The 227,403-nt window shown below is 72.7% G+C and carries 200 protein-coding genes, 3 tRNA genes and 1 pseudogene (1 of these 204 cut by a window edge); 88 read left to right on the forward strand and 116 right to left on the reverse strand.

What is annotated here, in order from left to right; genetic code table 11:
* The 8 genes from GBN72_RS09265 to GBN72_RS09300 form a co-directional block, all read right to left on the reverse strand.
* Positions 1–512, reverse strand: a 512-nt coding sequence (locus GBN72_RS09265) for an LCP family glycopolymer transferase (protein WP_174887098.1), incomplete at its 3' end; no start/stop codon positions are given.
* Positions 513–834: 322 nt separating this feature from the next.
* The gene (rho, locus tag GBN72_RS09270; protein ID WP_151771231.1) at positions 835–2,913 is read right to left on the reverse strand and encodes a transcription termination factor Rho; all 2,079 of its coding nucleotides are present in this window, start codon (positions 2,911–2,913) and stop codon (positions 835–837) included.
* Between the two features lie 472 nt (positions 2,914–3,385).
* Complete coding sequence (thrB, locus tag GBN72_RS09275; protein WP_151771232.1) at positions 3,386–4,309, reverse strand: homoserine kinase; 924 nt, start codon at positions 4,307–4,309, stop codon at positions 3,386–3,388.
* 389 nt (positions 4,310–4,698) lie between these two features.
* Entirely contained in the window at positions 4,699–5,766 is a 1,068-nt protein-coding gene (gene thrC, locus GBN72_RS09280; RefSeq protein WP_151771233.1) for a threonine synthase, read from the reverse strand.
* A gap of 8 nt (positions 5,767–5,774) precedes the next feature.
* Positions 5,775–7,067, reverse strand: coding sequence for a homoserine dehydrogenase (locus GBN72_RS09285; RefSeq protein WP_151771234.1), 1,293 nt, complete (start codon positions 7,065–7,067; stop codon positions 5,775–5,777).
* Between the two features lie 153 nt (positions 7,068–7,220).
* Positions 7,221–8,612: a diaminopimelate decarboxylase gene (lysA, locus tag GBN72_RS09290; protein WP_151771235.1), complete on the reverse strand. Its 1,392-nt coding sequence runs from the start codon at positions 8,610–8,612 to the stop codon at positions 7,221–7,223.
* Between the two features lie 52 nt (positions 8,613–8,664).
* Positions 8,665–9,852 carry an ArgS-related anticodon-binding protein NrtL gene (gene nrtL, locus GBN72_RS09295; RefSeq protein ID WP_151771236.1) on the reverse strand — a complete coding sequence of 396 codons (1,188 nt, stop codon included), beginning with the start codon at positions 9,850–9,852 and terminating at the stop codon, positions 8,665–8,667.
* 97 nt (positions 9,853–9,949) lie between these two features.
* Positions 9,950–10,402 (reverse strand): response regulator transcription factor, encoded by a 453-nt coding sequence (locus tag GBN72_RS09300; protein WP_151771952.1) that lies wholly within the window; start codon positions 10,400–10,402, stop codon positions 9,950–9,952.
* 135 nt (positions 10,403–10,537) lie between these two features.
* Between GBN72_RS09300 and GBN72_RS09305 the strand changes: the two genes are divergently transcribed.
* Positions 10,538–10,609: transfer RNA gene (locus tag GBN72_RS09305), tRNA-Arg, on the forward strand.
* Between the two features lie 276 nt (positions 10,610–10,885).
* Here the strand turns inward: GBN72_RS09305 and GBN72_RS09310 are convergent.
* The 7 genes from GBN72_RS09310 to GBN72_RS09345 all read right to left on the reverse strand — a co-directional run bounded on the left by GBN72_RS09310 (position 10,886) and on the right by GBN72_RS09345 (position 16,740).
* Entirely contained in the window at positions 10,886–12,262 is a 1,377-nt protein-coding gene (locus GBN72_RS09310; RefSeq protein WP_151771237.1) for a tyrosine-type recombinase/integrase, read from the reverse strand.
* Positions 12,259–12,426 (reverse strand): helix-turn-helix transcriptional regulator, encoded by a 168-nt coding sequence (locus GBN72_RS09315; RefSeq protein ID WP_164540593.1) that lies wholly within the window; start codon positions 12,424–12,426, stop codon positions 12,259–12,261. Before GBN72_RS09315 ends, GBN72_RS09310 begins: the two co-directional genes overlap by 4 nt.
* Positions 12,427–12,443: 17 nt before the next feature.
* A complete protein-coding gene (gene repSA / locus GBN72_RS09320; protein ID WP_151771238.1) occupies positions 12,444–13,814 on the reverse strand; it encodes a replication initiator protein RepSA in 1,371 nt (456 codons plus the stop codon).
* A 271-nt stretch (positions 13,815–14,085) separates the two neighbouring features.
* Positions 14,086–14,289, reverse strand: coding sequence for a hypothetical protein (locus GBN72_RS09330; protein WP_151771240.1), 204 nt, complete (start codon positions 14,287–14,289; stop codon positions 14,086–14,088).
* Positions 14,286–14,936, reverse strand: coding sequence for a DUF2637 domain-containing protein (locus GBN72_RS09335; RefSeq protein WP_151771241.1), 651 nt, complete (start codon positions 14,934–14,936; stop codon positions 14,286–14,288). The genes GBN72_RS09330 and GBN72_RS09335 overlap by 4 nt, the downstream gene beginning before the upstream one ends.
* Positions 14,937–15,023: 87 nt before the next feature.
* A complete protein-coding gene (locus GBN72_RS09340; protein ID WP_151771242.1) occupies positions 15,024–16,379 on the reverse strand; it encodes an FtsK/SpoIIIE domain-containing protein in 1,356 nt (451 codons plus the stop codon).
* Position 16,380: 1 nt separating this feature from the next.
* Positions 16,381–16,740, reverse strand: a complete 360-nt coding sequence (locus GBN72_RS09345) for an SCO3933 family regulatory protein (RefSeq protein ID WP_151771243.1) — start codon at positions 16,738–16,740, stop codon at positions 16,381–16,383.
* A 201-nt stretch (positions 16,741–16,941) separates the two neighbouring features.
* Here GBN72_RS09345 and GBN72_RS09350 point away from each other — a divergent pair, with 201 nt between their 5' ends.
* Positions 16,942–17,700 (forward strand): GntR family transcriptional regulator, encoded by a 759-nt coding sequence (locus GBN72_RS09350; protein ID WP_151771244.1) that lies wholly within the window; start codon positions 16,942–16,944, stop codon positions 17,698–17,700.
* A gap of 36 nt (positions 17,701–17,736) precedes the next feature.
* Here GBN72_RS09350 and GBN72_RS09355 read toward each other — a convergent pair whose 3' ends face one another.
* The 3 genes from GBN72_RS09355 to GBN72_RS09365 form a co-directional block, all read right to left on the reverse strand.
* Entirely contained in the window at positions 17,737–18,189 is a 453-nt protein-coding gene (locus GBN72_RS09355) for a hypothetical protein (RefSeq protein ID WP_151771245.1), read from the reverse strand.
* 206 nt (positions 18,190–18,395) lie between these two features.
* The gene (locus tag GBN72_RS09360) at positions 18,396–21,161 is read right to left on the reverse strand and encodes an HD domain-containing protein (RefSeq protein WP_151771246.1); all 2,766 of its coding nucleotides are present in this window, start codon (positions 21,159–21,161) and stop codon (positions 18,396–18,398) included.
* Between the two features lie 88 nt (positions 21,162–21,249).
* Positions 21,250–21,732: a hypothetical protein gene (locus GBN72_RS09365; RefSeq protein ID WP_151771247.1), complete on the reverse strand. Its 483-nt coding sequence runs from the start codon at positions 21,730–21,732 to the stop codon at positions 21,250–21,252.
* Between the two features lie 1,138 nt (positions 21,733–22,870).
* Here GBN72_RS09365 and GBN72_RS09370 point away from each other — a divergent pair.
* Positions 22,871–23,653 carry a hypothetical protein gene (locus GBN72_RS09370; protein ID WP_151771248.1) on the forward strand — a complete coding sequence of 261 codons (783 nt, stop codon included), beginning with the start codon at positions 22,871–22,873 and terminating at the stop codon, positions 23,651–23,653.
* Positions 23,654–23,791: 138 nt separating this feature from the next.
* On the opposite strand, the gene GBN72_RS09375 is transcribed toward GBN72_RS09370, so the two are convergent.
* From GBN72_RS09375 to GBN72_RS09390, 4 genes are all read right to left on the reverse strand, one after another.
* Positions 23,792–24,667, reverse strand: a complete 876-nt coding sequence (locus GBN72_RS09375) for an IS3 family transposase (RefSeq protein WP_151771249.1) — start codon at positions 24,665–24,667, stop codon at positions 23,792–23,794.
* The gene (locus tag GBN72_RS09380) at positions 24,664–24,972 is read right to left on the reverse strand and encodes a transposase (protein WP_164540521.1); all 309 of its coding nucleotides are present in this window, start codon (positions 24,970–24,972) and stop codon (positions 24,664–24,666) included. The genes GBN72_RS09375 and GBN72_RS09380 overlap by 4 nt, the downstream gene beginning before the upstream one ends.
* A gap of 101 nt (positions 24,973–25,073) precedes the next feature.
* A complete protein-coding gene (locus tag GBN72_RS09385) occupies positions 25,074–27,323 on the reverse strand; it encodes a tetratricopeptide repeat protein (protein ID WP_151771251.1) in 2,250 nt (749 codons plus the stop codon).
* On the reverse strand, positions 27,320–27,733 hold the full coding sequence (locus GBN72_RS09390; protein ID WP_151771252.1) for a hypothetical protein: 414 nt from the start codon (positions 27,731–27,733) through the stop codon (positions 27,320–27,322). Before GBN72_RS09390 ends, GBN72_RS09385 begins: the two co-directional genes overlap by 4 nt.
* 619 nt (positions 27,734–28,352) lie before the next feature.
* Between GBN72_RS09390 and GBN72_RS09395 the strand changes: the two genes are divergently transcribed.
* Complete coding sequence (locus GBN72_RS09395) at positions 28,353–29,009, forward strand: hypothetical protein (protein WP_151771253.1); 657 nt, start codon at positions 28,353–28,355, stop codon at positions 29,007–29,009.
* A 477-nt stretch (positions 29,010–29,486) separates the two neighbouring features.
* Here the strand turns inward: GBN72_RS09395 and GBN72_RS09400 are convergent, their stop codons facing one another.
* Positions 29,487–29,888, reverse strand: coding sequence for a hypothetical protein (locus GBN72_RS09400; RefSeq protein WP_246212386.1), 402 nt, complete (start codon positions 29,886–29,888; stop codon positions 29,487–29,489).
* A 316-nt stretch (positions 29,889–30,204) separates the two neighbouring features.
* Here GBN72_RS09400 and GBN72_RS09405 point away from each other — a divergent pair, with 316 nt between their 5' ends.
* Complete coding sequence (locus GBN72_RS09405) at positions 30,205–30,981, forward strand: SDR family NAD(P)-dependent oxidoreductase (RefSeq protein ID WP_151771254.1); 777 nt, start codon at positions 30,205–30,207, stop codon at positions 30,979–30,981.
* A 62-nt stretch (positions 30,982–31,043) separates the two neighbouring features.
* On the forward strand, positions 31,044–32,450 hold the full coding sequence (locus tag GBN72_RS09410) for an MFS transporter (protein ID WP_151771255.1): 1,407 nt from the start codon (positions 31,044–31,046) through the stop codon (positions 32,448–32,450).
* Positions 32,451–32,583: 133 nt separating this feature from the next.
* Here GBN72_RS09410 and GBN72_RS09415 read toward each other — a convergent pair whose 3' ends face one another.
* The gene (locus GBN72_RS09415) at positions 32,584–33,345 is read right to left on the reverse strand and encodes an IclR family transcriptional regulator (protein WP_151771256.1); all 762 of its coding nucleotides are present in this window, start codon (positions 33,343–33,345) and stop codon (positions 32,584–32,586) included.
* A gap of 138 nt (positions 33,346–33,483) precedes the next feature.
* Here GBN72_RS09415 and GBN72_RS09420 point away from each other — a divergent pair, with 138 nt between their 5' ends.
* The 5 genes from GBN72_RS09420 (at position 33,484) to GBN72_RS09440 (ending at position 40,410) form a co-directional block, all read left to right on the forward strand.
* Positions 33,484–35,022, forward strand: a complete 1,539-nt coding sequence (locus tag GBN72_RS09420) for an MFS transporter (RefSeq protein ID WP_151771257.1) — start codon at positions 33,484–33,486, stop codon at positions 35,020–35,022.
* Between the two features lies 1 nt (position 35,023).
* Entirely contained in the window at positions 35,024–35,860 is an 837-nt protein-coding gene (locus GBN72_RS09425; RefSeq protein WP_151771258.1) for an SDR family NAD(P)-dependent oxidoreductase, read from the forward strand.
* A 143-nt stretch (positions 35,861–36,003) separates the two neighbouring features.
* The gene (locus tag GBN72_RS09430) at positions 36,004–37,419 is read left to right on the forward strand and encodes an FAD-dependent oxidoreductase (RefSeq protein ID WP_151771259.1); all 1,416 of its coding nucleotides are present in this window, start codon (positions 36,004–36,006) and stop codon (positions 37,417–37,419) included.
* Positions 37,416–38,834 (forward strand): FAD-dependent oxidoreductase, encoded by a 1,419-nt coding sequence (locus tag GBN72_RS09435; protein ID WP_151771260.1) that lies wholly within the window; start codon positions 37,416–37,418, stop codon positions 38,832–38,834. Before GBN72_RS09430 ends, GBN72_RS09435 begins: the two co-directional genes overlap by 4 nt.
* Before the next feature lie 28 nt (positions 38,835–38,862).
* Positions 38,863–40,410 (forward strand): FAD-dependent oxidoreductase, encoded by a 1,548-nt coding sequence (locus GBN72_RS09440; protein ID WP_151771261.1) that lies wholly within the window; start codon positions 38,863–38,865, stop codon positions 40,408–40,410.
* Positions 40,411–40,561: 151 nt separating this feature from the next.
* Here GBN72_RS09440 and kilB read toward each other — a convergent pair whose 3' ends face one another.
* The 5 genes and pseudogenes from kilB to GBN72_RS09460 all read right to left on the reverse strand — a co-directional run bounded on the left by kilB (position 40,562) and on the right by GBN72_RS09460 (position 44,424).
* Complete coding sequence (kilB, locus tag GBN72_RS09445) at positions 40,562–41,071, reverse strand: plasmid transfer protein KilB (RefSeq protein ID WP_151771262.1); 510 nt, start codon at positions 41,069–41,071, stop codon at positions 40,562–40,564.
* 173 nt (positions 41,072–41,244) lie between these two features.
* The gene (locus GBN72_RS09450) at positions 41,245–41,637 is read right to left on the reverse strand and encodes a hypothetical protein (protein WP_151771263.1); all 393 of its coding nucleotides are present in this window, start codon (positions 41,635–41,637) and stop codon (positions 41,245–41,247) included.
* Positions 41,637–42,746 (reverse strand): DUF4132 domain-containing protein, encoded by a 1,110-nt coding sequence (locus tag GBN72_RS09455; RefSeq protein ID WP_164540523.1) that lies wholly within the window; start codon positions 42,744–42,746, stop codon positions 41,637–41,639. Before GBN72_RS09455 ends, GBN72_RS09450 begins: the two co-directional genes overlap by 1 nt.
* Positions 42,737–43,966: pseudogene (locus tag GBN72_RS36020) on the reverse strand (hypothetical protein); the annotation flags it as partial. The gene GBN72_RS09455 and the pseudogene GBN72_RS36020, both read right to left, overlap by 10 nt.
* Before the next feature lie 59 nt (positions 43,967–44,025).
* On the reverse strand, positions 44,026–44,424 hold the full coding sequence (locus tag GBN72_RS09460) for an ATP-binding protein (RefSeq protein ID WP_151771265.1): 399 nt from the start codon (positions 44,422–44,424) through the stop codon (positions 44,026–44,028).
* Between the two features lie 205 nt (positions 44,425–44,629).
* Between GBN72_RS09460 and GBN72_RS09465 the strand changes: the two genes are divergently transcribed.
* Both GBN72_RS09465 and GBN72_RS09470 read left to right on the forward strand, forming a co-directional pair.
* Positions 44,630–45,475: a helix-turn-helix domain-containing protein gene (locus tag GBN72_RS09465; protein WP_151771266.1), complete on the forward strand. Its 846-nt coding sequence runs from the start codon at positions 44,630–44,632 to the stop codon at positions 45,473–45,475.
* Positions 45,472–45,672, forward strand: coding sequence for a DUF397 domain-containing protein (locus GBN72_RS09470; RefSeq protein ID WP_151771267.1), 201 nt, complete (start codon positions 45,472–45,474; stop codon positions 45,670–45,672). Before GBN72_RS09465 ends, GBN72_RS09470 begins: the two co-directional genes overlap by 4 nt.
* 109 nt (positions 45,673–45,781) lie before the next feature.
* Here GBN72_RS09470 and GBN72_RS09475 read toward each other — a convergent pair.
* A tRNA-Met gene (locus GBN72_RS09475) sits at positions 45,782–45,858 on the reverse strand.
* Positions 45,859–46,266: 408 nt separating this feature from the next.
* Between GBN72_RS09475 and GBN72_RS34590 the strand changes: the two genes are divergently transcribed.
* Positions 46,267–47,298, forward strand: coding sequence for a helix-turn-helix domain-containing protein (locus tag GBN72_RS34590; RefSeq protein WP_439959760.1), 1,032 nt, complete (start codon positions 46,267–46,269; stop codon positions 47,296–47,298).
* Between the two features lie 94 nt (positions 47,299–47,392).
* On the opposite strand, the gene GBN72_RS09485 is transcribed toward GBN72_RS34590, so the two are convergent.
* Positions 47,393–49,249: a DUF262 domain-containing protein gene (locus GBN72_RS09485; RefSeq protein ID WP_151771268.1), complete on the reverse strand. Its 1,857-nt coding sequence runs from the start codon at positions 49,247–49,249 to the stop codon at positions 47,393–47,395.
* 366 nt (positions 49,250–49,615) lie between these two features.
* Here GBN72_RS09485 and GBN72_RS09490 point away from each other — a divergent pair, with 366 nt between their 5' ends.
* Positions 49,616–51,334: a serine/threonine-protein kinase gene (locus tag GBN72_RS09490; protein ID WP_151771269.1), complete on the forward strand. Its 1,719-nt coding sequence runs from the start codon at positions 49,616–49,618 to the stop codon at positions 51,332–51,334.
* Between the two features lie 31 nt (positions 51,335–51,365).
* Here the strand turns inward: GBN72_RS09490 and GBN72_RS09495 are convergent, their stop codons facing one another.
* The 3 genes from GBN72_RS09495 to GBN72_RS09505 are packed head-to-tail and all read right to left on the reverse strand — an operon-like array spanning position 51,366 to position 54,482.
* Positions 51,366–52,364 carry an HNH endonuclease gene (locus GBN72_RS09495; RefSeq protein ID WP_151771270.1) on the reverse strand — a complete coding sequence of 333 codons (999 nt, stop codon included), beginning with the start codon at positions 52,362–52,364 and terminating at the stop codon, positions 51,366–51,368.
* Positions 52,361–53,014 carry a class I SAM-dependent methyltransferase gene (locus GBN72_RS09500; RefSeq protein WP_246212387.1) on the reverse strand — a complete coding sequence of 218 codons (654 nt, stop codon included), beginning with the start codon at positions 53,012–53,014 and terminating at the stop codon, positions 52,361–52,363. Before GBN72_RS09500 ends, GBN72_RS09495 begins: the two co-directional genes overlap by 4 nt.
* Positions 53,015–53,060: 46 nt before the next feature.
* Complete coding sequence (locus tag GBN72_RS09505) at positions 53,061–54,482, reverse strand: serine/threonine-protein kinase (RefSeq protein ID WP_246212388.1); 1,422 nt, start codon at positions 54,480–54,482, stop codon at positions 53,061–53,063.
* Between the two features lie 203 nt (positions 54,483–54,685).
* Between GBN72_RS09505 and GBN72_RS09510 the strand changes: the two genes are divergently transcribed.
* Positions 54,686–54,910 (forward strand): cold-shock protein, encoded by a 225-nt coding sequence (locus tag GBN72_RS09510; RefSeq protein WP_151771272.1) that lies wholly within the window; start codon positions 54,686–54,688, stop codon positions 54,908–54,910.
* An 80-nt stretch (positions 54,911–54,990) separates the two neighbouring features.
* A complete protein-coding gene (locus GBN72_RS09515) occupies positions 54,991–55,197 on the forward strand; it encodes a dehydrogenase (RefSeq protein ID WP_151771273.1) in 207 nt (68 codons plus the stop codon).
* Between the two features lie 34 nt (positions 55,198–55,231).
* On the opposite strand, the gene GBN72_RS09520 is transcribed toward GBN72_RS09515, so the two are convergent.
* Both GBN72_RS09520 and GBN72_RS09525 read right to left on the reverse strand, forming a co-directional pair.
* Complete coding sequence (locus GBN72_RS09520; protein ID WP_151771274.1) at positions 55,232–55,654, reverse strand: hypothetical protein; 423 nt, start codon at positions 55,652–55,654, stop codon at positions 55,232–55,234.
* Between the two features lie 101 nt (positions 55,655–55,755).
* Positions 55,756–56,595 carry an arylamine N-acetyltransferase family protein gene (locus GBN72_RS09525; protein WP_151771275.1) on the reverse strand — a complete coding sequence of 280 codons (840 nt, stop codon included), beginning with the start codon at positions 56,593–56,595 and terminating at the stop codon, positions 55,756–55,758.
* Between the two features lie 156 nt (positions 56,596–56,751).
* On the opposite strand from GBN72_RS09525, the gene GBN72_RS09530 reads away from it, so the two are divergent.
* Both GBN72_RS09530 and GBN72_RS09535 read left to right on the forward strand, forming a co-directional pair.
* Positions 56,752–57,195 (forward strand): MerR family transcriptional regulator, encoded by a 444-nt coding sequence (locus GBN72_RS09530; protein ID WP_151771276.1) that lies wholly within the window; start codon positions 56,752–56,754, stop codon positions 57,193–57,195.
* Positions 57,192–58,214, forward strand: coding sequence for an aldo/keto reductase (locus GBN72_RS09535; RefSeq protein WP_246212389.1), 1,023 nt, complete (start codon positions 57,192–57,194; stop codon positions 58,212–58,214). The genes GBN72_RS09530 and GBN72_RS09535 overlap by 4 nt, the downstream gene beginning before the upstream one ends.
* Before the next feature lie 205 nt (positions 58,215–58,419).
* Here the strand turns inward: GBN72_RS09535 and GBN72_RS09540 are convergent, their stop codons facing one another.
* Positions 58,420–59,364 (reverse strand): Rieske (2Fe-2S) protein, encoded by a 945-nt coding sequence (locus GBN72_RS09540; protein WP_174887100.1) that lies wholly within the window; start codon positions 59,362–59,364, stop codon positions 58,420–58,422.
* A gap of 90 nt (positions 59,365–59,454) precedes the next feature.
* Complete coding sequence (locus GBN72_RS09545; protein ID WP_151771277.1) at positions 59,455–60,243, reverse strand: TetR/AcrR family transcriptional regulator; 789 nt, start codon at positions 60,241–60,243, stop codon at positions 59,455–59,457.
* 158 nt (positions 60,244–60,401) lie between these two features.
* On the opposite strand from GBN72_RS09545, the gene GBN72_RS09550 reads away from it, so the two are divergent.
* From GBN72_RS09550 to GBN72_RS35860, 4 genes are all read left to right on the forward strand, one after another.
* The gene (locus tag GBN72_RS09550) at positions 60,402–60,791 is read left to right on the forward strand and encodes a VOC family protein (protein ID WP_151771278.1); all 390 of its coding nucleotides are present in this window, start codon (positions 60,402–60,404) and stop codon (positions 60,789–60,791) included.
* 344 nt (positions 60,792–61,135) lie between these two features.
* Entirely contained in the window at positions 61,136–61,732 is a 597-nt protein-coding gene (locus tag GBN72_RS09555; protein ID WP_151771279.1) for a M23 family metallopeptidase, read from the forward strand.
* 151 nt (positions 61,733–61,883) lie between these two features.
* Positions 61,884–62,105: a hypothetical protein gene (locus GBN72_RS09560; protein WP_151771280.1), complete on the forward strand. Its 222-nt coding sequence runs from the start codon at positions 61,884–61,886 to the stop codon at positions 62,103–62,105.
* Between the two features lie 157 nt (positions 62,106–62,262).
* Positions 62,263–62,385, forward strand: coding sequence for a hypothetical protein (locus GBN72_RS35860; protein WP_281371553.1), 123 nt, complete (start codon positions 62,263–62,265; stop codon positions 62,383–62,385).
* Positions 62,386–62,388: 3 nt separating this feature from the next.
* Here GBN72_RS35860 and GBN72_RS09570 read toward each other — a convergent pair whose 3' ends face one another.
* Both GBN72_RS09570 and GBN72_RS09575 read right to left on the reverse strand, forming a co-directional pair.
* Positions 62,389–62,589, reverse strand: coding sequence for a DUF397 domain-containing protein (locus GBN72_RS09570; protein ID WP_151771282.1), 201 nt, complete (start codon positions 62,587–62,589; stop codon positions 62,389–62,391).
* Positions 62,586–63,428, reverse strand: coding sequence for a helix-turn-helix domain-containing protein (locus GBN72_RS09575; protein WP_151771283.1), 843 nt, complete (start codon positions 63,426–63,428; stop codon positions 62,586–62,588). The genes GBN72_RS09570 and GBN72_RS09575 overlap by 4 nt, the downstream gene beginning before the upstream one ends.
* A gap of 117 nt (positions 63,429–63,545) precedes the next feature.
* On the opposite strand from GBN72_RS09575, the gene GBN72_RS09580 reads away from it, so the two are divergent.
* The 4 genes from GBN72_RS09580 (at position 63,546) to GBN72_RS09595 (ending at position 68,408) form a co-directional block, all read left to right on the forward strand.
* The gene (locus tag GBN72_RS09580) at positions 63,546–63,962 is read left to right on the forward strand and encodes an ATP-binding protein (RefSeq protein WP_151771284.1); all 417 of its coding nucleotides are present in this window, start codon (positions 63,546–63,548) and stop codon (positions 63,960–63,962) included.
* A 104-nt stretch (positions 63,963–64,066) separates the two neighbouring features.
* A complete protein-coding gene (locus GBN72_RS09585; protein ID WP_151771285.1) occupies positions 64,067–65,884 on the forward strand; it encodes an HSP90 family protein in 1,818 nt (605 codons plus the stop codon).
* Complete coding sequence (locus GBN72_RS09590) at positions 65,881–67,926, forward strand: hypothetical protein (protein WP_151771286.1); 2,046 nt, start codon at positions 65,881–65,883, stop codon at positions 67,924–67,926. The genes GBN72_RS09585 and GBN72_RS09590 overlap by 4 nt, the downstream gene beginning before the upstream one ends.
* 257 nt (positions 67,927–68,183) lie before the next feature.
* On the forward strand, positions 68,184–68,408 hold the full coding sequence (locus tag GBN72_RS09595) for a tautomerase family protein (RefSeq protein ID WP_151771287.1): 225 nt from the start codon (positions 68,184–68,186) through the stop codon (positions 68,406–68,408).
* A 49-nt stretch (positions 68,409–68,457) separates the two neighbouring features.
* Here the strand turns inward: GBN72_RS09595 and GBN72_RS09600 are convergent, their stop codons facing one another.
* The 4 genes from GBN72_RS09600 to GBN72_RS09610 form a co-directional block, all read right to left on the reverse strand.
* On the reverse strand, positions 68,458–69,261 hold the full coding sequence (locus GBN72_RS09600) for a hypothetical protein (protein WP_151771288.1): 804 nt from the start codon (positions 69,259–69,261) through the stop codon (positions 68,458–68,460).
* A gap of 86 nt (positions 69,262–69,347) precedes the next feature.
* Positions 69,348–69,479 (reverse strand): hypothetical protein, encoded by a 132-nt coding sequence (locus tag GBN72_RS35865; protein WP_257231185.1) that lies wholly within the window; start codon positions 69,477–69,479, stop codon positions 69,348–69,350.
* Positions 69,479–74,554, reverse strand: coding sequence for a DNA repair ATPase (locus GBN72_RS09605; RefSeq protein WP_151771289.1), 5,076 nt, complete (start codon positions 74,552–74,554; stop codon positions 69,479–69,481). Before GBN72_RS09605 ends, GBN72_RS35865 begins: the two co-directional genes overlap by 1 nt.
* Positions 74,555–75,359: 805 nt before the next feature.
* Positions 75,360–77,378, reverse strand: a complete 2,019-nt coding sequence (locus GBN72_RS09610; protein WP_151771290.1) for an SPFH domain-containing protein — start codon at positions 77,376–77,378, stop codon at positions 75,360–75,362.
* A gap of 285 nt (positions 77,379–77,663) precedes the next feature.
* Here GBN72_RS09610 and GBN72_RS09615 point away from each other — a divergent pair, with 285 nt between their 5' ends.
* The gene (locus GBN72_RS09615; protein ID WP_151771291.1) at positions 77,664–78,743 is read left to right on the forward strand and encodes a PucR family transcriptional regulator; all 1,080 of its coding nucleotides are present in this window, start codon (positions 77,664–77,666) and stop codon (positions 78,741–78,743) included.
* 24 nt (positions 78,744–78,767) lie between these two features.
* Here GBN72_RS09615 and ku read toward each other — a convergent pair whose 3' ends face one another.
* The gene (ku, locus tag GBN72_RS09620) at positions 78,768–79,805 is read right to left on the reverse strand and encodes a non-homologous end joining protein Ku (RefSeq protein WP_164540527.1); all 1,038 of its coding nucleotides are present in this window, start codon (positions 79,803–79,805) and stop codon (positions 78,768–78,770) included.
* A gap of 61 nt (positions 79,806–79,866) precedes the next feature.
* Between ku and ligD the strand changes: the two genes are divergently transcribed.
* The 8 genes from ligD (at position 79,867) to GBN72_RS34820 (ending at position 87,594) form a co-directional block, all read left to right on the forward strand.
* A complete protein-coding gene (gene ligD / locus GBN72_RS09625) occupies positions 79,867–80,748 on the forward strand; it encodes a non-homologous end-joining DNA ligase (protein WP_151771293.1) in 882 nt (293 codons plus the stop codon).
* A gap of 725 nt (positions 80,749–81,473) precedes the next feature.
* On the forward strand, positions 81,474–81,824 hold the full coding sequence (locus tag GBN72_RS09630; RefSeq protein ID WP_151771294.1) for an SH3 domain-containing protein: 351 nt from the start codon (positions 81,474–81,476) through the stop codon (positions 81,822–81,824).
* A 42-nt stretch (positions 81,825–81,866) separates the two neighbouring features.
* On the forward strand, positions 81,867–83,378 hold the full coding sequence (locus tag GBN72_RS09635; RefSeq protein ID WP_151771295.1) for an FtsW/RodA/SpoVE family cell cycle protein: 1,512 nt from the start codon (positions 81,867–81,869) through the stop codon (positions 83,376–83,378).
* The gene (locus GBN72_RS09640; RefSeq protein ID WP_151771296.1) at positions 83,375–84,823 is read left to right on the forward strand and encodes a penicillin-binding transpeptidase domain-containing protein; all 1,449 of its coding nucleotides are present in this window, start codon (positions 83,375–83,377) and stop codon (positions 84,821–84,823) included. Before GBN72_RS09635 ends, GBN72_RS09640 begins: the two co-directional genes overlap by 4 nt.
* A gap of 229 nt (positions 84,824–85,052) precedes the next feature.
* Positions 85,053–85,991, forward strand: a complete 939-nt coding sequence (locus GBN72_RS09645) for an AurF N-oxygenase family protein (RefSeq protein ID WP_151771297.1) — start codon at positions 85,053–85,055, stop codon at positions 85,989–85,991.
* Positions 85,992–86,075: 84 nt separating this feature from the next.
* Positions 86,076–86,369, forward strand: coding sequence for a DUF8847 domain-containing protein (locus GBN72_RS09650; RefSeq protein ID WP_151771298.1), 294 nt, complete (start codon positions 86,076–86,078; stop codon positions 86,367–86,369).
* Between the two features lie 102 nt (positions 86,370–86,471).
* Positions 86,472–87,143, forward strand: a complete 672-nt coding sequence (locus tag GBN72_RS09655) for a hypothetical protein (protein WP_151771299.1) — start codon at positions 86,472–86,474, stop codon at positions 87,141–87,143.
* On the forward strand, positions 87,124–87,594 hold the full coding sequence (locus GBN72_RS34820) for a hypothetical protein (protein ID WP_174887101.1): 471 nt from the start codon (positions 87,124–87,126) through the stop codon (positions 87,592–87,594). Before GBN72_RS09655 ends, GBN72_RS34820 begins: the two co-directional genes overlap by 20 nt.
* Positions 87,595–87,722: 128 nt before the next feature.
* On the opposite strand, the gene GBN72_RS09665 is transcribed toward GBN72_RS34820, so the two are convergent.
* From GBN72_RS09665 to GBN72_RS09685, 5 genes are all read right to left on the reverse strand, one after another.
* On the reverse strand, positions 87,723–88,955 hold the full coding sequence (locus GBN72_RS09665) for a styrene monooxygenase/indole monooxygenase family protein (RefSeq protein WP_151771300.1): 1,233 nt from the start codon (positions 88,953–88,955) through the stop codon (positions 87,723–87,725).
* A 63-nt stretch (positions 88,956–89,018) separates the two neighbouring features.
* Entirely contained in the window at positions 89,019–89,666 is a 648-nt protein-coding gene (locus GBN72_RS09670) for a GTP-binding protein (protein ID WP_151771301.1), read from the reverse strand.
* Positions 89,647–90,048, reverse strand: a complete 402-nt coding sequence (locus GBN72_RS09675) for a DUF742 domain-containing protein (RefSeq protein ID WP_151771302.1) — start codon at positions 90,046–90,048, stop codon at positions 89,647–89,649. The genes GBN72_RS09670 and GBN72_RS09675 overlap by 20 nt, the downstream gene beginning before the upstream one ends.
* Positions 90,045–90,554: a roadblock/LC7 domain-containing protein gene (locus GBN72_RS09680; protein WP_151771303.1), complete on the reverse strand. Its 510-nt coding sequence runs from the start codon at positions 90,552–90,554 to the stop codon at positions 90,045–90,047. The genes GBN72_RS09675 and GBN72_RS09680 overlap by 4 nt, the downstream gene beginning before the upstream one ends.
* Positions 90,551–93,784 carry a sensor histidine kinase gene (locus tag GBN72_RS09685; protein WP_246212390.1) on the reverse strand — a complete coding sequence of 1,078 codons (3,234 nt, stop codon included), beginning with the start codon at positions 93,782–93,784 and terminating at the stop codon, positions 90,551–90,553. The genes GBN72_RS09680 and GBN72_RS09685 overlap by 4 nt, the downstream gene beginning before the upstream one ends.
* A 396-nt stretch (positions 93,785–94,180) precedes the next feature.
* On the opposite strand from GBN72_RS09685, the gene GBN72_RS09690 reads away from it, so the two are divergent.
* Together GBN72_RS09690 and GBN72_RS09695 are read left to right on the forward strand one after the other, a co-directional pair.
* Positions 94,181–94,969, forward strand: a complete 789-nt coding sequence (locus tag GBN72_RS09690) for a protein phosphatase 2C domain-containing protein (protein WP_151771305.1) — start codon at positions 94,181–94,183, stop codon at positions 94,967–94,969.
* A gap of 828 nt (positions 94,970–95,797) precedes the next feature.
* Complete coding sequence (locus GBN72_RS09695) at positions 95,798–97,489, forward strand: M28 family metallopeptidase (protein WP_246212391.1); 1,692 nt, start codon at positions 95,798–95,800, stop codon at positions 97,487–97,489.
* A gap of 123 nt (positions 97,490–97,612) precedes the next feature.
* Here the strand turns inward: GBN72_RS09695 and GBN72_RS09700 are convergent, their stop codons facing one another.
* Entirely contained in the window at positions 97,613–98,461 is an 849-nt protein-coding gene (locus GBN72_RS09700; RefSeq protein WP_151771306.1) for a lysozyme, read from the reverse strand.
* Between the two features lie 175 nt (positions 98,462–98,636).
* Between GBN72_RS09700 and GBN72_RS09705 the strand changes: the two genes are divergently transcribed.
* The 6 genes from GBN72_RS09705 to GBN72_RS09735 all read left to right on the forward strand — a co-directional run bounded on the left by GBN72_RS09705 (position 98,637) and on the right by GBN72_RS09735 (position 106,764).
* Complete coding sequence (locus tag GBN72_RS09705) at positions 98,637–99,362, forward strand: spermidine synthase family protein (RefSeq protein ID WP_151771307.1); 726 nt, start codon at positions 98,637–98,639, stop codon at positions 99,360–99,362.
* Positions 99,363–99,459: 97 nt separating this feature from the next.
* Positions 99,460–100,197: a response regulator transcription factor gene (locus GBN72_RS09710; protein ID WP_151771308.1), complete on the forward strand. Its 738-nt coding sequence runs from the start codon at positions 99,460–99,462 to the stop codon at positions 100,195–100,197.
* Positions 100,194–101,324 carry a sensor histidine kinase gene (locus GBN72_RS09715; RefSeq protein WP_174887102.1) on the forward strand — a complete coding sequence of 377 codons (1,131 nt, stop codon included), beginning with the start codon at positions 100,194–100,196 and terminating at the stop codon, positions 101,322–101,324. The genes GBN72_RS09710 and GBN72_RS09715 overlap by 4 nt, the downstream gene beginning before the upstream one ends.
* Positions 101,325–101,630: 306 nt before the next feature.
* Complete coding sequence (locus GBN72_RS09725) at positions 101,631–105,410, forward strand: multifunctional oxoglutarate decarboxylase/oxoglutarate dehydrogenase thiamine pyrophosphate-binding subunit/dihydrolipoyllysine-residue succinyltransferase subunit (protein WP_151771309.1); 3,780 nt, start codon at positions 101,631–101,633, stop codon at positions 105,408–105,410.
* 292 nt (positions 105,411–105,702) lie between these two features.
* Positions 105,703–105,882 carry a DUF6104 family protein gene (locus GBN72_RS09730; protein ID WP_003992906.1) on the forward strand — a complete coding sequence of 60 codons (180 nt, stop codon included), beginning with the start codon at positions 105,703–105,705 and terminating at the stop codon, positions 105,880–105,882.
* A gap of 99 nt (positions 105,883–105,981) precedes the next feature.
* Positions 105,982–106,764, forward strand: a complete 783-nt coding sequence (locus GBN72_RS09735) for a TSUP family transporter (RefSeq protein ID WP_151771310.1) — start codon at positions 105,982–105,984, stop codon at positions 106,762–106,764.
* 1,323 nt (positions 106,765–108,087) lie between these two features.
* Here the strand turns inward: GBN72_RS09735 and GBN72_RS34595 are convergent.
* Positions 108,088–108,972, reverse strand: a complete 885-nt coding sequence (locus GBN72_RS34595) for a hypothetical protein (protein ID WP_174887103.1) — start codon at positions 108,970–108,972, stop codon at positions 108,088–108,090.
* 327 nt (positions 108,973–109,299) lie between these two features.
* Here GBN72_RS34595 and GBN72_RS09745 point away from each other — a divergent pair, with 327 nt between their 5' ends.
* Together GBN72_RS09745 and GBN72_RS09750 are read left to right on the forward strand one after the other, a co-directional pair.
* A complete protein-coding gene (locus GBN72_RS09745; protein ID WP_151771311.1) occupies positions 109,300–110,148 on the forward strand; it encodes a DUF4097 family beta strand repeat-containing protein in 849 nt (282 codons plus the stop codon).
* A 1-nt stretch (position 110,149) separates the two neighbouring features.
* Positions 110,150–111,277: a PadR family transcriptional regulator gene (locus GBN72_RS09750; protein ID WP_151771312.1), complete on the forward strand. Its 1,128-nt coding sequence runs from the start codon at positions 110,150–110,152 to the stop codon at positions 111,275–111,277.
* Between the two features lie 717 nt (positions 111,278–111,994).
* Here the strand turns inward: GBN72_RS09750 and GBN72_RS09755 are convergent.
* The 4 genes from GBN72_RS09755 to GBN72_RS09770 all read right to left on the reverse strand — a co-directional run bounded on the left by GBN72_RS09755 (position 111,995) and on the right by GBN72_RS09770 (position 115,364).
* Positions 111,995–112,558: a Clp protease N-terminal domain-containing protein gene (locus GBN72_RS09755; protein ID WP_151771313.1), complete on the reverse strand. Its 564-nt coding sequence runs from the start codon at positions 112,556–112,558 to the stop codon at positions 111,995–111,997.
* Positions 112,558–112,767: an HTH domain-containing protein gene (locus GBN72_RS09760; protein WP_108954990.1), complete on the reverse strand. Its 210-nt coding sequence runs from the start codon at positions 112,765–112,767 to the stop codon at positions 112,558–112,560. The genes GBN72_RS09755 and GBN72_RS09760 overlap by 1 nt, the downstream gene beginning before the upstream one ends.
* Before the next feature lie 203 nt (positions 112,768–112,970).
* Complete coding sequence (locus GBN72_RS09765; protein WP_151771314.1) at positions 112,971–113,936, reverse strand: zinc-binding dehydrogenase; 966 nt, start codon at positions 113,934–113,936, stop codon at positions 112,971–112,973.
* A 213-nt stretch (positions 113,937–114,149) separates the two neighbouring features.
* On the reverse strand, positions 114,150–115,364 hold the full coding sequence (locus tag GBN72_RS09770; protein WP_151771315.1) for an NAD(P)-dependent malic enzyme: 1,215 nt from the start codon (positions 115,362–115,364) through the stop codon (positions 114,150–114,152).
* Between the two features lie 528 nt (positions 115,365–115,892).
* Here GBN72_RS09770 and GBN72_RS09775 point away from each other — a divergent pair.
* The 3 genes from GBN72_RS09775 to GBN72_RS09785 are packed head-to-tail and all read left to right on the forward strand — an operon-like array spanning position 115,893 to position 118,602.
* Positions 115,893–116,852: an ABC transporter substrate-binding protein gene (locus tag GBN72_RS09775; protein WP_151771316.1), complete on the forward strand. Its 960-nt coding sequence runs from the start codon at positions 115,893–115,895 to the stop codon at positions 116,850–116,852.
* A 50-nt stretch (positions 116,853–116,902) separates the two neighbouring features.
* Entirely contained in the window at positions 116,903–117,844 is a 942-nt protein-coding gene (locus tag GBN72_RS09780) for an amino acid ABC transporter permease (protein WP_151771317.1), read from the forward strand.
* Positions 117,841–118,602: an amino acid ABC transporter ATP-binding protein gene (locus tag GBN72_RS09785; protein ID WP_151771318.1), complete on the forward strand. Its 762-nt coding sequence runs from the start codon at positions 117,841–117,843 to the stop codon at positions 118,600–118,602. Before GBN72_RS09780 ends, GBN72_RS09785 begins: the two co-directional genes overlap by 4 nt.
* An 80-nt stretch (positions 118,603–118,682) precedes the next feature.
* Here GBN72_RS09785 and GBN72_RS09790 read toward each other — a convergent pair whose 3' ends face one another.
* Positions 118,683–119,441 (reverse strand): class I SAM-dependent methyltransferase, encoded by a 759-nt coding sequence (locus GBN72_RS09790; protein ID WP_151771319.1) that lies wholly within the window; start codon positions 119,439–119,441, stop codon positions 118,683–118,685.
* A gap of 150 nt (positions 119,442–119,591) precedes the next feature.
* On the opposite strand from GBN72_RS09790, the gene GBN72_RS09795 reads away from it, so the two are divergent.
* Entirely contained in the window at positions 119,592–120,221 is a 630-nt protein-coding gene (locus GBN72_RS09795; protein ID WP_151771320.1) for a CGNR zinc finger domain-containing protein, read from the forward strand.
* On the opposite strand, the gene sodX is transcribed toward GBN72_RS09795, so the two are convergent.
* Positions 120,125–120,562 carry a nickel-type superoxide dismutase maturation protease gene (sodX, locus tag GBN72_RS09800; protein ID WP_151771960.1) on the reverse strand — a complete coding sequence of 146 codons (438 nt, stop codon included), beginning with the start codon at positions 120,560–120,562 and terminating at the stop codon, positions 120,125–120,127. The genes GBN72_RS09795 and sodX overlap by 97 nt on opposite strands.
* A 145-nt stretch (positions 120,563–120,707) precedes the next feature.
* On the opposite strand from sodX, the gene sodN reads away from it, so the two are divergent.
* Positions 120,708–121,103, forward strand: coding sequence for a superoxide dismutase, Ni (gene sodN, locus GBN72_RS09805; protein WP_151771321.1), 396 nt, complete (start codon positions 120,708–120,710; stop codon positions 121,101–121,103).
* Positions 121,104–121,224: 121 nt separating this feature from the next.
* Here sodN and nagB read toward each other — a convergent pair whose 3' ends face one another.
* Positions 121,225–122,010 carry a glucosamine-6-phosphate deaminase gene (gene nagB, locus GBN72_RS09810; RefSeq protein ID WP_151771322.1) on the reverse strand — a complete coding sequence of 262 codons (786 nt, stop codon included), beginning with the start codon at positions 122,008–122,010 and terminating at the stop codon, positions 121,225–121,227.
* A 447-nt stretch (positions 122,011–122,457) separates the two neighbouring features.
* Here nagB and GBN72_RS09815 point away from each other — a divergent pair, with 447 nt between their 5' ends.
* On the forward strand, positions 122,458–123,936 hold the full coding sequence (locus GBN72_RS09815) for a sensor histidine kinase (RefSeq protein WP_151771323.1): 1,479 nt from the start codon (positions 122,458–122,460) through the stop codon (positions 123,934–123,936).
* 171 nt (positions 123,937–124,107) lie between these two features.
* Here the strand turns inward: GBN72_RS09815 and GBN72_RS09820 are convergent, their stop codons facing one another.
* Positions 124,108–124,365 carry a WhiB family transcriptional regulator gene (locus GBN72_RS09820; RefSeq protein ID WP_108954435.1) on the reverse strand — a complete coding sequence of 86 codons (258 nt, stop codon included), beginning with the start codon at positions 124,363–124,365 and terminating at the stop codon, positions 124,108–124,110.
* A 317-nt stretch (positions 124,366–124,682) separates the two neighbouring features.
* Complete coding sequence (locus GBN72_RS09825) at positions 124,683–125,651, reverse strand: diacylglycerol/lipid kinase family protein (RefSeq protein WP_151771324.1); 969 nt, start codon at positions 125,649–125,651, stop codon at positions 124,683–124,685.
* Positions 125,652–125,742: 91 nt separating this feature from the next.
* Here GBN72_RS09825 and GBN72_RS09830 point away from each other — a divergent pair, with 91 nt between their 5' ends.
* On the forward strand, positions 125,743–126,192 hold the full coding sequence (locus GBN72_RS09830; protein WP_174887104.1) for a hypothetical protein: 450 nt from the start codon (positions 125,743–125,745) through the stop codon (positions 126,190–126,192).
* A gap of 7 nt (positions 126,193–126,199) precedes the next feature.
* On the opposite strand, the gene GBN72_RS09835 is transcribed toward GBN72_RS09830, so the two are convergent.
* From GBN72_RS09835 to GBN72_RS09855, 5 genes are all read right to left on the reverse strand, one after another.
* Positions 126,200–127,390 (reverse strand): RNA polymerase sigma factor SigF, encoded by a 1,191-nt coding sequence (locus GBN72_RS09835; RefSeq protein ID WP_151771325.1) that lies wholly within the window; start codon positions 127,388–127,390, stop codon positions 126,200–126,202.
* Positions 127,387–127,800 (reverse strand): ATP-binding protein, encoded by a 414-nt coding sequence (locus GBN72_RS09840; RefSeq protein ID WP_151771326.1) that lies wholly within the window; start codon positions 127,798–127,800, stop codon positions 127,387–127,389. Before GBN72_RS09840 ends, GBN72_RS09835 begins: the two co-directional genes overlap by 4 nt.
* Positions 127,801–128,162: 362 nt before the next feature.
* The gene (locus tag GBN72_RS09845; protein WP_151771327.1) at positions 128,163–128,390 is read right to left on the reverse strand and encodes a hypothetical protein; all 228 of its coding nucleotides are present in this window, start codon (positions 128,388–128,390) and stop codon (positions 128,163–128,165) included.
* An 86-nt stretch (positions 128,391–128,476) separates the two neighbouring features.
* Positions 128,477–129,703, reverse strand: coding sequence for a family 2 encapsulin nanocompartment cargo protein polyprenyl transferase (locus GBN72_RS09850; protein ID WP_151771328.1), 1,227 nt, complete (start codon positions 129,701–129,703; stop codon positions 128,477–128,479).
* A 97-nt stretch (positions 129,704–129,800) separates the two neighbouring features.
* Positions 129,801–131,207: a family 2B encapsulin nanocompartment shell protein gene (locus GBN72_RS09855; protein WP_151771329.1), complete on the reverse strand. Its 1,407-nt coding sequence runs from the start codon at positions 131,205–131,207 to the stop codon at positions 129,801–129,803.
* Positions 131,208–131,482: 275 nt separating this feature from the next.
* On the opposite strand from GBN72_RS09855, the gene GBN72_RS09860 reads away from it, so the two are divergent.
* Positions 131,483–132,073 carry an N-acetylmuramoyl-L-alanine amidase gene (locus tag GBN72_RS09860; protein WP_151771330.1) on the forward strand — a complete coding sequence of 197 codons (591 nt, stop codon included), beginning with the start codon at positions 131,483–131,485 and terminating at the stop codon, positions 132,071–132,073.
* Between the two features lie 144 nt (positions 132,074–132,217).
* Positions 132,218–133,117 (forward strand): 1-aminocyclopropane-1-carboxylate deaminase/D-cysteine desulfhydrase, encoded by a 900-nt coding sequence (locus GBN72_RS09865; RefSeq protein ID WP_246212393.1) that lies wholly within the window; start codon positions 132,218–132,220, stop codon positions 133,115–133,117.
* 42 nt (positions 133,118–133,159) lie between these two features.
* Here the strand turns inward: GBN72_RS09865 and GBN72_RS09870 are convergent, their stop codons facing one another.
* A complete protein-coding gene (locus tag GBN72_RS09870) occupies positions 133,160–134,764 on the reverse strand; it encodes a Na+/H+ antiporter (RefSeq protein WP_151771331.1) in 1,605 nt (534 codons plus the stop codon).
* A gap of 56 nt (positions 134,765–134,820) precedes the next feature.
* Here GBN72_RS09870 and GBN72_RS09875 point away from each other — a divergent pair, with 56 nt between their 5' ends.
* Positions 134,821–135,081, forward strand: coding sequence for a UBP-type zinc finger domain-containing protein (locus GBN72_RS09875; protein WP_151771332.1), 261 nt, complete (start codon positions 134,821–134,823; stop codon positions 135,079–135,081).
* Positions 135,082–136,128: 1,047 nt separating this feature from the next.
* On the opposite strand, the gene GBN72_RS09885 is transcribed toward GBN72_RS09875, so the two are convergent.
* The 4 genes from GBN72_RS09885 to GBN72_RS09900 all read right to left on the reverse strand — a co-directional run bounded on the left by GBN72_RS09885 (position 136,129) and on the right by GBN72_RS09900 (position 140,949).
* Positions 136,129–137,778: a glycoside hydrolase family 3 protein gene (locus tag GBN72_RS09885; RefSeq protein WP_151771333.1), complete on the reverse strand. Its 1,650-nt coding sequence runs from the start codon at positions 137,776–137,778 to the stop codon at positions 136,129–136,131.
* Between the two features lie 7 nt (positions 137,779–137,785).
* A complete protein-coding gene (locus GBN72_RS09890; protein WP_151771334.1) occupies positions 137,786–138,616 on the reverse strand; it encodes a carbohydrate ABC transporter permease in 831 nt (276 codons plus the stop codon).
* Entirely contained in the window at positions 138,613–139,551 is a 939-nt protein-coding gene (locus tag GBN72_RS09895) for a carbohydrate ABC transporter permease (protein WP_439959761.1), read from the reverse strand. Before GBN72_RS09895 ends, GBN72_RS09890 begins: the two co-directional genes overlap by 4 nt.
* A gap of 120 nt (positions 139,552–139,671) precedes the next feature.
* Entirely contained in the window at positions 139,672–140,949 is a 1,278-nt protein-coding gene (locus GBN72_RS09900; protein ID WP_151771336.1) for an extracellular solute-binding protein, read from the reverse strand.
* 395 nt (positions 140,950–141,344) lie between these two features.
* Here GBN72_RS09900 and GBN72_RS09905 point away from each other — a divergent pair, with 395 nt between their 5' ends.
* The 5 genes from GBN72_RS09905 (at position 141,345) to GBN72_RS09925 (ending at position 146,431) form a co-directional block, all read left to right on the forward strand.
* Complete coding sequence (locus tag GBN72_RS09905) at positions 141,345–142,109, forward strand: GntR family transcriptional regulator (protein ID WP_151771337.1); 765 nt, start codon at positions 141,345–141,347, stop codon at positions 142,107–142,109.
* A 113-nt stretch (positions 142,110–142,222) separates the two neighbouring features.
* A complete protein-coding gene (locus tag GBN72_RS09910) occupies positions 142,223–142,504 on the forward strand; it encodes a DUF3311 domain-containing protein (RefSeq protein ID WP_151771338.1) in 282 nt (93 codons plus the stop codon).
* On the forward strand, positions 142,501–144,126 hold the full coding sequence (gene mctP / locus GBN72_RS09915) for a monocarboxylate uptake permease MctP (protein WP_151771339.1): 1,626 nt from the start codon (positions 142,501–142,503) through the stop codon (positions 144,124–144,126). The genes GBN72_RS09910 and mctP overlap by 4 nt, the downstream gene beginning before the upstream one ends.
* 882 nt (positions 144,127–145,008) lie before the next feature.
* Positions 145,009–145,518: a GNAT family N-acetyltransferase gene (locus tag GBN72_RS09920; RefSeq protein ID WP_151771340.1), complete on the forward strand. Its 510-nt coding sequence runs from the start codon at positions 145,009–145,011 to the stop codon at positions 145,516–145,518.
* 178 nt (positions 145,519–145,696) lie between these two features.
* A complete protein-coding gene (locus tag GBN72_RS09925; protein WP_151771341.1) occupies positions 145,697–146,431 on the forward strand; it encodes a D-Ala-D-Ala carboxypeptidase family metallohydrolase in 735 nt (244 codons plus the stop codon).
* Between the two features lie 129 nt (positions 146,432–146,560).
* On the opposite strand, the gene def is transcribed toward GBN72_RS09925, so the two are convergent.
* The 10 genes from def to GBN72_RS09975 form a co-directional block, all read right to left on the reverse strand.
* Positions 146,561–147,211: a peptide deformylase gene (gene def / locus GBN72_RS09930; protein ID WP_151771342.1), complete on the reverse strand. Its 651-nt coding sequence runs from the start codon at positions 147,209–147,211 to the stop codon at positions 146,561–146,563.
* An 85-nt stretch (positions 147,212–147,296) separates the two neighbouring features.
* A complete protein-coding gene (locus GBN72_RS09935; protein WP_151771343.1) occupies positions 147,297–148,277 on the reverse strand; it encodes a tetratricopeptide repeat protein in 981 nt (326 codons plus the stop codon).
* 94 nt (positions 148,278–148,371) lie between these two features.
* The gene (locus GBN72_RS34825) at positions 148,372–149,700 is read right to left on the reverse strand and encodes an HD-GYP domain-containing protein (protein WP_246212394.1); all 1,329 of its coding nucleotides are present in this window, start codon (positions 149,698–149,700) and stop codon (positions 148,372–148,374) included.
* The gene (locus GBN72_RS09945; protein ID WP_151771344.1) at positions 149,697–151,217 is read right to left on the reverse strand and encodes an HD-GYP domain-containing protein; all 1,521 of its coding nucleotides are present in this window, start codon (positions 151,215–151,217) and stop codon (positions 149,697–149,699) included. Before GBN72_RS09945 ends, GBN72_RS34825 begins: the two co-directional genes overlap by 4 nt.
* A 146-nt stretch (positions 151,218–151,363) precedes the next feature.
* On the reverse strand, positions 151,364–151,699 hold the full coding sequence (rsrA, locus tag GBN72_RS09950; RefSeq protein WP_151771345.1) for a mycothiol system anti-sigma-R factor: 336 nt from the start codon (positions 151,697–151,699) through the stop codon (positions 151,364–151,366).
* The gene (locus tag GBN72_RS09955; RefSeq protein WP_170315355.1) at positions 151,696–152,373 is read right to left on the reverse strand and encodes a sigma-70 family RNA polymerase sigma factor; all 678 of its coding nucleotides are present in this window, start codon (positions 152,371–152,373) and stop codon (positions 151,696–151,698) included. The genes rsrA and GBN72_RS09955 overlap by 4 nt, the downstream gene beginning before the upstream one ends.
* 248 nt (positions 152,374–152,621) lie before the next feature.
* On the reverse strand, positions 152,622–152,945 hold the full coding sequence (locus GBN72_RS09960; protein ID WP_151771347.1) for a DMT family transporter: 324 nt from the start codon (positions 152,943–152,945) through the stop codon (positions 152,622–152,624).
* Positions 152,946–153,037: 92 nt separating this feature from the next.
* Entirely contained in the window at positions 153,038–154,048 is a 1,011-nt protein-coding gene (rsgA, locus tag GBN72_RS09965; RefSeq protein ID WP_151771348.1) for a ribosome small subunit-dependent GTPase A, read from the reverse strand.
* Between the two features lie 7 nt (positions 154,049–154,055).
* Positions 154,056–155,405: a 3-phosphoshikimate 1-carboxyvinyltransferase gene (gene aroA / locus GBN72_RS09970; RefSeq protein WP_151771349.1), complete on the reverse strand. Its 1,350-nt coding sequence runs from the start codon at positions 155,403–155,405 to the stop codon at positions 154,056–154,058.
* A 146-nt stretch (positions 155,406–155,551) separates the two neighbouring features.
* A complete protein-coding gene (locus GBN72_RS09975) occupies positions 155,552–156,238 on the reverse strand; it encodes a M50 family metallopeptidase (RefSeq protein WP_151771350.1) in 687 nt (228 codons plus the stop codon).
* A 173-nt stretch (positions 156,239–156,411) separates the two neighbouring features.
* Between GBN72_RS09975 and GBN72_RS09980 the strand changes: the two genes are divergently transcribed.
* Positions 156,412–157,266 carry an SOS response-associated peptidase gene (locus GBN72_RS09980; protein ID WP_151771351.1) on the forward strand — a complete coding sequence of 285 codons (855 nt, stop codon included), beginning with the start codon at positions 156,412–156,414 and terminating at the stop codon, positions 157,264–157,266.
* A gap of 1 nt (position 157,267) precedes the next feature.
* Entirely contained in the window at positions 157,268–158,014 is a 747-nt protein-coding gene (locus GBN72_RS09985) for an alpha/beta hydrolase family protein (RefSeq protein WP_246212395.1), read from the forward strand.
* Between the two features lie 52 nt (positions 158,015–158,066).
* On the opposite strand, the gene GBN72_RS09990 is transcribed toward GBN72_RS09985, so the two are convergent.
* Positions 158,067–158,705 (reverse strand): TetR/AcrR family transcriptional regulator, encoded by a 639-nt coding sequence (locus GBN72_RS09990; RefSeq protein WP_151771352.1) that lies wholly within the window; start codon positions 158,703–158,705, stop codon positions 158,067–158,069.
* A gap of 178 nt (positions 158,706–158,883) precedes the next feature.
* On the opposite strand from GBN72_RS09990, the gene hisN reads away from it, so the two are divergent.
* The 3 genes from hisN (at position 158,884) to GBN72_RS10005 (ending at position 160,747) form a co-directional block, all read left to right on the forward strand.
* A complete protein-coding gene (hisN, locus tag GBN72_RS09995; RefSeq protein WP_151771353.1) occupies positions 158,884–159,684 on the forward strand; it encodes a histidinol-phosphatase in 801 nt (266 codons plus the stop codon).
* A 214-nt stretch (positions 159,685–159,898) separates the two neighbouring features.
* Entirely contained in the window at positions 159,899–160,282 is a 384-nt protein-coding gene (locus tag GBN72_RS10000; RefSeq protein WP_151771354.1) for a CBS domain-containing protein, read from the forward strand.
* 51 nt (positions 160,283–160,333) lie between these two features.
* Positions 160,334–160,747 (forward strand): Fur family transcriptional regulator, encoded by a 414-nt coding sequence (locus tag GBN72_RS10005; RefSeq protein ID WP_151771355.1) that lies wholly within the window; start codon positions 160,334–160,336, stop codon positions 160,745–160,747.
* 198 nt (positions 160,748–160,945) lie between these two features.
* Here the strand turns inward: GBN72_RS10005 and GBN72_RS10010 are convergent.
* From GBN72_RS10010 to GBN72_RS10020, 3 genes are all read right to left on the reverse strand, one after another.
* A tRNA-Met gene (locus GBN72_RS10010) sits at positions 160,946–161,019 on the reverse strand.
* A 232-nt stretch (positions 161,020–161,251) separates the two neighbouring features.
* Complete coding sequence (locus GBN72_RS10015; protein ID WP_174887105.1) at positions 161,252–163,147, reverse strand: tetratricopeptide repeat protein; 1,896 nt, start codon at positions 163,145–163,147, stop codon at positions 161,252–161,254.
* 264 nt (positions 163,148–163,411) lie between these two features.
* Entirely contained in the window at positions 163,412–166,303 is a 2,892-nt protein-coding gene (locus tag GBN72_RS10020) for a UPF0182 family membrane protein (protein ID WP_151771357.1), read from the reverse strand.
* 137 nt (positions 166,304–166,440) lie between these two features.
* Here GBN72_RS10020 and GBN72_RS10025 point away from each other — a divergent pair, with 137 nt between their 5' ends.
* Positions 166,441–166,983, forward strand: coding sequence for a PPA1309 family protein (locus GBN72_RS10025; protein WP_151771358.1), 543 nt, complete (start codon positions 166,441–166,443; stop codon positions 166,981–166,983).
* Between the two features lie 130 nt (positions 166,984–167,113).
* Here the strand turns inward: GBN72_RS10025 and GBN72_RS10030 are convergent, their stop codons facing one another.
* The 4 genes from GBN72_RS10030 to GBN72_RS10045 form a co-directional block, all read right to left on the reverse strand.
* Positions 167,114–168,208, reverse strand: a complete 1,095-nt coding sequence (locus GBN72_RS10030) for a YlbL family protein (protein WP_151771359.1) — start codon at positions 168,206–168,208, stop codon at positions 167,114–167,116.
* A 109-nt stretch (positions 168,209–168,317) separates the two neighbouring features.
* Entirely contained in the window at positions 168,318–168,497 is a 180-nt protein-coding gene (locus GBN72_RS10035) for a hypothetical protein (RefSeq protein WP_151771360.1), read from the reverse strand.
* A 143-nt stretch (positions 168,498–168,640) separates the two neighbouring features.
* Positions 168,641–169,198, reverse strand: coding sequence for a molybdenum cofactor biosynthesis protein MoaE (locus GBN72_RS10040; RefSeq protein WP_246212396.1), 558 nt, complete (start codon positions 169,196–169,198; stop codon positions 168,641–168,643).
* A gap of 110 nt (positions 169,199–169,308) precedes the next feature.
* Positions 169,309–170,439, reverse strand: a complete 1,131-nt coding sequence (locus tag GBN72_RS10045; protein WP_151771361.1) for an SDR family oxidoreductase — start codon at positions 170,437–170,439, stop codon at positions 169,309–169,311.
* A gap of 195 nt (positions 170,440–170,634) precedes the next feature.
* On the opposite strand from GBN72_RS10045, the gene GBN72_RS10050 reads away from it, so the two are divergent.
* A complete protein-coding gene (locus tag GBN72_RS10050; RefSeq protein ID WP_151771362.1) occupies positions 170,635–172,161 on the forward strand; it encodes a zinc-dependent metalloprotease in 1,527 nt (508 codons plus the stop codon).
* The gene (locus GBN72_RS10055; protein ID WP_151771363.1) at positions 172,158–172,685 is read left to right on the forward strand and encodes an NUDIX hydrolase; all 528 of its coding nucleotides are present in this window, start codon (positions 172,158–172,160) and stop codon (positions 172,683–172,685) included. The genes GBN72_RS10050 and GBN72_RS10055 overlap by 4 nt, the downstream gene beginning before the upstream one ends.
* Before the next feature lie 55 nt (positions 172,686–172,740).
* Here the strand turns inward: GBN72_RS10055 and GBN72_RS10060 are convergent, their stop codons facing one another.
* The 4 genes from GBN72_RS10060 to GBN72_RS10075 all read right to left on the reverse strand — a co-directional run bounded on the left by GBN72_RS10060 (position 172,741) and on the right by GBN72_RS10075 (position 176,673).
* Positions 172,741–173,496 carry an AIM24 family protein gene (locus GBN72_RS10060; protein WP_151771364.1) on the reverse strand — a complete coding sequence of 252 codons (756 nt, stop codon included), beginning with the start codon at positions 173,494–173,496 and terminating at the stop codon, positions 172,741–172,743.
* Between the two features lie 18 nt (positions 173,497–173,514).
* Entirely contained in the window at positions 173,515–174,195 is a 681-nt protein-coding gene (locus tag GBN72_RS10065) for an AIM24 family protein (RefSeq protein ID WP_151771365.1), read from the reverse strand.
* A gap of 11 nt (positions 174,196–174,206) precedes the next feature.
* The gene (locus tag GBN72_RS10070; RefSeq protein WP_151771366.1) at positions 174,207–175,985 is read right to left on the reverse strand and encodes a TerD family protein; all 1,779 of its coding nucleotides are present in this window, start codon (positions 175,983–175,985) and stop codon (positions 174,207–174,209) included.
* A gap of 109 nt (positions 175,986–176,094) precedes the next feature.
* Positions 176,095–176,673, reverse strand: coding sequence for a M48 metallopeptidase family protein (locus GBN72_RS10075; RefSeq protein WP_246212453.1), 579 nt, complete (start codon positions 176,671–176,673; stop codon positions 176,095–176,097).
* A 275-nt stretch (positions 176,674–176,948) separates the two neighbouring features.
* On the opposite strand from GBN72_RS10075, the gene GBN72_RS10080 reads away from it, so the two are divergent.
* Together GBN72_RS10080 and GBN72_RS10085 are read left to right on the forward strand one after the other, a co-directional pair.
* Positions 176,949–178,172 (forward strand): TOMM precursor leader peptide-binding protein, encoded by a 1,224-nt coding sequence (locus GBN72_RS10080; protein WP_151771368.1) that lies wholly within the window; start codon positions 176,949–176,951, stop codon positions 178,170–178,172.
* A complete protein-coding gene (locus tag GBN72_RS10085; protein ID WP_151771369.1) occupies positions 178,165–179,502 on the forward strand; it encodes an ABC1 kinase family protein in 1,338 nt (445 codons plus the stop codon). The genes GBN72_RS10080 and GBN72_RS10085 overlap by 8 nt, the downstream gene beginning before the upstream one ends.
* Before the next feature lie 406 nt (positions 179,503–179,908).
* Here GBN72_RS10085 and GBN72_RS10090 read toward each other — a convergent pair whose 3' ends face one another.
* The 4 genes from GBN72_RS10090 to GBN72_RS10105 all read right to left on the reverse strand — a co-directional run bounded on the left by GBN72_RS10090 (position 179,909) and on the right by GBN72_RS10105 (position 183,648).
* Positions 179,909–180,238: a putative WhiB-interacting protein gene (locus tag GBN72_RS10090; RefSeq protein ID WP_151771370.1), complete on the reverse strand. Its 330-nt coding sequence runs from the start codon at positions 180,236–180,238 to the stop codon at positions 179,909–179,911.
* Complete coding sequence (locus tag GBN72_RS10095; RefSeq protein ID WP_151771371.1) at positions 180,235–180,603, reverse strand: WhiB family transcriptional regulator; 369 nt, start codon at positions 180,601–180,603, stop codon at positions 180,235–180,237. Before GBN72_RS10095 ends, GBN72_RS10090 begins: the two co-directional genes overlap by 4 nt.
* 167 nt (positions 180,604–180,770) lie before the next feature.
* Positions 180,771–181,175, reverse strand: coding sequence for a hypothetical protein (locus tag GBN72_RS10100; protein WP_246212397.1), 405 nt, complete (start codon positions 181,173–181,175; stop codon positions 180,771–180,773).
* 184 nt (positions 181,176–181,359) lie between these two features.
* A complete protein-coding gene (locus GBN72_RS10105; protein WP_151771373.1) occupies positions 181,360–183,648 on the reverse strand; it encodes an ATP-dependent DNA helicase UvrD2 in 2,289 nt (762 codons plus the stop codon).
* 133 nt (positions 183,649–183,781) lie between these two features.
* Here GBN72_RS10105 and GBN72_RS10110 point away from each other — a divergent pair, with 133 nt between their 5' ends.
* The 3 genes from GBN72_RS10110 (at position 183,782) to GBN72_RS10120 (ending at position 185,649) form a co-directional block, all read left to right on the forward strand.
* Positions 183,782–184,039 carry a mycoredoxin gene (locus tag GBN72_RS10110; RefSeq protein ID WP_151771374.1) on the forward strand — a complete coding sequence of 86 codons (258 nt, stop codon included), beginning with the start codon at positions 183,782–183,784 and terminating at the stop codon, positions 184,037–184,039.
* A 147-nt stretch (positions 184,040–184,186) separates the two neighbouring features.
* On the forward strand, positions 184,187–185,041 hold the full coding sequence (locus GBN72_RS10115; RefSeq protein WP_151771375.1) for a MerR family transcriptional regulator: 855 nt from the start codon (positions 184,187–184,189) through the stop codon (positions 185,039–185,041).
* Positions 185,038–185,649: a hypothetical protein gene (locus GBN72_RS10120; RefSeq protein WP_151771376.1), complete on the forward strand. Its 612-nt coding sequence runs from the start codon at positions 185,038–185,040 to the stop codon at positions 185,647–185,649. Before GBN72_RS10115 ends, GBN72_RS10120 begins: the two co-directional genes overlap by 4 nt.
* 223 nt (positions 185,650–185,872) lie before the next feature.
* Here GBN72_RS10120 and nudC read toward each other — a convergent pair whose 3' ends face one another.
* From nudC to GBN72_RS10145, 5 genes are all read right to left on the reverse strand, one after another.
* On the reverse strand, positions 185,873–186,952 hold the full coding sequence (gene nudC, locus GBN72_RS10125) for an NAD(+) diphosphatase (protein WP_151771377.1): 1,080 nt from the start codon (positions 186,950–186,952) through the stop codon (positions 185,873–185,875).
* Positions 186,942–188,345: a dipeptidase gene (locus GBN72_RS10130; RefSeq protein ID WP_151771378.1), complete on the reverse strand. Its 1,404-nt coding sequence runs from the start codon at positions 188,343–188,345 to the stop codon at positions 186,942–186,944. Before GBN72_RS10130 ends, nudC begins: the two co-directional genes overlap by 11 nt.
* A gap of 9 nt (positions 188,346–188,354) precedes the next feature.
* Positions 188,355–192,089 (reverse strand): ATP-dependent helicase, encoded by a 3,735-nt coding sequence (locus tag GBN72_RS10135; RefSeq protein WP_151771379.1) that lies wholly within the window; start codon positions 192,087–192,089, stop codon positions 188,355–188,357.
* Between the two features lie 331 nt (positions 192,090–192,420).
* A complete protein-coding gene (locus tag GBN72_RS10140) occupies positions 192,421–196,068 on the reverse strand; it encodes an ATP-dependent helicase (RefSeq protein ID WP_151771380.1) in 3,648 nt (1,215 codons plus the stop codon).
* Between the two features lie 269 nt (positions 196,069–196,337).
* Positions 196,338–196,820 (reverse strand): MGMT family protein, encoded by a 483-nt coding sequence (locus GBN72_RS10145; RefSeq protein ID WP_246212398.1) that lies wholly within the window; start codon positions 196,818–196,820, stop codon positions 196,338–196,340.
* Positions 196,821–197,090: 270 nt separating this feature from the next.
* Between GBN72_RS10145 and GBN72_RS10150 the strand changes: the two genes are divergently transcribed.
* Positions 197,091–199,904 carry a lysylphosphatidylglycerol synthase transmembrane domain-containing protein gene (locus tag GBN72_RS10150; RefSeq protein WP_246212399.1) on the forward strand — a complete coding sequence of 938 codons (2,814 nt, stop codon included), beginning with the start codon at positions 197,091–197,093 and terminating at the stop codon, positions 199,902–199,904.
* 153 nt (positions 199,905–200,057) lie between these two features.
* Positions 200,058–201,602 (forward strand): alpha/beta hydrolase, encoded by a 1,545-nt coding sequence (locus GBN72_RS10155; protein ID WP_151771382.1) that lies wholly within the window; start codon positions 200,058–200,060, stop codon positions 201,600–201,602.
* Between the two features lie 62 nt (positions 201,603–201,664).
* Here the strand turns inward: GBN72_RS10155 and GBN72_RS10160 are convergent, their stop codons facing one another.
* From GBN72_RS10160 to GBN72_RS10190, 7 genes are all read right to left on the reverse strand, one after another.
* Positions 201,665–202,108, reverse strand: coding sequence for a hypothetical protein (locus GBN72_RS10160; protein WP_151771383.1), 444 nt, complete (start codon positions 202,106–202,108; stop codon positions 201,665–201,667).
* Between the two features lie 193 nt (positions 202,109–202,301).
* Positions 202,302–203,480 carry an adenylyltransferase/sulfurtransferase MoeZ gene (gene moeZ / locus GBN72_RS10165; RefSeq protein ID WP_151771384.1) on the reverse strand — a complete coding sequence of 393 codons (1,179 nt, stop codon included), beginning with the start codon at positions 203,478–203,480 and terminating at the stop codon, positions 202,302–202,304.
* Between the two features lie 167 nt (positions 203,481–203,647).
* Positions 203,648–204,616, reverse strand: a complete 969-nt coding sequence (locus GBN72_RS10170; protein WP_108954496.1) for an NAD-dependent epimerase/dehydratase family protein — start codon at positions 204,614–204,616, stop codon at positions 203,648–203,650.
* Between the two features lie 110 nt (positions 204,617–204,726).
* Positions 204,727–205,854 carry a hypothetical protein gene (locus tag GBN72_RS10175; protein ID WP_369695880.1) on the reverse strand — a complete coding sequence of 376 codons (1,128 nt, stop codon included), beginning with the start codon at positions 205,852–205,854 and terminating at the stop codon, positions 204,727–204,729.
* Positions 205,855–206,042: 188 nt separating this feature from the next.
* Complete coding sequence (locus GBN72_RS10180; RefSeq protein WP_246212401.1) at positions 206,043–207,734, reverse strand: DUF3492 domain-containing protein; 1,692 nt, start codon at positions 207,732–207,734, stop codon at positions 206,043–206,045.
* Positions 207,735–207,926: 192 nt separating this feature from the next.
* Positions 207,927–209,333: a DUF3152 domain-containing protein gene (locus GBN72_RS35160; protein ID WP_246212402.1), complete on the reverse strand. Its 1,407-nt coding sequence runs from the start codon at positions 209,331–209,333 to the stop codon at positions 207,927–207,929.
* A gap of 8 nt (positions 209,334–209,341) precedes the next feature.
* Positions 209,342–210,385: an alpha/beta fold hydrolase gene (locus GBN72_RS10190; RefSeq protein WP_151771386.1), complete on the reverse strand. Its 1,044-nt coding sequence runs from the start codon at positions 210,383–210,385 to the stop codon at positions 209,342–209,344.
* 263 nt (positions 210,386–210,648) lie between these two features.
* Between GBN72_RS10190 and GBN72_RS10195 the strand changes: the two genes are divergently transcribed.
* From GBN72_RS10195 to GBN72_RS10210, 4 genes are all read left to right on the forward strand, one after another.
* Positions 210,649–210,879 carry a hypothetical protein gene (locus tag GBN72_RS10195; protein ID WP_151771387.1) on the forward strand — a complete coding sequence of 77 codons (231 nt, stop codon included), beginning with the start codon at positions 210,649–210,651 and terminating at the stop codon, positions 210,877–210,879.
* A 270-nt stretch (positions 210,880–211,149) separates the two neighbouring features.
* Positions 211,150–211,791 (forward strand): TetR/AcrR family transcriptional regulator, encoded by a 642-nt coding sequence (locus GBN72_RS10200; protein WP_151771388.1) that lies wholly within the window; start codon positions 211,150–211,152, stop codon positions 211,789–211,791.
* A gap of 90 nt (positions 211,792–211,881) precedes the next feature.
* The gene (locus GBN72_RS10205) at positions 211,882–212,109 is read left to right on the forward strand and encodes a DUF3107 domain-containing protein (RefSeq protein WP_151771968.1); all 228 of its coding nucleotides are present in this window, start codon (positions 211,882–211,884) and stop codon (positions 212,107–212,109) included.
* 140 nt (positions 212,110–212,249) lie between these two features.
* Positions 212,250–212,510, forward strand: a complete 261-nt coding sequence (locus GBN72_RS10210) for a hypothetical protein (protein WP_151771389.1) — start codon at positions 212,250–212,252, stop codon at positions 212,508–212,510.
* Positions 212,511–212,648: 138 nt separating this feature from the next.
* Here the strand turns inward: GBN72_RS10210 and GBN72_RS10215 are convergent, their stop codons facing one another.
* Complete coding sequence (locus GBN72_RS10215; protein WP_151771390.1) at positions 212,649–213,401, reverse strand: ferritin-like fold-containing protein; 753 nt, start codon at positions 213,399–213,401, stop codon at positions 212,649–212,651.
* 568 nt (positions 213,402–213,969) lie between these two features.
* On the opposite strand from GBN72_RS10215, the gene GBN72_RS10220 reads away from it, so the two are divergent.
* Together GBN72_RS10220 and GBN72_RS10225 are read left to right on the forward strand one after the other, a co-directional pair.
* Positions 213,970–215,997 (forward strand): DEAD/DEAH box helicase, encoded by a 2,028-nt coding sequence (locus tag GBN72_RS10220; protein ID WP_246212403.1) that lies wholly within the window; start codon positions 213,970–213,972, stop codon positions 215,995–215,997.
* Between the two features lie 105 nt (positions 215,998–216,102).
* Complete coding sequence (locus tag GBN72_RS10225; protein ID WP_151771391.1) at positions 216,103–216,987, forward strand: alpha/beta fold hydrolase; 885 nt, start codon at positions 216,103–216,105, stop codon at positions 216,985–216,987.
* A gap of 97 nt (positions 216,988–217,084) precedes the next feature.
* Here the strand turns inward: GBN72_RS10225 and GBN72_RS10230 are convergent, their stop codons facing one another.
* Positions 217,085–217,990: an NYN domain-containing protein gene (locus GBN72_RS10230; RefSeq protein ID WP_151771392.1), complete on the reverse strand. Its 906-nt coding sequence runs from the start codon at positions 217,988–217,990 to the stop codon at positions 217,085–217,087.
* 196 nt (positions 217,991–218,186) lie between these two features.
* Between GBN72_RS10230 and GBN72_RS10235 the strand changes: the two genes are divergently transcribed.
* Positions 218,187–218,339, forward strand: a complete 153-nt coding sequence (locus GBN72_RS10235) for a DUF8834 family protein (protein ID WP_151771393.1) — start codon at positions 218,187–218,189, stop codon at positions 218,337–218,339.
* Positions 218,340–218,426: 87 nt separating this feature from the next.
* Here the strand turns inward: GBN72_RS10235 and GBN72_RS10240 are convergent, their stop codons facing one another.
* The 4 genes from GBN72_RS10240 to GBN72_RS10255 all read right to left on the reverse strand — a co-directional run bounded on the left by GBN72_RS10240 (position 218,427) and on the right by GBN72_RS10255 (position 221,605).
* A complete protein-coding gene (locus GBN72_RS10240) occupies positions 218,427–219,032 on the reverse strand; it encodes a MarC family protein (protein WP_151771394.1) in 606 nt (201 codons plus the stop codon).
* Positions 219,033–219,163: 131 nt separating this feature from the next.
* Complete coding sequence (locus GBN72_RS10245) at positions 219,164–220,057, reverse strand: PHP domain-containing protein (protein WP_151771395.1); 894 nt, start codon at positions 220,055–220,057, stop codon at positions 219,164–219,166.
* Positions 220,058–220,167: 110 nt separating this feature from the next.
* Positions 220,168–220,809, reverse strand: coding sequence for a DUF6758 family protein (locus GBN72_RS10250; RefSeq protein ID WP_151771396.1), 642 nt, complete (start codon positions 220,807–220,809; stop codon positions 220,168–220,170).
* A 211-nt stretch (positions 220,810–221,020) separates the two neighbouring features.
* On the reverse strand, positions 221,021–221,605 hold the full coding sequence (locus tag GBN72_RS10255; protein WP_151771397.1) for a suppressor of fused domain protein: 585 nt from the start codon (positions 221,603–221,605) through the stop codon (positions 221,021–221,023).
* Between the two features lie 550 nt (positions 221,606–222,155).
* Between GBN72_RS10255 and GBN72_RS10260 the strand changes: the two genes are divergently transcribed.
* Both GBN72_RS10260 and GBN72_RS10265 read left to right on the forward strand, forming a co-directional pair.
* Positions 222,156–223,313: a magnesium and cobalt transport protein CorA gene (locus GBN72_RS10260; protein ID WP_151771398.1), complete on the forward strand. Its 1,158-nt coding sequence runs from the start codon at positions 222,156–222,158 to the stop codon at positions 223,311–223,313.
* A gap of 43 nt (positions 223,314–223,356) precedes the next feature.
* Entirely contained in the window at positions 223,357–223,881 is a 525-nt protein-coding gene (locus GBN72_RS10265; RefSeq protein ID WP_151771399.1) for a hypothetical protein, read from the forward strand.
* A gap of 78 nt (positions 223,882–223,959) precedes the next feature.
* Here GBN72_RS10265 and GBN72_RS10270 read toward each other — a convergent pair whose 3' ends face one another.
* Positions 223,960–224,712: a hypothetical protein gene (locus GBN72_RS10270; RefSeq protein WP_151771400.1), complete on the reverse strand. Its 753-nt coding sequence runs from the start codon at positions 224,710–224,712 to the stop codon at positions 223,960–223,962.
* A 204-nt stretch (positions 224,713–224,916) separates the two neighbouring features.
* Between GBN72_RS10270 and GBN72_RS10275 the strand changes: the two genes are divergently transcribed.
* The 3 genes in view from GBN72_RS10275 to GBN72_RS10285 are tightly spaced (at most 43 nt apart) and all read left to right on the forward strand, a layout consistent with a single transcriptional unit that may run on beyond the window.
* Positions 224,917–226,230 (forward strand): magnesium transporter MgtE N-terminal domain-containing protein, encoded by a 1,314-nt coding sequence (locus GBN72_RS10275; protein ID WP_151771401.1) that lies wholly within the window; start codon positions 224,917–224,919, stop codon positions 226,228–226,230.
* Entirely contained in the window at positions 226,220–226,984 is a 765-nt protein-coding gene (locus GBN72_RS10280) for a DUF1003 domain-containing protein (protein ID WP_151771402.1), read from the forward strand. The genes GBN72_RS10275 and GBN72_RS10280 overlap by 11 nt, the downstream gene beginning before the upstream one ends.
* A 43-nt stretch (positions 226,985–227,027) precedes the next feature.
* Positions 227,028–227,403: the 5' portion of an Mrp/NBP35 family ATP-binding protein gene (locus GBN72_RS10285; RefSeq protein WP_151771403.1), read on the forward strand. 758 nt of this gene lie beyond the right edge of the window; only the first 376 of its 1,134 coding nucleotides appear in the window; the start codon lies at positions 227,028–227,030; its stop codon lies off the right edge, out of view.

A 227,403-nucleotide genomic window follows, 5' to 3' on the forward strand; every position in this document is an offset into this window, starting at 1 on the left:
CTTCCGATCTTCTCGGCGGGCTGCCGCTGTCCGGACCGGTCGACGCACGAGGGCCGGTCGACGAGGGTGTCGCGCGGTATGGACACCACGCTGGCCGCGGTGCGGCCCTTGTGGACGTGGACCAGCATCGCCGTGTCCGCGCGGGCCCCGCCGTCCGCCGCGCCGCCGCCGAGCCGCTTGTTGCTGCCGCCGGAGCGGCTGTCGGAGCCGAGCACGAGGATGTCCTGCGACCCGTTGTCGGTGTCGGCGGGGCGCGCGGAGCCGAGGACGCGGTCGATGTCGATGCTCTCGATGTTGCCGTTGAGCTGCGTGTACACGTAGCCGAGTCCCGCGCCGCCGAGCGCCACGACGGCGGCGGCGCTCCAGGCGGCGGCGCGCAGCGCCCGCTGCCGGGGGGTGCGGGGCCTGCGGCGGCGGCCCTTGCCCCCGCCGCGTGTTTTCGCGCGCCCGGTGCCGGGCCTGCCGGGGTTCTCCTCCGGTATGCCGGGCGGCGGCGTGCTCTCGGCTGACATCTGGATCCTCTGGGCCTCTCGGTTGGACGGTGTACCCGTGCCGGGCGAAGCCGAAAGATTCGCACACGGGGGGTGTGCGCTCCGTGCCCGGACGACCACCGGCCCACCCGCCGCGCGGCCGCGCGCACCGCCTCCCACCTGCGCGTTCCCGCACCGGATCGCGATCACCGGCGGCGCGCCCGCTGTGGGGAAGCTCTCGCGCCGCCCCTGCGGTCCCGGGGGTGGGAAACCGCGCCGGGCTCGTGCCCGCGCACGGCGAAGGGCCGCCCCGCGCGATGCGCGGGGCGGCCCTTCGACCGCCGGTGGTGTGCCGGCGCCGTCCTCAGTCGCCGCTGGGGTTCGGCGTGTTCTTCTGGATCATCATCAGGAACTCGGCGTTCGACTTCGACTGCTTCATCTTGTCGAGGAGCAGCTCGATGGCCTGCTGCTGGTCCAGGGCGTGCAGCACGCGCCGCAGCTTCCAGACGATCGCCAGCTCCTCGGCGCCCAGCAGGATCTCTTCCTTACGGGTGCCGGAGGCGTCGACGTCGACGGCCGGGAAGATGCGCTTGTCGGCGAGCTTCCGGTCGAGCTTGAGCTCCATGTTGCCGGTGCCCTTGAACTCCTCGAAGATCACCTCGTCCATGCGGGACCCGGTGTCCACCAGCGCGGTGGCGAGGATGGTCAGCGAACCGCCGTCCTCGATGTTGCGCGCGGCGCCGAAGAAGCGCTTGGGCGGGTACAGCGCCGTGGAGTCGACACCACCGGACAGGATGCGCCCGGAGGCCGGGGCGGCCAGGTTGTAGGCGCGGCCCAGTCGGGTGATCGAGTCCAGCAGGACGACCACGTCGTGGCCCAGCTCGACCAGGCGCTTGGCGCGCTCGATGGCGAGCTCGGCGACGGTCGTGTGGTCCTCGGCCGGGCGGTCGAAGGTCGAGGAGATGACCTCGCCCTTGACCGACCGCTGCATGTCGGTGACCTCTTCCGGACGCTCGTCGACCAGGACGACCATCAGGTGGCACTCGGGGTTGTTGCGGGTGATCGCGTTGGCGACCGCCTGCATGATCATGGTCTTACCGGTCTTCGGCGGGGCCACGATCAGACCGCGCTGGCCCTTGCCGATCGGCGACACGAGGTCGATGATCCGCGTGGTCAGCACGCCCGGGTCGGTCTCCAGGCGGAGCCGGTCCTGCGGGTAGAGCGGCGTCAGCTTGTTGAACTCCGGTCGGCCGCGGCCGTGTTCGGGCGCCATGCCGTTGACGGAGTCCAGGCGGACCAGCGCGTTGAACTTCTCGCGGCGCTCGCCGTCCTTCGGCTGACGGACCGCGCCGGTGACGTGGTCGCCCTTGCGCAGGCCGTTCTTGCGGACCTGGGCGAGGGAGACGTACACGTCGTTCGGGCCCGGCAGGTAGCCGGAGGTCCGGATGAACGCGTAGTTGTCGAGGATGTCGAGGATGCCCGCGACGGGGATCAGCACGTCGTCGTCGGCGACCTGCGGCTCGGCGATCTCGTCGCGGCCACGGCGGCCACGGCGGTCGCGGTAGCGGCCCCGGCGGCCACGGCGGCCGCCCTCGAAGTCGTCGTCGTCCTGCTGCTGCTGACGGTCGCGGTCACGGCCCTGGGCGCCGCCGCCCTGCTGGTTCTGCCGGCCGCCCTGGCCGCCGCCCTGCTGGTCGTCGCCCTTGCGGCGGTCGCCGCGGTCACCGCGGTCGCCGCGCTCACGGTCACCGCGGTTGCGGTTGCGGTCCCGGTCGCGCGTGCGGCCCGAACGGCCCTCGGCGTCGGCGGAGTCGCCCCGCTCGCCCTGCGTCCGGTCGCCGGTGTCCTGCTTGGTTTCGGTCTTCACGTCGTTCTTGTCACCGCGCGCGTCGCTCTTGGCACTGTCACTTCTGCCACGGTCGCCCTTGTCGGCGGCCGGAGCCTCGGCCTTGGCCTCGGCGGTGACGGTCTCGGGGCTGCCCGCCTCGGCGGTGGCGCGGCGACGGCGGCGCTCGGCCGGCTGCTCGTCGCTCTTCGGCTCCTGCTCGGCCTCGGTCTTCGCGGCCTCGGCCTTGGGCGAGGGCTGGCCGGGGATCTGCGCCTTCTCGGCGGCCGACTCCTCACCCGTACGGGTGCGCGACGTGGTGCGGCGCTTGGGCTTCGCCTCGCTGTCGGTACCGGACGCGGCCGCCTTGGCGGGGGCGCCCCCGGAGGCCTGGGCCTCCTTGATGACCTCGATCAGCTGGCTCTTGCGCATCCGCGCCGTGCCCCTGATGCCGAGGCCGGAGGCGACCTGCTGCAGTTCGGCCAGCACCATGCCCTCGAGGCCGGTACCGCGACGCCGCCGCGAGCCGGCACCGCTGGCAGGCGTGGAGGCGTCCGTGGCGGGCGCGGCAGCGGTCTCGTCGACACGTGCGCCCATCAGATCGGTGGTGTCGCTCACGAAGGGTCCTTCCCTGGAGCGGGCGTCGGCCTGTCTGGCTCGGCGACCGGTTGTGCTGTCCGGAATCGGTCCTGATCGAATGGACCGGTCCGGGGCGGTGGTCCGCAACAGCGGCGGAGGAAAACAACTGGTGATTGGTGGCGCTCCCCGCGACGGCGACGACGAAATTCGTGTCACGTGGCTCGGGCGCACCGGTTCCGGAGCGTGCCCTGGGAGCTGCTCAGTATTCGCGTACGGGTTGCTGCCCGCGTACTACGTACCGTACGAAACACAGTGCGGCTTGGGAGACTCCCGGAAGAATGTCTGTCCCGGACGGGGACGTGAAGCACCTCGCCACGCTCGGGTGGTCGGGTGCGGACTTGACATTAACACTACCGGATCCCACAAACATTCCCCCTCTCCACATCCGGCAATCGCCTGAATGCGCGCTCGTACACATCCCCGGTCACTGCTTATCCGGGAACACGGCCGTTCATGCGGCGGCCGCCAGCGGCAGCACGCTCGCGCCCGACAGATCCAGGCCCAGCCGGTTCGCGGCCCAGCCCTCGCCCGCCGACATCTCCACCTTCTGGGCCGTTTCCTCGCTGGCCAGCGCCAGTACGGTGGGGCCCGCGCCGGAGATCACGGCGGGAATTCCGTCGGCGCGCAGCCGCTCCACCAGGGCGGCGCTCTCCGGCATGGCCGGGGCGCGGTATTCCTGGTGGAGGCGGTCCTCGGTGGCCGGCATCAGCAGCTCGGGGCGCCTGGTGAGGGCCTCGACGAGCAGCGCGGCACGGCCGGCGTTGGCGGCCGCGTCGACATGCGGGACGTTGCGCGGGAGCAGACCCCGCGCGGTCTCGGTCAGTACCGGCTTTCCGGGAACGAAAACCACCGGAACGATGGAATCCGAAGGCTCGCTGCGGACGGCGCGGCCGACGCCGCCCTCCATCCACGCAAGGGTGAATCCGCCGAGCAGGCAGGCGGCGACGTTGTCGGGGTGGCCCTCGATCTCGGTGGCGAGTTCCAGCAGCGCGTCGTCGTCGAGACGGTGCTCGCCGCCTATGGTCACCGCGCGGGCGGCGACGATTCCGGCGCAGATCGCGGCGGAGGAGGAACCGAGGCCACGGCCGTGCGGAATGCGGTTGGCGCAGACGATTTCCAGCCCGCGGGGCTGCCCGCCGAGCGCGTCGAACGCGGCGCGCATCGAGCGCACCAGCAGGTGCTTCTCGTCGCGCGGCAGGTTGTCGCTGCCCTCGCCGGCGATGTCGATGTGCAGTCCGGAATCGGCCACCCGGACGACAACGTCGTCATAGAGCCCCAGCGAAAGACCCAGGGCGTCGAACCCCGGTCCGAGATTTGCGCTGGTTGCGGGCACGCGCACGCGGACGGCGGCGGCTCGGAAGGCGGGACCGGCCATCGCTGGATGACTCTCCTTGACTGCAGGACGCTGGAAGACGCGGGACTTCGCGGGACGCGAACGCGTCGGAACCGAGCACGGCATATGCGGCGGGCTGGTTCAGTACAGACTATCGAAGGATGCTTCCCCGGCGACATAGGGCGCACAGGAGGCGCACGGTGCGTGTCGATTCACGCCAACTCCCCGCCGGGGCGGGGACGGGACGAGCGACGGGCCGGGCGGCGGCGCCGACGGGGCGGCACCGGCGGCGGGGCGGCACCGGACGAACCGCCTGGCGGGCACCGGACCGGCGGCGGTGCGGGCACCGGCCGCCCCGGTACAGGCGCGGGGCGGGGGAACGTCGTGCGACGCTCCCCCGCCCCGTGCCCACCGTTTCCGGGCCGGGTGCCTCAGACGAGGCCGAGCCGCTCCGCCGCCGCGGCGGCGTCCACCGGCACGACCTCCGGGCGGGTCGGCGCGCCCATGACCGCCCAGTCGGGGTCCTTGAGCCCGTTGCCGGTCACGGTGCACACGATCCGCTGGCCCGGGTCGACCAGGCCGGCCTCGGTCGCCTTCAGCAGACCGGCCACCGACGCCGCCGACGCCGGCTCGACGAAGACGCCCTCCTGCGAGGCCAACAGCCGGTACGCCCGCAGGATTTCACGGTCCGTCACCTCGTCGATCAGGCCGCCCGAGTCGTCCCGCGCCGCCTCGGCGTACTCCCAGGACGCGGGGTTGCCGATCCGGATCGCCGTGGCGATGGTCTGCGGGTCCTTGACGACCTCGCCGCGCACCAGCGGCGCGCTGCCGGACGCCTGGAAGCCCCACATCCGCGGCTTGCGCGTGGCGAGCCCGTCCGCGGCGTACTCCCGGTAGCCCTTCCAGTACGCGGTGATGTTGCCCGCGTTGCCCACCGGCAGCACGTGCACGTCGGGGGCGTCGCCCAGCATGTCCACGATCTCGAAGGCAGCGGTCTTCTGCCCCTCGATCCGCACCGGGTTCACCGAATTGACCAGCGCCACCGGGTAGTTGTCGGACAGCGACCGCGCCAGCGTGAGGCAGTCGTCGAAGTTGCCGTCGACCTGGAGGATCTTCGCGCCGTGGACCAGCGCCTGGCCCATCTTGCCGAGCGCGATCTTCCCCTGCGGCACCAGCACCGCGCACACCATGCCGGCGCGCACCGCGTAGGCGGCGGCCGAGGCCGACGTGTTGCCGGTGGACGCGCAGATGACCGCCTTCGCGCCTTCCTCCTTGGCCCGCGTGATCGCCATCGTCATCCCGCGGTCCTTGAACGAACCCGTCGGGTTCGCACCCTCGACCTTGAGGTGTACCTCGCAACCGGTGCGCTCGGAGAGCACCTGCGCGGGCACGAGCGGCGTACCGCCCTCGCGGAGCGTCACGACCTCCGTCGTGTCGGAGACCGGAAGCCGGTCCCGGTACTCCTCGATGATTCCGCGCCACTGGTGAGTCTGAGTCATGACTCCGCCTACTCTCCTTCGACCCGCATGATGCTGGCGACGCCCCGGACGGTGTCCAGGCCGCGCAGCGCCTCGACGACCCCGCTGAGCGAGGCGTCGGACGCACGATGGGTGACGACGACGAGGGAGGCCTCGCCGTCCTTTCCCTGCTGACGCACGGTGTCGATCGACACTCCGTGCTCGGCAAAAACAGTGGCCACCTGGGCGAGCACGCCCGGCTTGTCGGCGACGTCCAGGCTGATGTGGTACCGCGTGACCACCTCGCCCATCGGCGACACCGGAAGCGCCGCGTACGCGGAGTCACCGGGACCGGTGGCCCCGGCCAGCCGGTTGCGGCAGACCGCGACCAGGTCGCCCAGCACGGCCGAGGCGGTGGGCGAACCACCCGCGCCCGGCCCGTAGAACATCAGCTGCCCGGCCGCCTCGGACTCCACGAACACCGCGTTGTACGCGCCGCGCACCGAGGCGAGCGGGTGGGTGAGCGGGATCATCGCGGGGTGCACCCGCGCGGTGACCGAGCCGCCGTCCGCCGCCCGCTCGCAGATGGCGAGCAGCTTGATGGTGCAGCCCATCTCCTTGGCGGAGGCGAAGTCCGCGGCGGTCACCTCGGTCATGCCCTCGCGGTACACGTCGTCGAGGAGGACCCGGGAGTGGAAGGCGATGCCGGACAGGATCGCGGCCTTGGCCGCGGCGTCGAAGCCCTCGACGTCGGCCGTCGGGTCCGCCTCGGCGTACCCCAGCGCGGTCGCCTCGTCCAGCGCCTCCTGGTAGCCGGCGCCCGTGGTGTCCATCTTGTCGAGGATGAAGTTCGTCGTGCCGTTGACGATGCCCAGCACTCGGTTGACCTTGTCGCCGGCCATCGACTCGCGCAGCGGCCGGATCAGCGGGATGGCACCCGCCACCGCCGCCTCGTAGTACAGGTCCCGGCCCTGCTCCTCGGCCGCCGCGTGCAGCGCCGCGCCGTCCTGCGCGATGAGCGCCTTGTTCGCGGACACCACGGAGGCGCCGTGCTGGAACGCGGTGGTGATCAGCGTCCGGGCCGGCTCGATCCCGCCGATCACCTCGACGACGACGTCGATGTCCCCCCGTTTGACCAGGGCGGTCGCGTCGGTGGTGACCAACGAGGGGTCGATCCCGGCCCGGACCCTGTCCGGACGGCGGACGGCGACACCGGCCAGCTCCACCGGCGCGCCGATCCGCGCGGCGAGGTCGGCCGCGTGCGTCGTCATGATGCGCGCCACCTCTGAGCCGACCACTCCACAGCCCAGCAGCGCCACCTTCAGCGGACGCGTACGCATCATCCGACCTCGTTTCCTCATACCGGTCAACGGTTGTCCAGTCTCAGGCACCGGACGGAAAAATCTTCCATTCGTCCGGATCCTGAGACCCAGGTTTCCGGGATCTTCCCGGGTTTCCAGCGGCTTTTCCGCCGGACGTCCTCACTTCACCCGACGTCACCCGACGTCGAGACGGAGCAGGTCCTCCTCCGTCTCACGGCGGACGATCACCCGGGTGTCACCGTTCCTGACGGCGAGCACCGGCGGGCGCAGCACGTGGTTGTAGTTGCTCGCCATGGAGCGGCAGTAGGCGCCGGTGGCGGGCACCGCGATCAGGTCACCGGGCGCGAGGTCGGCCGGCAGGAACGCGTCCCTGACCACGATGTCACCACTCTCGCAGTGCTTGCCGACCACGCGGGCGAGCATCGGCTCGGCGTCGCTGGTCCGCGAGACGAGGGCGACGGAGTACTCGGCGTCGTAGAGCGCGGTGCGGATGTTGTCCGACATCCCGCCGTCCACCGACACGTACGTCCGCAGCCCGTCGAGCGGCTTCAACGTCCCCACCTCGTACAGCGTGAAGGCGGTGGGCCCGACGATCGCCCGTCCCGGCTCCACGGAGATCCGCGGCACGGCCAGCCCGGCGCCCTCGCACTCGCGGGCGACGATCTCGCCGAGCGACTTGGCGATCTCGTGCGGCCCCTGCGGGTCGTCGTCGCTCGTGTAGGCGATGCCCAGGCCGCCGCCCAGGTCGATCTCGGGCAGCTCGACCCCGTGCTCGTCGCGGATCTCGGCCAGCAGCCCGACGACCCGCCGCGCGGCGACCTCGAACCCGGCCATGTCGAAGATCTGCGACCCGATGTGGCTGTGGATGCCGGCCAGCTCCAGCCCGTCCAGCTTCAGCGCCCGGCGCACCGCCTCGGCGGCCTGCCCGCCGGCCAGCGGGATGCCGAACTTCTGGTCCTCGTGCGCGGTGGCGATGAACTCGTGGGTGTGAGCCTCGACGCCGACGGTGACGCGGATCAGCACCTTCTGCCGCACCCCGTGCGACTGGGCGACGTGGGCGACCCGCACGATCTCCTGGAACGAGTCGAGCACGATGTGCCCGACCCCGACGGTCACCGCCCGCTCGATCTCGGCGAGCGACTTGTTGTTGCCGTGGAACGCGATCCGCCCGGCGGGCATCCCGGCGGCCAGCGCGGTCGCCAGCTCGCCGGAGGAGCAGACGTCGAGGTTCAGCCCTTCCTCGTGCAGCCACCGCACCACGGCCTTCGACAGGAACGCCTTGCCGGCGTAGTACACGTCGGCGCCCTCGCCGAACGCCTCCCGCCAGGCGCGGGCGCGCGCCCGGAAGTCGTCCTCGTCCATCACGTAGGCCGGGGTGCCGTGCTCCCGGGCGATCTCCCGGACGTCGACCCCGCCCACGCGGACGGCGCCGTCCTCGTCACGCGTCACCGAGCCCGCCCAGACCTTGGGGTCGAGGGCGTTGAGGTCGGTGGGCGGGGCGGTGTAGTGGCCCTCGGTGAGGACGTCGGCGTGACGGGGCCCTGCGGGGTGTGCGGAACGGCTCATGTCTGCGTCTCTGCGTCTCTCTTCGGCTCCGGCCGGCTTCTGTCTCGCCTGGTCAGAGATGTTCGGGTGCGTCGATGCCGAGCAGGTCGAGGCCACCGGCCAGCACCGTCCCGGCGGCTTCGGCGAGCGCGAGCCGGGCACGGTGGGCGGCCGAGGGTTTCTCCTCCCCCGTCGGCAGCACCGGGGCGTACGTCAGGAACTCCAGCGTGGCGTCGGCGACCGTCACCAGGTGCCGGGCCAGCCGGTCCGGGGCGTGGTCCCGGGCGGCCCGCGCGAGGACGCGGGGGTGGTCGGCGAGGGCGCGGAGGAGGGGGGCGGCGGGGGCGGTACGCGCCGCGGCCACCGCGTCGGTGCCTGCGTTGCCGTCTGCCTCGGTGTGTACGGGGGCGTCCGTGTGGCGGTTCACGGCGGCGTCCGTGGGGCTACTCACGGGGCGGTTCACGGGGGCGTCCGTGGCGCTGCTCAGGGGGCCGTCCGTGGGGCCGGGCTCGGCGGTGAAGCCGAGCTGCGCGGCGTTGCGCGCGGTGGCGCGGGTACGGGCGTGCGCGTACCGGACACGGAACAGGGGGTTGCCCTCCCGCTGCACCAGGTGCTCGCCGCCAAGGCTCGGTCGATCGTGCGGCGCGGGGTGCAGCAGCGCCCAGCGGGCGGCGGCGGGGCCGAGGGGGGCGGGGTCGCCGGGGGCGGGGACGGGGCGGATGTCGACGGGGGCGGGGCGCGGGGTGCGGGCCGCGTGGGCGGCGGGCGCCGCGGGCTCCTCGTGTGCGGCAGGCGCCGCGTGCTCCACGTGCGCCCGGCCGCCCTGGGCCTCGATCAGCCGGGCCGTGACCTCGGCGACGACCTCGGCGCGGATCTCGCGGGGAACGCGCAGGGTGACCGTCCGGCCGGCGAGCCCGTCCCCGTGGCCGTAGCGCGGGCCCTGGGCAACGATCCGGCGGACCTGCGCCACGTCGGCGTCCCCAGCCAGGCTGATGTTGAGGAACCCGGGCCCGGTGACGGCGACGTCGCGCACGCCACTCGCCCGCAGCAGGCGGGTGCGCAGCACCTCCGCCACCTCCGCGGCGGGGCGCCCCGCGGGCCGCGCCAGCCGCAGCGCGACGTTGGTCGCGTAGTCCCCGCAGCCCCCGGGGCCGGGCGGGGCGACCTTGACGGTCTCGGGCACGGCCACCGTCAGCTCGCCCTCGTCCACGGCGGAACGCACCGCGTGAAGCACGGTGTGCGAGAGCTCGACGGGGGTCACGTGGACCAGATTAGGGGAGCCGGGGCGGGGTAGGTCGACCTGATTCAGCGGGGTCCCGCCATCCGGACAACCCGTGTCCCCTTTGGGTGTGCACGTCTCAGTTTCCGCCGCTTGACGAAGCCCGCCGCGCCCTCTCCATCAACCCCCGCACCACCCCGACGAGTTCGGCCGGCTCGAACGGCTTCGCCACGAACGCGTCGACCCCGACGTCCAGCCCCGCCTCCACCTCGGGACGGCTGCACGCGCTCACGATGGCGAGAGGCAGATCACGCGTCCCGGGATCCGACCTCAGCCGCGCCGCCGTCCCGAGCCCGTCGAGCCGCGGCATCACGACGTCCAGCGTGACGACGTCCGGGCGCACCTGATGGATCACTTCAAGACACTCGGCACCATCGGCCGCGGTCACCACCTCGAACCCTTCCAGCTCGAGATTGACCCTGATCAGCTGCCGGATCACCTCGCTGTCGTCGACGACAAGGATCCGGCCGGAAGCGCCCGCCACAACTAGAGAGTAGGCACGGGGTGCAGCCCCCGTCCCGGTTTTCCGCACTTCCGCCCGTACCGGACAGGACACGGAGTGCCTCCACCCACCACCAGGCGCCCTGTCGAAACCCGTTCACGACCACCCGCGATCAGCTGGTAGTGTTCTACCCGTCACCGCAACGAACGCGAACGCGGACGACACGCCCCCGTAGCTCAGGGGATAGAGCAACGGCCTCCGGAGCCGTGTGCGCAGGTTCGAATCCTGCCGGGGGCACCTTGTATGAGGTGCCAGGAAGCCCCGCCACCAGCGAAAACGCTGAGGCGGGGCTTTTGCGTGCGTCCGGTGCGAGTGCAGCCGTGTGCCGCCGGAAGTGGCCCTGCGACAGGGTCTGTGGACTATTCGTGGACAGGGCCGGTCAGCGTTTCCGCAGGTCAACTGCTGAATTTCCGACGGCCCGTGGCCGAGCACGAAGCGCAGCGAGCCCCCCGGGGCCACCGGGGGGCTGATGTGGGTGAGGGTCTGCGGGTGTCCCAGGGCACACCGCGGACCTCAGTCGTACTCGCTGAGCAGCCTCTCGATCCGGCTGTTCGCCACCTCCTGGCGCCCGTCGAGGCACTTCGCGTACCGGCCCAGCAGCACCTCCACGGAGTTGCCCGCCCGTTCCGCCACCTCGGTCGGGTCGACGCCGGCGTTGAGCCAGGTCGAGAGCGCGGAGTGGCGGAGGTCGTACGGTCGGGCCGCCAGCGGTGAGGCGGCCGCAGCCGGGGGCAGCGCCAGGAGGCGGGCCTCCTGCCAGACGCGGTAGTACGTCGACGAGGGCACGACCGACCCCTTCTCCGTGAAGAACAGCCGCCCGTCCGCAGCCGTGCCGAACGTCTCCAGGTGCTCCCGGAACTCCGCCACCAACTGCGGCGGCAGCGGCACCCGGCGCACCTCCTCGACCGGCCGGTTCTTCAGGCCGCGGTCGTCGTGCGTCTCCCCCGAGTCGGTCCACTGCCTCCCCGCCGTGGGTCGGGTGCGGTGCAGGGTGGCACTCCCCCACCCCTGAGCCGGGAGCACCAGGTCGCTCTCCGAGAGCCCCACCGCCTCGGCCGGACGCAGGCCGCCGTAGTACATCGCGGCGAAGAACCCGACCAGGCGCCGGCCCCGAGCCCGGCGGTACCCCCCGACGTACGACACTGCGGCCAGCAGATTCCGCGCCTGCACCGGGTTGGCGACCACCCGGGGATCCACCTCCCCGGACACCTTCGGCTTCTGCCACCGCACGGCCGTCACCGGGTTCTCCTGGAACTCACCCAGATCGACGGCGTAGTTGATCGCGTTGACGAAGGTCCGCCGCTTCCGTCGCACGGTCTCGGCCGCAGCGGCCCTCCCGTCCAGCTTGAGCTTCAGCGAGTCAAGGACTGCCCGCGCGGTGGCGGGCTCCGCCAGCTCGGCGAGTGGGCGGGATGCCTTGGCAACCCAGCGCAGGACGTTGAGCACGTCGTCGGGAACGTCGTCCCGGGCATCGGGCCCGGGCAGCACGAAGGCCCAATTGCGCAGGGCCCGCCGGATCTCCGTGTCCGTCGGCCGCCCTGGCCGCTCGGTGAGGAAGCCGAGGGTGACCGAGGCCAACGCCTCGTTGATCGCGTCCCTGGTGTTCGGGGCGGCGTGTGGCCACTTCATCGCCAGGTACCGCAAGGCGAACTCGTACCAGGTGAGCGACGGCTTCTTCTCGTCCATCGAGGCCGGGAGGCCGCTCTCCGTGTCGAACTCCTCGCCCTCCCGCGTGGCCCACAGCAGCTTGGTCCGGAAACTCTCCGCGAGGCCCTTCGTGCGGAACTGCTCGGAGAAGACCTTCCCCGCCACGCGCCAGCGGACGTCGTACGAGCTCTTCTGGGTCGCGCGCTTGCGGATGCCCCAGACCTTCACGTCCAGCGACTTCATGCCGACTCCAGTTGCCGCAGCCAGGTCATGAAGTCGCTCCGCCACACCCGCAGCTCGCCGTTGGGCAGCTTGAAGGCGGCCGGGCCGTTGCCGAGCTCGCGCCAGCGGTAGAACGTCCGCCGCGAGATTCCTCCCAGTTCGGCGAGGACCTGCGGGACGGTCATCAGCTCGTCTTTCACGGTCACGCTCCCTTCTGGGACGACGCGGCGAGTTCTTCGCGGGCGGTGCGTCGGTTGAGGGCGATGCCACGGGCGATGGTGGCGGCGAGGACGGATTCGCCGGGGCTGTGGCCGTGGCCGGCGTAGCGCCAGTCGGCGAGGACGAGGGTGGTGTCGGGGTCGCGGTCCTCGAGGCCGAGGGCGGCGTGTTCCTGGGCGGAGCGGTAGTCGGCGCGGGCCTGGCGGAGGACGCCGAGGGTGGTGGAGTAGCGGCGGGACTTGGAGCTGAAGTGGCCGCGGAAGCCGAGCATGTGGGCCCAGGCCCACAGACGGCGGTCGGGGTAGAGGGGGTCGAGGGTCTTGCAGGCTGTGATGAGGCGGCGGGCGTGGGGCGGGACCTGGTGGCGGTCGAGCTCGCCGAGTTCGCCGATGCGGCGGTCCAGGGTGCCGGTGGTCTCGGCGGCCTTGGTGGCGTACTTGGCGATGTAGGAGGCGACGGCCTGCTCGGTGACGTCGTCGGTGTCGTCGCCGAAGGCGTGGATGGAGCGGACGTCGAGCTGGGCGCCCCACTGGAAGTGGCGCTCGGGCCGGTCGGCGGCGGGCGGGAGGGTGACGGTCGTGTAGGGGTGGGCCGCTGCGGCCTTGATCGCGGCGGTGAGGAGTTCGGTCGTGGCCCAGGCCGGAGGTCGGCTTCCTGGTCCTGCGGGGCCGTCGAGCCGGACCACGGCGTGAAAGTGGACGGCTCCGCGTTTCTGGAACTCGGCGACCTTGGCGTAGGACAGCCGCAGGTACTCGGGGAGTTCGCGGCGGGTGATGCCTGCGGCGAGGGCGAGTTCGCGGCGCAGGCGGTTGGTGAAGCGGTGCCAGAGTTGGCCGGCCAGGTTGTTGAAGAGGACGGCACCCTCGTAGTCGTAGCGGTCCGGGTGGAGCGGCGTGCCCAGGGCCGGGTCGGTTTCGGTGTGCTGAGTGCCGCAGCGGCAGCGTCCGGAGGCGGGCCGGTTGTGGACCGGGCCGAAGGACGGTGCGGTGAGGGTGAGGAAGACCCGAGGTCCTTCGCGGACGGTGGCCGGGATGGCGCGGCGGTCATCTCCGGCGAGGCCGGCGCGGATGAGGTGGAAGGTGTCGCCCGCGTAGGTCCAGGCGCAGGAGGGGCAGCGGGAGGCCCTCCGGTTGCCGCATGCGATCCGCAGACGCCCGCCCGGCTCGGCGTCGGTCGAGTAGCGGTGCAGGGTGTCGCCGCTCGTCTTGTCCTGGGTGGCGGTCCAGCCGGACAGGTGGATCGGGTTCGCGCAGCCTCCGGTGCGGTGGACCTGGTCGCGCCAGCGGTCGAAGCCGTCGGCCGATGCCACGCGGAGCAGGTCGCCGAGGGTGAGGGTGTCGAGGTCGCTAGGCACGGACCGTCTCCTGTCGCTTCGAAGTGACAGGGGTGCGTCCGGCTCCGCGGCAGGCAAGGCAGGGCACTGCCTTGGTACGCAGGAGTCCGCGGCGATCCCGGCCTGCGACGGTGACGGCCACGGCGGCGAATCCGTCACATGCTCGGCAGATGCGCCACGCCGGGTGGGACGAGTACGTCATGCTTGGTGGTCCTTCCGGATCTCTCGGTTAGGTAAGGGACGGCTCCCGGACGGCTGCTTCTTGGCGGTTGCGTGCCGCCCGGGGGCCGGGTTACTGCCCGGGGTGGAAGTCCTGGGCGTGGTCCTGCAGCCACTCGGCGATCTCGTCGGCCTCTTGTTGGTTCGCGGCGCGGAAGATGGCGGCCTCGCCGCATGAAATGGCTTCGGAGTGTCGGCCTTCTCGGGCTGCTCGGGCAGCCCGCTCGAGCAGGCGTTGCAGGTGTGGACGCATGGTGTTGCTGCCTCTCTTGTTCATCCGAGTTGGGTGGCGATGGCCTCGGCGAGCGGCGCGGGGACGCCGAGCCGGGCGCGGAGGGTGTTGAGGTCGATCCGGTGGCCGGTGCGGGTGTGGTGCTCCTCGGCCAAGCGGCGGGCGTGTGCCACGAGTGCGGGCGGCACATCTGGAACGGCAACCGGCGGCGGTGCGGCTGGAGCCGTTGCTGTCGGCAGGGGCTCCAGTACCGGTGCTTCTGCAGGGACCTCCAGGACCGGCTCTGGTTCGTCGGTCTCCGCGCTCACTTCGCCGCCGGGTTCGGCGTGCTCGTGGTGGTGGCCGTGGGCGAGGAGGGTGCCGCCGAGGAAGGCGAGTGCCGGCCATCCGGCGACCCCGAGCCGCAGCCAGGTGGGCGGGTCGTCCAGGTTGAGGAGTCCGGCGGTGGCGATGTTGGCGCCGAGGGAGGCGGCCAGGGCGGTGAGGAACCAGAACCACACCAGCCGCGAGGAGCCCCCGGTTCGCAGGCGTCGCCAGGCCGCGACCATCAGCAGGTCGACGGAGACCGGGTAGGCCCACGCCTTCCAGTCGTCTTGTCCGGCCGCGGCAGCGAGGTCGTGGAGGTGGGCGAAGGACAGCGCACCGGCGATGAGGGCCTGGACCAGGACGGCGTCGAGGCGGATCCGGGACACGAGGTCGTCTCCTTCGGTTTAAGGCATGCGTCGGGTAGGGACCTGGCGCACGAGGGCGGTTGCGCCGACCGGGAGGGGTGAAGAGAGTCAGGCCGTGCTGGAGGCCGCGGCCTTGGCCAGCGGCCCGCGCTGCGGGGCGACGACGTCGAACGTCGGCCGGAAGAGCGCGAGTTCCGGGATCTGTGGTGTGCGGTGGGCGTGCTTGTTGCAGACGTCGACCGCGTGCCTGAGTGAAATGTGGGGGGCGCGGATGCGGGCCCAGCCGCCGGAGGAGTCACCGGCGACGGCGAGGCCGGGTATGCGGGTGCTGATCTGGGTGGCGGCCTGGACGGCGTCGGCGGAGATGTCCTCGAAGGCCATCTTGGCGGAGGCTTCGTCGTTGACGCGGTGGGCGGTGCGGCCGGTGAGCTGGGCGCGGAGCATGGTGATGCCCTTGCCGAGTTCGGAGCCGAAGCGCTGCCCGCACACCTCCAGGTAGATGCCGGCCGCACGGCCGAGCTGGGCGAGACGGACCAGGGCGGTGACGATCCGGTCCCGCCGCTTCTCCTCCTCCTTGCTCGCGAACAGGGCGAGCTCGGCGACCTCGTCCACCAGGACCACCACCGGCGTGGGGCGCCGGTCGGCGGGCAGGTCCCAGATATCGGCGGCGATCTCCGCGTCCGGCACACTCGCCGCAACCCGCTGCTCGGCCCGGATCACCTGATAGACGGCCTCCATCCGCCGGATCAGCGCGTCCAGCAGCTCGGCCGCGTCGTCCGGGTTGTCCGCCAAAGCCGAGAACCGGCGCGCGAGGGGGAACAGCTCGACGCCCTGCTTGCAATCGATCCCCACCAACGCCACATCCTGCGCTGCCAGTTCCGCGACCAGATGACGCTGGTAGACGGACTTCCCCGACTTCGTCGCCCCGATCGTCAGCGCGTGCGGGACCGTCCGGTAGTCCCGGAAGTGCACAGCCCCGTCCTCCCGCAGAGCTACCGGCACCCGCATCGGCTCACGCCGCACCCGCGGCAGGTACACCCGCTTCAGGACGTCGTAGGCGGTCATCCGCAGCTCGACGACCCCGGCCCGCACCTCCCGCGACGTCACCCCGTACATCCCGAAGCCGTGACGCAGCCGGTCCGCCGCCTGCGCGAACTGCGGTGCGTCCTGCCCGGGGCAGAGCCGCACCCGCAGCACCAGCCCCGTCCGCGTCACCCGCGTCCGCAGAACCTTCGGCACCCGCGGCCGGGGCGCCGACCGCTTCTGCAGCCTGGCGAGGGCTACCCGCCAGCGGGAGGGAGGGACGGAGAGCCCGCAGCCCTCCATCACCCCCGCATAGCGGTGAGCTACCCGCGTCATGGCGACCAAGGCACCGAAAGTCAGCCAGTACCAGGCCGGGCGCCGCCACCGCAGAACCCCCGCGCCGACGGCCACGACCAGGACCACGAGCCCGAGCTCCCGCATGTCACGCGGCTTCCGGCCTCGGCACCGCACCACCGGCCACCAGCGACGTCACCGCCACCGCCCGAAAAGCGATCCCGTGCCGCTGCCGACCGTTGAACTCCGACTCCCACGGCCGCGCCACCAACTGCGTCAGCGCCACCGGGGTCCCCATCACCAGGTCACCGGAGATCCCCGTCTCGGGGACCGCCACGGTCAGGATCTCCACCTCGCCGAACGCCGCGAACATCACGTCCACGGTCATCAGCTTCACACCGTCGGCGTCGACGGCGATCTCACCGGTCCGCCGGTCACGGAGCTTGATCTCAGGAGCTTTGGCGACCATCACGGTCGCCGCGGACGTGTCGACAGGGATCTGGCGCATGGGCGCACTCCTCCACTGATGAGCGATGCCACCCTACCGGCAGCATCTCTAGAGATGTTTCTAGTGAAGCGGCGTCGACTCCACCTGTCAATCAGCTCTCTAGAGATGTTGGCGAAGGCGTGGCGGGGGAACCGATCAACATCGGTTGCCATGTGTGCGGCAGCTGCCCGTAAGGTGTCTAGAGAAGCGAAGGAGCATTCGATGACCAACGAGCGGGCTGACCGCCGGCCCAAGTACCAGCGCATCGCGGATGAACTGAAGGAGGACATCCGCGCTGGTCAGTACGTTCCTGGTGATCGACTCCCCGGCGAGAACGACATCATGGCCACCTACGACGTGGCCCGGATGACCGCCCGCCAGGCGCTCGGCGTCCTGCAGAGCGAGGGCATCGCCGAGGCCCGCAAGGGCGCCGGCGTATTCGTCCGCAGCTTTCACCCGATCCGGCGCCGCGGCATCCAGCGACTGTCCGAGCGGCAGTGGGGATCAGGCAAGTCGATCTGGTCCACGGAGACCGAGAACCGCGACCTCACCGTCGACCAGCTGGAGGTCACCGAGGAAGAAGCCGCGGAGGACATCGCCCTCGCCTTGGACGTAGAGCCCGGCTCGCCGGTCTGCGTTCGCAGCCGTCGCTTCGTCCTGGACGGCAAGCCCGTCCTCCTGGCCCGCTCCTACCTTCCCGCGACCATCGTCGCCGGCTCCGCCATCACCCAGGAGGACACCGGCCCCGGCGGCACCTACGCCCGCCTGGCCGAACTCGGCCACAAGCCGGTCCACTTCCGCGAAGAGCTCCGGTCCCGGATGCCCCTGGCCGCAGAGGCCGAGCGCCTCAACCTCTCCATGGGCACCCCGGTCATCCTCATCACCCGTACCGCGTTCGCCGAGGAAGGCCACCCCGTCGAGTTCAACCGCATGACCCTCGACTCCGCGGCCTACATCCTTGAGTACGACTTCGACGCCTGAACTGTGCGAAGCGGTAGGAGAAGAGGCGGCGCAAGGTCAATTGCTGGGGCGCCAGCGGAACCAGTAATCAAGGCCTTCGACCCGGTAGCGGTCGTTGTCGTCGAACCGCATCTCGCCTACAAGCCGCCTAGCTCCGCTGGGCTCCCGGCGCCAGGACGCCAGGGCCTCGTCCAACTCGTCGTAACGGGCGTCCATGCCACCGCTGCCCGGGTGCGTCTCCGGCCCCGTCAGCCCAGCCTCGTAGCGCGCGTTCCATTCGACAAATAGCGCCCATTGCTCGCGCTCCAACGCCGCCACGGCGTCACTTGCCGGCCAGACAACGTACTCGCCAGGTTCGTCGGTACGGTCGTAACTGCAGGCCTGGAAGTAGTGGGGCTCGCTCTCCACATCGGCGAGTCCGAAGCGTGGCCCGTCGTACCACTCCAACTCGACGTGCACGCGCTCGAACCCGTCGGCTATCAACCGTGCTTCGTCCCAGCTGTCAGTCACCCACGCAGACTACTGGGGACCGCCCCCTGCAGGGTCTGTCGAAGCGGGGACAGACTTTCCCTACTCCATCAAGGCGGCTCGCTCCGCTCCCCGCGCGGCCCGGCCGCCGTCCGGGCCTGCGCTCCTGTCTCCGCCCCGCTCCAGCCCGGCCGACGCCCGCACCGTTGCCCGAACGTCCCGGCATTGCGTGGACTCGATCTCCGCGCTCACTCGTGGAGATCCGGACGCTTAAAGAGATGGGCCGCCGCCATGAGCGGCCTGTCTTGGAACCTGCCCACCTCCACACGCCTTACCCGAGAACGTCTGAAGCACCTGTACGTGTCATCACGGTTGACACCCCAAGCTTCCTCTACCGCCACACCAAACATATGGGTGAGCGCTTGGCGCGATCCGAACTTCTCGTTCGTTGGCCAATTGAAAGTCGTCGCACCACCCGAGACATAGAAATAGCGACTCATGGCGAACGATAGGACATTTTCATTGGGATCTGCCACAAAATCTTCCATACCGAGTTCGATTCGGAACGCGTATGGATCAACGACCAAGAATTCTGATCTAGTAGCTAGCCATTTCACGAGTTCGGAATAATCAATCCATCCCGTTTTGGTGCGCCAACAGGGAAGGTGTCGAGCGTCTCTATCGAGGGTCCACGACATTTCTGCAAATGCCACAGCCCAACCATCTTCACTCCTAATTGGAACGTCTGCGATCCTTGCCATTTCCACATCGATCCATTCAGCCATAGATGAAGTGCTGGCGATGGGTACAGCGAATTCCCGAGCGGCCCCATGTGGCCTACCAAGCAGAATTCCAGCCACGTTCTGCATACTCGTCCCCGTATGGGCGGGACCTGCTGTGACTATTGATGCCGTGGGATACACGTAGTCGAATTCCAACATCTGGGGGTCGCATATTGTAATTCTGCCAGCAGGCCTTCCAAGCGCATCATGAACAACCCGGAGACGATCTCCTACGTGAACCGCGATCTCTTCAGCAAATTCCACCCCATCCCAGAAGTCGTCATCGTCTTCCTCGTCGCGCATTGGGGGGGTGGGCTGCTCCTCATCGTCCAGTCCATTCTCAGGAAGGGCGAGCATTCGACGCATCAACTTGACTCCGTCCATCGATATCCACTCCTGAGCAGAAATCGTGCACGCTACCTGCCGAATCCCAATGCCATCACTTGACCAAATATCAACCTCAGAAGCTGGCATCAAGTACCGCAGCAAAATACTAAGGGTATTCCATTCTTCGACTTTCCAAGACATCCTGTCAATCTTCGCCCGCAGGAACACCGGATCTTCCTCGGTGGAAGGCGAGCCGCAGAGGCCAGCATCCAAGCGGACCTTGATGGTCGTTCCGGGCTCCTCAAGCTGTTCATCACCCGAGGCCCTGCGAAGAATCGGTCGATGCTCTACCCCGTCACTGAATTCAAGTATCCATGTATCTGCTGGCCCTGCAGAAACAGGACGTGACGTGACTTGAACACTGCGCCCCATCATGAAGACAGAGAAGAATCCAATACCGAACCGTCCTGAGGGTTCAAATCTGCTCGCTAGAAGACCGGGGTTCTCGCGCACCACATCTGAACTCAGCCAAGACGTATTACCGAAGTCGAGCAACTTACCACCCAAGATAGCGGGCGTCATCCCTATTCCATTGTCATTGCATGCCAGCCACTTTTCACCTTCCCTATCCTCAAGCCATACAGTAACTCTTCCGGCAAAAGGCCGGCCGCCACGATAGTCGGCCAGCGCTTCTCGCGCTTTTACGGCATCACACGCGTTCGTAACTATTTCTCTTAGACCGACGAGCCAATTCTCTCCGTAGAGCTCACTCCCACCAAGGCGCCTCACCAGTCCAGCCACGTCATCAACTTTGATTTTTGCCTCGACGGGCTCCCAATCACGGCATGGCGCTACGACGCTGAAAGCCCTCGGTGATTCGACATTGGCAACGCCTCTCGCAGAGAGTGTCGCGCGCCCATTGTCGGCAAGAATGCTGTCAGTGTTGCGCAGTTCCTCGTCAACCATCGCCAACGTTTCGTAGGCGAGCCACCAGGCTGACATTTCTTGCGAGGAGAATCCATCTGGCGCCGTAAAAACAAGTCGCCCATTTTTCAGGTAGGGGCGCTGTATCCGGGTCTGAAATAGCCAATGATCACTGGAAAGTGGGGGTAGATCTCGTACAGCCGAAAGCATGCTAGGTGCTCGCGTTGAGTCGAGATGCGCTGCGTCAGCTGTCCGGAGAAGAGAAGCTAGAACGAGTGTGTCGACGCGCCAATCGATCGGAGCGAAGCCAGGAGCCCCAACTGGTGTAGAAAGCCTCTTTGTTATTTCGTCTGAATTCCAGTGATGGCTCGCGGCCACCAGGCCGATAAGTCGACCGTAGGCTTGTCTAATTTCAGGGTCCGTGATGAGATATTCCGTACTCCTGCCCATGGACGCCCAAGATGCCAACGGGAGATCTTCTGCAATTTCTGCATGCAGCAAGCGCAACAGTTGCTTATCAGCCTTGAGTGCGAGTTCTTCTGGCGGTGACGCTAGTTCCAAAGGGTGCGGAGGCCGGCCTAGCTGTCTTCTAATTTCGCTGGCCAGCGCATCAGGCCACTCCCGGCGATCCCGGAGACTTTTTCCTGATAGTTGGTGGGCGGCTCTGCTCATTGCCAGATCGTGGACCAGTATCGCGCCGCCCAAAACGTAGGCTTCCGCAGGGTTCAGAGCATGTTCTGGCCCAGCAATGTGATTCGCTATCTCCCATAGAGAGAAGCAATGGCTTATGTCATGCTGCGTAAATTCCGGCATGTCGCCAGCGATCTCATTCGCAAGCACTCCAGCCCTTTCCTCCATGTCAAGAAAAGCTCTTCTTAGCCTATCTCGCGCTTGGGAGTCGCCGGTGAAGACATCTCGACCGAAGGCGCTGCGCCAAAGTGCTGGGCGTGCGGAATCTTCAGGTTGCATCATGCTCTTCATGCTGACTACAGCCCACCAATCTATTCCAGACTTCGGACAAAATGCTGCTGGCCGCGTAGGGCGAGAACCTGCGTATCGACGATGCTGATCATTTCATCGCCGGGATAACGAATATCCCGGCAAGTAGCCACATCATGACCACTGAAGTCAGAATGAACAGGAGGATGTAGGTCTCGTACCATCGGAAGAAATTCTTCGCCTGTGGGCGTTCGCGGAATCCTTGACGCACCATTTCGTCGGTGATGTCGCATTCCTCGTTGCGATAGTCAAGCCAAGTCAACGAACCCACAATTACCAGCACTGCAGTATAAGCTGCCACTACGGTCGCCAAAATCAGCAATCCGATAACGCCACCGCGAGCCACGTCGGGTGATATTTCCCACTTACGGTACCCTACGAACAAGGCGAGGGTCGCAGCAACAATCGCCGTTGCGAGGGTCTGGTAGATCCCTAGGAAGCGATACGTGTTTTCGTTTACCGCGTGAATCTGCTGGAGAATGTACCGATATCGCTCTAGCGCGAAATCGTGTCGCGTTTCATCGTCTGTTCGACTACCCGCATCCGATGCCATATGCGCCCCACCTCGATCACTCTTGCCGAGCACTATAATCTGATCGCTTGGTGGCGGTCCCAGCCTTGGCAACACTTCCGACATCGGCGGCGTCTGATCGTCTGTCTGGTGGGGCTCCGCCCCAGACCCCGGCCCTCCCTCTGAGGGGGGTGGCCGCAAGCTTGCGGTGTTGTTCTGGTGGGTCGCGGGCAGGGTCCCTCGCCGGCCGGTCACCCTGCGGGCGTACCCGGAACCTCCGAGGGGCGCCAAGGCCAAGCGCAAGCGTCACGATGTGAGCCTTGGCACCCCTCGGAGAACCCGGGTGCGGCGGAGCTGCCCGACGGACGAGGGACCCCACCCGCTCAGGCCCCAAGTCTGCCTGCGGCAGGCCGGCCTGGCTTCCCGTGGCGTACTGCATCTGGGTCCGCACGCCGCTGTGCTTTCGTCCGCGGCGCTTGCGCCTCCCCGCGCCGCCCTGGGCGCTGGAACCATTCCAGCGCCTGACCGGGGGCCGGACCGAAGGGGGGAAGGGCGAGGTGACGCTGCCAGAGCAAGGCGCTCATCGGCAGCTCGCGGTGCGCCAAGCATCAGGGGCCGTGGTCCCCGTACGGGGTGCAGCAGAGGAAGAAGAAGGAAGCCGAAGCGAAGCTGCGGAAGCTCCGGAAGAAGCGGTGACGGAGCCCACCGGCTGACGAGGCTGACATCCACGAGTGACATCAACGAGCCCAGCCGTGGGCAGCATCGTGCGGTCGGCGGTGGCCCGGCCAGGTCCGCGGATTTGCTCCCCGGTCGGTCGGTCCGGATGATCTCCTAAAGCGGTGCTCACTTGGCTGTGGACCATCTGTGGACGGAGAGACGCGGGAGTATGTCAGTCAGGCACCTGACCTGCGCGGAAGCCGCGAGATCCCACGCCCTCCGGAGCCGTGTGCGCAGGTTCAAATCCTGCCGGGGGCACTCGCCCAGGATCAGCGAAAAACAGTGCTGACCAGGGCGGATGCCGACATGAGAGAGCGGGCCCCAGTCTCACTGGGTCCCGCTCTTTGTCGTTGATTCGCGCTGATCGCGATAGACCTGCGATAGGAAAGCCTGCGCAGGGATGGGTCCCAGGCAGTAGAAAAATGAGGGCACGGCCCGCCTACTCCAGCGATACTTCAGGACCATGTCATCACTTGAAGATCGCGTGAGGAAGTGGTTGTCGGACCAGGGCTACCCACTGGAGATGCGCGTTGCTCGCATCGTGGGAGCGGCCGGGGCCGGTTGGGACCATGGACGGGTCTACACGGATCCAGTCACGGATAAGACACGCGAGATCGACCTCTTCGGCTACTTCGACGGGCCCCGACAGGAGCTGTCCGTCCACGTGGTCTTCGAGTGCAAGCACTCGCGCGACAAGCCCTGGGTCTTGTTCGGCACGGATCGGCCCGGCCTGACACCCACAGGACTGGCCCGGTCAACCCCAGCGACTCCGCTGGTCAAGAAGGCGTTAGCCAGGACACTCAGAGGGCGGCGCATGTTGTCGCCAGTCACTGACATGACCATGTTTCGGGCGCCGGATGGGATCACGGGGTTCAACCTTGCTCGCGCGCACACGGACAACCAGGACGCCGCATTTCACGCTGTGCGAGGAGTCTCCGCAGCCGCTGAGGAAACCGCACGAGACATCGGAAGTCACGGACACGCAGTCCTCTATCTCCCCGTTGTCGTCATCGACACGCCGCTAATCAGGTGCTTTCTTCCCGCAGAAGAAGAAGACGTGCAGCTCGAGCAGGTGGAGCGAGGGGTACTGCTAACGTCCTCAAGACCGGGTTCGTACACGTTCATTCACGTGGTAACAGTCGAAGCACTCCCCTCCTTCATGAGCCAAGTTGCAGTTGAGAGTGCAGACTTGCGGACGCTGTTGCAGCCTCACCTCAAGTACATTCGAGATCTTCCCGACAAATAGCGTGGGGAGGTTGCCCCCGTCTCCGGATCACACGATTCGCTGGCATCTGGGCCACGTACGTCGATCACAAGACAGCGGGACCCGATCTCACTGGGTCCTGAGCTTGCTCCGCTTTGACGGACACGGTGGTTGTGTCGGTCAGGCCGTGAGGGCGGTTTCGTAGTCGGTGGGGCTGCGATAGCCCAGGCTGCTGTGCAGGCGGCGGACGTTGTACCAGCCTTCGACGTACTCGAAGATCGCAGCACGGGCGGCGGTCCTGCTGGACCACACGTGGCCGTCGGCCGGGACGAGCTCGCGCTTGAGGGTAGCGAAGAAGGACTCCGCGAGAGCGTTGTCCCAGCAGACTCCGGTCCGGCCGACGGACAGGCGTATGCCCAACCGGTCGGCTGCGGCCCCGAGTTCCCGGCTGGTGTACTGGCAGCCCCTGTCCGAGTGAAAAACGACTCCTGGCCTGGGCTTTCGCGTCTGGAAAGCGGCGGTGAGGGCCTCGGTAACCCGGGAGGTCCGCAGGTGGTCGGCGGTAGCCCAGCCGACCACCTTGCGGGAGGCGATGTCGATGACGGTGGCCAGGTAGAGCCAGCCCTCGGCGGTCGCGATGTAGGTGATGTCACCGCACCAGCGGGTGTTCAACCTGGTGGAAGGTGCGAAGTCACGGTCCAGGAGATCAGGCCGGTGGCCGGCCCGGAGGTCGGGGACGGTGGTGCGGACGCGTGGCCTGCGGCAGCGGCCGGTGAGGCCGGCCTCACGCATGAGCCGGGCGACCCGGCGCCGTCCGCATAACGTGCCCGCCTGCCGCAGGGCGGCGTGGACGCGCGGAGCACCGTAGGCGCCGCGGGAGCCGGCATGGACGAGGCCGATCCGTTCGATGAGTTCGGCGTCCTGGCTGCGGCGCGAGGGAGGGGTGGCGGAGCGGCGGGCGTAGTAGGCGGCTCGGGAGACCATGAGCAGTTCACAGGCTCGTTTGACACTGTGACCTGCGTGCTTCTCCGCCTCGATGAACGGGTGCACGTTCACCGGGTCTCCTTCGCGAAGAAAGCCGTGGCGCGCTTGAGGACCTCGACGTCCTCGCGCAGTCGGCGGTTCTCCCGCCGCAGCAGGGCCAGCTCGTCCCGTTCGACGCTGGTCAGGCCGTCCTTCTCACCGTCGTCGACCTGGGCCTGGCTGACCCAAAGTCGTACCGCGGTCTCGGTCAGGTCAAAGTCCCGGGCGACCTGACCGATCGTGCGGTCACCGCGTCGGCACAGCTCGACGATCTCGGCCTTGAACTCGGGTGTGAACGAGCGGCGAGGGCGTGGCTTCTTCTTCCCCATGCTCTCCATGGTGGACATCCTTCCGGGGGCTCAACCCCTGATCTCGGATGTCCGTCAAACCGAAGCAAGCCCACCGGGCCAAGCGTCGAGCAAGGGCACGCTCGATCGCCCTACCCATCATGATCCTGGAGATGCTTGGCGATCAATTGCTTGCGCCCAGGCTCATGGAAGGGCTCAAGAAGACGCTGAGCCTCTCTTAGAGCAGACCGCCCGCGCTCCTTTTCCCCACGCGTGACCAACGCCAGCCCGATGGCAGCCATGATCATCCCCTCTCCGTGACTATCTCCCGCTTCACGAGACAGCTCCAGGGCAGATTGATAATGCTCAAGGGCCGACTTAAGGTTAGCCGCCAAAGAAAATGCGTTTCCAAGATTGAGGAAACACATCGCTTCCCCCTGACGATCCCTTACATCTCGAAAGGCCGCAATCGCTGCGCCCAGGTAATTTGCCCCTTCTTGAAGGAGGGCGGGGTTGAGCTCCCGCGTCGCCCGCTGCATTATCGCCGTTCCGAGCTGAGCCAGCGTTGAAGCTTCCGCTTTCCTGGCACCCTTTCGAGCATGGATTGCAAGGGCTTGCCGTAGCACTTTCTCGGCCTCTTGAAATTTGCCCGATTCACGAAGGGCGATCCCCGCATTAGTGAGGCCGAAACCTTCACTTTCGCCACGCCCCCCGCCGAGCCTCATGGCCCTTTCCAAGGGTTCCATGCCGGCCTCAACACCAACAAAATCCCTCAATGCACCGCTTAGGTTAATGAGCGCCTTCGCCTCGGCGTCACGATCACCCAGAGAGCGCGCAGTAGCTACCGACTTATTAAACCATCGCACCGCATCCCGGTGTTTCCTCATAGAGGTGTACGTAATACCGAGATTATTGTAAGCACCAGCGAGGCGTGATCGGTCTTCGCTTCTTTTCGCAGCCTCTATCCCGATAGAAAGAACAGACAGAGAGGAAGAAAAGTCAGCTACATTAATCAAGTACGGCACAACCGATGCAGACAAGTCTGCACTCTTGTCGAATGCTTCCAACTCTGCAGCAACCTCGGCACTGGCGACCAAGTTTGACGCCTCGGTAGCGAGCCACTCCATGGCAGCAGAACGGTCTGAAAATCCATAAGGCGACTGATTCCGCGGGTGCCCATTGGTCCATTCAGCCGCAAGCTCAGCCCGATCTGAAAGGTAGGATACGGCTCTCACCTGAGCAGCGTCGCGCAACTCCTTACTGTCTATCCTCTGGGCCTGTTCAGTCGCATAGAGTCGGACCAGATCATGCATCCTCCACCTGCCCGGGCCATGACCCGCCTCGACCAGGTGACAGTTAAGGAGATGCCGGAGGGCGCGCCTGGCCTTCAGCTCCTGGTTGTCGAGCAAGCGAGCTGTTACCTCTACCGAAATATCAGTACCTGGAGCAAGCGCGAGCGACCTAAATGCAGCTGCATGGAACTCATTCAGTCGAACATAGGATCGCTCGAAGGCCGCACGAACGGCAACATTTTCGTGTTCCAGGCCCTCCAGTCGCTGCTCTTCCTGAGTAAGCTCACCCACCAATTCGGCTACGCTCAATTCCGGGTCAGACGCCAAAATAGCGCCGACGACACTTAGCGCCAAAGGCAAGTGGCCGCAGAGTTTCGCCAGGCTAAGCCCGCTCGCCAGGGGAAGCTCTCTTCTCGCTTTTACCTTGATCAGGCTTACCGCATCTTCGGGGGAGAGCACATCGAGTCGAACATTAATCGCCCCAGGGATCAGAGGTGCGATTGCATTGCGGGACGTTACGATTACTCTATGAATGTGCGAGTCGGGGATGAGCGAAAGAACTTGCTCCGGATCACGAGCATTATCCAAAAGGATCAAAACGGGTAGCTTTGCGCCCGCCCGCTTCTCCAGCTCGGCATGGAACTGTGGCCCGACATTCTCAGGCATGGGATCTATTGCATCGACCCCCAGCGCTTTGAGTAGCGGTGAATATACCTGGTGCGGGTACACAGAAAGATCGGATAGCGCTTCATAACCACGAAGGTCAACGGATACGGCACCACCGGGGAAGCGATTCTGATCCACAGCTAAACGAGCAGCCCGGGTCGCAAGCTCAGTCTTCCCAATGCCGCCGAGCCCTGATAGCACTAGGACACTGCTGACGCTGACACCCTCGCCTTGCGGCTGAAGGTGAGCAAAAATGCGTTCGATTTCTCCGTCGCGTCCTACGAAATCGCCGCGCATGCGCCCCGTTTGACTTAGGGGGATAACCGTTGGTGGAACAGCAGGGTTACCGATTTCATTAACGTAAAGGTCACGCCCCGCTTGGTAGATTCGCGACTGCCCCGAGGCTTGCGCGTCAAGTGACACATACCTTTCGGAATCACTCATGATTCTTTAATGTGCTGGTCACGGCCAGCCTGGTAAACACGCCCATTTCCCGTCGCATTAGCGTGCATCTGAACGACGCTATCGCTCGATTTATCGTGCGGCGCCAGTTCGTCCAACAGCGCGCGCAACTCCTCTGCAATGCTCGGATCAGCAAGTAGCAACCGCCGGACCCTGCCTTGCCATTCCGCTCGAAGCTCGGTCTCTGTCTGCGAGTCCTCGCCGCTCTGGGCCACCAACAGGTCCTCGCGCGTCTGATTGAGCTCACCGGCTACGCTGTCGGCCCTCTCTGGGGACACCCGCCGCCAGACAGCTACGACTCCATCACGTGTGCGCTGCCAGGCATCCGTGGCCATGAGCGTGACAATCGTTGTACCAGCGGTGCCCGCAAGGGCAGCTATCTGTGGATCCATCAAGGCCCCAACCTCTCAGGTGGCTCTACAGTCCCTCGACCGGAAGACCAAAAGTTACCGGTGGCGGGAGACGTCTCGCCAGCTGCCGGCGTCTCGACGCATCCTGGCAGATGGACCGCTGATCGAGACCCGCAGACTCGGTGAGCGTACGGACTCTTGCCCGCGGCCGATGGTTCGTGTCCGCTCCGGTGGCGAGGCTTGCGCAAGGTATGCGATAGAGATCGCCACTAGCCAGCTGCCCCGGAGAAGAACCAGCAGGTCAGTTGCTGTTTAACCCGGGACTTGGGCATGCCCTTCGGAGCCGTGTGCGCAGGTACGAATTCTGCCGGGGCAATTCGCAAGGATTGCAAAGCGACCCCATGATCAGTGGAGACGCCGGGCGCGGGCCCGGGTCTTGTTGCATGTGCAGGGTGTGCTGCGCTCAGCAGGCGTATGTCCTGCGGACCTCCGGGACAAGTTCGGGCCCGTTTCGGCTGGTGACGCCATGCCTCTGGCATGCCTTGCCGCTCTTCATTCTCACGTGCGGGTCTTGGATGATGTCCCCCGGGGGGTGAGCGAGCACTCGGTCCGAGGACCGTAGCGCGGTGCTGCATCACCGCCCACGGATGGAACGGAACGAGTGGATGACCTGGGGGATCTCGTGGATGTGAACACGCTGGCCGTCGCCCTCATCAGCGCCGGCGGGGTACTAGGTGGAGCCCTTGGCGGAGCAGTGCTCAGTCAGCGCGCCGTCCGGGCGCAAGTCGCGGAACAGAACCGGCGTGCCGACCGTGAACGAGAGGAAGGACGCGCCGAGCAGGCACTCCAGGCCAAGCGGGACCTCTATGCCCATCTGAACACAGCAGCCCGTGCTTACCGAGTCGCTGCCAGAGATGCTGTCGAAGCCGCAGCACGCGGGGAAAGAGTCGACCCGGGGCTCCTCGATGGTGCCAAGGAAGCCTGGGCCGAGCAGTACTCCCAAGCACAGATGGCGCTGACCAACGATGTCCTGCAGATTGCCTCGGCTCTCAACAGGTCGCTCGGAGTCGGTTACTCGGCCGTGAAACAGCTGCCGAGCAGTCCGCAGACCGACAAGGCGTACCAGCGGGCCAGGACATGGTTCAGTGGCCCTCTGTCCGATGGCGTGTACCTGCTGCGCGTCGTGCTGCGGCATGACCTCGGCGTCGAGGTCGATCCCCACTTCGAACAGACCCGGATACAGATGGTCGCTGCACTCGACAGCGCACGCGCCAGCCTCGCGGACGCACTCGCCGCAGAGCGACGCCAGACGGTCTGAAGGCGTATCCGGGTCATCGAAGCGGGTAGGGCAGTTCGCCAAATGGGACAAGATCCCTGGGCAGCACGACAGACACGGTCACCTGGCCCTACGGGTATGCGCGGGGCAAGTCTCGATGCGTCGGCTCGCCACCTCCTGACGGCCTTCGAGGCGCTTCGGTATCGGATCAGTACGCCCTCCGCGCTGTTGCCGACGCGCTCGGCAAATCCAAGGCGTCCACACCTGCGTTGAACACACGTCGAGAGCGTGGAATGTCGGAGGTCGTACGGCCGCCGGAAAAGAGGTGAGGCAACAACGGCCAACGGAAGCGCGAGATCTCGGCATCCTGCCAAGCTCGGTAGCGGGTGGAGGAGCACGCCGTTCTCCCGCTCGCGCTGAAGAACAGGCGTCCGTCGTCGTACGAAGAGTTTCGATGTGCTCCCGGATGATGCTCACGCGTTGGGGCGAGATCGGAACCGCTGGCCTGCGGCGGAGGAGTTACTCGCTCGGTCGCTTGCCGTAGTAAGGGCTGACGGTTGGGGCCAGTTTGCGTTGGATCGTTCGGAGTAGCTGGAGCGTCTCGGCGTCGTCGCGGCCCGTGGTTGTTGGCCATTCGACGCCTGAGCCGACGAGGTCGCTGACGAAGACGATCTCGGTGGCCAGAAGTGTCCGTGCCCAGTCCGCCGCGGTGAGCGGGGTGTTGTCGCCGAGAGCCTGGCGTAGCCTTCGGCACTGGTCGAGCAGGTCCTGCGTGCCGGTGAAGCCCATGCCGACGGCGAGTTGGGGGCTGCAGTGCGCAGGGCCGCCCCACTCGGCGAGCGCGCGGGTCAGGAGCGCCACCTCGGGCTCGGACAACAGCTCGCCGGGCCTCACCGGTCCCGCCATGCCTTGTGATGCCACGGGCTCGCCTCCTTCTGTGCGTCCGCCGGCGTGCCGGGGGCGTGCGTCCGGTACCCGGCAGCGGCCTGTACCGGAGCTCTCGGGTGGTCACGGTACTTCCCGTGTCCGCGTCGGCTGGGAGGCGGAGACGGGCGCCCGGAGAGGGAGGCGGGCAGGGGGTTGGCGCTGTCGGTGTCGCCATGGGCTTGTTGCGTGGTGTGCAACTTGTGAGCGAACTCTTTGCTGCCAGCGCAAGTGTGCCTACCGTCACACCACGGCGAGGGCAGGGGCGCCCCGCCGGACAGCGGACGACGACGTTCACGCAGGGAGAGCAACCATGGTGGCAGACCAGCAGCAGCGCGAGCCGGGCGGCCTGGGCCCGAAGGGCGGCGGGGCTCCGGCCGAGCAGCACGCGGTCGTCATCGGCGCCTCGAGCGGCATGGGTTCCGCGATCGTGGACACGCTGCGCGCGCAGGGGGTCAAGACGCTGGCCCTGGACCTGCCGTCGGCCTCGTGGAACGACGAGGTGGCGGGCATGACGGGCGCGGTGGACGTCACGGACGTGGCGTCGGTGGAGTCGGCGCTGAAGGGCGCCGAGGAGGCGTTCGGGTCGGTCGAGATCGTCGTGAACTGTGCGGGGATTCTCGGGCCGGTGGCCCCGACCGTGGAGACGTCGCAGGAGACGTTCGAGCGGATCGTGGACCTCAATCTGGGGGGCGCCTTCACGGTGACGCGGGCGGCGCTGGAGCTGATGCTGCCGCGCGGCTACGGGCGGATCGTGCACATCGCCTCGGTGGCCGGCAAGGAGGGCAACCCGCAGATGGCGGCCTACTCCGCCTCGAAGGCGGGCGTGATCGGGATGGTCAAGGCCGTCGGCAAGGAGTACGCCCCCTCCGGGGTGACGGTGAACGCCGTCGCTCCCGCGTCCGTGGAGACGCCCCTGATCCAGGGCATGACGCCGGAACGCCAGGAGATCCAGAAGTCCCTGATCCCGATGCACCGCTTCGGCACCGTCCAGGAGATCGCGCACCTGGTCGCCTACATCGTCTCGCCCCAGGCCTCGTTCACGACCGGGTTCGTGTACGACGCCTCGGGCGGCCGGGCGGACTACTGACGCGGACCACCGACATCGAGGGTGCGACGGCGCACACCTCCCGACGAACAGGACGACGCACCATGTCAACGACGACCACGTCATCCGTCTCCGCCGCGGGCGGGACCGGGGTGCCGCTGGAGCCCGGCGCGGCCTCCGCCCCCGGCGAGGGCACCCCCGGCAAGGACGGCCCCGGCAAGGGCGGCCCCAGTCAGGGCAAGAAGGCCTCCGCCGCCGGTTTCGTGGGCTCCGCGCTGGAGTACTACGACATGTACATCTACGCCTCGGCCTCGGCCCTGGTGTTCAGTCAGGTGTTCTTCCCGGACGCCGGGGCGATGGGCCTGCTGCTGAGCCTGGGCTCCTACGGCGTGGCGTACGTGGCCCGCCCGCTGGGCGGGTTCCTGGCCGGCCACATCGGTGACCGGTTCGGGCGCCGTGACATCATGATCATCACACTGATCACGATGGGCGTGGCGACGTTCCTCATCGGCTGCCTTCCCTCGTACGCCACGATCGGCATGTGGGCGCCGGCCGTGTTGATCACGCTGCGCCTGTTCCAGGGCCTGTCGGTGGGCGGTGAGGCCTCCGGCTCGGCGTCCCTGACGCTGGAGCACGCCCCGGAGGGACGCCGCGGCCTGTACTGCTCGTGGATGATCAACGGCATCTGGGTGGGCTACATCCTGGCCACCCTGGCGTTCATCGGGGTGGCGGCGCTTCCCGAGGAGCAGATGTTGTCCTGGGGCTGGCGGGTGCCGTTCTGGGCCTCCGCGGTCATCGTGATCGTGGGCGTGGTCATCCGCCGCGCCCTGGAGGACCCGGAGGCGTTCCGGGAGCAGAAGGAGCAGGGCAAGGTCGCCAAGGCGCCCATCGGTCTGGTCTTCAAGCACCAGCCCGCGGACGTGGTGCGCGTGGTGTTCTCGGCCTTCCTGATCGTCATCAGCTCGGTGGTGCCGGTGTGGGGCCTGACGTACGCGACGCACGTGGTGGGCGTGTCCTCCTCGACGATGCTGTGGGCGGTCGTGTTCGGGTACGCCACGGCCCTGGTGACGCAGCCGCTGTTCGCCGCGCTGAGCGACCGGGTGGGCCGCCGCCCGGTGCTGATCGGCGGCAACCTGTTCGGCGCGGTGGCCGTCTGGCAGTTCTTCTGGGCCGTCGGGAACGCGGACGTGCCGATGATCTACCTGGGCTTCTTCCTCTGCATCACGCTCGGGTTCGCCGCGACGAACGCCGTGTACCCGGCCTTCTTCAGCGAGATGTTCAACGTCCGCTTCCGTGTCAGCGGCATGGCCGTGGGCCTGCAGCTCGGCATGATCCTGACCGGGTTCTCCCCGACGATCATCCAGTCCGTCTCCTCCGCCACCGGCGACTCCTGGTGGCCGGCGGCCGCCTTCACCTCGCTGGCCTGTGTGATCTCCGCGATCGCGGTGGCCACGGCCCGTGAGACCCACAAGGTGCCGCTGGCACAGCTGGGTCGCCGGATCGACGACTGACGAGGAGTCCCGCAGGGACGAAGGACGAAGCGCGAGAGGCGGGGTGGGCGCCCGCAGGACGGGGCGCCGCACCCCGCCTCGGCGCGCCCGGCCCCGCCTCAACGTGCGGCCGCCTCAACGTGCGGCCGCCCCCTCACCGCCCCCGGCCCTGGTCGACGAGGTATCGGTCGGCGACGGCGACGAGGGCCTCGCCGAAGCGGGCGGCGTCGGCGCGGCCGCACCGCATGACGGGCAGGGCGATGCTGAGGGCGGCGTGCTGTCCCTCGTGGCTGCCGAGGCTGACGGCGAACGCGGCCACGCCGACCTCGCTCTCCTCGAAGTTGGAGGCGATGCGGTGCTTGCGCACCTTGTCCAGGGCTTCCCGCAGGTGGTCCATGTCGGCCCCCAGGGGGCGTCGGCGGCGCCCGCTGGAGGCCACCTGGTAGCGGGCCTGGACGTCGTCGTCGGAGAGGCCGGCGAGCATCGCCTTGCCGGCCGAGGTGACGTGCGCGGAGAGGCGCACGCCGGTGCGCAGGCCGAACCGGATGACGTGGTCGGTGGCCTCGATGCCGTCGACGTGGTGGATCTCGGTGCCGACCAGGGTGGCGAGGTGGACGGTCTCGTTGACCGCCTCGAAGAGCTGCTCCAGGTAGGGGCGCACCTGGTCGCGCAGGGTGGGGGCGGCGGCCGCGGCGGGGCGGGCCATCTCCGGGCCGGGGAGGTAGCGGCGGCGCTCGCCCTGCCGGGCGAACCCGTCGCCGACCATCGTGGCCAGCAGCCGCTGGGCGGTGGACGGGTTGACGTCGAGGGCGGCGGCGGCCTCCGTGACGCTCAACGAGCCTGCCGAGCCCAGCAGTTTGACGAGGACGAGCACGCGGTGCGCCGCCTCCACGCGAAATCCTTCATTGCGCTCCATGCAACAAACCTATCTTTCATTGCACTGTTCGCAAGTAGGTGACTACGGTCACACGAGCCCGGGAGCGGGGAGGCCACACGGACGTGGCTGTCCGGACCGCACCGCGCTCGCTCCGTGTCGAGACGAAGGGGTTTCGGGATGAGCACCATCCAGCAGCAGGCCCACCAGCGGTCCCCCGGCAGCCGCCGCGGGCGCACACCCGCGCCGCCGCAGGCGCGCAGGGCCGTGGCCAGCGGGACCTTCGGGTCCGCGCTGGAGTGGTTCGACTTCGCCGTCTACGGCGCCATGGCCGCCACCGTCTTCCCGGCCCTGTTCTTCACCGGGATGGGTGAGGCGGCCGGCCTGCTGGCCTCGTTCGCCACGTTCGGCGTCGGTTTCTTCGCCCGCCCGCTGGGCGGCATCGTCTTCGGCCACCTGGGGGACAAGGTCGGGCGCCGCAGGATCCTGCTGGTCACCTTCGTCTCGATGGGGCTGGCCTCCCTGGTGATCGGGCTGCTGCCGTCGGTCTCGCAGATCGGGGTGGCCGCGCCGGTCCTGCTGGTGGCGATGCGCTTCGTCCAGGGGTTCGCCCTCGGCGGGGAGGCCACCGGGGCCCAGTTGATGACCATGGAGCACGCGCCGGGGGACCGGCGCGCGTTCTACGGGGCCCTGATGGCGATGGGCTCGCCGATCAGCCAGGTCGCCGCCAATCTGGCGCTGACGCTCCTGTCGGCGACGCTGAGCGAGCAGGCGTTCATGTCCTGGGGCTGGCGCGTCCCATTCCTGGCGAGCATCCTGCTGGTCGCCGTCGGCGTCTACATCCGGTTCAAGGTGGAGGAGACCCCGGTCTTCCGGGAGGACGTGGCGGAAGCCGCGGCCGCGACCAGCACGCCGGCCGAGGTGCTGCGCGGCCACGGCGCCACGATCGTGCGCCTGATCCTGGCGTTCTCCCCGATCGTCATCACGTTCTACGTGGTGAGCGTGTACGGCCTGAGCTACCTGACGGGCATCGGCTTCTCCCGCAGCCAGACGTTCACCATCGTGACGATCGCCAACCTGTGCTCGGTCGTGGCGATCTGGTGCGGTGGCCGCGCGGCGGACCGCTTCGGGCGGCGCCGGGTCCTGATGACGGGCTCGGCCGGCACCCTCGTGGCCGCCGTGGTGTTCTTCCCCGTGGTCGGCACCGGCAGCTTCCCGGCGGCCCTGCTGATGGTCTCCTTCGCCCTGGTGTGCGCGCAGTTCGGCAACGCCGGGCAGGGCGCCCTGTTCGCCGAGGCCTTCCCGACCCGCATGCGCTACACCGGCTCGGCCCTTGCCCTGACGGGCACCAACCTCCTGTTCGCGGCCCCGGCGCCGTTCCTCGCCTCGTGGCTGCTGGACGTCTCGGGCGGCTCCACGCTCGGCATCACGGTCTTCTGGGCCGTGACGATCGTCGTCGCGCTGCTCGTGATGGCCCGCATGGGCGACTACCGCACGCTCGAGGGCGAGCGCCACCACTTCGACGGCCGCCGTGACGCGGACCTCGCCGACGGACGTGACCCGGACCGCGCCGACGACGGGGGCGCCGACCCGGCCGGCGACCACGCCGACGACCGAGCTGACGACCGAGCCGACGACCGGGCCGAGCAGGCCACCCCCACCAGCAACGCCCTGTCCGCGGCCCCGCGGCAGGCGGACCACACCGTCGGAGGTGTCTGACATGACCACCACCCCTGCCCAGCCCGCACCCGCGCGGAGCCCGCAGGCCTCGCCGGCCTCCCCTTCCGGGCGCTCGGCGATCGTGACCGGCGGCGCCGGCGGCATCGGCTCCGTGATCTCGGCCCGGCTGGCGCGCTCCGGCTACCGCGTGGTCGTCGCGGACGTCGACGGCGCCCGTGCCGAGGCCACCGCGAAGGGTCTGCCCGGCGAGGGCCACCTCGGCTTCGGCGGCGACCTGACGTCGTCGGCCGTGAACGCGGACCTCGCGGCGGCGGCCTCGGCTCTGGCCCCGCTCGGAGCCGTCGTGAACGCCGTCGGCATCTCCCCGAAGCGTGAGGGCCGCAAGATCGAGCTGGCCGACATCGACGACGACCTGTTCCACCAGGTCATGGCGGTCAACGTGGCCGCGCCGTTCTTCCTGGTGCGCGAGGCCGCCCCCCTGATGCCCGACGACGGCAGCGCGAGCATCGTGAACCTGCTGTCGATCGCGGGGCGCACGGGGACCGGCGGCCCGGCGGGCGCCCCGTACCCGCCGTTCCTGCCGTCGGCGATGGTCTACGGGGCCTCGAAGGCCGCGCTGGCGAACCTGACGATCAGTCTGGCGCACGAGCTGGCCGGGCGGCGCATCCGGGTCAACGGGGTCGCCCCGGGGTTCGTGGGGACGCCGATGATGGGCCAGGTCCCGCCGACCGGCCCGATCGTGGACCAGGTCCCGGCCCACCGGTACGCGCGCCCGGAGGAGGTGGCGGCGGCCGTGGAGTTCCTGCTGTCCCCGCAGGCGTCCTACATCACCGGCACCAGCATCGACGTCGACGGTGGCTGGGCCCCCCGCGCCTGACCCCGCCACGGTCCGCCCCCGCCCCGGCCCCGGGCCCGGGCGGCCGCGCCACGACTCCGCGGCACGACCTCGCGCCACAACCCCGCGCCACGACCCCGTGCACCCACCTCGTGCACCGGCCTCGACCAGGAGAGCGACGCACCATGAAGCACCGCAGTGAGCACGACCTGGTGGTCCTGGGCTCCGGCATCGCCGGGCAGACCACCGCGACCACGGCCGCCGAGGCAGGGCTGGACGTCCTGCTGGTCGAGAAGCAGCCCTCGCTGGGCGGCTCCTCGGCGATGAGCGGCGGCTGGTTCGCCTTCTCCGGCACCCCGGAACAGGCCGAGGGGGGCGTCGAGGACTCCGAGGACCTGTTCCGGCACGACCTGCTGGAGGGCGGCGGGCACCTGAACGACCCGGCCCTGGTGGACGCCTACCTGGCCCACCAGCACGCGGCCCACCGGTTCCTGAAGGACCACGGGGTGCGCTTCCGCGAGGTGGCGATCAGCTCCGGGATGTCGGCCGCTCGCGGGCACAACAGCGAGATCAAGGACGTCCTGGCGACCCTGCACGCGGCGTTCGCCGCGGCGGGCGGCAGCACGCTGACGGACACGGCCGCGCGGCGTCTGCTGACCGACGACGGCGGACGGGTCGTGGGCGTGCTGGCGGAGGGCCCGGACGGGCCGGTGGAGCTGTACGGCCGCCGGGGCGTCGTGCTGGCCACGGGCGGGTTCAGCCGCGGCACCGAGATGCTGAAGGTCTTCGCGCCGGAGCAGCTGGCGGCCATCCCGTACGGCGGGCGCGGCAACACCGGTGACGGCCTGCGCATGGCCTGGCGCCTGGGCGCGGGGATGGCGGACATGTCGTTCGTGGCGGCGACCTACGGCTCCCACCCCGAGACGGGTGAGGAGTTCCACGAGCTGCTGACCGCCTACTACATGGGCGCGATCGTCGTGAACACGGCCGGGAGGCGGTTCGTGGACGAGTCGATCGACTACAAGTCGCTGGGCCGGGCCGTCCTGGGCCAGCCCGACGGACTCGGCGTCCAGGTGTTCGACTCCCGGGTGCGCGCGCAGTCCCACCGTGGCATCCCCCTGAAGGACATGGACGCCCTGGAGGAGCTGGGGCACCTGCACGAGGCCGACACCCTGGAGGAGGTCGCCCGCCTGGCCGGCGTCGCCCCCGGGGAACTGGTCGCCACGGTCGAGCGGTACAACGCCGCCGTGGCCGGGACGGCCGCGGACGAGCAGGGGCGCACCGGCCTGTGCAACGGCGTGGGCGAGCTGACGCCGATCGACGCCCCGCCGTACTACGCCTACCCGGCCAAGGCCCTGATGACGACGACCTACTGCGGGGTGACCGTCACCCCGGACGCGCGGGTCACCACCGTCGACGGCGAGCCGATCGGCGGCCTGTACGCCGTCGGGGAGGTCGTGGGCGGCTTCCACGGGGCCACCTACATCACCGGCACGTCCCTGGGCAAGGGCGCGGTGTTCGGGCACATGCTCGGCGCCGCCCTCGCCGGGACCGAGCCGCAGCACGGGAACAGCAGCGAGCAGGAGGAGGTCGCGGCATGAGCGCCGTGCGCACGGAGGGCTTCGACGTCGTCGTGGTGGGGTCCGGCATCGCCGGTTCCTCGGCCGCGGTGGCGGCCACGCGGCGGGGCGCCCGGGTGGCGCTCCTGGAGAAGCAGGACACGTTCGGCGGGTCCACCGCCCTGTCGGCCGGCATGTTCTGGACGGCGCCCGACCTGGACGCCTACCGGCGCCGGGTCCCCCTCGGGGACGAGTCCCTGGGCCGCGCCGTCGTCGAGGACTACGCCGAGTGCCTGGAGGAGCTGCACGCCACCGGCGAGCGGGTCTCCGACACGCCGAAGACGGACATCATGACGTTCGGCATCGGCTATTCCACGGACATTCTCGCGATCCTGGCCTGGTGCCGGGCCCAGGTGGAGGCGGGCGGCGGGGTGTGCCGCACCGGCACGGCGGCGCTGCGGGTCCTGCTGGACGACGACGGCGCGGTCACGGGTCTGCTGGCCCGCACCGCACAGGGCGGCCGGGTGCGGTACGAGGCCCCGGCGGTGGTGCTGGCGGGCGGCGGCTTCCAGGGGGCGCGCGACGAGCTGACCCGTGCGATGGGGCCGAACGCCGACCGGCTGCTGCTGCGCTCCAACCCGGGCAGCGTCGGCGACGGCCTGCGCCTGGCCCGGCAGGCCGGGGCCGGCGGCACCACCGCGATGAGCACGTTCTACGGACACCTCATCGGGTCCCCCGTGAACCGCTTCGAGCCGCAGGACTTCCTGCCGAACTCGCAGTACTACTCCGACCACGCCGTCCTGGTGAACATGGAGGGCCGCCGGTTCGTCGACGAGACCCTGGGCGACGAGATCCTCAACCAGGCCCTCCTGCACCAGCCGCAGGCGGGCGGCGTGCTGGTCTTCGACGACCACGTGCGCACCACCGTCGGCACCGACGAGCCCTTCCCCGGGCTCGGCGCCGTGGACCGCTACCAGGTCGCCGTCGACAACGGGGCCCTGCACGCGCGGGCCGACACCCTGGAGGACCTGGTCGCGCGGACGGCCGCCTGGGGGATCGACCCGGCCGTCCTGGGGCGGACCCTCCAGGACTACGTGGCGGCCGCATCCGCCGGCGGCGGGTTCGCGGGCGGGCACCCGGTGTCCTCCCGGGCCCGTGCCCCGCGGACCGGCCCGTTCCACGCGCTGAAGGTGCAGCCCAGCATCACCTTCACCTTCGGCGGCGTGCGCGTCGACGACCAGGCCCGGGTCCTGGACCCCGACGGCCGCCCCGTGCCCGGCCTGCACGCCGCCGGGGCGGACATCGGCGGGCTGTCCAACCTCGGGTACGCGGGCGGCCTCGCCCCTGCCTACATCACCGGACGGCGGGCCGGGCGCAGCGCCGCCCGGGTCGCGGGCGCCGCCCGGGCCACGGGCGCCGAGCCCCGTCCACCGGCCGGCGTGACCGCCGGCGTCTGAGCCACGGAACCTGACGAGGAGAAGAATCATGGTCCACACCGCAGACGTCCTGATCGTGGGAGCCGGCGGTTCCGGCATGGCGGCCGCGATCTCGGCGGCGAGCAGCGGGGCGTCGGTCGTCGTGCTGGAGAAGTGCCCGGACGTGGGTGGCTCCACCGCGCTGTCCGTGGGGTCGTTCACCGCGGCGAACACGAGTTACCAGTTCCGGGCGCGGGTCAACGACAGCATCGACCTGTTCGTCGAGGACATGAAGACGGCCAACGGCCCGTTCGAGGCGCGGGAGAACCAGTCGTTGCGGCGGATCCTGGCCGAGAACGCCGGGCCGACGGTGGAGTGGCTGTCGTCGCTGGGGGTGCAGTTCCTGGGCCCGACGCCGGAGCCGCCGTACGAGAAGCCGCGCATGCACAACGTGCTGCCGAACTCGCGGGCCTACCGTGACGCGCTGCTGCGGGAGTGCCGGCGGCTGGGTGTGGAGATCCGCACGTCGATGCCGGTGGACGAGCTGCTGCGGAACGCCGACGGGGAGATCGTCGGTGCGGCGGCGAACGGCACGCGCTTCTTCGGGCGCCGGGGCGTCGTCCTGACCACCGGCGACTACTCCGCCTCCACGGAGCTGAAGGCGAAGCACGTGGGCGAGGACGCGGCGCGGATCCCGCCGGTGAACCCGGCGAACACCGGCGACGGGTTCCACCTGGGCGAGGAGGCCGGCGGGTTCACCCTGCAGATGGACCGCCTCTACGAGGGCCTGCGGTTCGCGCCGTCGAAGCGGCCGGACCTGATCAAGATGCTGCCGGCGGTCCCCGCGCTGAACCGGGTGATGCGCTTCGTGGTGGAGCGGCTGCCGAAGAACCTGCTGGCGTACGTGATCCGGGGCGCGCTGACCAGCTGGATCGGTCCGAACGTCACCATATACCGGGCGGGGGCGATCCTCGTGGACGACGCGGGGCGCCGCCTGGCGAACGAGGACACCGACTCGGCGATGGCGCGGGCGGTGGCCGCCACGGGCGGCAACACCGGGTTCATGGTGTTCGACGAGCGGATCGCGCGGAAGTTCTCCGCGTGGCCGAACCCGGTCTCCACGTTCCCCGGCGTCGCGTACGCGTACGTGCAGGACTACAAGCGGTTCAGGCCGGACGTGTACCACCGTGCCGACACCCTGGAGGAGCTGGCGGGCAGGATCGGCGTCGACCCGGCCACCCTGCGTGCCACGGTGGACCGGTGGAACCGGAGCGTGCGGGACGGCAGGGACGAGGACCACGGCCGCCAACACCTGGGTGAGGGCGTCACGCAGGGCCCGTTCTACGCGCTGGGCCCCATGAACGCCTACGTCACGCTCGCCGACGGCGGCCTCGGCGTCGACGACGAGCTGCGCGTGATACGCGAGGACGGCACGCCGGTGCCCGGCCTGTGGGCCGCCGGGTCCACCGGCCAGGGCGGCCTCCAGCTGCTCAACCACGGCCTGCACATCGGCTGGGCGATGGTGTCCGGCCGCATCGTCGGCCGGAACGTCGCGGCCGCCCCGCTCCGCACGGACCTGAGCGTCGCCTCCACGGAGCGCCGGCCGGCGGACGCCTGACCTGACCGTCTCCCGGTACCAATGCCGTGACCAATGCCGGTACCGGCACGACGCCGCACCTGCCCGTGGTGGAAGGTGCGGCGTCGTCGGTGTCGGGGACGGCGAGGCCCCGCGAGTCCCGTTCGGCGGGAGAACCCGCCCCCGGCAGCGGCTACCGGTCGAGGGCCAGCTCGGTGGAGAGCCCCGGAATGTGTGACCTGGCGTCTGCGATGAAGCCGTAGATCAACCTCCGGGACTCGTCTCGTGCCCGATCCAACTCGGCCCGCGACGCCGCCCGGTCGATGCCGTCGGCCGCCTTGAGTGCCTCACGTCCGAGGGAGGCCAACTCGGGCGAGTCGGTCAGAAGTTCGGCGCGGAACATCGCCTCCATGGCCGCAGCCCTCAAACGCTGGGCTTCCCTGCGCAGTTCATGGATCTCGGTCTCGCTCGCCACGCGTCCGTCATGGCCCCTGTCCGCGAACCAGTGATCCATCTGCCCGCGGCGGTAGTTGGCCAGGGCACCGCCGAACGCGCAGTAGGCGTCTATCCGTTCCTGCCTGAGCTTCTCGTTCCGAGCGGTCTCCTCCGCGCGTCGCAGGGTGTTGCGCTGGAACAGGTGAGTCGCTCCCGCGCCGAGGAGCGTGCCCAGCACTGCGATGAGGCTTGCGGCGATGACGACCATGCCGCCAGCGAACCACATGGCACCGGCCGCGGGCACAGGTTCGATCAGGTAGAAGGAACAGCCGCCGCCGACGCCCCCGGCGACCACGTCGGCCGAGGCGCTCCGTCACTCCGGGCTCCGGGCGCCTTGGCCAGGGGTGCAGGAAAGGCGTTCCGCATGCGCGCGGGTCGCGTTCAGCCGCCCGCGAGGGCGACGAGCTTGATGAAGACCAGGTCCGGGCCGGTGGTGAGGTCCACGACGTCGTCGAGGTGGTCCACCTGGCGGTCGCCGGCCAGGACGAAGAACCCGTTGGCCAGGAAGGCGCGTTCGGCAATCTCGGCCTGGCGCCGCCAGTCGATGCGGCGGGGTTCGCGGAGGCGGTGCCCGTCGCGGTCCGTCTCGGCGTCGTCGGGGCGGACGAGGCCGGTGAAGCGGTCACTGGGGCGGGCGTTGTGGCGGGTGACCTCCTCGCGGATCCGGAGGGTGATCAGCTCGCGGACCGTCATCCGCTCCGGCAGGCCGGTGACCTGCCATGCGGTGACCGGTCTGCCGGTCGCGGTCTCGTCCCGGAACGTCACGGTGGCCATCAGGCGCCTCGCTCGATCTGCGTGAGGATGGACCGGTCGGTGATGCCGGCGTCGGCGGCGAGCAGGAACGCCTTGCTGAGGATGAGGGACAGCCGGTCGTCCTCGAAGGGGAGGAAGAGCTGGGCGCTGCTCCTGGCCGCGGGGCGGCCCGCCGGGACGATGCAGAGGTAGCTGTCGTCCGGTTCCATGAGGATGTTGGCGGAGCCTATGTGGATCTTGTAGGTGCGCAGGTCGCCCCGGACGACGAGGAAGCGGCCCGCGAGGGTGCACCGGTCGGCGATCTTCAGGCGGGGCAGGATGCGTTGCAGGGCGTCGCGGCGGGCCTCGGCGCTCTCGGTCAGTTCGGCGAAGCCGGCCCGTTCCCAGTAGGTGCGCCCGGGTCCCCCGTCGGTCCAGTCGGGGTCGGCGGCGATCGAGGTCACGCCGACGAAGAGGTCCACGTCGCGCATCGCCTCGCTGAGGAGCAGTGGCGGAACGTCGGCGAGCGGCGCCTCACGCCAGGTGCCGTCCACCCGGTGGTGGAAGCGGATCTGGTCGGTCGAGGCGAGTTCGTCGTCGTCCGACCAGTCGGCCCACGTGTGGAAGAAGCGGACCCGCCACTCCCCCGCCGCGAGGGTCCGCTCGGCGTGGGCGTCGTCGCCGCCGTCCCAGGGGCCGAGCAGGTCGCTCTTCCATCCCCGGGCCCGGAACAGGGCGAACATCCGGCGGTAGTGGACGAGGTGCGCGGCGAAGCGGTTGGAGTAGACGCGGGTCTGCTCCTCGGCCGGGGTGAGGCGGTAGACCTCGCGGAACGCCTGCTTGAACGGTTGCCGGACGCGCCGCTCGGTGAGGAGGTCCCGCCAGGCCCGCACGCTGCCGGGGTCGGAGCGGAGCGGGTGCCACAGCCGTACGCGGGCGTCGTCGGCGACGTCGAGGGCGTCCAGGGCGCCCAGTGCGCCCAGTGCGCCCAGGGTGTCGGAGACCTCGGAGGCGTCGGAGGCGTCGGAGGCGTCGGGCTCGTCCGCCTCGGGGAGTACGGCTCGCCACTCGCCGGGGCGACCTCGATCTCCCAGATCAGCCTGCGGACGAGGGTCCGGGCGAGCGGGTGTCCGACGAGCTCGTCGCGCCACCAGCGGTAGGGGTGGGTGGCGTCGACGGTGAAACCGCCCTCCAGCGCGCGGGTGAGCGTCGCGAGGTGGGCGTTCACGCGCTTCACCAGGTCGCGCAGTTCCTTGAGCAGGGCGGGGTGCTCGCGGCGCACCGCGGCGGGGACGCTGCGGAGCGGGCGGCCGTCCTTCTCCCAGGTCAGCGTGGCGGTCTCGGCGACCGTGACGACGGCCTCGTGATCACCGGCCGTCCGGCGCAGGACGCCGCCCACGGTGGAGCCGCCGACGGTGACGGCCTCGAAGTCGAGCCTCGGCAGCCGCAGTGCCACTTCGGTGCGTTCGGCCAGGGCCGCGTCCACCTTCTTGAGCATCTTGTCGAGCTGCTTGGGCACCCCGGCGTGCCGCACGGACCGGCGCACCGTGCGGATCGCCGTCGCCAGCTCGGGCGTCGGGAAGTCCTGCGCGGCGCGGACCATCTCGTACAGGAGGGCCTGGGAGGGAAGTGTCTTCGCCGCCGCCGTCGGGGCGAGGGCGACGCCGGGCAGCAGGCGGTCGAACAGCTCCGGCAGCCACGGCTCGTCACGGAGCAGTGCCACCCTCAGGGCGCGTCCGAGCGCGGTGATCTCCCGGTCCGTGAACGCCTTGTCCGCCTGGTAGGGGATCTCGCCCGTGGCGATCGCGTCGGTGCGGTCGGCCGCCGATTCCAGCGCACGGCGGGTGAACGCCACGTAGGCGGGGGTGCCGGCCAGCCTGCGCCACGTGTCCGGGGGTGGTGGGGTGAACCTGCCATCCCGATCGGCGCGGGACAGCAGTGTCTGCTCGGCGCGGGACAGGCCGGCGACCACGGCCATCTCGTCGGCGACGATGGGCCCCACGTCGCGGGAGAGGCGCCGTACGGCCGCGCGCAGTGTCACCTGGCCAGCGATCCGGGCGACCGCGAGCAGGGCGTGAGGTTGGGGCACGGTTTCCTTCCTCAGTGAGAACTCGACCAGCTTGCGCGCTTGTTCGGTCACGTCGGGCAGCGGGCCCGTGCAGTGCTCCAGCGCGTTCAGGCCCAGGGTGAGATCGGCCCAGCCGTGTGTCTCGCACTTCTCGAGGAGCGCTTCGAACACCCGGCGGCACGCGTCGGGCGTGGAGGACGGCCGTCGCTCCCCCACCGCGGTCTGGTCGTCCGCGGTGAAGCCGGGGTCGGTCAGCGAGTGGGGCAGCCGGGCTTCGGGATCCGCCGAGTCGTCGTACAGCATGGCGGGATGCTGACAGGAGGCACTGACAGTCCGACGGGCAGACCTCGCTGTCTTCGCGATCAGATGTCGACCTCCGCAAGCAGCGTTTTGCCCGGTCCTCCGTCCGTGCGCGGTACCACCGCCCAGCGGCTCGCCAGCGCGGAGACCAGGCGGAGGCCGCGGCCGGACTCCGCGTCCCGCTCGGCCGGCAACGAGGGCGACGTCAGCGGCATGCGGTCACCCCGGGTGTCCGTCACTTCCACGCGCACGAGCCCCGCGGACCGGTCGAGCCACAGGCATAGCCTGAAGTCGCGGCCGGGTACGAGGCCGTGCGTCACCGCGTTCGCGGCGAGCTCGGCGACGATCAGGGTCACTGTGGTGTTCAGGTCGGACTCGTAAGGGTGGCCCCAGGCGTCGAGCCGCTGGGAGGCGAGTCGACGGGCCAGGCGGGCGCCGCGGGGTGTCGAGGTGAACGTCATGCGGAGCTCCCGGACGGGCGGCGCCAGTCGGCGGGCGCACGGCCCGCAGGTCTCCCCGGATGGGTGCGTTTCTGTCGTCATGGCCCCTGAGCGTGGTCCGGCGTGCGTACCGTGACCAGCGTCGACACCCATACACAGCGTCACTGTGCCACCGCGTGGGGTGGCCTGTCGGGGTGCTGGTGGGCCGGAGGACGGGGAGAACACGATGACGCAGGTCCCGGAGCAGGCCGTTGCACGCCGGAGCGAGGATCCAGCCGACGAGCTGCTGCGGTCGTTCGGGAGGCAGGTCAAGATCCTGCGGGAGCGGGCCGGCCATACCCAGGCCGCGCTGGGGCAGCTCCTCGGCTACAGCGAGGCGCAGATCGCGGCGATCGAGCAGGGGCGGCGGATTGCCCGACCCGACATGATCGGCAAGTTGGATCAACTACTCGACGCCGGCGGCATGTTGCTGGCGATGAAGCGGCCGGTGGCGTTGACGCGGTACCCCGCCTTCTTCCGTGACGCGGCGCGGATCGAGGAAGAGGCCGTTGAGTTCCACGCCTATGCGGTGCTCGCGATCCCAGGGCTTCTGCAGACGGAGGGGTACGCGCGGACCATGTTCACCGTTCGCCGTCCTCGCCGCAGCGAAGCCGAGATCGAGCAGATGGTCACCGCGCGCATGGCACGGCACAAGATGTTCGAGCGACTGCCGGCACCGACGCTCAGCTTCTTGATCGAGGAGTCCGTGCTGCAGAGGCCTTACGGTGGCGTCGGCGTGCTTCGTGAACAACTGGAGCACCTTCGGATCGTGGGCGAGAACCCCAACGTGGAGATCCAGATCATGCTCACTCGGAGCGAGGATCACGCCGGCGCGGACGGCCCCTTCACCTTGATGACGCCGGCTGGCGGAGAGCAGGTCGCCTACGCCGAGAGCCAAGGCAGCGGCCAGGTGCTCACCGATCGCGAAGCCGTACGCATGATGGCGGTTCGGTATGGAATCCTGCGAGCCCAGGCGCTGTCGCCTGTCCAATCGCTGTGCCACATCGAGAAGTTGCTGCAAGGAGAGCCATGAACACCGAGCAGTCCCGCGTCCAGTCCATCACGTACTTCAAGAGCAGCTACAGCGGCGGCGAGGGCGGCGAGTGTGTTGAGGTCGCCCCCACTCCAGCCATCGTCCACATCCGCGACTCCAAGGCTCCGGCCCGCGGCACGCTCACCGTGCGGCCCTGCGCGTGGTCCGCCTTCCTCGGCCTGGCACGCCAGGACTGACCGGAGGGACGAGACTCGCCGGTCAACCGCGACAGTCAGGGGTCGGGACCGGCCTGCTCGGGCACAGAACTGTGGGCCGAGATCCAAAGAGGATCTCGGCCCACAGTGTTGGTAGCGGGGACAGGATTTGAACCTGCGACCTCTGGGTTATGAGCCCAGCGAGCTACCGAGCTGCTCCACCCCGCGTCGTTGTGTCTTGACCGTACGGCATGGGCAGGGGAAATAGCGAATCGGTTGCGTCGGCTTGCGGTGTCGAGGTGTGTGGAGCAGGGGCAGCTCGGGGCCCAGGGGGCGGGCCTTGGGGGGCTGGGGCACCGGGGCACGGGTTTCCGAGTTCTGGGGCGTCGGGACGCTCCAAGATCAAAGAACCGGGGGAAAGAAACGCCTGCCAAGCCCCTCCCTGCCTCCCCGGTCACGGCTGGGCGGGGCAGGGCTCGGCGCTCACACGGCTGAGTGAATATGCCGCAGATCGGCCGGGGTTGGGTGGTTCGTGGGCTTACGCTCGGCGCAGACAACAGGCGACATGAGACGACCCCCGCCGGGACGGACATCCCGGACGAGGGTCTGACCACCGAGGAAGGCAAGAACTTCCTGATGGGTGCAATGCATCTTACCGACCGTGCTCGTGACGCCGCCCGTTGTGGCGGCGTGGTCCACGAGGCTCACCGCCACACCACGCACTTCACGGTCGTGGGAAATCACTTGGCGCAGCACGATGATCTGTCGCTCACGGCGATCGGGCTGGCCGTGTACGTCCAGTCACTGCCGTCCGGGACACCCATCAGCATCAAGACCTTGGTCAGCCGCCGGTGCGAGGGCGCGGTGCGGATCGCGGCAGCTCTGCGGGAGTTGGAGGCGCACGGCTACCTGCGGCGGGAGAAGGTTCGCATCGCGGGTGGGCGGATCGTCACGCGAACCGTGTACTGCAACAAGCCGGAGGCCGCTGCCCGTCGTGATGTCGGTGCGGCCGGGCGTCACGTGCCAGAGGGTGGCCGGCCCTACGAAGTGGTGAGGGAAGCGGTGTGCGGGGTCGAGGTGGCGTCCTCGTGTGCGACGTCCTTCGGGACCGGTTCTGTCGTGTCACAGCCGGTTGTTGAGCAGCAGCCGGAGTCCGCCCAGGAGCCGGTGGCGAAGGCCGTGTCGGCGCCACCGCGGCACGGGCACAGAAAGCGCAAGCCGTTGCCGCCCGTGCCGCAACCGCTGCTGGCGCGACCGGAATTGGCCGAGCGGGCCGTCGAGTTGCTCACGGGGCTGCGGAGGTACGTGTCCGAGCTGAGGTTCACCGCGTGCGAGGTCGAGCACCTCACGCCCGGAGTGGTGGCCTGGCTGGAGCGTGAGGTCACCTCCGGGGAGATCCGCCGGGCCCTGTTCACGGGACTGCCGGAAGGTGGGCCACGGTGGCCTGCGGCGTTCGTCGCGTACCGGCTGCGCGTGGACCTGCCGGCGCCGCCACCGCTGCGTCCGTCCGCTGCCGCGGCCCTGGAGCCGACGCCGGAGCGGTATCCGCTGCGGAACTGCGAGGAGTGCGACCGCGGCTATCGCGGGGCCGATCCCCAGCGGTGCCGGGACTGCGCCGACGCCGGCGCGGGGCTGGTGGCCGTCGCATGGGGACGGCCGCTTCCGTAGCGGGGCCTCGGTCCGTGCCCGGTGTCCGGCATCCGGTGGCTGGCGCCGGATACGTGCGGTGCCTGACGTCCGGCACCGGGCACGGACCGGGTTCTCACGGCCGCGCGGGCACCGGGACGCCAACTTCCGTCCCGTTCTCGGCCGCCTGGATCGCCGCTTCCGGGCGCTGGCCGGGGATGTGGTCGTCCACCACCGGCTTGCCCATGGCGGTGGCGATGTGTTCCTGGAGCACCTCGCGCCGGGCCTCGAAGAAGGCCTCGAAGTCGTCGGCCCGCATCAGCGCCGGGTCCGCGAGGTGGGTGCGGATGCGCTGCTCGACGCCCTCGGGGCTGGTCGCGGCCGCCTTGGCGAGCCGCTGGAGATATTCGGACGGGGCGTTGCCGCCGATGATCCGGTTGGTGCGGGCCGTCAGCGGGGTCTTGTTGATGACGGAGTTGCACACGGAGCGCTCGTGGCCGTTCTTCTGGCACCACGCCTGCGGGAAGATGTGGTGGATGTCCATCGCCTCGTCGAAGTAGACGCTGACCTCCGCCTTCTCCCCCGTGCGCCAGTCCACGGCGCCTGCCTTGAGCAGGAGCGCGTAGATGCCCTTGTACGCGGCGCTCTGGCGGGTCCGCAGGGTCAGGAGGCGGCTCGCGGCGAACTGCGCCTGGGTCACCGTGCGGGGTTCGGTGGTGGAGCCGCGGATCCAGTCGACGACATCGGGGAGGTCGAGGTTGAAGCGGGTCTCGGTGGTGCCGCCGTACAGCTCGCCGAAGACACCGCACCAGTACCAGCGGGCCAGCTTCTCCTGGGCGCCCGCGGACTCCGCGTCCTTGTCGGCGAGGGCGAAGATCGCGGCCAGCGGGATGAGCTGCGTGCCGTACGGGAGGAAGCGCGTGTCGAAGACGAACTGCTGGCGCAGGAACTTCGCGGTGGCCTTGAAGCCGGCGACGACGTCCGGCGCGTACCGCCGGTAGTCCTCCAGGCTCAGCGCGAGCATGTCCTTGCGCTTGCAGCCGATGCGGGGCAGGCGTTCCTCCTCGGTGCCCGCTTCCTCCTCGCGACGCCGGCGCTCGGCGGTGGCCAGAAGGGTGACCGCCTGGAGGAAGTCGGTGTTGGAGACCTCCTTGAGGATGGTGTACTCAGGCGCCTCCCAGGCCGAGCGGCACTCCTCCCAGTGACGCCGGAGGTCGAACTCGTCGGCGGCGTACGTCGCCGTCAGGAGCTCGAAGACGGTGAGGGTGACTCCGCCGGTGTTGACCTTCTCGAAGACCTGGCACACGGCCTGGCGCGGGGTGCCCTTGCCGAGTTCGATGACCGGGAAGTGGTAGAGGTCGAACGAACGGATGAAGCCGTCCCGGAAGCCGTACCAGAGTTCCATGGCGTCCTGTGCGAAGCCCCAGTGGCGGGCGAACCCGTCGCCCCAGGAGTTGTCGAAGAGGCTGCCCAGCGGGAAGACACGGTGCTGGTACTCCAGCTCCCGGGTGGAGTGGTCCTGCAGGACCTCCCCGCGGAAGTTGACGACCTGGCGGGAGGGCGGGACGAAGCGGATCGCCTCCTCGCGGTCCTCGTTCTCGTCGAGCGCCTTGACCATGTCGACGTAGAACCAGCCGGACACCCGGCGCTTGCGCTCGTCCTGGGTGGCCACGGGACGGTCCATGGCGAGTGACTGGAACAACGAGGTGAGCCGCTGCTGCCCGTCGAGGACCAGCGACTCGGGCTGCACGTGCTCGCCCGGGGTCGCCCCTTCGATGGGCCGGTACTTGAACCGGACGTCGCCGCCGCCCTCGAGCAGCATCACCGTGCCGATGGGGTAGTTGAGGGACACCGAGGCCAGCAGACTCGCGATGTTGGGCCACGGCCAGACCCAGCCGCGCTGGAACTCCGGTAGCTGGATCTTCCCCGCCGCCACCTGTTGGAGCAGGTCCCGCAGGGGTCGTTTGTCGATGCTGAACGTCTCGGTCGCCACATTTCCTCCTTGTGCGGAACAACGTCCGTGGTGGCGACCGGTCACCCGGCCGGGGCGACCGGGAGCGTACGGGTCCCGCCCGGCGCCGCCTGCCCGCTCCGCGCGCTGCGTGCGGCGCACCGCGCGGCTTCGGTCGCGCCCGGCGGGACGAGGGCGCCACAACGCTTGCCCCTGGCGGGTATCACCGACGGCACGGACGATGCCCGCAATGCGGGGCCGCGCGGAGTTCGCGGACGTCGCCCGGTTCCGGACAGGTGCTCCCGTCTTTCCCGGAGGCGCCCGGGAGATCGTCGTGCTCATGATCGAGTTTTAGACTGCTGTCCTGGCGGGTGCGGGCGGGCAGGCAGGCAGGGGAGGAACGGGTCGATGAGCCGTGTGACGGAGGTGTTCCAGCCGCTGCAGGCGGATGATCCGGCCGTGGTGGCCGGGTTCCGGATGGCCGCCCGGCTCGGGGCGGGCGGCATGGGCGTGGTGTACCTGTCGCACACGCAGGGCGGACGGCCGGTGGCGGTCAAGGTCGTGCGGCCGGAGCTGGCGGACGACCCGGACTTCAGGCGGCGGTTCGGCCGCGAGATCAAGGCGGCCCGGCGCGTCCGCGGTGCGTACACGGCGGAGTTGATCGACGGGGACGCGGACGGCACGCCGCCCTGGCTGGCCACGCTGTACGTGCCCGGGCCGTCCCTGACGGAGGCGGTCGCCCGGCGCGGGCCGCTGCCGGTGCCGGCGCTGCTGTGCCTGATGGCGGGGGTGGCCGAGGCCCTTCAGGCCATCCACGGGGCAGGCATCGTGCACCGGGACCTGAAGCCGTCGAACGTGCTGCTGGCCGCCGACGGGCCCCGGGTGATCGACTTCGGCATCGCGCTGGCGGCCGACGCGACGGCGTACACGGCCACGGGCGGGACCATCGGCACGCCCTCCTTCATGGCGCCGGAGCAGGCGACCGGCGACGACGTCACGGCGGCGACCGATGTCTTCGCGCTCGCGCAGACGGCGGCGTTCGCCGCGCTGGGCAAGCCGCTGTACGGGGAGGGCTCGGCGCTCAACGTGCTCTACCGGATCGTGCACTCCGAGCCCGACCTGTCCCTGCTGCCCGAGCCGCTGCGGCCGTTGCTGGCCCGGTGCCTGGCCTCCGATCCGGCGGAGCGACCCACCCCGGCGGAGGTCGTGGAGTGGTGCCGGCAGCGGCTGGAGGCGGACGCCGACGCGGGCGGGGCTCCGGCCGTATGGCGGGAGATCAACGGGCCGGCCGTCGCGGTGCCGGATCCGGTGACGGAACCTGTGGCGGCCCCGGTGACGGCGCCGGAGGCGACGCTCATAGCGCCGCAGCCCCTGATCAGCTACCCGCAGCCGCCGGACGGACGGCCTGCGATGACGCCGGAGGAGCGGAAGGCCCACAGACGGCGCAGGGCGCTGATCTCGGCCGTCGGAGTGGCGGGGTCCGCGCTGCTGGTGACGGCCCTGACCTGGAAGATCATGAACACCGAGGGCTTCGGCCGCCTGAACGCGGCGGACTCCACGGCGTCCACCGCGGACCCGACCGCACGGGCGTCGGGGTCGGCGTCGGGGTCCTCGTCCGGCACGGACAGCACGGACAGCGCCGACGACGCGGACGACGCGGCCGGCACCGACGACGCGGCTGCCCTGGGCACCGGCAACGGTACGTCCGGGGGCTCCCGGACCTCCCCGACGTCGCCCGCGAAGCCCGTCGCCACCCCGTACCCCTTGTTCTGGGTGGACGCGGAGAACTCGGCGAACCTGGAGGACCCGCAGGAGCAGCTGACGAACGGCAAGGGCGAGATCCGCTTCGGCTGCGCGTCGGCCGGCTGTGAGCTGAAGAGCGACACGGCCGTATTCCTCCAGATGGCAGGCGCCCCCGGCACCGGCTCACTGGACACGTGCCGGTTCATGCTCTCCGGCGCGAAGTCACACACCCTCCTACTGGCCGGGGCGGCGAACGGGACGGAAATCTGCGTCAAGGACGCGTCCGGGAACATCGGGCTGCTGGTGATCCAGACGAAGTCGACCGCGATGCCGAAACTCGCCTTCCTCAAGGGCGAAATGACCGTCTGGCGGGACGCCGCCTAGCCAACTTCCCCGCCCACGGCGTCAGATGGCGTCAGCTCGGGGGCACGGCCGCCAGGAAGTGACGCCAGGAGGCCGCTCCGGCCCTCTCCAGCGGGCGCCGGAGGGTCTGTCGGAGAGGGTGAGGTGATTGCATGATCGCCTCGTTGCGCGCCGCCAGGCGGTCCAGTTCGGCCGGCAGGGGAAGGCGGTCGCTCTTCGTCCCGTTGCAGGCCGCGTGAGCCGGAGCGAGGTTCCACAGCGCGTCGAGGTCCGGGCCGCACCAGGCGCCGACGCTTCGGTAGCGCTGCATCAACGCGAACGGGAAGACATGGTCGACCGCTATGGGCTCGTCCGGGCCGATGACCTCGCCGCAGATCTGGCAACGACCGTGCTGGAAACCGATCGTGGCCTCGACCAGACCGGTCACGGAGCGGCGGCGGAGTTTGTCCGTGAGCTTGAGCGTCTCCAGGTCGTGGGCCATCCCTTCCTCGACCAGGCTCCGTCCCACTCCTGACGCGAAGGAGGTTTCGACGATGCTCCAGCGCGCGCCCAGTTCGGCCGACAGGAGGGCGGCCTGTTCCGAGCGCGCCAGGCGCAGCAGGTGGCTGCTCAGGCGCACCGTGCGATGCCGGCCGGTGCCGAGCAGTTCATAGAAGGTGTGGGGGACCGTGTCGCTGCCCCGCAGGTTGTGGAACTTGCGCATCACCATCGCGGGCATCGATCGTTCCGCCGCGGCCACCAGCTTCTCGGTTGGTCTGCCCGCGGCCAGGGTCGCGGCGCTCTCCTGCTCGGCCACCGTGAGGAAGTCCCGCTCGCCCAGGTGGGTGGCGTGCGGCGCCTGGGGCGCCTCGGCCAGGTGTCGTGCCATGGCGATGCCGTACGCCGCCGCGAGGTCCTTGAGGGGCACCGCGTCCCGTCCCTGCCGGGCGGCGTCCAGCAGGGCATCACCCAGGGCGAACTTGTACGTACGGGAGTTGGCCCCCATCAACACCGCCAGGCGCCACGAGGCGCGGGGAGAGGTGTCCCCGGCGTAGAACTCCTGGGCGCTCACTGCGCCTCCCGGCGCAGGACGACGCTCTGCCACCAGATGGCATCCCTGCCCAGGCTGTCCGTGTCGTTCTCGGCCACCCTCACGATGTGCAGCCCCGCCGTCTCCCCGAGGCTCACGACCTCTTCGGCCGGCACGTCGTACATCACCCGGTCGGTCGGGGGCTCGCCTCGGCGCAGGGAGATCACGAGGATGCCCGACGGTGCCAGGAGTCCGGCCAGCCGTCCCATCGCCGGGCTGCGGTCGGCCGGTGCCAGGTGCATCCATACGGCCGACAGCAGGATGAGGTCCAACGGGCCCGAGAGGGAGCGCAGTTCGGGCAGGGAGCCCTCGGTCCAGGAGACGGAGGGGATCGGGTGCAACCGCTGTGCCACCTGGCGCAGTTCTGGCACCGGCTCCACCGCCAGGACGTCGTACCCGCGCCGGGCGAGTGCCGCGGCGTCCCTGCCGGTGCCCGCCCCGATGTCGGCCGCTCTGGCCGGAGGGGGCGGCAACAGGTCCAGGACGTCGCCGTGTACGGCCTCGAAGGACACGCTCTCGTATCTCTCGGCCAGCGACCCTGCGTGGTGCGCGTAGTAGGGCTGCACCCCCGCCGTGAGCTCGCCCGGCCGATCGGCCGTGTCCTGGTCGGGGCTCTCTCCGCTCATGACCATGCCGACACGCTACGGGAGCCGTACGACAGGCGGTGAGGGCGGCGTCTCAGCCGTGACCGTTGCGCGTCGGCGGGTGTGCGGGCTTGCCGGTCCCGGCGTTGTCGGCCGCGTGCTGGGGGCGGCCCGGGGCCGTGTCACTGGGTGCGGCGTCCTTCTGCCGGCCCATCCCCCGGTGCGCGGGGGCCGCTCGGCCGGACGGCTCTGGGTCGGTCGAGGCGGGGACGGTGCGGGAGTCGGTGCGGGGGGCCGCGGTGCGACGGTCGTCGGGTGCCGGGGTGTCCGCCGTGCCGGAGGGCCGGTCGGCGGGGGCGGCGGCGGTCGAGGTGGGGTCGTCGCGGGTTGGGTCGGTGCCCGGGGCGACGGCGACGGTGGCGCCCAGGGCCACGGAGAGCGCCGCCAGGACGGTGCTCACGGCCAGGCGGCGGCTGTGCCGGGGGGCCGGCCGTGGGGAGGTCCGGGTCACCGCCGTGCCCTTCGCGCGGAGGGTCCCGTGCGGGTCGCGATCGCGACCTGTGGGCCGGGACGTCGCGGAGCGGCTCGGGTGCGGTGTCACCGGGGGCGAGGGGGCCGGACGCGGAGCGCCCGCGGGGGTGCCCGGGGTTCCCGGGGTTCCCGGGGCGGCCAGGGACCCCGGGGCGGCGTGGGTCTCCGCAGCGGCGTGGGTCTCCAGGGCGTCGAGTACCGTCGCGCACCGCGCGGCGTCCGGGCGGGCCCCGGGGTCCTGGTCGGTCATGGCCCGGAGCAGGGAGGCCAGGTCCGGGGACAGCCCGGCGGGGACCACGGGCGGGCGGTGGACGCGGGCGATCGCCGCCTCCAGGAAGGCGCCCTCGTACTCCGGTTCGCCCTTCAGGCACTCCAGCAGGACCAGGCCGAGCGCGTAGACGTCCGCGGCCGGTCCGATGCGCTTCCCCTCGACCTGCTCGGGCGCCAGGTAGGCGGCGGTGCCCGTCAGCACGTCGGACGCCGTGTGGCGGGTGGCGTCGACCAGGCGTGCGATGCCGAAGTCGGCCAGGTGCGGGGCGCCCGCCGGGTCGAGCAGGACGTTCGACGGCTTGACGTCCCGGTGCACGATGCCGGCCTGGTGGACGTGGGCGAGGGCCTGCGCGAGGGCCGCGCCGAGGTCGGCCACGCGTCGCTCGGGCAGCGGTCCGTCCGACAGGAGGCCGCGCAGGGTGGGGCCGTCGACCAGTTGCATGACGAGGAACGGGCGCTCGTCGTGCTGTCCGACGTCGTAGACGGTGACCAGGCCGGGGTCGTGGAGCCGGGCGAGGAGGAGGGCCTCCGTCGAGAGGCTGTCCTCGGTCTGCGCGTCGGCGCCGGGGCCGGGCCGGAAGACCTTGACGGCCACGGGCCGCCGAAGCCGCGTGTCGACCCCTTCGTAGACGTCGGCCATGCCGCCCGAGCCGATCTTCGCGCCCAGGCGGTAGCGGTCGGCCAGGAGCTCGACGGACCACGGATCCGCCGGCACCGGTGCCGGCGGATCCGTGGGCATGGCTGCTGAGCGGCAGGCCGTCATCTGGGTCTCCGTTGCTGTCACCGCGTAGTGGACTCGGCCGTGCGTGGAAGAGGCCGTGGCGATGCGGGTACCCCGAGGCCGTGTCGGATATCCGGACGAAGTCGCCGACGGGCCCGGGACCGGGGCGCGCCCGGCCGGAGCGTAGGGTTCGGGCCATGGTGACCGCGACCGTCCGTGAGTGGCGCGACGAGGAAGGGTGGGGCGTACTCGACTCCCCCGAGACCCCCGGCGGCTGCTGGGGCCACTACTCACACATCCGGATGAAGGGCTTCCGCACGCTGTCCCCCGGGCAGCTCGTCGAGCTGCGGTGGGAGGCTCCCGGGTTCCGGCAGGACGGGTACGCCTACCGGGCGCTGGAGATCACGCCTCGGGACGACTGACGCCCGGTCACGGTGTCGGGGGGCGTCGCGGAGCCGAGGATTTCGGCCCCCTCCCGTGCGCGCCCGGGTACGGTGCGGGGATGTCGATCGATGCCGCGCCGACCTGCCCGCAGTGCGGGGCCGTGTTGCGGGCCGGTTCCATGGCGCTCTGCCACCGCGCGGAGGACGACCGCCGCGTGTGCCGTATGGCCTGGGGGTGCTCCGGCGGGCACGTGTGGTGGAAGTGGGCGGACCGCCCCGCCGCGCCGCTGGAACCCTGCCCCTACCCCGACCTGGGACCGGACTGAGTTCCGGCGTCGCCGCGACGGGTTGCGCGGCCGGCTAGTCGGAGGTGACCCCCCAGTAGCCGATCGCGACGGGCACGCCGTCGCGGAAGAGCACCGTGCAGTTCCCCTGGCCCCGGGCGGGGAACGCCAGGCGGCCGGAACCGAGGGCCGCCGCCCACTCCTCGTGGGTGGGCCGGCCGCCGGGGGCCCAGGTCCGCACCTCGGCGTCGGTCAACGGCCGGAGGAACGGGCCGTCGTGCGGATCCGTGGCCTCGAGCACGAGGGGGAAGTCCAGCACCGTGCGGGTGCCTCCGGTCAGGACGCGGTCGATCCACTCCGGCTCGCGCCACAGCTCCGCGACGGACCGCCCCGCGAAGCCGCGGTCGTCCCTCGCCAGTTCCTCGTCCTGGGCCTGCCGGAAGGCCGCCGCCAGGTCGGGCCGGTACGGACCCGTGTGGGTCCAACCCTCGCCACCCATCCCTCGCCACCCGTCCCTCGCCGCCCGCTTCTCGCCGCCCGCCTCTCGCCCGCCGCCCCTCTCGTTCGCGGCCCTGTGCCGGAGCCTGCGGGGCCTTCACCTCACCGCCGCTGCGCCGTCTCCCAGTCGTGGTGCGCGATGACGACGCGGTCCCAGAGGGCGGCCCGCGCGGGGGCGTCGACGTCGGTCAGGTCCAGATGGAAGACGCCGGTCAGGACGTCGTACCAGTCGTCGGCGGAGTCGATGGTCCGCTCCTCCGTGCCCCCGGCGTCGACCCTGCGCAGCACGCGGCCGCGCAGGACGTCCGCGCCCTTGGCGTCGCGGAGGTAGGCGGCGAGCACCCGGACGAAGCCGGACTCGGCGGACGTCGACAGCCGGACGTGCTCGGCGGCGAAGGAGGACAGTTCCACCGGGCCGGGCGCGAAGTCCATCGCCGTGAACGCGCCGCGGGGGTCGTGGGTGAAGCGCCAGCCGCCGGGCTCGGCCGTCGACCGTGCCATGCCGTAGGTGAACGGGCCCTGGGTGTAGGTGCCTTCGCGCAGCGGGAGCGGCTCGTGGATCGCACCCGCGAGCCCGGTGTCGACCAGCCACCGCTCGCCGTCGAGGGGCACGGTGAGCGCGAGGTGGTCGCCGGAGGCGCCCGCGGGGGCCTCCGGGGTGCCCTGCACGCCGGCCCGGTGCAGGGTGACGTCGTAGCCGAGGGCGGTCAGCAGGGCGGCGAAGGCCCCGTTGAGGTGGAAGCAGTAACCGCCCCGCCCGCGCAGGATCCGGGCCACGGACTCGGCGGCGCCGATGCCCGTCGGCCGTCCCAGGTGGATGTCGAGGGTCTCGTAGGGGACCCGCTCCGCCTGCGCCCGGTGCAGTGCCCGCAGCGCCTCCAGGGTCGGGGCCGCCGGCCGCGCGACCCCCAGCACGGCCAGATATCCGTCGACGTCGATCATGCTCCCCCTCCGCACCGCCGTTCGAAATTGTTCGAACGGATGATCAGCATAGTGGCCGGGACCGACCGTCCACGTCGTCCATGGGTGAATGCGGCGCGCCCGTGAACGCCGGTTGTGCTTGCCTGGAGTGCACTCCAAGTCTCTAGCGTGGAGGTCATGACGGTGACCGAGGCAGCCGCGGCGACCGAAGTGGACGACTGCGCGTCCGGGACGGCGGTCCGGCCGCGGCCGGACGGGCAGGACAACTACACCATCGGCGAGGTCGTGGCGCTGACGGGCCTGAGCGCCCACACGCTGCGGTGGTACGAGCGGATCGGGCTGATGTCCCGGGTGGACCGCTCGCACAACGGGCAGCGCCGGTACGACAACGACGATCTCCGCTGGCTGGAGTTCGTCGGCAGGCTGCGGCTGACCGGGATGCCGGTGGCCGACATGGTGCGGTACGCGGAGCTGCTGCGCGAGGGCGACCACACGTTCGCCGCCCGGCAGGAGCTGCTGGTCCGGCACCGGGAGGACGTGCGGCGGCACATCGCCGATCTCCAGGCGACGCTCGCGGTCCTCGACTTCAAGATCGAACTCTACGGAGGTGCGGCGCGGTGACGATCGACAGGACACCCCTCGACACGGTACGGCTCGGCGGCGCGGACGGCCCGGAGATCGGCGTGCAGGGGCTCGGGTGCATGGGCATGAGCTTCGCCTACGGGCCGACCGACGCCGACGAGGCGCGGGCCACCCTGGAGCGGGCGCTGGAGCTGGGCGTGACGCTGTACGACACGGCCGACATGTACGGGCTGGGGGAGAACGAGAAGTTCATCGCGCCGTTCGTCGCCTCGCACCGCGACGAGATCACCGTGGCGACGAAGTTCGCGATCCAGCTGGACCCGCAACGGCCGGAGTTGCGCGCGATCCGCAACGACCGGCCGTACATCCGCCAGGCCGTCGAGGGCAGTCTGCGGCGGCTCGGCGTCGAGGTGATCGACCTCTACTACATGCACCGGCGTGACCCCGCCGTCCCCATCGAGGAGACGGTCGGCGCGATGGCGGAGCTGGTGGAGGAGGGCAAGGTCAAGCAGCTCGGGCTGAGCGAGGTGACCGGTCCCGAGCTGCGGGCGGCGCACGCGGTGCACCCGATCGCGGCGCTGCAGTCGGAGTGGTCGGTGTTCAGCCGTGACGTGGAGCGGACGGCGGTGCCGACGGCGGCGGAGCTGGGGGTGACGTTCGTGCCGTACTCGCCGCTGGGCCGGGGCTTCCTCACCGGCGCGGTCACGTCGGCGGGTGAACTGTCGGCCGACGACTTCCGGCGTTCGCTCCCCCGCTTCACCGAGAGGAACGCGGCGCTGAACGCGGAACTGCTGGCGCCGATGCGGCAGATCGCCGAGGAGCGCTCGCTCGCGCTGGGGCAGGTGGCGCTGGCCTGGGTGCACACGCAGGCCGAGGTGCACGGGGTCGCGGTCGTACCGATCCCCGGCACCCGCAGGCCCGAGCGGGTGGAGGAGAACACGGCGGCCGCGGCGGTCCGGCTCACGGCGGAGGAGCTGAAGCAGCTGGAACCGCTCGCGGAGCGGGTCTCGGGCGAACGCTACCCGGACATGAGCGGGTCGTCGGCGGGACGCGAGTGACCGAAGCGGGCCCGGGGTCCTCCCCGGGCCCGCGGGGCGGGTGAGCGGGCCCCGGCACGGCGCCCCGTGAGACGGCCGCGCGATCACCCGCGCGGCCGTCACGGGCCGATGGCCCCGCGAGCCGATGGCCCCGCGCGGCCGTCGCGGGGCCATCGGCTCGCGGAGCGCCCGTGCGTCACCCGGCGCCGCCCTCGTCCGCGGCGCCTCACCGGCCGGCCGCGCCCCCGACCGGCACCTGATCCGACACGGCGCGCCCGCCGTCCTGCTGCCGCAGGCAGACCTCGACGTGGCCGCCGACGATGCGGGTGTCGAAGGCGGGCTGCGGGGCGGTCGCGGGGCCGCGGACGTTCCAGCCGTCGGAGAGGCGGAAGACACTGCCGTGCCAGGGGCACTCGACGCAGCCGTCGGCGACGGTGCCCTCGGAGAGCGGGCCCGCGAGGTGGCTGCACCGGTCGGCCAGCGCGTGCACCGTGCCGCCCGTCTCCCGGACCACCAGCACCGGGACGTCGTCCACCATGCGCCGCACCGGCCGGCCGACGGGGAAGTCGGCCACCGGGCCGACGCGGTGCCAGCCCTCGGTGACGAGGTGCGGGACCTCTTCCGCGTGGTTGGCGCCGGAGGCCTGGTGGTAGGCCAGGTGGCCGCCCAGCATGCCGCCGAGACCGACGGCCGTCAGGCCGAGGAAGCCGAGTACGCGGCCCGCCGTGGCGCCGTCCTCCTTGACGCGGCTGGCGAAGGAGGCGGCGTACAGGCCGACGGCCACGACGTTGGCCACGGCGTGGACCAGGCCGACGCGCTGCTGCTGGCGGTGCAGGTCCGCCCAGTCCACGGCGCCGGACAGGGCGGAGGGGGCGGCCGCGGCCAGGCCCACGCCGATCAGCAGGCGCGCCTCACGGGAACGGCCGGGGCACATGTCGAGCACCGCGGCGGAGAGCCAGGTGCCGACCGGGATCTGCACCAGCGCCGGGTGCAGCGGGTGGCCGATCGACCTGCCGTGCAGGACGTCCCGGCCGCTTCCGAGCGGCAGGGCGCGGACCCGCTCGCGGATGGTCTCGATCAGGGCGTCCGCCGCCGGCTCACGCTCCAGACGGTCCAGCAGCCTCAGGGTTCGGTTCTGCCGCAGTCGGCGGCGACGGGGGGTCGTGGTCATGGCCGCCGGGTCCCCGCCGGGACCCGCGGCAAACGAGCCGGGTGCCATCGGCCGCCCGTACCCCGCGAAGGTCCCGCGGACGCCCGGGTCCTACCGCGCGGCCTCGATCAGCGCGGCGAACGAGTCCAGCACGCGCAGCAGCCCGAAGGTGTAGGCGTGGTCCGGGTCGAGGGCGCTGCCGTGCGTCTCGCCCGCGGCCGTGCCGACACGTGAGGCGAGGGGGTAGGCGGCGGGGTCGAGGACCCGGGCGAGCAGGGGGGCGTTGGCCTCCCACCACTCCTGGTCGTCCATGCCGGCGTCGCCCCGGGCGGCGCGCGCGTCGGCGGCGGTGCGGGCGTTCGCCTGGACGAAGGTGAGGAGGTGGGTCAGGCAGTCGTCCATGGTGACGTCGTCGAGCCCAAGCCCGTCGAAGGCCGAGAGCTCGTGCTCGTACTTGGCCATCTGCCCCGGTCCGAGCGGCGGCCGGACGGTGGAGACGGTGGCGGCCCAGGGGTGGCGGGCGAAGAGCGCGCGGTTGTCGTCGGCGACCGCGGTGGCCCTGTCCCGCCAGGGACGTCCGGCGGTGCCGGTGCGCGGCATCCGGGCGTAGGCGGCGTCCAGCATCAGGTCGAGCAGCTCGGCCTTGCCGGGGACGTAGGTGTAGAGGGTCATCGGAACCACACCGAGGTCACCGGCGACCCGGCGCATGGTGAGCGCCTCCAGACCCTCGGCGTCGGCGATGCGGGTCGCCATGTCCAGCACGGCGTCGACGCTCAGGGCCCGGCGAGGACCCCGGCGGGTGGTGGCGGGCGCTTCGGCCCCCGGGTCCCGGAGGGCGTCGCGCCACAGCAGGCGCAGGGTGCTGGCGGGGTCCCCCGCACTGGTTCGTTCGGTCGGCACGTCCTCATCATCCCCGGCGAAATCCCTGTACGCCGTATAATGTACGTCGTATAGAGTTGTTCGGCAGGCCCGACCAGGCCAACCAGGCGGGCGGGCGGGCAGCCCTCCGGCCGCACCGCTCACCGCCCACCGCTCACCGCTTCCACCCAGGAGGTCCCATGAAGATCACCGCATGCGCCGTCTCCCTGAACGTCGAGGACGTTCCCGCCTCCAGCGCCTTCCTCAGGGACCACTTCGGCTTCCAGGAGGCGATGGCCGCCGACGGCTTCGCCTCACTCACCCGTGACGACGTCGGCGTGAACGTGGTGTTCCTGCGCCGCGGCCTGGAGACGCTGCCGGCGGACCAGCGCGACGACCACGCGCAGGGCCTGATCCTCGCCTTCGAGGTGGACGACCTGGAGGGGGAACTGGCCCGCCTGGAGGGCGAGGGCGTGACCGTCACGATGCCGCTGACCGTGGAGGAGTGGGGCGAGCGCGCCTTCCAGGTCCGCGACCCGAACGGCGTGATCGTGCAGCTGGTCGACTGGAAGGGCGGCGCGCCGGCCTGAACCCTTCCCCGGGCCGCTTCACACCTCCGGGAAGCGGCCCGGCGGTGAGGTGACCCATAGGGCCCAGATCACTTACTACGCCGGCTAGTAAGGATGGTTGAGGGCCGGGACCCGCCTCACCGGAGGCCACGGGGCGTTCCTCGCTGCCTTCACCTGCGCACTTCCGTTTCATACCGATTTGGCGCGTTGCGCACGATTGCACACGATTCAGGACCCCTTACGAAGAAGCTTCGTAGATCACACCTTTGTCACCCGGCCGGAGAACCGGTTACCAATGAACCCGTCGCCGGGCACCGTCCTGGTTCACCGGTGGCAGTCCCGATCTCCGAGCCAAAGGGTTCCGCATGTTCCAGCGCGTCACGCTTCGCACCACCGGTACCTCCGCCCTCCGCACCCGCGCCGCGGTCATCGCGGCCGGCCTCGGAGCTTCGGTGGTCCTGGGGGCCGGAGTCGCGACGGCGGCCGGCGCTCCCGAGGGGGCCGCCACTCAGGCGGTCACCGAGGCCAAGACGGCCGCGAAGCCGAGCTGGGTCGACCCGGTCCAGCACTACAAGCTGTCCGCGAGCTTCGCCCAGAACGGCGGCATGTGGGCGTCCAAGCACTCCGGCCAGGACTTCGCCGTGCCGACCGGCACCAAGGTCTTCGCCGCCCACGAGGGCACCGTCGTCAAGGCCGGCAGCTGGGGCGCCGGTGACGGCCCCGCCTACGGCAACGCCGTCGTGATCAAGCACGGCAACGGCACCTACTCGCAGTACGCCCACCTCTCCAAGGTCCAGGTGAGCGTCGGCGAGAAGGTGAACACCGGCGAGCAGATCGCCCTGTCCGGCAACACCGGCAACTCCAGCGGTCCGCACCTGCACTTCGAGATCCGCACCACCGCCAACTACGGCTCGGCGATCGACCCGGCCCAGTTCCTCGCCTCCAAGGGCGTCAAGATCTGAGCACGGCAGGTGAACGAGGCCCCCCGGCAGCACGCCGGGGGGCCTCTTCCGCGTTCAGCCGTCCGGCGGAACCCGCCGCTCGTCGTCACGGTCGCATCTCACAGGGCAGGAGGGCCTGCCGGACGGCCCCGGCAGGCGCATACTGGCCTCAATGACAAAGTCAGCAGCACCTAAGCGCCATCTGCCGACCAGCCCCTTCAAGGCCCCGGTCGCGCCGCCCCTCAAACACTTCGCCGTGGGTGACCGGGTCACCCACGACCTGTACGGCCTCGGCCGGGTGATCGGCATCGAGGACGGGATCGCCGCCCTCGTGGACTTCGGCCCGTCGCAGGTGCGGGTCCTGAGCCCGTACGCCAAGATGAGCAAGCTCTAGAGCTCCACGAGCGTCACCCCCACCCTCACCGCCGCTGTGCCCGGCCCATGGCACCCGGGCCCGCGGCTGTGCGGGCCCGTCGACGAACGGGAGATCCCCCATCGAACTGTCCTCGCTGTTCTCCGCCCCCGACGGGGCGTCCCAGCAGCGCGCCGCCGTGTCCTCGCCCCCTCCGGCGACCCAGCCGTTCCAGGCCCCGGACTTCGGGGAGGACGACGACTTCTGGCCCGACGACGCGCAGCCCTTCGCCCCGGAGACCGGGACGGCCTCGCGGGGCTGACGGTCAGGCGGCCGCCCTCGCCGCGAGGCCGAGGAACGCCGTCCAGACGGCGGGGGCGAGGGTGAGCGCGGGGCGGGCGGTGTCCTTGGAGTCCCGCACGTACACCGCGGCGCGACCGAGGGCGACCTCGACGCACTCCCCGCCCTCGTTGCCGCTGTAACTGCTCCTGCGCCAGGACGGTTCGGCTGCCGTACCGTCGGTCATCGGGCCCCCATGATGTGCTCGATCAGCGTCAGCGACTCAGACGGCGTCAGCGCCTGGGCCCTGATCGTGCCGTAACGTGCCGCCAGGATACGGATTTCCTCGGGCTCCGTGAGCAGGCTGCCCCGGCTGTGGTTCTCCACGTAGGCCACCTGCGGTCCGCCCTTCGGCGTCAGAAGGACGAAGGAACCGCCCATGCCCGCGTGCTCGTAGCGCTCGGTGGGCATCACCTGCAGGGACACGTTGCGGAGCCGGGCCAGCTCGAGAAGCGTCCGCAGCTGCTCCTTGTGCACCACCGGTCCGCCCAGCGGGCGGCGGAGGGCACCTTCCTCGACGACGGCGGTGACCATCGGCGGCGGCCAGTGACGCAGGATCTCCTGCCGTGCGAGGCGTGAGGCCACACGTCGCTCGATGGTCTCCTGGTCGAGCAGGGGTGTGCGCATCTCGTAGAGCGCGCGAGCCCGGCCCTCCGTCTGGAGCAGCCCGGGCACATCGTTGTTGTTGTAGAAGTCGATGGCGACCGCACTCGCCTCCAGCCGGGCGTAGTCGCGGAACCAGGCCGGGTGACGGACCCGGGACTTCGCCATCGCCCGCTCCACCTCGTCGGCGATCGCCCGCAGCAGCCCTCCCCCGCCGAGCAGTTCGTCGGCGGCGGCCAGGAACTCCCTCCGCGGGGTACGGCGTCCGCGTTCCAGGGAGGAGATCAGGTCCTCGCTGTAGCCGAGCCGGTCGCCGAGGTCGCGCTGGGTCAAGCCGGCCCGCTCCCGCAGAAGCTTGACCTGTCTGCCGACCGCACGGAACAGCTCCTCGTACGGCTCGGGTTCCTCCGCCTCGCACGCCATCGGCGCCACCGCCTTCCGCCCGACGAGCCGTACACATCACGTGCCGCATCCGCACGGGCCTGCCTGTACCGGCCGTCCTGCTCGCCAGAGTAGGCCGCGGCGGACACGCTGAGTCACATGGTTCACGCAACTCACACCGGCACACGGTGGGCACAACTGTTCAGCGGCACGCCTCGCGGGGCCCGCCTCGCACGGCTCCTGGCCGTCCGCCGGCTGGAGTTGTGGGGCGCGCCGCCGACGTCGGAAGCGAGCGGGACGGTGGCCCTGGTGGTCGCGGAACTCGCGGCCAATGCCGTCACGCACGGTTGCCTGCCGGGGAGGGGCTTCCGGCTGAGTCTCGAACTGCCGGACACCAGGTCGCTGTTCGTGGCGGTCGACGATCCGAGGGGTGAACGCGCCCCGGCGCCGCGGGGCCGCGGCGGTGAGGGCTCGGGGAACGGACTGCTGCTGGTCGGGACGCTCACCGTCGCCTGGGGGTGGCGGCCCCGGCCGCCGTCCGGCAAGACCGTGTGGGCGGTCTGCCGGCTGGAGTGACCACCCGCCGGACGGTGCGCCGATATTCGGCCACGGGTGTTGGCGACTCGCTCTAGTGTTCTTCCAGTTCGAGGGCCCGGAAGGGCGGACAGGGGAGGAACCGGGTGAGTCAGAGCTTCCGCGTGGACCTGCGCGGGATCGTCGATCTGCTGAGCCACCACCTGTACACCAGCCCGCAGGTGTACGCGCGGGAGCTGTTGCAGAACGCGGTGGACGCCATCACCGCGGCGCACGGGGCGGACGCCGGTCCACGCGGCGTGGGCCGCATCGCGCTGGAGTCGGCGGACGGCACGGGGGACGGTTCGCTGACCGTCACGGACAACGGTGTCGGACTGTCCGAGACCCAGGTGCACGAGCTGCTGGCGACCATCGGCCGCAGTTCCAAGCGTGACGAACTCGGCTTCGCCCGGCACGAGTTCCTCGGCCAGTTCGGCATCGGGCTGCTCTCCTGCTTCATGGTGTCGGACGCCATCGAGGTCACCACCCGCCGTGCGGGCGAACCCACCGTGCTCTGGCACGGCAGGTCCGACGGCAGCTACACGGTGCGTACCGCCCGGCCGGGCGAGGAGCGCGCGGAGACCGGCACCACGGTCACGCTGCGGCCCCGGCGGGGCAGCGAGCACCTGCTGACCCGGGCCTCGGTGACCGAGCTGGCGACCCGCTTCGGCGGACGGCTGCCGCACGCGGTCACCGTGGACGGCGTGGAGATCACCGGCGGACCGGCCCCCTGGGACCGCCCGGCCGACGAGACGCCGGCCCTGCGGCGGGCCCGGCTGGAGGCGTACTGCGAGGAGGTGTTCGGGTTCGCGCCGTTCGACGTGGTGGACCTGGAGACCGCCGAGGCGGGACTGCGCGGTGTGGCGTTCGTGCTGCCGATGCCGGCCAACCCGTCGGTGCCCGCCGCGCACCGGGTCTACCTGAAGCAGATGCTCCTCTCCGAGCGGGCCGAACGACTGCTGCCGGAGTGGGCGTTCTTCGTGCGGTGTGTCGTCGACACGGCCGAGCTGCGGCCCACCGCCAGCCGGGAGGCGCTGTACGAGGACGCGCTGCTGGAGTCCACCCGCGACGCGCTGGGGGCCGCGCTGCGTGCCTGGCTGGTGCGGCTCAGCCGCCAGGACCCCGCGCGGCTGCGGGACTTCCTGCGCGTGCACCACCTGGGCGTGAAGGCGCTGGCGCTGCACGACGACGACATGCTGCGGCTGGTCGCCGACTTCTGGCCGATGGAGACCAACGTCGGCCCGCACACCCTGAGCGAGTTCCGCGAGCGCTACGGCCTGGTCCGCTGGACACCGCTGGTGGACGAGTTCCGCCAGCTCGCCCCGGTGGCCGCCGCGCAGGGGCTGGCCGTGGTCAACGCCGGTTACGTCTACGACGCGCAGATCCTGGAACGGCTCGCCGCGGTGGAGCCGGACCTGGAGACGGAGGTGCTGCGGGCCGCGGACCTCACCACTCACCTGGAGCGGCTGGAGGTCGAGGAGGAGCGGGCGCTGGCCCCGGCCCTGGCGGCGGCCGAGCGGGTGCTGGGCGGGCTCGGCTGCGACCTGCTGGTGCGGTCGTTCCAGCCGGCCGGGCTGCCCGCCCTGTACCTGCTGGACGACGACACGGCGTTCCAGATGGACCTGCGCGAGACCAAGGAACAGGTCGACGACGTGTGGGCGTCGATCCTGGGCAGCCTGGAGGCGGACGGCGAGCCCCGGCCACGGCTGGTGCTCAACCACCGCAACGCGCTGGCCCGGCAGGTGCTGACGCTCGCCGACCCGGAGCTGCGGGCCACCTGCCTGGAGGGGCTGTACGTCCAGGCCCTGCTGCTGGGCCACCATCCGCTGCGCCCGGCGGACACCGCCGCGCTCAACCAGTCGTTCCTCGGCCTGATCGGCCGCGCCGTGTCCGCGTCCGCCACGTCCCCGGGAGACGACCGATGAGCCGCACCGAGCAGGAGGTCAGGCAGCTCTACGCCGAGGCGAACCGGATGCCCGCCGGGCCGGCGAAGTTCGCCGCGCTGGAGCAGGTGGTGCGCCACGCGGACGCCCTCGGGCTGGTGGAGTTCGCCTTCCAGGTCCGGATGGATGCCACCTCCGTCTTCCACAACAACGGCGCCGCGCAGAAGGCGATGGTGGCCTTCTCCTGGTGCCTGGCGGCCTACGACCGCGAACCGGACCGCTTCGGCGCGTACGCCGAGCGCGGCCTGCTGTGGAACCTGAAGTGGATGATCTACAACGTCCACCAGTTCCCCGAGATCCCGCTGCGGCGGGCCGGGGACCTGCTGGAGGACATGGAACGGCGTTACCGGCGCGGCGGCCACAGCCTGCACGCCGTGCTGCAGCACCGGGGGCTGATCGCCGAGAGCGTCGGCGAGCTGGATCGGGCCCAGGAGTACTACGAGCAGATGGCCCGGACCCCGCGCGACCGTCTCTCCGACTGCGCGGGCTGCGTGCCCAGCAGCCAGACCCGCACCCTGGTCGCGCTGGGCCGCGACGAGGAGGCGATCGAGGTCGGCGAGCCGGCCCGCACCTCCTGGTGCTCCGACCAGCCGCAGTGGATCAACTCGGAGCTGCTGCTGCCGTACCTGCGGACCGGGCAGCCGCACAAGGCGCTGGAGGCACACCGCACCGCCTACCGGCGGATCCGGGAGAAGCCGTACCACCTGGCCGAACTCGCGCTGCACCTGATGTTCTGCGTGCACACCGGCAACCCGGAGCGTGGCCTCGACCTGGTCGAACGGCACCTGCACTGGCTGGACGCCCCGCGCACGCCGCTCGCCGACGCCGACTTCTGCGCGGCCGCGGTGGCGGTGCTGCGCACCCTGGACGAGCAGGGCGAGGGCGACCGCCCGGTGCGCCCCCGGGCCGGATCGGCGCGCGAGCGCAGCGCCGTCACCGTGGCGTCGCTCGCCGCGGAACTGCGGGAGCGGGCACTGCGTCTGGGCGAGCGGTTCGACACCCGCAACGGCAACGGCTACCAGGGCGAGCGGCTGCGGCGGCGGATGGCGGCGGGCCCGCTCGGCGAACCGCTGCCGCTGCACGTCTTCCACCCGGGCGCGCACTCCGCCGCGGATCCTCAGGCACGGCGGATCCGGGAGCTGGTGGAGAACGTCGCCGCCCTGACCGCCGCCGGTGAGGCCGACGCCGCGGCCCTGGCCCGGCTGGAGGCGGCGGAGGCGCTGCTCGGCGCCGACCGAACCGGGGAGGCCGCGGAGGCCGCGGAGGAAGCCGCCCGGGAGGTCGAGCGCCTCGGCCTGAGCGGGCACCGGACGCGCGCCGCCTGGCTGCTGGTCCGCGCGCACCGGGCGGACGGCGACCGGTCACGGGCCGCCGACGCGCTGCGCGGCCTGCTGGAGGGCGCCGCCCCGGACCCCGGGTTCGAGGGCCTGCCGTCCCGGCCCGAACTGGAGGAGGACCTGGCCCGCCTGCTGCGGGGCAGCGCCGAGCGGCACCGCTGGTACCTGTCGGCCTCCCGCGGTCACGCCGCCGCCGGCCACACCGACGGGCGGTTGCGGACGCTGGCCATGGCCCTGCGCAGCGCGGCCGGCGCCGAGGCGCTGGCCGTTGCCGCCGCGGAGGTCGAGGCGGCCGTGGCCGAGCCCGGGGTCGGGGCCCTCCGCGGGGCACGCCTGCGCCTCGTCCTCGCCAGGGTGCTGCGCGACGCGGGCCGCCCCGAGGAGGCCGTGGTCCACCTGGAGACGGTCCGCGGGCAACTCTCCGGCTCCGGCCCGGAGGCGCGGGGGACACTCGCCGACGCGCTCACCGCCCTGGGCGTGGTGCGGTTGCGGCTCGGCGAGCACGGGGCCGCGGAGGAGGCCGCCCGCGCGGCCCTCGCCCTCGACGGGGACGACGACTGGACGGCGGCCGTCACCCTGGTGCTCGCCCTCCGCGCGCGCGGGGCCGCCGAGGAGGCCCGCGCGGTGATGGACGCCCACGACCTCGACGACGAGGACGTCGACGCGGAGAACCTGGACGACGACTGAGGCGGGGAGGGCGAGGCGGCGTGGCCAAGCGGCGTTATGTGGCCCGGGGGGTGCCCGGCGGCTACCGGATCTGGGACAACCGGGGGAAGCGGTACTGGGGTGACCTGTACGAGCTGTGCCCGGACGACCTGTAGGGCGGCTGCGACCGTCCGTGATGCGGGCCGGTGCCGTCCGGGCCCGGCCCCGCTGCCACCATCGTGGGGACGGCGCGCGGGGATCCCGCCCGCGCGCCTGGCCACGAGACGGAGGACCGGCGCATGCCGCACGTGATCATCAAGCACTTCCCCAAGGACCTCGACGAGGAGACCCGGGCGCGACTGGCGGCCCGGGTCTCGGAGGCGGTGCAGGAGGCGTTCGGGGTGCGGGCGGGGGCCGTGTCCATCGGGCTGGAGCCGGTGGAGCGCGAGGACTGGGACGCCGAGGTGTACCGGCCGGAGATCACGGGGCGTGAGGACCGGCTGGTCCAGTTCCCGGACTACTGACCGGCGGACCACCGGCCGGCGCGCCCGACGCCCGCCGCCCGCCGCCCGCTCAGCGGTAGAAGGTGATCCGCGGGTGCGCCTCGGGGTCGAGCCAGGCGACGATCTTCTCGACCGTGTCGCCGTCGACCATCAGGTCGGTGTCGTCCGGCTCGCCGTATCCATGGACCAGGGTGTCCTCCTCCTCGTCGGTGTCCACGACGAAACCGTAGGAGACGTTCGACGGGCGGAGGTCGAGGCCCCGGAAGGTTCCCCCGGTGACGCGCTCGTAGGGGAAGCGCGTTCCCTCGGGGGCCTTCCGGTCGCCGAAGGCCGTGGTGACGGGGTAGGTGCCCTCGGGGACGCCGATGCCGTCCTCCGCGAGACCGGCGGAGAACTCGTCCTTCCACGTACCGGTGGCGGGGTCCTTGGTCCAGGCGATGACTTCCGGGAAGTACTGCTGGTTCAGGTAGACGGTGACCACCTGGGTCGCGTCGCCCGGCTCCGCAGCGTCCGGGAACTCCGCGTCGTAGAGGTCGGTGGGGTCCGAGCCGGAGGAGCCGGAGGAACCGGACTGGTCGCCGGAGCCCGAGCCGTGGCCGCCGTCGTCGTCATCGTCGTCGTAGTCGTGGTAGCCGCCGTAGCCGGACGAACCGCCGCTGGAGCAGGAGGACGAGCCCCCGCCGTGCGAGCCGCCGGAGCCGCCCTTGCGGCCTCCGGAGACGGCGCAGCTGTCACCGCAGGCGGCGGTGAGCAGCATTGTGGAGGACAGCGCGCAGACCACCAGGACCGCGCGCAACCGCAGCGGGCGCCGGCGGGCCTGCGGGGCGGCGGGCCCGGGCACGGGCTCGGCCGGCGGACGTTGTTCCGGGGACACGGTGGGACCCTTCAGGCGGGACGGTGACTGCGGTGCGCCAGGGACCCTAGCGGAGCACGGCGGGGTCCGGGGCGGGATTGGGCGGGTCAGTCCTGCGGGTCGCGTTCCTCGCTCGGCAGGAACCCCTCGACGACGCGGCGGTCGCGGCGGACCTGGTACGCCGTGGAGACGGCGATCAGCAGGAGGGCGGGAGCGACGGGGATCAGGTAGGGGGCCATCAGGGGGTCTCCTTCCGGTCACGGTCGTACGCGCGGGCGTGGTCGTGCGCGGTGTCCCGGTGGGGTCCGTGCGCGGGGTCACGGTCGCGGTGCGTCCTGGTGAGAGCGGTCTCGATCGCGGCGACGCGGTCGGCGAGCAGGCCGAGGGCGGCGACCGCCCGGGTGACGGGGTCGGACTCCGGTCCGCCGAGGGCGCGGGCGCGGGAGTACGCGGCCCTGATCTCCCGGAGGCGGTCGGCCTGTTCTGCGGTCAGCCTGCCACGCAGCTCCGACAGCCGGAGCAGGTTGGCCTCGGCTCCGGTGGTGAGCGTCTGCGCCTCGGCGCGGTAGTGGTCGTCGATCACGGTCTCCACCTCGGCGTCCGACATGACGGGCTGGAGGCGCTGGGCGATGCGGTTCATGTTGCGGTACGAGCCCTGGAGCTGGAACGGCGGCTCGGTGCGGGTCTCGGCGGAGCGGGCGGCGGAGGCGATGTACTCGGCGTTGACCGCGAGGACCACCTCGCGGGCGGTGAGCAGGTGGCGCAGCACCGCGACCGCGCGGTCGAGTTCGGCGGGCGCCAGGGGGCGGGTGAGGCGGTCGGCGCGGGCGGTGGGGTCGCCGGAGGCGAGGCGGAGCAGGAGGGCGAGGTCGGCGCGGTCGCGGGAGGCGAGCGGGGCGAGGACCGGGTTGGCGGTGAGGGCGTTCTCCACGAAGCTCAGGGCGAAGGCGTCCTCCTTGCCGGTCAGGACGTCGCCGAGGTTCCACACGTCGGCGCGGTTGGCGAGCATGTCGGGGATGCGGAAGAGGCCGCCCGACTCCGTGTAGGGGTTGCCGGTCATGCAGACGGCGAACCGCTTGCCGCGCAGGTCGAAGGTGCGGGGCTCGCCGTCCCGCACGCCCTCCACCCGCCGGGTGGCGTCGCAGAGGGGGATGAACTTCTGCAGGAACTCCGGCGAGGTGTGCTGGACGTCGTCGAGGTGGAGCAGCGTGTTGTTGCCGGCCGCCAGCGCGAAGTTGATCTTCTCGATCTCGCGGCGGGCGGCCGCGTCGGGCGCATCGGCGGGGTCCAGCGAGGTGACCGCGTGCCCGAGGGCAGGGCCGCTGACCTTGACCAGGAGGAGGCCGAGGCGGTCGGCGACGTACTCCATCAGCGTCGTCTTGCCGTACCCGGGAGGCGAGATGAGCAGCAACAGGCCGCCGGTTCCGCCGAGTTGCTTGTGCAGGCTGTCGCCGACGAGGGGGAGGTAGACCTCGTCGACCAGGCGGTTGCGGACGAAGGCGTCCATGACGCGGGGGCGGAACTCGTCCAGCCGCAGGCGGGCGCGCTCGTCGGCGACCAGCGCGGTGCGGCGGCGCTGGGCGGCCCGGAAGGCGGGGACCTCGTGGGCGGCGAACCGGGTGGTGCGGGCGAGGAACTCGTCGAGGCGGAGGGTGAGGCTGCCGTCGGTGACGCGGGGGTGGGCGGCCAGCAGGCCGTCGATGGTGGTGGTCAGGACGGCCTCGGCGACGTGGTGGGTGAGCCGGTCGCGGGTCAGCTCGACGGCGACGGCCTCGGCCAGGTCGCCGGGGGTGAGGGCGGCGCCCTGGGCGGCGGCGTAGGCGGCGATCCAGGTCTCGGCGAGCTGGTGGCGGGCGGCCGGGCCGGTGAGGGCGGCCAGGTCGTCGGCGTAGCCGGTGCCGGCGGTGGCGTGGCGGAAGCCCTCCAGCAGGGCGTGGACGCCTGCGGCGAGCGTGAACCCGTCGGGTCCGGTGGTGAGTTCGTCGAGGAGGTAGGCGGCCACGGCCTCGGGGGCGGCGGCCTCCCGCACGCCGGTGAGGACCGGCCGGGCGCCGATCGCCTCGGCGAGTTCCGTGCGCAGGGCGTCCAGGACGCCGGGCGCGCCGAACGTGGCGCCGGCGCGGGCGAGGGAGCGGGCCCGGCGGGTCCAGGTCCCCCGCTCCTCCTCCCCGGCGGCGTGGGCCCAGAAGAGCTGGGCGTCGGCGCGCGCCGACGGCTCGTGGCGCAGCAGGCCCGCCTTCTCGTGGAGCGGGAGCAGCGCGGCGAGGATCAGCGCGGCGTCGTGGTCGTGGACGCCGCGCTCGTAGCCGTCCTCGTAGTCGCGGCGGGCGATCTCACGGACCGGCCCGGTGAGGTCCTGGTGCGCGGCGAGGGCGGCGGGGCCGTGGGCGGCGAGGACCCGGGCGGCGAGGTGTTCGGCGCGGCCGACCCGGGGTGACTCGGAGGCGAGCTGCCGGTCGGCGAGGAGCAGGGCGTCGGCCTGGTCCGGTGCGGTGGCGGCGAGCGGCGCCCGGTAGTCGGTGCCGGTGACGGTGAAGGCCAGGCCGTCGCCGTGGGGCACCAGGGTGAGCTGCGGGGGCTGGGTGGTGACGGCGAAGCGGTGGGCGCCCAGGCGCAGGGTGCGGCCGCCGTCGGTGTAGAGGTCGGTGCGGTCGCGCAGGGCGCGGGCGGCCTCCTGGCGGGCGGTCTCCAGGCGGCCGTCGAGCTCCCCGGCCCGGACGGTCTCCTCCAGGGCGCGCAGTTCCTCCGCGGTGCGGCGGACCTTGGCGACCATCGGGTCGGAGGCGAAGTAGGCGGCCACGGCGTCGGCGTCCGCCAGCTCGGCCGCCCGGCGCGAGACGGTGCCGAGGACCCGCTCGGCGGAGGCGGTGAGCTGCTCGGCGCGGCGGGCGCGGGCGTCGGCGAGGGCCTGGCGGCGGGCGGTGAACGCCTCGTGGAGCTCGGCGCGCTTGTCGTCGAGCCGGGCGAGGAAGTCGTCGTGCCCGGCGAACCGCGACTCCAGGTCCTCCAGTCGCGCCAGCACACGGGCGAGCTGGTCCTCGCAGTCCTGGGGGGTGTCCACGGCGGACAGGGCGCCGCCGGCCGTCTGGCCCAGCAGCGCGAACTCGGCGGCGAACTCGGCGCGGCCTTCCTGGTCGAGCAGGGTGCGGCGGCGGGCGGCGAGGACGGCGCGGGCGCGGTTGACGCCGCCGAGCGCCTCCGCGACCCGTTCCAGCACGGTGGTGCGCACGGTGGCGTCGGCGATCTCCAGCCCGGTGACGACCTCGGTGACGGTGGTCAGGCCGGCGGACAGTTCGTCCAGGCGGGCGGTGACCGGGGCCGCCGCGGCGGCGGTGGCGATACGGCCGGCCTCCGCGACCAGCTCTTCGACCGCCTCGTGGTGGGCGGTGAAGGCGTCGTCGCGGGCGAGGAAGGAGACGGCGCGGCGGCCGAAGCTCTCCAGGTTCTCGGTGAGGTCGGCGGCGGCCGCGTCGACGCGGCCGGTGTCGGCGTACCGGAGGTCGCGCAGGCCGAGCAGCCGGCCGAGGCGGGAGCGCAGCCCGGTGAGGCCCTCGACCCAGGCGAGCGCGGTGCGTGGGGTCTCGCCGCGCAGCCGCCGGACGAGGGAGGCGGCCCGGGCCTCGGCCTCGGCGACCTCCTCCTCGGCGCGGGCGGTCAGCAGGCGGACCGTCTCGTACTCGGCCAGGACCTGTTCGGCGGCCTCCCGGACCTGTTCCAGGGGTTCGGCCGGGGCGCCCAGCTCCGGCTCGGTGAGCCAGTGGTGGGCATCGGCGGCGCGCCGGCAGGCCGCGGCCAGGGCGCGGTAGGCGTCCGGGGTGGGCGCGTCGGCGGTCTCGGTGACGGTGCGGGCGACGGCGAGGCAGGCGGAGACGCCGCGGACCAGGTCGGCGTTGCCGATCCGCAGCAGGGGGTCGGCGGCGTCGGCGGGTGCGGCCGCAGCGGCCGCGTGGGTGTCGGAGACGAACGGGGAGCGCCAGACCGCGACGGGGTGGACGCGGGCCGCCTCGTCGCCGTCGGCGCGCAGCACCAGCAGGGCGCCGTCGTCGAAGAGCGCCCAGCCCCGGCAGAGGACCGGCGTGGCGATCTCCTGGCGGATCAGGTTGTAGGGCAGCAGCAGGCCGGCGCCGGTCGCCGCGGAGTGGAAGGCGTAGAGGACGTCCTCGCCGTTGGGTGAGCGCACCTCGCGCTCGAACTCCATCCGCGGGAGGTCGAGTTGGAACGCGCGGTGGCCGGTGCCCGCGAGGAAGCAGCCGCCGGGGAAGACGATGCCCTGGTCGTTGGGGAGCCGTCGGCAGGCCTGGCCGACGGCGTCCAGCCGGACCACGGTCCGGGTGAGGGTGTCGTACACCAGGCAGCGGACGGTGTCCTCGTTGTAGGGGCGGACGCGCAGCAGCACCAGGTGGCCGACGCGGGCGTGTGCGATCTCCGCGTCGGCCAGCGACTGGAGGGGGTCCTGGAGCGGCTCGGAGTGGATGCCGTCGGGGGTGGTGGTGTCGTTCTCCGTCTTGACGGTGAGGACGCCGCCGAGGGTGCTGACGTGGAGGCCGTCCTGGACGCGGACGTGGGGGTGGCGGCCGGGGACGTGGTCCTCGCGGATCGCGGTGGTCCAGGCGAAGTCGTGGGCGGGCGGCAGGACGTGGTCGCGGTCGCCGCGGGCGTCGAGGAAGGCGGCGCCGGCGGCCCGGCCGGCGGTCTGCGGGAGGGACCAGCGCAGGACGCGGATGTCGTCGGGGTGTTCGGCGGATCCGGCGGCGGGGCCGGAGCCGGAGCCCGCTCCGCCGCGGCCGCCGGTGCGGAAGACGGCGAGGAGCTTGTCGTCGACCCTGCGGAGCCGGACCAGGCGGGCGTCGCGGTAGTAGCGGTGCAGCGCGGCGAACTCCCGCCGGAACGCGGCGTCGTCGAGCAGGCCGGGGACCGTGTCCTCGGGCAGCGGGCTCAGGTCGTCGCGGGCGTGGAGGGTGAACACGTCGGCGACGGTGGCGTGTTCGCCCGGCGGCGGGGTGGTGTTGCGGGCCGCCAGCAGGACGCCGTCGGCCACCGGCAGGAGGTCGCACAGGACGGCGGGGCGGTCGGTGTGCAGGCGCGCGGTGCGGGTGAGTTCGAGGCGGGTGTCGCCGAAGGCGGCGGTGCGGGCGGCGTTGAGCGCCTCCGCGCGCGCCGCGAGCTCCGCGGCGCGGCCGGCGAGGCGGGTGCGGAGGATGTCGTACGCGGCGGCGTCCACGGCCGCGGGGGCGGCCACCGGGGTCGGGGCGGCGCCGGACGGCGCGGGAGCGGGGGCGGCGCCGGACGGCGCGGGGGCGGTGGTCTCGGTCATGGCGTGCCTCCGGGGTGGACGGGTCCAGCGGTGGAGCGGGGCGGGCGGTACCGTCCCGCGGGCGGTCGGGGCGGGCCCTGCCGTGCCGCGGGGCGGTCGGACCGTGCCGCGCGGACGCGGCCCCCGCCGTCCGCCCGCGGGACGGTGGGGTCCGCGCCTTCCGTCCGCGGGCGGGGCGTGCGGCCGGCGAGGTGGACGCGGACCTGCCGTCCACGCCCGGTGCCCGGCGGCGCGAAGCCGGTCCCCGGGTAGCGGAGCCCCGCCCCGGCTCCCCGCGAGGCGGACCACCCCGCGAGGCCCCGCCCCGGTACGCCCGGAGCGGTGGCCCCGTGCGTACCGGGGCGGGTGCACGGTGCGCGGTGCGCGGTGCGCGGTGCGCGGTGCGCGGTGCGCGCGGGACGATGCCCCAGGACTCCCCGGGGCGGAGGCCCGGGTACGTCCGGGGCGGTGCACCGGTCCGCGAGACCCGCGCCCCAGCACGCCCGGGCGGTAGCCCGGTACGCACGGGGGGCTGCCGCCCGGAGCAATGCCCCGACACGCCCCGGCCGATACACCGGGCCGCAAGAACCGCACCCCAGTACACCCGGAGCGACAGCCCGGCCTGCGAGGAGCGGCGCCCCGGCACCTCCCGACCGGCAACCCCGGCCCACCCGGAGCAACGCCCGGTACGCCCTGGCCGATACACCGGGCCGCAAGAACCGCGCCCCGATACGCCCCGAGCGACAACCCGGTCCGCGCGCGGTGGTGCCCCGGTACGCCCCGGCCGGTGCGCCGGCAGCGCGGGCCGCGCGGGGTGGTGGCGCGGTCAGGGGGCGGCCGCGGCCACGTGGCCGTTCAGGGACGCCAGCGGCGTGTCGGCGAGCCCGAGCTCCGTGGCGCGGTCGAGCAGGGACCGCAACCGGGCGTCGCCGTCCTGCGAGGACATCAGCCGGGTCAGCAGCGCCGACACCGTCAGGTCGCGGACGTCTCCGGCCGAGACCGCGCCCACCATCCGGCTGAGGTCCTGCGTGAAGTCCGACGTTCCGTCCAGCCACGACCTGCCGAGGGCCTGGGCCGTCTGCGAGTTCTGGACGAAGCCGTCGATCCCCTTGCCGAGCGAGACCGAGGAGACCAGCCGGTCCAGGAAGACGGACTCCCCTCCGACGATGCTGATGTCGGCGTTCTCCAGCCCCGTGGCCAGCACCGTGGCCTGCGCCTCGGCGACCTGGCGCTGGACGTCCAGCCCGGCCAGCCGGACGTCCTTCTCCGCCTCCAGCCGCAGCCGGTACTCCTCGTGGGTGCGGGAGGCGTCGTCCAGCGCGGCCATGGCGGCGGCCTTCTCGGTGAGGCCGGCCGCCTCGGCGCGCAGCCGGACCTCCAGCCCCTCCGCCTCGGCCCGCATCCGCGCCTCGGTGGCGGCGGCCTCGGCCAGCCCGGTCTTCTGCACCACCTCGGCCTCCGCGTCCCGGACCGCCACCGCCGCGAGCCCTTCCGCGGCGGCCTCCGCCCGGACCGCCTCCGCGAGCCGCAGCTTGGCCCGCGCGTCCAGGTCCGCCGTCTTCAGCCGCGCCTCGGCCAGGGTGAGCTGCTCCGCGGCCCGGTGTGTCGCGGCGGCCTCCGCCGCCTCGGCGGCCTTGATGTCCTTGACCAGCTTCTCCTGCGCCTCGGCCTCCGCCGCGATGACGACGGCCTGACGCTCCCGCTCGGCCTCCTCGACCGCGCGCAGCCGCTTGATGGACTCCTCCTGCTCGGCGACCGTCCGGTCCACGGCGACTCGCTCACGCACCACCTCGGCGATCTCCCGGCGCTCCGCCTCGACCTCCTTCTCGGCGGCGATGCGGGTCAGCTGGGTCTCCCTCTCGCGGGCGATGACCTCCAGCAGCCGGTCCTTCTCGATCCGCTCGTTCTCGATCGAGATGACCCGCTCACGGTTCTTCGCGGCGACGGCGATCTCCCGGGCCTGGTTCTCCCGCTGGATGCCGAGCTGCTCCTCGGTGCGCAGGAAGGCGGCCTGTGCCCGCAGGCGCTCCTCCTCCACCACCCGCGCGGTCTCCGCCTCCTCGCGGGCGCGGACGGTGTCGATCTCCCGCTTCTGCTTGATCTCCGCGTCGGCCTGCCGGCGCTCCAGTTCCAGGATGGCCTCGCGGGCGTCCACGTCCTGCCGGGTGATCTCCTTCTCCTCGGTCCGGCGCGCCTCGTTGGTGCGGACGTGCTCGATCGCGGTGAGTTCGGTGATCTTGCGGATGCCCTGCGCGTCCAGGACGTTGGCCGGGTCGAGCTGGGTGAGCGGGGTCTGCTCCAGGTAGTCGATCGCGGCGTCCTCGAGGCAGTAGCCGTTGAGGTCGACACCGATGACCTCGATGATCCGGAACCGCAGTTCCTCGCGCTTGGTGTAGAGGTCGGTGAAGTCCATCTGCTTGCCGACGGTCTTCAGCGCCTCGGAGAACTTGGCGTTGAACAGCTCCTGCAACGTGCCCTGGTCGCTGGCGCGGGCGGTGCCGATGGACTGGGCGACCCGGATGACGTCGTTGACGGTCTTGTTGACCTTGACGAAGAAGGTGATCCGGATGTCGGCGCGGATGTTGTCCCGGCAGATCAGACCGTCCCGTCCGGTGCGGCCGATCTCGATGGTCTTCACCGAGGTGTCCATCACCTCGGCCTTGTGCAGCACCGGCAGCACGATCTGGCCGGTGAACGTGACGTCCACCTTCCGCATCTTGGAGACGATCAGCGCCTTGCCCTGCTCCACCTTTCGGAACAGCTTGGAGAAGACCAGCACCAGCAGCAGGGCGACGAGCAGGCAGCCGGCGAGAACCACGCCGATACCGGTGGAGACAGCGTCCATGGCAACGTCCTCAAGCGTCAGGGAAGACCTCTGAGCGGTACGGAGAACGATCGGACGGCGCGCGGGCGAGGCCACGGCGGGGCCGTCGGCGGGGGTCCGGCTCCGGAACCCGGCACACTGCCGGGGTCCGGAACCGGAGTCGTCCCCCGTGCTCCCCGTGTACGCATCATGAACGCCCGTGATCCACCGGCGCATTGCCGGTTTCCGGCAGCGTTGACTAGGGTCTTCCTGCCAGAGAGGCGTCAAGAACGCGTTAAGAAGCGTCAAGGAACGGGCGGTGGGGCGATGTCCGCAGCAGAGGGACCGGCGGTGTTCCTGGAAGGACTCGACCGCATCCTGACGGAGGTCGCGGCCACCGGACGCCGCCTGACGCGGGACGAGGTGGAGTCGCGGCGCGAACTGGGCGAGCAGGCGGCCGAGTCGGGGCTCGGACTGCGCGGAATGGTCAGCGCGCACCTCGCCGCGGCCCGGGAGGCCTGGCCCGCCGCGGCCGGCGGGCCCGGCGGCGGGCGGGGTTCGGCGGACCGCGCGCTGGCCGCGGTGCAGCAGGTGGTCGACTCCTTCGCCGAGGGGTACGAACGGGCGCAGCGGCAGGCCATCCGCCAGGAGGAGGCGGGGCGGCGGGAGTTCATCGACGACCTGCTGCACGGCCGCAGCGACCTGGGCCGGCTGGCGGAGCGGGCCGAACGGTACGGCCTGCGGCTGGCCCGGGCGCACGCGGTGGCCGTGGCCGAGGGCCCGGCGGCGTACGAGGAGGGCGACCCGGTGCCGCGGCGGGTGGTGCGGGCGGTGACCGCACGGTTCGGCAGCCGGCGGATCCTCGTCACCACCAAGGAGGGGCGGCTGCTGTGCATCGCGCCGGGCGACCAGGACGACGTCCTCGCCTGGTTCGCCAAGCACGCCTACGCGGCGACGGACGGCGGGCGGGTGGCGGTCGGGCGGGCCCATCAGGGGCCCGGGGGCGTCGTCCAGTCGTACGAGGAGGCGCTGGGCACGCTGGAGATGGCGGAGCGACTGGGGTTCGAAGGGCCGGTGCTGAGGGCGGCGGACCTGCTGGTCTACCCGGTGCTGGCACGCGACCGGCAGGCGCTCGCCGACCTGGTGGTGAGCGCGCTGGGACCGCTGCGCGCGGCGCGGGGCGGGGCCCAGCCGCTGCTGGACACGCTCACCGCGTACTTCGACTCCGGTTGCGTGGCGGCGGAGGCGGCCCGGCGGCTGTCGTTGAGCGTCCGGGCGTTCACCTACCGGCTGGAGCGGATACGGAAGCTGACGGGGGCGGACCCCGCGGACGCGGGGCAGCGGTACACGCTCCAGACCGCCGCGATCGGCGCGCGCCTCCTCGACTGGCCCGCGCAGGAGGTGTGACGGTCCGCCCCGCGGGGCGGACCGTCAGGCCGACTTCTTCCGTGAGGCGGTCTTCTTGGCTGTGGTCTTCTTGGCGGCCGTCCTCTTGCCGGTGGTCGTGGACTTCTTCGCGGAGCCGCCGGAACCGCCGGAGCCGCGCGATCCGCCGGAACCGCCCGATCCGCCGCGCGAGGACGCCGTCTTCCTGGCCGGGGACTTCTTCGCGGTGGACGTCGACTTCTTGCCGGAGGTTTCCTTGGGCGTGGCCCGGGACCCCTCCATCCGGTGGACCTCGCCGCCCTCTCCCCGGGACTGCTGGGCCGCGCGGACGCTGTTCTCCAGCGCGGCCATCAGGTCGAGGACCTTGCCGCCGCCCTCGGGGGCCTCCGGCACGACCGGGGCCTCCTGGCCGGCGGCCTTGGCGGCGACCATCTCCTCCACCGCCTCGCGGTACTCGTCGTGCAGGTCGTCGAGGTCGACCTCGCCGAGCGTGTCCATCAGCGCGTCCGCCAGGTCGAGCTCCTGCTCGCGGACCCTGACGTCGCCCTCGGGCGCCACGCCCTCCGGCTGCCGGATCTCGTCGGGCCAGAGCAGGCCGTGCATCACGATCGCCTCGTCCACCACCCGCAGCATCCCCAGCCGCTCCCTGCCCCGCAGGGCGAACTTGGCGATGGCGACCTTGTTGCTGCGTTTGAGCGCCTCCCGCAGCAGCGTGTACGGCTTGGCGGCCTGGGCGCCGCCGGCCGCGAGGTAGTAGGCGGACTCCATCTGCATGGGGTCGATCCGCTCGGTCGGCACGAAGGCGACGATCTCGATGGTCTTGGCGGTCGGGATGGGCAGCTGCTGGAGGTCGTCGTCGGTGATCGGGATCATGGAGCCGTCCGACTCCTCGTACGCCTTGCCGATCTCCGCCTGGCTGACCTCCTTGTTCTCCAGCTCGCAGACCTTCCGGTAGCGGATCCGGCCGCCGTCCTCGGTGTGGATCTGCCGGAAGGACACGTTGTGGTTCTCGGTCGCGTTCACCAGCTTGATCGGGATGCTGACCAGGCCGAAGGAGATGGCGCCGTTCCAGATCGATCGCACGTTCAGCACCCTTTCGACAGGCTTCCCTCGATATGCGCCCCTTGCGTGGGATTCTTATCGTATGACGCCGATCACAGAGGTGGAGGGGCGGCGGATCCCGCTCTCCAACCTGGAGAAGGTGATCCATCCCGAGGACGGCTTCACCAAGGGGGAGCTGCTGCACTACTACGCCACGGCCGCCGGGGCGCTGCTGCCGCACCTGAGGGACCGGCCGGTCTCCTTCCTCCGGTATCCGGACGGGCCGCGCGGCCAGGTCTTCTTCTCCAAGAACGTTCCCCCCGGTACCCCCGAATGGGTCACCACGGCGGAGGTCCCGCGGTCGGAGGGTCCGTCCCGCATGGTGATGGTGCAGGACCTGCCCTCGCTGATGTGGGCGGCCAATCTGGTGACCGAGTTCCACACCCACCAGTGGCGCGCGGACGCGCCCGGCGAGGCGGACCGGCTGGTGTTCGACCTGGACCCGGGGCCGCCGGCCGGGATCGGCGAGTGCTGCGAGGTGGCGCTGTGGCTGCGCGACCGGCTGGCCGAGGACGGGGTCGAGGCGTACCCCAAGACCTCCGGGTCCAAGGGCCTGCACCTGCTGGCGGCGGTGCGGTCCGCGTCGTCGGAGCGGACCAGCGCGTACGCGAAGGCGCTGGCGGTCGAGGCGGAGGCGGCGATGCCGCGGACGGTGCTGCACCGGATGACGCGCAGCCTGCGGCCGGGCAAGGTGTTCGTCGACTGGAGCCAGAACGCCGCGAAGAAGACCACCGCCGCGCCGTACACGGTGCGGGCGCGGCCCACGGCGGCCGTGTCGGCGCCGGTGACCTGGGACGAGGTCGCCTCCGGCGCGCCGGAACGGCTGGCGCTGCGGGCGCCGGACGTACTGACCCGGCTGGAGCGGGACGGCGACCTGATGGCAGCGCTCCTGGACCCCACCCGCGCAAGCCCCCTACCCCCCTGACCGGCCCGCACACACCGGGCGACCCGTCCGACCCGCCCACACCAGGGCACCCGTCCGGCCGGCCTGCACCCGGCGACACAGTCCCGCCCGCGCGCCGGACCACCCGCCCAGCCCGCCCACGCCCGGCGACCCCACCGACCCGCGTGCGCCGGGCGACACCATCGCGCCCGCCACCGGGCGACCCGTCCAGCCCTAAACCGGCCCCCGCCAGGAGAGCCCACTGACTCGCTCACGCCCAGCGACCCGTCCGGCCCGCCCGCGAGCCCACCGGCCCGCACACAGCGGGCGACCCGTCCGTCCGGCCCACGCCGGGAGCCCACCGCCCGGCGCGCGCCGGGCGACACCGTCCCGCCCGCCAACGGGCGACCTGCCCGCCCGAAGCCCACCCGCGCCGGGTGAGCAGCGTCGCCCACGCCAAGCCGGACCGCCCCGCCCGCGCCCCGGCAACCCGTTCCGACCTGGTCACGTCAGGTGAGCCCGCCGGACCGCCCGCCGCCGGGTGATGTCCCACCCCGAACCCGCCCGCACCGGATGAGCCCACCAGCCCCGCCACCGCGAGCGACACCGTCCCGGCCGCCGCCGGGCGACCCGTCCCGGCCGAGGCCCGCCCGCGCAGGGCGACCCGCGCGGCGCTGCACCCGGACGGCGTCGTACGGCGGGCGGGGGGAGCGGCGGGTGCCTAGCGTGGCAGCACGTAACGGGTCCGCGACATACCGGAGGTCCCCATGGCCCTGCGCCGTTCCCTGTCCCGCGTCGCCATGAGCGCCGCCGCCACCGCCCTGCTCCTCACCGGGGCCGCGCCGGCCGTCGCCGACGCACACCCCACCCCGCCGGGCGACCGGTTCTTCAAGGGCCTGGTGACGGCCCGGGGCGGCCTGCAGCTGCACACCTCGCCCACCACCGGCAGCGAGGTGATCGGCTTCGCACCCAAGGGCTCGGTGGTCGACATCTTCTGCAAGGCGCCCGGCCAGACCGTGGACGGCAACCCGCTCTGGTACCTGCTGGCCGACGGCACCTGGGCCTGGGGCCCCGCCCGCTACATCGACAACATCGGCCCGGCACCCCGTTGGTGCTGACATAACAGGACATCACGGCCACCGCTTGCTACGTTCCGAGCCATGACCACCCAGGCCGCGCGGGACCGGAGGACGGCGGAGCCCACGCCCGTCACGGCGGCACCCGTCGGCCGCCGGGGCGTCGAGCTCGCCCTGATCCTCCTCGCCGTGTTCCTCTCCGTGTGCGGCTACTGCGCCGTGGGCCTGGCCCGCACCGGTCACCTCCCGCCCGACGCCGTCCGTCACGGCGCCGGGCTCGGGGTGCTGGCCCTGCTGGCCCACCTCGCGGTCCGGCTGCGGGCGCCCCACGCGGACCCGCTCCCGCTGCCCATCGCCGTGCTGCTCAACGGCCTGGGCCTGGTGCTGATCCACCGCCTCGACCTGGAGACCCCCGGCGACCGGGCCGCACCGGCGCAGCTGATGTGGTCGACGCTGGGAATCGGGCTGTTCGTCGCGGTCGTCTGGCTGCTGCGGGACCACCGCGTCCTGCGGCAGGCCACCAAGGCCTGCGGGATCTCCGCGCTGGTCCTGCTGGTGCTCCCGGTCCTCTTCCCGGCGGTGAACGGCGCCCGGATCTGGATCCGTCTGGCCGGTTTCTCGCTCCAGCCCGCGGAGTTCGCCAAGGTGCTGCTGGTGGTCTTCTTCGCGGGGCACCTGGCCGTGCACCGCGAGGCGCTCGCCGAGACCGGCCGCCGGGCGCTGGGCCCGGTGGTGGCGACCTGGCTGCTGAGCGTGGGCGTCCTGGTGCTGGAACGGGACCTGGGCACCTCGCTGCTCTTCTTCACCCTGTTCGTGATCCTGCTCTACGTCGCCACCGGCCGCCTCGCCTGGATCGCGTTGGGGCTCGCCCTGCTGTCGGCCGCCGCGGTGGCGGTGGCACGCGTCGAGCCGCACGTGCGCGGGCGGGTGGCGGACTGGCTGGACCCGTTCGCCTCGGTGGAGGCGGGCCTGGGCGCGGGCCAGATCGCCCAGTCGCTCTTCGCCTTCTCGGCCGGCGGGCTGTTCGGGGAGGGGCTGGGCCAGGGGCAGTCGATCCTGATCGGCTTCGCGGCCAAGTCGGACTTCATCCTGGCCACGGCCGGCGAGGAGCTGGGGCTGGCCGGGCTGAGCGCGGTGATCGTGCTCTACGCGCTGCTCGTCGAACGGGGCTACCGCGCAGCACAGTTGACGCGCGACCCGTTCGGGCGGCTGCTGGCGGTGGGGCTGGCCTCCTTGATCGCCGTCCAGGTGTTCGTCATCGCGGGCGGGGTGACCGGGCTGATCCCGCTGACCGGGATGGCGATGCCGTTCCTGGCACAGGGCGGATCCTCCGTGGTCACCAACTGGGTGATCGTCGCCCTGCTGATCCGGCTCGGCGACGCGGCCAACCGCGACCCCGCCGACGGCGACACCGCGGAACGGGAACCCGCGGACGTCGAACCCGCGTACAGCGACCCCGCCGGCGGCACACGCGAGGGCGGCGAACCCGCGGACGGCACACGCGAGGGCGGCACACGCGGGGGCGGCGAACCCGCGGACGGCGCACGCGGGGGCGGCGGGCCCGCGGGCGGACGGAGGGCGGTGGCGGGGCCGTGACCCGCACCGTGCGCCACGCCGCGGTGTTCTGCCTGCTGCTGCTCGCCGCGCTGCTGGTGAACGCCGCCCGGGTGCAGGTGTTCGATGCGGGGGCGTACGAGCACAGCCCGGCCAACCGGCGGGCCGACATCGACCGCTACCACCGGGCCCGCGGCGACATCCTGGTCGGCGGACGCCCGGTCACCGGCTCCATGGATTCCGGGGGGCGGCTGCGCCATGAACGCACCTACGCCGAAGGACCGTTGTACGCGCCGGTCACCGGCTTCGCCTCGCAGGCGTACGGGACCACCCTGCTGGAGCACACCGAGGACGACGTCCTCAGCGGCAGTCATCCGCTGCTCGCCGCCCTCCCCCTGCTCGGCGGCCCGGCCGACCGCGGCGGCGACGTGGTCACCACCATCGAACCGGCGGCGCAGCGGGCCGCGTTCGAAGGGCTGGGCGACCGCAAGGGCGCGGTGGTGGCGCTGGAGCCGGCCACCGGGCGGATCCTGGCGATGGTCTCCACCCCCTCCTACGACCCGGCCGAACTGTCGAGCAACGGGCCGTCGGCGGCGCGGGCCTGGCGCCGGCTGCTGGCGGACGCGGACCAGCCGATGCTCAACCGCGCGGCGCGGCAGACGTATCCGCCGGGCTCGACCTTCAAGGTGGTCACCGCCGCGGCCGCCCTGGAGGCACGGGTCGTGCGCGACCTCGACCAGCGGGTCGGCGAGCCGGGCCCCTACCGGCTGCCGGGCACGGACACCGAGCTGACCGACGAGCGGGCGGAGTGCGGCCGGGCCACGCTGCGGCAGGCCTTCGAGTGGTCCTGCAACACGGTCTTCGCCCGGCTGGGCGTCCGGGTGGGCGCGCAGCGGATGGCGCGGACGGCGCGCGGGTTCGGTTTCAACGACGACGGGCTGCGGGTGCCGTTCTCGGTGGCCCGGTCGACGTTCGACGCGGACGTCGACCCGGCGCAGCTCGCCCTGTCCTCGATCGGGCAGTACAACACCCGGGCCACGCCGCTGCAGATGGCGCGGGTCGCGGCGGCGGTGGCGGGCGGCGGGCTGACACGCACGCCGTACCTGGTGGAGCGGACCACGACGGACGGCGGGACCACGATCGGCCGAGCCGGGCCACGGGGGCTGCGGCAGGTGGTGCGGCCGTCCACCGCACGGCTGCTGCGGGAGCTGATGACGGGGGTGATCACGGACGGGACCGGCCGCCAGGCGGCGATCGCCGGTGCGGTGGTGGGGGGCAAGACGGGCACGGCGCAGCACGGGGTGGGGAACACGGGGACTCCGTACGCGTGGTTCGTGTCGTGGGCGCGGGGCGAGGCGGAGCTGGAGCCGCGGGTCGCGGTGGCGGTGGTCGTCGAGGACGCCGAGGCCGACCGCGGCGACATCACCGGCGGCGACGTCGCGGCCCCCGTCGCCCGCGCGGTCATGGCGGCGGCCCTCTCCTCCTAACCGGCCCCCCTGCCTGACCGGCCCTGACCGGCCCCCTGCCGGACCGGCGCCGCGGAAGGCGCCGGCACGGCCGGGCAGGCGGTCCACGGAACCCGCACATCACCTCGTCGGACAATCCACCGACCGGTGTCACCCAGGGGATTGACGCGCTTGCTGACACGCAGTCTCATAAGAGAGGGATACCGCCGGTAACACTCGTACGACCGACCGCACGACGAGGTGGAGAGCCATGACGACCGTGACGGACACCGACACGCTCGCCGGACTGCGCGACGCGCTCGGCCTGCTGAAGGACCGCGAGCAGGTCGCCAAGCGGCTGCTCGACTCGTCCGCGAAGCACTCCTTCGACCCGGACAAGGAGCTGGACTGGGACGCCCCCTTCGAGGAGGGCAAGTGGTTCTGGCCCCCGGAGCTGGTGTCGCTCTACGGCACGCCGATGTGGAAGCGGATGAGCGAGGAGCAGCGCATCGAGCTCTCCAAGCACGAGGCCGCCGCGCTCTGCTCGCTCGGCATCTGGTTCGAGATCATCCTGATGCAGCTGCTCTGCCGGCACATCTACGACAAGAACCCGACCAGCAACCACGTCCGGTACGCCCTCACCGAGATCGAGGACGAGTGCCGGCACTCGAAGATGTTCGCCCGGTTCATCCAGCGGTCCGGCTGCCCGGAGTACCCGGTCAGCACCGTGCACCAGAACCTGGGGCGGCTCTTCAAGACCATATCCACCACCCCCGGATCGTTCACCGCGACGCTGCTCGGCGAGGAGATCCTCGACTGGATGCAGCGGCTGACCTTCCCGGACGAGCGGGTCCAGACCCTCACCCGCGGCGTCACCCGGATCCACGTCGTGGAGGAGGCCCGCCACGTCCGCTACGCACGCGAGGAGCTGCGCCGCCAGATGGTGACCGCGCCGCGCTGGTCGCGTGAGTTCACCCGGCTCACCTCCGGCGAGTTCGCCCGGGTCTTCTCGGTCGCCTTCGTCAACCCGGACGTGTACACCAACGTCGGCCTCGACAAGCGGCAGGCGATGGAGCAGGTCAGGAACAGCGGCCACCGCCGGGACGTGATGCAGACCGGCGCCAGGAAGCTGACCGACTTCCTCGACGACATCGGTGTGCTGCGCGGCCCGGGCCGCAAGCTCTGGCAGTCCTCGGGCCTGCTGGCCTGACCCGCGCCGGGGGCTCGCGCATGCCCGCCGCGCCCCGCCGCGCCCCGCCGGGGGACGCGGCGGCTCGCGCGCCACACTGGTGGGGTGAAGAGTGAAGAGACGCCCTTCGAGGGCGGCCCCCTGGACGGCCGGCGGCTGCCCGTGCTGCTGGGGATGACCGGGCAGCCGCCCAAGTACTACAAGGTGCCGGTGCCCGACCCCGGCGGCGGGCCGCCCACCGTCCTGGTCTACCGCCGGGAGCCGCGGGCGCACGGGCGCCGGCTCGGGCTGCCGACCGGCTGGAAGTACGTCTTCGTCCCCGACGGCACCGGCGACGAGGGGCGTCCGCGCTGGCCCTGGTCGCGCCCCTCGCGCGTCTCCCCGCCCACCGGCGGGTGACATCGTTGCGCCACCCGCCGACCCTCGGCGCGCGGGCCGCGGCGGACGCGCCCATCCTGCCGGTGCGGAGCGGAAGGACCGCCCCGCACCGGAGGTGACGTCATGCCAGGACGCCCATCGTACGGGGCCGTTGCCCGCCTGCTGTGCGCCGCCGCGGTGGCGGCCGGCGCCCTCTCCCCCGTACCGACCGCCTTCGCCGAGGACGACTCGGCGCCGCCCTCCGCCGCCCGGCGGCCGGTCGCCGTCCTCCTTGCCGACCTGCGCATCCTCCACCGGCAGGCCGGGAAGGCCGCCGAGGCGTACGACGCGGCCGGCGAACGGCTCGCGCGGGAGCGGGAGAAGGCGGACCGGCTCGACGCCGAGCTGGCCCGGACCCGGCTCTCCCTGGACGACAGCCGCGCGGCGGCCGGACGCTTCGCCCGCGCCCAGTACCGCGACACCACGGGCGCGGTCTCACCGTACGTGCGGGTGCTGTTCGCCCGCGACCCGCAGACCGCCGTGGAGGAGGGCCGCCTGCTCGCCCGCGCGGCCCGCGAGCACGCCCGCTCGGTGGAGCGGCTGACCGGCGGCGAGCACCGGGTACGCGACCTGGCCCGCCGGGCGCGCGCCGCGCTGGACGCGCAACTGGTGCTGGCGGAGCGGAGGAAGAAGGCCGACGACCGGGTCCGGGACAGGCTCGGCCGCATCGAGGCGCTGCTCGCCTCACTGACGCCGGCCCAGTTGCGGGCGCTGGCCGCCCACGAGCGCCGCACCGGTGGAGACGCCGAACGGTGACGCAACGCCGGGCGGTGCCAGCACGCCGAACGGCGGCGGGACGCCGGGCGGCGGCGGAACGCCGAATGGCGGCGCGACGCAGGACGATGCCGGGACGCCGAACGGCGGCGGCACGCCGGGCGGTGCCGGCACGCCGAACAGCGGCGGCACGCCGGGCGGTACCGCGACGCCGAACAGCGGCGGCACGCCGGGCGGCGGCGCGACGCCGAACAGCGGCGGCACGCCGGGCGGTGCCGGGACGCCGAACAGCGGCGGGACGCCGGGCGGTGCCGGGACACAGGGCGGCGGCGCGACGCAGGACGGTGCCGGGACACAGGGCGGCGGCGGAACGCCGGGCGGTGCCGGGACGCCGAACGGCGGCGGGACGCCGGGAGGTGCCGGGACGCCGAACGGCGGCGGGACGCCGGGAGGTGCCGGGACGCGAACCGGGCAGCCGACCGCCCGCGGATGACCGGACCCGCCCCCGCCCGTCCGCTCGGGCGGGCGGGACGGCGGGCCGCGCAGCGGTCCGGAAACGGCCCCGCCGCCCGGCCGGAAGGCGGGGCGGCGGGGACCACGGCTGCCGCGGCGCGCGGGGCGTCAGCCGCTGACGGAGGCCAGGTAGGCGTTCGCCTTGTCCGGGTCGAAGAAGAAGTTCTCGAAGTCCGCCGGGTCGTTGAACCCGTTGGCGAACCGGTCGGCGACCGGCGGGAGCTGACCGGCGGCGCCGATCAGGTTGAGCACGTGCTCCGGCGGCGGGGCCAGCATGGCGTTGGTCCACTTCGTGACGTGCTGGGCGGTCGCCCAGTAGCGGTCGAAGGTGGCCCGCATCCAGTCGTCGTCGAACGGCTTGTCGCCGTGCTCGACGATGGCCGCCAGGTAGGCGGCGGCGCACTTGGAGGCCGAGTTGGAACCCTGGCCGGTGATCGGGTCGTTGGCCACGACCACGTCCGCGACGCCGAGCACCGAGCCGCCGCCGGGCAGCCGCCCGATCGGGTTGCGCACGGTGGGCGCGTACCGGCCGGAGAGGGTGCCGCCCGCGTCGGTGAGCTCCACATTGGTGGCGCGGGCGTACTCCCAGGGCGTGAAGCGCTCCATCAGCTCCAGGGTGAGCGCCAGGTGCTCGGAGGGGTCCTTGACGCCCCGGAAGACGTCCAGCGGGCCGCCGGGCACGCCCTCCCAGAAGAGGATGTCGGCGCGGCCGGAGACGGTGTACGTCGGCATGATGAACAGCTCGCCGACGCCCGGCACCAGGTTGCAGCGGACCGCGTCGAACTCCGGGTGCTCGGGGCGCGGGCCCAGGCCGTGGACGTAGGCCACCGCCAGCGCGCGCTGCGGCTCGGTGTAGGGCGAGCGGGAGGCGTCCCGCTCGAACATGGAGACCAGCTCGCCCTTGCCGGCCGAGACCAGCACCAGGTCGTAGGTGCGGGAGAAGTAGTCGAGGTCGGAGACGGCCGCCCCGTGGATGACGAGCTGGCCGCCGCGCTGGGCGAAGGTCTCCATCCAGCCCGCCATCTTGACCCGCTGGTCCACGGACTGGGCGTGGCCGTCGAGCTTGCCCACCCAGTCGACGACCCGCTGCGACTCGGGGCCGGCGACCGAGACACCCAGGCCCTCGATCTTCGGCGCCTGGGACTCCCAGAAGTTCAGCTGAAGGTCCCGCTCGTGCTGGAGGGCGGTGTGGAACATGCACTGCGTCGACATGACGCGGCCGGAGCGGATCTCGTCCGCGGTCCGGTTGGACATCAGGGTGACCTCGTAGCCGTGCTGCTGCAGGCCGAGGGCGAGCTGGAGACCGGACTGACCGGCTCCGACGACGAGTATCTTCCGCATGCGGAATGTCTCCTACTCCGGACGCTGCGACGCGCCTGGTTGATCGGATCTGACAGGCGGGCCTTATTCGGGGAGAGCCTCGAGCGCGTGGCCCACGAGGCCCAGCAGGGTCTCGATCACCGAGATCCGGCTGCGCGCGTCCATGATCATGACGGGCACGGCCGGAGGTATGGAGAGCGCCTCCCGGACGTCCTCGGGTTCGAACCGCTCGCTGCCGTCGAAGTGGTTGACGGCCACCACGTAGGGCAGCCCGCAGCTCTCGAAGTAGTCCAGCGCGGGCCAGCAGTCCTTGAGCCGGCGGGTGTCCGCCAGCACCACGGCGCCGACCGCGCCGCGGGCGAGGTCGTCCCACATGAACCAGAAGCGCTGCTGGCCGGGGGTGCCGAAGAGGTAGAGGACCAGGTCGTCGTCGAGGGTGATGCGGCCGAAGTCCATCGCCACCGTGGTGGTGGTCTTGCCCGGCGTGGCGGTGATGTCGTCGGTGCCCACGCTGGCCTCGGTCATCAAGGCCTCGGTCTCCAGCGGCTTGATCTCGGAGACCGCGGCGACCATGGTCGTCTTGCCGACGCCGAACCCTCCTGCCACCAGGATCTTGGTGGCCACCGGGGCCCGGTTCCGGTCGGTCTGCCAGGGCCGGAGGTCCTCCTCCTCGGCCGCCTCGACGGCGTCGGAGACGGTGGGGTTCACGACGTCAGAGACGGCGAAGGCCATGGAGCACCCTTTCGAGCAGTGCGCGGTCGGGTCGGCCGGAGGCGTGCCCGGACCCGTACACGCGGATCTTTCCCTGGTCCGCGAGGTCGCTCAGCAGTACGCGGACGACACCCAGCGGCATCTTGAGCAGCGCGGCGATCTCCGCCACCGTGCGCATCCGGCGGCAGAGCTCGACGATGGCGCGCATCTCCGGCATCACCCGGCTGACGAGCGAGCCGTTCGGCAGCTCCTTGCGCTCCGGGGGCGCGTCCAGCGCCGCGACGAACGTCTCCACCAGCAGCACGTGGCCGAAGCGGGTCCGGCCGCCGGTGAGCGAATAGGGCCGCACGCGGGCGGGCTTGCGGTTCTCCCCGCCGCGCACCGGAAGCTTGGGGGCACTCATCGTCCGCTCCTCACGGGGCCGGCCTTGCGTTCCAGCGAGTCGCGCAGCTCGCTGCGGAGTTCGGGGGTGAGCACGTGTCCGGCGCGGCCCACGAAGAGCGCCATGTGGTAGGCGATCACGCTCATGTCGCAGTCGGGCGAGGCGTGCGCGCCCAGGAGCGAGCCGTCGCTGATCGCGGTCACGAAGAGGCTCCCCTCCTCCATGGCGACCATGGTCTGGCGGACTCCCCCGAAGTCCAGCAGCTTGGACGCGCCGACCGTGAGGCTGCCGATGCCGGACACCACGGTCGCCAGGTCGGCGGCGGATCCCCGCGGACCGGTGGGGGCCTTGGCCTCCTTCCGTTCCGCGGCGGTGTGGTCGGCCGGGTCGGAGGAGAGCAGGAGCAGCCCGTCGGAGGAGACGACCGCCACCGACAGGAGTCCGGGCACCTCCTCGACGAGGTTGGTCAACAGCCAGTGCAGGTTGCGAGCCTCACTGCTCAGTCCGACGGTGCTGGGCGCGGTCAACTGCTTGCCTCCTCGACGGTGCCCCCCATGGCCTGCTCCGATGCGGTCCCCTGACCCGGGCGAGGCGCGTCGGCGTCCTCGTCGTCCCGGTCCCCCCGCGTGCCCGGCGCCCCCTGAGCGCCCGGCTCCCCGTTCTTCGCGTTCTTCCCGTTCTTCGCGGCCAGCTCGGCCTCGATGTCGCGCCGGCCGGCCTGCGAGCCCTGGCGGAACCCGCCCAGCCTGCGCCGCAGCGCCTCGGCGTCCACCCCGCCGGTGCGCGGACGCGGAGCCGGGGCCGACACCACCTTGGGTGTGCGCTTGGGCAGGCCCTTGTCGGTCACCGGCTCGGCCTCGGCCTCGTCGGCGGCCCGCTCGTGCCGCTCCGGCCCGATCGCGTACGGGTCGGCGGCCTCCCCCTCGCCCACGACCCGGCGCTCGGCCTCCTCGCCGGACATCTGCGCGGGGAGCCGGAGCGTCGCCGTCTCCTCGGCCGCCGTCTCGTGCCGGTCCCCACCGGCCCGGTCGGCGCCCGTTCCGTCCGCGGCGGCGGCCCCGGCCGGCGCCCCGCCCGCCGCCGAGGCGGTCGCCCCGGTGGCGGCGTCGCCGGTGGCGGAGGTGGCCGCCGTGGGCCCGCCCGCCGGTCCCGCGGCGTCCGCGGTGCCTGCGGTGTCCACGGCGTTAACGGCGTCTGCAGCGGCGGCCTCCGCTTCGGTGGGCCGCGCTTCAGCGGCCTCCGCTTCGGCGGGTCGCGGGGCGGTCTGCGCGGCGGCGGCCTGCGCCTCCGCGGCGCTGATGGCCCGCTCGGCCGCGGCGATGGCGGGGTCGGCCGGCTCCCCGGCGGTCACCGCGGGCGCCGCGGGCGCCGCGGTGACGTCCAGGCCGGTGCCGTCGCCCTCCCCCGCGACCGTCTCGGCCCGCGGCTGCGGAACCGGGGCGGGACCCGCCTCGAGGGCCTCGGCGGCGAGCCGGTCCTCACCGGCGGCGTCGGGCGCCGCGCCGCCCCGCACGGCGGCGGCGGACGCCGTGCGCCCGGGCAGCACGTTGGAGTTGGCCTCCGCGTCCGCCCCCGGCAGCGAGGTCGGCGCCCCCGGCTTGCCCACCGGCGCGGTGGTGACCGGCGCCGCGGCCGGCGCGGCGGCCAGCAGCGACGTGGGCAGCACGGCCACGGCCGTCACGCCGCCCTGCTTCTGCTCCCGCAGCCGCACCCGCACCCCGTGCCGGTGCGCGAGGCGGGCCACGACGTAGAGGCCGAGGCCCAGCCCTTCCTCACCCTCGGGGCCGTGCGGCTCCTCGGGGTCGAACTCGGCCAGACGCGTGTTGAGCCGCTCCAGCCGGTCGGCGGTGACGCCGATGCCCTCGTCCTGGACGGAGAGCATCACCTCGCCGCTCTCCAGCAGCCAGCCCGACACCTCCACCGGCAGCTCCGGCGGCGAGAACGCCGTGGCGTTCTCCAGCAGTTCGGCCAGCAGGTGGCTCAGGTCGTCGGCGACGAAGCCCGCGAGGTGCGCGGCCGGCGGCAGCGCACCGATCCGCACCCGCTCGTACCGCTCGATCTCGCTGACCGCGGCGCGCACCACGTCGACCAGCGGCACCGGTCCGGCGTGCTGCTGCCCGTGCTCGACGCCCGCCAGCACCAGCAGGTTCTCGCTGTGGCGGCGCATCACGGTGGCGAAGTGGTCGACCTTGAAGAGCGTCGAGAGCCCCTCCGGGTCCTCCTCGCGCGCCTCCAGCCCCTCGATGACGGTGAGCTGACGCTCGACCAGTCCGAGGATCCGAAGCGCCAGGCTGACGTAGGCGCCCTCGACGGAGTTCTGCGACCGGTCCAGCTGGTCCCGCGCGCTCTTCAGCTCGGCGCGCAGCTCCTCGCGTGCGTCCGCCATCCGCTGCCGCTCGCCGATCAGGTGCTTGCGGTCGGCCTCCAGCGTGGTCAGCCGCTCCTGGAGGGCGAGCGCGTGGCCGTGCAGGGTGTTGACGGAGCGGACGACCTGGGCGAACTCGTCCTTGCGGCCGGTGAACCGGATGGGCTCCTCGCCCTCCGGGTTCTGCGCGAGCCTGGCCGAGCCGAGCCGCAGCACGGCCAGCGGCCGGGTCAGCGAGCGGGCCAGCGCGGTGGCGATGCCGACGGCGACCAGCAGCAGCGCGACCAGCGCGGCGATGCGGATCTCCAGCTCCGTTACATCGTTGTCACGCAACTCCACGAGGTCCTTCACACGGCCTTCGTAGAGCGAGGACTCGGCACCGCGCATCAGGTCCAGCCGGGCGGAGAGCGCGGCGGCCAGCTTCTCGGGGTCGGTGGCCAGGTCCTTGTCGTTCATCACCGGCTGGTCGGTGAGGCTCTCCAGGTACTTGCCCGCGGCCTCCGACTCCGGGCCGGTGACGGTGGAGTCGAACGCGGCCGCGGTCCGGTCGGGCGCGGTGGCGCGGAACTCGGTGAGCGCGGCGTCGGAGCGGACCTGGGCCTGCTGGGCGGCGGCGGTGAGGGCGTCCCGCTTGGCGGCGTCGGCCTCGGAGGTCACCGAGATGGTCGTGGTGGTGCCGGTGACCGGGTCGTAGGCGGGGGTGCTGGTGCTCGGCACGGCCAGCGCGGCCAGCAGCAGACCGCGGGCCGCGGCCGCCTGCTGGACGGCGGAGTCCAGCTCGGCCAGCGCGTGCGCGCCGGCGCCGGCCCGGGGCGGCATCCGCTCGGCCAGGTCGCCGGCGAGCCGGTGCAGCTCGGCGATGGCCCTGGAGTACGCCTCGTGCGCTTCGAGAGCGGTGCTCTTGCCGGAGAGCGCCGCTCGCCGGACGGTGGCGATCTCGTCCAGGTCGGCCCGGAGCGCGGCCGGGACCTCGGCGTCGGCCCGCAGATCCTCTATCTCACGGTCGACGCGCGCGCCCCGCTGCTCGGACGGCGCCCGGGTCTCGGGCCTCCCGGCGGCGATGTACGGGGTGACCTCGTCCCGCTCGTCGGCGAGGGCGTGGGCGAGGGTCAGCGCGTCCTGGGTCTGCTCGGTGAGCGCGACCAGGTCCTTGCTCTCGTCCAGCCGCCCCACGGCGGAGAGGATGGAGGGGGTACCGGCTCCCGCGACGGCGGCGGCCACCACGGCCACCGCGACGATGAGCCGGTTGCGTACATGCGTGGCACGGCCCCGGCCCACCTCGCCGCCGGCCGGGGCGGAGGCGCCCGGGGTGCCGGTGGTGGTGGGCGAGTTCTCCGTACCCTCGCGGGAGGCCTTCTTCTTGCCCGTACGCCGAGGCCGCGTCTTCTGCACCGGTGCTCGCATTCCTGACTCGTGTACCCAAGGCCCGGGTGACCTGCCGTCAACTGGGGCGACACTCACCCGGTACGGTTCCGGTTTTTCGGTGTCCGACCCTCCCAGTGCCGGTGGGCGGTGACCGGTCATCAACCGTCCCGCCACCCGAAGGAGTGAACATCGGAGGGTAGTTGAGGGGCAAGTTCCAGCCTCCCACCCGCGCGGTCGTCCGTGCGAGCGTCCGGAGCGCCGGGTGGACGACCGTCACGGTCTTTGGCAGGATTCGCCGCCACACCTTCACAATCGCGCCGGTTTCCCCACCAACCGGGCACGGACGGGGAGTTCCGCAGCGTCCGGTTCGCCACCGGCAGACGCCCTCGCGGTGACCGGCCGGGCCCGGGGCAGACTGGCCCCATGCGCACCGATCTGGTCTCCGAGCCGTCCGAACTCGGCCTTCCCAACGAGGACTTCGTTTCCGTCGGACTCCCCGCCTCCGGTCTCGGCGGGGCGCTGGTGGTGCTCGACGGGGTGACTCCCCCACGCGGCGAAACCGGGTGTGCGCACTCCGTGCCCTGGTTCACCGCCCGGCTCGGCGGGGCGCTGACCGAACTGTCCCTTTCCCGGCGGGATCTTCCCCTGGCGGAGGTCCTCGCCGAGGCGATCGGGCGGACGGCGGCCGCCCACGCGTACGACTGTGACCTTTCTCACCCACGAACGCCGCAGGCCACGGTGGTGGTGGCGCGTTGGGACGCGGAGACGGTGGAGCACCTGGCGCTCGCCGACTCGGTGCTGCTGATCGAGCGGGACGGCGGGGAGGTGACCGCCCACACCGACGACCGGCTCGCGCGGATCCCCCGGGAGCGGTTGCGGTCCGCGGCGGTGGTCGACGCGACGCTGCGCAACAAGGAGGGCGGCTTCTGGACGGCGGCGGCGGACCCCGGGGTCGCCGCGCGGGCGGTCACCGGCACGGTGCCGCGGGACGGGGTGCGCTCCTTGACCGCCCTCACCGACGGGGCGGCCCGCTGGGTCGAGGTCTTCGGGCGGGGCGGCTGGGGCGACGCGGTGTCGCTGGTCCGCGAGCGGGGCGCGGCGGCGCTCGTCGCGGAGGTCCGCGCGCTCGAACGGGCCGACGCCGAGACCCGCGCGTACCTCGGCCCCTCCAAGACCCACGACGACGCCACCCTCGCCCACCTCCACCTCTGATCCCCGGCCCGCCTCCCCGCGAGCGACCGGTCCAGCTCCTCCCCCGCAGGTAGCCGCCCCAGCCCTCCCCACGGGCAGCCGACCCGGCCGTCCCCTGCGAACAGCCGACCCAGCCCCTTCTGCGGGCGAGGGGGAACAGCCCTCTCTGCGGGCGGCCGAGACGACCCGTTCCACGGGCGGCTGGGCCGCCCAGCAGGCGATGGGGGCACCCCCCGCTCGAGCGAAGTCGAGAGCTCGGGGGAGGGCAGGCACCGGCGGCGCATACGCACGCGACCCCACACCCGCGGAACCAAAGCACGGGCTACGCGCAACCGCCCCAGTCCCTCCCTCCGTGGAACCGACCCGGCCCTCACCGCGAGCAGCTGAACCCGCCCCGCCCGCGAGGACCAAGACAGCCCCGTCCACGAGCAGCTGAGCCCGTCCCGTCTGCGAGCGGCGGCCGGGACAGTCCCGTCTGCGGCCGGGCGGGCCGCCCAGGAGCGCTGGCGGCACCCCCTGCTCGAGCGAAGTCGAGAGCTCGGGGGAGGGCGGGCGCAGACGGCGCGTACCCACGCGACCCCACGACCACGGGAGCCACGCCCCCCGCGCCCAGGCGCCCCGCACCCACGCGACGTCACGACCACGGGACCTGAGCACACCGCGGCAGGCCTCCCGTACGCACGCGAACCCCACAACCGCGGAACGCAAGCCCCCGCGCCCAAGCCCCGCACGCACGCGGACCCCACGGCCACGGGAGCCACCCGCACCACGCGCCCGCCCCCGCGTTGCGGCCCAACCCCACCGGGGTGAGCATGGCGGCAAGGTGCCCCGCCGCCGGAAGGACCCCGCGTGCGCAGACCCCGCCGCAAGGCAGCCTCCGTGACCACCGCCCTCGCCACCGCGCTCCTCCTCGGCGCCACCGCCCCGGGCCCGGGCCCGGGCACGGGCATGGGCACCGGCCCGGGCCCGCACCCTGACCCGACCACCGCCCCGGCCCCGGGCGACGGCCCCTCCGCCGAGGGGGACCCCGCCGCCGCCACCGCCCTGGCCGCCCGCCTGGTGACCCGCGCCGACGCCCACGACGCGTACCGCCACCTCGCCGCCTTCCAGCGCATCGCCGACGCCAACGGCGGACACCGCGCCGCCGGCACCCCCGGCGGCGACGCCTCCGCCGCCTACGTGCGCGACGCCCTGCGCGACGCCGGTTACCGGGTCACCTCGACCCCGTTCGAGTTCACCTTCGCCGAGACCCTCGCCGAGAAGCTGACCGTCACCGCCCCCGGCGGGCCCGCCCGCGACGTCGACGTCTCGCTGATGACGTACACCGTCTCCACCCCCGAGGGGGGCCTCACCGCCCCCCTCGCCGCGCTGCCCGAGGAGGGCGACTCGACCCCCGGCTGCGAGCCCTCCGACTACGCCCCGCACGACGTGCGCGGCAAGGTCGTCCTGATCCCGCGCGGCGCCTGCTCGTTCACCGAGAAGCAGAAGGCCGCGGCCGACGCCGGCGCCGTCGCCGCGCTGATCTCCAACAACACCGAGGGCCCCCTGCACGGCACCCTCGGTGACCCCTCGGCCGCCGCCGTCCCCACCGGCGGGGTCACCCGCGAGGACGGCAGAGCCCTGGCCGCGGCGGCCCGGACCACCGCGCGGGCCGAGGACACCGCGGACGCCCCGCACACCGGAGAGACCCCTAACCCCGGGGAGGCCCCGCGCACCACCGTCACCCTCGACCTCCGCGAGCGCCGCGAGCAGCGCACCACCCACAACGTGACCGCCGAGACCCGCGGCGGCGCCCCCTCCCGCACGGTGATGCTCGGCGCCCACCTGGACTCCGTCACCGAAGGCCCCGGCATCAACGACAACGCCTCCGGCTCGGCCGGCCTCCTGGAGGTGGCCCTGGAGCTGGCCCGGGCCGAGCACCACCCCGCCCAGCGGGTGCGCTTCGCCTGGTGGTCCGCCGAGGAGTTCGGGCTGCTGGGCTCCACCGCCTACGTGGACGCCCTGCCGGCCGACCGGCGCGAGGACATCCGGCTCTACCTGAACTTCGACATGATCGCCTCGCCGAACCACGCGTTGTTCGTCTACGACGGCGACGACTCCGACGGCGTCGGCGCGGGCCCCGGCCCGGCCGGCTCGGCCCAGCTGGAGCGGCAGCTCACCGGCTTCCTCGACCGCCGCGGCCTCTCCCACCTCGGCACCGATTTCAACGGCAGGTCCGACTACGGTCCGTTCATCGAGGCCGGCATCCCCTCCGGCGGAGCGTTCACCGGCGCGGAGGGGATCAAGACCGAGAAGGTGGCCGCCCTGTTCGGCGGCGAGGCGGGCAAGCCGTACGACCCGTGCTACCACCGGGCCTGCGACGACCTGGACAACATCTCCATGGCCGCCTTCGACGCCAACATCGACGTGATCGCGCACGCGGCCGGCGTCTACGCCCACGACCTGTCGTCCCTGACCGCCCCCGCCCCGGCGACCGCCCCGGCCGCCACCACGGCGACCGGCGGCGGCCTCCACCCGGGACACGCGGGCGTCGAGCGCTGACCGCGCGGAGGCGGGACGCCGTGGCCCACCGGACGCCGGGGTCCCGCCATGCGCGAGGTTCCGCCGCGCGCCCGGGGTTCCGCCGCGCGCCCGGGTCCCGCCGGGCGCCGAACCCGCCGGGCCTCAGCCCAGGGCCAGCGCCCGCACCCGGTCCAGCGCGCCGTTGAACCGGTTGTGGTCACCGACGATCGGCCCGGTCGAGGTGTACTGCCACATCGTGTAGTACGGCCACCCGGCCGGCAGCGTCCCCACCGCGGTGGCGTACCGCGCGACCCAGAGCGGGTTGGTGGCGCCGAAGCCGCCGTTGTTCCCGGTGCACTGGGTCCACCAGCTGGTGGCGGTGTAGATCACCGCGTCGCGCCCGGTCCGCGCCTTGTAGGTGGTGACGAAGTCACGGATCCACGCCACCATCTGGCTCTGCGTCTTCCCGTAGCAGGCGGCCCCGTACGGGTTCCACTCGATGTCCAGCACACCCGGCAGGGTCTTGCCGTCGCGGGACCATCCGCCCCCGTTGTCGACGAAGTAGTTGGCCTGGGTTGCGCCGCTCGTGGTGTCCGGGGTGGCGAAGTGGTAGGTGCCGCGGATCATCCCGACGTTGTACGAGCCGTTGTACTGCTGCGTGAAGTACGTGTTCTTGTAGTACGTGCCCTCGGTGGCCTTGACGTAGGCCCACTTCACGCCGCTGTTCCACAGCCCGGTCCAGTCCACGTTGCCCTGGTGGCTGCTGACGTCGACGCCCTCGGTCTGGGTGGCGGCGGCCCCGATGCCGGAGGGCGTGCCCTGCCGGCCGTCGTGGGCCAGGACGCCCATGCCCAGGTGGGCCGAGCCGCGGGCGGGGACGGCGCCGGCGGAGCCAGGGGTGGCGCCGGCGGAGCCAGGGGTGGCGGCCGAGGCGGGGGTGGCGGTGAACGCGGCGAGGGCCGCGAGGAGCGCGCCGGCGAGGACGGCGCGCGAGGGTCTGAGCACGGACATGCGTACCTCCGGTGAGGGGAGCTGAAAGCTGCTGCTTGGCGCGAACATGTCAGTGGTGCCGGGATCGACGCTACGCCCGTAGAGCTCCCCCGAAAAGAGCGCCCGCCCCCCGCTCCGGCCCGACGGATCCGCCGTTCGCCGGAATCCGGCCACCGCGCTTGGCAGGATGGAGGCCATGTCCGCCGCGCACACCCCGGCACCGGCCGGGGAGACCGAAGCCCCTGTCGTCGTGGACCGCCGCACCGGCCCCCACGGCGAGATCGTCCTGCGCCGCCACGGCGCGCTGCTGCAGATCATCGCCAACGGCTGCTTCCTGATGGACACCTCCGACGGCCGCTCCGAGCGCCTGCTGGTCGACGCCGCCGCCCGCGCCCTCGACGAGGCGGGCGGCCGCACGGAACCGCACCTGCTGATCGGCGGCCTGGGTGTCGGATTTTCGCTCGCACACGCCGCGGCCGACCCTCGATGGGGCCGGATCACGGTGGTCGAGCGCGAGTCCGCGGTCATCGGCTGGCACCGCTCCGGGCCCCTGTCGCACCTCACCGCCGAGGCCCTCGCGGACCCGCGCACGGAGATCGTCGAGGCCGATGTGATTCGTTATCTGGATGTGACTTCCCGCACCTGGGACGCCCTGTGCCTGGATATCGACAACGGCCCCGGATGGACCGTCGACGAGGGCAACGACAGCCTCTACTCACCGGCCGGACTCGCAAGCTGCGCAAGGGTTTTGCGGCCTGACGGAGTGCTGGCGGTGTGGTCCGCCCAGCCGTCCGCGAAATTCGAAGGTAGCTTGCGGAATGCCGGATTCCGGCAGGTGCGTACCGATCAGGTCCCCGTTGCCCGAGGAGTCCCCGACGTGGTGCACCTCGCGCTGCGGCCCGGGATGGCTCTCGCCGGGTGAATCCCCGTACGCTGCCCCTTGGCGCCGATCACCGGCGCCTTGACCGCAGGCATGGGAATCACCCCACGGATTCCGGAAAGCACACCAGGGGCGGGCGATGGAGCAGACACACACCTCGCACAGCGGAAGCACGGCGACGCAGGGCGCGCAGCGCAGAGTCCTGGTGGTCGAGGACGACCCGACGATCGTCGACGCGATCGCGGCCCGCCTGCGCGCCGAAGGATTCCTGGTGCAAACGGCGGGCGACGGACCGGCCGCCGTGGACACCGCGGAGGCCTGGCAGCCCGACCTGCTGATCCTCGACGTCATGCTGCCCGGCTTCGACGGCCTCGAGGTCTGCCGCCGCGTGCAGGCCCAGCGTCCGGTGCCGGTGCTGATGCTCACCGCGCGCGACGACGAGACGGACATGCTGGTGGGCCTCGGCGTCGGCGCCGACGACTACATGACCAAGCCGTTCTCCATGCGGGAGCTGGCGGCGCGCGTCCACGTGCTGCTGCGCCGCATGGAGCGCGCGGCCCTGGCCGCCGCCACGCCGCGCTCCGGCGTGCTGCGCCTGGGCGAGCTGGAGATCGACCACGCCCAGCGCCGGGTGCGGGTCCGCTCCGAGGACGTCCACCTGACGCCCACCGAGTTCGACCTGCTGGTGTGCCTGGCCAACACCCCGCGCGCGGTGCTCTCCCGTGAGCAGCTGCTGGCCGAGGTGTGGGACTGGGCCGACGCCTCCGGCACGCGGACCGTCGACAGCCACATCAAGGCGCTGCGCCGGAAGATCGGCGCCGAGCGCATCCGGACCGTGCACGGCGTGGGCTACGCCCTGGAGACGCCGACGCCATGACCAGCGACCCGGCGGGCGGGAGCCCGGTGGGCGGGCGCAGACCGTACGGGCCGCCGTGCCCCCGGCGGGGCATGCGCCCGTTCTCGATCAAGACCAAGCTGTGCGTCCTGGTCGTGGCCTCGGTGCTGATCACCACGGGTTTCCTGCTGATAGCGCTGCGCACGGACACCGAGCTGCGCTTCGTCATGGTCTTCTCCATGATCGCCACGCTGCTGATCACCCAGTTCGTGGCGCAGTCGCTGACCGCGCCGCTGGACGCGATGACCGGCGTGGCCCGGGCCATAGCCCACGGCGACTACGGCCGCCGGGTCAGCGAGAACCGGCGGGACGAGCTCGGCGACCTGTCCCGGGCGATCAACCGGATGGCCGACGAGCTGGACACCCAGGACCGCCAGCGCAAGGAGCTTGTGGCGAACGTCTCGCACGAGCTGCGCACCCCCATCGCCGGCCTGCGCGCGGTGCTGGAGAACGTGGTGGACGGCGTCTGCGAGGCGGACCCGGAGACCATGCGGACGGCGCTGCGGCAGACCGAGCGGCTGGGCCGGCTGGTGGACACCCTGCTGGACCTGTCCCGGCTGGACAACGGCGTGGTGCCGCTGAAGGCCCGCACCTTCGAGGTGTGGCCGTACCTCTCGGGGATCATCAAGGAGGCCGGGATGGTCGCCGCCGCCCGCCCGGGCCTGGCGTCCGGCTCCGGCACCCACACCCGCAGCGACGTCCACCTGCACCTGGACGTGCAGCCCACCCACCTGACCGCGCACGCGGACCCCGAGCGGCTGCACCAGGTGCTCGCCAACCTCATCGACAACGCGATGAAGCACAGCCCGGCCCGCGGCCGGGTCACCGTGCGCGCGCGGGGCGGCCCGTACCCGGGCTCCCTGACGCTGGAGGTCCAGGACGAGGGTCCGGGCATTCCGCGCGCCGAGTGGCACCGCGTCTTCGAACGTTTCAACCGGGGCTCGGCCGCGCCGTCCCACGGTCCGGGCAGCGACGGCGGCACCGGCCTCGGTCTCGCCATCGCCCGCTGGGCCGTCGAGCTGCACGGTGGACGCATCCGCGTGGCCGAATCCGATCGCGGGTGTCGCATACTCGTCACCCTTCCGGGGACGCTCCCGGAGCAGGGTTGACGTAAAGTTCGAATCAAGAACCCTTCAAGATCGAGCGGCGTCCGCGCCGGTCGGGCACGTGTGAGCACGTGGAAGGGGGGAACAGGCGCGTACAGAAGTCGTGCGCGGCTTCCACCGTCGTGCCCGTACACACCTGTTTCCTAGGGGAACCCCGGTTGTTTCCCGCCATTTCCGCCGCCGAAACACGTCTGCGGATGTGACTTGCGCGACGATGACCGGGCCCGGCCTGACCATCCCTGCCGGGGAGGCGTAGCCTTTGTTCCCGCTGTCCATAACCTTGTGAAGCGGAAGAGGGCGGTTGCCGCCGTGTCGCCACAGTCCAGTAACTCGAGTGTCTCGACCGACGCAGGCTCGGCGGGTAAGAACCCCGCCGCTGCGTTCGGCGCCAATGAGTGGCTCGTCGACGAGATCTATCAGCAGTACCTCCAGGACCCGAATTCGGTAGACCGCGCCTGGTGGGACTTCTTCGCCGACTACAAGCCGGGCTCCTCCGCCCAGCAGTCCGCCGCGCCGGCCCCGGCCGCTCCGGCCCAGCCCGCCGCCCCGGCCCAGGCCGCGGCTCCGGTGCAGGCCGCCGCTCCCGCCGCCCCGCAGCAGGCCGCCGCTCCGGCCCCCGCGAAGCCCGCTCCGGCGAAGCCCGCCGCCGCCCCGGCCGCCGTGCCGGCTCCGGCGAAGGCTCCCGCCAAGGCGAAGGCCGAGCCGCAGGCCGAGGCCACGTCGGGCCCCGAGTACGTCACGCTCCGTGGCCCCGGCGCCGCCGTCGCCAAGAACATGAACGCCTCCCTGGAGCTGCCGACCGCCACGTCGGTCCGCGCGGTCCCGGTGAAGCTGCTGTTCGACAACCGCATCGTCATCAACAACCACCTCAAGCGCGCCCGCGGCGGGAAGATCTCCTTCACGCACCTCATCGGGTACGCGATGGTGCAGGCCGTCAAGGCCATGCCGTCGATGAACTGGTCCTTCGCGCAGAAGGACGGCAAGCCGACGCTGGTCAAGCCCGAGCACGTCAACCTCGGTCTGGCCATCGACCTGGTGAAGCCCAACGGCGACCGCCAGCTCGTCGTCGCGGCCATCAAGAAGGCCGAGACCCTGAACTTCTTCGAGTTCTGGCAGGCCTACGAGGACATCGTCCGTCGCGCCCGCGACAACAAGCTGACGATGGACGACTTCACCGGCGTGACGGTCTCCCTCACCAACCCCGGCGGCATCGGCACCGTGCACTCCGTGCCGCGCCTGATGCCCGGCCAGTCGGTGATCATGGGCGTCGGCGCCATGGAGTACCCCGCCGAGTTCCAGGGCACCTCCCAGGACACCCTGAACAAGCTGGGCATCTCCAAGGTGATGACCCTCACCTCGACGTACGACCACCGCACCATCCAGGGCGCCGCCTCCGGCGAGTTCCTGCGGATCGTGTCGAACCTGCTGCTCGGCGAGAACGGCTTCTACGACGAGATCTTCGAGGCGCTGCGCATCCCCTACGAGCCGGTCCGCTGGCTCAAGGACATCGACGCCTCGCACGACGACGACGTCACCAAGGCCGCCCGCGTCTTCGAGCTGATCCACTCCTACCGGGTCCGCGGCCACGTCATGGCCGACACCGACCCGCTGGAGTACCAGCAGCGCAAGCACCCCGACCTGGACATCACCGAGCACGGCCTCACCCTGTGGGACCTCGAGCGTGAGTTCGCCGTCGGCGGCTTCGCCGGCAAGTCGATGATGAAGCTGCGCGACATCCTCGGCGTGCTCCGCGACTCGTACTGCCGCACCACCGGCATCGAGTACATGCACATCCAGGACCCGAAGCAGCGCAAGTGGCTCCAGGACCGCATCGAGCGCCCGCACTCCAAGCCGGAGCGCGAGGAGCAGCTGCGGATCCTGCGCCGCCTGAACGCCGCCGAGGCCTTCGAGACGTTCCTGCAGACCAAGTACGTCGGCCAGAAGCGCTTCTCGCTGGAGGGCGGCGAGTCCGTCATCCCGCTGCTCGACGCGGTGATCGACTCGGCCGCCGAGTCCCGCCTGGACGAGGTCGTCATCGGCATGGCCCACCGCGGCCGCCTGAACGTCCTCGCCAACATCGTCGGCAAGTCCTACGCGCAGATCTTCCGCGAGTTCGAGGGCAACCTCGACCCGAAGTCGATGCACGGCTCCGGCGACGTGAAGTACCACTTGGGCGCCGAGGGCACCTTCACCGGCCTGGACGGCGAGCAGATCGCCGTCTCGCTGGTCGCCAACCCCTCGCACCTGGAGGCGGTGGACCCGGTCCTGGAGGGCGTCGCCCGCGCCAAGCAGGACATCATCAACAAGGGCGGCACGGACTTCACCGTCCTGCCGATCGCCATACACGGTGACGCGGCCTTCGCGGGCCAGGGCGTGGTGGCCGAGACCCTGAACATGTCGCAGCTGCGCGGCTACCGCACCGGCGGCACGGTCCACATCGTCATCAACAACCAGGTCGGCTTCACCGCGGCCCCCGAGTCCTCGCGTTCCTCCATGTACGCGACGGACGTGGCCCGGATGATCGAGGCGCCGATCTTCCACGTCAACGGCGACGACCCCGAGGCCGTCGTCCGTGTCGCCCGGCTCGCCTTCGAGTTCCGCCAGGCGTTCAACAAGGACGTGGTCATCGACCTCATCTGCTACCGCCGCCGCGGTCACAACGAGTCGGACAACCCGGCGTTCACCCAGCCGCTGATGTACGACCTGATCGACAAGAAGCGCTCGGTGCGCAAGCTGTACACCGAGTCCCTCATCGGTCGCGGCGACATCACCCTGGAAGAGGCCGAGCAGGCGCTGCAGGACTACCAGGGCCAGCTGGAGAAGGTCTTCACGGAGGTCCGCGAGGCCACCGCGCAGCCCGTCCCCACCGAGGCCGTGGACCCGCAGGCCGGCTTCCCGGTCCCGGTGACCACCGCGATCTCCAGCGAGGTCGTCAAGCGGATCGCCGAGTCCCAGGTCAACATCCCCGACCACATCACCGCGCACCCGCGTCTGCTGCCGCAGCTGCAGCGCCGTGCGGCCATGGTCGAGGACGGCACGATCGACTGGGGCATGGGCGAGACCCTCGCCGTCGGCTCGCTCCTCCTCGAGGGCGTCCCGGTCCGCCTGGCCGGCCAGGACTCGCAGCGCGGCACCTTCGGCCAGCGTCACGCGGTCATCATCGACCGCGAGACCGGCGAGGAGTTCACGCCGCTGCTGTACCTGTCGGACGAGCAGGCCCGCCTGAACGTCTACAACTCCCTCCTCTCCGAGTACGCGGCGATGGGCTTCGAGTACGGCTACTCGCTGGCCCGCCCCGAGGCTCTGGTCATGTGGGAGGCGCAGTTCGGCGACTTCGTCAACGGCGCGCAGACGGTCGTGGACGAGTTCATCTCCTCCGCCGAGCAGAAGTGGGGCCAGACCTCCGGCGTCACCCTGCTCCTGCCGCACGGCTACGAGGGCCAGGGCCCGGACCACTCGTCCGCCCGCCCGGAGCGCTTCCTCCAGATGTGCGCGCAGAACAACATGACGGTCGCCATGCCGACGCTCCCGTCGAACTACTTCCACCTCCTGCGGTGGCAGGTGCACAACCCGCACCACAAGCCGCTGGTGGTCTTCACCCCGAAGTCGATGCTGCGTCTCAAGGCCGCCGCGTCGAAGGCGGAGGAGTTCACGACGGGCAGCTTCCGTCCGGTCATCGGCGACGAGTCGGTGAACCCGGCCTCGGTCCGCAAGGTCGTCTTCTGCGCCGGCAAGGTCTACTACGACCTCGACGCCGAGCGGAAGAAGCGCGGCGACACCGAGACGGCGATCATCCGCCTGGAGCGGCTGTACCCGCTGCCGGGTGAGGAGATCCAGGCCGAGCTGGCCAAGTTCCCGAACGCCGAGAAGTTCCTCTGGGTGCAGGAGGAGCCGGCGAACCAGGGCTTCTGGCCGTTCATCGCGCTGAACCTGATCGACCACCTCGACCTGAAGGTCGGCGCGGACGTCCCCGCCGCCGAGCGCCTGCGCCGCATCTCGCGTCCGCACGGCTCGTCGCCGGCCGTCGGCTCCGCCAAGCGTCACCAGGCCGAGCAGGAGCAGCTGGTCCGTGAGGTCTTCGAGGCGTAAGGCCCCGCAGTCCTCGAGGTGAGGGCCCGGTCCGGATTCCCGGGCCGGGCCCTTACCCTGTCTGCGTACGGTCGTGTCCCACCGGTCCCGCCGGTCCTGTCCCACCGTGGCGTCCCGCCGTTCGCCGCACCCGGCCGTCGCCCCACCGCCATTGGTTGCGCGCCTTTGGTCCCGCGCCTTTGGTCCCGCGCCTTTGGTCCCGCGCCTTCGGCCCCACGCCTTTGGTCCCGCGCCTTGGTCCCACCGCCTTTGATCCCACCGCCCTTTCCGAACCGCAGGAGACACCACCCCCATGTACTTCACCGACCGCGGCATCGAGGAGCTGGAGAAGCGACGCGGCGAGGAGGAGGTCACCTTCGAGTGGCTCGCCGAGCAGCTCCGCACCTTCGTCGACCTCAACCCCGACTTCGAGGTTCCGGTCGAGCGCCTCGCCACCTGGCTCGCCCGCCTCGACGACGAGGACGACGAGTAACACCGGCGCGCTCACGTCCCGCCCTCCGGGGCCCCGCCCCGGCCCCCGGGACCCCTGCCGTGGTCCCGGAGGGCCTTCTCCCTGGCCGAGGAGGCCGTGGTGACCTGGTCCACGGGTGTGCTCGGGTTCGTCGCCGGGCTCCTGATATCGGTGGCCGCCACCCCCGTGGGCGTCTCCGGGGCGGTCTTCCTGCTGCCCGTGCAGATGAGTGTCCTGGGCGTGCCGAGCCCCGCGGTGACACCGACGAACCTGCTGTACAACGTGGTGTCCGGCCCCGGCGCCCTCCTGCGCCACTGGCGCGCCGGGCGTCTGACGGGCCCGCTGACCCGCAGGCTCGTCACCGGCACCGTGCCCGGGGTCGTCGTCGGCGCGGTGGTCCGGGTGTTCGCCGTCCCGGGGCCGCGGGTCTTCCGTCTGCTGATCGCCGTGCTGCTGCTGCCGCTCGGGCTGTGGCTGTGCGCGCGGACCGTGCGGCGGGCGCCGGACCGTGCGGCCCGCCCGCCGTCGCCCCGCGCGACGACCTCGCTGGCCCTGGCCGTCGGTGTGGCGGGGGGCGTCTACGGCATCGGGGGCGGCTCCCTGATCGGCCCGGTCCTCGTCGGCCGCGGCGTACCGGTGGCCGCCGTCGCGCCCGCCGCGCTGGCCTCGACGTTCGTGACGTCCGTCGTCGGCGCGGCGACCTACGCGCTGCTCTCCCTGGCCGCCACGGGGGACGTCGCCCCCGACTGGGCGCTGGGCCTGGCCTGCGGGGCCGGGGGCCTGCTCGGCGGCTACCTCGGCGCCCGTCTCCAGCCGCTCCTGCCCGAGACCGCCCTCCGCCTCCTGCTCGGCCTCCTCGCGGCGGGCATCGGCGCGTTGTACGCGGCCGACGTCCTGCGCTGACCACGCGCCCCTTCCCGCCACGCCACCCCCACGGGAACGCGAGCGGCACGACCCTCACGCGCCGCCGCCCGACCCCCACACGCCGCCGCCCGACTCCGCCCGGCGGGGCCTCCACGCGCCGCCGCCCAACTCCGCCCGGCGGGGCCTCCCCACGCTGCGGCCACCCCACCGCCGTGGTCCCGCGACCCGGCTCCCGTGCCGCCGCCCCACCGCCCGCCACCGGCGACCGCCAGTCCGTCTCGCGCGCCCGTAGGGGGCCGGCCCATCCGGAACAGCGCTCCCGGACGGGGCCGAGGCCGGGGCGACACGCGGACGGCAACTCCCCGCGCCGCGGCCCTCGTGGTCCCGTGCCCCAGCTCACCGGGCACCGACCGCCCCACCCTCGACATGCCGCCCCTCCACCGCCCGACAGCGGTGACCGTCGGCCCGTCTCACCTGCATGGCGCGGGCCGGCCCACCCCGTCCAGAACCGCACGCCCAGGCGGGGGCCGGGGTGGCACGCGGCGGTGACCCCCGCGCTGCGGCCACCCCACCGCCCGTTGTCCCGCGGCCCGGGTCACCCTCACGGGGCACCGACCGCGCCGCGTCAGCAGGCCTCCGCTCCACCCCGGACACCCGTGACCACCGGCCCGTCTCACGCACGCGGCGCAGCCGACCTCGCCCGGCACAGCGCTCCCGGGCGTGGGCCCGAAACCGGGGCGGCCCGTGGCGGCAACTCCCCGCGCCGCGGCCACCCCACCGCTGCCGTACCGCTCCCCCGACTCACCGGGCACCGACCGCCCCACCCTCGACATGCCGCCCCTCCACCGCCCGACAGCGGTGACCACCGCCCCGGCTCACACACACGGCGTGACTCGGCCCACCCGTCCGGAACAGCACAGGCGAGGCCCGGAGCAGGGGCGGCCCGTGGCGGCAACTCCCCGCGCCGCGGCCACCCCACCGCTGCCGTACCGCTCCCCCGACTCACCGGGCACCGACCGCCCCACCCTCGACATGCCGCCCCTCCACCGCCCGACAGCGGTGACCACCGCCCCGACTCACACACACGACGTGGCTCAGCCCACCCGTCCGGAAATGCGCAGGCGAGGCCCGGAGCGGGGGCGGCCCGCGGCGGCAACTCCCCGCGCCACGGCCACCCCGCTGCCTGCGGTCCCGCGGGGGTCACGAGGCACCGACCGCGCCGCCGTCAGCATGCCTCCGGTCCGCCACCCGACACCCGTGACCCCGGCCCGTCGCACGCCCGCGGCGCGGCCGGCCTCGCCGGAGCAACGTTCCCGGGCGAGGCCCGGGAACGGCGCGGCGCCTCGCGCGCGTGACCCGGCCCTACCGCGCTCCCCGGTGCAGCAGCCCGTAGGCCACCCCCACCAGCCCATTGGCCGTCAGCAGCGCCCCGGCGGCCACTGCTCCCCCTCGTCCCCGCCGGGCCCCGGCCAGTGTGAGCGGGAGCCCCGCCGCGACCTGGGCCGCGGCGAGCCCCGCCGCCCGCGGCCCTCCGCTCCACGGCATCCACTCCCCGAGCCGCCCGCCGGGCACGACGCCAAACTCGGCCAACGCCGCCTCCCGCCACCCGGGCCGCTCCACCCGCCGCGCACCGGCCCGCCCCCACAGCGCCTCGTGCAACGCCTCGGCGGGGAGCCCCGGTTCCACCCCCGGCGGCAGCGCGACGCCCACCCGGGTCAGCACCGCCAGCAGCCCCCGCAGCCGCGCCCGCGCGTCCGCCTCCGGGTCCGGTGCGCTCAGCCCTTCCAGCAGCTCCGCGTCGAGCACCGGGTCGAGCCCCAGCCTCCTCACCAGGGCCATCACCAGCGACTCCTGTTCCCTCTCCCGGAGCTCCCTCGGCTCCGTCGGCGGCCTGGGCTCCGGCGGCCCCGACGGCTCCGGCGGCTCACCGGGCGAGGCCTCTCCGCCGGCCGTGGAGCTCCCCGGCGCACCCACCGCCGTGCCGTCGGCGCGCCACCGGAGCCCGACCGCCCGGCGGAACCCCGACGCCAGCAGGAACCCGCTGCCCTCCGCGTCCCACCACAGGCCCAGCACCGGCCACGGCGCCGCCACCGCCAGCGCCGCCGCCCACCTGCCGACGACCCGCCCGACGGAGGCTCCCTCCTCCTCACGCGTCCACGGCCCCCGCTCCGGGACCAAAACGCTCCACCCCGCGCCCGCCCCGCCCAGCAGCATCCGCTCCCGCAGCAACCGCGCCGCGGGCCCCACCGCCCGGGGCTCCGCCCTGCACAGCAGCAACGCCCCCGCGGCCGCGCCGCGCCCACCTGCGCCACCTGCCCCACTTGTGCCGCCCGCTCCGCCGGCCCCGCCCGCTCCGCCTCTTGCGCCCGCGCCGCCCGCACGTCGACTCGCCATGATCGCCACGGTAGGCCAGCCGGAACGATTCCTCCCGCTCTGTTCACCCGACTCACCCGACCTCCTAAACCCGCCTCCCGGACCACATCTCCCCCGGATGGGCGTATTGACTTCACCGGACCGCGATATATCGTGTTCTGGAGAAAACGCGATACACCGCGTCCCGCCGAGGAGGTCCGCATGCCCGAGTGGTCGGTGACCGAGCCGCTCAAGCTCACGCTCGACGAACCCGTCAGCGCCCTGCACGTCCGCCTCCTCCGGGGTGCGGTGAACGTGGTCGGCACCGAAGAGACCGCCGCGCGTCTGGAGGTGTCCGCCGTGGAGGGCGACCCCCTGGAGGTCACCCTGGAGGAGGGTGTCCTCACGGTGGCCTACCGGGACCTGCCGTGGCAGAACTTCCGCAAGCTGCTGGACCGTGACTCCTGGCGCAGCAGCGCGGTCGTCACCCTCGCGGTCCCCGCCGGCACCGCCGTACGGATCGGCTCGGTGGACGCCGCGGCCGTGGTCTCCGGCATCAGCGGCCGCACGGAGGTGCAGGGCGTCAACGGCGACACCACCCTCGTCGGTCTCGCCGGGCCGGTCTCGGCGTCCACCGTCACCGGCTCCGTGGAGGCTCAGGCCCTCTCCGGCGACATCCGCTTCAGCTCCGTCGGCGGCGACCTGACCGTGGTCGAGGGCACGAGCCGCTCCGTGCGGGCCGAGTCGGTGACCGGCTCGGTGATGATCGACCTGGGCCGCACGGGCCCCGCCGACCTCCAGCTCTCGAACGTCTCGGGCGAGATCGCCGTCCGCCTCCCCGAGCCCACGGACGCCGAGGTCCACGCGGACACCACCGCCGGTTCCATCTCCAACGCCTTCGAGGACCTGAGGGTGGGCGGCATGCCCGGCACCCGCCGGGTCACCGGCCGCCTCGGCGCGGGCAGCGGCCAGATCCGCGCCACCACGGTCTCCGGTTCCATCGCCCTGCTCCGCCGGCCCGCCGCCCCGGACGCCGGGGAAACCGACGCCCCTACCGAGAAGGTGCTCTGACATGCCTCCCGTCTTCGCCCACGGCCGCCTCCGCCTCTACCTGCTGAAGCTCCTCGACGAGGCGCCCCGTCACGGCTACGAGGTGATCCGCCTGCTGGAGGAGCGCTTCCAGGGCCTCTACGCCCCCTCTGCCGGCACGGTCTACCCGCGCCTGGCCAAGCTGGAGGCCGAGGGCCTCGTCACCCACACCACCGAGGGCGGCCGCAAGGTCTACGCGATCACCGAGGCGGGCCGCCGGGAGCTCGCGGACCGCAGCGCCGAGCTGGCCGACCTGGAGGTGGAGATCCTCGAGTCGGTGGCGGAGCTGGCCGCCGAGATCCGCGACGAGGTGCGCGACGCGGCGGGCGACCTGCGCCGTGAGATGCGGGCCGCCGCCGGGCAGACCGGCTCGGGCGGAGGTTCCCGCGGCGGGCGGGGAGCTTCCGCCGGCGGCAAGGGCCGCCCGTTCGGCCCCTTCGGGGAGGGCGGCCTCGGCGACAAGGACGCCTGGCAGGTGGCCAAGGAGGAGATGCGCCGCGCCCGGCAGGAGTGGAAGGAACAGGCCCGCCGGGCCAAGGACGAGAGCCGCCGCGCCCGCGAGGAGGCGGAGCGGTCCCGCCGCCAGGCCCAGGAGGCGCAGCAGGAGGTCCAGCGGATCGCCCGCCGCGTCCAGGAGCAGGTGCAGGACCACTTCACCCGCGGCGACTGGCCCACCGGGCTGCGTGAGGGTCTCTCCGAGCTCACCAAGGAGTTCGGCCAGTTCGCCCAGTTCGGAGGCTTCGGGTCGTTCGGCAGGCCCACCACCGCCGACCGTGCCCCCGACGCGGAGCGCACCTCGGACCCCTTCGAGAAGTCGGAGCCCGAGTCCGCTCCGAAGCCGTCCCCGGTTCCCGCGCCCGACGGATCCGGCCCCGTCTTCGCCCCTGTGGCGGACGGCCTGGAGGTCGGCTACGAGCCGGAATGGGCCCACGACGCCGGCACCGGCGACCCGCTCCGCGATCTGGAGCGTCTGCTGGACCGGCTGCGGGACGACATCCGGGACGCCGCCCGGGACCACGGGGTCACCGCGGACCAGCTGGCCGAGGCCCGCGGCCACCTGGCCACCGCCGCGGCCCGCGTCTCCGCGATACTCCAGGCGCCGCGCCACTGAGCGCCGAGGGCGTCGCCGCCGGAAGGCCCCGTGCCGCCCGGCGGCGACGCCCTCGGAGGACCACCGGGCCGCAACGCCGCCCGAGCAGCCCTCCAGCACAGGCAGGGCGCCTACCCCCGACCCCGGCCTCGCGCCCCGGCCCCGGCCCCGGCCCCGACAGGACGAACCGGGACGGCTCCCTGGCGACTCCCGACAGCTTCCGGGCGAACCTGGGACAGCTTCCTGGGAGCTTCGGGAACTGCTCCCGCCCAGGTGAGGCCGCACGGCTACCCCCAGCTGCCCGGCGGCGACGCCGTCCGGAGGACCACCGGGCCTCGACACCGACCGGACGGCCCTTCAGCGCAGGCGGGGAGCCCGGATCGCACCCCGGCCCGCCAGGAGGAGACCGGAGCGGCTCCCAGGCAACCCGGGCGATTTCCGGCAGCTCCTGACCGCTCAGGACAGCCCGCGGGCAGTTCCCGGGGCGGCCTCGCGGGGAGCTTCCGGAACGGCTCCCCGCGCGCCGGAGCCCGCGCGGGCACGGAGGGCGGCCACCCACCCCGGGCACGGGCACGGGCGGGCACGGGCACGGATGCGCGCGGACGCGAGGCTGACACGGGCACGAGGCCGGCACGGGCACGAGGCCGGCACGGGCACGGGGCCCGCACGGGCACGGGGCCCGCACGGGTGCGGGCCAGCCCGCCGCAGGGTGCGGGCCGGGCCGCCCGCGGCCCGCGGTCAGCTCGCGGCGGCCTCTCCCCCGCCCCACAGCACCCGCTCCAGCGACTCGGCCGTCACCCCGTGTTCGGCAAGGACCCCGGAGGCGATTCCGGGGCGGCCGGCCAGGGCCAGCAGCAGGTGTTCGTCGCCGATGCGCCGCTCCCGGTGTGCGAGTGCGCCGCGCAGCGACTCCTCGAGGATTCCCTTGGCCCCCCGGGTGAAGGGCCGGTGCCCGAGCCGCTTGCGGCCACCGCTCCTCCACCGGGCGAGCGCTCCGGCGCCGTGGACGGCCTCGACCCGGGAGACGATCTCGTCCAGGTCGATCCCCAGGCCCGACAGGGCCTCGGCGTCGGCCCCGGTGAGCCCTCCCCGGCGTCGCGCCGCGGCCAGCGACTCGGCCATGGCGTCCCGCCGTTCGGCGAGTCCGAGCGCCCCGAGGGCGAACGACCCGCGGCTGCCGGTGCGGTCCAGCAGGGCGAGCAGCAGGTGCCCCTCGTCGACCCGTTCCGCTCCGGACCGCTCCGCGTGCTCGACCGCTCCGGTGACCACGTCCCGGGCGTCCTTGGTGAACCGTTCGAACATCACTGCCTCCCGTACTTCTTGTGCACGGCCTGCCTGCTCACGCCGAGCTCGGCGGCGATCTCCTGCCAGGACCAGCCCTGGTTGCGCGCGTTGCGCACCTGGACGGCCTCCAGTTGCTCCAGCAGCTTCCGCAGCGCGGTGACCGCGCGCAGTCCCACGCGGGGATCGCGGTCCCCGGCCCGCTCGGCGAGGTCCGTTGCTTCCGTCATACTGTCAACCATGGTTGACACTGACGGCAATGTCAACCCCGGTTGACAGCGGAGTGCGGAACAGGGGAACGGCGGGCAGCCGGGGGGCGGCGGTGGGAGCACCCGGGCGGAGGCCCACGCGGAAGACCTCCGGCACCCGGGGGAACAAGGGTGCCGGAGGTCTGTGGGGCGGGCGGGCCGGGCGGTCGCCCGCCGGGGCGGCGTCAGGCGCCGGTCAGGACGATCTTGCCGAAGTGGTCGCCGGAGGCCATCCGCTCGAAGCCCTCCCGCGCGCGGTCCAGCGGCAGCACCTCGTCGATGACGGGCCGCACGCCGGTGGCGGCGCAGAAGGAGAGCAGGTCCTCCAGCTCGTCCTTGGTGCCCATGGTGGAGCCGACCACCTTGAGCTCCAGGAAGAAGATCCGCGTCAGTTCGGCCTTCGACGGTGCGTCACCGCTGGTGGCGCCCGAGATGACCAGGGTGCCGCCGGGGCGCAGCGACTTCACCGAGTGGGACCAGGTGGCGGCGCCGACGGTCTCGATGACGGCGTCCACCCGCTGCGGCAGCCGTGCGCCGCTCTCCACCGCCTCGACCGCCCCGAGTTCCAGGGCCCGCTTGCGCTTGGCCTCGTCGCGGCTGGTGGCGAACACCTTGAGCCCGGCGGCCCTGCCGAGCACGATCGCCGCGGTGGCGACACCGCCGCCGGCGCCCTGGACCAGCACCGAGTCGCCCGGCCGGACACCGGCGTTGGTGAAGAGCATCCGGTAGGCGGTCAGCCAGGCGGTGGGCAGGCAGGCGGCCTCCTCGAAGGAGAGCTCCTTCGGCTTGGGCAGCACGTTCCAGGCAGGCACGGAGACCTGCTCCGCGAAGGTGCCCTGGTACCGCTCGGTGAGGATGGAGCGGGGCTCCTTGGGCCCGACTCCGTGGCCGGTCTGCCCGATGACGGAGTGCAGGACGACCTCGTTGCCGTCCTCGTCGACGCCCGCGGCGTCGCATCCCAGGATCATCGGCAGCTTGTCCTCGGCGAGGCCGACGCCCTTGAGGGACCACAGGTCGTGGTGGTTGAGCGAGGCGGCCTTCACGTTGACGGTGGTCCAGCCGGGGCGCGCCTCGGGCGCCGGGCGGTCCCCCAACTCGAGTCCGTTCAGCGGCTGGTCACGATCGATGCGTGCGGCATAGGCGGCGAACATGACCTCGACCCTAGGTCGCGTCCGGGCCTCGGGGAACCATCCGGCACTGTGACGTGGCCGTCACGCCTCGCGTGAACACCCCCACCGCCCCGGCGCCCCGTCCCGGCGCCCCACCGCCCCGCTCCCGCGGCGCCCGCCGGCACGCCGCGGCCCCCGGTGCCGCGAAGGGCGCCGGGGGCCGGAACGGTGCTCACGCGAACGCGTCGGGCCCGGTCAGATCCGGGCCACGCCCTCGGCCCGCGCGGCCGCCGCCACGGCCGCGGTGACCGCCGGGGCGACCCGCTCGTCGAACGGCGAGGGGATGACGTAGTCCGCCGCCAGGTCGTCGCCGACCACGGCCGCCAGCGCCTCGGCGGCGGCCAGCTTCATGCCCTCGGTGATCCGGGAGGCCCGCACCTGGAGCGCGCCGGCGAAGATGCCGGGGAAGGCCAGCACGTTGTTGATCTGGTTGGGGAAGTCGGACCGTCCGGTCGCCACCACGGCCGCGTGCTTGTGCGCGATCTCCGGGTGGACCTCCGGGTCCGGGTTGGCCATCGCGAACACGAAGGCGTTGTCGGCCATGGAGGCGACCGCCGGCTCCGGGACGGTTCCGCCGGAGACGCCGATGAAGACGTCGGCGCCCGCCAGCGCCTCCTCCAGCGACCCGCTGATCCGCGCCTTGTTCGTCATGGCGGCGATCTCCGCCTTGACCGGGGTGAGGTCCGTCCGGTCGCTGGAGACGACGCCCTTGCGGTCGGCGACGGCCACGTCGCCGATGCCGGCCTCCAGCAGCATCTTCGCGATGGCGATGCCCGCGGCACCCGCGCCGGAGATCACCGCGCGCAGCTGGCCGAGGGTCCGGCCGGTCAGACGGGCCGCGTTGCGCATGGCGGCCAGGGTGACGATGGCGGTGCCGTGCTGGTCGTCGTGGAAGACCGGGATGTCGAGGCGTTCGCGCAGCCGGGCCTCGATCTCGAAGCAGCGGGGCGCCGAGATGTCCTCCAGGTTGATGCCGCCGAAGGACGGCGCGAGCCGGGCGACGGTCTCGACGATCTCGTCGACGCCGGTGCAGTCGAGGGCGATCGGCACGGCGTCGACGCCACCGAACTGCTTGAACAGGATGGCCTTGCCCTCCATCACGGGGAGGGACGCCTCGGGCCCGATGTCGCCGAGGCCCAGGACCGCGGTCCCGTCGGTGACCACGGCGACGACCGAGGACTTCCAGGTGTAGTCGTTGACCAGGTCCGGCTGCTCGGCGATGGCGCTGCACACCCGGGCGACGCCCGGCGTGTAGGCGAGGGACAGGTCGTCCTTGTCCCGGACCGGCACGGTGGCCTGCACGGCCATCTTGCCGCCCCGGTGCAGGGCGAAGGCCGGGTCGATCGAGTCCAGGGAGTCCTGGGCGTCGATGGTGTGGTCACTGCGAGGATTGACGATCTCCGCTGACACGTGTCGTACCCCTTAAGGCTTCTTTGGTTGAGGGTGACCGCTCCGGGTGAGGAGCGGGCGGGCACCGCGCACGGCCATGGAGGGATGCCATGACCGGCCGTACGCGACGGGCGCGCCGCACACGCGCCCCGAGCCCCCGATGTGGGGTGTAAAGAACTTTCTTACCGGACGACGATCGCGAGGACGAGTCCATACCGTGAAGCTCACACCCCAGTGAGATGACTCATGCCCGGAAAGATGGACAAGTCGCCGCAGTCCGGTCTCGGCCACCCGGAGCCAGACAATCGCATGTCCGCATTCCGAGACGCACGGGAGATTTTTCGGCCGGTATCGGAAATGACCGGAGAAGTAACGCCCTTCCCTAGCCCGTCTTGAGCCTTTCAGGCGTGTCCGTTATGCGATTTTGACCTGGGCGATCACTCGAACGAGTGAGTCCGAATGGCAAGATGCGGTCATTGCCCTGCGCGACACCCAAGGCCGTGTGCTCGCGTCCTCGGTTACTCCACCCACCCGCCGGAGGATCCCACCATGACCGCACGCTTCACCCGTCGTCCGTCCGCCGCGCCGCTGAGGCCCGTTGCGATCGGTGCGATCGCGGTCGCCGGCGCCCTGCTGCTGACCGCCTGCGGCGACCAGACCGAGAGCGCCGCCCCGGCGGGCGACAAGTCCTCCACGTCCGAGGCCCCCCTCTTCGACAAGCTCCCCGAGGAGATCCAGAAGAAGGGCGTCATCGAGGTCGGCACCAACGCCGAGTACGCCCCGATGGAGTTCATGGACGGCGGCAAGATCGTCGGTGTCGACCCCGACCTGGCCGAGGCCCTGAGCAAGCAGCTCGGCGTCGAGTTCAAGTTCACGTCCGGCTCCTTCGACGGTCTGATCACCTCGCTGAACTCCGGCCGCTACGACATAGCCATGTCCTCCATCACGGACAACAAGGCCCGCCAGGAGGGCCTGGACGACAAGGGCAAGAAGCTCGGCGAGGGCGTCGACTTCGTGGACTACTTCGTCGCCGGCACCGCCGTGTACGTGAAGAAGGGCAACCCCGAGGGCGTCAAGTCGCTCGAGGACCTGTGCGGCAAGACGGCCGCCGTGCAGCGCGGCACCACCTACGAGGACGCGCTGAAGGCGCAGTCCAAGAAGTGCAAGGACGACGGCGAGAAGGCCATCGAGATCGAGTCGTTCGAGAACGACACCGAGGCCCAGACCCGCGTGAAGTCCGGCGGCGCCGTGGCCGGTGTCAACGACTACCCGGTCGCCCTGGAGCTCGCCCGCAAGGCCGACAACGGCAACGCCTTCGAGATCGTCGGCGAGCAGTACGACGCCGGTCCGTTCGGCATCGCCGTCGACAAGGACAACACCCAGCTGCGCGACGCCCTCAAGGAGGCCGTGGACGCGATCATCGCGGACGGCTCCTACAAGAAGGTCCTCGAGAAGTGGGGCGCCGAGTCCGGCGCGATCGACGCCGCCGCCGTCAACAGCGGCAAGTAGTACGGCCGAGGAACGCGCAGGCACGAAGGCTCCACCGAAGGGCAGTCACCATGACTGACAATCCCGTACAGAAGGACACGGCACCCGCGGCCGTGCCGGTCTCGAAGAGTCCGGAAGCGATCAAAGCCATTCCCGTCCGGCACTACGGCCGGTGGGTCGGCGGCGTCGTCGTGGTGGCCCTGCTCGCGGGGCTGATCTACGCCTTCTCCGAGGGCAACATCAACTGGCAGGCGATCCCCGAGACGCTCTTCGACCCGAGCGTGGTCAAGGGCGCCGGGGCCACCCTGCTGATCAGCGTCCTGGCCATGGTCATGGGCGTCGTGCTGGGTGTCGTCCTGGCCGTGATGCGCATGTCCAAGAACCCCGTGGTCAACGGGGTCTCCTGGCTGTACATCTGGTTCTTCCGCGGCACGCCGGTCTACGTCCAGCTGCTGATGTGGTTCAACCTCGGCCTGATCTTCGAGTACCTGAATCTCGGTCCGTTCTACAAGGACGAGATGACGGACGTCATGACGCCGTTCATGTGCGCCCTGCTCGGTCTCGGTCTGAACGAGGCGGCGTACATGGCCGAGATCTGCCGCGCGGGCCTGCTCTCGGTCGACGAGGGCCAGACCGAGGCGGCGCACGCGCTGGGCATGAGCCACGGCAGGACGCTGCGGCGCATCGTGATCCCGCAGGCCATGCGGGTCATCGTGCCGCCGACCGGCAACGAGTTCATCAACATGCTGAAGACCTCGTCGCTGGCCTACGCGGTGGCGTACACCGAACTGCTGCGCGCCACCTCGTCGATCGGTTCCCGCAGCTACGCGGTGATGGAGATGCTCTTCGTGGCCTCCATCTGGTACCTGTCGCTGACCAGCGTCTTCAGCGTCTTCCAGTACTACCTGGAGCGCCACTACGCGAAGGGCTCCAGCCGGAACCTGCCGCCGACGGTCTTCCAGCGGATCAAGGCGAACTTCTCCGGCACCAGGAACGGGGGTGTCTCGGTATGAGCGTCATGGTGAAGTCCGAGGGCGTCCACAAGTCGTACGGCAGCGTCGAGGTCCTCAAGGGCATCGACCTGGAGGTCCGGAAGGGCGAGGTCTTCTGCCTCATCGGCCCCTCCGGCTCCGGCAAGTCGACCTTCCTGCGGTGCATCAACCACCTGGAGAAGATCAACGCCGGCCGGCTGTACGTCGACGGCGAGCTCGTCGGCTACCGCCAGAAGGGCGACAAGCTGTACGAGCTCAAGGACAGCGAGGTCGCCCTCCAGCGCCGGGACATCGGCATGGTCTTCCAGCGCTTCAACCTCTTCCCGCACATGACCGCGGCGGAGAACGTGATGGAGGCGCCGATCCAGGTCAAGGGCGTCAGCAAGGCGGCCGCCAAGGAACGGGCGCACCACCTGCTGGAGCGGGTGGGACTGGGCGACAAGGCCCGGAACTACCCCGCGCAGCTCTCCGGCGGCCAGCAGCAGCGTGTGGCGATCGCCCGCGCGCTGGCCATGGACCCCAAGCTGATGCTCTTCGACGAGCCGACCTCCGCGCTCGACCCCGAGCTGGTCGGCGACGTCCTGGACGTCATGCGGGACCTCGCCGAGAGCGGCATGACGATGGTGGTCGTCACCCACGAGATGGGCTTCGCCCGCGAGGTGGGCGACAACCTGGTCTTCATGGACGGCGGCGTGGTCGTGGAGTCCGGCGACCCGCGCGAGGTGCTGAACAACCCGCGGCACGAGCGGACGCAGTCCTTCCTGTCGAAGGTGCTGTGACCCCGCCCGGCAGCGGCGGCAACGGCTGAAGGGGCGGTACGGGAGAACCCGTACCGCCCCTTCACGTTGTACCCGGCCGGCTACCGGAGGGCGAGCAGCAGCGTGTCCGAGGGGGAGCACCACACGGGGCGGGCCTCCGCGAAGCCCTTCTCCCGCAGCACCCCCGCGTGCCACGCGGCGCTCGGCACGTCGCCGTCGGCGTGCTCGCCGAAGATCTCGAACCGCCGCGCGGTCGGCCCGGCGAGCACCGGGTCCTGGGCGGCGAGGCGCCACCACTCGGCCCAGTCGGTCACGCCGGCCGCCTTGGCCTCGTCCATCCGCGCGTGCCGCAACGCCCGTTCGGCGGCGTTGATCCGCGGGGTGTCGCGGTCAGCCATGCGGTCGGCGTTCATGAAGACGCCGCCCTCACGGACCAGCCCGGCGATCCGGCCGTAGAGCGCGGCCAGCGGCCCCTCGTGCAGCCAGTGCAGGGCGGTGGCGGTCAGGACGGCGTCGTACGACGCGTGGGGCAGCGCCGACGTCCAGGTGGGGTCCTTGAGGTCCGCGGTGACGAAGGAGACCCGCTCGTCGCCCTCGAAGGTCCCCCGGGCGATGGTGAGCAACGCCGGGTCCAGGTCGACGCCGGTGCTGACGGCGTCCGGGAACCGGGCGAGCAGCCGAGCCGTGATACTTCCCGTACCGCACGCGAGGTCCAGCACCCGCGGCGCGCGGCCGACGAGGGCCTCGACCATGTCCAGCATGATCCGGAACCGCTCCTCGCGGTCCGGCATGTACCACTCCTGCTGCCGGTCCCAGCTGCGCTGCCAGGCCTGCCAGTCGGTGGTGGTGGTCGTGGTCATCTCCGGCCCTCCGTCGTCGCTGCGCCTCGTGATGCGGCGGCACGGCGGAGAAACAGACGGCACCGCGCACCAGGCGTAATACCCTGGACGCAAGATCAGCCATTACCGGCCGCACACCGGAACCTTAGAGCCCCTGCGTAAGGACTACAAGTGGAACTGGCCTATTACTCGGATTACGCCGTCCGTCTGGTCAACAGCGAGGAGCCGGCCCGGGGCAGGGACGAACTGACGACGGTGGACGCCGTGCGGGACCTGTTCGGCGCCAACCGTTCCGCGGCCCGGCGGGCCACCGACGCCGACGTCACCCGGCTCAGGGCGGTACGGGGGCGGCTGCGGTCGGTCTTCGAGGCGGCCGACTCGGGGGACGAGACGCTGGCGGTGGACCTGCTGAACTCGCTGCTGCTGGAGTTCCCGGTGAGCCCGCAGATCTCCGGCCACGACCACCGCGACGAGGACGGCCGCCCGCTGTGGCACCTGCACCTGGCCGACCACCCGTCCAACGCGACGGCCGGCTACGCGGCGATCGCCGCGATGGGGCTGGCCTTCCACCTGACCGAGTACGGCGTCGACCGGCTGGGCCTGTGCGAGGCGGCGCCGTGCCGCAACGCCTACCTGGACACCTCGACCAACCGCTCCCGGCGCTACTGCTCCGACCGGTGCGCCACCCGGGCCAACGTGGCCGCCTACCGGGCCCGCAAACGGCTGGAGGCCGACCGGTCGGCGAGCACCGGCCTGACCGAGGAGAGCGCCCAGGCGAGCACCGCCGGCAACGAACGCTGACCGGGGCGGCGCGGGCGCGCCCGCAGCACCACCCGGGCCAGCACCAGTTCCGGCGGGACGACGCCGTAGTCGGTGCTGTCGCCGCCCGCGAAGGCGTTGTCACCGAGCACCCACCAGCCGCCCTCCCGGCGCTCCACCGCCCGCTTCACCACCAGCAGGTCCTGCTGGAAGGGATGGCGCAGCACCACCACGTCCCCGGGCCGCACCCGGGCCCCGTAACGCACCAGCAGGCGGTCCCCGTGGTGCAGGGTCGGCACCATCGAGGGCCCGGTGACCTCGGCGAGCCCGAAGGGAAGCAGGGCCCGCTCCCGCTCGCTGTCCTGCGGCGACACTTCCGTCATGCCCGGTACCTCCTCGGTCCGCTCCTCCGACAGTCCCATGCGCGGCACGTACTTTTGCCGTACGCCCATGGGGGCACCCGCGATTTCCCGGGCCCTACGGAGTAATGTCCCACCTGAGAAGACGATCACGAGGAAGGATTGCTTCATGCTTTCCCGCCTGTTTGCCCGCAGCGTGAAGGTCAGCGCCCACTGCGACCTGCCCTGCGGTGTGTACGACCCGGCCCAGGCCCGCATCGAGGCCGAGTCGGTCAAGGCCACGCAGGAGAAGATGCAGGCCAACGACGACCCGCACTTCCAGACGCGCGCCACCATCATCAAGGAGCAGCGCGCCGAGCTGGCCAAGCACCACGTCTCGGTGCTGTGGAGCGACTACTTCAAGGCTCCGCACTTCGAGAAGTACCCGCAGCTGCACCAGCTGGTCAACGACGCCCTGAAGGCCCTCTCGGCCGCCAAGGCGTCGAAGGACCCGGCGACCGGTCAGAAGGCCCTGGACCTCATCGCCGAGATCGACAAGATCTTCTGGGAGACCAAGAAGGCCTGACCTTCTCGCTCGCCCGGAAGGGGCCCGGCTCACCGCGAGCCGGGCCCCTTCCCCGTGTCGGCCCGAAAGGCGTCCACGTCGCCGCCGCGCCCCACGCTCCGGGCGCCGCCCGCCGGCCGGGTCAGATGCCCTGCCAGGAGGGCTTGTGGGCCCAGGTGTGGCGGAAGTAGTCGGCGAGCCGCAGCCCCGAGGCGGCCGCCTCGTCGACGACCACCGTGGCGTGCGGGTGGAGCTGGAGCGCCGAGGCGGGGCAGACGGCCGCGACCGGGCCCTCCACCGCGGCGGCCACCGCCTGCGCCTTGCCCTCGCCGGTGGCCAGCAGCACCAGGTGTCGGGCGTCGAGGATGGTGCCGATGCCCTGGGTGATCACGTGCCGCGGCACCTGGTCCACGTCGCCGTCGAAGAAGCGGGCGTTGTCGGTCCGGGTCTGCTCGGTGAGCGTCTTGAGCCGCGTCCGGGAGGCCAGCGAGCTGCACGGCTCGTTGAACCCGATGTGCCCGTCCGTGCCGATGCCGAGGAGCTGGAGGTCCACGCCGCCCGCCGCGGCCAGGGCGCGCTCGTAGGCGGCGCACGCGGCCACCGGGTCGGCCGCCGTGCCGTCCGGTCCGAGGAAGGCCTCCTCCTTGATGCCGAGCGGTTCCAGCACCTCGCGCCGCAGCACCGACCGGTAGGACTCGGGGTGCCCGGCGGGGAGCCCCACGTACTCGTCGAGCTGCGCGATCCGCGCCCGCGAGACGTCCGCCTCCCCGGTACGCACCAGCTCGGCCAGCGCCTCGTACACCGGCAGCGGCGTCGAGCCGGTGGCGACGCCGAGGACCGCGCCGGGCCTGCCGCGGAGCAGCGACGCCATCGCGCCGGCGATCAGTTCGCCGCCCGCCCGGGCGTCGGGAACGATGACAACTTCCACGCTGGGGCCACCATCCTGGTATAGACCTATGGTTTAGACCAATCTACCAAGAAGGACCGCCCCGCGGAACCCGCCCGGAAGGGCCCCGCCCGCGCGTGGGAGCGCTCCCCCAATCACCGCGGACGGGTCCCGGAGGCGGCCCGGGCGGGCTAGGCTGCACGCAGCGAGACCCCCGCCCCTTTGCCCATGGACACGACCGAGCGGCCGGTCCACAATTGCGGGTGAGAGGCAGGGACGCACAGACGCCGCCTTCCCCGCACAGGAAGGCGGACCGAGGAACCGGGCCTCTCTGCCCTGACTGCGCCTGGCTCCTCACCGGTCGGTCCGGGCCGCACACCCGAGGCCGATTGCTGCTCCGGGCTGCGGTGCCGGGAGGGTTGAGGGTCCCTTCCTGCGCCGCGGCCCGTGGGTGCGGCACCCGCGCACCGCCCGGGTACGCTCGCAGACGTGCCCTCCATGAACGAACTCGTACGCCAGCACACCGACCTCGGTGACACCGATCTCGAGTGGCTCCACCTGCTGGTCTCCGAGTGGCAGCTGCTCTCCGACCTCTCGTTCGCCGACCTGGTCCTGTGGCTGCCGACCCGGGACGGCGCCAAGTACGTCTCGGTGGCGCAGATGCGCCCCAACACCGGCCCGACCTCGTACCAGAACGACATGGTCGGTCACCTCGTGCCCCGCGGCCGCCGCCCGCTGCTGGACGCGGCGCTGGACGAGGGCCGCATCGTGCGCGAGGGCGACCCGGAGTGGCGGGAGGAGGTCCCCGTCCGGGTGGAGTCCATCCCGGTGCGCCGCGAGGGGCGGGTGCTGGGCGTGATCGCCCGCAACACCAACCTGCTGAGCGTGCGCACCCCGAGCCGGCTGGAGCTGACCTACCTGCAGTCCGCCTCGGACCTGGCGCAGATGATCGCCGCCGGCTCGTTCCCCTTCCCCGACCAGCAGGTCGACATGGACGCCGCGCCGCGGGTGGGCGACGGCCTGGTCCGGCTGGACGCCGACGGCGTCGTCACCTACGCCTCCCCCAACGCCCTCTCCGCGTACCACCGGATGGGTCTCGCCGCCGACCTGGTCGGCTGCCACCTGGGCCGCACCACGGCCGAACTCGCGCCCTCCCGGGGCCCGGTGGACGAGGCGCTGGCCAAGGTGGCGAGCGGCTGGGCGCCGCGGGAGTTCGAGATCGAGGCCAGCGACGGCGTCATCCAGTTCCGGGCCATCCCGCTCAAACCCAAGGGCACCCGCATCGGTTCTCTGGTGCTGCTCCGCGACGTCACCGAACTGCGGCGGCGCGAGCGCGAGTTGATCACCAAGGACGCCACCATCCGGGAGATCCACCACCGGGTGAAGAACAACCTCCAGACGGTCGCCGCGCTGCTGCGGCTCCAGGCCCGGCGGATGGACTCCGCCCGGGGCCGGGAGGCGCTCCAGGAGGCCGTGCGGCGGGTCGGCTCCATCGCCATCGTCCACGAGACGCTCTCCCAGACCCTCGACGAGCGCGTCGAGTTCGACGAGATCGCCGACCGGGTGCTCGCCATGGTCGCCGAGATCTCCCCCGGCACCGTCACCGGCCGGCGCAGCGGACGCTTCGGCATCCTGGACGCCGAGGTGGCCACCCCGCTGTCGATGGTCCTCACCGAGGTGCTGCAGAACGCCCTGGAGCACGGCTTCGGCCCCGGCGACACCGGCACCGTCGAGGTGTCCGCGGTGCGCGGCGGCACACCCCGTGAGGAACGGCTGCTGGTGACCGTGCTCGACGACGGCGTGGGCCTGCCCGAGGGCTTCGACCCGCACAGCTCCGGCAACCTCGGACTGCAGATCGTCCGGACGCTGGTGGAGGGCGAACTCGGCGGCTCCTTCGACATGGTGCGGGTCACCCCCGAGGGCGGCACCCGGGTCCTGCTGGACATCCCGGTCAAGTCCCAGAAGTGACCGGGCGGCCCGTCGCGGGGACGCGACCGGCCACGGACATGCCGAGAGCCCCGGACCGCTCGGTCCGGGGCTCTCGATCAGAACCAGGTTACTGCGCGCTGCGGCTCGGGGGCGGGAGATGCGTACACGCTGTACGCGCCGCCAAGCTCAGGCTGTTCGCGGGGTGGGTTGTCAGGCGGAGGCCTGACGGGCCCGGTTGCGGGCGGCGCGGCGCTTCATGGCGCGACGCTCGTCCTCGCTGAGACCACCCCAGACGCCGGAGTCCTGGCCGGACTCGAGCGCCCACTGCAGACACTGCTCGATCACCGGGCAGCGGCGGCAAACGGCCTTGGCTTCCTCGATCTGCAGCAGCGCAGGACCGGTGTTGCCGATGGGGAAGAAGAGCTCGGGGTCTTCTTCGCGGCAAACGGCGTGGTGACGCCAGTCCATGGCTGCTACCTCTCCTGTGTATACGTGCAGGTGCTTGTGAATGTGAACGCTTTCACGAATCCCCCAACAAGTGAAGGCCATGTTCCGGTTTCCCGGGGTGGCCATCCTTGGCTTGGAGGGGGGTTCGGGGCTCTGGTGGGACGCCGTCCGGCGGCTTGTCCCGAGCGCCACGTAGAGACTCGCAAACCTCAGCGGCGGATACAACCCCTTCCGGAAAGTTTTTTTTGATTCTTCGGTGTCTGCTAGGTCACAGCCGTACTTCCATGGGGTGGACCCTGCTCAATACGTTCGAGTGAAAGGTTTAAGGCGCGATCCACTCACACAATCACACGCAGTGCATGGCGTACGCCTGTGAACTTCACGCCCGTCCGCAGCCCCAGGTGGTCACCGTCCACCTGGAACGGCAAGGGGACCTTGGAAACCAAGGTGAACGCACGGAGATCGTGAAGCGACACCGCGTGCTTGCCGCGCGGCCCCCGCTCCGGCGTCGAGGCCACCAGCTGGCTGCCGTAGCGCATCGCCGAAACCGTGGACATGCTGCTCAGCCCCAGCACGTCCAGCCCCTTGTCGAACGACGCCCCGGGCGACGGGTACAGCGGCTTGTTGCCGAGATACGTCCACGGGGACGTGTTCGAAATAAGGGACACCACCAGTCCGTCCACCGACTCCTCGCCGTCCCGCCGGAGGGAGATCGTCCCTCTGGTGCGGTGCGGGTCTCCCAGGAACTGGCGGAGCACCTGGCGGACGTACAGGGGGTGCGTGGACCTCCTGCCGCGCTCCCTCTGCTGTTCCACCCGCCCGACGACCCCGGCGTCGAAGCCGAGACCGGCGCAGAAGGTGAACCAGCGGAGCGGAGCGCCGTCGTCCCCGGTACCCGGGGCCGGCTCGGCCAAACCGAGCCCGACGGTGCGTTCCCGTCCTTGGCGCAGGGCGTCCAGCAGGGCGCCGGTGGCCTCCACCGCGTTGTTGGGGAGGCCGAGGGCGCGCGCGAAGACGTTGGTGGAACCGCCCGGGACCACCGCGAGCCCGGGCAGGCGCTCCGGGTCGGGCCCGTCGTGCAGCAGTCCGTTGACGACCTCGTTGACGGTGCCGTCGCCGCCGAGGGCGACCACCAGGTCGACGTCCTTGCCGCGGGCGGCGGCCCGTGCGAGATCGTGCGCGTGACCCCGGCGTTCCGTGGTGACGGCCTCCAGGTCCACCTCGCTCGCCAGCGCGTGGGTGAGGACGTCACGCGTCCGGGCACTGGTGGTGGTTGCCGTCGGGTTGACCACGAGGAGTGCGCGCATGGTGTGCAGGTTACCTACTGATCGGTACCCGGCCCATACGAAGCCTGCCCGTACGGCGGGACTGCGGAGCGGGACGACTATCCTGGCCGTCGTGAGCCCTCAGCCGAAATCCGCCTCCGCCTCCCCCGCCGCCGGCCCGCAGGAGCCCCGGGGCCCGCGCCCCGGACGGCTGACCGCCGCGGCCGCGATCGCCGGCCTGGAGGGGTTCGCCCTGCTGGCCGGCGGCATCGCGATGATCGTCGTGGGGGCGGGCGACGGGAACCTGCGGTCCGCCGTCACCGGAGGCGCCACGCTGCTGGCGCTGGCGCTGCTGCCGCTGATCGCGGCGCGCGGGCTGCTGGCCCGCCGGAGCTGGAGCCGCGGGCCCGCGGTGATCACGCAGCTGCTGGCGCTGCCGGTGGCGTACAGCCTGCTCCAGGCCGACAGCGTGGCCATCTGGGCGGGCATCCTGCTGGCCGCCGCCGCCGTGGTGGGCCTGGTACTGCTGGTCCACCCGGCGACGGCGCAGGCCCTCGGGGTGCGGGGCCCCGGCCGGGAGTAGCGGCGGGTCACTCCTCGATGAGGAGCTTCTCCCGGAGCTGGGCCAGGGTGCGGGCCAGGAGCCGGGAGACGTGCATCTGGGAGATGCCCACCTCCTGCGCGATCTGCGACTGCGTCATGTTGCCGAAGAAGCGCAGCAGCAGGATCCGCTTCTCGCGCGGCGGGAGGTCCTCCAGCAGGGGCTTGAGCGACTCCCGGTACTCGACGCCCTCCAGCGCCTCGTCCTCCGCGCCCAGCGTGTCGGCGACGGCCGGCGACTCGTCGTCCGTGTCCGGCACGTCCAGGGAGAGCGTCGAGTAGGCGTTGGCCGACTCCAGGCCCTCCAGGACCTCCTCCTCGGAGATCCCCAGCCGCTCGGCGAGCTCGTGCACCGTCGGCGAGCGGCCGTGCGTCTGGGAGAGTTCCGCGGTCGCCGTGGTCAGCGACAGCCGCAGTTCCTGGAGCCGCCGCGGCACCCGCACCGCCCAGCCCTTGTCGCGGAAGTGCCGCTTGATCTCGCCCACCACGGTGGGCGTCGCGTACGTGGAGAACTCCACCCCGCGGTCGGGATCGAAGCGGTCCACCGACTTGATCAGGCCGATGGTCGCGACCTGCGTCAGGTCGTCCAGCGGCTCGCCCCGGTTGCGGAAGCGGCGGGCCAGGTGCTCGACCAGCGGCAGGTGCATCCGGACCAGGCGGTCCCGCAGCTCGCCGTACTCGGGCGTACCGGGCTCCAGCGACCGCAGCCGCACGAACAGCGCCCGCGCCGCGCTCCGGTCCTGCGCCACCCGCGTCTCGCGGGTCCGCCGGTGGTCCTGCTCCTGGTACTCGTGGACCGGCTCGTCGGACTGCGCGGGAGGCCGCTCGTGGTCCGGCGCCGCCCCGGCCCCGTCCGCCGCGTCGACGGCGGCGACCACGGGGACCGCTCCGTCCGCGGCCGCGTCGTGCCCGCGCTCCACGAAGGGCGCGCTCCCCGCGCCTTCTCCGGCGTCCCGGTCGTGCTCGCTCATCGCCCTGCCCGTAGCCCTTCCCCGAACCCCCCGGCGCCCGGCGTCCCCCCTGGTGCGGGGCCTGCCGGATGCGCCGCTCGGCTCCGTCGCCCCGTCCGGATGCGGCCGGGCCTGACCGGGAATCCCGTCGGCCCCGTCCGCGCGCCCGGCCGCCGCGGCCCCGAGGGCGCCGCGTTCGTCGTCCCGCACCGGCCCCTCCCCGTTCCTCACGTCGGCCCGGGTCCCGCGCCGCGCTGTTTGTAGAGGCTGATCGACACCGTCCGGTCCTCGTCCACGGCGGACGACACCTTGCCCGCGAGCGCCGACAGGACCGTCCACGCGAAGGTGTCGCGCGACGGCGCGTTCCCGTCCGTGGTCGGGGCCGAGACCGTGACCTCGAGAGAGTCGTCGACCAGCCGGAAGACACAACTGAGGACCGAGCCGGGCACGGCCTGCTGGAGCAGGATCGCGCAGGCCTCGTCCACCGCGATGCGCAGGTCCTCGATCTCGTCGAGGGTGAAGTCCAAGCGGGCGGCGAGACCGGCCGTGGCCGTCCGCAGCACCGACAGGTAGGCACCCGCTGCCGGCAGCCGGACTTCCACGAAGTCCTGGGTCGCGGGCTCGCCTGCGATCTGGGACACCCTCACCTCCAAGGTGGTACAAGCGTTTTCAGGGCCCCGGGAGTCGCCCCTCCGGGGTAACGCGATACATGGTTCAGCGGTGACGCTACCGCGCGCGGGACATTCCTGTCCCCGGGACCCCGTCGCTGTGAACTCACTCCCAGTGAACACTTATTCACGGAGCGTGTACAGGGGGTGCGTGCTCGCACGTCGTCACTCTGTGCCGGATTGACGTACCCATCCGTCCCACGCGCCAACCGCGTCACGCGGAAGGGGTGTCGATGCTGTGACCGGACCGTGTCGGTCACGTGCCGGAGCGCCCCGAGGACGCCGAAGGCCCGCCCGGTGGTTCGCCGGACGGGGTGGGTGGTGCGGCCGTGCGGTCAGCGGCGGCCGCGGCGGTGATGGTGGGCGATCCGTTCGTGGGGCACCTCCGCGGCGGGGGCCCGCAGCCTCGCCTCGCCGGGCTCCTGCCCCTTGGCCGGGCAATCCGGGTTCTCGCAGTGCCCGGGACGCCACACGGGCACGTACGTGCCCATCATCTTGTGCCGCCGGACCACCATCGGCACAGGCTGCCCGCAGGACGGACAGACATATCGGTCACTGTCCATACCCCCAGGGTAGTTCGGGCCGCCCGCCCCCGCACCCTCCCCCTCGCCGCCTCCCCCGGCGGCGCGGAAGGCGGCGAGGAACCCGGTCAGCTGGTGCGGCGGGTGACGAACTCGGCCAGGGCGAGCAGGCCGTCGGCGGCCTCGGGGTCGGGCACGGCCCGGGACAGCTCGTGCATCGCCCGCGCCATCCGGTCGGCCGCCTGGGTGTGCGCCCAGTCCCGGCCGCCCGCCTCCTCCACCGCCCGGAGCATGGCGTCCAGGTCCTCACCGGGTGCGGGCTCGGCCGCGTACAGCTCGGCCAGGCGGGCCCCCGCCGGGGTTCCGGAGGCGAGGGCGGCGACCACCGGCAGGGACTTCTTGCGCGCGGTGAGGTCCGCCCCGGCCGGTTTGCCGGTGCGCCGCGGGTCGCCCCACAGGCCGATCAGGTCGTCGATCAGCTGGAAGGCGAGCCCGGCCTGGCGGCCGAAGGCGTCCAGCGCCCGCACCCGCTCCTCGTCGGCCCCGGCGTACAGTCCGCCCATGGCGCAGGAGGCGCCGAGCAGCGCGCCCGTCTTCGCCTCCGCCATGGCCAGCACCTCCTCCACGGTGACCTCGCCGGGGCGGCGCCGCTCCAGGGCAGTGTCGGCCTGCTGGCCCGCGCACAGTTCGATCACGCAGTCGGCCAGCAGGGCCGAGGCCCGGGCGGCCGCCGGGTGCGGGTCCTCGGCCAGGAGACGGGTGGCCAGGGCCTGCAGGGCGTCCCCGGCCAGGATGGCCGCGCTGTCGCCGAACACCGTCCAGGCCGTGGCCCGGTGGCGGCGGGTGGTGTCCCGGTCCATCACGTCGTCATGGAGCAGGGTGAAGTTGTGCGTGAGCTCCACCGCGACGGCCGCGGGCACCGCCGCCCGGGTCGCGTCCTCGGCGGCCGGTCCGGAGCCGCCGGCGAGCGCCGACGCGGCGGTGAGCACCAGGGCGGGGCGGATGGCCTTGCCCGTCGGTGCGTCCGCGGGAGCGCCGTGGGCGTCCTCCTGGCCGAAGTGGTAGCGGGCGATCCGCCGGATCTGGCCCGGCAGCCCGTCCACCGCCCGCAGGAGCGCGGGCTCCACCACCGTCTTGACCCGTTCCAGCAGCGCCGCCGCCTCGGGTTCGTCGGGTCGGTCCCGGCCTCTGCCGGCCTCCGTCCGCCGGGCCCCCTGCGGATCCGCGGCGCCGCGTGCGCCCTGTGCGCCCTGTGCGCCCTGTGCGGGCTGTGTGGCCTGTGCGGCCTGCGTTTCCCCCCGGTCCCGTGCGTCGTGCGTGCCCTGCGGTACCTGTGTCGTGATCACGTGACTCATGGCCCCCCTCGGGGAACTCCTTTCACTTCTGTTCGCCGATCTCCCCCCGCAATGTCCCCACCCTGCCGGGCGGGGACACCGGTCGGCGCGGGTCAGCTCACCTCCATCGCCCGATCTCCACGTTCTCCAGCACTCCGAGCGCATCCGGAACCAGCACGGCCGCCGAGTAGTACGTCGTCACCAGGTAGTTGATGATTGCCTGCTCGTTGATGCCCATGAACCGGACGGACAGCCCGGGCTCGATCTCGTCCGGGATGCCGGTCTGGTGGAGGCCGACGACACCCTGGTCGTCCTCGCCGGTACGCATGGCGATGATCGAGGTCGTGCGCGCCTCGGTCACCGGGATCTTGTTGCACGGGTAGAGGGGGACGCCGCGCCAGGTGGGCACCCGCTGGCCGCCCACGTCGACCGACTCCGGCACCAGACCGCGCTTGTTGAGTTCGCGGCCGAAGGCGGCGATGGCGCGCGGGTGGGCGAGGAACAGCTTGGTGCCGCGGCGCCGGCTGAGCAGCTCGTCCATGTCGTCGGGGCCGGGGACGCCGTCGTGCGGCTGGATGCGCTGGTCGTACTCGCAGTTGTGCAGCAGGCCGAACTCGCGGTTGTTGACCAGCTCGTGCTCCTGGCGCTCCTTGAGCGCCTCGACCGTCAGCCGGAGCTGGTGCTCGGTCTGGTTCATCGGCTGGTTGTACAGGTCGGCGATCCGGCTGTGGATGCTCAGGACCGTCTGGGCGACGCTCAGTTCGTACTCGCGGGGCCGCGCCTCGTAGTCCACGAAGGTCCGCGGGATGTCCACCTCACCGGCGTGTCCGGCGGACAGGTCGATGGCCTTCTCGCCGTACTTGTTGGTCCGCTGGGCGGGGATGGCGCGCTGCCGGCGCAGGTGCTCGCGCAGCGGCTCGGAGCGTTCCGCGATCTGGTCCAGGTCGCGGCGGGGCAGTGCGAGCACGGTGCAACCGGTGACGGCGCGGAGGGTGAACTCCCAGATGGACTCCGGGTCGAGGATCGACTGGTCGCCGAAGTAGGCGCCGTCGGCGAGGACCCCGAGGACGGCGTCCTCGTCGTAGGGGCCGGATCCGACCTTCTCCACCTTGCCGTGGGCGAGGAGGAAGACCTCGTCCACCTGACTGCCGAAGGAGGCGATGATCTGGCCCGGCGCGAACTCCCGCTGCCGACACCGCTGGGCGAGCTCGCCCAGCACCTCCAGGTCCTCGAATTCGCGCAGCGCGGGCAGTTCGCCGAGTTCCGCCGGGATCACCTCGACCTGGTCACCCGTCTTCACGAAGGTGATCCGGCCGTCCCCCACGGCGTAGGTGAGCCTGCGGTTCACCCGGTAGGTGCCGCCCTGCACGTTCACCCAGGGAAGGGTGCGCAGCAGCCAGCGGGAGCTGATCTCCTGCATCTGCGGAGCGGACTTGGTGGTGGTGGCCAGGTTCCGCGCGGCTGCCGTGCCGAGGCTCTGCTGCGGCCGGTCCTGCTCGGTGCGGATCTCTTCGCCTACCGACATAAAGAATTGCCCTCCCGGTTGTGCCCCGCGCCGGTACAGCGTGGCGGGGCCTGTTGACGTGATCCACTCTCGGCGACGGAACGTGTCCGCGCCATTACCCGAAAGAGCGGGACTGAAGGCGCGTTCGACGGGGCAGGGCTCGCAGTTCGGGTCCGGATGCGCCGTGAACGCGCCCGTAGGCTCCGCGAACACGGCCGGAAGAGGATTCCGCTCGGCCCGACCGCGGTAGGAACCGTGCGTGACGGAACGGTCACTGTGCGCGAAGGAGGTCCGTCGTGGCCAAGCCCATGTCGGCGAGGACGTTCCTGAGGATCTTGAAGGACGAGGGCCTGCGGGTCGAGGAGGTGGGTGACTGGAGGGATCACAACCGCAACTCGGCCGGCTCCTGGGGGCCGGTCCACGGGGTGATGGTCCACCACACGGCCACCGAGGGGGCGGAGCGGACGGTGGAGATCTGCCGGGAGGGCAGGTCGGACCTGCCGGGGCCGCTCTGCCACGGCGTGATCACCAAGGACGGCACGGTCCATCTGGTCGGCTGCGGGCGCGCCAACCACGCGGGGCTGGGCGACGACGAGGTGCTGCGGGCGGTGATCACCGAGCGCGCGCTCCCGCCCGGGAACGAGGCGCGGGCCGACGGCAACCGGTACTTCTACGGCTTCGAGTGCGAGAACCTCGGCGACGGGGACGACCCCTGGCCGGACGAGCAGATCGACGCCGTCGCCCGTGCGGCCGCGGCGATCTGCCGGCACCACGGGTGGTCGGCGCGGTCGGTGATCGGGCACCTGGAATGGCAGCCGGGGAAGACCGACCCCCGGGGGTTCACCATGAAGGCGCTGCGGGAGCGGGTGGCGGAACGCCTGAAGTGAGGCGGGAGGCTCCGGCGGGCGAGCGAGGCCGGTGACGGAGGCACGCGGGTGACGCGGGGGCGCGGGTGACACGGGGGCGCAGGCCCGCGGGTGGCGTGGGGACACCGATGACGCGGGCGGCGGGCCGGGGGCGACAATGGGCGGGTGAACGAGGTCCGGGTGCCGGGACGGGTGCCGTCGCCGCTGGTGGAGGTCGCGGACGAGCGGTTCGCCCGGCGCGGGGTGCGTCTGCTGCTGAAGCGGGACGACCTGATCCATCCGGACCTGGTCGGCAACAAGTGGCGCAAGCTGACGCCCAGCCTGCGGGCCGCGGGGGGCCGGCCGCTGGTGACCTTCGGCGGCGCCTGGTCGAACCACCTGCGGGCGACGGCCGCCGCCGGACGGCTGCTGGGGCTGGAGACGGTGGGCATCGTCCGGGGGGACGAACTGGCGGACCGGGAGCGCAACGCGTCCCTGGAGCGGTGCGTGGCGGACGGGATGCGGCTGTGCTTCGCCGACCGGGCGACGTACCGGCGCAAGGCCGAGCCGGAGGTGCTGGCGGGGCTGCTGCGGGACGCCGGGACACCACCGGACGCCTTCGTGGTGCCGGAGGGCGGGAGCAACGGGCCGGCCGTGCGCGGCTGCGTGGCACTGGGCGAGGAACTGCGCGGCCTGGCGGACGTCGCCGCGGTGGCCTGCGGCACCGGCGGGACGCTGGCCGGCATGGCGGCGGGGCTGGCCCCCGCGCAGCGTGCGCTGGGGGTGGCCGTGCTGAAGGGCGGCTTCCTGGCCGAGGAGGTGCGGCGGCTCCAGCAGGAAGGATTCGGCGGGCCCAGGGGCCGGTGGGAGGTGGAGGACCGCTTCCACTGCGGAGGCTTCGCCCGGGTCCCCGCGGAGCTGGACGCCTTCGCGCGGGACTTCGAGGACCGCCACGGGCTGGGCGTGGAGCGGGTGTACGTCGCCAAGCTGCTGTTCGCGCTGACCGTCCTGGCCGAGGAGGGCGCGTTCGCACCGGGGACCAGGCTCGCCGCGGTGGTCACCGGGCGTCCGTTCCCGGAGGGCTGACGCCGCCCCCGGCGGCCCGCGGCCCGCCGCCCGCCGCCCGGCTCAGTCCCCCTCCGCCTCCCGGAACGCGGCCGCCTCCTCCAGGTCGAGCCGCATCAGCAGCGTCCGCAGCATCTCGTCGTCGATGTACCGGGCGTCGCGCAGGCGCACGAACACGTCCCGCTCGGCCGCGATGACCTCGCTGGCGAGCCGCCGGTAGGTGTCGTCCGTGTTCTCCCCCGTCAGCGGGTTGCGGGTGCCCAGCCGCTCCCACACCGCGTTCCGGCGGCGTTCCATGACCCGTCGCAGCCGGTCCGCCAGCGGCTGCGGCAGCGCGTTGCGCTCGTCGGCCATCAGTTCCTCCAGCCGCTCCTCGGCGGCGCTCGAGGCCTGCGCCTGGGCGTTGGCCTCGACGAGCGTCTCCGCCTGGACGTCCCGTCCGGGCAGCCGGAACGCCCGGATCAGCGGGGGCAGCGTCAGGCCCTGCACCACCAGCGTGCCGATCACGGTGGTGAAGGTGAGGAAGAGGATCAGGTTCCGCCCGGGGAACTCCTCCCCGTCGCTCAGGGTGGCGGGGATCGAGAAGGCGATGGCCAGCGAGACCACGCCCCGCATCCCGGCCCAGGAGATGATGAACGAGCCCTTCCAGGTCGGGTTGGCCTCGCGCTCCCGGATGCGGCGGGACAGCAGCCGCGGCACGAAGGTCGCCGGGTACACCCAGACGAACCGGACGACCACCACCGTCACGAACAGAGCCACCGAGTACCAGAGCACCTCCCCGGTGCCGTAGTCGTCGCCCAGGTCCCGGACCACCACGGGCAGTTGCAGGCCGATCAGCGCGAAGACCGCCGACTCCAGCACGAAGGCGACCATCCGCCACACCGCCCCCTCCTGGAGCCGGGTGGCGAAGTCGACCTGCCAGGCGTGGTGGCCCAGGTAGAGGGCGACCACCACCACGGCCAGCACACCGGAGGCGTGGACCTGCTCGGCCAGCGCGTAGGCGAAGAAGGGGATCACCAGGGAGAGCGTGTTCTGCAGCAGCGGGTCCTTCAGCCGGGTGCGCAGCCAGTGCAGCGGCACCATCAGCGCGAGGCCGACGCCGACGCCGCCCACCGAGGCCATCAGGAACTCCAGGCTCCCGTCGAGCCAGCCGACGCTCTCGCCCAGGGCGGCGGCCAGCGCCACCTTGTAGGCGGTGATCGCGGTGGCGTCGTTCACCAGGGACTCGCCCTGCAGGATGGTGGTGACCCGCGCGGGCAGCCTCAGCCGGCGGGCGATGGCGGTGGCGGCGACCGCGTCCGGGGGTGCGATCACCGCGGCCAGCACCAGCGCGGCGGCGGCGGAGAGGCCGGGCACGAAGGTGTGCACCATCAGCCCCACCACCAGCGTCGAGAACAGCACGTAGCCCACCGAGAGCAGCGCCACCGGCCGCTTCTGGGCGCGCAGGTCCAGGTAGGAGCTGTCCGTGGCCGCCGTGTAGAGCAGTGGCGGCAGCACCAGCGGCAGGACGACGTCCGGGTCGAGCTCGTACTCGGGGACCCCCGGCAGGTACGACACCAGCAGGCCGACCGCCAGCAGCACGAGCGGCGCCGGGACGCGGGTCCGGCGGGCGGCGCCGGCGACGGCCGCGCTGCCCGCGATCAGCAGCAGCAGGGGCATCACATGCATCGGGGTCCCATCCTCGCTCCGTGTGCATCACCTGCACCGGACGTAATCTGAGTCCCATGAAACACTGCGCGCACGTCGACTCGCTGCCGCGTCCCGAACCGGCGCCTCGGTCGGACACCTGCCAGGGGTGTCTGGCGGCCGGCACCCATCCGGTGCAGCTGCGGATGTGTCTGGAGTGCGGGCACGTGGGGTGCTGCGACTCGTCGCCGCTGCGGCACGCGGCGGGGCATTTCGAGGAGACGGGGCATCCGGTGATGCGGACGTTCGAGCCGGGTGAGGCGTGGCGGTGGTGCTTCGTGGACCACGTCCTCGCCTGACCCCACCCCGGCCCCGCCCGCGCCCCCTGTGTGCGGTCACCGCGGCACGCCCGCACAGATCACCCCCATCCCACCCGCGGGCAACTCCCGCCACGGGGTGCGCCCATCACGCCCGTCCCGCCCGCGTGCAGCTCCGCCGCGCGGTGCGCCCATCACGCCCTCCCGTCTGCGGGCAGCCCCCGCCGCACGATGCGCACATCAGGCCCACCCCGCCCGCGGGCAGCCCCCACCACACGGTGCGCACATCACGCCCTCCCTTCCGTCTGCGGGCAGTTGTGCCGCCGTGCGGTGTGGAGCTCCCGCCCTTCCGTCTGCGGGCAATCGTGCCGCTAAGGGCGGCACGGGTGGGCGCAGGCCTCACGTACGCACGTGACGGCTCGCTCCGCGGAAGTTGAGCCCCTGGGAAGGGGGCGGGTCGGGGGATGAACAGTGCTGTCCGCCGGGGCCCGGCTTGTGCACGCCGCAGTGAGGTCACGCCGTGTACGGCGCCGCCCGCTTGGGCTTGGTGGAGCGGACCGCTCGCCGCGGAGGCGCCGCCCTGCGCCCGCCCGTGCCGCCCCCTGGGCGGCCCAGCCGCCCGCAGGGGGGTCGGAGCAGCCGCCCGCAGGGAGGTCGGAGCAGCCGCCCGCAGGGGGGGCGGAGCAGCCGCCCGCAGGGCGGTGGAGCAGGCACCCGCGGGGCGGTGGAGCAGGGGCCCGCAAGGTGGTGGGGCAGGGGCCCGCGGGGTGGCCAGGCGAGTCGCCTGCAGGGCGGCGGGGTGCGGCAGGGTGACCAACCAGGCGCCGCAGGGTGGTCGGAGCACGGGCCTGCGGGCGCGGGCAGGGACGCAAACGGCAGCGCAGCCCCTGGGCCGGCTCGAGGGCACGTGACGTGCGGCCCGCCGACCGGGGTGGATTCGGTGGCGGGGACTCGACCCGGGGCGCGGGTGAGGAACGTCTGAGGGCGGCGTACCTGGCCGCGAGGCAGGGGCCCGCCCCCTGCGGCCCTGCCGGTGGGGCGGGGGCGCCCCGGGGCCCTGCCGGTGTGGCGGGGCCCCGGTCGCGGTGGTCAGGCGGTGAGGAGGGCCTCCGCCGCGGCCACACCACAGACACGTGCCGCACCGTGCGTGGCCACATGCACCGCCCCCCGCGGCGCCGCCTGGGGCAGCCCCATCTCGACCACCACCGTGTCCGGCCGCGCCGCCAGCAGCACGTCCAGCGCCCGCGCCATCCACGGATGCCGGTGCTCGTCGCGGACCACGGCGACGATCCGCCGGTCACCCGCCGCGGCCAGCGCCGCCTCCGCGGCGGCCTGCCCGGCCTGCCCGGCGGCCTCCGCGAACGTCCCGCCGGCCTGACCGGCGACTTCCGCGGACGTCCCACCGGACGCACCGGCAGACTCACCGCCGGACGCACCGCCGGACGCACCGGCAGCCTCCTCGCCGGTCTCCCCGGTCTCCCCGGTCTCGCCGGTCTCCCCGCCGAAGCTGCCCCCCACCGTGCCCGGCAACCTGCGCGCCAGCTCGGCGGCGACACCCCACGGCGTCTCGTCGCCCACGGCGATGTTGGCGACCGGCGTGAACGAGGCGACGTACGGCTCCCCGGAGAGCGGCGTGAACCCCCGCTCCCCCACCGTCAGCCGCAGCGCCCGCCGGGCGGCGTCGAGGCCCACCTCCGGCGCGGGCGCGGGCGCGCCGGCGACGGGACCCCGCGGCACCCAGGCCGCCAGCTCCCGCACCCGCCGGGCCGCCTCGGCCAGCCGTTCCTCCGGCAGCTCACCCGACCGCACCGCGTCCACCAGCGCGTCCCGCAGCCGCCGCACCGTCTCGTCGTCGGCGAGTCCGCCACCCACGCAGATGGCGTCGGCGCCCGCCGCGACGGCCAGCACGCTGCCGCGCTCGATGCCGTACGTGGCGGCGATCGCGCGCATCTCCATGCCGTCGGTGACGATCAGCCCGTCGTAGCCCAGTTCCCGGCGCAGCAGCCCCCCGAGGATCCGCTGCGACAGGGTGGCCGGGAACTCGGGGTCGAGGGCCGGGACGAGGATGTGCGCGCTCATCACGGCACGCGACCCGGCGGCGACCGCCGCCCGGAACGGCGCGAGTTCCCTCTCGCGCAGCACCTCGGCATCGATGTCGATCCGCGGCAGCGCGTGGTGCGAGTCGACCGCGGTGTCGCCGTGTCCGGGGAAGTGCTTGGTGCAGGCGGCGACGCCCGCGGACTGCAGTCCCTCGACGTAGGCCGCGGTGTGCCGGGCGACCAGGGCGGGGTCGGCGCCGAAGGAGCGCACCCCGATCACCGGGTTTGCGGCGTTGGAGTTGATGTCGGCGGACGGTGCCCAGTTGAGGTTGACGCCGCACTCCGCGAGGCGCCGCCCCAGCTCAGCGGCGACCCGGCGGGTGAGGTCGACGTCGTCCACCGCGCCCAGCGCGTGGTTGCCGGGGAAGGAGGAGCCGGTGCGGACCTCCAGGCGGGTGACGTCGCCGCCCTCCTCGTCGATGGCGACGAGGACGTCCTCACGCTCCTGGCGCAGGCGTGCCGTCAGCGCGGCGAGCTGCTCCGGGGAGGCGATGTTGCGTCCGAACAGGCCGACCGAGGCGAGCCCCTCGCCCAGCCGGCGCAGCAGCCAGTCGGGGGCGGTGGTGCCGGTGAAGCCTGGCTGGAGGACGGTCAGCGCGTCCCGGGTGAGCGTGTCCATGCGTGGTGCCGTGGTGGTCATCGGCGGGTCACCCCTTCACCGCGCCCGAGGTCAGCCCGGCGACGGCCCTGCGCTGCAGGAAGACGAAGACGATCAGGATGGGCACGGCGAACAGCGAGGACGCGGCCATGGTGGCGCCCCAGTTGTCGCCGAAGATGGTCTGGAAGCTGGTGAGCCACAGCGGCAGGGTCTGCATCTCGACGTCCTTGTTGAGGATCAGCACCATCGGGAACTCGTTCCAGGCGGTGATGAAGCCGAACAGGGAGGTCGCCATCAGGCCGGGCGCCAGCAGCGGGAAGATCACCTTGATGAAGGCCTGCGGCCGGCTGCAGCCGTCCACCATGGCGGACTCCTCCAGTTCCCTGGGCACCGCGGCGACGTAGCCGCGCAGCGTGAGGATCGTGAAGGGGAGCACCATCACCATGTAGAACAGGGTGAGCGGCACCAGGCTGTTGAGCATGTCGGCGTCACGCACGATCAGGTAGATCGCGATGACCATGACCTCCCAGGGGGCCATCTGCGCGATCATGAAGGCGACGACGAAGCCGCGCCGGCCCTTGAACTTCATCCGGGCCAGCGCGAAGGACGCGGCCAGGCCGATGACCAGGGACAGCAGCACGGCGGACACGGTGACCGTGACGGAGTTGCCCACCAGCTTCCAGAAGTGGTCCGCCGCGAACGCGGTGCGGAAGTTCTCCAGCGTGCCGTCGAGCGGCAGGAAGACCGGGGTCTCGGAGACGATGTCGCCGCGCTGCTTGAACGCGGTGGAGAACATCCAGTAGACGGGGAAGACGAAGACGACGAAGAGCAGCACGGCAAGGGTGCCTGGCCATGTGCGGGCGAACAGCGAGCGGTTCACAGCTCGTCCTCCCCTTGCTTGAGCACGGTACGCAGGTAGTAGGCGGTCAGCACCAGCAGGATGGCGATGGTCAGGAACGAGATCGCCGCGCCCATGCCGTAGTGCTGGTTGCCGGGGCCCTCGACGAAGGCGTAGAGCGGCAGGATCTCGGTCAGCCGGTCCGGTCCGCCGCGGTTGATCGCGTACACCTGGGTGAGGGCCTTGAAGACCCAGATGACCTCGAGGAAGGTCGTCGCCCACAGGAACGGCTTGATGTGCGGGAAGGTCACCGAGGTGAAGCTCTTCCACGCGCCGGCGCCGTCCAGCGAGGCGGCCTCGTAGAGCTCCTTGGAGATCGTGGTCGTCGCCGCGTAGAGGTTGATCGCGACGAACGGGATCGACTGCCAGACGATCAGCAGGATGATCACCGAGAAGGTGGAGACCTGGCTGCCGAACCAGTTGTAGTCGGCCATGGACTCCCAGCCGAGCTGGGCCAGGATCCAGTTGACGACGCCGAACCGCTGGGCGAACAGCCACTGGAAGACGGTGGTGCCGGCGATGGTCGGCATGGCCCAGGCGAGGACCAGGCCGAGCAGCAGCAGGGTGCGCATGCGGCGGCCGAGGCGGGCCAGCAGCAGGCCGATCAGGGTGCCCAGCACCATGATCAGCACCACGTTGATCGAGGTGAAGACGATCGACCGCAGGGTGACGCGCCAGAAGATCTCGCTGCCGAGGGCCTCCTGGTAGTTGCTGAACCCGGTCCACTCGGTGAGGTGCTGGATGAGCTGGCGCGGGTTGAGGTTCTGGAACGAGATGACCAGGTTCTTGACCAGCGGCCAGCCCAGCAGCACCGCCGTGGCGAGCAGCGACGGGATCAGCAGCAGGTAGGGGGCGGACGACTCGCCGCGCCGCTTGGGGCGGCCGCTCCCCGAGCCGTTGGGGATCTTGACGGACACGGGGGACCCGGCAGCCGGGTCCGCGTCCAAGCGCTCGGTCTGCGCAGTCACAACACACTCCGTGAAGTCATCGAGACATGGCCGGGGGCGGCCTCAGGGCCGCCCCCGGCGTCACATCGCTCAGCTGGTCTGCGCGAGACGCTTGTTGATCTCGTCCTCGACCTGCTTGGCGGCCTCGGCGGGCGACTTTCCGTTCAGGACGGCCGTCAGGTACGTCTTGATCGGGTTGGGGTCGTTCTCCACCGGGGCCCAGGACGGGATCAGCGGAGTGGTGCCACCGAACGCGGCGGCCGGGGCGGCGGCCTCGGCGGCGGCGTTGCCGGTCAGGTTGGAGTTGAGCGCCTCCTTGTTCGGGAGGACGCCGTTCTCCTTGGCCAGCTGGCCCTCGTACTTGTCGGACAGCGCGAGCTTCAGGAACTCCTTGGCGAGCTCCTGCTTCTTGCTGCCCGCGGCGACGGCCAGGTTCGAGCCACCGAGGAAGACACCCTCGGGCTTCTCGGCGGTGTCACCGGGGATGGTGAAGTAGCCGATCTTGTCCTCGATGGACTTGTCGGCCTCGATGGCGATGCCGGCTTCCCAGCCCATGCCGATGAAGGCGCCGACCTTGCCCTTGCCGAAGACCTCACCCTGCTGCGGGGTGGCCTCGTCCTTGTCCTTGGGGGCCTTGGAGTAGGACTGGAACTTCTTGTAGAGCTCCGCCGCCTCGGCGACCTTCGGGTCGGAGAGGTTGGAGACCCACTTGTCCCCGTCCTTCTTGACCAGCTCCGCGCCCTTGCCGATGGTCAGGCCGGTGAAGAAGTACCAGTTCTGGCCGGGCAGGTAGATCGGCTCGGCGTCGGTCTTCTTCTCGATGGCGTCGAGGGCCTTGAAGAAGTCGTCCCGGGTCTTCGGGGTCTCCTTGACGCCGGCCTCCTCCCAGATCTCCTTGTTGTAGATCACCACGCGGTTGGCGAAGTACCAGGGAGCGGCGTACTGGACACCGTCGTAGACGGAGGACTTGTTGAGGGCCTCGGTCCACTCGCCGCCGATCTCGGCCTTGAGGTCGGTCAGGTCGGCGAGACCGCCGGTGGCCGCGTAGGCGGGCGTCTGGGTGTTACCGATCTCCAGGACGTCCGGCGGGTTGCTCTCCGAGAGGGCGGTGGTGACCTTCTGCTGGATCCCGTTCCACTGCTGGATCTCGATCTTGAGCTTCGCGCCGGTCTTCTTCTCGAACTCGGCGGTCAGGTCCTTCTGCCACTGCTCGGGCGTCGACCCGTCCATCGCCCAGACGGTCAGGGTCTCGCCCTTGAAGCCGTCCTTGCCGGACTTGGCATCGTCCGTGCCGTCCGAGCCACCGCACGCCGCGACGGAGACCATCATGCCCGCGGCGACCGCCGCGGCTGTCAGCTTGCGCTTCACGCCACCCTCCTCAGGGATGCCACATACCCCCCTGCCCACCTCGGTGCCGAAGAGCCGCGTGCTGCTGCCGACGTGTACTGCCCGTGGGGCCGGGACCTGGACCAATGGTGTAGACCAGTAGGGGGAGCTTGGCCCAGACCAATAGGGCTGTCAAGGAGTCGGAACACAGGCACGGAGGTCCGTGACGCTTCCGAGATATGCAGGGTTCCTGCGGGATTCGCTCCCGGAGCGGCCCCCGCGCGAGGATGGGCGGGCGGGTAGACCAATCATCGCAGCGACGCTATGGACTAGACCAAAGCGAGCGGCCGACGGTATACAGGATCTTCGCGGGGATCACGGAGCGTAGGCGCTCCCCCTCCTCACCCCCCACGGAAGGCCCCGACGAGAGGCGGAAGATGAGCACCGACGTCAGCAGCGCCGAGGGCGAGGGCGGAGCCGTCGTCCGCACCGCGCGCGTGCCCAAGTACTACCGCCTGAAGAAACACCTGCTGGAGATGACCGAGACCCTGCCGCCCGGCACCCCGGTCCCTCCCGAGCGCACCCTCGCCGCGGAGTTCGACACCTCCCGCACCACGGTCCGCCAGGCGCTCCAGGAGCTGGTGGTGGAGGGCCGGCTGGAGCGCATCCAGGGCAAGGGCACCTTCGTCGCCAAGCCCAAGGTCGCCCAGTCCCTGCAACTCACCTCGTACACCGAGGACATGCGCGCCCAGGGCCTCGAACCCACCTCGCAGCTGCTGGACATCGGGTACATCACCGCCGACGACACGCTGGCCGGGCTGCTGGACATGACCCCCGGCGGCCGGGTGCTGCGCATCGAGCGGCTGCGCATGGCCGACTCCGAGCCGATGGCGATCGAGACCACGCACCTGTCGGCCAAGCGCTTCCCCGCGCTGCGCCGCAGCCTGGCCAAGTACACGTCCCTGTACACGGCGCTGGCCGAGGTCTACGACGTCCGGCTCTCCGAGGCGGAGGAGACCATAGAGACCTCCCTGGCCACACCGCGGGAGGCCGGGCTGCTCGGCACCGACGTGGGCCTTCCGATGCTGATGCTCTCCCGTCATTCGCTGGACATGGACGGCGGACCGGTGGAATGGGTGCGTTCGGTCTACCGCGGCGACCGGTACAAGTTCGTCGCCCGGCTGCGGCGCCCGGAGGACTGACCGCGCCCCGACCCGCACACTTACCGATTCGCAACGCGAACGAGGCTATCCAGCTGTGTGCCGCGTCACTTACATTGCCGACGCCAACAAGCCAGAGGCAATGGAGCTGTTCGATGTCCGAATCATCAGGGGCAGGCGGAGGGACGGTGACCCCCGTGCGGGTCGTCATCGCGCTGTGCCTGCTCGCGCCCTTCGTGGCGATGCTGTGGGTGGGGTCCTACGCGAAGGTCGAACCGACCTTCATCGGCATCCCGTTCTTCTACTGGTACCAGATGGCGTGGGTCCTTATCTCCACCGCGCTCACCATGATCGCCTACGTCCTGTGGCGCCGTGACCAGCGCGGTCGCGCCGCCTCCCGTCACTCCTCCACGAAGGACGGGGGTGCGTCGTCATGACCGAGGGCGTGAACGTCGTCGCACTGGTCGTCTTCTGCCTCTTCTTCGTCGCCGTCACCGTGATGGGCTTCCTGGCGGCGAAGTGGCGCAAGGCCGCGAACGAGAACTCGCTGGACGAATGGGGCCTGGGCGGCCGCTCGTTCGGCACCTGGATCACCTGGTTCCTGCTGGGTGGCGACCTCTACACCGCGTACACCTTCGTCGCCGTCCCGGCGGCCATCTACGCGGGTGGCGCGGCCGGCTTCTTCGCGGTGCCGTACACCATCCTGGTGTACCCGCTGATCTTCACCTTCCTGCCCCGCCTGTGGTCGGTCTCGCACCGCCACGGCTACGTGACCACCTCGGACTTCGTCCGCGGCCGGTACGGCTCCAAGGGCCTCTCCCTCGCGGTGGCGATCACCGGCATCCTCGCCACGATGCCGTACATCGCGCTGCAGCTCGTCGGCATCCAGGCGGTGCTGGACGTGATGGGCGTCGGCGGCGGGGAGAACACCCACTGGTTCATCAAGGACCTGCCGCTGCTCATCGCCTTCGGTGTGCTGGCCGCCTACACGTACTCCTCCGGCCTGCGGGCGCCCGCGCTGATCGCGTTCGTCAAGGACACCCTGATCTACCTCGTGATCGCCGTGGCGATCATCTACATCCCGATCAAGCTGGGCGGCTTCGACGCCATCTTCGAGGCGGCGAGTGGCAAGTTCGAGGCCATCAACCCGGTCACCGAGAAGCCGACCGGCGCCCTCGTGCCGGCCGAGCCGGGCCAGTGGACCTACGCCACCCTGGCGCTCGGTTCCGCGCTCGCGCTGTTCATGTACCCGCACTCGATCACCGCGACGCTCTCCTCCAAGAGCCGTGAGGTCATCCGCCGCAACACCACCATCCTGCCGCTCTACTCGCTGATGCTGGGCCTGCTGGCGCTGCTCGGCTTCATGGCCATCGCGGCCGGCATCAAGGTGGCCAACGGCCAGCTGGCCATCCCGCAGCTCTTCGAGAGCATGTTCCCGAGCTGGTTCGCCGGCGTCGCCTTCGCCGCCATCGGCATCGGCGCGCTGGTCCCTGCGGCGATCATGTCCATCGCCGCGGCCAACCTGTTCACCCGGAACATCTACAAGGACTTCCTGAAGCCGGACGCCACGCCGGAGCAGGAGACCAAGGTCTCGAAGATCGTCTCGCTGCTGGTGAAGGTCGGCGCGCTGGTCTTCGTCCTCGGCATGGACAAGACGGTCGCCATCAACTTCCAGCTGCTGGGCGGCATCTGGATCCTGCAGACCTTCCCGGCCCTGGTCGGCGGCCTGTTCACCCGCTGGTTCCACCGCTGGGCCCTGATCGCCGGCTGGGCGGTCGGCATGATCTACGGCACCTACCAGGCGTACCAGGTCTCCTCCCCGACGCAGAAGCACTTCGGCGGCTCCTCCGCCGAGATGCCGCTGATCGGCGAGATCGGCTACATCGGCTTCACGGCCATCGTCCTGAACGTGCTCGTCACCGTGGTCCTCACCTTCGTCCTCCGCGCCGCCAAGGCGCCGGACGGCGTCGACGAGACCAGCCCGTCGGACTACACCGCCGACGCCGGCGACCGGGGCGTCGACCCGGAAGTCCCGCCGGTCACCGCCCCCACGCACTGACCCGTCCCGTCCGTTCCGGTTCCGCGGCCCCGCGCACCCACGTGCCCGGGGCCGCGACCCGTCCGGGCCCTCGCCCCGACCCCCCGCCGGGCCCTCAGCCGCTCCAGCCTCCGACCCGGCTCCCGGCCACCTGAACTCCCGGACCGCGAACCGGCCGTCGCCCTCCGGCCCGTACCCCGACTCCCGTTCTCCCGGCCCGCGACAGGCCGTCGGCTCCCGGTCCGCCCTCCGGCCCTGCTCCCGAACGCGAACGGCCGCTGACCGGGCGCGACTCCCGGCAGCCGGCCCTCGGCACCCGGCACCCTCGGCCCCAACCCCCCGGGCCGCGGAGCCCGCCCGGAACCCGAGCCACGCCACGGTCCCCGAACCCCGAACCCGTCAGGACCCCCGGCCGCCGAACCGACGCCGGCTCCACTTCCGGCTCCATCCCCAGCTCCAGTACCGGCACCAGCTCCGGCCCCCTGGGCCCTGCCCCCCATGCCGCGGAACCCGTCCCGGCCTGCGCCACGGTCCCCGAACCCGTCAGAGCCCCCGGCCGCCCACACCCGCTCCACTCCCGGCACCGGCACCGGCACCGGCTCCAGATCCGGCACCGGCACCGGCACAGGCTCCGGCTCTGCTCCGGCTCCGGCTCCGGCAGGGGCACGGGCTCCGGCCTCGGCTCTCCGGTACCGGCCTCCTGCCCCAGGCCCTCGGCTCCCCGGCTCCCCCGGTGGTCTCCGGCCCCCTCTCCCGGCTTCCGGCCGCGACTCGCCGCTCCCGGCCCCCTGGTGTCGGCCCCGCCCTCGGCTGCGGGGCTCACGGGCTCGGGCCAGGACCTGGGATTCCGGTTCCCGGGAGCCGGGGGCCTGGGCCCGTCGGGGTCTCGGGCATGCTGGGCGGATGGACATCACCATCCGCCCCGCGCTCGACGCCGAGTTCGACGCCCTCGGTGAGATCACCGCGCGCGCCTACCTGGACGACGGACTACTCGCCTTCGACAGCGGCGACGCCTACCGCGACGCGCTCCGGGACGTGCGCGCCCGGGCCACCACCCCCGGCGCGGAGGTGCTGGTCGCGGTGGACGGCGACCGGCTCCTCGGCAACGTCACCTTCGTCGCCGGAGGGCCTCTCGCCGACATAGCCGCACCGGACGAGGCCGAGATCCGCATGCTCGCGGTGTCCGGCGAGGCCCGCGGCCGCGGGGCCGGCGAGGCCTTGGTCCGCCACTGCGCCGACCGTGCCCGCGCCCTGGACGGCTGCCGCCGGCTGGTGCTCTCCACCCAGCCGGGGATGCGCGCCGCCCACCGCCTCTACGAACGCCTCGGCTTCGTGCGGGCGCCGCACCGCGACTGGAACCCGCTCCCCGACATCCCCCACTTCGCCTTGCTGGCCTACGAGTTGACGATCTGACGATCCGCGGCGCCGGAACCTCCCGGAGCGTCCGGAGCGTCCGGTTCCGTCATCGGAACGCCGCAGATCCTTCGCCGCAGACGGTGTTGACGCGCGTAGCCCATCGGCCCCACTCTTGCAGCGGCGCCCCGGCAACCCCCCGGCGCCGCCCCCACCGATCCACGGTCAGGAGGCCGCAATGATCAGACGCATGTCCCGCGCGCTCATCAGTTTTGTCATGATCCTGGCAGGTGCAGTGGTCGGCGTCGGTGCCACCGCCGGCACCGCGCACGCCGACGAGTGCTACACCTGGAGCCGCTCCCTCTCCGAGGGCGCGTCCGGTGCCGACGTGACCCAGTTGCAGATCCGGGTCGCGGGCTGGGTGACTTCCGGCGAACGGCTCTCCTACGACGGCGTGTACGGCGCCCGCACCAAGGCCGCCGTCGCCAAGTTCCAGGCGGCGTACGGCCTGGCCGCGGACGGCGTCGCCGGCCCGAACACCTTCAGCAAGATCTACGCGCTGCAGGACGCCGACTGCACGCCGATCCACTTCACCTACGCCGAGCTGAACAAGTGCAACTCGGACTGGTCGGGCGGCGCGGTCTCGGCGGCCACCGCCAAGTCCAACGCGCTGAAGACCATGTGGAAGCTGGAGGCCATGCGGCACGCGCTGGGCGACGTGCCGATCACCGTCTCCAGCGGCTTCCGTTCCAACTCCTGCAACAGCGCGGTGGGCGGGGCGGCGGGCAGCCGTCACACGTACGGTGACGCCGCCGACCTGACCGGCTCCCCGAGCTTCTGCCGCCTCGCGCAGCAGGCCCGCACCCACGGGTTCTCGGAGATCCTCGGCCCGGGCTACCCCGGCCACAACGACCACACCCACGTGGCGCACGACCCGTCGCCGTTCTGGGACGCCCCGAACTGCGGCATCTGATCCCGCCGGCGACGGCGGCAGCACCTACGCGGAAGGCCGGGCTCCTGGGGGCCCGGCCTTCTGCGCGCGTGTACGGGGAACGGATCGGTCGTCCACGACCGCGTCCGCGACCACGACCGCGAGGTGGCGTCAGTCGTTCGCGACCACGGGGTAGCGCGGCTCGTTCTCCTCCATCTGCCGCAGCGCGTTCTTCCGCTCGCGCTTGGAGAGACGGTCGATGTACAGGTAGCCGTACAGGTGGTCCGTCTCGTGCTGGAGGCAGCGGGCGAAGTAGCCGGTGCCGCGCACCTTGACCGGGTTGCCGTACTCGTCCTGGCCGGTGACCTCGGCGAAGTCCGGACGGGCCAGCGGCGCGTAGGCGGTCGGCACCGAGAGGCAGCCCTCGTTGCTGTCGTCGAGGATCCGGCGGTCGGCGGGCAGCTCCACCAGCTTGGGGTTGCAGACCACGCCGACGTGGCGGGCGCCCTCGTCGTCCGGGCAGTCGTAGACGAAGACCTTCAGGGCCACGCCGATCTGGTTGGCGGCCAGGCCCACGCCCTCGGCGGTGCGCTGGCTGGCGAACATGTCGTCGACCAGCTTGCGCAGCTCGTCGTCGAACTCGGTGACGTCCCGGCACTCCTTGTGCAGGACCGGGTTGCCGACGACCGTGATGGGACGCGAGGTGCCGCGCCCGCGGTACGCGCTCTCGCGCTCCTCGCAGTCCTCGGTGTCGATGACGTAACCCTCGTCGTCCACGGGGAGCACGCCCGCGTGCTGCTGATCGGTCTCCTGCTGCGCCATGCCCGACGTATGCCTTCCTCGGTGTCCACGTCCCTGACAGACGCATAGCCTACGGGGCGGGCGCGTGCCCGCGGTCCCATGGCCGTCAGCAGACCTCCTCGAGGTCCCGCCAGTCCCGGGTGTCCGGGCTGTCGGCCACCCAGCCGTCCAGCAGCCCGCGCACCAGCGGGGCCGGGGCCGCCACGCCGCACTCGCGTTCCGGCACCCACAGCTGCCCGTCGGTGCGGTACCCGAGCGGGCCGGGCTGGCCGGGCTCGCTGTGGTCGTGCGGGTCCAGGTGCTCGCCGTCGCCCTCGACGGACGCCATCCGCGACTCCGAGCACATCCGGCACAGCAGCCGCACCGACGACGACCAGTCCTCGGCCGCGAATCCCGCGTCGGCGGCGAGCGCCTCCAGCGCGTCCCGGTCCTCCTCCGAGGCGGCCTCCAGCAGCACCACCCAGGTCGGCACCGGGGACGGCGCCCAGAGCTCGATCTCGTCGAAGACCGGGAAGCTGTGGCCGGTGGCGGTGGTCCGCTCGCCGTGCGGCACGCCGTCGTGCAGGACGACCTCGCCCCAGCGGCGGCCGGAGGACGGCAGCGGGATGGAGAGCACCTCGATCCGCGCCGGGTCCAGGCGGCGTCCCCAGACCACCTCGGCCTCGCCCTCCGGGGAGAGCCGGACGGCCGCGCTGCCCAGCTCCATCCCGGTGGGCGGCCCGGAGGCGGCGGAGCCGCCCGGTACCCGCAGCCCGTACTCCTGCCAGGCGCGACGGGCGAGCGGCCAGTCCTGCAGGGCGGTCGCGGCGATGCCGACGTTCCACCAGTCCGGGGCCCCGGTGTCCCGGTCGAGCAGGGCCACCGCGCGCAGCCCGGCGGCGCGGGCCTGCTCCCAGTCGTGCCGGAACTTGTGCAGCAGTGCCAGGTTGAACCAGGACTCGGACAGCCAGGGCTCGAGGTCGGCGGCGCGCGTCAGGAGCGCGCCCGCGTCCTCGTACCGGCCGTCCCCGATCAGCGTGAACGCGCGGTCCGTGGCCTGCCGCCAGGAGGCGGAGGGCCGGTGCCGTCCCTTGCCGAAGATCCTCACGATTCCCGCCTGCCAGTTCTGTGGAGCGGACCGGTCCCTGCCCCCGTGGGCCCGCTCACCCGCATCCAACCACGGACGGTCGGACGGTCGCTCATTACCCATGGGTTACCCAGCCGGGGGCAGCCTCAGACCGGGCGGTTCCCTGCTTCGCGGCGGCGCCCGGTCCGGGCACCGCGACGCCGGCCGGGTCACGGAGCAGCACCCTGGCCAGCGACTCGACCACGTCGGGGGCGTAGGTGCCGGCCGTGCCGAGGCGCAGCTCCTCCAGGGCGCGCAGGCGGGCGGCGGCGTCGGGAGCGCGCCGGGCCATCTCCTCGTAGGCGTTGGCGGCCCGCACGATGCGCGCCGCCGGCGGCTGCCGGGTCCACGGCTCGGCCTGGGCCTCGACGACGGCGGCCACCCGGGGGTCGACGCCGGTCTGACGGACGACCGCGCCGCCGAGGAGCGCCATCCGCCGCTGCTCCGCCGCGGACAGCCGGGCGGTGGCGCCGCCCGGCACCGGGTCGACGAGGCCGAGCTGGCCGATGTCGTGCATCAGCGCCGCGTACTCCAGCACGGTGAGGTCGGAGCCGGTCAGTCCCATGTCGCGGCCGACCGCCAGGCTCAGCGCGGCCACCCGGTGGGCGTGCCCGTGCGGGGTGTACCCGGCGACCTCGGTGGCACGGGCCAGGGAAACGATGGTCTGCCGGCAGGTCGTGCGGACGGCGGCGTAGCGCCGGAAGGCCAGCTGGACGAGGAGCAGCGGGACGCAGAAGACCGGCAGCGCCGACAGCCCGACGGCGTCCACCGCGAAGGCGATCACCGTCCCGGAGGAGCCGGTGACCGAGCTCATGCGGGTGGTCCCGCGCAGTTCCTCCCGCAGCGCCGGTCCGAACGTCCGTCCGGTACGGGAGTGCACGAGGACGGCGCCGGCCACCGAGTCGCACAGCGCGGAGAGCAGCAGCACGACGATCACCAGCAGGACGTGTCCCGGGCCGGGTCCGGGCGCGTCGGGGGCGGGGGCGGTCAGCGGCCGGCAGCAGACGGCGATGAAGCCGACGGCGAGCACCCGGCGGGCCAGGTGGTCGCCGGTGGTCCGGCCGCCGGGCCGGGGGCGGGCGATGTGCGGGATCCGGCCGACCAGCGTGGCGACGGCGACCACGGCGACCACCTGGGTCACGGCGGCGGGCGCGAGCAACGCGTAGGCCAGGGCCCCGGCGGCGCCGACCGGGGCGGGATCGCGTTCCTCGGGCAGGCAGTCGGGCAGCCGGAGCAGCTCGCCGAAGGCGATGAACACGAAGAAGACGAAGGCGGTCTCCCGGCCGGCGAAGCCGTTCCGGAGCATGTCGCCGACCGAGACGAGCGCGAGCAGCGCGGCGGCGGTGTACAACGCGGCGCGGAACAGGGGGCCGAGGCGCGGGGCGGGCGGGCGGCGCGGACTCACCGGGCGGCACCTTCGCCGGGCCCGCGGGCGCGGACACCGGGGGCGGGGGCCCGGCCGACGGCGACGGCGGTGCCCCCGGCCGGTGCGGTGGGCCCCGGGGGCGCGGCGGCGGCGTCGCCGGACGGGGCGGCGGACTCGGCGGCGGACTCGGTGGCGGCCGGGACCCGGCAGGGGGGCGCGGGCGGGGCCCCGCCCGCCGGCGCGGCAGACGGCACGGCAGACGGCGCGGCGGGAGGCGCGGCGGCCGGCGCGGGTTCGTCGGAGGTGACCACGGGGTTCCAGCCGTGGCGGGCCAGCGCGCCGGTGAGGGCGGTGACCATGCGGGGGTCGAACTGGGTGCCCGCGCAGCGGGCGAGTTCCTCGAGGGCGGCGGCGACGGGCCGGGCGCGGCGGTAGGAGCGGGTGGAGGTCATCGCGTCGAAGGCGTCGGCGACGGCGACCACCCGCGCGCACTCGGGGATCCGGCACCCCGACAGCCCGTACGGGTAACCACTGCCGTCGAGCCGTTCGTGGTGGTGGAGGATGGCGGCCCGGGCCTCCTCCAGGAAGCCGATGCCGCGGGTCATCTCGTGCCCGTACTCGGGGTGCAGTTCGATGGCCCGGCGCTCCGCCGGGGTCAGCGGGCCCTCCTTGCGGAGCAGCCGGGTGGGGACGCCGATCTTCCCGACGTCGTGCAGGATGCCCGCGAAGCGGATGACCTCGACCCGGTCGTCGTCCATGCCGAGCTCGCGGGCGATCATGACCGAGGCCTGTCCGACCCGCTCGCTGTGGCCGCGGGTGTAGCCGTCCTTGAGGTCGACGGCCCGCACCAGCGCGCGGACCGTGGACCGGTGGGCGGTGCGTTCCCGGTCGGACTGCGCGAACACCCACCAGGTGACGTACATCGGCAGCAGCACCAGCAGGGCAGCCGCCGGGCCGTGCGGGGAGCGCCAGAGGACCGCCATCATCACCCCGGCGAGCCCGTGCACCGCCATCGGGGGCAGCGAGGGGACGAACCGGTGCCGCCAGGCGGCCCGCGCCGGGACCCGGTCGGCGAGCATCCTCATCGCGCCGTCCAGCAGCGCGGCGGTGAGGCAGAACACGGGCACGGCGAAGGCGGCGGCGAGCAGGGCCCGCGGCAGGTCGGAGGCGACCACGGCGTCCCGCCCGCCGAGCACCCAGTAGGTCCAGGCGGTGGCGTGGACGGACAGGCACAGCGAGGCGGCCCGCCAGAGGCGGCGCAGCGGCCGCGGCGGGTCGCCGACCGGCGTGAGGAGGGTGCCCGGCACCGCGACCAGGGCGGCGGCGGGCGGCGGGAGCAGGAAGGCGGCGGCGAGCAGCACCGGATAGAAGGCGTCGAGCCCGGCCCGGCGCCCCGCCTGCCCGCAGGCGGCGTAGACCGCGGCGAGCAGCAGCACCGCCCACCACGGTGTGCGCAGCTCGGGCAGCGACAGGAGACAGGCGCCGGCGGCGGCCACGGCGGCAGCCGCGCAGACGCGCGCTCCGGCCGGAACAGATGCCGCCGGAACAGACCCCATGGCGTCCCCTCCCCCGGCCCGGACCGGGGCGGTCCGGTCCGTGTCCGTTCTGCTCCGGAGAGTAGAGCGGCCGAACGGGTTACGGGGAGCCTGATAGGTGAATCCGCGGGCCTATGACCCGCGGATTAGCACGTACGGGTGAAAGCTCAGGCGTCGCCGGATGACGCGGGCGTCACCGACGCGCCCTGCTGCTCCACGCCGGGTGTCACGGGACCGTGTCCGGTCTCGCCCGAGCGGATCAGCTCGATGCGGCCCATCACCTTGGCGCGCAGGTCGGCGGGTACGTCGTCATGACCGCAGCAGCGCTTGACCAGCTTCTTCACGGCCTGCTCGAGGCCGTACTTCTCCAGGCAGGGCGAGCACTCCTCGAAGTGCTCCTCGAACTTCGTGCAGGCCGAGTCCGGCATCTCACGGTCCAGGAACTCGTAGAGATGGTCGAGGATCTCGGCGCAGTCCGTCTCGTGCGGCTCTCCACAGCTCATGAGCCCGAGCCTTTCGCTTCGTTCGACTCTCCGGCGCCGGCGGGGACGAGCCCGCGGTCCCGGGCGTAGTCCTCGAGCATGCCGCGCAGCTGACGGCGGCCCCGGTGCAGCCGGGACATCACCGTACCGATGGGTGTCCCCATGATGTCCGCGATCTCCTTGTAGGCAAACCCCTCGACGTCCGCCAGGTACACGGCGATCCGGAACTCCTCGGGGATGGCCTGCAGCGCCGACTTCACGTCGGAGTCCGGCAGGTGGTCGAGGGCCTGGGACTCGGCGGAGCGCAGACCGGTCGACATGTGCGACTCGGCGCGGGCGAGCTGCCAGTCCTCGATGTCCTCGGCGGCGCTGCGCTGCGGCTCCCGCTGCTTCTTGCGGTAGGAGTTGATGAACGTGTTGGTGAGGATCCGGTACAGCCAGGCCTTGAGGTTGGTGCCCTCACGGAACTGGTGGAACGACGCGTACGCCTTGGCGTAGGTCTCCTGCACCAGGTCTTCGGCGTCGGCCGGGTTGCGCGTCATGCGCAGCGCGGCCGAGTACATCTGGTCGAGGAACTCCAGCGCGTCCCGCTCGAACCGGGCGCTGCGCTCCTCGGTCGTCTCGGTCGTCTGCCTGCCCTCGGCGCCCTCGGCGCTCGCGGGCTGCTCCGCGTCGGTCCCGGCGACCGGACCCACCTCCTCCAGCGACGTGCCACTCGAATCGGAGGATAGACGACGTTCCCCTCCCCCCGCCCGCCGGGCGGCACCGGTACGGTTCGAGGGAAGCACCGACCACTCGAGTTCGGTGGCGCGGCGGCTGGGGCACGCAACGGATCCCATGCGGCGGATTCCTCCCGGGACGACTGGTCGATACGTGTTGTTCTCCCCCTTCAACCTCACGCCCCACCGCCGCATTCCCGCCCCCGCCCGAACGGCCGCCGGCCCTAGTGCACGGACCCGGTGAGCTGGAGTCCGATCACGCCGATGATGACCAGGCTGATCGATACGATCTTCAGCACGGAGACCACGTCACCCATGAAGATCATCCCGTAGACCGCGGTGCCCGCCGCGCCGATGCCGGTCCAGACCGCGTAGGCCGGCCCCACGTCGAGCTTCTTGAGCGCGAGGGTGAGGAGCGCGAAGCTGCCCAGCGCGAAGACGCAGAAGGCCATCGTCGGATAGAGCCGGGTGAACCCGTGCGAGAGCTTGAGACAGACCGCGAAGCCGGTCTCGAGCAGTCCGGCGACCACGACCAGCAGCCACGCCATGGGATGTCCTCCGCATCAATCACGCTCCGTGACCGCTCGATCCGGACCGGTTGATGCGATTATGCCCGGCTTGTCCGGCCAGGCCGCTCAGGTCAGTCCCCCTCGCGCCGCTCGCGCGTCGAGAGCAGCCGCCGCAGCGAGTAGAGCCGCGCCGGGTCTGCGTGGCCGTCGGCGACCCACCGGTCGAGCGCGCAGTCGGGTTCGTCGTGGCTGCAGGCCCGGGGGCAGTCGGCGGTCCCGGCCTCCAGGTCGGGGAAGGCGTGGATGACCCGGGAGGGGTCGATGTGGGCGAGACCGAACGACCGCACGCCCGGCGTGTCGACGACCCAGCCCTCGGCCTTCTCCAACGGCAGCGCCAGCGCGGAGGTGGTGGTGTGCCGGCCGCGCCCGGTCACCGCGTTGACGTGTCCGGTGATCCGCCGCCGCTCCTCGGGCACCAGCGCGTTGACCAGCGTGGTCTTGCCGACGCCGGAGTGCCCGACGAAGGCGGTGACCTTGCCCGCCAGGTGCTCGCGCACCCGGTCCGCCGCGCCTCCGGTCTCCAGCTCCTCACGGCTGGTGACCACGTACGGGATGTCCAGCGCGCCGTAGAGCTCGAGCAGCGTGTCCGGCGGGGCCAGGTCGGACTTGGTGAGCACCAGCAGCGGCGTGAGCCCTCCGTCGAAGGCGGCGACCAGGCAGCGGTCGATCAGCCGCGGCCGCGGCTCGGGGTCGGCGAGGGCCGTGACGATGGCGAGCTGGTCGGCGTTGGCGACGACCACCCGCTCGTACGGGTCGTCGTCGTCCGCCGTCCGCCGCAGCAACGAGGCGCGCTCCTCGATGCGGACGATCCGCGCCAGCGTGTCCTTCGTGCCCGACAGGTCGCCCACCAGCGCCACCCGGTCACCGACCACCGCCGCCTTGCGGCCCAGCTCGCGGGCCTTCATGGCAGTCACCGTCCGGTCCTCGACCAGACAGGTCAGCCGGCCCCGGTCGACGGTGAGGACCAGCCCCTCGGCCGCGTCCTCGTGCTTGGGCCGGATGTGGGTCCGCGGCCGGTTGCCCTTGCGGTTGGGGCGGCTGCGGATGTCGTCCTCGTCGGTGTGCTTGCCGTAGCGACGCATGGCTTCTCTACCGCCGGTCCTCGAGCATCCCCGTCCAGAGCCGTGTGAAGTCGGGCAGGGTCTTGGCAGTGGTCCCCACGTTCTCGATCTCGACCCCCTCGACGGCGAGGCCGATGATCGCGCCGGCGGTCGCCATCCGGTGGTCGTCGTAGGTGTGGAAGACGCCGCCGCGCAGCGCGCGGGGACGGATGTGCAGGCCGTCGGCGGTCTCGGTGACGTCGCCGCCGAGCGCGTTGATCTCCTGGGTGAGCGCGGCCAGCCGGTCGGTCTCGTGGAGGCGCAGGTGGGCCACGCCGCGCAGGGTCGACGGCGAGTCGGCGAGGGCGGCGACGGCGGCGATGCCGGGGGTGAGCTCGCCGACCTCGGAGAGGTCGACGTCGATCCCGTGGACCTTGCCGGAGCCGGTGAACTCCAGGCCGTACTCCTTCAGCTCGCAGCTTCCACCCATCCGGGTGAAGATCTCGCGCAGCTGGTCACCGGGCTGGGTGGTGCGCTCGGGCCAGTCCGGGACGATCACCCGTCCGCCGGTCACCAGCGCCGCGGCGAGGAACGGCTGCGCGTTGGACAGGTCGGGCTCGACGGTCAGGTCACGGCCGAGCAGCGCGCCGGGCGTCACCCGCCAGACGTTGGCCTCGCCGCCGGACTCGGGGGTGTCGACCTGGGCGCCCGCGGCGCGCAGCATGTCCACGGTCATCTGGATGTGCGGCAGCGAGGGCAGGGTGGCGCCGGTGTGCCGGACCTCCACGCCCTGGTTGAAGCGGGCGCCGGAGAGCAGCAGGGCGGAGACGAACTGCGAGGACGAGGAGGCGTCCACCTCGACCGGCCCGCCCTCCAGGGCGCCGCTGCCGTGCACGGTGAGCGGGAGTGCGCCGCGTCCCTCGTCGTCGATCCGGGCGCCGAGGGCGCGCAGGGCGTCGATCACGCCGTGCAGCGGCCGCTCGTAGGAGCGGGGGTCGCCGTCGAAGCGGACCGGGCCGGAGGCGAGGGCGGCGACGGGCGGCAGGAAGCGCATCACCGTTCCCGCGTTGCCCACGTCGACCGAGGCCGGGCCGGCCGGCTGCGCGGGAATGACCCGCCACGCCTCGCCGGCCTTCTCGCCGCCGAGGGTCACCGCGGAGCTGGAGGAGACGGTCTCCTCGATGCCGACGCCGAGCGCGCGCAGCGCCTCGGCCATCAGCAGGGTGTCGCGGGAGCGCAGCGGGCGCCGGATCCAGCCCGGCTCGGAGGCCAGGGCGGCCAGCACCAACGCGCGGTTGGTGACCGATTTCGATCCCGGCACGTGGACCGTCGCGTCGACGGGCCCGCTCGCGGTGGGGGCGGGCCAGAGATCGGTCTGCTGCGCGGAGTGAACGGTCATACGGCCCACTCTAGTGGCTGGCCGCGAGGGAGATTCCTGATCAAAATCGAGGAAATATCGCCGAAACGGGTCTGTGGTAGCGGGTTTCCGTATCGCGGCGGCTCACAGTCCGAGACGGCCGCCGGCCGCTACCGGCCCGGGAGCGGTCAGAGGTCGAGCAGCCAGCGCGCGCCGCCCATCAGGCAGCACAGCGAGACCACGTGGAAGAAGAAGAGCCAGAGGGCCGGCGGGGTGCCGGTGAGGTGGGCCAGCTGGTCCGCGTCCGAGGCGCCGGTGGGGTTGTGCCGCCGCTCCCGCTGGAGCTCGAAACCCGGTCGGACGCCACCCAGCAGGAGGAACCAGACCACCGCGTAGGCGAACGCCGCCTGCACCTGCGGGCCGGCCCGCCAGGACACGAACAGGAAGAGCGCCCCGGTGGCCAGCACCGTGATCACGCCGTAGACGTTGCGGATCATCACCAGCATGGCCAGCAGCAGCGCGGTGGAGAGCCACAGCAGCAGGGTGATCCGGCCCTCGGAGAGCAGGGCCGCGCCGCCCAGGCCGAGCAGCGGCGGTGCGGTGTACCCGGCCAGCGCGGTGAGCACCATGCCGAGCCCGCGGGGCTTGCCCCGGCTGACGGTGAGACCGCTGGTGTCCGAGTGCAGCCGTATGCCGGTGAGGGTACGGCCGGTGAGCAGCGCCACCAGGGCGTGGCCGCCCTCGTGCGCGATGGTGACGGCGTTGCGGGCCACCCGCCACACCGCGGACGGCAGCACCACGGCCAGCGCGGCCGCGGCGGTGGCGACCACCACCCACAGGTCTGGGTCGGGCTGGCGGCCGAGGACCTGGTCCATCGCGCTGCTCTCCTTCGCGTCGTTCGTGTCGTTCGTGTCGCCGGTGTCGCTGGTGTCACCGGTGTCGCCGGTGGTCGCCGGTGGTCGCCGGTGGCCCCGCCGGGGCGCGCTCCGCGCTCCGGAGTCCGGGAGCCGGTGGCCCGGCCGGGGCCGGGCCTGGCAGTGTGGCACGTATGTGCGGACGGTATGCATCCACGCGGGCTCCGGAGGACCTCGCGGACCTCTTCGGCGTCGAGGCCGGACTCCCCTCGCTGCTCCCCGGCTCCGGCGCGCCGGGCGGCGTGCCGGAGGAGTCCTTCGCCCCTGATTACAACGTCGCTCCGACCAAGGAGGTGTTCGCCGTCCTCGACCGCCCGCTCAAGGGGAGCGGCGACCCCCGCCCGGTGCGGCAGCTGCGCCGTCTGAAGTGGGGACTGGTGCCGGCCTGGGCCAGGTCCCCGGAGGGCGCGGCCCGCATGATCAACGCGCGGGCCGAGACGGTGCACGAGAAGCCGTCCTACCGCCGCGCCTTCGCCACCCGCCGCTGCATCCTGCCCGCCGACGGCTACTACGAGTGGGTCACCGGCAAGGAGGAGCGGGAGCTGGAGGTCGAGGGCAGGCGGAAGCGGCCGCGCAAGCAGCCGTACTTCGTCACCCCGGCCGACGGCTCGGTCTTCGCGATGGCCGGGCTCTACGAGTTCTGGCGCGACCGCACCCTGCCGGACGACCATCCCCAGGCCTGGTGGGCGACCTGCTCGGTGATCACCACCGAGGCGGAGACCTCCGCACTCGCGGTCGCCCCCGTCGAGGGACCGGGGGCGCTGGCGGACATCCACCCGCGGATGCCGCTGATGCTGACCCGGGACCGCTGGGACGCCTGGCTCGATCCGCGCCACGAGGACCCGGACCTGCTGCGCGGCCTGCTGGCCCCGCCGCCCGGCGGCCTGATGCGCGCCTACCCCGTCTCCACGGCGGTCAGCAACGTCCGCAACAACGGGCCGGAGCTGCTGAAGGAGCTGGCGGGCCCGGAGGAGGGCACACTCTTCTGACGTGACCTCCGACATGACCCCCGATGCCCCCGGCCCCCGCGGCAGGGGTTCCGACGCCGCCGATGCCTCTGACGCCGCCGATGCCTCCGATGCCTCCGATGCCTCCGGCGGGACGGACTCCGCGGCGGAGCTGGTGCCCACCGACGCCGGGGAGGCCCGGATCACCTGGCGGCGGGCGCGCGACGCCCGGCTGGTGCTGGCCGTGAGCCACGGCGCGGGAGGCGGCATCGAGGCGCGGGACCTCCGGGCACTGGCCTCGGTGCTGCCGGAGCACGGGGTCAGCGTGGCGCTGGTGGAACAGCCGTGGCGGGTGGCGGGGAAGAAGGTCGCCCCGGCGCCGAGGACGCTGGACGTGGGGTGGCGGGGGATCTGGCCCGCGGTGGCCCGGTCCGGACTGCCGGTGATCTCCGGCGGGCGCAGCGCGGGGGCGCGGGTGGCGTGCCGGACCGCCGGGGAGCTCGGTGCGGCGGGTGTGCTGGCCCTCAGCTTTCCGCTGCATCCGCCCGGGCGGCCGGAACGGTCGCGGGCCGAGGAGTTGTCTGGGGTCCCGGTGCCGCTGCTCGTGGTGCAGGGGGCAAACGACCCGTTCGGCCGCCCGGAGGAGTTCCCCGAGGGGCTGCGTCCGGGCGCGGTCGTGCCGCACGCCGACCACGGCTTCGCGGTCCCGAAGCGGGCGCCGCTCTCCCAGGACGACGCGGTGCGCGTCGTCACCACCGCCGTCGTCGCCTGGACCGCCACTCTGCCCTGACCGCGCGCCCTCCGTGCCTCCCGTCCCGTGCGGCGGTGGGGGAGGCGGAAGGTCAGACGACGCCCCCCGCAACCCTCCGGGGTAACGCGGAACGGACGAGGTCGGAGACGGACGTGCCCGGGCCCGGTGGGGCGACGACACAGGACAGGCCGACGCGGACGGCGAGTTCGCACGCCCTCCCCCAGGCTCTCGACTCCGTCCGGGCCGGGGGCACTCCCAGCGCTCCCGGCGGCGCCGCCAGCGCCGCGACCGCCCGTTCCCGCGCCAGGACCACCAGCTCCGCGGGCGACGGTAACGGCCCGTCCGCCCGCCGCTGCGCCGGCGTCGTCGACGAGGACGGCACCGCCGTGAGGACGGGAGCCGGCAGCCGCTCGTTCCAGCACCCGGTGAGCACGGCCCGCGCCAGCGCACCGCCCCGCCCCGCCCGCGCGGTCCACTCCGCGACCGCGGCGAGCCGTTCCCAGGGGTCGGTGCGCGAGGCCAGCGCGCGGTCCAGGCCCGCCAGATAGGCGTCGGCCTCCCGCCGCACCAGTGCGCGGCCCAGCCCTTCCTTGCTGCCGAACTCGTTGTAGAGGGTCTGCCGGGAGACTCCCGCCGCGGCGGCCACGTCGACCATCCGCACCACCGCCCAGGACTGCCGCTCCAGCGCCTTCCCGGCGGCCTCCAGCAGCGTGTCGCGTGCCGTGTGCATCGTCGCCTCCCCCTCCCGGGCGGTCGGCCCCGCGGCGCGGCCCGGCGGCGGGCCCGGGGGCCTGCGCCCAGACTTGACGCGCCTCCCGGCACTGTCAAGGCCCTGGACCGCCCGGCCCGCGTCAACCGCCCTCCGCCCCATGTGGCCCCGCCGCGCAACCGGCCGATACGGTTCGGCCATGGCCGACTACCTCGATGACCTGCGTTTCGCCCACGTCCTGGCGGACACCGCCGACGCCGCGACGACGGCCCGTTTCAAGGCGCTCGACCTGAAGGTGGAGACCAAGCCGGACATGACGCCGGTGAGCGAGGCCGACAAGGCCGCCGAGGAGCTGATCCGCGGTCAGCTCCAGCGCGCCCGGCCCCGGGACGCCATCCTGGGCGAGGAGTACGGCGTGGAGGGCACCGGCCCCCGCCGCTGGGTGATCGACCCGATCGACGGGACCAAGAACTACGTCCGCGGCGTCCCCGTGTGGGCGACGCTGATCGCGCTGATGGAGGCCGCCGAGGGCGGCTACCAGCCGGTGGTCGGCGTGGTCTCCGCCCCCGCGCTCGGCCGCCGCTGGTGGGCGGCCAAGGGCCACGGCGCGTTCACCGGCCGCAGCCTGACCTCGGCCTCCCGGATCCAGGTGTCCCAGGTGTCCCGCATGCAGGACGCCTCGTTCGCGTACTCGTCGCTGACCGGCTGGGAGGAGCAGGGCCGCCTCGACGGCTTCCTGGACCTGACCCGCGAGGTGTGGCGGACCCGCGCCTACGGTGATTTCTGGCCGTACATGATGGTCGCCGAGGGCGCGGTGGACATCTGCGCGGAACCGGAGCTCTCGCTGTGGGACATGGCGGCCACCGCCGTGATCGTCACCGAGGCGGGCGGCTCCTTCACCGGCCTCGACGGCCGTCCCGGCCCGCACAGCGGCAACGCGGCCGCCTCCAACGGGCTGCTCCACGACGAGTTGCTGGGATACCTCAACCAGCGCTACTGAGCCCGCGGCGCCCCGCGCGACGGTTCCGTACGCCCCGAACACCCCGGGATGCCCCACGCGCCCCGGGGTGATGTCTTGTCGGCCTTCCCGTCCGCCTGCGACGCTGACAGCTCCCCCGTTTGTGCGTTTGTGAAGCGCCGTGTGCGGTGCCGTGCGCGAATGCCGCGCGCGGTGCCGTGAGCGGGCGCTTCGCAGGAGGAGGTGACTCCGGCCGATGCTCGTCCGCGACGCCATGAGCAGGGCGCTGCTCACCGTGGGCCCCGCCCACACGCTCCGCCAGGCCGCCGTCCTGATGTCGTCCCGCCGGGTCGGCGCCGCCCTGGTGCTGGACCCCGAGGCCGCCCACCCGGGCATCCTGACCGAGCGGGACATACTCAACTCGCTCGGCCTCGGGCAGGACCCGGACGTCGAGCGCGCCCACGCCCACCTCACCGCCGACGTCGTCCTCGCGGACCCCTCGTGGAGCATCGACGACGCCGTCCGCGCCATGGCCCACGGAGGCTTCCGCCACCTGGTGGTCCTGGAGGGCGGGGAGCCGGCCGGGATCGTCTCGGTGCGCGACGTGCTGCGATGCCTGTCCCGCCGGGGCGCGATTTAGAACCTGTCCAATTCAAGACAGGCTCATGCGTCACTGTTAGGCTTGGCCACCATGAGCGACCTCTTGGAACGCCTGCGCGGACGCGGCTGGCGAATGACCGCGCAGCGGCGTGTGGTGGCCGAGGTCCTCGAAGGCGAGCACGTCCACCTGACGGCCGACGAGGTCCACGCCCGCGCCGCGGTGAAGCTGCCGGAGATCTCCCGGGCGACCGTGTACAACACGCTGGGCGAACTGGTCTCCCTCGGCGAGGTCGTCGAGGTCACCACGGACAGGCGCGCCAAGCGCTACGACCCCAACGCCCACCGGCCGCACCACCACCTGGTGTGCGCGCGCTGCGGCGCCATCAAGGACGTCCACCCGACCGGCGACCCGCTGGCCGAACTGCCGGCGTCGGAGCGTTTCGGGTTCACCGTCTCCGACGTCGAGGTCACCTACCGGGGGCTGTGCCCGGAGTGCTCCGCCTGACGCGCCCCCGGCCGCGCGCGGTGGTGTGTGCGGCCGTGCGTGCGGCCGTGTGCGTGGCCCTGCCGCCGCGCGGTGCCGCGCCTTGGTGTTCTCGCCCTGAGCGGCGGCGCAGGACCTGGAGTCGCCATCACGGCGCGCATCGGCGGAAATGCCGAAGGGGTCGGACCGGCGAACCGGTCCGACCCCTTCGGGTTTCAGTAGCGGGGACAGGATTTGAACCTGCGACCTCTGGGTTATGAGCCCAGCGAGCTACCGAGCTGCTCCACCCCGCGTCGACTCGTTGAACACTACGCGACGCGGGCGGGGCACGCAAATCAGATCCCGCCGGTCAGAGCCACCGGGGCCCGTCAGGGGGCGTCAGGGCCAGGCCCGCAAGGGCCGCAGGAGCCCGCGGTGGCCGCAGGGCCCGCAGGAGGCGACAGGGCCAGGCCCGCAGGGCCCGCTGGAGCCGTCAGGGGTCGCAGGAGCCGCCAGGGAGCCGCAGGGGCCGTCACGCGGAGAGCGTCACGCGGAGAGCTCCTCGCGCAGGACGTCCCCCAGCCGGGCGGCGCGCTCGCGCACCTTGTCCGGCCCCAGCGCCGTCGCCCGCTCGGCCCAGCGCTGCCCCTCGGACAGCTCGCCCCGCCGGGCGTGGGCCAGCGCCAGCCGCAGCGCGGCGCCGCCGTGGCCCGCGGCCGCGGCACGCTTCCACCAGAGCACGGCCTCGGCCTCGCTGCCCTCGCGCGCCAGCAGCAGCCCCAGGTTGAAGGCCCCGCTGTCCGACCCGGCCTGCGCGGCCTCCCGGTACCACCGGGCGGCCTCCTCCGTGTCGCCCCGCGCGGCGGCCAGCATCCCGGCTCTGACCTGCGCCTTGCGGTGCCCCTGGCCGGCGGCCCGCTCGTACCACTCCTCGCACTCGGTCTTCCGGTGCGCGCACTGACCCAGCTCGTGCGCGGGCGCGGGCGGGCGGCGGCGGTCGAGCACCATGGCCAGCCGGTAGGCGGCCTCGGCGCTGCCCGCACCGGCGGCGCAGCGCAGGTACCGCTCGGCCTCCTGCTCCTCGCCGTCGCGCAGCAGGGCCACCCCGACCTGGAGGGCGGCGTCGGGGTGCCCGGCCGAGGCGGCCCGCTCGTACCAGCGCAGCGCCTCCCTCTCCTCGCCGCGGTTGCTGTACAGGATGCCGAGGTTGCAGGCCGCCTCCACGCTGCCGGCCTCGGCGGCCTTGGAGAACCACGGCTCGGCGCCGGACGGGTCACCGTTGGCCAGCAGCAGGACGGCCAGGGCGTTGGAGGCCTCGCGGTGCCCCGCGTAGGCGGCACGGCGGTACCACTGCTCGGCCTGTGCGGTGCGGCCCTGCCCGGCGCAGAGCAGACCCAGGTTGTAGGCGCCGTTGACGTCCCCGGCGTCGAGGGCGGCGCGGTACCAGCGGGCCGCGGTCTGCTGCTCGCCGCGCTCCGCGTGCAGGGCGCCCAGGGCGTTGGCGGCGGCGCCGTCCCCGTCCCGGGCCGCCTTGAGCCACCAGGAGGCGGCGTTCTCGGTGTCCCCGGCGTCCCTCAGCAGGTGGCCCAGCGCGCAGGCGGCACGCGCCTCGCCGCCCTTGGCGGAGGTCAGGTACCAGCGGCCGGCCTCCTTGAGGTCGCCGCGGCGCTCCAGGATCTCGCCGAGGCGCAGCGCCGCCTGGTGGTGACCGCGGGCGGCGGCCTGCCGGTACCACTGCTCGGCCTCACGGGCGGCGGCGCCGGCCGTCGGCCCGCCGGCCCGGGAGGCCCGGCCGCCGGCGGTCGGTTCCTCGGACTCGGCCCGGTCGGCGGCGCGGCGCTCGAGGGCGGCGGCGAGACGGTAGGCGGCCTCGCGGTGCCCGCGGTCGGCGGCGGCCCGCATCCAGGTCTCCGCCTCGGTGCTCGCGCCACGGTGTTCCAGCAGGTCGGCCAGGGCGAAGGCGCCCAGCACATGGCCCTGCTCGGCGGCCTGGCGCAGCCAGTACTCGGCGCCGGGCTCGTCCCCGCGCTCACGCAGGTGGCGGCCGAGGCCGTGCGCGGCGGCGGCGGATCCGGCCACGGCGGCGATGCGCCACCAGCCGGCCGCCTCCTCGGCGTAACCACGCTGATGGAGAAGCACACCCAGGTTGTTGGCGGCGGCGCGGTCGCCCGCCGCGGTGGCGGCGCGCAGCGGGCCCTCGGCCCCGTCCAGGTCGCCACGGCGCAGCAGCATGGCGCCGAGGACGCTCATCGCCTCGACGTCCCCGGCTTCGGCGGCGATCCGCTGCCCGGCTTCGTCCGCCGGGTCGCCGACGAAGCCGGCGGTCGCCCCGGCTCCCTCGGCCCCGGTGACCTCATCGGCCCCGGCCGTCCCGTCCGTATCGACGGACGGTGCAAATCGCCCTGTGTCCAACAGAGTTCCCTTGTCCCCCATAACGTCCATCGTCGCACCACCCGAACCCCGGGTACACCTGGTATACCGCAGCCTTGGAGGTCACTTCAGCGTTTTGTCGACATGCCCACAGAGAGACAAGCGAAACCCTGGCGGCCCAACTGCCCCCGCACCCCAAGGGGTGTTGAGCCCTTCCGGCCTGCGGCGCAGCCCGGAACGGACAAGGCCCGGTTCCCCCGAACGAGGGACCCGGGCCTTGCGTCGCATCCGAAGATCCGGTATTGGCGCCGCGGTTTCAGCTACCGACCGGGAAGGTCAGTCGCCGGCCGAGGGGGCCCGGGCCTCCTCGGCGCGCTTCAGCGCCTCCTCGAGATCTTCCTGTGCCCGGCCGTAGGCCTCCCAGTCGCCCTTCCTGAAGGCCTCCTGGCCCGCGTCGAAGGCCTCTTGGACGTCCTTCAGCGCCTCGTCGAGCGTGGCGTCGCCCTTGTCAGGCGGGGTGGTCTCCTCACCGGGCGGGGTCTCCTCCTCGGGCGGCTGGGCCTCGCCGCCGGCTCCGAAGACCTTGTCCAGCGCCTGCGCCAGGGTGTCCTCGAAGGCGGTCTGCCCGTTGTAGCTCACCAGCACCTTGCGCAGCAGCGGGTACTTGAGGCCGCCGCCGCGGACGTAGACCGGCTCGACGTAGAGCAGGCCCTCGTCGAGCGGCACCGTCAGCAGGTTGCCGTACTCCACCTCGGAGTCGCCGCCGCGCAGCAGCCGGATGGTCTCGGCGATGTCCTGTTCGGAGTTGAACATCGACTGGACCTGCTTGGGTCCCTGGACCGTGGTGCTGGTCGGCAGCTTCAGGATGCGGATGCTTCCGTAGTCGTCCGTGCCCGCCTCGGCGTTGACCGCCATGAAGGCGCTCAGGTTGTCGCGGCCGTTGGGCGTGAACGTCGTCGTCAGCGAGAAGGCCTGCTGCTGCTGGTCCGGCATCTTCATGGAGAGGTAGTACGGGGGCACCGCCTCGCCGGCCCGGGTCGTCGGGTCGTCGGGCACCTGCCAGACCTCGCTGCCGCTGAGGAACGTCTCGGAGTCCTCGACGTGGTAGCGGGTCAGCAGCTCACGCTGGACCTTGAACAGGTCCTGCGGGTAGCGCAGGTGGTCCATCAGCTGGTCGGAGATGGCCGAGCGCGGCTCGACGGTGTCCGGGAAGGCCTTCATCCAGGTCTTCAGGACGGGGTCCTTGGTGTCCCACTCGTAGAGCTTGACCTCGCCCGTGTAGGCGTCGACCGTCGCCTTGACCGAGTTGCGGATGTAGTTGACCCGGTCCTCCTGGGCGATCACGGCCCGCTGGTCCGTGGTCAGCGAGTCGGAGGTGGTGTCGCCGAGGGTGGTGCGCGAGGCGTACGGGTAGCCGTTGGACGTCGTGTAGGCGTCCACGATCCACTGGATCTTCCCGCCGATGACCGCCGGGTAGGGGTCGCCGTCGATGGTCAGCCACGGGGCGACCGCCTCGACCCGCTCCTTGGGGGTGCGGTTGTAGAGGATCTTCGAACCGTCGCCGATGGCGCCCGAGTAGAGGATCTGCGGCTCGCTGAAGGCCACCGCGTACGCCGCCCGGTTGAGCGGGTTCGCCAGGCTGACGCCGCTGTCGCCCTTGTAGCGGGTGCCGACCTCCTGGCCGTCCTTGGAGTAGTCGATCTCCTCCTGCGGACCGCCGACGATCGAGTACTGGGTGGTCTTCTCGCCGTAGTAGACGGCCTGCTGGTAGGTGCCCAGCTGGCCCTGGGAGGGAAGGTCGTACTCGGTGAAGACGGGCAGGCCCTCGCCGTCGGCCTCGGTGCCCTTGGCGGCCACCACGCCGTAGCCGTGGGTGTAGCGGAAGTGGTCGTTGATCCAGTTCCGCTTGGGCACGCCGTTCAGGTCCAGCTCGCGCAGACCGATCACGGTGTCCTGGGTCTGGCCGTCGACCTTGTACCGGTCGACGTCCAGGTTCTCCGGGAAGCCGTAGTAGCTGCGGATCTGCTGACGCTGCTGGAACGTCGGCGAGACGATGTTCGGGTCGAGCAGACGGATGCTGGCTGCCTGGTCGGCCTGGGTCCGCAGCTCCGGCTTCTGCTCCGGGTCCGCGCCGCGGCCGGAGTAGCCGGTCACCTTGGTGTCGTCGATGTCGTAGGCGTACCGCGTCGCGTCGATGTTCTTGGCGACGTACGGCGCCTCCTTGGCCTGCTCGTTCGGCTGGACCTGGAACTTCTGCACGATGGCCGGGTACAGGCCGCCGATCAGCAGCGCCGACAGGACCATCAGGCCGAAGCCGATGACCGGCAGCTGCCAGGTCCGCCGCCACAGCGTGGCGAAGAACAGCAGCGCGCAGATGACGGCGATGCAGAACAGGATGGTCTTGGCCGGCAGGTAGGCGTTGGCGTCGACGTACCGCAGGCCGGTCCAGTTGTCGGTGGCCTTGAAGTCGCTGGACTTCACGGCGAGGCCGTAACGGTCCAGCCAGTAGGCGACCGCCTTCAGGCTCACGAACAGGCCGAGGAGCACCGACAGGTGCCCGGTGGCCGCGCCGGTGGCCTTGGCGCCCGGGGAGCTCAGCCGCAGGCCGCCGTAGAGGTAGTGCGTCACGGCGGCCGCGATCAGCGAGAGGACCACGGCGGCGAACCCGAAGCCCAGCAGGAACCGGTACCAGGGCAGGTCGAACGCGTAGAAGGCGACGTCCAGCGAGAACTGGGGGTCCTTCTTGCCGAAGTCGACGCCGTTGACCCAGGTGAGCCAGGTGCGCCACTGGCTTCCGGCCGAGGCGCCCGCGACCAGGCCCACCAGGGCCGTGATCGCCAGCAGCACCCACTTCTTGTAGGGCGCGATGCCCATCCGGTACCGGTCGAGGTTCTGCTGCTCGACCGACATGGCGCTCAGCGGCGGCCGCAGGCGGTGCGCCAGCCAGATGTTGACGCCGACGGCGGCGGCCATCAGCAGGCCGAAGACGAAGAAGAGCCCGATCTTCGTGGTCAGCGTGGTGGTGAAGACCGACGAGTAGTCCACCGAGCGGTACCAGAGCCAGTCGGTCCAGAACCCCGCGAACATGGTGAACGCCATACCGAGGACGGCAAGGACGCCCAGCGTCATGAGCAGGGTCCGGGACCGCCGGGACGGGCGGCCCACTCTCATCCGCGGCCCTGTCGGGCCTCCGCCGCGGTCCGGCATCTGGAAAGCCAAGGTGCGCACCTCAAGTCAGTGTGGAGCCGTCAGGTCCTCGGCGGACCCGGCGGGGGGACCCGTTCATCATGGATCCCCACCTATGCAACTTACCGATGCTTTACCCAGTTCCCGATTACGGGTGGATACCAGGCAGGATTGTGACCATGTCCAACACCCCCATGGCGGCGAACCCGCTCACCCGGGCAGTGCTCGAGATCGACGAGTACGCCTCCACCCTCGGCTGGGACCAGCCCGCCCGCCTCTTCGCCCTCGTCGACACCTCGGCGCTCCGCGCCCAGGAGCCCGCCCTCGCGGACCAGCTGGGCCTGCCCGACGAGGCGGAGCCCGCCGCCCTCACCCCCGTGGAGCAGGACGAGATCCCGGCCTCGCAGCCGCTGGACGAGTTCCTCGCCACCATCGCCTGGCCTGACGCCGTCGCCGGCTGCGCCCTCACCGTGGAGCGACTGATGCTCCCGCCGACCGCGGAGGCCGAGGTGCCGATCGGCCTGGACGACGCCGGGCTGGCCCGCTGGGTCGCCGACCACCCGCAGCGTCAGGAGGTCCGGATGACGGTGGCCGTGCTGCGCGACGGCTCCCGCGAGTCGGCGCTGCGGCTGCGGGAGAAGGACTCCGCCACCGAGGTGCTCACCGGCGCCGGACTGGTCCCGGGGCTCGCCGAGGCGCTGTCGGCGACCTTCGAGGACTGACCGCGCGGGACCGGCGGCCGCGACCGGCCGTGCGGGTCCCACCCCGCGGGCCCACCCGCCGGGAACGCCCGCGGCCTCTTCCCGGAGCGGGACCCGGCTCGCCCGTGGGCTGCGGCCGGGTCCGGCGGGCTCAGCTCGCCGGACACCGGGAGAGTTCCCCGGTGCGGCCCTCGCGGATGTCCTCCAGGGCGTCCAGCGCGTCGTCCAGGTCGCCGACCTTGACCAGCGTGAGGCCGGCCGGGATGTCCTCGGCGGCCGTCGCGCAGTTCTTCTCCGGGGTGAGGAAGTACTTCGCGCCCTTGGCCCGCGCGCCCACCGTCTTCATGCTGATGCCACCGATCGGCCCGACCTCGCCCGCGTCGTCGATGGTGCCGGTGCCGGCCACGAAGGCCCCGCCGGTGAGGCTGCCGGGCGTCAGCTTGTCGTAGATGCCGAGCGCGAACATCAGACCGGCGCTGGGGCCGCCGACGTCGGCGAGCTTGATGTCGATGGCGAACGGGAAGGTGTGGTCGGTCCCGGCCGCGATGCCCACGATGGCGCGCGGCTCGCCGCCGTCCTCGGACTTCGCCGTGGTGATGGTGAGGTCCTCGGTCCTGGTGGCCTCGCGGCCCTCCCGCTCGGCGGCCGCCTGCTCCTTGGCGGGCACGACGGTGAAGACCACCTTCTCGCCGGGCTTGTGCCGGGTCACCAGCTTCGAGACGTCGCCGGGCTCCTTCACCGCGGTGCCGTCGACGGACCTGATCACGTCGCCGGCGTGCAGCACGCCCTCGGCCGGGGTGTCCTTGACCACCGTGGAGACCACCACCCAGGACTTCACCGGGATGTCCAGCTCGCGCAGGGCGGCGACCTTGGCGCTCTCCTGGGACTGGCTGAACTCCTCGGCGTTCTCCTGGCTCGACTCCTCCTCGGTCTGCCCCTCGGGGAAGAGCGTGTCGTGCGGAACCACCTTGTTGTCGTGTGCCAGCCAGCCGTACATCGCCGAGACCAGGTTCAGCCGGTAGTCGGGGCTCGTGACCCGCACCGTGGTCATGTTGAGGTGGCCGTCCGCGGGATAGGTGCGGTGACCGGAGATGTGCAGCACGGGCTCGCCGTCGTGCTTGCCGAGGGTGTTCACCGTCGGGCCGGGCGTCATCTCCGAGTACTCGGTCGGGACGGCCAGTCCCGCGCACAGGAGCACGATCAGCATCAGGGTCGAGGCGAGCATCGTCGCAGTGCGGCGTGGCATGGAACGACAGTACGGGACCGGCCCGCCGGAGCACCGCCGGGGCCGTCCGTACGGGCTGCCCCGGCGGCGCCCCGGTCCTGTGCCGCTTGTGCCGGGCGAGGCGCGCTCCTCAGGAGCCGGGGACCGAGGTGGTCGTCGTCGACCTCTCCATCGCCTCGCGGAAACGGGCGTATCCGACGAGTTCCGGACCGTCCCCCCGGGACCTGCGGGTCCGCAGGGCCCAGGTGCCCCAGAGACTCGCACCGATCGCAGCCACAAGCGGAATCAGCAACCAGGCGAGAGCCGCCATGCCGACCTCCCAACCCGAATGAGCGACTGCAACTGACTGATCAGCAGATTAACCTTCCGCAGTGACAACGCTCGTGGCCACCCCTCGGTTACGCAACCGGAGGCGGGGCGGCTTTCCGCCCGGACCGCGGCCGGGCGGCCCGCTCAGCAGGAGCCGACCCACTCCTCGGTGCCGTCACTGAAGCGCTGGTGCTTCCAGATGGGCACCTCGTGCTTGAGGTCGTCGATGAGCCGCCGGCACGCCTCGAAGGCCTCCGCCCGGTGCGGACACGACACCGCCACCACCACCGCGAGGTCCCCGACCTCCAGGTCACCCACACGGTGGACGGCCGCCAGCGCCCGGACGGGGAAGTCCGCGGCCACCTTCTCCGCCACCCGCCGCAGCTCCGTCTCGGCGGAGGGATGGGCGGAGTACCCCAGCGCGTCCACGTCCGCTCCCCCGTCGTGGTTGCGCACCGTGCCGACGAACAGCGCCGTACCGCCGGCCGCCTCGTCACCGACGGCGCGGAACACCTCGTCCAGGGAGAGCGGCGTGTCGCGGATCGCGACGAGCTTCAGGGGCTGCGCCGCCGCGCGCTCACCCGGATGGACGCCCGCACGGACGCCCGGGGAAGCGGCCCCGGACGGAACGGCGGAGACGGCGGCGTCGTGCGAGGCGGTGGTGTGGGAGGTGGTGTGGGAGGTGGTGTGGGAGTCGGCCATGCACGCCATCGTGCCGCACGGCTCACGCCACGGGAAGGGCCGACCTGCCGTACCGGCAGGTCACACCGGACGCCGGGCCCGCCGCGACCCGCGGTCCGGCGCCCTCGCGGTCACCGCCGCCGCGCCCGCCGGGCCCGCCGGATCACCGCGGCGGTGCCCAGCAGCGCCACCGTGGCGCCCGCCGCGCCCGCCGCCGTGGCGTCCTTGCGGCCCAGCCTGCGCCCGGCCACCGTGTGCCGCCCGGCGACCTCGGCCAGCAGCTCGGCGAGCACCTCCTCGTTGCTCCAGCGCGGCCGCCACCCGGCGTCGTGCAGCCGGCTGCCGCTGACCACCCACGGATACATCGTGTAGGCGAGGTCACCCGCCGGGGACGGCGTCAGCCCGATCCGGTGCAGCCGCGCCGCCGCGCCGAGCGCCACCGCGGACGGCAGCTCCATCCGGCGGATGCCGCTGAGCTCCTCGACCTCCTCCTGCTCCAGCCAGCCGTCGCAGCCGACGGCCAGCTCGCCGTCGGCCTTCTCCAGCACCGCGTACTCCAGGGCCGAGCACAGGTCGTCGACGTGGCAGAACTGCCAGGCGGGCCGCGACCCGGCCACCACCAGCAGCCGCGGTGACTCGAAGTACCTGGTCAGCGCCGTGTCGGTGCCCCCGCCGACCAGCACGGCGGGCCGCAGCACGGTCACGTTGAGACCCGGATGGGCACGCGGCGCCCGCCGCCCCAGCCGCTCGATCTCCAGCAGGTCGCCGACGGCCGTGGCCTCGGCGGTGGCCCTCAGCTCGGCGTCCTCGGCCAGCGGCAGCTCGTTGTCCGGCAGCGCGCCGTAGACCATGGCGGAGGTGCAGAGCACCACCCGCCGCACCCCGGCCGCGGCGGACGCGGTGAGCACCGTCTGGGTCCCGCGCACGTTGTAGGCGGTGCGGGCCGCGGGGTCGGTCTCCAGGTCGAGGTCGACCGCCAGGTGGACGACCACGTCCACCCCGCGCAGCCGCTCGGCGAGGGCCGGGTCGCGGATGTCGAGGACGTGCCAGAGCGCGGCGGCGCAGTCGCCGCGCCGCTCGTCCAGGGCCACCACCTGCCGGATCTCCGGCGAGGCGGCGAGCCGCTCGGTCAGCAGCGCTCCGACACCGGCGGCCGCGCCGGTCACGGCCACCACCGGCCCCCGCGTGCCGGGGGCAGGGGCCGACGGCGCGTCGGCCGGGGCGTTTCGCGCTGCGCGAACCTGCGGATCTGGGGAACTCACCAGGCGTCTCCAGCGGTTGTCTCGAGAGGAACGCGCGTGCCGCGTGTACGAACCAGGTGCCATCCATCCTGCCGCAGGCCGATGGTCGGCGGAGCATCAAGGCTCTATCGGGCCGGGGTGTCTACGCTGGGTGGTGTTGTCGGGCAGCCGCGCCGCCGGAGAAAAACCGGTGGCCCTACCAGCCGAGGAACCCCCGTGAGTGACAATCCATTCGGATTCGGCCTTCCGCCGGAGGAGCCGGACGACGGCGACGAGGGCAAGAAGAAGGACCAGCAGAGCGGCGGCGGGCAGGAACCGGCCAACCCGTTCGGTTTCGGCGCGCCGGGAGCAGGAGGCTTCGGCGGTGCGGGCGGGGACAATCCGTTCGCGTCGCTGTTCGGGTCCTTCGGGGCCCCGAACGCCGGTGGCATGAACCCCGCCGATCTGGGCGCCGCCTTCCAGCAGCTGGGCCAGATGCTCTCCTACGAGGGCGGCCCGGTGAACTGGGACATGGCCAAGCAGATCGCCCGCCAGGCGGTCTCCCAGGGCGCGCCGGACGGCACCAAGGACGCCAGCATCGGCCCCGCCGAGCGCTCCGCCGTCGAGGAGGCCGTCCGCCTCGCCGACGTGTGGCTGGACGGGGTGACGTCCCTGCCCTCCGGCGCGGCGACGACCCTGGCCTGGAGCCGCGCGGAGTGGGTCGAGGCGACCCTGCCCGCCTGGAAGGAGCTCGTCGACCCGGTCGCCGAGCGCGTCGGCACGGCCATGGGCCAGGTGCTGCCCGAGGAGATGCAGGCCATGGCGGGCCCGCTGCTCGGCATGATGCGCTCGATGGGCGGCGCCATGTTCGGCGCCCAGATCGGCCAGGCCGTGGGCGTGCTGGCGGGCGAGGTCGTCGGCTCGACCGACATCGGCCTGCCGCTCGGGCCGGCCGGCAAGGCCGCGCTGCTGCCCCGGAACGTGGAGACGTTCGGCAAGGACCTGGGCGTGCCGCAGGAGGAGGTCCGCCTCTACCTGGCCCTGCGGGAGGCCGCCCACCAGCGGCTCTTCGCCCATGTGCCGTGGCTGCGGTCGCACCTGTTCGGCGCGGTCGAGGGCTACGCGCGCGGCATCAAGGTGGACACCTCGAAGCTGGAGGACGTGGTCGGCCAGTTCGACCCGCAGAACCCGGAGCAGCTGCAGGAGGCGCTCCAGCAGGGCATGTTCCAGCCCGAGGACACCCCGGAGCAGAAGGCCGCCCTGGCCCGCCTGGAGACGGCTCTGGCGCTGGTCGAGGGCTGGGTGGACGCGGTGGTGCACGCCGCCGCCACGCCGCGCCTGACGTCGGCGGGGGCGCTGCGCGAGACGCTGCGCCGCCGTCGCGCCTCCGGTGGCCCCGCGGAGCAGACCTTCGCCACGCTGATCGGCCTGGAGCTGCGCCCGCGCCGGCTGCGCGACGCCTCGCGCCTGTGGGCCTCGCTGACCGACGCGCGCGGCGTGGACGGCCGGGACGCGCTGTGGGCGCACCCCGACATGCTGCCCACCGCCACCGACCTGGACGACCCGGACGGGTTCGTCCACCGGGAGCACATGGACTTCTCCGAGTGGGACAGGATGCTCGGCGAGGCGGCCGGCGGGGCGAAGGCCCCGGAGCGGCCCGAGGGCGGTTCCGAGGACAGCCCGAAGGACGGCCCGAAGGACGGCCCGAAGGGCGACGCGGGCGGTGACGCCGGCGACGACCGGAAGGGCAACGGCTCCGAGTGACCCTGCGCGACGACGCCGTCCGGGTGCTGGACGGTCTGGAGACCGCGACGGACTCCCAGGAGGAGCTCCGCCTCCTCTACCGGAAGCACCTGGACGAGCACGCCGACGGCATGTGGCGCGAGTGCTCCGACGGGCACGTCACGGCGAGTGCCCTGGTGATCGACCCGGAGGGCGGCCGGGTGCTGCTGACCTTCCACCGCAAGCTGCGGATGTGGCTCCAGATGGGCGGTCACTGCGAGCCCGATGACACCACCCTGGCGGGGGCGGCGCTGCGTGAGGCGACGGAGGAGTCCGGCATCGCCGGGCTGCGCCTGCTGGGCGAGGTCCCGGTGCGGCTGGACCGGCACCACACGCCCTGTGCCTGGCACCTGGACGTCCAGTACGCCGCGCTGGCGCCGGGCGGGGCGGTGGAGGCCATCAGCGACGAGTCGCTGGACCTGCGCTGGTTCCCTTACGACGAGGTCGCGGGCGTCGCGGACACCTCGGTGGTCCGCCTGGTGGAGGCCACCCGCTCCCGGCTGTGAGACCCGACGGCGAAGGGGCGGTCACCGGTACCGGTGACCGCCCCTTCGCACACCGTCAGTTCCAGACGTTGTTCTGGTTCTGTCCCCGCGCGCCCTGCTGGCCCATGCCGAACTGGGCGGCGGCGCCCGAGCCGATCTGCGCGTTCTGGGGCGGGAGGAGCTCGCTGGGCTGCACCAGCGCGTAACCGGTGCCCATGAAGCTGAGCTCCCAGCCCTCGCCGGTGTTGCCGCGGCGCCGCCAGACGCCCGAGGAGTGGGTCTGCGCCTGCATCTGCACCCGCAGCGAGGTCGACCAGGCGACCACCGCGTCGGCGTCCACGTTGACGTACCGGTCCGGCGTGACCTGGAGCATCAGCGGCGCGCCGGAGGTCATCAGCGCGACCTTGCCCCGTCCGGAGATGTTGAGCTGGTACTTCCCCGAACCGGAGATGCCGTACAGGCTGTCGACCGCGATGACCTCGTGGTGCAGCGCCGAGTCCATGGCCAGGACGTAGGAGCTGTCGACGGTGAGGCCGTCCTGGTCGACGTCCACCACGTGGATGTACTGGGCGAGGTTGGCCAGGAAGACGGTGCCCTGACCGTGGCAGCGCATCAGGTCGAGGCCCTCACCGGTGCGGCGCCGGGCGTTGCGCTGGTTGGCCGTCCGGTACTCGGCGTCGAACTCCACGAGGCCCTGGTAGGCGACCATGGACCCCTTGCGGGCCAGGACGTCGTTGTTGCCGTCGACGAGGACGCGGAGCATCTGGCTGTTCTGCAGACTCCACGGTTCCTGGGTCTGCTGCTCGTTGTAGGCGAAAATCGAGCTCTGCATGATCGGTCGTTCTCCCCCTCAGCCCCGGATCCGGAGTCGGTCGGTGCTGTCCTCGCTCGGCTGGACGACGACGATGCCCTGGCCGGAGAAGGCCATCTGGAAGGCCTCGCCGCTGCCGCGGCCGATCAGCGAGGACGCCTTGAAGCTGCGCTTGCCCTTGACCTTGAGGTTCGGGGACCAGGCGATCAGCGCGTCCGGGTCGACGTAGGTCTCGTCCTCGCCGCCGCCGCAGTCGACCACGATGGGGGTCCCGCGGGAGGTGATCGCCACCCAGCCCTGCCCCTCGATCCGGGTGTTCCACAGCCCCTGGCCGGCGAACTTGGCCATGCCCTTCACCCGCTCCACGCCCCACTTCAGGTGGGCGTCGAAGGCGAGCAGGTTGGTGGCGTTGACCGAGATGGCCTCGCCGTTGAGGTTGATCACGACGACGTCGGCGCCGTAGTCCGCCAGGTACAGGATGCCGTCGCCGTGGCAGCGCATCAGCGCGGCGCCCTCGCCGGTGACCCAGTCCTTGGCGATCTGCCGGACGGCCGGCGGGTTGGGCTCGTACTGCACGAAGCCCTCGTACGCGACCATCGACCCCACCCTGGCGAGTACGTCGTGGCCGGTCTGCATGGCGATCTTCGCCATGTGGGTCCCGTGGTTCTCCATGCGGGCGACGACGGGTGCGGGGGCATGGCCCGCGAGTTGCTGGTTCATGACGGGCTCCCTCAGACCTCGTACGGCTGGACGACGATGAAGTTGCCGGGTGCGCCCCGGAACTGCAGGTTGACGCTCTCCCCGGTGTCGCCCGGGTAGGCGTTGCGCCGCATCCGCACCTGGCTGGAGACGATCACCTGGGCGGCGGCCGACCAGGCCACCACCGAGTTCGCGTCGGCGAAGGTGGTCGGCGTGACCGGCAGCACCACGGGGACGCCGTGGGTCTTGAGCACCAGCGTGCCGGTGCCGTGGAACTGCATGGTGAACAGCGCGCCACCGGGGATGCCGTGGCCCTCGACGCGGCGGACCTCGTACTGGAGGGACTCGTCGAAGGCGAGCACGTTCTCCGCCGACACGCACAGGGCGTCGCCCTGGAGCTCCACGGTGTGCAGGTGGGCGGCGCTCTCCGCGAGGAACACCTGGCCGTAGCCGCTGCAGCGCATCAGCTGCATCTCCTGGCCGGTGGCGTTGCCGACGATCCGGCCGCTGAAGCCGGCGCCCTTGTACCCGAACTCGACCTTGCCCTGGTACAGCACCATGCTGCCCTGGCGGGCGAGGACGGGCTGGCCGCCGACGCTCAGGTCGACGCGGACCAGCTTCTCGCTCTGCTGGGTCCAGCGCTGGCCGGTGGGCTTCTCCTTGTACAGGCTGAGCGCGCCCAGGACCCCGGGGGTCTGCGGGGTGCCGGGGACACCGGTGTATGCCTGCTGGCCCGGGATGCCGGGGGCGCCGGGTGTCCCGGGGGCGGGCGGCATGCCGGGGGCGCCGGGGGGCTGCCCGTAACCAGGGGGCGCCGTCGGGGCGCCGGGGGGTTGCCCATGACCGGGCGGCGCCGTCGGGGCGCCCGGAGGCTGTCCGTACCCGGGGGGCGCCGTCGGGGCGCCCGGAGGCTGTCCGTACCCGGGGGGCGCCGTCGGGGCGCCCGGAGGCTGTCCGTACCCGGGGGGCGCCGTCGGGGAAGCCATGGTCGGCGCGGCGTGGACGGGCGGGGCCGCGGGAGCGCCGGGCGGCGGGAAACCGTATCCGGACGGCTGGGCGGCGGGCGCCGGTGCCTGCGGCTGCGCGGGCGGCGCGCCGAACGCCGGAGCCGGGGCCGGGGCCGGGGCGGCGGGCGCGCCGAAGGCGGGCGCCGGGGCCGGTGGCTGCTGCGCGGGTACCGGCGCGGGACCCGACGGGACCCCGAACGCCGGGGGCGCCGCCTGCGCGGCCGGCGGGGCGAAGCCCGGTGCGGCCTGCGGCGCGGCGGGCGCAGCGGGCTCCTCCTCGGCGACCTCGCCGCCGAAGTTCCGCAGCAGGGCGTCGAGGCCCCCGTCGAAGCCCTGGCCGACGGCGGCGAAGCGCCAGACGTCCTTGAGGTACAGATCCGCCAGCATCACCGCGCGCTCGGTGGAGAACTCGCTGCCGTCGAACGGGTAGCGGGCCACCTCCTCGCCGCCCGCGACGATCCGGATGTAACCCGGCCCGACCTGGGACATCTGGCCCGCGCCGTCGAGGGTCGCGGTGAACGACAGCTTCTGGATCGCCGGCGGTATCCGGTCCAGCGTGACCCGGAACGACTGCGTGTCACCCGCCTGCTCGCCCAGCAGCTGGATCGCCTCCTCGGGCGACTTCGGCTGGTTGTAGAAGATGAAGTAGCGGTCGTCCGAGAGACGCTCGTCGGCGTCCAGCCCGAAGCAGCTGATGTCGAAGCTCAGCCCTGGCCCCGCGATCCGCACACCGACGTAGAGGTCGGTGCCCGCGGTCAGATCACTGATCCTGGCCTTGTGGCCGCGTTGGAATTCCCTGGTCATGCGTTACGCCCGTCCCCCATTCCGGTCCCGAAAGATGCTCGGCCAGGCTAGCTGGTCATCCCGGGGACCGGGTCGGCCGGGACACAGCCGCTACAGAACGGGGACCAACTCAGTCCGGCTCGCCGGGCCGCGCGGCGGGCAGATGCGGCAACCGTTCCGCGGCCACCACTCCTTCGAGGTACCCCCGGGCACGCTCGGTTCGGGGGTACGTCTCCAGCAGTCGCCAGAAGTCCGATCCGTGGCCGGGGACCAGCAGGTGGGCGAGTTCGTGGAGCAGGACGTAGTCGACGACGTACTCCGGCATGCCCTGGAGCCGGTGGGAGAGCCGGATGCTTCCCTCGGCGGGGGTGCAGGACCCCCAGCGGCTGTTCTGGTTGGTCACCCAGCGCACCGAGACGGGTCTGGCCCGGCCTCCCAGGTACTGCTCGGACAGCCGCGCGGCACGCCGGCCCAGCTCGGAGTCGTCCAGGGTGCGCCGGCTCTCCTGGGCGGCCAGCTTGTCCAGCATCACCCGCACCCAGCGCCGTTCCTCCGCCTCGGACATGCGGGCCGGGATCAGCACGATGGTGCGGTCGCCCTCCCGGTAGGCGGAGACCGTACGGCGCCTGCGGGCGCTCCTGCGTACCTCGACCGCGTCCGCCGAGGGGACCCGGGAGGCCACGCCCGGGACACCGCTCTGCTGCGTCACGGCTTGGGAGGAGGCGTCGTAGGGCACCCCTCGACGTTACCGCCTGCGACAGGAGACGTCCCCGGTGCGCACCGGATCCGATCCGATATCCACACCGCCGGAGCCGTCCGTTCCGCAGTTGGTACGACGAATACCAAGTGCCTGTGGACAACTCCCGGCACCGGTGGGGCGGATGGGGGCATGCTGTCGACCGACGGCCCGCTCCGTGCCGTTCCAGTTGATTTCGTCACATCCGGTGCCACATGCCCCGGTTGGACCGGAAAGGGTTGGTCGTCGTGCATCCCAGGGTGAAGACCGCGCTCCGCCGCGGCTGGCGTGATCTGAACACGGTGCAGTTCGGGATGACCCCGGCGCACGCCATGACGCTCGCGCCGGTCGACACGGCGACAGGCACCTTCCTCGACCTCCTCAACGGCACCCGGGGCATGGAGCTGCTGCGTGAGGAGGCGGTGCGGATGGGGCTGCCGGAGGATCACGCGGACGGACTGGTCGGACGTCTCTCCGAGGCCGGTCTGCTGGACGACGCCACCGGCGGCGGACCGGAGGGAGAGGCGCTGCGCGAGCGACCCCACACCCTGGACCGGCTCCGGCCCGACCTCGCCACGCTCTCCCTGACGGCCCCGGCTCCCGGTGACGCGATCCGGCGGCTGGCGGCCCGCCGCAGGCTGCGGGTGCAGGTGCGCGGCGCGGGCCGGGTCGGCGCCGCGCTGGCCGCGCTGCTCTCGGCCGCGGGGGTGGGAGAGGTGGACGTGCGGGACGGCGGCTGTGTCCAGCCGTGGGACGTCGCCCCGGGCGGGCTGCCGCCGGCCTCGATCGGCGAACGCCGCTCCGACGCCGCCCGGCGTCTGGTCCGTGACGCCGCGCCGGAACGCCCGCCGCGCCGGGGCTCCCCCTGCCCGTTCCGCGACGACGCGGGCTTCGCCCTGGTGCTGCTCGCCCCGCGCGACGACCTGGCCGTCCACTCCCCCGATCCCCGGGACGCGGAACCCCTGCTGGCGGCGGGCATCCCCCACCTGTACGCGGGGGTGGTGGAGGGGACGGGCGTGGTCGGTCCGCTGGTCCTGCCCGGCGAGACGTCCTGTGCCGAGTGCCTGCACCGATGGCGGGTGGAACGCGATCCGACCTGGCCCCGGCTGCTCGCGCAGTGGCGTTCCCGGCGGACGCGGGCGGTGGCCGCCTGCGACGTGACGCTGGCCGCCGCGGTCGCCGGCACGGCGGCGGGACACGCGCTCGCCTTCCTCGACGGGCTGTCCGCGGCCGGGTCCCCGCACTCAGCGGGGGTGCGCTGGGAGACGGCGCTGCCCGCGCTGCGATGGCGTTCCCGGGACATCGTCCCGCACCCGCGCTGCCCTTGCGGTGCGGCGGAGCGGCCGGGGCCGGAACTGACCGGGGCACCGGGGCAGTCACAGGACACAATGGCGGAGCACGGGCCGTCGTCGGAGTCATGCCATGGGGCAAACGCGGCGCGGCGGCCCGGGACTTGGAGGACGCATGTCTGATCTTCCCCGGAAGGCGATCACCAGGACCGCCAAACTCGCCGCGCTGCCACTCGGTCTCGCCGGCCGGGCCACCTGGGGGCTGGGCAGGCGGATCGTCGGGGAGTCGGCGGACCTCGTGGGGCGTGAACTCCAGCAGCGCACGGCCGAGCAGCTCTTCAAGGTTCTCGGTGAACTCAAGGGCGGGGCCATGAAGTTCGGGCAGGCCATGTCCGTCTTCGAGTCGGCCCTTCCGGAGGAGTTGGCCGGCCCCTACCGTGCGGCACTCACCAAGCTCCAGGACGCCGCGCCGCCGATGCCCACCCGCGCCGTCCACGCGGTGCTGGGCGAGCGGCTGGGCGACGACTGGCGGGACCTCTTCCAGAAGTTCGACGACACCCCTTCGGCCGCCGCGTCCATAGGACAGGTGCACCACGCGGTGTGGCGGGACGGCCGCGAGGTCGCCGTGAAGGTGCAGTACCCGGGCGCCGGGGACGCACTGGTCTCCGACCTCACCCAACTGGCCCGCTTCGCGCGGTTGCTGGGGCCGCTGGTTCCGGGCATCGACGTCAAGCCGCTGGTCACCGAGCTGAAGGAGCGTGTCTGCGAGGAACTGGACTACGAGCTGGAGGCCGAGGCGCAGCAGGCGCACGCGGAGGAGTTCGCGGACGATCCGGACGTCCTGGTGCCCGCCGTGGTCCACCGGAGCGAACAGGTGCTGGTCACCGAGTGGATGGAGGGCACACCGCTGTCGGGGGTGATATCCGACGGCACACCGGAACAACGGGACCGCGCCGGGCAGTTGCTGGCCCGCTTCCTCTTCTCCGGCCCCGCCCGCACCGGACTGCTGCACGCCGATCCCCATCCGGGCAACTTCCGGCTGCTGACGGACGGTTCGGACGACCCGGAGGACTGGCGTCTGGGGGTGCTGGACTTCGGCACCGTGGACCGGCTGCCGGGTGGGCTGCCCTCGCCGATCGGCGAGGCGCTGCGGATGGCGCTGGACGGCGAGGCCGAGGCGGTCCACGCGCGGCTGCACGCCGAAGGGTTCGTCAAGGACACCGTGGAACTCGACCCGGAGGAGGTCCTGGAGTACCTGCTGCCGATCATCGAGCCGGCGCGGGTGGCGGAGTTCTCCTTCAGCCGGGGATGGCTGCGGGGCCAGGCGGCGCGTCTCGCCGATCCCCGCTCCCCGGCCCACCAGTTGGGCAAGCGGCTCAATCTGCCGCCGTCGTACCTGCTGATACACCGGGTGACGCTGAGCACGATCGGTGTCCTGTGCCAGCTCGGTGCCACCGTGCGGCTCCGGCACGAACTGGAGTCCTGGCTCCCGGGTTTCGCCGCGGCCGAGTGACCGGGGCCGCCCAGCGGCGACGGCCCCGGCCCGCGGCCCGGCGGGACCCGGGCGGACCCCACCGGGCGGGCCCGGCCGAGCCGGCGATGCCTGAACCGGCCAGGGCGAGCTCGGCCGAGGTCGACCCCGGCCGAACGGGCCCGGGCCGAGGCGGACCCGGGCCGAGGCGGCGCCGCGGGGTGCACCCGGTCGAGGCGGCGCCGCGGAGGCACACCCGGCCGAAGTGCCCCGGGCGCACACCCGGCCGAGGTGCCCCGGGGCGCGGACCCGGCCGACGAAGGCACGCACGAGGCAGGCCCGCCCGGTGGCGGGGCGGGACCGGCGCCCCGGGGTGGAACGCGCGACGGGACCGCCCCCGGGTGGGGGCGGCCCCGTGGGCCGGTGACGGTGTTACCGCGTCCCGGCCTTACTGCATCACGGCGAGGGCGAGAGCGCGCCGGGCGCGCATCGACGCGCGCTCGGCCCGCCGCTGCATCCGCCGGGCGGCGACCACGCGGAGCGCGGGCCGGGCGAGCTCGGCCTCACGCAACCGCTCGTGCATATGCGCACGGGCCATGGCTTCTGGGATGAGTTGCATTTCTCGGGTCCTGTTCTGGCGCACCTCGGGCGCACCGGTGAGGGGGAAGTCTCGGGTGGCGGGCAGGGAACCTGCGGGCTCGTGGGTGGACGGCTTCATCGGGGCCTGTTTCCGGGGATCGTGCGTGTGGGGAGCGTCGATGGTGCGGTGGCCGGTCATGCCGCGACCGGGTTCTTGCGCGGGCGGCCACGCGGCCGCTTGCGGGCGACCACGACGCCCTGGACGAACAGCTCGCCGCCCCAGACGCCCCAGGGCTCCCGGCGCTCCTTGGCACCGGCGAGGCAGGCGTCCACCAGCGGGCAGGTACGGCACAGCGACTTGGCGTACTCCACGTCGGCCGGGGACTCGGCGAAGAAGACCTCCGGGTCGTTGGAGCGGCACGGGACCGGGGTGCCGAGGCCCTCGATGGCGTCGTCGAGAGCGGTCAGGGTGATGAGCGGAGTCAAGGAAAGGTCCTCCGTGAGGCCGGGCGGGGGGATGGTGTCGGAAGTCGGTACGGACGGGGCGTGCGCTTCGAGTTGCACGGGGTGTCTTCCTCGTCTGGTGTCGTCCGGCCGGTCGGCCGGGTGGTGGGTACCGGTTGTTCTCTTGTCCCGAGGTCCTTCGGTCCGTCTCCCGTGTCCGGGGAAAACAGAAGGGCCGCGGATCCCGGATGGGGTTCCGCGGCCCTGAAGGCACCGGCCTGAGTACGTCAGGCTGGATCGCTCCAGGGTTCCGGCCCGCGGAGGGCCCACATCATCTGGGGGTGGGTCGTCGTCTGCTTGAGGGCTCCGGCACCGGCTGCCGCGTAGCCGAAGGCGTACGCCTGGGCCACTCCTGCTTCCAGTGCCTTGGTCGGTCGCTCGTCGCGGACGCGGACGGGAATGCCCGCGAAGGACGACTCGGACCGGCTGCCGGACACCTGGTTGCCGGACACCTGGGTGCCGAACAGCTCGGAGGCCGAAATCTTCGAGCCGGAAAGCTCGGAGGCGGACACACCGGTGCCACGGTCGAAGGCGAGAGTGCACAGCGAGGCGACGTGGTGATCGTTCTCCAGAACGGCGGTGCCCAGGGCACGCATGGTGCTGATGCCGGTGGTGTTGGTCTTGCTGAACACTTCGATCGCCTCCTCTCGGCGTCTTCGGGACCGTGAACGGTCCGGCGGATACAGACGTCAGTACAGCACGGAGCGGAAGCCTTTCGACAGGCTCCGTGTTCCGTGCTCTAGAACCTATGGGGCACTACGGGGAGCGCGCAAACTATTTTTGCGACGACTTCGCAACGGTGTGTCGCGGACCCGTTCAGTCCTCCTCCGCGCGGTCCTGACCGGCGCAGATGGCCAGGACGTCGGCGCCGTAACGATCCAGCTTGCGCATGCCGACACCGGGGATCCGGGCCAGTTCCACCGGGTCCTCCGGCACGGTCTCCGCGATGGCGATCAGCGTCTTGTCGGTGAAGACGCAGAAGGCCGGCTGCCCGCTGCGCCGTGCCTGGACCTCGCGCCAGGACCGCAGCCGTTCGTAGACGCCCTCGTCCATCTCGGACGGGCAGTCCTCGCAGCGCATCAGCTTCATCTCACCGGCGTCGGTGAGGGTGCGGCCGCAGACCTTGCAGCGGGCGACGGTGCGACGGGTCGGCCGGGGCGCCGCCCGCTCGGCCCGCGCAGCGGCTGCCCGGGTACCGTCCGCGCCGCCGGTCCCCGCGGCGCCGTACTCGATGCCGCCGGAGGCCCCGGGACCGCTCCGCGCCGCCACGGCCGAGCCGCTGCCGGGGCGCAGCCCGTCGAGGAACCTGCTGGGCCTGCGGTGGGGCCGGCCTCCCGGGGTCCGGGAAAGGGCCCAGGAAAGGTGGAGCCGTTCTCGTGCGCGGGTCACGCCCACGTAGAGGAGGCGCCGCTCCTCCTCGATCTGCTCGTCCGTCCGGGCGTAGGTGATCGGCATCATGCCCTCGGCGACGCCGACCAGGAAGACGGCATCCCACTCCAGGCCCTTGGCCGAGTGCAGGGAGGCCAGGGTGACGCCCTGGACGGTGGGGGCGTGCTGGGCGGCGGCCCTCTCGTCGAGTTCGGCGACCAGTTCGGCGAGGGTGACCTGCGGCCGGGCACGGGCGAAGCCCTCGGCGAGGTGGACCAGGGCGGCCAGCGACTCCCACTTCTCGCGGGCGGCGCCCGAACCGGCCGGTGGCGCCGGGCTCCATCCCTGACCGGAGAGCACCGCCCGGACCTGACCGGGCAGGTCCTCGGCGTCGCCGAGCAGGGCGTCGTTCCCGCCGAAGCGGGCGGCGGCGCGGAGCTGGTGGACGGCCCGGCGGACCTCCTGCCGTTCGAAGAACCGCTCGGCGCCCCGCAGCTGGTAGGGCACGCCGGCGTCGGCGAGCGCCTGTTCGTAGGTCTCGGACTGGGCGTTGGTCCGGAACAGCACGGCGATCTCGCTCGCCGGAACGCCCGAGTCGATCAGCTCGCGGATGTGGCGGGCGGCGCCCTCGGCCTCGGAGGGCTCGTCGGGATATTCGGCCCAGCGGGGCTCGGGCCCGGACGGACGCTGCGACACCAGCTCCAGCCGGTGGTCGGCGGCCCGGCCGGTGGCCTGGGTCAGCAGGCCGTTCGCGAGCCGCACGACCTGGGGCGTGGACCGGTAGTCGCGGACCAGCTTGACGACGGTGGCACCGGGGTGCCGGACGCGGAAGTCCAGCAGGTGGTCGGGGGTGGCACCGGTGAACGAGTAGATGGTCTGGCTGGCGTCGCCGACCACGCAGATGCTCTCCCGGTCGCCCAGCCAGAGCTCCAGCAGCCGCTGCTGGAGCGGGGAGACGTCCTGGTACTCGTCGACCACGAAGTGCTGGTACTGGGCGCGGACCTCGCGGGCGATGTCCGGCCGGTCCTGGAGGATGCCGACGGTCAGCAGCAGGACGTCCTCGAAGTCGATGAGGCCGCGGTCGCGCTTGAGCTCCTCGTACATGTCGTAGACCCGGGCGACCTCCGCCGGGTCGCGGGGGGCCTCCCGCCCCGCCTTCTCGGTCGCGGGCGCGTAGTCGGCGGGCACGGTCTGGGTGACCTTGGCCCATTCGATCTCCGCGGTGACGTCCCTGAGCTCGCCGCGGTCCAGGCGGATGCCGCAGGAGGCGGCCGCCTCGGCGACCACCTGCACCTTGCGGTCGACGATCCGGGGCAGCGCTCCGCCCACCGCCTTGGGCCAGAAGTACTGGAGCTGGCGCAGCGCCGCCGCGTGGAAGGTGCGGGCCTGGACGCCCGTCGCGCCGAGCTGGCGGAGCCGGCCGCGCATCTCGCCGGCCGCGCGGTTGGTGAAGGTGACGGCGAGCACGGTGGTGGGCTGGAGGATGCCCGCGCGCACGCCGTAGGCGATGCGGTGGGTGATGGCCCGGGTCTTGCCGGTGCCCGCGCCGGCCAGCACGCACACCGGTCCGTGCAGTGCGGTGGCCACCGCGCGCTGCTCGGGGTCGAGCCCTTCCAGCACCGCGTCGGCCGATTCCGGGACGGCTGGGAAGAGGGAGGAGTGCGTTGCTGGTGTCACCCCGCCATGCTGCCAGGTCGGCCGGGGCGGAGGAGGCGGCCGTCCACAGGGCACAGGCATTCTTCGTATGAATTGCGGCGCAGCTCACTCAACCCGACGGTGGGGAATGCCGGCCGGACACCGGACGTTCACCGTGTGCGACGAACTGTCGTGCGACTGCATTGCCCCCATCTCCCCGAGGAGCGCGAAGCCCATGCCCGGCACTGTGACGATGTACAGCACCACCTGGTGCGGCTACTGCCACCGGCTGAAGAGCCAGCTGAGCCGTGAGGGCATCGCCTACGAGGAGATCAACATCGAGCAGGACCCGGAGTCGGCCCTGTTCGTGGAGCAGGTCAACGGTGGCAACCAGGTCGTGCCGACGGTCCGCGTGGTGCCCACGGCGGGCGGCGAGGCCGTCGTGATGACCAACCCGAGCCTGGCGCAGGTCAAGCAGGCGCTGGGCGCCTGACGTCCCCTCCCCCGACGCACGGGACCCCCGCCGCGGCCGTTCTCCGGCCCGGCGGGGGTCCCGTGCGTCGGGGGCGGGGCCCGCCGGCCGTGGACCGTCCCCGTCGCGCCTTGACCTTGCCGCAGCGTCAGGGTTTCTACTGGCCCCATGCGAACGGGAGAGATGGCCGCGCTGGTCGGGGTGACCCCGCGGGCGGTGCGGCACTACCACCACGTCGGGGTGCTGCCCGAGCCGGAGCGCGACCCCAACGGTTATCGGCGGTACACGCTGCGCCACGCCGTGCTGCTGGCGCGGATCCGGCGCCTCACCGAGCTGGGCCTCGGGCTGGACGAGGTGCGTGACGTCCTCGCCGACGACGCGGGGCGGGAGCTGGCCGAGGTGCTGGAGGAGCTCGACGACGACCTGGCGCGGCAGGAGCGGCTGATCCGGGAACGCCGTGAGCGGCTCTCGCTGGTGCTGGAGGACGCCCGGGCCGGGCGGCTGACCTCCGAGGGCCCCCTCTCCCCTCAGCTGGCCGGACTGCTCGCCTCGCTGGGCGCGACGGCGGACTCGCCGATGGCCGCGCTGGACCGGGAGGTCCTGACCCTGCTGGACGCCGTCATGCCTCCCGAGGAGCGGGAGCGGCTGATGGGCACGATCGGCGCGATGGCCGCGCGGCCGGACACGGTCGAGCGGGCGCACGGCCTGTACCGGCTGCTGGACGAGCTGGCCGACGCCCCGTCGGACGACCCCCGGGTCGCGTGGGCGGGCGAACTCATGGCCGAGCTGATTCCGGCGGAGCTGCTCGCCGGCTGGGACGACTCGGGGCCGGACGCCGCGGCCGCCGAGGTGTTCTTCTCCGGACTGTCCCCCGCCCAGCGAGCTGCGGTGCGGCACGGGCTGCGGCTGGCCGGGGAGCGGGCGGAGGAGGCACGTGCGCACGGCCCGGAAGGCGCCGGCGCGGCAGGTGCCGGCACGGAAGCTCCCGGTCCGGGGGATGCCCGCTCGGAGAGCGCGCGATGAGCCGGCAGCTGGTACCGGAGCCGGTGCTGCGTCTCGTCGGGCACGAGCTGCGGCTGTGGCAGAGCATGGCCCTGTGGGCGCTGCGGAGGCGGCACGGGGTCCGGGAGGGCGACCTCGCGTTCGGTCACGCGCGGGGGGACGCCGCCATGATGTACGGGCTGCTCTTCGTATGCGTGGTCGAGACGGTGGGCCTGTCGGTGCTGCTGGCCGACTGGCCCGTCGCGCACGCGGTGGTGCTGGTGCTCGACGTCCAGACGGTGCTGTTCCTGCTGGGGCTGCGGGCGGCGGCCGTCGTCCGCCCGCACGTGCTGGGGGGCGGGGTGCTGCGGGTGCGGAGCGGGGCGCACGTGGACGTCGCGATACCGCTGGAGCGGATCGCCGCGGTGCGGCGGCAGTCGTTGTACTCGCACGGCGAGGCCGAGGGGGAGCTGAATCTGCCGGTGGGGTCGCAGACGTCCCTCACGGTGGAGCTGACGGAGCCGGTGAACGCGCCGCGGCTGCTGGGGGCGGAGCGGGCGGTTCACGTGATCCGGTTCCACGCCGACGACGCCGACGCGCTGCACACCGCCCTCGTGGAGGCTCTCCGCCCCCTCCCGGACCCCGCCTGACGGACCCCGCCTGACGGCCCCCGGTCGACGGGCCGCGCACCCGGCGGCACCTCACGCCCGGCGGACACCGCGCGCCGTCACGACGCGAGGGCCCGCGAAGGACCCGGGCGGCCCCGCCCTGCGGAACGGGCGGCCGCCCGGCGCCCGCAGCGGGAGGCCTGTCCGGCGCCCGCCCGACGGGCACCGCCGGCCACCCGCGCCCAGGAGGCGGCCGGACGGCTGGTCAGGCCCCCCGGGTGGGGAGCGGCCGGCCGTACCAGGTTTCGATGAGGCGCGCGGCGATGGAGATGCCGAAGGGGGGCAGCACCTCGCCGGAGGCGAACGCGGCGGTGAGCTCGTCCCGCGAGAACCACCGGGCCTCGCTTATCTCCTCGCCGTCGACCTGCGTGTGCGTGGTGGTCGCGTGCGCCATGAACCCGAGCATCAGGCTGGAGGGGAACGGCCACGGCTGGCTGGCCACGTAGGAGACGTCACCCACGACGACCCCGGCCTCCTCGAAGACCTCGCGCCGCACCGCCGCCTCGATGGACTCGCCCGGCTCCACGAACCCGGCCAGCGTGGAGAACCGGCCCTCGGGCCAGTGCACCTGCCGCCCGAGCAGGATGCGGTCGTCGTCGTCGGTGACCGCCATGATCACCGCGGGGTCGGTGCGCGGGTAGTGCTCCGCCCCGCACTTGGGGCAGCGCCGCACGTGTCCGGCCGCCGCGATCACCGTCTTGCCGCCGCAGCGGGAGCAGAACCGGTGCAGCCGCTGCCAGTTCTCCAGCGCGACCGCGTGCACCATCAGCCCGGCGTCCCGGTCGGACAGCAGCAGCCCCGCCTCCCGCAGCCCTGCCGGGCGCGCCGACTGGTCCATGCGGCCCGGCAGCGCGTCCCGCTGGAGGGCGAAGTACCGCACACCGTCGTCGTCGGTGCCGAGGAAGTAGCGGTGCGCCTCGGTGAGCGGCGCCTCGAACGACGGGGTGGTCACCAGCTCGGTGCGCCCGTCCGGCGTCTCGTCGATGAGCACCTGGCCGCCCGAGACCACGAAGCAGCGGGTGGTCGGGTGGCTCCAGGCGGCGGCCAGCCACGCCTCGTCCAGCCGGTGATGGGCGGCGCGGTCGATGCCGGAGGGCGCGGTCAGCGCGACGGGCCGGCCGGCGAGGCCCCCGCCGGGTCCGGCGGGGCCGGCCCCGCCGTCCGGTGCGGGGTCGGTCGTTTCGCGTTCGGTGGTCGAAGCGGTCACGGCGGGTTCGGGCTCCCCCTGTGAGTCGGCCGGCCCGCCTGCGGCGGCGGCGTTGGCGTCGGTGGTGTCAGCGGGCATCGCGCAGGCCTTCGGCAAGGTCGCCCCAGAGGTACGCGGCGGTCTCGACGCCCTTGACGAGGAGGTCCAGCTCGACCTTCTCGTTGGGCGCGTGCCATCCGTCGGAGGGCACCGAGATGCCGAGGAACAGCACCGGCGCGCCCAGCACCTCCTGGAGGTCGACGGCGGGGCCGGAGCCGCCCTCACGGGTGAAGCGGACCGGCTGCCGGAAGGCGCGCCCCATGGCGCGGGCCAGCGACTGCAGGGCGGGGTGGTCCAGCGGGGTGAGACAGGGCCGGGTGGAGCCGCCGAAGTGGATCTCGTGGCGGATGCCGGCGGGGACGCGCTCCGCGACCCAGGCGCGCACCAGCCGCTCGATCCGCGCGGGGTCCTGACCGGCGACCAGCCGGAAGGTCAGCTTGACCATGGCCGAGGACGGGATGATCGTCTTGCCGCCCGTGCCCTGGTAGCCGCCGCCGATGCCGTTGACCTCGGCGGTGGGGCGGGCCCAGATGCGCTCCAGCGTGCTGTAGCCGGCCTCGCCGGAGGCGGCGTACGACTTGGCGGTGCGCAGCCACCGCTCCTCGTCGAACGGCAGCTCGGCGAAGAGGGCCCGCTCCCGTTCGGTCAGTTCGACGACGCCGTCGTAGAAACCGGGGACGGCGACCCGGCCGTCCGCGTCGTGCAGCGCGGCGACCAGGCGGGCGACGGCGGTGGCCGGGTTGGGCACGGCGCCGCCGAAGGAACCGGAGTGGATGTCCTGGTCCGGTCCGGACAGGCGGACCTCGAACTCGGCGAGGCCGCGCATGCCGGTGCAGACCGTGGGGGTGTCCTCGGACCACATGCCGGTGTCGGAGACGATCACCGCGTCGGCGGCGAGCCGCTCGGCGCGCTCCTCGACCAGGGCCCGGAAGTGCGGCGAGCCGGACTCCTCCTCGCCCTCCACCAGCAGCTTCAGGTGGACGGCGGGCGAGGTGCGGCCGGTGGCGGCGAGATGCGCCCGGACGCCCAGGGTGTGGAAGAACACCTGGCCCTTGTCGTCGGCTGCGCCGCGCGCGTACAGGCGGCCGTCCTTGACGACTGGCTCGAACGGGTCGGTGTCCCAGCCGTCCTCACGGGCGGCGGGCTGCACGTCGTGGTGGCCGTACACCAGGACGACCGGCGCGTCCGGCTCCTCGGCGGGCCACTCGGCGAAGACGGCCGGAGCTCCCGGAGTGTCCCAGACCTCGACCACCGGGAAACCGGTCGTCTTCAGGGCGCCGGCCAGCCAATCGGCGCTGCGCCGCACGTCCTCGGCGTGCTCGGGCTGCGCCGAGACCGACGGTATGCGGAGCCACTGGGCCAGCTCCTCGAGGAACGAGGCGCGGTGCTGCTGGATGTACGTCTGGACGGCGCTGTCCAAGGTCTCGCTCATGCTCCGACCCTATCCGCCCGCACGCGGGTGCCGGTGGGGTGACGGGGAGCCCGCCTCCGTGGAACCGGACACCCCCGGCGGGCCGGAGGATCCCTCCTCGTCCCCTTCGTCCGCGAATTCCCCTGACAGGAGCCGCTCCAGCTCGGCACGGCCGGGCAGCGGGTCCGGCCGGACGACCTCTCCGGTGCGCACGTACAGGAAGGAGGCTGTGACGGATTCCACGGGCACTCCCCGCTGTTCCGCCCACGCCAGCCGGTAGACGGCGAGCTGGAGGGGGTCGGCGGTGGGGGCCCGGTGGGTCTTCCAGTCGACGATCTCGTACCGGGCCTCCTCGCCGCCGGTCTCCCGGTAGACGGCGTCGATCCGGCCGCGCACCACCCGGCCGGCCAGGGCCAGCTGGAACGGCGCCTCCACGCGGTACGGGGTGCGGCGTGCGTAGTCGGTGCGCTCGAACGCCTCCTTGAGGGCCTCCAGATCGCGTTCGTCCTCGATCTCCGCGTCCGTGCCGGGCAGCTCGTCGGGCTCCAGCATGGGCAGCCGCAGCGCCTCGAAACGGGACTCCACCCAGGCGTGGAAGCGCGTGCCGCGGCGGGCGGCGGGCGCCGGCGGGCGCGGCATGGGGCGCGCCAGCTCACGGGCGAAGGCGTCGGGGTCCTCGTTGAGGCGCATCAGCTCGGAAGCGGTGAGCGAGGCGGGCAGCCGGACCTCGGTGACCGCATGCCGGGCGCGCAGCAGCTCGTCGGCGAGCGCGTCCAGGTCCCGGTCCCAGGACGCGACGGCGCGCGCCTCCTCGGGCGTGAGGCGGGCGGTGCGCGGCGCGTCCTGCTGCGGGACCGGTGCGTGCGGCGGCGCGCCGGCGGGCTCCTGCCCGGACCACGGCTCGTCCCCGGGCCACGGCTCGGGCTCCGGACCGCGCTCGGGCTCGGGCTCGGGACCGTGCTCGGGCTCGGGCTCGGTCCCGGGCTCGGGCTCGGGCTCCTGCTCGGCGGCGGGGGCGGGCGCCTGGTGCGGGACGGCGGCGGGGCGCTCCGGGCGCCGCGTGGACAGCGAGTCCCAGTCGAGGGGCTCGCCGAAGTCCGCGGACTCCTCCGGCGGGACGTCGTCCGGATCGTCCGGCGGCGGGGGCCAGTCGGGGTCGTACGGCTCGGGGCCCGGGTCCGGGACGGGGCCGGGCCCCGCGGCGTCGGCGGGAGGGTGGTCGTCCTCCTGTGCGGCGGCGCGCCCGAGGTACTCCAGCACCGTCCGTTCGGCCTCGCGCCGGCGGCGCAGCGCCTCGCGGTCCAGCGGCAGCGGCCACGCCTGCTCCACGGCGTCCTCGGCGAGCGCCGGGTTCTCCTCCCCCGGCTCCGGCTCGTCCGCCCAGACCTCGGTCTCGCCGTACCCGGCGGCACAGTGGTCGTGCAGCGCCCGGAGGAACGCGGACGGGCCCCGCCGGGTCTTCTGGCTGGGCCCCCACCAGTGGCCCGAGCCCAGCAGCAGCGAGCGCGGCCGGGTGAAGGTGACGTAGCCGAGGCGGAGTTCCTCGGTGGCGTGGTGGTCCTTCATGTCGGCGTGGAAGGCCTTGAGCCCCGCCGCGTCCCACTCCCCGACGTCCGGCAGCGTTCCGGCGTCGCCGCGCAGCGCGTGCGGGAGCACCTTGCCGTGGGCGGTCCACCGCTCCTGCCCCTTGCCGTCCGGGAAGGTGCCGGTGACCAGCCCGGGCACCACCACGACGTCCCACTCCAGCCCCTTGGACTTGTGCGCGGTGAGCACCTTGACGGTGTTCTCGCCGCCGGGCAGCGCGTTGTCCAGGCCCTTCTCGTACTGCTGGGCGGTGCGCAGGAAGCCGAGGAAGGCGAGCAGGGTGGCGCGGCCCTCCTCGGCGGTGGCCGTGGCGGCGAACGAGGCGGCGACGTCGAGGAAGTTGTGCAGCGTCTCACGGCGGCGGGCGGCCAGGGCTTGCGGCGAGGCGGAGAGCTCGACCTCCAGGCCGGTCACCGCGAGGACCCGGTGCAGCACGTCCATCAGCGGGTCGGCGAGGGAACGCCGCAGGTCGCGCAGTTCCGCGGCGAGCCGGGCGAAACGGACCCGGGCCTGGGCGGAGAACGGCAGCCCGTCGTCGGAGCCGTCGAGGGAGGACTCCAGGAAGGTGTCGAGGGCGTCGGCGAGCGAGATCACCTCGGCCGGGTCGGTGCCCTCGACGGCGGCGGCCAGCCGGCGCTCCGGGTCGTCCTCGCCCCGGTCGCGGGCGACCAGCAGCCGGGCGCGGCGGCCGAGCAGGGCGAGGTCGCGCGGGCCGATCCGCCAGCGCGGGCCGGTGAGCAGCCGCACCAGGGAGGCGTTGGCGCCGGGATCCTGGAGCACCTCGCAGGTGGCGACCAGGTCGGCGACCTCCGGCAGGCTGAGCAGCCCGGACAGGCCGACCACCTCCACCGGCACGTCCCGGGCGACCAGCGCGGCGTGGATCTCCGGGAAGTCGGCGGACTTGCGGCAGAGCACGGCGATCTCGCCGGGTGCCGTCCCGGTGCGGACCAGGTGGGCGATCGAGTCGGCGGCCCACGCCATCTCCTCGGCGTGGGTGGGCAGCAGGGCGCAGCGGACCACGCCGTCGCGTTCGGCGCCGGGGGCGGGGCGCAAAGCCTCGACGCCTTCGTGCATCCCGCGCAGCGGGGCGGCGAGGCCGTTGGCCAGGTCGAGGAGGCGGCCGCCGCTGCGGCGGTTCTCGCTGAGGGCGAGCCGGTCGGCCTGGCGGCCGTCGGCGTGCGGGAAGTGCTCGGGGAAGTCGTCGAGGTTGGCGACGGAGGCGCCGCGCCAGCCGTAGATGGCCTGGCAGGGGTCGCCGACCGCGGTGACCGGGTGGCCGGTGCCGTTGCCGAAGAGGTGGGAGAGCAGGATGCGCTGGGCGACCGATGTGTCCTGGTACTCGTCGAGCAGCACGACCCGGTACTGGTCGCGCAGGATCGCGCCGACCTCGGGGCGGGTGCGGGCCAGCCGGGCGGACAGGGCGATCTGGTCGCCGAAGTCGAGCAGATCGCGCTCGCTCTTGACGGCGCGGTAGCGGGTGACCAGCTCGGTCAGTTCACGGCGGGCGGAGGCGGCCTCGGGGACCTTGCGCAGGTCCGCGTTGGAGAGCTTGGCGCGGCCGAGGGCGTCGAGCAGTCCGGCGTCGAAGTCCCGCAGGCGCCCGGGCTCCACCAGGTGCTCGGCGAGTTCGCCGTCGAGGGCGAGGAGGTCGCTGACCAGGGTGGAGAAGGTGCCGGTGAGCGAGGGGTAGGGGCCCGGGGCCTCGCGCAGCACGCGGGCCGCGAGCTGGAACCGGGCGGCTCCGGTGAGCAGGCGGGCGGTGGGTTCGAGGCCGATGCGCAGGCCGTGGTCGGTGAGCAGGCGGCCGGCGAACGAGTGGTACGTGGAGATCAGCGGCTCGCCGGGCACGCTGTCGGGGTCCGCCGCGCCGGAACCGGTGGGGTCCATGGCGTCCGGGTCGGTGACACCCGCCTTGACCAGGGCCTTGCGGACCCGTTCGGACAGCTCGGCGGCGGCCTTGTTGGTGAAGGTGAGCCCGAGCACCTGCTCGGGGGCGACCTGCCCGGTGCCGGCCAGCCAGACCACGCGGGCGGCCATCACGGTCGTCTTGCCGGAGCCGGCGCCCGCGACGATCACCTGCGGCGCGGGCGGGGCCGTGATGCAGGCGATCTGCTCGGGGGTGAACGGAATCCCGAGCAGGGACTTCAGCTGCTCGGGATCGGTGAGACGGGCGCGGGACACGTCTCGAGGCTAACGGCGCGCGCGGACATCTCCGACCGCCCGGCGCGGATCGCCGCAGGTCGACGCCGCGCGAGGTGCGGGAGTTCACAACCTCGGGCACGCCCCGGCACGCCCCGCCACACTTCGGCACGCCCCGCCACGCGGCACCACGGCACGCCACGCCCCAGCGCCCCGGCACGCCAGGCCCCGGCACTCCCTCCGTGGGCACGCCCAGCCAGGGCGTGCCCTGCCCAGGTGCTCGGCCGCGTGGGCATTCCCCGCCCGGGCGCACCGCCGCGTGGGCGCACCGCCGCGCGACGTCACCCCACCGCGGGGGCGTCGTCCCGGAGCCTCACTCGACCGTGTGACGTCCCTCCGGCCGGGCCGAGCAGCTGGAGCGGAACGCGCAGTGGTCGCACTGCCGCCCGGTGGACGGGGTGAACCGCTCGTCCAGCACCTTGCCCGCGGCCGTGGCGAGCAGGTCCCCGACCCACTCGCCGCCGTCCGGCGACTGCGCCTGCACCTTGGGCAGGGCGTCCCCGCCGTCCCGCTTGGCGGCGGCCTGCCGCAGGTGGACCAGTTCCGCTCCCCCGGGCTCGGGCCGCTCGCCGTCGAAGAGGTCGTCCACCGCGCCCTCGCGGAGGGCCAGCTGGTACACGGCGAGCTGCGGATGACGCGCCACCTCGGCGCCGCTCGGCGCGTTCTTGCCGGTCTTGAAGTCCACCACGTAGGCCCGCCCGCGGGCGTCCCGCTCCACCCGGTCCATGGACCCGCGGACGCGGACCTGGTACTCCCCCGCCTCGATGGTGACGTCGAAGTCGTGCTCGGCGGCGACGGGTGTGCGGCCGGCCGTCTCACGGCCGATGACGTGCCAGTTCAGGAAACGCTCCAGCACCGCCCGGGCGTTCTCCCGCTCCTGCGCGGACTTCCACGGGGCGTCGAAGGCGAGCGCGTTCCACACCGAGTCCAGCCGCTCCATCAGCACGTCCAGGTCGGCGGGGGTCCGCCCGGAGGCGACCTCGTCGGCCAGCACGTGCACCACGTTGCCGAAGCCCTGGGCGGCCGTGGCCGGGGTGTCGGCCTTCACCTCGCGGCCGAGGAACCACTGCAACGCGCAGGTGTTCGCCAGCTGGTCCAGGGCGCTGCCGGACAGGGCGACCGGGCGGTCCCGCTCCCGCAGCGGCACCTTGCTCTCGGTGCGCTCGAGCATGCCCCACCACCGGTAGGGGTGCGCGGCGGGCACCAGCGGGCGGCCCTCCTCGTCGGTGAGGGCCGCCAGCCGGGCCAGCCGGCGGGCTGCCGCGTCCCGCAGCCCCTCGGATGCCTCGGGGTCGACGGTGGTGGCCCGCAGCTCGGCCACGAGGGCGGCCACCGACAGCGGACGGCGGGGACGGCCGGTCACGTCCCGAGGGTCGACCCCCAGCTCGGTCAGGAACCGGGAGGGCTGGTCACCGTCCTCGGCGGGGGCCTTCACCGCGGTGACGACCAGCCGCTCACGGGCGCGCGTGGCGGCCACGTAGAACAGCCGGCGTTCCTCGGCGAGCAGCGCTCCCGGGGAGAGCGGCTCGGCGAGGCCGTCCCGCCCGATGCGGTCGGCCTCCAGCAGCGAGCCGCGGCGGCGCAGGTCGGGCCAGAGCCCCTCCTGGACGCCGGCGACCACCACCAGCCGCCATTCCAGGCCCTTGGAGCGGTGCGCGGTCATCAGCTTGACCGCCTCGGGCCGGACGGCTCGGCGGGTCAGCGTGTCGGCGGCGATGTCCTGGGCGTCCGTCTCCTCCAGGAAGTTGAGGGCGCCACGGCCGCCGATGCGTTCCTCGGCGCGGGCCGCGGTGGCGAACAGCGCGCAGACGGCGTCCAGGTCACGGTCCGCGTTGCGCCCGGCCGCGCCGCCGCGGCGGGCGGCCCGTTCCAGACGGGACGGCCAGGTGGTGCCGTTCCACAGCTCCCACAGGGCCTCCTCGGCCGTGCCGCCTTCGGCGAGCAGCCGCCGGGCGCCGCGGAGCAGTTCGCCGAGTTGCTGGGCGCCGCGGGCGTACGCGGGGTCGTGCACGGCCAGCCGCTCCGGCTCGGCCAGGGCCCGGGCGATCAGGTCGTCGGACGGCGGGGGCAGCGGGTTGCCCGCCGCGCGCTCCTCGTCCCGCAGGGCGCGGCCCAGGCGGCGCAGGTCGGCGGTGTCCATGTTGGCCAGCGGCGACGCCAGCAGCGTCAGCGCCGTCTCGGTGTCCAGCCACGCCGGGACGATCCCGGCCGCCCCCGCCGCGCCGTCACCGCTCCGGTCCCCCGGACCGGCCACCAGCTCCCCGTCCACCGCGCGGCCGGGATCGTCCGCGTCCGCGTTCGCGTCCGCGACCACCACACCGTCACGGTCCACCGCGTCCGCGACCACCACACCGTCACGGTCCATCGGGTCCGGGTCCGGGTCCACCGGGTCCGCGTCCACCACGCCCGCACCGGGCTCGGCGCCCGCCGCACCGGCGCCGCTCCCGGCCACTGCCGTGCCACCCTCCGTGAGGTGGCTCTCGTCCCCCGCGGCCGCCGCCCCGGGCTCAGGCGCGGGGCGGTCCTCCGCGGGGGAGGCCCCGGGTACGGAGGTCCCGGCCGCGCCCGACTCCGCGCGGGCCACCGCGCGCAGGGCCGTCAGCAGCGGGGCCACCGCCGGCTCGTGCCTCAGCGGCACGTCGTCGCCGTCGATGTCCAGCGGCACGCCCGCGGCCGTGAGGGCGCGCCGCACCACCGGCAGGGACCGCGAGCCGGCCCTCACCAGCACCGCCATCTCCGACCACGGCACGCCGTCCTCCAGATGGGCGCGGCGCAGGATGTCGGCGACGTTGGCCAGCTCCGTACCGGCGGTGGGGTAGGTGTACACCTCCACCGAGCCGCCCTCACGGTCGGGGACCAGCTCGCGGTGGGCACGGACCTTCTCGGCGGGAAGCCTGGTCAGCGGCATCCGCCGGGTGAGCAGCCGGGTCGCGGCGAGCAGGCCGGCCCCGGCCCGCCGCGAGGTGCGCAGCACCTCGACCGGCGCCGGGCGGCCGTCGGCCCGGGGGAAGACGTGCGGGAAGTCGAGGATGCCGTTCACGTCGGCGCCGCGGAAGGCGTAGATCGACTGGTCGGGGTCGCCGAAAGCGACCAGGGTGCGGCCGTCCCCGGCCAGCGCCCGCAGCAGCCGGACCTGGGCGGGGTCGGTGTCCTGGTACTCGTCGACCAGGACGGCGTCGTACTCGGCGGCGAGGCGGGTGCCCACCTCCGGGCGGTTGGCCAGCAGCACCGCCCGGTGCACCAGCTCCGCGTAGTCGACGACACCCTGGAGGTCGAGAACGTCCAGGTACTCGGCGAGGAACGCCGCGGCGGCCCGCCAGTCGGGCCTGCCTATCCGGCGGGCGAAGGCGTCCAGCGCGGCCGGGTCCAGTCCGAGTTCACGGCTGCGCGCCAGCACGGCGCGCACCTCGTCGGCGAAACCGCGGGTGGTGAGGCAGGCCCGCAGGTCGTCGGGCCAGCGGACATGGGACAGTCCCAGCCGCTCCAGTTCCGGCTGGCCCGCCAGCAGCTCGCGCACGGTGACGTCCTGCTCGGGGCCGGAGAGCAGGCGCAGCGGCTCGGCGAAGAGCCCGCTCTCCTGATGGGCGCGGACCAGCGCGTAACAGAAGGAGTGGAAGGTGGTGGCCTGCGGCGCCCGGGCCGCGCCGACCCGCGCCGCCATCCGGTCCCGCAGCTCCATGGCGGCCTTGCGGCTGAAGGTGAGCACGAGTATCCGCGCCGGGTTCGCGCCGCGGGCGATGCGGGCGGCCACCGACTCCACCAGCGTGGTCGTCTTCCCCGTGCCGGGACCGGCCAGGACGAGCAGCGGCCCCGAGCGGTGCCCCACCACCGCCCGCTGCGCCGCGTCGAGCCGCGGCGGCTCCGGCACGGCGACCGGCGTGCGGACCAGCCGGTACCCGCCGTCGGCCGCCCGCCGCGCCTGACGGCGGGGCGGTGACGCGGTGGTGGAGGGAATGCTCATGGTTCGCCGGTCCTGGTGGTGCGGAGTCGATGGGGCCGAACCAGTGGTACGGAACCAGTGGTACGGAAGCGGTCGGGCTGAAGCGGTGGGGCGGAGTCGACCGGTGGGAGTCCGCGAGGCGGAGTCGACCGGTGCGGTGGATGCGCGCGGAAGGTCCTGGAGGGGCCGGCGCGCATGCGGTCGTCTGTCGAACGTACGGCATCGCGGGGGCGTGCCCGTGCGAGTCCGCCCATACCGGGATTCACCCGGACGGAGCAGCGGCGGGCCGGTCAGCCCTCCGGCAAATCCTCCGGCACGTACCCGGGAGGTCCGTCCGGCCCCGGCGCCCCGCGCCCACCGGACCCACCGGACCCACCGGACCCACTGTGACCTCCGGCACGTCCCGCGTCCGCTCCGGCCGGAGTGCCGTCCCACCGGGCCCGCCGCATGTCGAGCTTCGGCAGCGACCCCCGGGAGGCGCCGCCGGCATCCCGCAGCGGGGTGCCCTCGTCCCGGTAGTGGTCCAGCGCCCGCAGTTCGTGGCCGGGCAGCAGCACCCCGTCGGACCGGACGACCCGCCACCACGGCACGGCGCTCCCGTAGAGCGCCATCACGCGCCCCACCTGACGCGGACCGCCCTCACCGAGCCATTCGGCGACGTCCCCGTAGGTCATCACCCGGCCCGGAGGGATCCGTTCCGCGACGTCCAGCACCAGCTCCGCGTAGTCGGGGAGTGCGCCGCCGGACCGCTCCTCGTCACTCATCCGTCCCATCCTGCCGCACCCCTCCGACACGCTCCCGACACGCCCGCGGCGCCTCCGTCGCACGCCCGGACCGCCCTCCGGGCGTGCTCCGCCGGCGCGCGCGGCGCATTTCACGCCGGTGGATCGCCCCCTGACCCCACCACGTGTCGGCCGGACATGCCACCATCGTGCGGGCGGTGACTGGTGATACGTGAGCAGAACGAGACCGAGGAGTGGCAGGGCGTGCATCCCGAAGAGGCGGAGAGCGCTGCCGAGGTCTCGCCACACCCGAAAGCAGACATGACGATGGCACCCGGTAAGGAGCGCTCCGGCGGCGCCACCGACGCGGCCCGCTCCGGCGATGGGACCCCCGACGGCGCGCCCCGCCCCGGCGAGCCCCGCGACGGCGTCACCGCCGGCGGTGCAACGGACAGCGGCGCCACCGACAGCCGCGCCGCCCACGGCACAGGCACAGGCACAGGCGCCGCCCTTGGCCCCGGCGACCACCCCGACGGCGGTGACGAGGTCCAGGGCGACGAGCCGCTGCTGCCCGCCCGCGTCCACCGCCCCTCCGACCTGATGCGCCTGCTCGTCGGCCTGCTGGCCGTCGCCGTGCTGCTGGCCGTCGCCGCGTTCGCCGAGGGCGCCACCTCCGGCCTCGAGCAGGACATCAACGAGGGCACCACCGCCGCCCCCGACCTCCTGATCAAGGTCGCCGGTCTGGCGTCGAGCATCGCCATCCTGCTGGTCCCGGTGGCGTTCGCCGTGGAGCGGCTGATCAAGCGGGACGCCCTGCGGATCGCCGACGGCGTGCTGGCCGCGGTGCTGGCGCACGGTGTCACCCTCGCCACCGACCTGTGGGTCGCGCGCGCCGCCCCGGACGCCATCCAGGACGCCCTCACCCAGCTGGCGCCCGGCGGCAGCGGCGCCACCGCGGCGCTGACCGATCCGGTGCACGGCTACCTCGCGCCGGTGATCGCGTTCATGACCGCCGTGGGCCTGTCCCGAAGACCGCGGTGGCGGACCGTCCTGTGGATGGTGCTGGTCCTCGACGCCTTCTCCATGCTGGTCAGCGGCTACACCACCCCGTTCTCCATCGTCCTGACCATCCTGATCGGCTGGAGCGTGGCCTACGGCACGCTCTACGCCGTCGGCTCGCCCAACGTCCGGCCGACCGGGCGGACCCTGATGGCCGGTCTGCGGCACGTGGGCTTCCGCCCGGCGTCGGCCCGCCAGGAGACGGAGTCCGGGGAGAGCCACGAGAGCGACCGCGGCCGCCGCTACTTCGTCACCCTGGAGGACGGCCGCCCCCTCGACGTCACCGTGGTCGACCGCGAGCAGCAGGCGCAGGCCTTCTACTACCGGGTGTGGCGCAACCTCACGCTGCGCGGCTCGGCCACCCGCCGCAGTCTCCAGTCGCTGCGCCAGGCGCTGGAGCAGGAGGCCCTGCTGGCCTACGCCGCCATCGCGGCCGGTGCCAACGCCCCCAAGCTGATCGCCACCGCCGAGCTGGGCCCGGACGCCGTGATGCTGGTCTACGAGCACACCGGTGGCCGTCCGCTGGACCAGATGGACGACGCGGAGATCACCGACGAGCTGCTGCGGGACACCTGGCGACAGGTGAAGGCCCTCCAGTCCCGGCGGATCGCCCACCGCAGGCTGGCGGGCGACGCCATCCTGGTGGATCGTTCGGGCGGGGTCGTCCTCTCGGACCTGCGCGGCGGAGAGATCGCCGCCGGCGATCTGCTGCTGCGGATGGACATCGCCCAGCTGCTCACCACGCTCGGCCTGCGGGTCGGCGCCGAGCGCGCGGTGGCCGCCGCGGTGGAGGTGCTGGGACCGGACGCGGTCGCCGACTGCCTGCCCCTGCTCCAGCCCATCGCGCTGACCCGCACCACCCGCGCCACCCTGCGCCGGATGGGGCGGGAGCGCGCCCAGCGGGAGCGCGAGGCGGTGCTGGAGGCCTCCGACAAGGCCCGGGCGCTGCGGGCGGCCGAGCGGGAGGCGGACGCCGGGGGCGCGACGGCCGCCGACCGCAAGACCCTCAAGGCCGAGCAGCGTGCCGACAAGCGTGCCGTCGACGAGGCGCTGGAGGAGGCCCGCGAGGAGGACCTGCTCAGCCAGATCCGCCACGAGGTGCTCCGCATCCGCCCGCAGGCCCCGGTGGAACCGGCCCGCCTGGAGCGGATCCGCCCACGGACGCTGATCACCTTCATCGCGGGCGCGATCGGCGCGTACTTCCTGCTCTCCCAGCTCGCACACGTCCCCTTCGGGTCGCTGATCTCCCAGGCGCACTGGGGCTGGGTGGCCGCGGCGGCGCTGTTCGCGGCGCTCAGCTACGTGGCGGCGGCGATGTCGCTGCTCGGGTTCGTGCCGGAACGGGTGCCGTTCTGGCGCACCGTCTCCGCGCAGGTGGCCGGCTCGTTCGTGAAGATCGTCGCTCCGGCGGCGATCGGTGGCGTGGCGCTGAACACCCGGTTCCTGCAGAAGGCGGGGGTCCGGCCGGGCCTGGCGGTGGCCAGCGTGGGCGCCTCCCAGCTCTTCGGGCTGGGCGCGCACATCCTGCTCCTGCTGGTCGTCGGCTACCTCACCGGCATCGAGAAGACCCCGTCCCTGTCCCCCTCCCGGACGGTGATCGCCGGTCTGCTGACGGTCGCGGTGCTGGTCCTGGTGGTGACCTCGGTGCCGTTCCTGCGGAAGTTCGTGGCGACCCGGGTGCGCTCGCTCTTCGCCGGTGTGGTGCCGCGCATGCTGGACGTGCTGCAGCGCCCGCAGAAGCTGGCCACCGGCATCGGCGGCATGCTCCTGCTGACCACCTGTTTCGTCCTCTGCCTGGACGCCTCGGCCCGCGCGTTCGGCAGCGGGATCACCGGCGTGAGCCTGGCGAGCGTCGCGGTGGTGTTCCTGGCCGGCAACGCGCTCGGCTCGGCCGCGCCGACCCCGGGCGGCATCGGCGCGGTGGAGGCCACGCTGACCCTCGGCCTGGTGGCGGTGGGGCTGACGCAGGAAGTGGCGGTCCCCGCGGTGCTGCTCTTCCGTCTGCTCACCCTGTGGCTGCCGGTGCTCCCCGGCTGGCTGTGTTTCAGCCACCTGTCCCGTCGCGGAGCCCTCTGAGGCGCACGCCGGGGCCCGCGGTCCCGACGTGCGCCCCGGCATCGGTCCCGGCATCTGCCCCGGCGTGCGCCCCGGGCTCCGCCCCGGCCGCCGGTTAACCCGGACGGGTCCCGAGCCCGCGCGGCGGCCGCTGGGGGGCAGCACCATGGCCGCATGCCCTACGCCTCCCGGAAGCGCACCGCAGCCCTGCTGACCACGGCCGTCCTGGCCGCCGGAGCCCTCACGGCCTGCGGCGGCGACGAGGACGGCGACGTGCGGAAGCAGTCCCTGGAGTGGGAGGACTGCCCGGCTCCCTCGGAGGCCCAGGGCGGCGGCGCCTCGCCGTCCCCGCTCCCCCGCGGCGGCGACTGGCAGTGCGCCACCATGCGGGCGCCGCTGGACTGGTCGGAGCCGGAGGGCGAGACCATCGGCATCGAGCTGATCCGGGTCCGCTCCACCGGAGGTGGGAAGTCCCGCATCGGCTCCCTGATCTTCAACTTCGGCGGCCCCGGCGGCTCCGGCGTCACCACCCTGCCCGCCTTCGGCCCGGAGTACGAGACGCTGCGCACCCGCTACGACCTGGTCAGCTTCGACCCGCGCGGGGTCGGCCGCAGCGAGCCGGTGGAGTGCGAGACCGCGAGCCGGCTGGACGCGTTCTTCCAGAAGGACGGCACGCCCGACGACGCCCAGGAGCGCGCCGAGTACAAGCAGGGTCTGCTCGACTTCAACGAGGCCTGCGAGGACAACTCCGGCGAGGTCCTCCCCCACGTGCGCACCACCGACGCGGCCCGCGACCTGGACCTGATGCGGGAGGTCCTCGGCGACGACAAGCTGTACTACTTCGGCGTCTCGTACGGCACCGAACTGGGCGGCGTCTACGCCCACCTGTTCCCGAAGAAGGTCGGCCGGGCCGTCTTCGACGCCGTGGTCGACCCGACGCAGGACCCCGAGCAGGGGTCACTGGGTCAGGCCCGGGGGTTCCAGCGGGCGCTGGACAACTTCGCCGAGGACTGCGCGTCCAAACCGCAGGAGGAGTGCCCGATCGGCACCGACGCCGACGACATCAAGGAGCGCATCACCCAGCTCCTCGCCGACCTGGAGGAGCGCTCGCTGCCGGGCATCTTCCCCCGCCGGCTCACCGAGACGGCCGCCACCGGCGGCATCGCCCAGTCCCTCTACTCGCAGGACTTCTGGCCGTACCTGACCCAGGCGCTGGACGAGGCGTACGACGGCGACGGCCGGACGCTGCTGGCCCTCGCCGACTCGATGAACGGGCGCAACCAGAGCGGCGAGTACAGCAACATGGTGGCGGCCAACACGGCGATCAACTGCTCCGACGACAAGCCCCGGTACACCGTCGCCGACGTCCAGCGGGTGCTGCCGCGGTTCCGCGAGGCGTCGCCGGTGTTCGGCGACTACCTGGCCTGGTCGATGCTGAACTGCGCGGACTGGCCGGTGGCGGGCGCCGCCGACCATCCGGACGTCAGCGCTCCGGGCGCGCCGCCGATCCTGGTCATCGGCAACACGGGTGACCCGGCGACGCCGTACGAGGGCGCCCGGCGGATGGCCGAGGCCCTCGGGCCCGGGGTCGGCGTCCAGATCACCTACCGCGGCGAGGGCCACGGCGCCTACGACAGCGGCGACACCTGCGTCCAGGACGCGGTGAACGGCTACCTCCTGGACGGGAAGGTCCCCCGCTCCGGCACCGTCTGCGGCTGAGCTCCGGAACAGTCCGCGGCCGACCGCCGCGGAAGCGCGGAGGCGGTCAGGCGGTCAGGCGGTCAGGCCGGTATCCAGTCCGGCCACTGCGGAGGGACGTTGCTCGCCGGGCAGAGTCCGGAGTCGCCCGGATACCCGTCGAGCGTCCCCTCCTGCGCGAAGAACCACCAGCCCAGGCTCACCGTCGCGACGACCACCAGCACGATCCTCACCCCCGTGCGCCCGGCGGTCCTGCCGGGCGCCAGACGCCGTCCGAGCGCCAGCGCCATCAGCCCGACGAGTACCCCGCCCGTGACGATCATCGGGAACTCGACGTTGAGGACGAAGATCCCGGCGGGCTCGAAGGCCGCGTCGCAGTAGGAGCGCGCCCACACCGCCAGCCACCAGCCACCGGCGCCCGCGGCTGCTCCCCACAGCGCGGCGCCCGCCGAGGGAAGGCAGGAGCGGGTCTCCTGCTCCGGATCCAAGGGCCCTTGGCCGACCACCCCGTGCTCGATTGTGTCCATGCCACAACTCGACTCCGCACGGCCCCTGCCGGTTCCCGCTGGCACCACGAAGGCGCAGCGCGTCCCACGTTCGGGCCATGGGGCCACCTCGGCCACGCACGACGCCGTCCTCCGGACACGACGAGGCCCACGGCGTCCGATCCGGTCGGAGCCGTGGGCCTGGTCGAATCCGCCGGCCGGCGGAAGGGGTCGGTCAGTAGACCGGCTTCTGCGGCTCGATCTGGTTGACCCAGCCGATGACGCCGCCACCCACGTGGACCGCGTCCGAGAAGCCCGCCGACTTCAGCACCGCGAGGACTTCCGCACTGCGGACACCCGTCTTGCAGTGCAGGACGATCTTCTTGTCCTGCGGCAGGCCCTCCAGGGCCGAGCCCATCAGGAACTCGTTCTTCGGGATCAGCCGCGCGCCCGGGATCGAGACGATCTCGTACTCGTTCTGCTCGCGGACGTCGATGATGTCGATGTCCTCGCCGTCGTCGATCCACTCCTTGAGCTGCTTGGGAGTGATCGTCGAACCGGCGGCGGCCTCCTGGGCCTCCTCCGAGACGACGCCGCAGAACGCCTCGTAGTCGATGAGCTCGGTGACCGTCGGGTTCTCGCCGCAGACCGCGCAGTTGGGGTCCTTGCGGATCTTGACCTGGCGGTACTGCATCTCCAGGGCGTCGTAGATCATCAGGCGGCCGACCAGCGGCTCACCGATACCCGCCAGGAGCTTGATCGCCTCGTTGACCTGGATGGAACCGATGGACGCGCAGAGCACGCCCAGCACGCCGCCCTCGGCGCAGGAGGGGACCATGCCCGGCGGCGGGGGCTCCGGGTAGAGGCAGCGGTAGCAGGGGCCGTGCTCGGACCAGAACACCGAGGCCTGGCCGTCGAAGCGGTAGATCGAGCCCCAGACGTACGGCTTGTTCAGCAGCACGCAGGCGTCGTTGACCAGGTACCGGGTGGCGAAGTTGTCCGTGCCGTCGACGATCAGGTCGTACTGGCTGAAGATCTCCATCACGTTCTCGGCCTCGAGCCGCTCTTCGTGAAGGACGACGTTCACGTACGGGTTGATGCCGAGGACGCTGTCCTTGGCCGACTCCGCCTTGGAACGGCCGATGTCCGCCTGGCTGTGGATGATCTGGCGCTGCAGGTTCGACTCGTCGACCTCGTCGAACTCCACGATGCCGAGCGTGCCGACACCCGCCGCGGCCAGGTACATCAGCGCGGGCGAGCCCAGGCCACCGGCGCCCACACACAGCACCTTGGCGTTCTTCAGCCGCTTCTGCCCGTCCATCCCGACGTCCGGGATGATCAGGTGGCGGGAGTACCTGCGGACCTCGTCTACGGTGAGCTCGTCGGCCGGCTCGACCAGGGGTGGCAACGACACGGGGACTCCGTCGGTCGGGATAAGTACGGTTGTTCTCCCCGTAACACTGCCACGCCCTTCTTCATTCCAAGACACCCGTCCCGACAATCGAGACGTACGCGTCCCAGCAACCGGGCAGGTCACCGCGGCGGTCCGCCCGACGTCCGTCCCACGTCCGCCCGAACGGCTCAGATGCGGCAGGCGGCCTCCATCCAGATGTCCGCCAGCGACTCCTCCAGGCCGATCCGCGGCCGCCAGCCCAGCCGGTCCCGGGCGGTGCGGACGTCGGCCTGCTGCCAACTTCCGCAGCCGTCGGGGTACGGGTGCACCGGCATCGTCGGCGCGTGGTGCTCGGAATCGGTGCGCTGATGGCCGATCAGGCCGCGCACCATCGCCCCGGGCGGGCCGTCCAGTTCGTGCAGCGCGCCCCCGTAACCGGCGACACGGGCCAGCACCGCGGCGGCGTCACGCAGCCGCACGGCACGGCCGGAGCCGATGTTGATCACGCCTTGCGCCGCGGAGAGCGCCGCCGCGTGCACCGCGCGCGCCACGTCACGGACGTCCACGAAGTCCCGCTGCACGCCCAGGCCGCCCAGTTTGAGTTCGCCGTCGCCGGACTGCATGGCCCGGCGCAGCGCCTCCGCGAGCCGGCCCAGCGGGGAGCCCGCCGGGGTGCCCGGCCCGGCCGGCGAGAACACCCGTAGCACCACCGCGTCCAGCCCGGAGTTGAGCACCAGCTCGGTCGCGGCCAGCTTGCTCACGCCGTACGGGCCGCCGGGGCGCGGAACCGCGTCCTCGGCGGTGGACGACCCCGGCTGGCTGGGCCCGTACTCGGCGCCGCAGCCGAGGTGCACCAGCCGGGCGCCGCAGCCGCTGCGCCGCAGGCCCTCGCAGACGGTGGCGACGGCCACCGTGTTGTGCCGGGTCAGCTCACGCGCGCCGCCCCGGGTGGCGCCCGCGCAGTTGACGACGACCTGCGGGTGGACGGCGTCCAGGAAGCGCGTCAGCGCGCCGGGGCTGCCGGCCGCGAGGTCGAACCGGACGTCGGCGTCGTCGCCTCTGCCCAGCGCGGTCAGCTGGACGGCCGGATCGGCAAGCAGTCGGTCGGCGACGAAGCGCCCGAGATATCCGTTGGCTCCGATCAGCAGAACCCTCATGGCGGCTTGTTCTCCTTCGAGTGGCGGTCTTCAAGGAATGCGGGGGACGCAGGGGATGCGCGAGTGACGGGGAAGCAGGGGAAGCACGGGAGGCGGGGAAGCGCCGGGCCTCAGCGGTCCGACGGCGGGCGCGGGGCCGCCGGGGCGTGGGCGGAGGCCAGGGCCAGCCGGCGGCAGGCGTGGACCAGCAGCACCAGGGCCCCCGCCGCGCAGGCGAGCAGCGGAACGGCGTGCTCCCCCCACACGGAGACCACCGTCTCCACCGGTCCCGCGAGGACGCCGCAGCCGGGCAGCCGGCCCGCGAACACCAGGCAGACGGAGGCGATCTCGGTCCAGCCGACGGCCCGCAGCACCACACCCGGCGCGTGGGTGAAGCCGTGCACGGTGAGCAGGCGGGCGATCAGCAGCAGGGCTCCCAGCGCCGCGGTGGCCGCGGGAGTGGAGTGCTCGTCGAGCAGCACGGCGCAGAGCACCGACAGCCCGGACACCGCGGCCAGATGGACGGCGACCACGCCCAGCAGCAGGGGCCGCGCGGTGGCCGCGAACTCCTCCAGGCCCCGGCTCCCGGCCAGCTTGCGGCCCACCCCGGTCCGGAAGAGGTGCGCGGTCCAGGCGGCGGGCACGCACGACAGACCCAGGGCCAGCAGCGGGGTGAGGGTGACCGGCCAGTCGCCGTACTGCCCGCCGTCGGGAAGGTCGTCGGGACCGCCCACGAGGCCCGTGTGCAGCAGCCCGTCGCCCATCAGGGCGTATCCGACCAGGAGGTAGGCCCAGGTGCGCGCGCCCGGCGGGGTGCGCCAGTCGTGCGGCCCGGGCACCGAGCGGCCCTCGGAACTCAGCGGGCCCCGGCCGAGTGCCAGACGCACCGCGCCGACCACGGCGAGCAGCCCCAGCACGGCGACGACGAGCCGCAGTTCCCCGGTGGTCCACCGCAGCGCGGCCACCGCGCCGACGCAGAGCGCGCCCGGCAGCAGCGAGCGGAGCGCCCACCGCGCGGGCGGCGGTCCGGCGGGCGTGGACGGCCCGGCCGCGCCCTCCTCCTCGTCGGGGCGGCCCGCCCGGGCGTACATCTCCTCGGCCAGCGAGAAGACGTCCCGGTGTCGGAACCGGGCGGCCGTCCGGTCGGTGACGCCGTGCGCCTCCAGCCCGGCGGCGATCTCCAGCGGGTCCACCGCCCGCTCGCACAGCTCCCGGTGGCGCAGCATCAGCGCCTTCACCGGGTCCGCACCGGACGCCACCCCGGAGGAGCTGCCGGAGGAGACGCCGGGGGAGACGACGGACGAGACGCCGGGCGACGCCCCGGAAGGGACGCCGGACGAGACCCCGGACGAAACCCCGGAAGGGACGCCGGACGAGACGCCGGACGAGCCGGTCCCGGAAGGATCTCCGCCCCCCTGGGCTGCTCTCGCCCGCTTGTCGAGACCGTTCACCGGGTCACCTCCACGGATTCCGCGCCGGCGACCCGCAGCTCGGCCGGCACCGCGAACGGGCGGGGCTCCGCGGCGTCCGCCTCGGCGATGCGGCGGGCCGGGCAGCGGCCGGCGACCTCCAGATAGATGCGGTGGAAGGCGGCGACGTTCTGCTCCACCGTGAACAGCTCCATGGCCCGGGCCCGGGCCGCCGCGCCGAGCCGGTCGCGGCGCGCGGGATCCCTCAGCAGGGCCACGCAGGCGTCGGCGAGCGCCCGCGGATCCCGGGGCGGCACCACCAGCCCCGTCCCCCCGACGACCTCGACCACCGCGCCGACGTCGGTGGAGACCGTGGCTCGCCCGCTGAACATGGCCTCGACCACGCTGACCGGGAACCCCTCCACCACGCTGGACAGCACGATCACCGCGCCCCGCGCGTACACGTCCGCCAGCCCGGGGGCGGCGGGCCCGCTCATGTCCACGAACTCCACCGGCGGGTCACCCTGGAACAGCCGGCCCGCCAGCTCCTCGCAGTGCAGCAGGTAGGCCGCGCCCTCCGGGTCGGGCGCGGAGCCCGCGATCCGCAGCCTGGCGCCGGGCACCCGCTGCCGCACCGCCGCGAAGGCGTGCAGCAGCGTCACCAGGTCCTTGGAGGGCTCGATCCGCCCCACCCAGACCAGCGTGCCGGGCCCCGTCCCCCCGTCCGCCGCATGCACCACGTGCGCCCCGTCCGCCACGTCCGCCATGTGCGCCCCATTCGCCATGTGCGCCGCCCCCGAGCGCCCGCCGGCCCGCTCGCCGGCCGCGGCAAAACGCGCGGCAGACATGCCCGGGTAGACCGTGCGCACCTTGGACCGGTCCGCTCCGCACCGCTCCTGCCAGCGCCTGACGTGTGTATTGCCGGGCGTGAGCATGGCGGCGCTGCGGTACACCTCGGCGGCCAGCCGGCCATGGAAGGCGGCCAGCAGCGCGCGCACCGCGGGGGGCGCGTCCGCGGAGCCCAGGTAGTGCGCCCGCAGCGGCACGCCGTACTCGGTGACCACCAGCGGTACACCGTGGAAGTGGCGGGCCAGCAGCCCGGGCAGTGCGGCGAGCCCGCCGGCCGCGGCGTGGCAGAGGTCCACCGAGCCGAGTTCGCCCTCCGCGTACCAGTCGAGGGAGAGGGGGCGCAGCGCCTGCTCCAGGTGCGCGCCGACGAGCAGCAGGTCCGTCACCCGCGCCTCACGCGCCGCCCGGGGGGCACCGGGGGCGCGGCACACCCGCTCCAGCGCGCGGACGGCCTCCTCCGAGCGCAGGGCGGCGACCATTCCGCCCTCCTCACGGGCCAGCTCGGCGAGGCCGTAGAGGGCGGAGCGGAAACGGTCCGCCTCCTGCGGTGAGCGGGCGCCCTGCCCGGGCGCACCCGCCGGACCGGCGCAGAGACCGGCGGCGAGGTCGCCGTAGTGCTCGGCGAAACGGCGGCGGGCGCGGCGGCCGTACCAGGCGCCGTCGACCTCGGCGGTCCACAGCGGGGCGGTGCGCACCTGGGTGACCTGGGCGGGGACGTCGACCCAGCCGGCCCGCTCCTGCTCCCGGTCGCGGCTCAGGGCGTACAGCCTGAACTCGTGCTGGCCGAGGCCGCGCACCAGGCGGTCGCACCAGAGCCTGGCCTCACCCCTCGCGTACGGGTAACCACCCTCCGTCAGCAGTCCGATGCGCACGCGTAACATCCCCGATCTCCCATAGGAACGGCCGCCGTCGACGGCGGCGGCTGGTAGCCGGGACGAACGTATGCGGATATGCCGGTGGCGCGACGGACGGTTGTCCGTCGCGCCACCGGAAGGGGTGAACGCCCGTAACCTTCCCGCTCACGGGGCGTTTTGTAGCGCACAGCGACAGGCCGATCGCGCGCCGGGTGCGTGTCAGCCGTTCGGGTAGGCCCAGGCGTTCGGCCTGCAGTGGATCCCGTCGTGGTCCAGGAACTTGGTCTGCTGCTGCATGACCGGCGCGAGTCCGCCGTCCTTGGAGCACTCCACATGCCCGTAGCCCAGACGGTGGCCGACCTCGTGGTTGATGAGCATCTGCCGGTAGGCGTGGATCTCCCGGTCGCCGTACGTCTGCGACCCCTGCGCCCAGCGGTAGGCGTTGATCATCACGCGGGAGGTCGACGCGGAGTCGCAGGAGACGTTGTCGATCGTGGTGTCCAGGCCCGACTTGGCGCACCACTCGGCCGTGGTGCCCGGGCTGGCCAGGGTGATCACGAAGTCCGCGCCCTCGGAGTCGCCCTTGGGGACCCGCTTGAAGGACAGCCCGTCGTGCGCCCAGCTCCGCTCGTCGTTCAGCGTCTTGTGCACGGCCTCGGCGAACAGCTCGCCGTCCAGGCCGAGGTCGTCCTCGACGTCGACGCGGTAGCGGAACTCCTGCCCCTCGCGCGGCGGTTCGTCGGTCCCCGGCACCGAGGTGAACGATCCCGGACCCTCGAGCTCGGCGCCGAGGTCGTAGACGAGCCCCATCCGCTGCTCGTAGGTGAGGCCGTCGAGGTTCCAGGCCGGAGGCAGCGGCGAGGGTTCGGCCGCGTCCAGCGGTTCGCCGCCGACCCCGCCCGGCGCACCGGCGGCGTGCGCGCCGCTCACCGAGCCGGACCGGTCGGCGGCGACCTGCTCGGTGACCGTCACGCCCAGCATCACCAGCAGCGCGACGGCGAGCGCGCCGGTGAACAGGCGGCCCTTCACCCCGCGCCGCGGACCGACCTGCCGGCGCCGGGCGTACGGCTCCCGCGGCGCCGCGGCCGGACCGGGCGCCTCCTCGTCGTCGGTGCCCACGGGGAGGGAGGGGTCCTCGGGCAGGCCGGGCCCGCCGCCACCCGGTCCGGCCGGCCTGCCGCCGGGCCCGGCGGCAGGCCGGTACCGGCCGCGGTCGTCCAGCGTGTCGTAGTAGGGCGCCCGCTGCTCCAGCGAGGCCGCGCCCTCGGCCCGCCCCACCAGGTCACGGGGCTGCCCGGCCCAGTCGTCCCAGCCGCCCCGGTGGTGGTCCGGGGCCTGGGGTCCCCCGTGCCGCGGGGACGGCCCGTGGCCCTCGGGGTGCTGGGGGTGGCCGCCGCGCACCGGGGAGGACGCGCCGCCCCGTCCGTGCGCGACGCCGGTCCACTCCGCCGGGCCCTGGGACGGCTCCCAGGGACTCCAGGCGTCGTCGGGGTCGAGGGCTCCCCCGCCCTCAGCAGGGCGCGCGGGCCCTGCGTCCCGGCGGTCGCGGGCGGCGGCTGCCGCCTCCGACGAACCGGGTGCGGCATCTGCGGGCCTGGCCGGCCCCCGGCGACTGTGCCGTCCCACGCGCTCCCTCAGCTTTCGGTTTCCGTCGCGGCCAGGACATCGTCGGCGTCCCCCGGGCGGCGCTCCCGCGTGCTCCCGCCCGCCGGTGGGGCGGTTTCGGCGGGCGCGGTGTCCCTCAGGAACTCGCGGAAGGCCCGGGCGACCGTGTCCGGACACTCCATCATGGCCACATGTCCGGCTTCCGGCAGGGCGAGCAGCCGGGAATCGCGGAAGGCGCGGGCCGCCCGGCGGGCCATCCGGAAGGAGACCAGCCGGTCACGGCCGCCGTAGACCAGCAGGGTGGGCGCCGTGACCCGTTCGGCGTGTCGCCAGAGCCGGTGCCGCCCCGCCAGGGTGTACGCGTCGACGATGCCACGGGCCGAACGGGCCATCGCGTCCCAGAAGTAGGGGAGCCGCTGACGCCGTTCCATCTCCGCCACCGCGGCGGCCAGTCCTTCCTCGGTCACCCTGCCAGGGTCCCCGTAGGTGAGCCCCAGCACACCGCGAACCCGCTGTTCGGGGGTCCACTCACGGGTCAGCCGGGTGAACAGCAGCGCCACACCGGGCACCGCGAGCAGCCCGGTCGGCACCGCGCCGCGCTGCACCCGCAGCTCCGGCAGGGCGGGCGAGACCAGGGTGAGCGAGCGCACCAGGCCGGGGCGGAGCGCCGCGACCTTGGTGGCGACGGCGCCGCCCATCGAGTTGCCGAAGAGGTGGACCGGACCGCGTCCGGACGTCTCCAGGTAGCGGACGACCGCACGGGTGTGGCCGGTGATCGAGTAGTCGCCGTCGTCCGGCGGCGGGGAGTCGCCGAAGCCCGGCAGGTCCACCGCCTCGCAGTCCAGCAGGTCGTCCAGCAGCGGCATCAGCGCCGACCAGTTCTGCGAGGAACCGCCCAGCCCGTGCAGGAACAGCGCCGGCTCGACGCCCTTGCCGGCGGGGCGTGAGCGGACCGACAGGGTCACGCCGCCCAGCGCGGCCGACCGGACCCGCTCACCGTCGACGCGCACCGGCGCCACCCGGGGCAGCGCGTCGCCGGCGGGCGGAACGGGCGGGAGATCGGTCGAAGACATGCGTCAATGTTACGAGACGATCACGCCCCGCCAGGTTCTCCGGCGGCGGCCGCGGGTGTGCAAGCCGTCACAGCCGACCGGGGGGCCGGCGAGCACCGGCGGGCCGGTGTGACGCGGGCGCCCCAGGGCACACATCCGCACACGGAGGCATCGCGCCGCCGCCGGGTGTCTCCTAGGCTCGACTGCACAGGGCACCCCGCCCCCGCAGCGGCCCGCCGCACCGGGGGAGCCGAACGGAAAGACCCACCGAAGGGAGCCCCACCATGCCCGTCGACCCGACCGACCCGGAGACCTTCACCGATCGGCAGGAGCAGGAGGAAGCCGTCCCGGAGATCGACGTCGAGGCGCCCGAGCACGACGCCGCCGAGCAGCAGGCGGACGTCCGCCCCGGCAAGGACGACCCGGTCCGGGGCGACGCGGGCGACCGCGCCAGCGAGGGCGACCTCGCCGAGCAGGCGAGGGTGGTGGAACTCGACGAGGACGACTACCGGTGACCTCGGCCGGCGCCGGCCGGATGGCCCTCGGCATCGCCCGTCAGGCGTCCCTCGGAGGTCCGCCAGGCATCCGTCAGGCGTCCGTCGGGGGTCCGTCGGGGGTCCGTAAGGCGTCCGTCGGGGGTCCGGCCGGGGCACACCCGGCGCTCCCGTCGCGCGGCCCCCTGTCCACCCGGTGAAATTCTCCGGTCGCAGGACTCGCAGCACGGTTACCGAAAAGTACGATGGTGCTGCGGCGCACACCGCGCAAGGACGATCATGGGAGGCGGCGTGACAGCCATCGAGCAGACAGAGGCGGCACGCCCGCGCGGCACCCGGCTTCCGCGCCGTGCCCGGCGGAACCAGCTTCTGGGCGCCGCGCAGGAGGTCTTCGTCGCCCAGGGGTACCACTCCGCCGCCATGGACGACATCGCCGAGCGGGCGGGCGTCAGCAAGCCGGTGCTCTACCAGCACTTCCCCGGGAAGCTCGAGCTCTACCTGGCCCTGCTGGACCAGCACTGCGCGGCGCTGATCCAGTCCGTCCGGGCGGCACTCGCCTCCACCAGCGACAACAAGCAGCGCGTCCGCGCCACCATGGACGCCTACTTCGCGTACGTCGAGGACGACGGGGGCGCCTTCCGCCTGGTCTTCGAGTCGGACCTGACCAACGAGCCCGCGGTCCGCGAGCGGGTGGACAAGGTCACCAACGAGTGCGCCGAGGCGATCTGCGACGTGATCGCGGAGGACACCGGGCTCTCCCGCGAGGAGTCGATGCTGCTCGCGTCGGGTCTGGGCGGCCTCGCCCAGGTCGTGGCGCGGGCCTGGCTGCACAGCGACCGCAGCGTGCCGCGCGACAAGGCGGTGCAGCTGCTGGCCTCGCTGGCCTGGCGCGGCATCGCCGGGTTCCCCCTGCACGGCAGTGAGACAGCCTGACGGGCCCCGCCTGGACTAATGTGTGCCGGGTACGGCGCGGACAGGGAACCATGATGTCCGCGCACCACTGACCGTCGGAGGGACATGGCCGTGGAGGTCAAGATCGGCGTGCAGCACGCGCCCCGCGAGATCGTTCTGCAGAGCGGTCAGAGCGCCGAGGAGGTCGAGCGGCTCGTCGCCGAGGCGCTCGCCGGCAAGGCGGCGCTGCTGACCCTGGTGGACGAGCACGGCCGCAAGGTCCTGGTCCCGGCGGAGCGTCTCGCCTATGTCGAGCTGGGCGAGCCCGCTCCGCGCAAGGTGGGCTTCGGCGCGCTGTAGTGGGGCGTCGCGCACCACGCGACAGGCAGTGAGGGGCCGGACGGCTGTTGAGCCGTCCGGCCCCTTCGCGTGTGCGCGGCAGCGCCGGCGGGTAGGCACACCGGGACCTTTCAGCACGCCTCAGGTGAAGGGACCACGCCATGTTCTTCCTCGCGGCGCCGGCCTCGGTGCTCCTCGGGCTGCTGCTCGCCTACGCGGCCGTCCACCGGCTGCCGCACCGGCTGCCGCGGGCGGGGACGGTGCTGGCCACCGGCGCCGCCGGCGCCCTGCTGGGCACCCTGGTCACCCACGGCGCCCTGGCGCCCGCCCAGCCCGCGCCGCTCCTGCTGGGCGCCGCGGCGCTCTCCGCGGCGTCGCTCTCGCTGCTGCTGCGGCCGGAGCGCCGTCGGCGCCTCCCCTAGACGCCGCGGTCCGCCCGCGCCTCCGCCGGACGCCGCGGTCCACCCCGGACGGTGTGCCGCGTCCACCCCGGGGCGGTCCCGGTTCCGCCGCCCCGGCGGTGTGCCCGCGGCCTGAACCCCGGGCGGTGTGCCCGCGGCTCAGGCCGCCAGACCGAGCGCGGCCATCCGCTTGGTGTGGGCCTCCGTGATGCGGGAGAACATCCGGCCCACCTCCGCGAGGTCGAAGCCGTCCGCCACGCCGCCCACCAGCATGGTGGAGAGCGCGTCCCGCTCCGCCACCACGCGCTGCGACTGCGACAGCGCCTCGCCCATCAGCCGTCGCGCCCACAGCGCCAGCCGACCGCCGACCCGCGGCTCCGCCTCGATGGCGGCCCGCACCTTCTCCACCGCGAACTCGGCGTGCCCGAGGTCGTCGAGCACCGCCAGCACCAGCTCCCGGGTGTCGGAGTCGAGCCGCACCGCCACCTCGCGGTAGAAGTCCGCCGCGATCGAGTCGCCGACGTAGGCCTTGACCAGGCCCTCCAGCCAGTCCGACGGGGCCGTCTGCCGGTGGAAGCCGTCCAGCGCCGCGACGAAGGGCGCCATGGCCTCCTCCGGGTCGGTGTCGATCTCCGCCAGCCGGGCCCGCAGCCGGTCGAAGTGGCCGAACTCGGCGGCGGCCATCTTGGCCAGCTCGCCCTTGTCGGCGAGGCTCGGCGCCAGCTTGGCGTCCTCGGCGAGCCGCTCGAACGCCGACAGCTCGCCGTACGCGAGCGCTCCCAGCAGGTCCACGACGGCGGCGCGGTACTGCGGGTCTGCGGAGGCCTGCTCCCAGGTCTGCGCGGCGACCTTGTCGGTCACGGCGTCCGGAGCGGCGTCGGTCTGGCCGGTGGCGTTGTCAGGCGTCGTCATGAAACGAACGATAGTCCGCCCGGCCGTTCCGCTCGCCGTCACCGCCCGCCCGCGCCCGTCCCGCCCCGGCGCACGGCGGGAGCGGGGGGCGCGCGGGGGCGGGGCGGCGGCGGGGTGGTGGCGGCGACGGCGCGATGTGAGGAGCACTACGTCGCCGTACCGACCGTCCCATGTGCGCGATTCCGGGGTATGGTGGTAATGCGCCCGCCACGTATCCGACGGGCCGCACGAATGAGGATGCCCGGTCGGTGGCCCGATCGGCTCCGACCCGACAGCCCTCCTCGCCCGCAGCCCCCATGCGTGCGGCCACGGAGGGACCCTCAGCGGTACGAGTGCTGGAGCGTCGGCGTGGTCCCGTGCCACGGGCCCGTCTCCCGAGCAGGGCCGACGACGTCCTTCCGGTTCGGTACGACCGTGCCCGCCACGGTGGACCCCCGCGCTCGCCTCGCGCCGCGCACACAGAAGAGGCAGCACCCTGACTACCACGTTCCGCGATCTCGGAATTCTCCCTGAGACGGCCGAAGCCCTCGAGGCGGTCGGCATCGTCAATCCCTTCCCCATCCAGGAGATGACGCTCCCGGTGGCCCTCTCGGGCTCGGACGTCATCGGCCAGGCGAAGACCGGCACGGGCAAGACGCTCGGTTTCGGCCTGCCGCTCCTGGAGCGCGTCACCGTCCCCGCCGACGTCGAGGCCGGGCGGGCGAAGCCGGAGGACCTGACCGAGGCGCCGCAGGCGCTGGTGGTCGTCCCCACCCGTGAGCTGTGCACCCAGGTCACCAACGACCTGCAGACCGCCGGCAAGGTCCGCAACGTCCGGGTCCTCGCGATCTACGGCGGCCGCGCCTACGAGCCCCAGGTCGAGGCGCTGAAGAAGGGCGTCGACGTGGTCGTCGGCACCCCGGGCCGTCTCCTGGACCTGGCCGGCCAGAAGAAGCTGGACCTCAAGCACGTCCGCAGCCTGGTCCTCGACGAGGCCGACGAGATGCTCGACCTCGGCTTCCTGCCGGACGTCGAGAAGATCATCAACATGCTTCCGGCCAAGCGCCAGACGATGCTGTTCTCGGCGACCATGCCGGGCGCGGTCATCGGCCTGGCCCGCCGCTACATGTCGCAGCCCACGCACATCCGCGCCACCGCGCCGGACGACGAGGGCAAGACGGTCGCGAACATCAAGCAGCTCGTCTACCGCGCGCACTCCATGGACAAGCCGGAGATGGTCGCCCGCATCCTGCAGGCCGACGGCCGCGGGCTGGCGATGATCTTCTGCCGCACCAAGCGCACCGCCGCCGACATCGCCGACCAGCTCCAGCGCCGCGGGTTCGCCTCCGGCGCGGTCCACGGCGACCTGGGGCAGGGTGCCCGCGAGCAGGCGCTGCGCGCCTTCCGCAACGGCAAGGTCGACGTGCTGGTCTGCACCGACGTCGCCGCCCGAGGCATCGACGTCGAGGGCGTCACGCACGTCATCAACTACCAGTCCCCCGAGGACGAGAAGACCTTCCTGCACCGCGTCGGCCGCACCGGCCGCGCCGGGGCGAAGGGCACGGCCGTCACGTTCGTCGACTGGGACGACATCCCGCGCTGGCAGCTCATCAACAAGGCGCTGGGGCTGGACTTCAACGACCCGGTCGAGACGTACTCGACGTCGCCGCACCTCTTCTCCGACCTCTCCATCCCCGAGGGCACCAAGGGCATACTGCCGCGCTCCGAGCGCACGCGTGCGGGGCTGGGCGCCGAGGAGATCGAGGACCTGGGCGAGCCGGGCGGACGCCGCAACGACCGTGAGCGCGGCCGGGGCGGCCGTGGTCGCGGCGGGCGTGACGAGCGTCCCTCGCGGGACGCCGCCGAGGGCACCGGATCCGCCGAGGCCGCCGAGGGCGAGCGCGCTCCGCGCACACCGCGTCGCCGCCGCCGGACCCGCAACGGGGCGCCGGTGAGCACCGCCGCCACCGCTGCCGCCACCACCGAGGCTCCCGCCGCGGTTCCGGCCGCCGAGGCCGCCGTCGAGACGGCCGAGGGCACCGCCGCCGCGCCGCGCCGTCGCCGCCGGACCCGTGCGGGCGCCGGCGCCGACACCGTCGCGGTGCAGACCGCGCCGGTCGAGGCCGCGCCGGTCGAGGCCGCGCCGGTCGAGGCCGCGCCGGTGAGCCCCGTGGAGGCCCCGGCGGTCGCCGCGGACGCCACCGAGGGCAAGGCCCCGCGTCGCCGTACCCGCAAGACCGCCGCAGCGCCGGTGGAAGCCGCCGAGGCCGTCGCCGACACGGTCGAAGCCACCGAGGCAGCCCCGAAGCGCCGCACCCGCAAGGCCGCCGCGGCTCCCGCGGAAGCCGTCGCGGACACGGTCGAGGCCACCGCGGACGCCACCGAGGCCAAGGCCCCGCGCCGCCGCACCCGCAAGACCGCCGCTCCCGTCGAGGCGACCGCCTCGGTGGAGGGCGTCGCCGCGGCCGAGGGCGAGGCCAAGGCCCCGCGCCGCCGGACGCGCAAGGCGGCGCAGCCGGCCGCACAGGCCCCCGAGATCCCCGCCCAGGCGGGCGAGGAGGCGGAGAGCACGCCTCGCCGCCGCACCCGGAAGGCCGCCCAGCCGGCCGAGAGCTGACGGTCGGCCACGTCCGGCGGCCCGGACGGCCACATACGACGGCCCGGTTCCCCGAGGGGAGCCGGGCCGTCGGCGTCCGCCGCCGCGCTGGGTACGCTGACCGCCATGAGCAGGCCCGACACCTTCACTCCCCCGCCCGGTGCGCGGGTGCACCAACTCACCACCGAACGCGGCGCGTTCGCCGCCATGGAGATGCCCGCCGCGTCGGGCGTCCCGCACCGGGGCACCGCCTTGCTGCTGCCCGGATACACCGGCAGCAAGGAGGACTTCATCACCCTGCACACCCCGCTCGCGGCGCGCGGCTACCGCACGGTGGCCGTGGACGGGCGTGGCCAGTACGAGTCCGACGGCCCGGAGCGCGACGAATCCGCCTACGCGCAGGACGAGTTGGCGCAGGACCTGCTCGCCCTGGCACATGTCCTGGCCGAGGCCGAGGGGACGCGCATCCATCTGCTCGGCCACTCCCTCGGCGGGCAGATCTCCCGCGCCGCCGTGCTGCGGGACGCCGCCCCGTTCCTCAGCCTGACGCTGATGTCCTCCGGCCCGGCCCGGATCTCCGACTCCCAGCGGGAACGCGTGACCATGCTCCGCGAGGCGCTCGGCACCATGTCGATGGACCGGGTGTGGGCGGTGATGCAGGCAATGGAGGCCACCGCAGCCCCCGAGGAGCTGGCCGAGCAGCCCGACACCCGCCCGCTGCGCGAACGCTGGCTGCGCACCCGGCCGGCCCAGCTGATCGCCACCGGCCGCCAGCTCTGCGCGGAACCGGACCGGGTCGACGAGCTGGCCGCCGTGGACCTGCCGTACCACGTCCTGTCCGGCTCCCACGACGACGTCTGGCCCGTGGAGCTCTTCGACGAGATGGCCGTCCGCCTCGGCGCCCTGCGCACGGTGATCGACGGCGCGGACCACTCCCCCGCCGTCGACCGCCCCGCCGCGACCGCCGAAGCCCTCGCCGGCTTCTGGGACGGCGTCGGGCGCCAGGGCTGACGCCCACCGGCCCCCGGCCCCGGCTCCCCGGCCCTCGACACCCCCGGCCCTCGACACCCCGGCTCCCCGGCTCCCCGGCTCCCCAGGGGGTGGTGGCTCACTCCAGCGTGCGCAGCCGCTCCCAGAAGCCGTCCCGGAGCGCCCTGCGCAGGTCGGACTGGCCGCGCAGGGAGTAACCGAGCAGCCCTTCGGCCTGGACCAGCAGATCCTGGTCGTCGGAGCCGGGCAGGTACGGCTGCCCGGCGAGCAGCGCCTCCATCGGCTCCGGGCCGCGCTCGGCAAGCCACCGCGCGGCGATCTGCGCGCCGACGAAGCGGACCTCCTCCCAGGTGGGGCGGGCCGCGGCCGCCTCGAAGGCGGCGGTGGCCCGGCGGGAGACGTAGGGCTTGAGGAAGGGCAGGTCCAGGGTGCGCTGGCTGTCGACCTCCCAGAGCAGCGGCTCGGCCTGGTTGCGGCCGTCCGGTGCCTCGATGCCCCAGAGGTGGACGCGGGCGCCGTACTCCTGCGCCGCCTCCACGGCCGGGACCAGGTCCTCGTCCCCGCCGAGCAGCGCCGCGTCGGTGATGGCCCGGTTGCGGGCCAGGGCCTCGAGGTCGGAGCGGATCAGCCCGTCGACGCCCTTCTGCTGGTTGTTGGCGTTGAGGTTGCCGAGGCGGACCTTCACGTCGGGCAGCTCCGCGATGGCCTGCTGCTCGGCCGTGTGGATGCGGCGGCGGGCCCCGTCGTACCAGTACACCCGCAGCAGCCGGCTGTCCTGGAAGAGCGCCGCGGCCCGGTCGATGAGCGCGGCGATCACTCCCTCGGTGTCCAGCTCGAAGGCGCGGCGGTCCTCGGTGCCCACCACCAGCCGCCCGGCGGCCGCGTAGAGGTACCCGGCGTCGACGAAGAGCGCATGGGTGGACTGTGGAGCGGTCTGCGCCTTCGCCACCGCGGCGAGAACGCGCTGGAGCAACCCGTTGGTGCTCTCGATGCTTGCGGTCAGCGCCGCGAGGTCGTCATTCATACCGGTGCCCATTGTCCCGGCGGTCACGGAACGCAGACAACCGGTCTCACCCAGTTCATACCGCGTCCGCACATGCGCCTCGGGCAGGCGGGCATGAGCGGATACTTAGGCGGCCGAAAATTTTGCTTGGCTAGGGAATCTTCCCGCCCGGTTCGGGTGTTGTACCCGGTACATACCGACGTGGGAAGGGAGAAGCATGCGCTTCGAGATTCTGCGTCTCGACGACGCCAGCGGCCTGCCGGTCGACAGCACCGTCGTGGACGCCGCCTCCGTCAACGGGATCGTGCAGCAGGCCGCCGAGATCGGCCAGCGCCTCTGGATCCGCCCGGCCGACACTCCGGCCTCGTAACAGTCACCGAACACCGCGGCCCGGCGGGCAGCCTCCAGGAGGAGGCTCCCCACCGGGCCGCAGTGCCGTCCGGGGCGCGCGGAGCGGTCAGACGCCCTGGACCACCTGGGTCACCCCGTTGATGATCTGCTGGACGGCGATCGCGGCGAGCAGCATGCCCGCCAGCCGGGTCACCAGGACCACGCCGCCCTCCTTGATCACCCGGATCACCAGCAGCGAGTTCCGCATGATCAGCCAGATCACGACGTGGATGGCGAGGATCGCCATCCACACGGCGACCTGGGAGCCCACGTCCCCGGCCTTCTCCACGGCGAGGATCACCGAGACGATGGCGCCGGGACCGGCCAGCAGCGGCATGCCCAGCGGGACCAGCGCCACGTTGACGTCCTTGGTCTGCTGGGGCTCGTCCGTCTTGCCGGTGAGCAGGTCCAGCGCGACCAGCAGGAGCAGCACCCCGCCGGCGATCATCAGGGCGGGCACGGAGATGTGCAGGTAGTCGAGGATGCGCTGGCCCAGCAGGCCGAAGAGGGCGATCACGCCGCCGGCCACCAGCACCGCCTGCAGCGCCATGCGCTTCTGCACGGCGGCGGGCCGGCCGGCGGTCAGGCCGAGGAAGATCGGGGTGACCCCGGGGGGATCCATGATCACGAAGAGGGTGAGGAAGAGCGAACCGAAAACGGCGATGTCGAACACGGTGATAGGCCTTGCGGGTGGTGCGGAACGCCGCCGTCCGCACCGGGTCCGGGCAGGACACGGCGCGGTGCGGCGCGGGACGTGGGGGGGAGGGGCGCCGGACGCGGCGGGCGGACGGGGTCCTTGCCGGGTCAGGCCACCGCGGAGGTTCCCCCGGCGCCGGGCACGGGGAACGCGCCCCAGGCGCGGCGGACGATCTCGCCGTAGACCTCGGGGTCGGTGACGTTCTCGCCGAGGACGCAGGTCTTGCGGGTGCCGTGGTAGTCGGACGAACCGGTGACCAGCAGGCCCAGTTCGGCGGCGAGGCCGCGCAGCCGGGCCCGGGTGGCCGGGTCGTGGTCCATGTGGTCGACCTCGATGCCGTCCAGGCCGGCCTCGGCCATCGCGGCGATCGCGGACTCCGGCACGGTGCGGCCGCGCTTGACGGCACCGGGGTGGGCGAACACGGTGACCCCGCCGGCCGCCTTGACCAGCCGGATCGCCTCGAAGGGGTCCGTCTCGTGCTTGGGCACCCAGGCGCGGCCCCGGTCGGCCAGCCAGTGCTGGGTGAATGCCTCGTCCACGGTGGCGACGACGCCGAGTTCGACCAGGGCCGTGGCGACGTGCGGACGCCCCACGGAGCCGTCCCCGGCGATCCGGGCGACCTGCTCCCAGGTGACGTCCACGCCCGCCTCGCGCAGCCTCGCCACCATGGCGCGGGCGCGCGGCACCCGGTCGTCGCGGACCAGCTCGCGCTCGGCGAGCAGCGCGGGCTCCTCGGGGTCGAAGAGGTAGGCCAGCATGTGCATGCTGATCCCGTCGCCGGGACGCGCCCCGGGCTCGCTCCAGCGGCAGGAGAGCTCCGCCCCGGTGACCAGGGTGAGCCCCTCGGGGAGGGCGGCGATCGCCTCGGCGTGCCCGCGGGTGGTGTCGTGGTCGGTCAGCGCGACGACGTCCAGGCCCGCGGCGCCCGCGGCGCGCACCAGCCCGGCGGGGGTGTCGGTGCCGTCGGACGCGGTGGAGTGGCAGTGCAGGTCGATACGCACGGCGGCTCCAGCGGACGAGGCTTGCACGGACAGGGCCACACCAGGATAAGGGGTCGTCCAGGTGGGCGACGCTTACCTGTCCGGCCGGTGGGACGGAGCCGCCCCAGGCGTCAGGGTTCGAGCAACCGCGGCGAGAGCGCGCCGCACGGGACCAGTTCGATCTCCGCGCCCGCCTCCCGCAGGTCGGTGAGGATCATCTCGTCGTACATCACCAGTCCGGACTCCTCGGGCCAGACGACGGCCCACAGCCACATCCCGAGTGCCTCGCCGGCGAAGACCGCGCGGTCCTCCGGAGCGCCGTCGACCAGCCACAGCGGGGTGGGACGGCCGGCCGCGTGCACCTTGGCCTGGGCGGGCTTGCCGATGTCGATGCGGGGTCCGGGATCGGGCCCGTCGATCCCCGCGTACCGGGCGCCAAGGCCCACGCCGAGTTCCTCGGCGATCAGGATCAGCTCACCGACGCCGCCCAGCGGCCCGGGGCCGGAACAGGCGACCGCCGAGGCCCGGCCTCCGCCGCGGTCGTCACCCGCGCTGGCCACGCCGGTGAAGAGCCAGCCGACCGGCAGCGGCCACGGCATCCAGACGGGGACCCGGGTGCGGTGCACCACCACACCGAGGGCCTCGACGCTGGGCGGGATCACGGGCTGCACGGGATGCACCGCTCCGTGCGCGTCGCACTGCCACGCGTCGGCGAAGAGTCCGGGAGCCCTGACCCGGCCACCGCACTTCGGGCAACTGGGTTCACCCCTCATAAGGTCCCACGGTCCTCCCCCGGCCGCGCCGCGTCAAGGACGATCACCCGTCCGGCGGGCGCGACGGCGTGGCGCCGCCGCGGGCCGGTCCCGCCGGTCCGGCGGCCGCCGGGCCAACTGGGCCGGTACGCCGATCCGTTGGACCGCTCCGCGGGACGCCCGGGGCAGGTGACTTCCGTCACTCCGTGACGGGGTGGCCCGGCCCCGTCCCTCAGTCCAGGGCGACCGGCCGGCGGACCGGGTCCCGCAGGTCCGTGCCGCGGGCCAGCCACCGCTCCTGGAGCGCCTGCGCGCCGTGCACCCGCTTCCAGGCCGCCTCGTTCGGCGTCATCGGCAGCAGCGGCAGGAACCGCACCGGGTCCAGCGGCTCGTCCAGCTCCAGGTCCTCCACCAGCCCTCCCGGCTCACCCACCAGCACGGAGGTGAAGGGGGCGCCGGGCCACAGCGGCTCCCCCACGTCCAGCGATCCGCCGGGAGCGACCACCACCCCCTCCACCTGGGGGGACGCGGCGAGCACGGCCAGCGGGCGGAGCACCTTGGCGGTGTCCGCGACCCCGCGCCGCACGGTGAGCACCAGCTCCGCCCGCGGACCCTTCACCGGGTCCGCGACCATCGCCGTGGGGTCGTTCATCGGGTGCGCGGACATGCCGAGGGTGGCGTACCGGACGACGTCCTCCTCGGTGAAGCGGAGCACCTCGACGCGGTCCGTGCCGAGGAAGGTGACGGCGGCCCGGGCGTCGGGTTCGCCCAGCGCCGTCCGCAGACGTGCCTCGACCAGGGGAAGAACATCAGCCATGCGGCGAGCATAGAACTCGTTTGGATCTCACCAGGAGTGGGCAAGCGGACACCTTGACAGTCACCTCGGCTGATAGTCTTGCCGCAGTTCGGGACAGCACGCCAAGCGTCGCGATCGAGTCCCGACGCCAGTCATACTCCCCCTGAGAGCCCGCCGCGCGCGCTCTCCCGCAGGGGAATGGATCGTCCCTCACGGGGGACCGGCCGGAGGAGGTGGGGCTGCGATGGACCGAAGTCGACCGTGCAGTACCACCCGCTCTTCCGGCCGCTGACGCGGCTCCGGCGTTCCCACCCCTCCCGCAGCTCCCCTTCCGGGCGCGGCAGCGGCGGCGCATCCCATCGCGCCGGGGAAGAGCACTTCGTTTCGTCTGCCTGATCTCTGTCGATCTCTTCGATCTGCATCAGCAGCGAAAGCTCCGCCGCCGCGACACGGTGCGGTGCTCCCCGCTTTGCGGACGTGCCGGGCACATGGCCACGCACGTCCTCGTTCCGGGGGGTTCCAGCCGTCGGCGGCACGGCCTTTCGTTGCCCGAAAGCGAAGGAGCCCCGCCATGTCGATGATCCGAGACCTGCGCGCAGCGGTCCGTCCCTCCCAGCGCGTCGCCCGCTCGGTCCGCATCCGGCCGTCCCGGCGCGGCGCGGCCGCCCTGGCCCACCTCGAGCCCGCGGTCCTTCCCGCCCCGCCCGCGCCGTCCGCCGTCGTCGACTGCGGGGTGTACCGCGACGGGCGCCGCGTGCCCTCCGACGGCGCGCTCGGCCCGCAGGAGGCGATGCGCGCGGCACGGCGGGACGGCGGCTTCGTCTGGATCGGCCTGCACGAGCCCACCGAGGGCGAGTTCGCGGGCATCGCCGCCGAGTTCGGGCTGCACCCGCTGGCCGTGGAGGACGCCGTCCAGGCCCACCAGCGGCCCAAGCTGGAGCGGTACGACGACAGCCTCTTCACCGTCTACAAGACGGTCCACTACGTCGAGCACGACCGGCTCACCCCGGACAGCGAGGTCATCGAGACCGGCGAGATCATGTGCTTCACCGGCCGGGACTTCCTGATCACCGTCCGGCACGGCGGCAAGGGCTCGCTGCGCGCCCTGCGGCGCCGGCTGGAGGAGGACCCGGAACTGCTGGCCAAGGGGCCCTCCGCGGTGCTGCACGCCATCGCCGACCACGTCGTGGACGGCTACCTCGCGGTCGCGGACGCGGTGCAGGACGACATCGACGACGTCGAGACCGAGGTGTTCACCCCCGGCCGCCGCGGCAGCGCGCCGCGGGGCACGGACGCGGGGCGGATCTACCAGCTCAAGCGCGAGGTGCTGGAGTTCAAGCGGGCGGTGGCCCCGCTGCTGCGGCCGATGCAGCTGCTCAGCGAGCGGCCGATGCGGCTGATCGACCCGGACATCCAGAAGTACTTCCGGGACGTCGCCGACCACGTGGCCCGGGTGCAGGAGCAGGTGATCGGCTTCGACGAGCTGCTCAACTCGATCCTCCAGGCCAACCTGGCGCAGGCGTCGGTCGCGCAGAACGAGGACATGCGCAAGATCACCTCGTGGGCGGCGATCATCGCCGTGCCGACCATGGTCTGCGGTGTGTACGGGATGAACTTCCAGCACATGCCGGAGCTGGGCTGGAAGTACGGCTACCCCATGGTCATGGGCATCACCGTCGTGATCTGTCTGGGCATCCACCGCACCCTGAAGCGCAACGGCTGGCTCTGAGCGGCCACGGTCCGCTCCGCGCGGGGCTCGCTACGCTGCTGCCATGACGACTGCCGAGCTGTTCGACCGTGCCCTCGTCGAGGAGGCCGCGAAGAAGTCCGCGCTGGTGTGGGTGCGGGCGGACGGTGGCGACGTCCCCGGCCCGGACCGGCCGCTGTGGCACGTCTGGCACGACGGCGCGGTCTGCCTGGTCGGCGACGGGCCCGGTGAGCAGCCACTGCCGGGGCTGGCCGACGGGGGGCACGCGGTGCTGACCCTGCGCAGCAAGGACAAGGGCGGCCGGCTGGTGGCCTGCCGCGCCGCGGTCACCGAACCGGCCGCCGGTTCGGCCGCGTGGGAGGAGGCGGTGGCGGAGCTCAAGGGCAAGCGGCTCAACGCGGTGGACGCGGAGGCGATGCCGGCCAGGTGGGCCCGGGAGTGCCGGGTCCTGCGTCTCGAGCCGGTGGGGCCCGCGCTCGCGCAGCCCTCCGGCGCCCTGGCCGCGGCTCCGCCGCCCACCGCGGCCACCACCCGCGAACCCCTCCCCGCAGCCCTGCCCCGCCTCCTCTTCCGCCGCCGCCGCACCTGACCGGACCACGGCGGACCGGACCACGGACCGGACCGCGGCGGACCGGCCCCTCCGGGCGGCCGGCGAGGGCGGGAGGCCTTACGTCTCGGGGAGGTCCTGGCCGTAGTCGACCTGCTCGTCCTTGGGCGGTTCCTTGAGATCGAGGCCCTTGTTCCAGTCGGCGAACTGGAGGGTGCCGCCCTCGGCGGGCCGCTCCAGGCGGAGCGGGAACGGCGTGCCCTTGAGGGAGACGTCGAGGCGTCCCGCCGCTCCCTCGTCGAACATCAGCCGGATCGTCCGGGCGTCGCCCACCTCGTGGTAGCCGTCCTTCGCCGGCTTCCCCTCCAGGCCGAGCAGCCCGTCCAGCAGGGAGTCCATGTCGGTGAAGCCGCTGAACCGCTGGTACGCGGGGTCCTTCTCGGGAACCTTCACGTACTTGCCGTCGAGCTTCTCCGCCGTCGTGCCCTCCAGCCCCTTGCCGTCCCCGCCCGCCGCCTGGTTCCAGAAGTCGGCGCCGGCCTGGAGGTACAGGTCCTCCCCCACGCGCAGCAGCCCGAAGGTGGTGCCGCCGGAGGTGACCTCGCCCCGGCCTCCGCCGTCGGACAGCCGCATGTCCAGCTCGACGCCGCCGTCCTTGGTGATCACCGTGCCGGACAGGTGCACCGAGTCCGCCGACCCGACCGCCTTCGTCGCCCGGTCGCGGATCTGCGCCGGCTCCAGCTTCCCGACCCCGTTGGTGCCCTCGTCCGGGTCCGAGCCGCACCCGGTGAGCCCCGTGGTCGCCACGGCCAGGGCGCACACCGCCGCCACCCGGGCGGACATGCGGGTACGACGCTGGGGAATCGGGGTCACAGGCGCGGCTGCCTCTCATCCGGTGTCGACGGCTGGGGGCAGCGTACCGGTGGCCTGACGGGGCAGACGGAGGCAGTCCGTCCGGACCGCCCACCAGGGCGTACCGGACCGGTACGGGCTAGCCTGATCCCCGCCCACTGCGGCGTTTTCCGGGCAACTCGGGGCAAGGGCGGGAAGACGACCGCCCCTGGAAGGAGGCTGTTCATGGCGGGTGGGCGCATCTTCGTTTCCCACCTCGCGGGCGTGGCCGTGTTCGATCCGAACGGCGACCAGGTCGGTCGGGTGCGGGACCTGATCGTCGTGCTGCGGGTGGGCCGCAAGCCGCCCCGGCTGCTCGGGATGGTGGTGGAGCTGCCGACCCGGCGGCGGATCTTCCTGCCGATGACCCGGGTCACCGGCATCCAGTCCGGCCAGGTGATCAGCACCGGGGTGCTCAACGTGCGCCGCTTCGAACAGCGGCCGCCGGAGCGGCTGGTCTTCGGCGAGCTGCTGGACCGGCGGGTGCGGCTCGACGAGAACGGCGAGGAGGTCACCGTCCTCGACCTGTCGGTGCACCAGCGGCCGAACAAGCGCGAGTGGGAGGTCGACCGCCTCTTCGTGCAGCGCGGCGGCCGCGGCGGGGCGTTCCGCCGCAAGGCCGGCGAGCAGTTCCTGGTGGAGTGGTCGGCGGTCACCGGCCTGTCCCTGGAGGAGAAGGGGCAGGGCGCGGAGAACCTGCTGGCCACCTTCGAGCAGCTGCGCCCCGCCGACCTCGCCAACGTGCTGCACCACCTGTCGGCGAAGCGCCGCGCCGAGGTCGCCGCCGCGCTCGACGACGACCGGCTGGCCGACGTGCTGGAGGAGCTGCCGGAGGACGACCAGATCGAGATCCTCGGCAAGCTCGCCGAGGAGCGCGCCGCGGACGTCCTGGAGGCGATGGACCCGGACGACGCCGCCGACCTGCTCTCCGAGCTGCCGGAGGGCGACAAGGAACGGCTGCTGAGCCTGATGCAGCCCGACGACGCCGCCGACATGCGCCGCCTGATGGCCTACGAGGACCGCACCGCGGGCGGTCTGATGACCACCGAGCCGATCGTGCTGCGCCCGGACGCCACGGTCGCCGACGCGCTGGCCCGGGTCCGCAACGCCGACCTCTCCCCCGCGCTCGCCGCGCAGGTCTACGTCTGCCGCCCGCCGGAGGACACCCCGACCGGCAAGTACCTGGGCACCGTCCACTTCCAGCGGCTGCTGCGGGACCCGCCGTACACGCTGGTCGGCTCGATCATCGACGACGACCTCCAGGCGCTGTCGCCCACCGCCGACCTGCCGGTGGTGGCCGGCTTCTTCGCCGCCTACGACATGGTGGCGGCGCCCGTGGTCGACGAGACGGGGTCCCTGCTGGGCGCGGTCACCGTGGACGACGTGCTGGACCACATGCTGCCGGACGACTGGCGCGAGACGGAGTACCACCTGGAGGAACCGCCGGCCGCCGGGAACCCGGCGGAAGCGTCGAAGGAGGCGACTCCGGATGGCCGGTGACCGCGACGACCGGCGCCACGGCGACGAGCGCGCGCCCGGCCGCGGCCGGGCCACGGCGCACGGCCGGGAACGGCGCGAGACCAGGGAACGCCGCGAGAGCAGGGAACGGCGCGAGACGCGGGAGACGCGTGCCCTCGCGGGGGCCACCGGCACCCGGACGCGGGAGCGTCTGGACCTGCCGCTGGGCACCCGCCGGCGCCGGCTGCTGCCCGAGTGGGACCCGGACGCCTTCGGCCGGGTGTCGGAGCGGATCGCCCGCTTCCTGGGCACCGGCCGCTTCCTGGTGTGGATGACGGTGGCGGTCACCGTGTGGGTGGGCTGGAACGTGGCCGCGCCGACGCCGCTGCGCTTCGACGAGTACCCGTTCATCTTCCTGACCCTGATGCTGTCGCTCCAGGCCTCGTACGCGGCCCCGCTGATCCTGCTGGCGCAGAACCGGCAGGACGACCGCGACCGGGTCAACCTGGAGCAGGACCGCAAGCAGAACGAACGCTCCATCGCGGACACCGAGTACCTGACCCGGGAGATCGCCGCGCTGCGGATGGGGCTGGGCGAGGTCGCCACCCGTGACTGGATCCGCTCCGAGCTGCACGACCTGCTCAGGGAGATGGAGGAGCAGCGGGCCGGGTCGCAGCGGCCGGACCCGCACCGGTCCGACGGCCACCGGTCCGACGGCCACCGTGCCGAGGGGCACCGCGCGGAGGACCACCGTGCGCAGGGGCACCGCCCGGGACGTGACGCAGACGACCGGTGAGTGGCCTGCCCGGTGTCTCTTCGAGGGCCGTACCATCGTCCTTATGGTTACGGAAGACGCGGTGCGCGAAGCGCTGGCGACGGTGAACGACCCCGAGATCCAGCGGCCCATCACCGAACTCGGGATGGTCAAGTCGGTGGAGATCGGCGAGGACGGCGCGGTCGCCGTCACGGTGTACCTCACCGTCTCGGGCTGTCCGATGCGCGGGACCATCACGGACAACGTGACGTCCGCGCTGACCCGTGTCGAGGGCGTCACCTCGGTCGACGTGACGCTGGACGTGATGAGCGACGAGCAGCGCAAGGAGCTGGCGGCGGCGCTGCGCGGCGGCACCGCCGAGCGCGAGGTGCCGTTCGCCAAGCCGGGTTCGCTGACCCGCGTGTACGCGGTGGCGTCCGGCAAGGGCGGCGTCGGCAAGT

Origin of the sequence: Streptomyces abyssomicinicus, assembly GCF_008974245.1 — a bacterium.
GTDB lineage: Bacteria > Actinomycetota > Actinomycetes > Streptomycetales > Streptomycetaceae > Streptomyces > Streptomyces abyssomicinicus.

What these genes read in the sequence shown, in the direction of transcription:
- thrB (WP_151771232.1), bottom strand. Translation starts at nt 4,309, where the DNA reads ATGGCCGGTCCCGCCTTCCGAGCCGCCGCCGTCCGCGTGCGCGTGCCC.
- thrC (WP_151771233.1), bottom strand. Translation starts at nt 5,766, where the DNA reads ATGACTCAGACTCACCAGTGGCGCGGAATCATCGAGGAGTACCGGGAC.
- GBN72_RS09285 (WP_151771234.1), bottom strand. Translation starts at nt 7,067, where the DNA reads ATGATGCGTACGCGTCCGCTGAAGGTGGCGCTGCTGGGCTGTGGAGTG.
- lysA (WP_151771235.1), bottom strand. Translation starts at nt 8,612, where the DNA reads ATGAGCCGTTCCGCACACCCCGCAGGGCCCCGTCACGCCGACGTCCTC.
- GBN72_RS09310 (WP_151771237.1), bottom strand. Translation starts at nt 12,262, where the DNA reads ATGAAGTCGCTGGACGTGAAGGTCTGGGGCATCCGCAAGCGCGCGACC.
- GBN72_RS09315 (WP_164540593.1), bottom strand. Translation starts at nt 12,426, where the DNA reads ATGACCGTCCCGCAGGTCCTCGCCGAACTGGGAGGAATCTCGCGGCGG.
- GBN72_RS09330 (WP_151771240.1), bottom strand. Translation starts at nt 14,289, where the DNA reads ATGAACAAGAGAGGCAGCAACACCATGCGTCCACACCTGCAACGCCTG.
- GBN72_RS09340 (WP_151771242.1), bottom strand. Translation starts at nt 16,379, where the DNA reads ATGCGGGAGCTCGGGCTCGTGGTCCTGGTCGTGGCCGTCGGCGCGGGG.
- GBN72_RS09345 (WP_151771243.1), bottom strand. Translation starts at nt 16,740, where the DNA reads ATGCGCCAGATCCCTGTCGACACGTCCGCGGCGACCGTGATGGTCGCC.
- GBN72_RS09350 (WP_151771244.1), top strand. Translation starts at nt 16,942, where the DNA reads ATGACCAACGAGCGGGCTGACCGCCGGCCCAAGTACCAGCGCATCGCG.
- GBN72_RS09360 (WP_151771246.1), bottom strand. Translation starts at nt 21,161, where the DNA reads ATGAAGAGCATGATGCAACCTGAAGATTCCGCACGCCCAGCACTTTGG.
- GBN72_RS09365 (WP_151771247.1), bottom strand. Translation starts at nt 21,732, where the DNA reads ATGGCATCGGATGCGGGTAGTCGAACAGACGATGAAACGCGACACGAT.
- GBN72_RS09370 (WP_151771248.1), top strand. Translation starts at nt 22,871, where the DNA reads ATGTCATCACTTGAAGATCGCGTGAGGAAGTGGTTGTCGGACCAGGGC.
- GBN72_RS09380 (WP_164540521.1), bottom strand. Translation starts at nt 24,972, where the DNA reads ATGGAGAGCATGGGGAAGAAGAAGCCACGCCCTCGCCGCTCGTTCACA.
- GBN72_RS09385 (WP_151771251.1), bottom strand. Translation starts at nt 27,323, where the DNA reads ATGAGTGATTCCGAAAGGTATGTGTCACTTGACGCGCAAGCCTCGGGG.
- GBN72_RS09390 (WP_151771252.1), bottom strand. Translation starts at nt 27,733, where the DNA reads ATGGATCCACAGATAGCTGCCCTTGCGGGCACCGCTGGTACAACGATT.
- GBN72_RS09405 (WP_151771254.1), top strand. Translation starts at nt 30,205, where the DNA reads ATGGTGGCAGACCAGCAGCAGCGCGAGCCGGGCGGCCTGGGCCCGAAG.
- GBN72_RS09410 (WP_151771255.1), top strand. Translation starts at nt 31,044, where the DNA reads ATGTCAACGACGACCACGTCATCCGTCTCCGCCGCGGGCGGGACCGGG.
- GBN72_RS09415 (WP_151771256.1), bottom strand. Translation starts at nt 33,345, where the DNA reads ATGGAGCGCAATGAAGGATTTCGCGTGGAGGCGGCGCACCGCGTGCTC.
- GBN72_RS09420 (WP_151771257.1), top strand. Translation starts at nt 33,484, where the DNA reads ATGAGCACCATCCAGCAGCAGGCCCACCAGCGGTCCCCCGGCAGCCGC.
- GBN72_RS09425 (WP_151771258.1), top strand. Translation starts at nt 35,024, where the DNA reads ATGACCACCACCCCTGCCCAGCCCGCACCCGCGCGGAGCCCGCAGGCC.
- GBN72_RS09430 (WP_151771259.1), top strand. Translation starts at nt 36,004, where the DNA reads ATGAAGCACCGCAGTGAGCACGACCTGGTGGTCCTGGGCTCCGGCATC.
- GBN72_RS09435 (WP_151771260.1), top strand. Translation starts at nt 37,416, where the DNA reads ATGAGCGCCGTGCGCACGGAGGGCTTCGACGTCGTCGTGGTGGGGTCC.
- GBN72_RS09440 (WP_151771261.1), top strand. Translation starts at nt 38,863, where the DNA reads ATGGTCCACACCGCAGACGTCCTGATCGTGGGAGCCGGCGGTTCCGGC.
- kilB (WP_151771262.1), bottom strand. Translation starts at nt 41,071, where the DNA reads ATGGTCGTCATCGCCGCAAGCCTCATCGCAGTGCTGGGCACGCTCCTC.
- GBN72_RS09450 (WP_151771263.1), bottom strand. Translation starts at nt 41,637, where the DNA reads ATGGCCACCGTGACGTTCCGGGACGAGACCGCGACCGGCAGACCGGTC.
- GBN72_RS09460 (WP_151771265.1), bottom strand. Translation starts at nt 44,424, where the DNA reads ATGACGTTCACCTCGACACCCCGCGGCGCCCGCCTGGCCCGTCGACTC.
- GBN72_RS09465 (WP_151771266.1), top strand. Translation starts at nt 44,630, where the DNA reads ATGACGCAGGTCCCGGAGCAGGCCGTTGCACGCCGGAGCGAGGATCCA.
- GBN72_RS09470 (WP_151771267.1), top strand. Translation starts at nt 45,472, where the DNA reads ATGAACACCGAGCAGTCCCGCGTCCAGTCCATCACGTACTTCAAGAGC.
- GBN72_RS34590 (WP_439959760.1), top strand. Translation starts at nt 46,267, where the DNA reads ATGGGTGCAATGCATCTTACCGACCGTGCTCGTGACGCCGCCCGTTGT.
- GBN72_RS09490 (WP_151771269.1), top strand. Translation starts at nt 49,616, where the DNA reads ATGAGCCGTGTGACGGAGGTGTTCCAGCCGCTGCAGGCGGATGATCCG.
- GBN72_RS09500 (WP_246212387.1), bottom strand. Translation starts at nt 53,014, where the DNA reads ATGGTCATGAGCGGAGAGAGCCCCGACCAGGACACGGCCGATCGGCCG.
- GBN72_RS09510 (WP_151771272.1), top strand. Translation starts at nt 54,686, where the DNA reads ATGGTGACCGCGACCGTCCGTGAGTGGCGCGACGAGGAAGGGTGGGGC.
- GBN72_RS09515 (WP_151771273.1), top strand. Translation starts at nt 54,991, where the DNA reads ATGTCGATCGATGCCGCGCCGACCTGCCCGCAGTGCGGGGCCGTGTTG.
- GBN72_RS09520 (WP_151771274.1), bottom strand. Translation starts at nt 55,654, where the DNA reads ATGGGTGGCGAGGGTTGGACCCACACGGGTCCGTACCGGCCCGACCTG.
- GBN72_RS09525 (WP_151771275.1), bottom strand. Translation starts at nt 56,595, where the DNA reads ATGATCGACGTCGACGGATATCTGGCCGTGCTGGGGGTCGCGCGGCCG.
- GBN72_RS09530 (WP_151771276.1), top strand. Translation starts at nt 56,752, where the DNA reads ATGACGGTGACCGAGGCAGCCGCGGCGACCGAAGTGGACGACTGCGCG.
- GBN72_RS09540 (WP_174887100.1), bottom strand. Translation starts at nt 59,364, where the DNA reads ATGACCACGACCCCCCGTCGCCGCCGACTGCGGCAGAACCGAACCCTG.
- GBN72_RS09550 (WP_151771278.1), top strand. Translation starts at nt 60,402, where the DNA reads ATGAAGATCACCGCATGCGCCGTCTCCCTGAACGTCGAGGACGTTCCC.
- GBN72_RS09555 (WP_151771279.1), top strand. Translation starts at nt 61,136, where the DNA reads ATGTTCCAGCGCGTCACGCTTCGCACCACCGGTACCTCCGCCCTCCGC.
- GBN72_RS09560 (WP_151771280.1), top strand. Translation starts at nt 61,884, where the DNA reads ATGACAAAGTCAGCAGCACCTAAGCGCCATCTGCCGACCAGCCCCTTC.
- GBN72_RS09570 (WP_151771282.1), bottom strand. Translation starts at nt 62,589, where the DNA reads ATGACCGACGGTACGGCAGCCGAACCGTCCTGGCGCAGGAGCAGTTAC.
- GBN72_RS09575 (WP_151771283.1), bottom strand. Translation starts at nt 63,428, where the DNA reads ATGGCGTGCGAGGCGGAGGAACCCGAGCCGTACGAGGAGCTGTTCCGT.
- GBN72_RS09580 (WP_151771284.1), top strand. Translation starts at nt 63,546, where the DNA reads ATGGTTCACGCAACTCACACCGGCACACGGTGGGCACAACTGTTCAGC.
- GBN72_RS09590 (WP_151771286.1), top strand. Translation starts at nt 65,881, where the DNA reads ATGAGCCGCACCGAGCAGGAGGTCAGGCAGCTCTACGCCGAGGCGAAC.
- GBN72_RS09595 (WP_151771287.1), top strand. Translation starts at nt 68,184, where the DNA reads ATGCCGCACGTGATCATCAAGCACTTCCCCAAGGACCTCGACGAGGAG.
- GBN72_RS35865 (WP_257231185.1), bottom strand. Translation starts at nt 69,479, where the DNA reads ATGGCCCCCTACCTGATCCCCGTCGCTCCCGCCCTCCTGCTGATCGCC.
- GBN72_RS09605 (WP_151771289.1), bottom strand. Translation starts at nt 74,554, where the DNA reads ATGACCGAGACCACCGCCCCCGCGCCGTCCGGCGCCGCCCCCGCTCCC.
- GBN72_RS09610 (WP_151771290.1), bottom strand. Translation starts at nt 77,378, where the DNA reads ATGGACGCTGTCTCCACCGGTATCGGCGTGGTTCTCGCCGGCTGCCTG.
- GBN72_RS09615 (WP_151771291.1), top strand. Translation starts at nt 77,664, where the DNA reads ATGTCCGCAGCAGAGGGACCGGCGGTGTTCCTGGAAGGACTCGACCGC.
- ligD (WP_151771293.1), top strand. Translation starts at nt 79,867, where the DNA reads ATGACGCCGATCACAGAGGTGGAGGGGCGGCGGATCCCGCTCTCCAAC.
- GBN72_RS09630 (WP_151771294.1), top strand. Translation starts at nt 81,474, where the DNA reads ATGGCCCTGCGCCGTTCCCTGTCCCGCGTCGCCATGAGCGCCGCCGCC.
- GBN72_RS09635 (WP_151771295.1), top strand. Translation starts at nt 81,867, where the DNA reads ATGACCACCCAGGCCGCGCGGGACCGGAGGACGGCGGAGCCCACGCCC.
- GBN72_RS09645 (WP_151771297.1), top strand. Translation starts at nt 85,053, where the DNA reads ATGACGACCGTGACGGACACCGACACGCTCGCCGGACTGCGCGACGCG.
- GBN72_RS09655 (WP_151771299.1), top strand. Translation starts at nt 86,472, where the DNA reads ATGCCAGGACGCCCATCGTACGGGGCCGTTGCCCGCCTGCTGTGCGCC.
- GBN72_RS09665 (WP_151771300.1), bottom strand. Translation starts at nt 88,955, where the DNA reads ATGCGGAAGATACTCGTCGTCGGAGCCGGTCAGTCCGGTCTCCAGCTC.
- GBN72_RS09670 (WP_151771301.1), bottom strand. Translation starts at nt 89,666, where the DNA reads ATGGCCTTCGCCGTCTCTGACGTCGTGAACCCCACCGTCTCCGACGCC.
- GBN72_RS09675 (WP_151771302.1), bottom strand. Translation starts at nt 90,048, where the DNA reads ATGAGTGCCCCCAAGCTTCCGGTGCGCGGCGGGGAGAACCGCAAGCCC.
- GBN72_RS09690 (WP_151771305.1), top strand. Translation starts at nt 94,181, where the DNA reads ATGCGCACCGATCTGGTCTCCGAGCCGTCCGAACTCGGCCTTCCCAAC.
- GBN72_RS09700 (WP_151771306.1), bottom strand. Translation starts at nt 98,461, where the DNA reads ATGTCCGTGCTCAGACCCTCGCGCGCCGTCCTCGCCGGCGCGCTCCTC.
- GBN72_RS09705 (WP_151771307.1), top strand. Translation starts at nt 98,637, where the DNA reads ATGTCCGCCGCGCACACCCCGGCACCGGCCGGGGAGACCGAAGCCCCT.
- GBN72_RS09710 (WP_151771308.1), top strand. Translation starts at nt 99,460, where the DNA reads ATGGAGCAGACACACACCTCGCACAGCGGAAGCACGGCGACGCAGGGC.
- GBN72_RS09715 (WP_174887102.1), top strand. Translation starts at nt 100,194, where the DNA reads ATGACCAGCGACCCGGCGGGCGGGAGCCCGGTGGGCGGGCGCAGACCG.
- GBN72_RS09730 (WP_003992906.1), top strand. Translation starts at nt 105,703, where the DNA reads ATGTACTTCACCGACCGCGGCATCGAGGAGCTGGAGAAGCGACGCGGC.
- GBN72_RS09745 (WP_151771311.1), top strand. Translation starts at nt 109,300, where the DNA reads ATGCCCGAGTGGTCGGTGACCGAGCCGCTCAAGCTCACGCTCGACGAA.
- GBN72_RS09750 (WP_151771312.1), top strand. Translation starts at nt 110,150, where the DNA reads ATGCCTCCCGTCTTCGCCCACGGCCGCCTCCGCCTCTACCTGCTGAAG.
- GBN72_RS09755 (WP_151771313.1), bottom strand. Translation starts at nt 112,558, where the DNA reads ATGTTCGAACGGTTCACCAAGGACGCCCGGGACGTGGTCACCGGAGCG.
- GBN72_RS09760 (WP_108954990.1), bottom strand. Translation starts at nt 112,767, where the DNA reads ATGACGGAAGCAACGGACCTCGCCGAGCGGGCCGGGGACCGCGATCCC.
- GBN72_RS09765 (WP_151771314.1), bottom strand. Translation starts at nt 113,936, where the DNA reads ATGTTCGCCGCCTATGCCGCACGCATCGATCGTGACCAGCCGCTGAAC.
- GBN72_RS09775 (WP_151771316.1), top strand. Translation starts at nt 115,893, where the DNA reads ATGACCGCACGCTTCACCCGTCGTCCGTCCGCCGCGCCGCTGAGGCCC.
- GBN72_RS09780 (WP_151771317.1), top strand. Translation starts at nt 116,903, where the DNA reads ATGACTGACAATCCCGTACAGAAGGACACGGCACCCGCGGCCGTGCCG.
- GBN72_RS09785 (WP_151771318.1), top strand. Translation starts at nt 117,841, where the DNA reads ATGAGCGTCATGGTGAAGTCCGAGGGCGTCCACAAGTCGTACGGCAGC.
- GBN72_RS09790 (WP_151771319.1), bottom strand. Translation starts at nt 119,441, where the DNA reads ATGACCACGACCACCACCACCGACTGGCAGGCCTGGCAGCGCAGCTGG.
- sodX (WP_151771960.1), bottom strand. Translation starts at nt 120,562, where the DNA reads ATGACGGAAGTGTCGCCGCAGGACAGCGAGCGGGAGCGGGCCCTGCTT.
- sodN (WP_151771321.1), top strand. Translation starts at nt 120,708, where the DNA reads ATGCTTTCCCGCCTGTTTGCCCGCAGCGTGAAGGTCAGCGCCCACTGC.
- GBN72_RS09820 (WP_108954435.1), bottom strand. Translation starts at nt 124,365, where the DNA reads ATGGACTGGCGTCACCACGCCGTTTGCCGCGAAGAAGACCCCGAGCTC.
- GBN72_RS09825 (WP_151771324.1), bottom strand. Translation starts at nt 125,651, where the DNA reads ATGCGCGCACTCCTCGTGGTCAACCCGACGGCAACCACCACCAGTGCC.
- GBN72_RS09845 (WP_151771327.1), bottom strand. Translation starts at nt 128,390, where the DNA reads ATGGACAGTGACCGATATGTCTGTCCGTCCTGCGGGCAGCCTGTGCCG.
- GBN72_RS09850 (WP_151771328.1), bottom strand. Translation starts at nt 129,703, where the DNA reads ATGAGTCACGTGATCACGACACAGGTACCGCAGGGCACGCACGACGCA.
- GBN72_RS09855 (WP_151771329.1), bottom strand. Translation starts at nt 131,207, where the DNA reads ATGTCGGTAGGCGAAGAGATCCGCACCGAGCAGGACCGGCCGCAGCAG.
- GBN72_RS09870 (WP_151771331.1), bottom strand. Translation starts at nt 134,764, where the DNA reads ATGCATGTGATGCCCCTGCTGCTGCTGATCGCGGGCAGCGCGGCCGTC.
- GBN72_RS09875 (WP_151771332.1), top strand. Translation starts at nt 134,821, where the DNA reads ATGAAACACTGCGCGCACGTCGACTCGCTGCCGCGTCCCGAACCGGCG.
- GBN72_RS09885 (WP_151771333.1), bottom strand. Translation starts at nt 137,778, where the DNA reads ATGACCACCACGGCACCACGCATGGACACGCTCACCCGGGACGCGCTG.
- GBN72_RS09905 (WP_151771337.1), top strand. Translation starts at nt 141,345, where the DNA reads ATGAGCACCGACGTCAGCAGCGCCGAGGGCGAGGGCGGAGCCGTCGTC.
- GBN72_RS09910 (WP_151771338.1), top strand. Translation starts at nt 142,223, where the DNA reads ATGTCCGAATCATCAGGGGCAGGCGGAGGGACGGTGACCCCCGTGCGG.
- mctP (WP_151771339.1), top strand. Translation starts at nt 142,501, where the DNA reads ATGACCGAGGGCGTGAACGTCGTCGCACTGGTCGTCTTCTGCCTCTTC.
- GBN72_RS09920 (WP_151771340.1), top strand. Translation starts at nt 145,009, where the DNA reads ATGGACATCACCATCCGCCCCGCGCTCGACGCCGAGTTCGACGCCCTC.
- GBN72_RS09925 (WP_151771341.1), top strand. Translation starts at nt 145,697, where the DNA reads ATGATCAGACGCATGTCCCGCGCGCTCATCAGTTTTGTCATGATCCTG.
- def (WP_151771342.1), bottom strand. Translation starts at nt 147,211, where the DNA reads ATGGCGCAGCAGGAGACCGATCAGCAGCACGCGGGCGTGCTCCCCGTG.
- GBN72_RS09945 (WP_151771344.1), bottom strand. Translation starts at nt 151,217, where the DNA reads ATGGGGTCTGTTCCGGCGGCATCTGTTCCGGCCGGAGCGCGCGTCTGC.
- rsrA (WP_151771345.1), bottom strand. Translation starts at nt 151,699, where the DNA reads ATGAGCTGTGGAGAGCCGCACGAGACGGACTGCGCCGAGATCCTCGAC.
- GBN72_RS09960 (WP_151771347.1), bottom strand. Translation starts at nt 152,945, where the DNA reads ATGGCGTGGCTGCTGGTCGTGGTCGCCGGACTGCTCGAGACCGGCTTC.
- rsgA (WP_151771348.1), bottom strand. Translation starts at nt 154,048, where the DNA reads ATGCGTCGCTACGGCAAGCACACCGACGAGGACGACATCCGCAGCCGC.
- aroA (WP_151771349.1), bottom strand. Translation starts at nt 155,405, where the DNA reads ATGACCGTTCACTCCGCGCAGCAGACCGATCTCTGGCCCGCCCCCACC.
- GBN72_RS09975 (WP_151771350.1), bottom strand. Translation starts at nt 156,238, where the DNA reads ATGGACCAGGTCCTCGGCCGCCAGCCCGACCCAGACCTGTGGGTGGTG.
- GBN72_RS09980 (WP_151771351.1), top strand. Translation starts at nt 156,412, where the DNA reads ATGTGCGGACGGTATGCATCCACGCGGGCTCCGGAGGACCTCGCGGAC.
- GBN72_RS09990 (WP_151771352.1), bottom strand. Translation starts at nt 158,705, where the DNA reads ATGCACACGGCACGCGACACGCTGCTGGAGGCCGCCGGGAAGGCGCTG.
- hisN (WP_151771353.1), top strand. Translation starts at nt 158,884, where the DNA reads ATGGCCGACTACCTCGATGACCTGCGTTTCGCCCACGTCCTGGCGGAC.
- GBN72_RS10000 (WP_151771354.1), top strand. Translation starts at nt 159,899, where the DNA reads ATGCTCGTCCGCGACGCCATGAGCAGGGCGCTGCTCACCGTGGGCCCC.
- GBN72_RS10005 (WP_151771355.1), top strand. Translation starts at nt 160,334, where the DNA reads ATGAGCGACCTCTTGGAACGCCTGCGCGGACGCGGCTGGCGAATGACC.
- GBN72_RS10015 (WP_174887105.1), bottom strand. Translation starts at nt 163,147, where the DNA reads ATGGACGTTATGGGGGACAAGGGAACTCTGTTGGACACAGGGCGATTT.
- GBN72_RS10025 (WP_151771358.1), top strand. Translation starts at nt 166,441, where the DNA reads ATGTCCAACACCCCCATGGCGGCGAACCCGCTCACCCGGGCAGTGCTC.
- GBN72_RS10030 (WP_151771359.1), bottom strand. Translation starts at nt 168,208, where the DNA reads ATGCCACGCCGCACTGCGACGATGCTCGCCTCGACCCTGATGCTGATC.
- GBN72_RS10035 (WP_151771360.1), bottom strand. Translation starts at nt 168,497, where the DNA reads ATGGCGGCTCTCGCCTGGTTGCTGATTCCGCTTGTGGCTGCGATCGGT.
- GBN72_RS10040 (WP_246212396.1), bottom strand. Translation starts at nt 169,198, where the DNA reads ATGGCCGACTCCCACACCACCTCCCACACCACCTCCCACACCACCGCC.
- GBN72_RS10060 (WP_151771364.1), bottom strand. Translation starts at nt 173,496, where the DNA reads ATGCAGAGCTCGATTTTCGCCTACAACGAGCAGCAGACCCAGGAACCG.
- GBN72_RS10065 (WP_151771365.1), bottom strand. Translation starts at nt 174,195, where the DNA reads ATGAACCAGCAACTCGCGGGCCATGCCCCCGCACCCGTCGTCGCCCGC.
- GBN72_RS10070 (WP_151771366.1), bottom strand. Translation starts at nt 175,985, where the DNA reads ATGACCAGGGAATTCCAACGCGGCCACAAGGCCAGGATCAGTGATCTG.
- GBN72_RS10085 (WP_151771369.1), top strand. Translation starts at nt 178,165, where the DNA reads ATGTCTGATCTTCCCCGGAAGGCGATCACCAGGACCGCCAAACTCGCC.
- GBN72_RS10090 (WP_151771370.1), bottom strand. Translation starts at nt 180,238, where the DNA reads ATGACCGGCCACCGCACCATCGACGCTCCCCACACGCACGATCCCCGG.
- GBN72_RS10105 (WP_151771373.1), bottom strand. Translation starts at nt 183,648, where the DNA reads ATGCCTGTGCCCTGTGGACGGCCGCCTCCTCCGCCCCGGCCGACCTGG.
- GBN72_RS10110 (WP_151771374.1), top strand. Translation starts at nt 183,782, where the DNA reads ATGCCCGGCACTGTGACGATGTACAGCACCACCTGGTGCGGCTACTGC.
- GBN72_RS10115 (WP_151771375.1), top strand. Translation starts at nt 184,187, where the DNA reads ATGCGAACGGGAGAGATGGCCGCGCTGGTCGGGGTGACCCCGCGGGCG.
- GBN72_RS10120 (WP_151771376.1), top strand. Translation starts at nt 185,038, where the DNA reads ATGAGCCGGCAGCTGGTACCGGAGCCGGTGCTGCGTCTCGTCGGGCAC.
- nudC (WP_151771377.1), bottom strand. Translation starts at nt 186,952, where the DNA reads ATGCCCGCTGACACCACCGACGCCAACGCCGCCGCCGCAGGCGGGCCG.
- GBN72_RS10130 (WP_151771378.1), bottom strand. Translation starts at nt 188,345, where the DNA reads ATGAGCGAGACCTTGGACAGCGCCGTCCAGACGTACATCCAGCAGCAC.
- GBN72_RS10140 (WP_151771380.1), bottom strand. Translation starts at nt 196,068, where the DNA reads ATGAGCATTCCCTCCACCACCGCGTCACCGCCCCGCCGTCAGGCGCGG.
- GBN72_RS10145 (WP_246212398.1), bottom strand. Translation starts at nt 196,820, where the DNA reads ATGGGACGGATGAGTGACGAGGAGCGGTCCGGCGGCGCACTCCCCGAC.
- GBN72_RS10150 (WP_246212399.1), top strand. Translation starts at nt 197,091, where the DNA reads ATGACGATGGCACCCGGTAAGGAGCGCTCCGGCGGCGCCACCGACGCG.
- GBN72_RS10155 (WP_151771382.1), top strand. Translation starts at nt 200,058, where the DNA reads ATGCCCTACGCCTCCCGGAAGCGCACCGCAGCCCTGCTGACCACGGCC.
- GBN72_RS10160 (WP_151771383.1), bottom strand. Translation starts at nt 202,108, where the DNA reads ATGGACACAATCGAGCACGGGGTGGTCGGCCAAGGGCCCTTGGATCCG.
- GBN72_RS10170 (WP_108954496.1), bottom strand. Translation starts at nt 204,616, where the DNA reads ATGAGGGTTCTGCTGATCGGAGCCAACGGATATCTCGGGCGCTTCGTC.
- GBN72_RS10180 (WP_246212401.1), bottom strand. Translation starts at nt 207,734, where the DNA reads ATGTTACGCGTGCGCATCGGACTGCTGACGGAGGGTGGTTACCCGTAC.
- GBN72_RS10190 (WP_151771386.1), bottom strand. Translation starts at nt 210,385, where the DNA reads ATGTCTTCGACCGATCTCCCGCCCGTTCCGCCCGCCGGCGACGCGCTG.
- GBN72_RS10195 (WP_151771387.1), top strand. Translation starts at nt 210,649, where the DNA reads ATGCCCGTCGACCCGACCGACCCGGAGACCTTCACCGATCGGCAGGAG.
- GBN72_RS10210 (WP_151771389.1), top strand. Translation starts at nt 212,250, where the DNA reads ATGTTCTTCCTCGCGGCGCCGGCCTCGGTGCTCCTCGGGCTGCTGCTC.
- GBN72_RS10215 (WP_151771390.1), bottom strand. Translation starts at nt 213,401, where the DNA reads ATGACGACGCCTGACAACGCCACCGGCCAGACCGACGCCGCTCCGGAC.
- GBN72_RS10220 (WP_246212403.1), top strand. Translation starts at nt 213,970, where the DNA reads ATGACGCTCCCGGTGGCCCTCTCGGGCTCGGACGTCATCGGCCAGGCG.
- GBN72_RS10225 (WP_151771391.1), top strand. Translation starts at nt 216,103, where the DNA reads ATGAGCAGGCCCGACACCTTCACTCCCCCGCCCGGTGCGCGGGTGCAC.
- GBN72_RS10230 (WP_151771392.1), bottom strand. Translation starts at nt 217,990, where the DNA reads ATGAATGACGACCTCGCGGCGCTGACCGCAAGCATCGAGAGCACCAAC.
- GBN72_RS10235 (WP_151771393.1), top strand. Translation starts at nt 218,187, where the DNA reads ATGCGCTTCGAGATTCTGCGTCTCGACGACGCCAGCGGCCTGCCGGTC.
- GBN72_RS10250 (WP_151771396.1), bottom strand. Translation starts at nt 220,809, where the DNA reads ATGAGGGGTGAACCCAGTTGCCCGAAGTGCGGTGGCCGGGTCAGGGCT.
- GBN72_RS10255 (WP_151771397.1), bottom strand. Translation starts at nt 221,605, where the DNA reads ATGGCTGATGTTCTTCCCCTGGTCGAGGCACGTCTGCGGACGGCGCTG.
- GBN72_RS10260 (WP_151771398.1), top strand. Translation starts at nt 222,156, where the DNA reads ATGTCGATGATCCGAGACCTGCGCGCAGCGGTCCGTCCCTCCCAGCGC.
- GBN72_RS10265 (WP_151771399.1), top strand. Translation starts at nt 223,357, where the DNA reads ATGACGACTGCCGAGCTGTTCGACCGTGCCCTCGTCGAGGAGGCCGCG.
- GBN72_RS10275 (WP_151771401.1), top strand. Translation starts at nt 224,917, where the DNA reads ATGGCGGGTGGGCGCATCTTCGTTTCCCACCTCGCGGGCGTGGCCGTG.
- GBN72_RS10280 (WP_151771402.1), top strand. Translation starts at nt 226,220, where the DNA reads ATGGCCGGTGACCGCGACGACCGGCGCCACGGCGACGAGCGCGCGCCC.